This window comes from Streptomyces sp. NPDC015242, from assembly GCF_043079125.1.
Lineage (GTDB): Bacteria > Actinomycetota > Actinomycetes > Streptomycetales > Streptomycetaceae > Streptomyces.
In genome coordinates this window covers 341222-568822 of record NZ_JBIBUF010000003.1, presented here as the reverse complement: position 1 = coordinate 568822, position 227601 = coordinate 341222, and the positions used below count along the sequence as shown (strand labels likewise).

The following is a 227601-nucleotide window of genomic DNA, read 5'->3' as shown; positions in this document are numbered from 1 at the left end:
GCCGCGGGCATCGTCAACTTCGTGGTGCTCACCGCGGCCCTGTCGTCCTGCAACTCGGGCATGTACTCCACCGGCCGCATGCTGCGCGACCTGGCCTCCAACAGCGAGGCGCCGCAGGCCTTCGGCAAGCTCAACGCCCGCAAGACGCCCGCCGTCGGCATCACCGTCTCCGTGGCCCTCATGGGCATCGGCGTGGTCCTGAACTACGTGGTCCCGGAGAAGGCGTTCCTCTACGTCACCTCCGTCGCCACCGCGGCCGGCATCTGGACCTGGATGATGATCCTCGTCAGCCACATCCGCTACCGCGCCGCGGTCGACGCGGGCCGGCTGCGCGCCTCGTCCTTCCCCGCCCCCGGCGGAGCCCTGTTCAGCTGGGTCGCGCTCCTCTTCCTCATCGGCGTGACCTGCATGATCGCCTACGACAAGGACGCGCGGATCTGCCTGTACGTCGCGGCCGGCTGGGCCGTCGCCCTCGGCGCCGGCTGGGCGGTCCTCAAGCGCCGCAACCCGCAGATCGCCGAGCGCCGCGACGACGCGGAGTTCGAGAAGGTCGGCTGACCAGCCAGGACGTCCAGCCGCGGGGAGTTCTCGTGGTACTCCCCGCGGCTGCCGCTCAGGGCGTCCGGCATGTGGGCCGTTCCGTACCATCCCTCGGTACGGAACGGCCCTTCTGCTTATCCTGACGCACATGCTGACCATCACCCAGGACCTGGTCGACCGGATCGTCGCGCACGCGCGCAAGGACCACCCCGACGAGGCGTGCGGCGTCGTCGCCGGACCGGCCGGCTCGGACCGACCCGAGCGCTTCATCCCCATGCTGAACGCGGCCATGTCGCCCACGTTCTACGAGTTCGACTCCGGCGACCTGCTCAGGCTCTACCGCGAGATGGACGACCGCGACGAGGAACCGGTGGTCATCTACCACTCCCACACGGCCACCGAGGCCTACCCCTCGCGCACCGACATCTCCTACGCCAACGAGCCCGGCGCGCACTACGTCCTGGTCTCCACCGCCGACACCGACGGGGCCGGCGAGTTCCAGTTCCGTTCCTTCCGGATCGTCGAGGGCGAGGTCACCGAGGAGGAGGTCCGGATCGTCGAGGCGTACTGAGCCAGGCCTGAGCTCGGACGCAGCGCAGGAATCTCGACATGCGGATGAATAACGTCCGAAGTGTGGGATCACACTCCGGGGGCCCGGCCGGGAATCGATACGATGAGCCCATGGTTTTCCACGACGTGAGCGAAAAGACGCCGGGCGATCTGCTCGTGGCGCGGCTGCACGTCGACCTGTGCAGGCTCGCCAGCGCCATCTGTTGACGCAGCACCCTGCCGCCGTACGGCCGTGAGCCGCGGCGAAACGCTCCACCTGCGTACGACCACGCAAGCCCGCGCCGCCGCGCGCCACCACCCGACGACACCTTCCGACAGGAGCCCTGAGCCATGGCCATCGAGGTCCGCATCCCGACCATCCTCCGCACCTACACCGACGGCCAGAAGGCGGTGGAGGGCACCGGGGACACCCTCGCCGACCTGTTCAACGACCTCGAGACCCGGCATGCGGGCATCCAGGCCCGCATCGTGGACGGCGACCAGCTGCGCCGCTTCGTCAACGTGTACCTGAACGACGAGGACGTGCGCTTCCTCGACGGCATCAACACCAAGCTGTCGGACGGCGACAACGTCACGATCCTGCCGGCCGTGGCCGGCGGCATGGTCTGATCACCGATGCGCTACGACTCACCCCTGGCCGCGGTGGGCAACACCCCCTTGGTGCGCCTGCCGCGGCTGTCGCCGTCCCCCGACGTCCGCATCTGGGCGAAGCTGGAGGACCGCAACCCGACCGGCTCGGTCAAGGACCGTCCCGCCCTGCACATGATCGAGCAGGCGGAGAAGGACGGCCGGCTCACCCCCGGCTGCACGATCCTGGAGCCGACCTCGGGCAACACCGGCATCTCCCTGGCCATGGCGGCGAAGCTCAAGGGCTACCGCATCGTCTGCGTGATGCCCGAGAACACCTCGCAGGAACGCCGTGACCTGCTGGCCATGTGGGGCGCCGAGATCATCTCCTCCCCGGCCGCGGGAGGCTCCAACACCGCCGTGCGCGTCGCCAAGGAGCTCTCAGCCGAGCACCCGGACTGGGTGATGCTCTACCAGTACGGCAACCCGGACAACGCGGGCGCCCACTACGCGACCACCGGCCCCGAGATCCTCGCCGACCTGCCGTCCGTCACGCACTTCGTGGCCGGCCTCGGCACCACCGGCACGCTCATGGGCGTCGGCCGCTACCTGCGCGAGCACAAGCCCGGCGTGCAGATCGTCGCGGCCGAACCGCGCTACGACGACCTGGTCTACGGCCTGCGCAACCTCGACGAGGGGTTCGTGCCGGAGCTGTACGACGCGTCGGTGCTCACCACGCGCTTCTCGGTCGGCTCGGCGGACGCGGTGACGCGCACCCGCGAGCTGCTCCAGCAGGAGGGCATCTTCGCCGGCGTCTCCACGGGCGCCGCGCTGCACGCCGCGATCGGCGTGGGCCGCAAGGCAGTCAAGGCGGGCGAGCCGGCCGACATCGTCTTCGTCGTCGCCGACGGAGGCTGGAAGTACCTCTCCACCGGCGTCTACACGGCCGCCACCACGGAGGAGGCCATCGAGACGCTCCAGGGACAGCTCTGGGCGTAGCCGACGGCACGGACACACCGAGGGGCTGGGGTCGCGACTCCGGCCCCTTCGCTGTTCCGTCCCCTGTCCTCCGGGTCGCCCGGCGCCCGGATCATCCCGCCAGGTGGCGCACCTGGTCCCACAGCCCCGGATCGACCACCCCGACCCGGCGCCGGAAGCCCCGCACCGGGACCTCCCGCAGCTCGTCGGTCTCCAGGAAGCTCGCCCGGCCCCGGGCGTCGCCGACCGTGCCGGGCGGCAGCGGGATCACCGCGTGCTCGTGCCGGAACCGGGTGGTGATCTTCGCGACCGTCGCCCGCTCCCCGCGCACCGCCAGCACCAGGCACGGCCGGTCCTTGGTGACCGCCGCGTCCTCGTAGGGCACCTCCGCCCACCAGATCTCCGCGGGCTGCGGCCGTCCCGTCACCGGCGGGCCCGGGGCCGTCCTCCGGGTCCGCCGCTCCAGGGTGCGCCGGCCCCGTCCCCAGCCGTCGACGAGCGTGGCGACGAGCGCGAGCAGTACCACCGCGGCGAGCGCGAGCCACCAGGACGTGTCCATACTGAGACGGTACCGGCGTACTCCCTCCCACGCGCCCGTCCGCGTGCGGATCCCGCCCGGCCCTGCCAGCCGAACCGGTGACACCACAGGTGAGTTCGCCCACAACGGGCCTTGGCGGAGGAGCTACCGGAGGTTTCGCGCCTTACGCTCGACGAACCGCACGACCCCCGACGCCCTTACCACACCCATCCCGCCAGCGGAGGTTTCTGCTTCATGAAGCTCACCGTCGTCGGCTGCTCGGGGTCGTTCCCGTCCGCGGAATCGGCCTGCTCGAGCTACCTCGTCGAGGCCGACGGCTTCCGGCTGCTCCTCGACATGGGCAACGGCGCCCTGGGCGAGCTGCAGCGCCACTGCGGTCTCTACGACCTCGACGCGATCTTCCTCAGCCACCTGCACGCCGACCACTGCATCGACATGTGCGCGTACTTCGTCGCGCGCTACTACCGCCACGACGGCGGCCGCTGCGATCCGCTCCCCGTCTACGGCCCCGAGGGCACGGAACACCGGCTGACCACCGCCTACGCGGACACCCCCACCGCCTCCTCGATGAGCGAGGTCTTCGACTTCCACACGGTCAAGCCGTCCACCTTCGACGTCGGCCCCTTCACGGTGCACACCGAGCGGGTGGCCCACCCCGTGGAGGCGTACGGCATCCGCGTCGAGCACGAGGGCAAGGTCCTGACGTACTCCGGCGACACCGGCGTGAGCCCCGCCCTGGACGAACTCGCCCGGGACGCCGACCTGTTCCTGTGCGAGGCGGCGTTCACGCACGGCAAGGAGAGCATTCCCGACCTGCACCTCAACGGCCGTGAGGCGGGCGAGACGGCGGCCCGGGCCGGCGCCCGGCGCCTGGTCCTCACCCACATCCCGCCGTGGACCGACCCGCAGGTCAACCTCGTCGACGCCCGCGAGGTCTACGACGGCCCCGTGGACCTCGCCGCACCCCGGCAGACGTACGAGATCTGAGCGGTCCGCACGCGCGAGGGCCCCGGAACCGCTCGGTTCCGGGGCCCTCGCGCGTGAGCGGACCTACTTGGCCTCCGCCTTCTGCAGCTCGGCGAGTTCCTCGTCGGACTCCCGGCCGGGCGTCGGCAGGTTGAACTTGGTGATCGCGAAGCGGAAGACCGCGTAGTAGACCGCCGCGAAGCACAGGCCGACCAGGGCCAGGCCCCACGGGTTGGTCGCGATGCCCAGGTTGAGGAAGAAGTCCACCGCGCCGGCCGAGAAGCCGAAGCCGTCCTTCATCCCGAGCGCCCAGGTCAGCGCCATCGAGACACCGGTGAGCACCGCGTGGATCGCGTACAGCACCGGGGCGATGAACATGAAGGTGAACTCGATCGGCTCGGTGACACCGGTGACGAACGAGGTCAGCGCGAGGGAGAACATCATGCCGCCGACGACCTTGCGGCGCTCGGGGCGGGCGCAGTGCACGATCGCGAGGCACGCGGCCGGCAGGGCGAACATCATGATCGGGAAGAAGCCGGTCATGAACTGGCCGGCGGTCGGGTCACCCGCGAGGAACCGCGCGATGTCGCCGCTCTTGCCCTCGTAGGTGCCGGCCTGGAACCAGGGGAAGGAGTTCAGCAGGTGGTGCATGCCGATCGGGATCAGCGCACGGTTGGCGACACCGAAGATGCCCGCGCCGACCGCGCCGGAGCCGACCAGCCACTCACCGAAGTTGTGCAGGCCCGTGCCGAGGACCGGCCAGATGTAACCGAAGACGATGCCGATGAGCAGACCCGCGAAGGCCGACAGGATCGGAACCAGGCGGCGGCCGCCGAAGAAGCCCGCCCAGTCGGGCAGCTTGGTGCGGTAGAAGCGCTGGTAGAGCAGGGCGACGACGAGGCCCATCACCACACCGCCGAGGACCTTGGCGTCGACCGCCTGCTCGACCATGACGATCTTGCCGTCGACGATGGCTTCCTTCTTGGGCAGGCTGCCGTCGGTGAACGTGGCGAGCACGTTCTTGAAGACCAGGTAACCGACCACGGCCGCCAGGGCGGTGGAGCCGTCCGACTTCTTGGCGAAGCCGATCGCGATGCCCACGGCGAACAGCAGCGCCATGTTGTCGAGGATGGCGTTGCCGCCGGCCGCCATGAAGCCCGCGATCTTGGTGATGAAGGCGGGGAACGACTCGCGCCCCAGCATGTCGGCGTTGCCGAGCCGGACCAGCAGGGCGGCGGCGGGCAGCACCGCGACGGGCAGCATCAGGCTGCGGCCGATCCGCTGCAGGACGGCCATCACGGCCGACCCTCTGCTCGGGCTCGCGGGCGCGGCGGTCTCTGTGGACATGAACTTCCTCCAGGGGGCACGGCGCCGCCCAGGAAGTGTTCGACGGGGGACGGCGGCGTCTCAAAGAAAGGGGAACGCGGTATCCACCGCGCGACCTCCACCGGTGAGTGGTGTAGACCAGTTGTAGCACGGTAGGCCGAACGAGTGGAACCCGCCATTTCCGCTCGCCCCGGACGATCACGCCTTGGCGCTGTCCTCCACGTCCTCCTCCGGCTCACGCCCCGGAGTCCTCAGGTCGAACCGCGTGATCGCGAACCGGAAGATCACGTAGTAGACGAGCGCGAAACCCAGCCCGATCGGCACGATCAGCCACGGCCTGGTCGCCAGATTCCAGTTGATGACGTAGTCGATCAGCCCCGCCGAGAAGCTGAACCCGTCATGCACCCCCAGCCCCCACGTCACCGCCATCGACACCCCCGTCAGCAGCGCGTGCACCACGTACAGCACCGGCGCCACGAACAGGAACGAATACTCGATCGGCTCCGTGATCCCCGTGACGAACGACGTCAGCGCCACCGACAGCATCAGGCCACCGACCTCCTTGCGCCGGTCCGGCCGCGCACAGTGCGTGATCGCCAGCGCCGCCGCCGGCAACGCGAACATCATGATCGGGAAGAACCCCGACGTGAACTGCCCCGCGTCCGGGTCGCCCGCCAGGAACATGTTGATGTCCCCGTGCACCACCGTCCCGTCCGGCTTCGTGAACGAACCGAACTGGAACCAGATGGGCACGTTCAGGAACTGGTGCAGCCCCACCACCAGCAACGCCCGGTTCGCCACCCCGAACACACCCGCGCCCCACGCGTCCAGCCCGTCCATCCAGTCGCTGAAACTCTCCAGCGCGTCACCGACCGGCGGCCACACCCACAGACACAACGCCGCGAACACGATCGCCACGAACGCCATCAGGATCGGCACCAGCCGCCGCCCGTTGAAGAACCCCAGCCAGTCCACCAGCCGCGTCCGGTGGAACCGCGCCCAGAAGAACGCCGCCAGCAGCCCCATCACGATCCCGCCGAACACCCCCGGATTCTGGAACGCGAACGCCGTCACCTCCCGGTCCCCGTCGGTCACCTGGCACCCCACCCCGGGCACCGCCACCGACCCCGGCGGACAGTCCTCCGGAAACTGCCGCAGCACCGTCCAGTACACGAGGAAACCGGCCACCGCCGCCAGCGCCGTCGACCCGTCCGCCTTCCTCGCCATCCCGATCGCCACACCCACGCAGAACAGCAGCGGCAGCCCCAGCGAACTGTCCAGCAGCGCCCCGCCCGCCCCCACCATCACCTTCGAGACGTTCGTCCAGCCCAGCCCCTCGGCCCCGAACACGTCCGGCTGCCCCAGCCGGTTGAGGATCCCCGCCGCCGGCAGCACCGCGATCGGCAGCTGCAGACTGCGGCCCATCTTCTGCAAGCCCTGGAACAACCGGTTCCAGCGCTCACGCGCGGGGCCGGCGGCGGCCTCGGCGCCGGCGGGACTGTCGGCACTCATTCCGGTCCCCTTTGTCGAGAGACGCGCTCGTGGTGTAGACCAGTCGTTCGACGGTCCCGCGAACGTGCCGCCATCCTTCGGCACACACGACGAGACCGCTCGCGAAGATGGGCCAACTGTGGGTTACTGCGACAAAGCGGTTCGGATCAGGGAGAACGAACATGGCCACCAAGGCTGAGAAGATCGTTGCCGGGCTCGGCGGCATCGACAACATCGAAGAAGTCGAAGGCTGCATCACCCGCCTCCGCACCGAGGTCGTGGACCCCGCCAAGGTCGACGAAACCGCCCTCAAGGCCGCCGGCGCCCACGGCGTCGTCAAGATGGGCAGCGCCATCCAGGTCGTCATCGGCACCGACGCCGACCCCATCGCGGCGGAGATCGAAGACATGATGTGAAGCGCCGGGATCGTCCCGGGCTTCACCCCTGACGGACCCTGACACCACGGCACGGGCCCCTCCCCACCACGGGAGGGGCCCGCTCCACACAGCCGGATAGGCTCAGCGCCATGTCTCGAATCGACGGCCGCACCCCCCAGCAGCTCCGCCCCATCACCATCGAGCGCGGCTGGAGCAAGCACGCCGAGGGCTCCGTCCTCGTCTCCTTCGGCGACACCAAGGTCCTCTGCACCGCCTCCGTCACCGAAGGCGTCCCGCGCTGGCGCAAGGGCAGCGGCGAAGGCTGGGTCACCGCCGAATACTCCATGCTGCCCCGCGCCACCAACACCCGCGGCGACCGCGAGTCCGTCAAGGGCCGCATCGGCGGCCGCACCCACGAGATCAGCCGCCTCATCGGCCGCTCCCTGCGCGCCGTCATCGACTACAAGGCCCTCGGCGAGAACACCGTCGTCCTCGACTGCGACGTCCTCCAGGCCGACGGCGGCACCCGCACCGCGGCCATCACCGGCGCCTACGTCGCCCTCGCCGACGCCATCACCTGGGCCCAGGGCAAGAAGCTCGTCAAAGCCGGCCGCAAGCCCCTCACAGGCACCGTCTCCGCCGTCTCCGTCGGCATCGTCGGCGGCGTCCCCCTCCTCGACCTCTGCTACGAGGAAGACGTCAGGGCCGACACCGACATGAACGTCGTCTGCACCGGCGACGGCCGCTTCGTCGAGGTCCAGGGCACCGCCGAGGCCGAACCCTTCGCCCGCGCCGAACTCGACGCCCTCCTCGACCTCGCCGTCGCCGGCTGCACCGAACTCGCCGCCCACCAGCGCACCGCCCTCGCCGCCGTCACCGAAAAGTAAAATCCCCACCAAGGCAAGTGCTCGGCACGGGCAACCGCGCCGAGCACCGGCGCGTCTGAAGGAGTACGGGCGCACGGCTCATCCCTGTGCGCCCGGCCAGCCACGGGCCCCACCGGCCCGACCGAACGAGAGGGACCGCTCCATGGCCGCGAGCCGCCGACGCCGCACCGCAGCCGTCGCCGCCACCCTGGCGGCCGTCGCGCTGACCGCCGGACTCACCACCGGCTGCGCCGCCGTCGACAAGGCGCTGGACTGCGTCCAGACCGCCGACGCCATCGCCGACAGCGTCACGGAACTCCAGCAGGCCGTGGAGAACGTCGCCAACGACCCCACACAGCTCGACGAGTCCCTCGACTCCATCGACAAGAACCTCGGCGAGATCGGCGACAAGACCGACAACGCCGACGTCGACAAGGCCGTGGACGACCTCAACAAGGCCGTCGACAACGTCCGCACGTCCATCGAGAACGGCGACGAGACACCCGACATCAGCCCCGTCACGGACGCGGCGGGCGAACTGACGAAGGTGTGCACGCCGTAACGCCGCGCCGGCTGGGCCGGGCTTGTCGTCTGCCGGGTTTCTGACGCGGGCGCGTGCCGGTGCGTGGGGGCTGATCGCGCAGTTCCCCGCGCCCCTTACAGGGCACGATCCTGCCCGGGCAATACTGGGGCCATGAGTCGCCTGATCCTCGCCACCCGCAACGCCGGAAAGATCACCGAGCTGCGCGCGATCCTCGCCGAAGCCGGACTGCCCCACGAACTCGTCGGCGCCGACGCCTACCCCGACATCCCCGACGTCAAGGAAACGGGCGTCACCTTCGCCGAGAACGCCCTGCTCAAGGCCCACGCCCTCGCCCGGGCCACCGGGCTGCCGGCCGTCGCCGACGACTCGGGCCTGTGCGTGGACGTCCTCAACGGCGCCCCCGGCATCTTCTCCGCCCGCTGGGCCGGCCGCCACGGCGACGACAAGGCCAACCTGGACCTGCTCCTCGCCCAGCTCTCCGACATCGCCGACGAACACCGCCAGGCCCACTTCGCCTGCGCGGCGGCCCTGGCCCTGCCCGACGGCACCGAGCGGGTCGTCGAGGGACAGCTCCGCGGCGTCCTGCGCCACGCACCCGCGGGCACGGGCGGCTTCGGCTACGACCCGATCCTCCAGCCGGAGGGCGAGACCCGCACCTGCGCGGAACTGACCCCCCAGGAGAAGAACGCGATCAGCCACCGGGGGAAGGCGTTCCGGGCGCTGGTGCCGGTGGTGCGGGAGCTGCTGGGCTGAGGTGTGCGGAAGGGCCGCCCAGGCGGGCGGCCCCTCTCTGCGTGTGCGGCCGGTGGGATTCGAACCCACACGGGTGTGAACCCACTGGGACCTAAACCCAGCATGACTGCCAATTCCATCACGGCCGCTCAAAAACGGTCATGGCGCTCGACCGGCAGCGTTCAGTGTACGGGTAGCCCGAGTTGTGCGACGAGAGGTGCCTTCACCTTCTGACGGCACCACGTCTCCGTCAGGGAATGGCAGTTGGGGCACAGGTACCGCAGATTTTCACGGCGGTTGTCGCGCCAGTCGCCGTTGATGTGGTCGATCTGCAGCGTCATCGGCTGCCCCAGCCATTCCCCCTCGTTGCCGCAGGTCTCGCAGGCGTAGGGCACTCCGATCTCGACCAGAGCGCGGTGGAGCTGGGATCTGTTCGTCCTTCCTGTGCCCGGCGGCAGGACGATCAGCACTCTGTGGGAGACGGGCGCGGGAGCCGGGCGGTCGGGTCGCGCCCACGTCCTGCGCTTGAAGTGGCTGGTGTCCAGGCTGAGCCGGGATGCCGCGCGCCGAACCCGTCGGTGATTGGTGTCGTTCACATCCAGGCCGAGGCCGCGCATGACGTCGGCGTAGCTCGTGCAGTGCGCCACGAGGTCACGAAGTCTGTCCTCGGGGAGCGACACGCGCCGGTGGGAGAAGTGCCCGGTATCGATGTCCCGGTCTCGCAGCATGCGGCCGAGTGTCGCGCGTGAGCGGCTGTCGTCCGGTACGCCCAGAGCGCGAGCGACGCCCCTCACACTGATTGCCGTGGCCGCTGCCGCCCTGAGCTCTTCGGTGGTGAAGGGAAGGTCCAGCTCGACGCTGTTGATACCGGGGAAATGGCTGATGTCGATGTCCGCCGCGCGAATGCGGCGGCGGATGTGCGACAGGGTGCCGGTGGCCGGCTCGGCACCCAGTTTCAGAGCTACCTCACGCAGCGAGGACGACGACGCGGCGGCTTCGGCGACAGCGGCGTCCGGATACTTGCGCCAGGGGCTGCGCTTGACGAAGTGACTCGTGTCGATCCCATGCATCGCCACCCTCTCCTGCAGCACACGCCGTCGCCCTCCGCTGGGCTTCAGGCCGAGTCGTCGCATCAGATCGGTCCAGTTGCGGGACTCGGTCACCGCCGAGGCCAGTTCTTCGTCGTTCGTGCCCGGTTCGTTCCGCACGTCTCGCGCCCCTCCCTCATCGACCACGCGTTCGTGATCTCGTACGGAGTAACGAAGCGACCGGCGGACGGTCACCTGGGAAACGTGAGAGCGGCTCGGGGCGGGACGGTGCCGGTGCGAGCCGCTCTCGGGTGGGGAGGAGGTCTCAGATCCCCAGGTCCTTGATGATCTTGGCGACGTGGCCCGTGGCCTTCACGTTGTACAGGGCCCGCTCGACCTTGCCGTCCTCGTCCACGATCACCGTGGAGCGGATGACGCCGACGACCGTCTTGCCGTACAGCTTCTTCTCGCCGAAGGCGCCGTAGGCCTCCAGGACCTTTTTGTCCGGGTCGGCGAGCAGGGTGACCTTCAGGGACTCCTTGTCGCGGAACTTCGCCAGCTTCTCCGGCTTGTCCGGAGAGATGCCGATGACGTCGTAGCCCGCGCCCGTCAGCAGCTCCAGGTTGTCCGTGAAGTCGCAGGCCTGCTTCGTGCAGCCCGGCGTGAGGGCGGCCGGGTAGAAGTACACGATGACCTTGCGGCCCTTGTGGTCCGACAGGGACACCTCGGTGCCGTCGGCGTCGGGCAGGGTGAAGGCGGGGGCCACGTCCCCCGGCTGGAGTCGCTCGCTCATCGGGCCAGCCTAACCGGGGGTCGACGCGATGCGATGAGCCGTGGAGCTGACAGACTGTCCGGCACAGGCTCATACCGACTTCGAAAGGCGACACGGTGGCGGACACGGCGGACACCAGGACCCCGGCGCAGATCGAGGCGGACATCAGGCGCCGCCGCGCGACCCTGGCCGAGACCCTCGACGAGATCGGGGTGCGGGTGCACCCGAAGACGATCGTCGGGGATGCCAAGGCCAAGGTCGCGTCGAACATCGACCACACCCTGGGCCGGGCCTACGTGGGAGTGAACAAGGCGGTCACGGATGTGCGCGCGCGTTTCGTCGACGAGGACGGGGCGCCCCGGCTGGAGCGGGTGGTGCCCGTCGCGCTCGTCGTCGTGGGCGTGGTCGGGCTGCTCGCGCTCGGCACGCGGCGGCGCAAGGGCTGACCCGACTGCGGACGTCCCCCGGGAAGACAGGTAGGTTTCAGGGCGTGAGCGCCAACAGAAACGAGCACAGCACCCATCCCGACAAGCTGCCCATCCGGATGCTGCACGACCGCGTACTCGTGCGGCAGGACACCAGCGAGGGCGAGCGGCGTTCCGGCGGCGGCATCCTGATCCCCGCCACGGCGGCGGTCGGCCGGCGGCTGGCCTGGGCGGAGGTCGTCGCGGTGGGGCAGAACGTGCGGACCGTGGAGCCGGGCGACCGGGTTCTGTTCGACCCGGAGGACCGTGCCGAGGTCGAGGTGCGGGGCATCGCGTACGTGCTCATGCGCGAGCGCGACCTGCACGCCGTGGCCGCGGACCGGTTCGAGGGGTCGGAGGACTCGACGGGCCTGTACCTGTAGGTCCTCGCGTGGCAGTGGAAAGGGGCCGGTGGCGCTCGTCACCGGCCCCTTCGCCGTGTCCGCACGCTTTGCTACGTTGGAGGGACCCCCGACGAGACGCGCCGTACCGGGATCAAGGCAAAGACGACGCACCGACACCGTCAGCCCGTTTCCCGGAGGTGCCCGTCATGGCCTGGGTTCTGCTCGTCGTCGCCGGTCTGCTCGAGGTGGGGTGGTCCGTCGGCATGAAGTACACCGACGGCTTCACGCGCCCGGTCCCGAGTGTGCTCACCGGCGCCGGCATCGTCGCCAGCATGCTGTTGCTGTCGCAGGCCGCCAGGACCCTGCCCATCGGGACCGCGTACGGCGTGTGGGTGGGGATCGGCGCGGCCGGGGCGGCGGTGTTCGGCATGGCGGTGCTGGGGGAGCCGGTGACCGCCGCCCGGATCTTCTTCGTGTGCCTGCTGCTGGTCGCCGTGGTGGGGCTGAAGGCGACCAGCGGTCACTGAGTCAGCGCGTCAGCGCGTCAGCGTCTCGTCGCGTCATTCGCGGCGCGCGCCCTGCGGGACCACGCCCCAGCCGGGGCCGGCCGGGCCTTCGGAGGTGCCGCCGTCGCCCGTCTCGCCGCCTGTGGTGGCTCCGCCGTCGGCCGTGCCGCCGTCGCCGCCGGTGGTTCCGCCGGTGGCCGTGCCGCCGTCACCGCCGGTGGCTCCGCCGGTGGGGGACTCGCCGCCCGTGCCGCCGTCGGTGGTGCCGCCGTCGGTCTGGCCCTGGTTCTGGCCCTCGGGCGCGCTCGGGGTCTGGCTGGGCGTCTCGGGGCCGTCGTCCTGGCCGCCGGTGGTGGTGCCGCCGTCGGTGGCGCCGGCGGTGGGGTCGGCCGGGGCCTCGGTGCCGGGGGCCTGGGAGACGTCGGCGCCGGGCTGGAGGCGGAGGTCGAAGTCCTTGACCGGCTTGCCCTTGAGGGCGTCGCGGGTGAACTGTGCCCAGATCTCGGCGGGCGGGCCGCCGCCGTTGATGCGGGGCAGGCCGAGGGCGCCGTACAGGGGCTTCTGGGCGGCGGTGACAGGGTCCTGGCCCATGACGGAGACGACGACGGCGAGGTCGGGCGTGTAGCCGGCGAACCAGGCCGCCTTGTCGTTCTCGGCGGTGCCGGTCTTGCCGGCGACGGGGCGGCCGGCGGCCTGGGCGGCGGCGGCCGTGCCGTTCTGGACGACGCTCTGCAGGACCTTGGTGGTGGTGTCGGCGGCCTCGCGGCTGACGGCCTGCCGGGTGCGCCGCTCGGGCAGGTCGATCGGGGTGCCTTCCTTGGTGACCTTCTCGACCATGGTGTAGGTGCCGTGGCGGCCGTGGTTGGCGAGGGTGGCGTAGGCCTCGGCCATGTCGAGGACGCTGGCGGTGGCCGTGCCGAGGGCGATCGCGGGGCCGTCGGCGAGGTCGGGGGTGGTCTCGGGGATGCCGAGGTCGATGGCGGTCTGCTTGACCTTCTGCGGGCCGACGTCGGCGGCCATCTGCGCGTACACCGAGTTCACGGACTTGTCGGTGGCCGCGGTGACGGTGATGTCGCCGTAGGAGACCTGGTCCTCGTTCTCCGGGGCGTACGGGTCGCCGGTCCAGCCCTGGACGGGGCGCTTGTTGGTGCCGTCGTAGATGGTGTTGGGGGTGATGACGCGGCCGTCCTGCGTCTCGGAGTGGTTCTCGACGGCGGCGGTGAAGACGAAGGGCTTGAAGGTGGAGCCGACCTGGAAGTCCCTGCGGGTGGCGTTGGGGGTGTACTGCTTGACGTAGTCGATGCCGTTGTACATCGCCACGACCTTGCCGGTCTTCGGGTCGACGGCGGCGCCGCCGGCGCGGACGTAGCGGTCGACCTTGTTGTTCTTCTTGTCGAGCTTGGACATCAGCTTGTCGTCGACGGCCTTCACGAAGGCGTCCTGCTTCGGCTTCTGCAGGGTCGTCGTGATGCGGTAGCCGCCGGCGTCGAGCTTGCTCTCGTCGACGATCCGGTTCTGGATCAGGTAGTCCTTGACGGTGCGGACGATGTAGCCGCGCTGGCCGGACATGCCGGTGGAGAGGGTGGACTCCTTCGGCAGCGGGAACTTCATGCCCGTTCGCTCCGACTCGCTGAGCCAGCCCTTCTTGACCATGCCGTCCAGTACGTAGTTCCAGCGGGACTCGGCGGCCCTGCGGTTCTCGGGGTGGGCGACGACGTCGTACTGGCTGGGCGCGTTGACCAGGGCGGCGAGGTAGGCGGCGCGGCCGGCGTCGAGGTCCTTGGCGTCCATGCCGTAGTAGGCCTGGGCGGCGGCCTGGATGCCGTAGGCGTTGCGGCCGAAGAAGCTGGTGTTGAGGTAGCCCTCGAGGATCTCGTCCTTGCTCTTCTCGCGGTCGAGCTTGATCGCGATGAAGAACTCCTTGGCCTTGCGCGTGACGGTCTGCTCCTGGCGCAGGTAGTAGTTCTTCACGTACTGCTGCGTGATGGTGGAGCCGGACTGCTTGCCCTTGCCGAGGGCGGTGTTCCAGGCGGCGCGGACCATGGCCTTGGGGTCGACGGCGGACTCGGTGTAGAAGTCGCGGTCCTCGGCGGCCAGGATGGCGTGCTGGGCGTCCTTGGAGATCTGCGCGAGGGTGACGTTCTCCCGGTTGACCTCGCCGTCGCGGGCGATGACGGAGCCGTCCGCGTAGAGGTACACGTTGGCCTGCTGGGTGGCGAGCGCGTTGGCGGGCGGGATCTTGACCAGCGAGTAGCCGAGGAAGAAGCCGCCGACCAGCAGCAGGGCGACGATCAGGAACGCGCCCAGCGTCATGCGCCAGGTCGGGACGATCCGGCGCCAGCCCGTCCGCTTCGGTTTCCCGGCGGCCTCGGGCGTGCCGGAGTCGCCGTCCGGTCGCGGCTCGCTCGGTGCCCAGCCCGGGTTCGGCTGCTGCGGCTGAGGCTCGTCACTCATGTCGTGCACGGACTCCTGTTTCGCGTCGTACGTCGTTCCCGTACGTCTCTGCTCGCTCTTGCGCCCCTGTGATGAAGACTGTCCCATCCGGCGATCAGTTCCCTGATCGAGGGCCGTGTCGTGAGCCGTGGGGCGAGGCGGGCGGCGCGCGGGCGAACGTCCGGGCGGGCAGAGGGTGGACCGCGCCCTCGTCCGCCGGTGCGTGCCGGGATCCTGCTCGCGCGAGATCCGCCCCAAGGGGGACACGCCCCCGAGGGTGATCCGACCGTCTGCGCGTCGGTCGGTGTGCTCCGCCCGGCCGGCACCGCCGTCACGCCGCTCGCCCTGGCCACGGGCGCCTCGGCCCACGCGGACGCAACGGATCGTACCGTCAATGCCGGTGCGGGCTCGCCGCGCGGCGCCCCGGCCGGTGCGGGAAATCCCGTGGCAGGGCGGTCCGCCGGAGCACTAGGCTCCTGCGCTTCGGTGCCGGGCGGCGAGGAGGGCGGTGGATGTGGGCTCGGGACGGTTGTACGCGGCCGTCGCGGCGGGCGGCTTCCGGCGGTACGCGACCTATCGGGCGGCCACGGCGGCCGGGGTGTTCACCAACACGGTCTTCGGTGTCGTCCTCGTCCACACGTATCTCGCGCTGTGGGACGAGAGGCCGCATCTGGGCGGGTACGACCAGGCGCAGGCCGTGACCTATGTGTGGCTGGGGCAGTGTCTCTACGCGACCCTCGCCATCCAGGGCGGCGGTGCCGAGAAGGACCTGATGGAGCGGATCCGCACGGGTGAGATCGCGGTCGACCTGTACCGGCCGGCCGACCTGCAGCTGTGGTGGCTGGCCGGGGACCTGGGGCGGGCGCTGTTCCAGATGCTGGGGCGGGGCGTGATCCCGTTCCTGTTCGGTGCGGCGTTCTTCCCGATGGCGCTGCCCACGGAGGTGACCCCGTGGGCCGCCTTCACGGTCACGTTGCTGCTGGCGGCGGTGGTCAGTTTCGCGATCCGCTACCTGGCGGCGCTGAGCGTGTTCTGGCTGATGGACGGCATGGGCGTGAACCAGGCCGTGATGGTCACGGGGATCTTCTTCTCGGGCATGGTGCTGCCGCTGAACGCCTTCCCGGGCGCCTTCGGCGAGGTCGTGCGGGTGCTGCCGTGGGCGGCGCAGATCCAGATGCCGGCGGACGTGCTGATGGGGGAGACGAGTGCGCTGCGGGCGCTCGCCTTCCAGGCCGGGTGGGCGGTGGCGCTGCTCGCGGCGGGCCGGCTGGTGCAGTCGGCGGCGACCCGGCGGGTGGTGGTGCAGGGTGGCTGAGCGCAACGCCCTGTTCGAGGGGGTGCGGGCCTACCGGCTGATCGCCGGGATGTGGGTGCGCTCCAGCATGGCCTACCGTGCCTCCTTCGCCGTCACGGTGTTCGGCAACCTGGCGGTGACCGGCCTGGACTTCGTGGCGATCCTGCTGATGTTCTCGCAGGTGGACTCGCTGGGCGGCTGGTCGCTGCCCGAGGTGGCCTTCCTGTACGGGCTGTCGGTGACGTCGTTCGGGATCGCCGATCTGCTGCTCGGCTCGGCGGAGACGGTGGGCTCCCGGATGCGGGACGGTTCCTTCGACACGCTGCTGGTGCGTCCCGCGCCGGTGCTCGCCCAGGTCGGGGCGGACCGGTTCGCGCTGCGCCGGCTGGGCCGGATCACGCAGGGCGCGGTGGTGCTGGGCTGGGCGCTGGTGGCGGTGGACGTCGACTGGACCGCGGGGAAGGTGCTGCTGGTGCCGGTGATGGTGGTCAGCGGGGCGGCGATCTTCTCGGCGGTGTTCGTGGCCGGCGCGGCCTTCCAGATCTTCGCGCAGGACGCCGCCGAGGTGCAGAACGCCTTCACCTACGGCGGGACGACGCTGCTGCAGTACCCGCCCGGTGTGTTCGGCAAGGACCTGGTGCGCGGGGTGACCTTCATGGTGCCGCTGGCCTTCGTCAACTGGGTGCCCGCCGCCCATGTGCTGGGCAGGCCGTATCCGGTCGGGCTGCCCGGCTGGGCGGCGTACGCCTCGCCGCTGGTGGCGGTGGTGTGCGGTGCGCTGGCGGGCATGGCGTGGCGGACGGGGCTGCGCTCGTACCGCAGTACAGGGAGTTGAGATGACCGGTCGGGACAGTGGCTTCATCGAGCTGGACGGTGTCGAGAAGGTCTTCGAGGTGCGCCGGAAGACCGGTTTCATGAAGCGGGAGCGGCGGCGGGTGCGGGCCGTCGACGCGATCTCGTTCCGGGTGGAGCGCGGCGAGATGGTCGGCTACATCGGCCCGAACGGCGCGGGCAAGTCCACCACGATCAAGATGCTGACGGGCATCCTCACGCCCAGCGCGGGCCGGGTGCGGGTGGCGGGCATCGAGCCGTCCCGGGACCGCGTCCGCCTCGCGCACCGCATCGGGGTGGTGTTCGGGCAGCGTACGACGCTGTGGTGGGATCTGCCGCTGATCGACTCCTACCGGCTGACGCATCGCATGTACCGCATCCCGGACGCCCGTTACCGGGAGAACCTCGACCGGCTGGTCGAACTGCTGGACCTGGGCGGCCTGCTGGACGTGCCGGTGCGGCAGCTCTCGCTCGGGCAGCGGATGCGCGGGGACATCGTGGCGGCGCTGCTGCACGACCCGGAGGTGCTGTACCTGGACGAGCCGACCATCGGTCTCGACGTGGTCTCCAAGGCGAAGGTGCGGCAGTTCCTGCGGGAGTTGAACGCCGAGCGCGGTACGACGGTGCTGCTGACCACGCACGACCTGCAGGACATCGAGCAGTTGTGCAAGCGGGTGATGGTCATCGACCGCGGGCGGCTGGTGTACGACGGGCCGCTCACCGGGCTGCACGAGGTGGGGGGCAGCGAACGGACCCTGGTCGTGGACCTGGAGCGGGAGCTGCCGCCCATCGAGGCGCCGGCGCCCGCCCGGGTCGTCCGGGTGGAAGGGCCGCGGCAGTGGCTGGCGTTCCCGGCGGCGGAGTCGGCGGCTCCGCTGGTGGCGCGGATCGCCGCGCGCTACCCGCTGGTCGACCTGTCGGTGCGGGAGCCGGACATCGAGGCGGTCATCGCGACGATGCTGCACGCGGTGGGGGACACCCCGGAGCCCGGGCCGGAGCGCGCGACCACGTAGTGCGCGGCGGGGGCAACTCGTAGGCTGCTGTGTATGACCGACGACGCAGTGCCGGACCTCCGCGCCTCCGACGCCGACCGTGAGAAGGTCGCCGGCATCTTGCGGGACGCCCTCGCGGAGGGGCGGCTCGACATGGCGGAGTTCGAGGAGCGGCTGGACGCCACGTACCGGGCGCGGACGTACGGGGAGCTGGCGCCGATCACCCGGGACCTGCCCGCCCCGGGCGTCACCGCGCCGGTGGTGTCGCTGAGCAAGGAGCCCGCCGCCGGGCCGGACTGGTCCGGGCGGATCGTCGGCGGCGAGGGGACCTCGACATGGGCCGTCGCCGTCATGTCCGGCTTCCAGCGCAAGGGCCGCTGGACGATGCCCCGGCGGTTCACCTGCTTCGCCTTCTGGGGCGGTGGGGAGATCGACCTGCGCGAGGCGAACTTCACCGAGCGGGAGGTCGAGATCAACGCGATCGCGATCATGGGCGGGGTGGACGTGATCGTCCCGCCCGGTGTCGAGGTCGTCGTCCGCGGCATCGGCGTCATGGGCGGCTTCGACCACCGCGAGGAGGGCGTGCCGGGCGATCCCGGCGCCCCGCGGGTGATCGTCACCGGGTTCGCCTTCTGGGGAGGCGTCGGGGTCCAGCGCAAGCTGACGCGCGCGGAGAAGCTCCGCCTCCGCGAGGCCCGGCGCCGGGAGAAGCTCGACCGCAGGACGGACCGCCGGGAACTGGACTGAGACGCCGCCGCCCCCGGGATGAGGGAGCGGCGGCGGCCGATCGTCCCGCCGGTCCTACAGCTCCGCCGGTGCCGAGCCCTTCAGCGACTCCAGGTCGAACACCTCGGCCATGCGCGTGTACCCCTTGTCGCTGGGGTGCAGATGGTCGCCCGAGTCGTAGTCGGCGCGCAGCCGGCGCGGGTCGTAGGGGTCGCGCAGCGCCCGGTCGAAGTCGACCACCGCGTCGAAGACCCGCCCGGAGCGGATCTCGGCGTTGATGGCCTGGCGCACCGACTCGCGCGCCTCCGTGTAGCCGCGGTGGCCGTGGAACGGCATCAGGGTCGCGCCCACGACCTTCAGGCCCCGCGCGTGGGCCTGGTCCACCAGCGTGCGCAGGCCGCCCAGGATCGCCTGGGGGTCGGCGAGCCGCGGGTTGCGCAGGATGTCGTTGACGCCGAGGTCGATGACGACGACCTTGACGTTGGTCCGCTGCAGCACGTCCCGCGAGAAGCGGTTCAGGCCGCTGGGGTTGTCCGCCGGGCGGCCCAGTCCGTCGGTGAGGACCCGGTTGCCGCTGATGCCCTGGTTGACGACGCTGTAGCGCGGCAGGTCCCGCCCGGCGGCGATCTCCGCGCGCAGCCGGTCGGACAGCACGTCGGGCCACCGGTTGTTGGCGTTCATGGTGGACGTGATGCCGTCGGTGAGCGAGTCGCCGAGGGCGACGACCGTCCCCTCGGACTCGTTGCTCAGCACGTCCAGCGCGGTCAGGTACCGCCAGTTCTTGGTCTGCTCGGTGTAGGGCGCGCCCGTCGTGTCCAGCGTCTGGTCGCCCTGCGCGAGGTAGGAGATCTGCCGGGCGTGCGGGTGGTAGGTCACCGTGCCGGAACCGGCCGGCGTGTACGTGGTGATCAGCACGTCCGAGTCGTGCGGGACGGCGATGCGCACGGCGTCGCTCATCACCTGCCGGCCGGGCGGGATGACGACCGTGGGGCCGCCGTTGAAGGTCAGCTGCCGCAGGGTGTCCGGCAGCGCGGCGGGCGTGCCGGGGCCCGCGGCCAGGGCGATGGAGGCGCCCGTGATGCTCAGCGGGGAGCGGCCGTAGAGATTGGACAGCGTCACGCGGGCACTCGTACCCCCGACGCTGGTGTGGACGACGTTGCGCACCGAACGGTCCGCCATGCCCGTCGTCTCGGTGCCGGGCTCGCCGGCGGCCGGGGACGTGGACCAGGTGCTGACCCAGGTGCCGGTGGAGGCGGGAGCGGCGGAGTTCGGGGCGCGACCGTCACCGAGGGCGTTCCGGCCACGGTCGCCGTCGCCGGACGCCACTTGGACGTATATGGCAGTGGAAAGGGCCATGATCGCTGCGACGACCAGGGCCAAGAGGGCGTAGCCACGTCCTCGGGTCATGCTGTGTAGTTCTCCTCGGGCGATGGGAGCCCAAGGCTCCGATCTGATGTGCCCATGATGCGTCATGGACCGGGGGAGGCTCACAGGACCCCGTGGCAATACCCCCTCCCGACAGACGCCGGGAACTCCTGTTCCGTTCCAGGAGTCGGTCAGGAAGGGACAATGTGTGCGGGATCACCGAGCGGGTGGAGCGGATGGAACGGACGAAAACGGAAGAAAAGGTCAGTGTCGGCGGGGAGCATGCCCGCCCCGGCGCCACCGTGAACCGTGCGATGACGACCTTCAGCCCGGCGGACGAGGAGAAACAGCGCGGCGTACGCCGGATGAAGCTCACCGCCACCGGACTGCTGCTGTTCGTGGCCCTGGTCTACGTGCTCGCCAAGATCGCGCAGAACTCCGGCGCCGGCGCCTGGGCGGGCTATGTCGCCGCCGCCTCCGAGGCCGGCATGGTCGGCGCGCTCGCCGACTGGTTCGCCGTCACGGCCCTGTTCCGCCACCCCTTGGGCATCCCCATCCCGCACACCGCGATCATCCCCACCAAGAAGGACCAGCTGGGCGTCTCCCTGGGCGAGTTCGTCGGGGAGAACTTCCTCTCCGAGGAGGTCGTACGGCAGCGGCTGCGCGCCGTCGGCATCGGCAGCCGCCTCGGCGCCTGGCTCGCCGTCCCCGAGCACGCCGACCGGGTCACGGCCGAGCTGTCCACGGCCCTGCGCGGCGCCCTGACGGTCCTGCGCGACTCCGACGTCCAGGCCGTCGTCGGCGAGGCCATCACGCGCCGGGCCAACGCCCAGGAGATCGGCCCCGGCGTCGGCAAGATGCTGGAGAAGGTCGTCGCCGACGGCGGCCACAAACGCGTCGTCGACCTGGTCGTCACCCGCGCCCACGACTGGCTCGTGCTGCACGGCGACTCCGTCATGGACGCCGTGCAGGGCGGCGCCCCCGGCTGGACCCCGAAGTTCGTCGACCGCAAGGTCGGCGAGCGCGTCTACAAGGAACTGCTGCGCTTCGTCACCGAGATGCGCGACATGCCCGCCCACCCCGCGCGCGGCGCCCTCGACCGCTTCCTCACCGACTTCGCCACCGACCTGCAGTCCGACACCGACACCCGGGCCCGCGTCGAGCGGCTCAAGGGCGAGGTGCTCGGCCGCGGCGAGGTCCAGGACCTCATCGCCAGCGCCTGGACGGCCGTCCGGTCGATGATCGTCGCGGCCGCCGAGGACGAGCGCAGCGAACTGCGGCTGCGCGTGCGCACCTCCCTGCTGTCCCTGGGCTCCCGGATGGCCGCCGAACGCAAGGTGCAGGACAAGGTCGACCAGTGGGTGGAGGACGCGGCCGTCTACGTCGTCACCACCTACCGCAAGGAGATCACCTCCCTGATCACCGACACGGTCGCCGGCTGGGACGCCGAGCACACCACGAAGAAGATCGAGGCGAACATCGGCCGTGACCTGCAGTTCATCCGCATCAACGGCACGGTGGTCGGCTCCCTGGCCGGCCTGCTGATCTACACGGTGACGCACGCGCTCGGGGCGTAAGGAGACGCCGGCCGGGCACCCGATGGGGGTTCTTCTCGACGAGGAGGGAGCCCATGGCCACCGCGCAGGCCGAGACCGGCCGGACCCTGACCACCGACATCCCCGCCAGACTCGACCGCCTCCCGTGGTCACGCTGGCACTGGACGATCGTCATCGGTCTCGGCACCGTGTGGATCCTCGACGGTCTCGAAGTCACCGTCGTCGGCAACATCGCGAGCCGCCTGTCGGAACCCGGCAGCGGCCTGCCCATCACCTCCGGGGAGGTCACCGGCATGGCCGCCGCGCTGTACGTGGCGGGGGCCTGCGCGGGAGCCCTGTTCTGGGGCCGCCTCACCGACAAGTGGGGGCGCAAAAAACTCTTCATGATCACCCTGGCGGTCTACCTGGGGGCCACGGCCCTCACGGCGATCTCCTTCGACACCTGGTGGTTCTTCCTCTTCCGGTTCCTCACCGGCTTCGGCATCGGCGGCGAGTACGCGGCCATCAACTCCGCCATCGACGAACTGATCCCCAAGGAGTACCGCGGCCGCGTCGACCTCATGATCAACGGCAGTTTCTGGCTGGGCGCGGTCTTCGGCTCGCTGCTGTCGATCGTCGCGCTGGACACCGACATCTTCGCCGCGAACGTCGGCTGGCGCCTGACCTTCGCCCTCGGCGCGGTCCTCGCCCTGGTCATCCTGCTGGTGCGCCGGCACGTCCCGGAGAGCCCACGCTGGCTGCTGATCCACGGCCGTGACGACGAGGCGGAACGCATCGTCTCCTCCATCGAGCAGGAGATCGAACGCGAGAACGGCAAGCCGCTGCCGCCCGCGGAGGGCGAGCTCACCATCCACCAGCGTCGCAGCGTCTCCTTCCTGGAGATCGGCCGCACGGTCTTCGCCGACTACCGCAAGCGCGCGATCCTCGGCTTCTCCCTCTTCATCGGCCAGGCGTTCCTGTACAACGCCATCACCTTCGGCTTCGGCGCGATCCTGACGACGTTCTTCGACGTCCCGAGCGGCAACACCGGCTACTACTTCGCCGTCATCGCGCTCGGCAACTTCTGCGGCCCGCTGCTGCTGGGCAAGCTCTTCGACACGGTCGGCCGCCGCGTGATGATCTCCAGCACCTACATCCTGTCCGGCCTGCTCCTGTTCGGCACGGCCTGGCTGTTCGACCAGGGCTCCCTCAGCGCGGCCACGATGACGGCCTGCTGGTGCGCGGTCCTGTTCTTCGCCTCGGCCGGAGCCTCCAGCGCCTACCTGACGGTCTCCGAGATCTTCCCGATGGAGACCCGCGCGATGTCCATCGCCTTCTTCTACGCCATCGGCACCGCCGCGGGCGGCATCAGCGGCCCGCTGCTGTTCGCCAAGCTCACGGAGTCCGGCGTCGTCGGCGACACGGTCCTCGCCTTCTCGATCGGCGCGACGCTGATGTGCCTGGCGGGCCTGGTGGCGGCGCTGCTCGCGGTGAACGCCGAACGCCGCTCCCTGGAGGACATCGCCAAGCCGCTCACGGCGGCGGCGAGCAAGGCGACGTCCGGCATCCGCGGCGGCGGCAACTCCCAGGGCCCGGGCTCGGATCCGGGCTCGGGTCCGGGCTCGGATCCGGGCTCTCCGGGGTCCAGCCCGGCGACGGTGTAGCGCCGGTGCCGGGCGGTGGGCGGGCGGCGGGACGGCCGCCCGCCCACGCCCGGCGGAGTGGGCGGGTGGCACCCCGATCTGCGCTATAGTTGATCTGCGCCCGCTCGCCGAACTCCGGCAGACGGACGATGCGTTGGTGGTCCAAGGAAAGACGCCCCACTTCCTGTGGGGAGATGCAGGTGCAAGGCCTGCCCGGCGCTCCGAAAAAGAACCCGGCCCTGGTGACAGGGCCGGGTTCTTTGCTGTGCGGTTACGGGGCCAGGACCGGTCTGTGGGCGCCGGGCCGGACCCCGGGCGCCGGACCTCGGACCCCGGGCGCCGGGATGCGTGGCGCTCGGGGTTCCCGGCGCGTGGCCCTCCGGACGTCTGGCCGCGTGGTCCTCCGGGCTCCCGGCGCGTGGCCCTCCGGACCTTCGGCCGCGTTGGCCTCCGGGCTTCCGGCCATGAGGCCTACTGGCACCCGGTTGTGCGGCATTCCGGCCCTGGGTTGCGCGGCACCCCGGCCCCCCGGTTACGGCCTCCAGGCCCCCGGCTGCGGCCCCGGCCCGCGGTTGCGCGGCTCCGGGCCCTACACCTCGTCCCGCCGCCGGTCCGCCACCACCCACGACGCCAGCCCCACCGCCCCCGCCACACCGAACACGGCGGGCCAGGCCCCCACCTTCCGGGCCAGCGGATGCGACCCGGCGAAAGCGGCGACGTACGCGGCCGACAACGCCCCCGCGGCCACCCCGCCCGCCTGCTGCCGCCACTGCCGCGCGGCCGCCGCCCCGGCGACGGCGAGCACGACTCCGCCGAGCGGCCGCTGCCTGGTCCAGCGGGCCACGCCGTACCCGCCCACCAGCCCGCCCGCGGCCACCACCGCGCTGGGAACCTTCGCCACTGCTGCCTCCTGACACGCCCACGCTTACGAGATCACGAGGCTAACCCGCCGCAGCACAGGCACGGAGGCCACCCCGAACCTGAGTCGGGGGTTGTCAAGTTTCCTCCTTCGAGCTATATAAGAAGACGCAGACCGTAGGGCATCGCACACACAGCGCCTGAAGAGAGGAGTGACCAGTGATGCTCATGCGCACGGACCCCTTCCGTGAACTCGACCGGCTCACCCAGCAGGTACTGGGCTCCGCCGCCCGGCCGTCCGCGATGGCGATGGACGCCTACCGCTCCGGGGACGACTTCTTCGTCCACTTCGACCTCCCCGGCATCGACCCCGAGACGATCGAGCTGGACGTCGAACGCAACGTCCTCAACGTGCGAGCCGAGCGCAGGTCCCCCGCCCCCGAGGGCGCGGAACCGCTGGTCGCCGAGCGCCCCACCGGCACCTTCACGCGCCAGCTCTTCCTCGGCGACACGCTCGACACGGAGCGCATCGACGCCTCCTACGAGGCCGGCGTCCTGACCCTGCGCATCCCGGTGGCCGAGCAGGCCAAGCCCCGCCGCATCCAGATCACGGGCGGCGACGCCCGCAGGCAGATCAGCGGCTGACCGCACGACGGATCAGCGGCCGACCGCACTGCAGGTCGGCGGCTGACCGCGCCACCCCGCGAACACCGCCCGTCCATTCCAGGGGTCGCGCCACCGCTGCGGTATGTACGCACGCACGGTGGCGCGCCCCGGGAGGACCGCACCCACGCACCCGGAGGAAAAACCCGCACATGACCACGGCGACAGTGTCCGGTGTGACCACGAGGGACCCCGATGGCGACAACGGCTGGCCCCGCCTCGTCGAGTCGGTCCGCGCGTCGGGCCAGTACGAGACCTGGACCAAGGCCGAGCAGGTGACCCGTACCGTCCTGGCCGCCCTCGGCGCCCACGTCATCGGCGACGAACGGGTCGACCTCGCCCGGGCCCTCCCCGAGGAGGCGGCCCGCCTGATCGCCGCCCAGGTCCCGGCCACGCACCGGCTGACCGCCGCGCGGTTCGTCGACGAGGTGGCGTCCCGCACACCGGGAGCCACCTCCGCCACCGCCCGCTGGGACGTCAGCTCGGTCCTCAGCGTGCTCCCGCCCCTGATCGGTGACGGTCTGGTGACCCGCATCCTGGCCCAACTCCCGCCGGGTTACGCCCTGCTGTTCGGGCGGGCGGACCTGAGCCCGGCGGCCTAAGCTCCCGGCCCCCCTTCCGCCGCGTACGACGGCCACCACTGCGATGTGACCGGGGGTGGCCGTCGGGCAGCGCCGCAGGCGCCCGGAGGGGCAGGAGGCGCAGGGCGTCCTGGCCGCCGTCTTGGCCGCCGTACGAGCCGCCCGGGTCGCCCGAGCGCCGCCTCAACTGCCTGGGCTGCCCGCCCCGCCCTTGGACCAACCGGCCCGCCTCCACGGGCGATTCGCACCTTCATCCTTGACCTCGACCTTGCTTGAGGTCCTACTTTCATGCCCGTCCGGCCGACCACACCACAGACGGGACGAACAGGACTCATGACCACACACGCCGAGGACCTCAAGGACTACCCGACGGAGGAACTGGCCGCCCAGCCCATCGGCGCATGGACCGGCCAGGCCTACCGCAGGGTCGTAGGAGCCATCCGCGCCCAACTCGCGGTGGAGAACCTCACCCAACCCCACTGGTGGACCCTCAACCACGCCGCCGGTGCCCCGGGCACCTGGACCCGCACCACCCTCACCGCCCGCCTGACCCCCTACGACGACCAGGACACCGACTTCGAGACGGTCTACGACGACCTGACGGCCCGGGGCTGGCTCACCGAGGACGACACGACAGGCGGCCTGAGCCTCACGGAGGAGGGCGAGGCCGCCCGCCTCCGGGCCAGGGAACGCAACCTCCGCGTCCACCACCAGACCCACGAGGGCATCTCCGAGGCCGACTTCATCACCACGATCAACGTCCTGCGCCGCATGGTGGCCAACCTGGGCGGGAACGGGAACCTGCCTGAACCTGCCAAATAGTTCGACAGCGGCCGGCCCGCCGACGATGCTGCGGAGCGCACGGCACCTCTGGCCACCGACGGGACGGAACCGACCGTTGAACCCCACCCTTCGCCACATCACCTTCGACTGCACAGGCGAGCCTTACGAACTGGCCCTCTTCTGGTCCGACTTCCTCGGCCACCCGATCTCCGACACGGACGAGCCCGGCGACGACGAGGTCCTGATCGAACTCCCGGCCGGCACGCCCGGCCTCCTCTTCATCAGGACCGGAGACCCCAAGAAGACCAAGAACCGCCTCCACTTCGACCTCGCACCTACGGGCCGAACCCGCTCCGAGGAGGTAGACCGCGCGCTCTCCCTCGGCGCCCGCATCGAAACGGACCGCACCCTCCCGAACGGCCGCGGCTGGGTCGTGATGACCGACCCGGAGGGCAACGAGTTCTGCGTCGAACTGGGGGATCGGGGCTGAAGCTGCCGGTTGAGAGGAGGGCTTGTCCGAGCCTTCGAAAGAAGGCAAGAAGATCCCGCGGACCCGCACCCGGCGACGCACCCTGCCCCTGCCCCCTCCTGCCCCGCCGCCCCCCCTCGGGCCGCCCGGCCGGGCATCACTTCGCGGTGGAGGGGCGGGCGTCAAGAGTGAAGCGCAGCGCAATCGGCGAAGCCGACGCCCGGAGGGCGCTCTTGACACCCGCCCCGGAACCGCCAACCTGAGAAAAACCGGGCGGCCATGAGTACGTCCTGGCCAACAGGTGGTCCCTCGGCCTACGGGAAAGCGACAGACAGCTCACCCCCGATCCAGTAATGGCTCAGGGCAGAGAGGTTCTACGCAGGAGAAGGTCGGGCACGGTGGGGTGCACGAGGCGTTGGTCCGCGTCGCACACCCGCAGGGTGAACGTCTCCGGCCCTGGACGGCCAGCGGCATCGAAGGCAGACACGACCCGTTCGACGCGCTCCCACAAACGCAGTGGACCGCCCTCACGCACCCGCCACTTGCCGTCCGAAGGCGACAGAGTCGCTGCGGAACCACTCACGACATCCACCAGGCAGACGGTCTCGTCGACCATGACCACCTGTGCGTCCGGCACGGCGCATTGAGCGATGAACCGTAGATGGAACGCTTCCTCGGTCGCGGCCATGAGACGCTCGGGACCGTGCAGGGCCGTTCTCGGCTTGTCCGGTAGCCCAGCGGCCCAGTGCGCAGGGTTTCCGAACGACGGTGGGGCATGGGTCCGAGCAGCCATGAAAGAGACCGTGTCGGGCAGCAGCGAGCCCTGCGCCGTCCCGTCCTCGGCGACCGTGAGCAGCACACGGGCATAGCCGTAAAGCCATCCCGAAAGAGTGAGCAGTATCTTTCCGCCCGGTCGGGTTTGGTCGAGAAGCGCAGCCGGGACGCTGCGGAAGGAACAGGCGGCTACGACCCGATCGAAGCGCGCCTCGGGCCAATACCCGTACAGTCCGTCCGCCACGGCGAGTGTCGGGGTGTAGCCGCACCCATATAGTGCGTCCGCCGCCGCCTCCAGCCGCCGTGGGTCAACCTCGATACTGGTGACGTCGCCGGAGTCGAGGCGCTCACAGGCCAGCGCGGTCGAGTATCCGGTCCCAGTACCGATCTCCAGCACTGTGTGCCCCTCGGCCACATCGGCGTCGGACCACATGCGAACCACCAGGGACGGCAGAGTGGACGACGAAGTGGGCGCTCCGCCCCGCCGGGCGACGGGCGCCTTCCAGTCGGGCTCCTCGCCGTCGAACTGGGTGATGAGTGTGGCGTCCGAGTAGATGGACGTCAGCCATCGCCCTACGCGCGCCGGGCGCCCGCTTCCGCCGAGTTCCTCGCGTGGCTGGACGCCGTGGAGGCCGAGTGCGGGACCAGGTGTGGTGACACCCGCACCGCTCTGCACCTGATCGCCCATGCCGAGGACATTCTCGAGAACGGCAGCGAGCACGCCTCACCTCCATGGATGGACTGGTTCTCTCCGGCACGCCTCGCCGCCTTCAAGGGCAACACTCAACTGCTCGCCGGCCACCTGCCCCAAGCCCGGTCCACGTTGCTCCAGGCCCTTGGGGCCATGACTCCGGGAGAGGAGAAGCAGCGCACCGTCGTCTACGCCGACTTGGCAGCTGTCGAGGCAGCGTCCGGCAAGGCCGAAGCCGCCTGCGAGTACGCCGGCAAGGCGCTGGATCAGCTGGCACTTACCTGGTACGCCATCGGCATGGACCGGGTACGGGAAGTCCGCCGCGCTCTCACCCCGAACCAGCACGAGAGCTGCGTGCGCGCTCTCGACGACCGCCTTTACGACTGGGCTACGACGCTCAGTGTGCTGCGGCGTTGAACTCGCTCACCCTAGGGGCGAGCTCGTCCAGGGCCTCGATCCGGAAGGTCGGCAACTCCCTGGCCTCTGTGCTGTTCCACTGGATGCTGGCCCATGGCCCGCGGTGCACGAGCGCGGTGTGCATGCCGGCTTCTCCAGCCGGCCTGATGTCGTTGTCGCACCGATCACCGACATACAGAATCTCGCGCGTCTCGAAGGGCACGGCTGCGGCCACCCGCTTGAAGAACGCGGGGTCAGGCTTGCTGGCGCCCCAGTCGTCGGACGTACCGATCAGGTCGACATCGTCGGAGAACAGGTCCCGCAAGATCCTCCCGGCCCGAACGGTCTGGTTACCGGCGATGCCGAGCCACAGTCCGTCGGCTCGGAGCCGCCGCAGAGTCGGCCGGACATCCGGGTAGAGGTCGTTCTCCCCAAAGCTCTCCGGTTGCCCGGCAGCGGCCCGCTTCTCCCGCTCCTCGTAGAGATCGAACCCCGGCCGGAACTCCTGGAACGTCTCCCGGTAGTCGCGACCTTGGGCGATCACCGCCCCGAACATCGCGTGGAAGGTATGCCGCGGCACACCCAGCCAGTCAGCCCAAGTCCCGTACTCGCGGGTCTCGTCCACGAGGCACTCACCGACGTCGAAGACCACTGCGCGAATCATGAGGGCAGGCTATCCAATGCTGGTCTCCGGTCCAGTTCGGCGAACGAGCCCAAGTGCTTAGAGGCCCTGAGTCTCAACTGATCTTGGTGCGGTACTGGGTGAACAAGTCGTGACGCTGATGGTCATCCTGACCTACGAATGCCTTGAACTGGCCCAAGCTGTAGGCCAGATCACCGGATTTGCGTTCCGTCTTCTGCAGGTCGAAGTCGTGGCTCAGGTGGTTGAGGCGTCGCTCTACCTCAGGCTGGTCCATGAACACACCTGTCCTGGCAAGTTTCGTGATGATTTGCTCGGCAGTCAGAGGCCGAGACTGTTGCCGCAGAAGCCGGTACACCGGGTCGTGAATCGTGCTGGAGGTTTCCACGAGAGCAATCGGTTCACCTTTCTGCAGAAGGGCATCCCTGATCGCCTCGCCGAGAGCCTTCGCGACGGGCGGTGGGAAGGCGTTGCCGATTTGTCGGTAAACCGAAGTCTTGAGGCCCAGGAAGTCCCAGTCCGCGAACTCTCCGTGCCAGCCCTGCAGTCTGGCGACCATTTTGGTTGTCAGTTTCGGGCCCGGGGCGCCCTTCGTAGGTGTGAAGTCGGGCCTCGGCGCGTGGTTGGCAACGCCCATGGCGTCAACACCCAGCTCTGCCCAAGCCTTCTTCGCCCGGGTCGGGCCTAGATCGGCTCCACCGTGCTTTTTGGAGCCGCCAACGATAGTCGGAGCAATCTTGTTCGCCTTTGCCACCCAGGCGTCAACTTCCTCGTCGCTCCAGCCGTTCTCACGCATGAGATCATCGAGAATCTCACCCACTGTAGGGGCGTCCCCCGGACGCCCCTCGGGCCACCTGAAGTACTTCGCGTACTCGGGCTGAAGGGCAACGAGAACAAAACGAGGCCGCAACTGCGGGACGCCGAAGTCAGAAGCGTTGAGAAGCTTCCAGAATGCGATGTAGCCGAAGTCGTGCAGTTTGTCGAGAACGGCTTGCCTGTATCCAGAGAATCGATTCGCGCTAAGCCCGCGTACGTTTTCCAGCAGAAGAGCCTTGGGGCGCATCCGGCCGCACAACTCGATAGCCCAGGCGAAGAGATCACGCTCGTCGCTTGAGCCTAGTTGCTTACCCGCGATGCTGAAGGGCGGGCAGGGAACGCCGCCTGCCAGAAGGGCGATTTCGCCCTTCTCGAAGGCATCTGGGTCCCAGACGTCTGGATCCGCTACGTCACCAACTCTCACCAGGTCCTCTGGTGCCTCGGTGCCGTCCTCCTTGAGCAGGCGGCGAAGGTTCTGCTCCAGCGTATGGGCCGCATGGACGTCCAGCTCAATGGCAAGCCGGTGAGTGAACCCGGCACGGTGGAGTCCGAAGGACTGCCCGCCGGCGCCGGCGCAGATCTCGACGACTTCGAGTGTCTGCTTGTGCTCCGCCGCCGACATCGCGATCTCCTTCCGCATGCGCTGAACGGGCCAGCGCAAGTGGGGATGGTCAGTGCACCATCCCGCAGATATGACAAGTCTGTCCGACTCCGTGTGGACCAGCACCATAGCCGCAGATGGGTGGTCGGCACGGTAAGGCGGACGGGCTCGTGAAGTCTACGGCTCCCTGCGGCTCCTCTTAGCCGTGGGTCTCGCCGTGGGGCGCGGTGCCGAAGGCTATTAGTCCTGTATAGCTGACCGCAGCTCACCCCGGGCCTCGGCCGGCAGTCTCCGGTAAGTGTTCCAGGCCCGGTCCAACGGCGTGGTACCCCGGCGCCCTCGCTCCATCCAGCGAAGCAGACGACGTCGGTCTCCGGGCTCAAGGCACTTGATCTCGGCCAATGCGTCATCTACGCGTGCAGTGTCCCCATCGAAGCCGGAGCGGCACCGCTTGCACTCCGTCACCAGGAGAGCTTCCTCGCTGCCGTCGAGCAGGACTGCCTGTCGCCGGACAACGGAGAGCACCGCGGTCTGGTTCGAGTCGTCGTAATAGGACTCTCCTCCTGATACCCCGCAGATAGTGCACATGTAGTGATCTCGGGCAAGGATGGCCTGCCGTTCCTTACTGGAGACCGGCTTCCGCAGTGTGGCTGCGCGCCGGGCGACGGGGTCCCAGACTGGGACCCCGCTCTTCACGAAGCGCTGGTCCTCAGCGGTAAGGGTCGCGTCCTCCGTGTTGGTCAGCATGACCCATCCGTAGTCGCGGAGATCTCGTATGCGCCGGTCCGCTTGCGCGATGCCAGGGAACGCCTCCCGGATCTGCTCCTTGGTGAACGTGTTTCCTTCGCCGACCACCTGGACGAGCCAGAGTGCCCCCCGGACCATGGTTCCGGCCTTGAGCTCAGGGTCGTTCCAAGCGGGAAGCGTCACTTTGTGCTCCGTTCTCCATGGCGTCAGGATGCTGATTGTGGATCATCGGCATGCCTCCTGTCAGCGATGCCTGCGATAATGCTGGGGCACGCTGGCTCTGTGTGGGGAGGCTTCTGGTCATGGCAGTGAAGTTCGGTGTTCCACCCGAGGGTGAGAAGATTCGCTCGCTGGTGGACGAGCGACTGAAACAAGCCATGGTCGAGGACGGTGCGAAGGTCACCGTGGAGTGGCGCGGTGAGCAGAAGCACCTGCATGTGATCTCGATGCCGGTCGACATGCTCTACTTCAATCCCGACACTCACCGCATCCGCGCACAACGCACCCTCGACCCCGAGCGCAACCGCGTGCTGGAGGAGGAGCCGTGGAGTGAGGCCGGGCAAACGTATCTGCGCGACCTGCTGCGCTGTCGGCCTTCGAACCCCAACCAGACGGACCCTGATTATCTAGCGTTGCAGGATGAGCTCGATGACGTGGGTCAGCGCGAGCCGGGCATCATCAGCCCGGATGGCATCCTCGTCGATGGGAACACACGCTGTGCCGCTTTGAGGGATCTCGGTATCAGGGATATTCGGGTCGGTGTTCTCCCGGCGGATACATCCCGACGGGACATTAACAACGTCGAGCTCGCTCTTCAGCTCCGTCGCGACAAACGTCGTGAGTACTCGTACATCAACAGGCTCATCGCGATTGAAGACGAGTTGGCGGATGGCCGCCGAGAGGAAGACGTAGCCCGGGATTTCAACATCAAGCGGACCACCCTTCAGCAGGACCGCTGGGTCTATCAGCTGATCAACGACGCGATCGAGCGAAGCCGCACAGGCAGCGGTGCGGCTCTGCGGCTAGTTGACTTCGAGGACCATCAGGAGAAGCTCCGCGAACTCCACCGCGACTACACCAAGCTCGCCAAGACTGACCCCGATGCTGCCGAGCAGCTGAAGGAATCACGTCTCGCCATGGTGGTGCTGAACTACGCGAAGACGACTGTGCGCCTGGCCGAAGCTGACTTCCACAGCCGCTACCTTGACGAGCGCCTGCCTGACGAACTGCGGCCTGCTGCGCAGGAGTCCGCTGCTGTGTCGATCCCCGGACTCGAAGGTGTGGCGATCCCGGATGCCACGGCAGCGGTAAAGACTACTCGCGCACTTACGGATGCCCTGCTCCAGGCGAAGGCCGCCTCACAGGCCGGCGATAAGCTCGGCGCAGCCGCAGTGACCCGGGCCGATGGGTTGATCAAGTCTGCGCGGAAGACGTTCGATGTAGCCGTGAAGATGGCAGGTGCGAACGCCGAGTTGCTGAAGCGCCAGGTCGCTGTTCCAGCACGCCTCACTGATGCCGCAGACTACGTCAACCAATGTTCGGCGGAGTTCGCCGAAGCGCGGGCCAAGCGCGCGCTTGATGAGGATGCCTTCGACGATGCTTTGCTCACCCTGAAAGCGAGTCTCGCCCGGCTTGCTAAGCAAGCAGGACGCACGTTCTCCTCCCCTGGAGACGGGGTGGCCTGGCTGCTCGACGCCACGCGGGAGAGCTGATGCCTGGACAGTCGTCCGGCCCCAGCCTGGAGATCGGCTTCAGCGATGGTGTGACGCGCGCAAGGTTCCGGGCCGGAGCGGCCTTCGAAGGCGAGCTGCGACGCCTCGCACTTCGTTTCCAAAGCAGTGTGCAGCGTTCTCCAGGGACGCTGGAGGTCGAGATCGACGACCTTCTGACGAACCTGGTTGCCCTCGCTGCATGGCCGGAACCTGGAAGCGTTGTTTGGGATCCGCAGCTCGCGGCCCTTGCCAGAGATTCCGCGGCCGATGCACAGACTGTTGCCAGGCGCCTAGATCCTGCAGCTGGTTCTGACGGAGAGATCAGTCCTGAGGAAGTTGGTGACCTGCTCGGCGCAAAGTGGAAGGCGGGTCTCACCGAGTTTCAGCGGCGGGACATCGCGAAACTTTTGTCTCTGCGCCACGGAGCGAACTTCTCGGTACCTGGAGCTGGAAAGACTCGCGTCGGCCTTGCGGTTTTTCATGCTCTTAAGCGCAGAAACGGCATAGAACGACTTCTCATCATTGGACCCAAGTCCTGCTATGAGTCGTGGAAGTACGAGAATGAGGAGTGCCTGGCTGAGCCCCTGAGGATGGATGTCTTCTCAAAGGATTCCGATCCGGCGGCAGACGCGCTCATCGTCAACTATGAACGGCTGCGCCAGGATGGAGTCGTGAATAAGCTGGGTCAATGGCTGGCTGCGAGGCCGTCAATGCTGCTGCTTGATGAAGCCCACAGAATGAAGCGCGGAGCGGACGGGACGGATGGTTCAGCGTGTCTTGCACTCGGCCCTCGGAGCAGGCATCGCTTGATCCTGACCGGGACTCCTGCCCCAAACGGGGTTAAGGACCTCGAGAATCTTTTCGGTTTCGTGTGGCCAGGTCACGGACGGCAGAAGGTAATCCAGGCCGTAGCGGGTGGCGATCTCGCACGGGCGAGCCGAGTTCTCCGGCCACTGTTCACTCGCACCACAAAGGCGGAACTGGGATTGCCTCCGGTCGCCACGCGCCTGACCCCCGTGCCGATGCCGCCACTCCATCGTGAGGTATATGAGGCACTCATTGGGCGGTTCTCCGCCCGTGCTGCAGGTTCAGAGAACGACTTCCTGGCTCTGGGTAAAGTCATTGTCTACATGCTTATGGCGGCAACTAGCCCTGCGCTTCTTGCTGTAGGTACCACGCGTCATGAGCCGCTTTCCTACCAGGTTCCTCCGCTCTCTGTGCCTGAGGGCACACCGCTCTTCGAGCTGATGCGTGATCTTCCGAGTTACGAGATGTCGCCGAAGTACCGTGAGGTCCTCGCGATCGTCGGGCGGAACGCGGCTGAGGGGCGCAAGACGCTTGTCTGGTCGACGTTCGTCCGGAGCCTCAGCACCCTTGAGCGAATGCTTGGCGAGTTTTCACCAGCCCTGGTGTACGGCTCCATGCCTGATACCGACCGTGAGGCGGCGATCGAGCGGTTCCGGTATGACCCTGATTGCATGGTCCTCCTGTCCAATCCAGGGACGCTCGGTGAGGGCATCAGTCTGCATCATCACTGCCACGACGCTGTGTATGTCGACCGTGACTTCGCCGCTGGCCGCTTCCTTCAGAGTCTTGATCGTATTCACCGTCTTGGTCTTCCTCCAGGGACGGAGACCCGGGTTACCGTTCTGGCGTCTGAGGGTACGATCGACGAAATCGTTGATCAACGGCTCAGCGATAAGCTGCAGTTCATGGGTGGCATTCTCGATGATCCTGCAGTACAGCAACTGGGGGACCTCGACGAGGAACCGGCTGTCGGCGGCGGTCTGGATCACCGGGACCTCCAAGCGCTGATGGGTCATCTCCGTGCCCGTGCCGCCTGACCCGGTGCTGCGCGCGGCGGTGCGCTGGCTGGAGAGGCTTCCGGCGAGCGGGGTCTCCAGGGTGCGCGCACTGTTCACCACGCACAGTGATTACAGCGACATCACACCAACTCAGTACGACGCCGCGTACGCTTGGATTGGAGATGTCGGGCTTCTGGATGAGCTGGATAGTAAGGTCCCGTTGCCCTGCAGAGTATTTGGCGCTGCGATGGCAAACAGCCAAGTACCTTGGTTTCGCGATGCTGACCTGCTTATCCGCAGGCCAGATGAACTTCCCGAAGACGCCTTGCGTGCGGCAGAAGCTCTCGGCCTCACCCAAGAGGAGGCCTTCGCACAGGTAAGTACCGTCTGGGGCAAAGTGGACTCCGAGGAGCGCTCCCGGATCGGTACCGCTGGCGAACTCGCGCTTGTCGAGTTGCTGTCTAAATCAGCAAAGGGCCGAGTGGAGCATGTCGCGGCTTGGTCCGACGGTTACGGATACGACATTTTTGTGGATACACGCCAGCACTCTGCACATCTGGAAGTGAAGACAACGCTTCGCAAAGGGCGGCTTACCGTTTATATCTCACGCAACGAATACGAGACTATGATGCGTGACGCAGACTGGGAACTCGTCACGGTCCGTCTCACGGCTGATCTGCAGCTCGCGGCCGTGGCGGCGGTGCCGAAGCGCTGGATAGTGGACCACGTTCCCTCGGATCGCAGTCCCCGGGGGCGGTGGCAGTCGTGCAGACTCGACATACCCCCGGAAGTACCGGTACCAGGCATCCCGAGCGTCATGCCGATGCTCAACGAAGCCGCACCCGTTGTGCTACGGAAGGGCTTTGCCTCCTAGGCCGGCCCTGCGCACCATGGCGTGCAAGAGTGGGAACGTCTCCGGTTCAGCTCCCCGGTAATCGCTTCAGGACAGACTCGGCACCGATGTGCAGCGGAGCAGTCGCGCCGTCGGCCACGATGTCGCAGCCTTGGCACAGTGCAACGGACCCGGGCGAGGTCAGTGGCATGACGCGCTGCATTAGCGCGATGCCCTGCCCTGCTCCGCTCGGCGAGCCGTCACTGCCTTGCAGACGGCGAGTGCGCATTCTTCCGCTGGCTCGTGCTCCCAGAAGCGGAGGACGAGCCACCCTGCTTCCTCAAGACGCCGGTCAGTGTCACGATCGCGCGTCACATTGCTCACAACCTTCTCTGACCAGTAGCCCGAGTTAGTTTTCGGCGGGATGTAGTGCTCGGGGCATCCGTGCCAGTAACAGCCATCGATGAAGACTGCCACCTTGACTGGACGGAAGACCATGTCTGCTGTACGCCGAAGATCCGGAAGGGGGCGGGCGGCAACGCGGTACCGCAGGCCCCGGGCGTGCACCAGCCGCCGCAGCAGCCTCTCGGGCTGTGTGTCACGGCTGCGGATAGCCTGCATGTTCCTGCGGCGAGCCGCGGACGAGGCCCATGAACCAGCGGGCGCTTTCCATGCGGAACCTTCGGACATACGGCAGAGGGTAGTCCGCCGTCGAGCAGAGTTCACCAGCGCCGCTAGGCCGCCCGCTTCCCGGCCAGTGTCGTGCCTCCGCGCCCCGCCCCAAGGGCGCTTCACTCCGCTGCGCTCCGTTCCGCGTCGGCTGCGCCGATGGCCCTGCGGGCCACCCTTGACCCGGACCGCTCCAGCAAGGGAGAGAAGCGAGCGGGCGGCCCGGGGAAGCGGGGGCACGGGCTCGCAGCGCCGAGGTGCGCTGACCGGCCGCCCGGCGGTGCGGGCGCGTCAGCGTCGCCGCGCACGCCGGGGCGGTTCAGCGGCATTCTGCCGGTGGTCGTTGTGGCCCGCCGGCGGCCAAGTCAGGCAACACCCCCATGGCACTCCCCATACCCCCGCCCCGACCCGCACCAGCACCCCGCCCCCTCCTGCGGGGGCCACGCCACCGCGCGGCCCCGGGCCGCCAGGGTCGTGGCGTACTGGGGGAGGAGCGTCGGGTCGCCCGGGGAGGAGCCCTCCGATGCCGCGAAGGCCTCGTAGGACGGGACCGTGCCGGTGACGATGCCGAGGTTGGGGGTGCCGGAGGCGGCGAGTTCGCGCAGGGCGCGCTCTATCGACGCGAGGTGTTCCTCGTGGGAGGGGTACTCCTCGGCCAGGGACGGATACGCCTGGAGCAGCTCCGTCAGTTCCGTCGCGGGCCAGTGGAGCATCGCCACCGGGAACGGGCGGGAGAGGGCCTCCCGGTAGGCGCCGAGTTCCGCGCGGAGGCGGAGGATCTCGGCCTCCAGTTCCGCCGGGTTCTCCGAGCCGAGGGACCACACGCGCTTGGGGTCGTGAAGTTCGTCCAGAGAGACCGGCAGGGAGTGGACCGTGTCGGCCAGGGCGTCCCACTCGTCGTGGGAGCGGCCCAGCATGCGGCGCACCCGGTGGCGGCCGAAGAGCAGGGGGTGGGTCGGCTGCGGGGGCCGCGGCACGTCCGTCAGGAGCAGGCGCACGGCCTCCGTGAAGGTGTCGTGCGCCGCTTCCAGCTCGTCGTGCGACTCCAGGGCCTCCGCCACGATCACCCAGGGGGCCGGGTCCCGCGGGGCCGCCGTCCGGACGCCGTCGATGATCGCCCTGGCCTCGGCCTCGTGGCCGTACTCCCAGAGGTTCGAGGCCTTGAGCGCCCGTACCAGGTGGGGATGGTCGAGGGCCTCGGGGGAGGACAGGAGGCGGTCGTAGAGCTTGGTCGCGGTGGGGCGGTCGCCGGCGAGTTCGAGGTGGGCCGCTGCCCGCAGCAGCAGGGCCTCCGCGTCCTCGGGGTACAGGCCGGCGGTCCGCTCCAGGCGTGCCGCCTCGGCGGTGTGGTCGACGTTTTCGGCAGGCGTGTCGGGGCGCATGGGGGACACCGTACTGCCGGGAGGTGACGAGCGTGAGAGATGCGCAGGCCAGGCCGCGTCAGCGCGCACGCTCGTCACCGGGGCTCCACCGTTCGCCCCGGACCACCGTTCGCCCCGGACCGCCGGCCGGGTCCGGTTACGGCGTCACGCCCTCGACGTGGAGCGTCTGCACCGATTGCGCGGCGAAGGGGACGCTGACCGACTTGCCGGACAGGCGGATGTCCGAGCGCGGGGTGTAGAGGTCGCCGCCTCCCGTCGTCACCGTGTTCCAGCGGGGGACCAGGCCGCCGGAGCCGCCCGTCACCGTCGTGAAGCGGGAGAGGTCGAAGGTGAGGGTCTGGGCTGTCGTGGCCGTGTTGACGGCCACCAGGACCAGGCGGCGGGACTGCGCGTCGTACGCCGCCACCGCGTTGCCCGCTCCCGTGTCCAGGATGGTCATGCCGGGGCGGATGTGGCGGCTGAACTGGGCCAGGACGTAGTGCTTGGTCTGGACGGTGGTCGGCTGGAGCGTGTTCGCGTCGTAGGCGATCATCGCCCAGCCCGCCGACGGGTCCATGACCTGCCAGTAGCACCAGGCGGTGGGGTGCAGCCAGCGGAAGTCGTAGCAGAGGTTGGACGCCATGGTCAGGCCGGTGCCGTCGCTGTCGCCGGTCTCGGAGTTCCACAGCTTCTTGCCAGACGTCGTCACCACGTCCGTGTAGAGGAGGTCGCGGCGGCCACCCGAACCCTGGTAGCCGTGCACGTTGACCTGGGAGACCAGGGCCTTGGTGGAGGAGCCGAAGGAGGCCCAGGTGGAGCGGGCCGTGTCGTAGTTCGTCTCGTCCGAGGCGGCGATGCGCACGCCCGTGAGGCCGCGCTTGTCCAGCTCGCTGCGCAGGTGGGGCAGGACGGCGGCCTGGACGGCGGGGTCCATGTGGCAGCCCTCCTGGGTGCCGGTCGCGGTCCACCAGGTGGAGGCCGGTTCGTTGAACGGGTCGACCGTCGCGAAGTTCACGCCCCAGTTCGACTTCGCGTACAGCGCCGTCGCCGCCAGGTGGGAGGCGTGCTGGCGGTAGTTCCAGGTCTGGAGGTTGTTGCCGCCGCCGGCCGCGCCCGAGGGGTTGTGGTTGCTGCACATCCACCACATCGGGGAGTTGGCGAACAGCTCGGTGACAGCGCCCCGTTGGACCGCCTTGACCAGCATGGCGCGCTGGTTCGCGTCCGCCGTCCACTTCCAGGCCGAGGAGGTGGGGTCCTCGTTGTTCCAGTCCTGCCAGAAGCCCTCGATCTGCTTGAAGCCGGGGATGTTGGGCGACTTCACCATGGTCTCGCCGCCGACGCTGTTCCAGCTGCACGCGCCGAGGTTGTAGCGGGCGATGTTCAGGCCGAGGCCGGGCAGCGACCTGCCGTCGTACGTCACCGACTTGGTGGTGAAGAACAGGTCGGCGAAGTCGTCCCGGGCGCCGAAGACGTTGGCCCACCAGGCCAGGGAGGTGCCCCAGCCCTCCCAGGTGCCGTACGTCGTCGACGGGTTGACGGCGATCGTGGCGTCCGCGTGCGCGGTGCCCGTCGCCAGGGCGCTGCCGAGGAACGTACCGCCTGCTGCGGCCAGCAGGGATCTGCGTCGGATCACGGCTCCTCCGTCACGGAATTCGGGCTCGGGGGTCTTCAGGGCGGCTCGTTCTTGTCCCGTGCATGGCAACGGGGTGATGGCATCGAGAAGCATCGGGCGTGGCGGGAGGGTTGTCGAGAGTTCTGACGGGGGTTTCTCAAACCCGTTTATGAAGTGCCCGGTCCGTGCGGGAGCGCGATCCTGTATAACCGAGAGCAGGACACACACGTGTACGAGGGAGGGGGCAGCCGGTGAACCGCGGTGGGACCAGCCTGCGTCCCGCTCTCGCGCTGCTCCTCCTGATCGTCCAGGTGGTGCTGCTCGACGGGGGCGGCCTCTCCGCCACCGTCGCCCTCGCCGCGACCGCCGCGGCCTCGGCCGCCCTCACGCTGTGCGCCGTCGCCGCCGCGCGCTGCGCTCCCGCCGTGCCGCGGACCCGGGTCCGTACGGCCATCCGTGACCGTGACCGCCGTACGGCCTTCCTGCCCCAGCGCGATCCCGACGCCCGGGGGCGCACCCGTCCCCGCGCACCCGGTCACGCCCTCCGGGCGACCATCGCGTAGGGCCTCACCAGCACCTCGGTGACCCCGCGCGGGTCGTCATGCCGCTTGTCTCCGTCCGGCACGACGAGACCCCCGGAGGGCTCACCCATGTCCGTCTTCGCCACCCTGGTCGAGCGACTCGCCGACCTGCTCCAGCCGCTGTTCGGCACGTCCGCTGCCGCCGCCGCGATCGTCCTGTTCACCGCACTCGTACGACTCCTCGTCCACCCCCTGTCCCGGGCCGCCGCGCGCGGTCAGAAGGCCCGCACCGCGCTGCAGCCCAAGATCGCCGAACTGCGCGGGAAGCACGGGAAGGACCCCGAGAGGCTCCAGCGGGCCGTGCTGGAACTGCACGCCCGGGAGAAGGTGTCGCCGCTGGCCGGCTGCCTGCCCGGGCTGCTCCAGGTGCCCGCGTTCTTCCTGCTGTACCACCTGTTCTCCAGCGACACGATCGGCGGGCGGGCCAACGAGCTGCTCGGCCACGCGCTGTTCGCCGCGCCGCTGGGCGGACGGTGGGCGGACGCGCTCCAGGGCGGGATCCTCGGCGGGGCGGGGCTGGTGTACGCCGGGCTGTTCGCCGTCGTCGCCGTCGTCGCCGCGTTCAGCTACCGCCTCAGCAAGCGCATGACGGCCGCGAACCCGGTCCTCCCGGCCGGCCAGGGGGAGCAGGTGCCGGGGCTGGGGGCGGTGACCCGGGTGATGCCGTTCCTGTCCTTCTTCACGCTCGTCACCGTGGCCGTCGTGCCGCTGGCCGCCGCCCTGTACGTGGTGACCAGCACGGCCTGGAGCACCGTCGAGCGGGCCGTGCTGTACCGCTGACCGCCCGGGGCGGCGGTCCAGTACGTGAACGGGGTATTGCGGAGCGAACACCGAGCTTGGACGATCGACCAGTCCTCCGATGGCTGCCCCGCCGCACCCGGGTCGCGCGCATCGGCGGGCGCCCGCGATCGAGGGAGACTGATCATGAAGCTGCTGCGAGTCGGTACGGCGGGGGCGGAGCGCCCCGCGCTGCTCGACGCCGAGGGGACCCTGCGGGACCTGTCCGGCGTCGTCGCGGACGTCGACGGCGCGCTGCTCGCCGACGAGGAGGCGCTCGGCCGCGTCCGGGCCGCCGCCGACGCGGGGGAGCTGCCCGTGCTGGACGCCACCGGGCTGCGCGTCGGGCCGCCCCTCGGGCGGATCGGCAAGATCGTCTGCATCGGGCTGAACTACCACGACCACGCGCGCGAGACCGGAGCCGAGCCGCCCGCCGAGCCCGTGGTGTTCATGAAGGCGCCCGACACCGTCGTCGGGCCGCACGACACCGTCCTGGTGCCGCGCGGCTCCCGCAAGACTGACTGGGAGGTCGAGCTGGCCGTCGTCATCGGGCGGACGGCCCGGTACCTGGAGTCGGCGGAGGAGGGGCTGGCCCACGTCGCCGGGTACGCCGTGGCGCACGACGTGTCCGAGCGGGAGTTCCAGATCGAGCGGGGCGGCACCTGGGACAAGGGCAAGAACTGCGAGACGTTCAACCCGCTCGGACCGTGGCTGGTGACGGCGGACGAGGTGCCCGACCCGCAGGCCCTGTCCCTGCGGCTGTGGGTCAACGGCGAGCTGAAGCAGGACGGGACGACGGCCGAGCAGATCTTTCCCGTGGGGGAGGTCGTGCGGTACCTCAGCCGGTTCATGACGCTGTACCCGGGCGACGTGATCAACACCGGGACGCCGGCGGGGGTGGCGCTGGGCGCGCCCGAGCCCAAGCCGTTCCTGCGGGCCGGGGACGTCGTGGAGCTGGAGATCGACGGGCTGGGGCGGCAGCGGCAGGAGTTCAAGGACGCGTAGCGCTCCGCTGGGAGAGCCGGGGAACTGGGGAGAGCCGGGGGCCGCGGTCGTGGTTCGGCTGCGGCCGGAGGGTGGCTTGCCGCGCAGTTCCCCGCGCCCCTGGGGCGCGCCCCCGCCAGGTCAGCCCAGCAGGGCCGCCAGGTCGCGCCAGGCCTTCCGGGGGAGCGCGTCGCGCGGCTCCCCGTTCACCACCTGCAGGGCCACGTGGTCCGCGCCCGCGTCGAGGAAGCCGTCGATCTTCCGGCGGATCGCCTCGTCGTCACCCCAGGCGAACAGGGCGTCCACCAGGCGGTCGCTGCCGCCGTCCTTCAGGTCTTCCTCCGTGAAGCCGTGGCGGAGGAAGTTGTTGGTGTAGTTGGGCAGGGGAAGGTAGAGCTCGAGGAACTCCCGCGCCCGGGCGCGGGCCCGGTCCGGGTCCGTCTCCGGGACCACGCCCAGCTCCGGGGCGAGCAGCGGCTCCTCGCCCAGGATCTCGCGGGCGTGCGCGGTGTGTTCGGGCGTGACCAGGTACGGGATCGAGCCCGCCGCCCGGTCGCGGGCCAGCCGCAGCGACTTCGGGCCGAGGGCGGCGAGCAGGCGCCGCTGCGCCGGGACTCCGGCGGCGTCCAGTCCGTCCAGGTGGGCGACCAGCGCCGAGTAGGGGCGGGCGTACTGCTCCACCCGCTTGGCGTGGCTCACGCCGAGTCCCAGCAGGAAGCGCCCGGGCCGGGCCGCCTCCAGCTCCGCGAAGGCCCGGCCGGCGGCGTCCGGTTCGTGCTGCCAGATGCTCTGGATGCTGGTGCCGACGGTGAGCCCGGAGGTCGCCTCGACCAGCGGGGCGGCGTGGGCGGCGGAGCTGTTGCCGCCCAGCCAGACGGCGCCGTAGCCCAGTTCCTCCAGTTCGGCGGCGGCCTCGGCCCGTTCACCGCGGCGGTCCGGGTCCTCCGAGCGCAGCCCCACGCTCCAGATCCCGTACCTGCCGACCGCTTCCTTCACCTGAGTGCTCATCCGTTCAGGTCCCTCCGGTGGTGCCTTGCTCGATCACGCTGACGCAAGGGCAACCGGAGGGACCCGGTGATGATTCCGGCACCACCCGGCGGCAGGTCCTAGCGGCCGAGGAACTGCTCCAGGGCCTCCACCACGAGCCGGTGGTCCTGCAACTGCGGCAGGCCCGACACCGTCACCGCGCCGACCACACCCACGCCCTCCACGGTGATGGGGAACGAACCGCCGTGCGCCGCGTAGGTGTCCGGGTCGAGGCGCGAGGACTCCTCGAACGTGGTGCCCTTGGCACGGAAGCGGGCGCCGACCAGGTAGGACGCCGAGCCGTAACGCTCGACCACCCGGCGCTTGCGGGCGATCCAGGCGTCGTTGTCGGGGGTCGAGCCGGGCAGCGCGGCGTGGAAGAGCTGCTGGCCCGCGCGGTGGATGTCGATGGCGACCGGCGCCTGCCGCTCCCGCGCCAGCTCCACGAGGAGCGAGCCGAGCTCCCAGGCGTCGTCGTGGGTGAACCGGCGGAACACCAGGCGGCGTTCCTCCTTCTCCAGCTCTTCCAGGCTCGGGGTGAGTTCCGGATGGAACTTCGGGGTGAGCTCCTGGTTGTGCGAGGAACCGTGCGGGTTCTTGTGCGTCACAGCGTCACCACCGTCTTCTCGCGGGCCGAACGACGGGCCGCCTCCAGTACGTCCAGGGCGGCGGCCGCCTCCAGCGCGGTCACCGGGTTCGGGGCGCCCGCCAGCAGGGCCTGCGCCACGGCCGCATAGTAAGCGGGGTAGTCGCCCGGGAGGGTCGGTTCGGTCCGGCCGCCGCCGGTCACCGGGGACTCGCCGGAGCCCACCCGCCCCCACAGAGACTCGGGCTCCACACCCCAGTCCGCGCCGGGGCGCCGCCCCTCGCGCAGGGCCGCCTCCTGGGGGTCGAGGCCGTACTTGACGTAGCCCGCCCGCGAACCCAGGACGCGGAAGCGGGGGCCGAGCTGGGCGGTCGTCGCGGACACGTAGAGGTGGGAGCGGACGCCGCTCGCGTGCGTGAGCGCGATGAACGTGTCGTCGTCCGTCTCCGCGCCCGGGCGGCGGACGTCCGTCTCCGCGTACACGGCGGTCGCCGGGCCGAACAGGACCAGGGCCTGGTCGACGACATGGCTGCCGAGGTCGTAGAGGAGGCCTCCGATCTCCGCCGGGTCGCCGGACTCGCGCCAGCCGCCCTTCGGCTTCGGCCGCCAGCGCTCGAAGCGGGACTCGAACCGCCAGACGTCGCCCAGCTCGCCCTCCGTCAAGAGCTTGCGCAGGGTGAGGAAGTCGTTGTCCCAGCGGCGGTTCTGGAAGACGGACAGGAGCAGGCCGCGCTCCTCGGCGAGGGCGGCGAGCGCCCGGGCCTCGGCGGCCGTGCCCGCGACGGGCTTGTCGACCACGACCGGCAGGCCGGCCTCCAGGGCGGTGGTGGCGAGCGGCACGTGCGTCTTGTTCGGCGACGCGACGACGATGAGGTCCAGCTCGGCGGCCCGCGCGAACAGCTCGTCCGGCGAGGCGGCGAGGCGGACGTCCGGGAACTCGGCGCGGGCCTGCTGCTGCCGCTCGGGGTTCGAGGTGACCACCGTGTCGAGGACGAGGCCCTCGGTGGCGGCGATCAGCGGGGCGTGGAAGACGGAGCCGGCGAGGCCGTAGCCGACGAGGCCGACGCGCAGGGCCGAGCCGGGGGCTGCGCCGGGCGGGGTTCCGAGGGGTGTGCCAGTCATGCCGTCCACTTTCGCAACGCTGTTGCCAAAGTGCAAGCGCCGGGGACAATGGGGGAGTGAACAGGGCGAACGACGGGGTGGCGGCGGGAGCGGCGGGGGCCGGAGCGGCGGACACGGCCGCGGCGGGCCGGGCCGCGGCGAGCGGGGGTGCGACGCACAGTGCTGCGAGGCACCGGGCTGCGGCGAGCGGGGTCGCGCCGCACGGGACTGCGGCGAGCGGGGTTGCGGGAAGCGGGGTCGCGGCCAGCGGCATGCGCGGGGCCGTGGGGGCGGCCGCCGGCGGGGCGGGGCAGGGGGCCGGGGCGAACCTGCTCGCCCTGCGCAGCCACAACACCGCGCTGGTGCTGGACCTGCTGCGGGCGGCCGGAACCGAGGGCATCAGCCGGCTGGAACTGGCCGAGCGGACGGGGCTCACCCCACAGGCCGTCAGCAAGATCACGACGCGGCTGCGGGAGGAAGGGCTCGCGGCGGAGGCAGGGCGGCGGGCGTCGACCGGGGGCAAGCCGCGGACGGTACTGCGCCTGGTCCCGGAGGCCGGGCACGCGGTCGGGGTCCACCTGGACCGGGACGAACTGCGGGTCGTGCTCGTGGATCTCCGGGGAACCGTGGTCGGTGAGCGGCGCACGGAACTGGATCTGGGGGCCGGGGCGGAGGCGGTGCTGGGGGCGGTGACCGAGGCGGTGGGCTCGGTGCTGCCGGGCGGGGCGGGGGCCGTGCGGTCAGACGGGCCCGGGACGGTGCCGGCGGACGCGGCGCCGTCGAGTGGGGCCGGCAGGGCCGGCGTGTCATCGAGCGAGTCGGACGTGCCGCTGCCGAACCAGGCCGGCAGGGCGGACGTGCTCCTGCCGGGCGCGCCGGATGCGCCGGCGCCGAGCCGGGCCGACAGGCCGGACGTACCGCTGTCGGGCGCGCCGGGCGCGCCGGGCGCGTCGGACGCGGCGTCGCCGGGCGGGGGCGGCACGGTCGCGGCCGAGAGGGCGGGCGGGGGCGAGGGCCCCGGGACCAGCCGCAGGACGGGTGAGACGCTGCCGGCCCGGGAGGGCGGGGTGCTGCCGGACACGAGGGAGATGGCCCTGCTCGGGGCCGGGGTCGTGCTGCCCGGGCCGCTCGACCATGAGCGGGGCGTGCTGCACCGCGTGACGGGCTTCCCCGAGTGGGACGGCTTCCCCCTGCGGGAGGCACTGGCCGGACGGCTCGGTGTGCCGGTCGTGGTCGACAAGGACACCAACGCCGCGGCCCTGGGCCTGGCCGTCGGCGGCGAGGGCGGTTCCTTCGCCTACCTGCATCTCGGCACGGGTCTGGGGGCCGGGCTGGTGATCGGCGGCAGCGTGCACCGCGGGGCCAGGACCGGGGCCGGGGAGTTCGGCCACCAGGTGATCCAGCTGGACGGCCCGCCGTGCACCTGCGGTGACCGCGGCTGCGTGGAGGCCCTGTGCCTCGACGCGGTGGCGCGCGGCGACCTGGACGAGGCGGCACGGGTCCTCGGGACCGGAGCGGCGAACCTGGTGAGCCTGCTCGACATCGACGTGGTCCTGCTGGGCGGCCGCACGGTGACCGCGGCACCCGAGCCCTTCGTCCGCGGGGTCGGGGCGGTCCTGGCGGAACGGGCCCGGAGGACGGGCCAGGACGCCGTGCCGGTACGGCTCGCGCCGGGAGGCGGACGGGCCGTTGCGGCCGGGGCGGCCCAGCTGGTGCTGGGGCCGGTGTTCGGACGGGGAGACGGGTAGGGGCGCCCCGGTCCTGTCCGCCGACCGGGCGGTTCCGCACCGCCGTTCGGGCTGCTTCCCGGCCCCGCCGACTTCCCCCCGCCGCCGATCGGCAATGTCACGTCATCATGCGACTCTGCACGCCCGCTCGCCTCGGCCCGGCGGCGGCAGCCGCCGCCGTCCTGTTCATGGGTGCACCCCCGGCGTACGCCGAGGACCCCGCGCCCGCCTGTGCCGCGCCCGACGACCACACCTTCCCCCTCACCACCCGCCTGCGCGGCGGGCCGGACAGCTACACGGCCGGGGGCGGGTTCGGGACCTGGTACCTCGACCTGACCAACACCACCGACCGGACCTGCTCCGCCATCCATCCCGTCGTCGTGCTCGTCGACGACCGGCGGGCCCTCCAGCCCTCCCAGCCCCGGCTGGAGTTCTTCGAGGAGGGACGCACCCGTGCCCATCCCGTGCGGTTCGAGAAGACCGGGGAGGACGAACTCGTCGGGGCGTTCACCGACGAGGCGGACCGCTTCGGCGGGTTCACCGTCGGGCCGGGCCGGACCGTCAGCGTGAAGGTCCGGCTCGCGGTCACCTCGGACGCCGCGCCCAACGACGTGACCGCCAACGCCGCCGTCGTACAGCGGCACGACGACGACGGCGACTGGGTCGGGCAGTCCAACGACTACCGCTTCCGCATCCAGGGCGACGGGCCCGGCACCCAGCCGCGCCCCGACGCCGACGCCTCCGTCCCGCCCCGGCAGGACCGGTTCCCGTTCGCCGAGGAACTGGCCCGCACCGGCACCGGCGTCCGGATCGCCGCGGCCTGCGCCGCCGGCCTGATCGCCGCGGGCGCGGCGGCACTGCTCCTCGCCCGCAGACGGTCCTGAGCCGCCGTCCAGGTCAGGCGGGACACCGGCTCCCCGTCCCGCCTGTCGGGACGGGACCGGCGGCCCGTTCCGCAAGATCCCGTCACTGTCTAGGCTGGGTCGCACGCTGGACCGCGTACGGCAGGAGACCCCGCACATGGCAGACCGCAAGCCCATCGAGTCGTGGCTCACCGACATGGACGGTGTGCTCATCCACGAGGGCGTACCGATCCCCGGCGCCGACGCCTTCCTGAAGAAGCTGCGCGAGTCCGGCAAGCCCTTCCTGGTGCTCACCAACAACTCGATCTACACCCCGCGCGACCTGCACGCCCGGCTGAAGCGCATGGGGCTCGACGTGCCGATCGAGAGCATCTGGACCTCGGCGCTGGCCACCGCCCAGTTCCTGGACGACCAGCGGCCGGGCGGGTCCGCGTACGTCATCGGCGAGGCGGGCCTGACCACCGCGCTGCACGACATCGGCTACATCCTGACCGACCACGAGCCGGACTACGTCGTCCTCGGCGAGACCCGCACGTACTCCTTCGAGGCCATGACGAAGGCGGTCCGGCTGATCCTCGGCGGCGCGCGGTTCATCGCCACCAACCCCGACGAGACCGGCCCGTCCACGGAGGGCCCGCTGCCCGCGACCGGCGCGGTGGCCGCGCTGATCACCCAGGCCACCGGCAGGAAGCCGTACTTCGCGGGCAAGCCCAACCCCCTGATGATGCGCACCGGGCTGAACGCCATCGGCGCGCACTCCGAGACCAGCGCGATGATCGGCGACCGCATGGACACCGACGTGCTGGCCGGCATCGAGGCCGGGATGCGGACGTTCCTGGTGCTGACCGGCCTGACCCGGCCCGACCAGGTCGAGGACTTCCCGTACCGGCCGTCGCACATCGTGGACTCCATCGCGGACCTCGTCGACCGGGTCTGAACCCCCGCGGCGGCACGCCCCCCGGGCTCAAACCCGTCGCCACCCGTACGGAGCAGTCGCCGCGTCCTTGCGGATGCGGTGACCGGCCCTGCGGGGGAGGCTCCAGGCGTCTGGAGGTTCACGATGGGTTCCCTGAGAGTCACGGTCTGCACGGCCGTCCTGGCCGCGACCGCCCTGACGCCGGCGGCGCACGCGGCGGACACGCCGGACGCGGGGGGCGCGAAGGGCAGGAAGGGCGCGGCGGGTGTCTCGGTGACCCCGGCGACCCCCGCGCCCGGCACGGACGTCACCCTCCGAGTGACCCGCTGCGCCCAGCGCACGGCCGTCGCCGCCTCGCCCGCGTTCGTCACGGACGCCCGGCTGACCGTCGCGGACGGCGAGCGCGAGCTCACCGGCGAGAGCCGCGTCCGCTCCACGCTCGCACCGGGCAGGTACACCGTGCGGGTCACGTGCGGCGACACCGAACGGACCGGCGGGTTCACCGTGCGCGAGGCCACCAACGGGTGGTCGGCCGAACGACCGCCCGCCCCCGCCGGACACGAACGACTGCCCGTTGCCGCCGGCGACGACGGGGAGCCGCCCGCACCCGCCGGCCACGAGCAGCCGCCCGCCCCCGGCGAGGACGGCGGGCCGCCCGAGCCCGGGGGCCCGGGTGAGCGCGGCACCGGCGGGCCGCCGCCCGTCCCCGGCGGCGACGGGCACTCCGCCGCTTCCGACCCCGGCCACCAGGACGACGAGCAGGGGACCGCACACCGCCCCACCGCCCCCGTCTCCCCGGTCGCACCCGTCCAGGCGGGCGGTGGCGGCACCGCCGGTCTCGCCGCCGACGAGCGCGGGACCGGGCCCGGGACCGCGCAGGGGGTGACCGGCCTGGTGCTCGCCGGGGTGGCCGCCGTGGCCGTCGCGCTGGGCGGCGTCCGCCGGCGCCGGGAAACGGACTGACCCGTGTCCGACCACGAACAGAGGCTCTCCACGGGCACCGGCCGTCTGCTGGCCGGCGTGGCCTGGGTCGTGCTGCTGCTCGGCCTGTGGCTGTGGGGCCGTGAGGTCACCGACGTACGGCACGGCATCTCCGCGCCGACCACGGGCGACATGGCGGCGGCCGGCCGGCCCCCGGACGTGAAGCTGCCCCCCGCCCACCGCCCGCTCACCGACGCGCTGCCGCAGCGCGTCGACATCCCCGGGCTCGGCGTCCAGGCCCCCGTGGTGGCACGCGGCCTGGACTCACGCGGGGCGCTCGACCCGCCGCCCTACGACCAGCCGGGCGTGGTCGGCTGGTACGCCGGGGGCGTCGCGCCCGGGGCGCCCGGCACCGCGCTGCTGGTCGGCCACGTCGACACCGACACCCGGCCGGCCGTGTTCTACCGGGTCAGCGCCATGCGGCCGGGGCAGACGATCCGGGTGATCCGGGCCGACGCGAAGGTCGCCGAGTTCACCGTCGAGTCCGTCCAGGTCCTCTCCCGCGACCGCTTCGACGCCCATCAGGCCTACGGCCCCCGCGAGTCGGGGCGGGCCGAGCTGCGGCTGATCACCTGCGGCGGCAGCTTCGACCGTGCGACGCGCAGCTACACGGCGAACGTGGTCGTCTCGGCGTACCTGACGGGAACCGGCCTGTGACGCCTCCGGCGCGGCCCGCCGGCCCGGCCGGCGGCCCGCTCCCCCTGAAGCCGCCGGCCGGTCCGGCCTCGACCGCGCGCGCACGGGCCGCGGGAGTGACCCGGCGAGCTGCGCGGGAGGTCACGGGAGACACGGTGAGTGAATCTCTGGCCGAAGGCCGGGCCTCGCAGGAAGACTCTAGAACCAAAGCACCGCCCGGGCCTAGAGGCCGGATGACGCCAAGTTCCGGAACGGTGGCGCAGCGTGATCCGCGCAGGTCGGATTCGGCCTCGTGGGGGGTGCGGGACGTATGTCAGGATTGAGCCTCGGAACGCTGCACCCAAGGGGGAGTTGGATGTACGGCAGCAGGGGGGTCGGGACACGCGCCGGGAGGCGGGTGTCCGCGGTGGTGCTGGGGGCGGCACTGCTCATCACGGGATGCTCGGACGGCGACGGGGGCGACGAGGCAGCGGACCCGGGCACCGACGCGGGCGCCGGCATCACCCAGCAGCCGAAGGACACCGCCCCGTTCTGGGTCAATCCGAACGGCACGGCGGCCCGGCAGGTCGCCACGCTGGAGAAGGCCGGCAAGAAGCGGGAAGCCGAGCAGATCCGCAAGATCGCCGAGCAGCCGGTGGCCGAGTGGGTCGGCCCGGACAACCCCGAGGAGCAGACCCGGGGCTTCACCGAGGCCGCCGACAAGGCCGGCCGTACGGCCCTGCTCGTCCTCTACAACATCCCGCACCGCGACTGCGGCCAGTACTCCCAGGGCGGCGCCGCCGACGGCGACGCCTACCGGGCCTGGCTCGACGGTGTCGCGGCCGGCATCGGCGACCGCCCGGCCACGGTCGTGCTGGAACCGGACGCCCTGCTCCACCTCGTCGACGGCTGCACCCCGCAGCAGTTCCACGAGGAGCGCTACGACCTCCTCAAGGGCGCCGTCGCCAAGCTGAAGTCCCTGAAGAACACGAAGGTCTACCTGGACGCGGGCAACGCCGGCTGGCAGAACCCCGACCAGATCTTCGAGCCGCTGCAACGCGCGGGCATCGAGCAGGCCGACGGCTTCTCGGTCAACGTCTCCAACTTCTACTCCACGCAGGACTCCATCGCCTACGGCAAGCAGCTCTCCGCCAAGGTCGGCGGCAAGCACTTCGTCATCGACACCAGCCGCAACGGCAAGGGCCCCTACACGCAGGGCAACCCGGACGAGCGCTGGTGCAACCCGCCCGGCCGCGCGCTGGGCGAGACGCCGACGACGAAGACGGCGGACCCGCTGGTCGACGCGTACCTGTGGGTCAAGCGTCCCGGCGAGTCGGACGGCGAGTGCAAGGGCGGCCCGAAGGCCGGCCAGTGGTGGGAGGACTACGCGCTCAAGCTGGCGAAGGCCAGCGGCTGACGTACCCGGCCAGGCATGCGAAAGGGGCGCCCTCCGGCCGGAGGGCGCCCCTTCTGCCGTTCGGCTACGGCACCTTCACCCACTGCGCCTTGCTCGGCGTGCCCTGGGCGTCCGTCACGAACAGCATGTACCAGCCCGCCTGGACCAGGTTCCGGTTCTCCGGCACGGTCACCGTCAGTTTGTCGCCGGACGCCTCGAAGTCCAGCGCGATGGACCGCTGGTCGATGTCCGTGACGTGCGTGGCGGCGCTCGGCCGGATCAGCCGCACCTTCTCGACCTTCGACGCGTCCGCGGAGGTGAAGGTCCCCGTGCCGCCGCGCTCGATGGTCTTCGGCCCGCCGGACAGGGCGGGCCGGTCCGTGTCGCCGTAGAGGTAGGGCGGGGTGTAGATCTCGATGCGCTGCTCGAACTTGCCCGGCTTGGTGTTGGCCTTGTCGGCGTAGAGCGAGTCGGAGCCGAAGACCATCACGCGGCCGTCGGGCAGCAGGACCGAACCGGAGTGGTAGTTGCGGCCCACCAGCGGGTCGGCCACCCGCTTCATCTCGTTCTTCGCCGCGTCGTACAGCCGCGCCTCGAAGATGTTGGAGTCGCCGCGGCCCCGGTAGTCCTCCGAGCCGCCGGAGATCAGCACGCTGTCGTCCGGCAGGACCGAGGCGTTCGGGTAGCGGGTGCCCTTGTCCAGGGACGGGCCGTCCACGAAGCGCGGGTCCGGCTTCTTCAGGTCGACGATCCGGGTCTTCTCGCTGGACTGCTGGGACTCGCCGACGCCACCGCCGCCGATCACCATGTACTTCTCGTCCTGCGCCGGCGGCAGCAGCACCGTGCCGGACGTCTCCATCAGCTTCGGGTCGCTCAGGCCGGGGATCTTCGTGAACTTGTTGGTGTCCACGTCCCACACGCCCGGGTCACGGCCGATGTCGTCCGGTCCGTAGCCCGCGTTGGAACCCGAGTAGAAGATCTTGCCGTTCTGCATGAGGAACAGCGCCGGGTAGGTCGGGAACTGCCGGACCTTGTCCGTGTAGGTCCACTTCCTGGTCTTGGGGTCGAACACCTCGTTCTTGCCCGGGACCAGCTGGCCGATGTCGTCCAGGCCGGAGACGCTGAGGATCTTCCCGTCGCTCAGGGTGGTGAGCGTCGGGTACCAGCGGGCCTCCTTCATCGGGTCGACCTTGATGTACTTCTCGGCGACCGGGTCGAACTCGAAGGCGTCCCGGATGCCCTGGAAGTCCTTCTTGTCCAGGGCGAGTTTCTGCGCGATGCCGTAGGTGTTCTTGGCGTCGGCGCCCTTGAGGCCGTGCACGCGGTAGTTGTCCTGCGTGCCCGTCTCGAACTTCTTGCCGCGCTTCTGCGCCTCGACGTAGATCCGGCCCAGGCCGGGATCGTTGCGCAGGAACCTGCCGGTGGCCTTGTCGAAGACCTTCTTGGCGCGCGGCACCAGCACCGGGTCCTTGGAGACGAACGTCTTGCCGTTCTCCTTGCCCGTGAACTTCGTGCCGGCGGGCAGGGTGATCGGCTTGTCCGGGTTCTCGTTGTGGACGATCATCAGGCCGCCGGCCTTGGTGACGTCACCCTTGAGCTTCTCGTACCGCTTGGTGCCGCCCGCGATCAGCAGGTTGCCGTTGGCGAGCTGCGTGTGGCCGGTGCAGAACAGGTCGCTGGGCGTGGGCACCTTCTTGATGGTGCCCTTGACCGGGTCCCAGATGCGGGTGTCGAACTTCTTCGCGTCGAAGTTGTCCTGGTTGTTGCCCGACCCCGCGACGAGCAGCACCTTGCCGGTGCGCAGCAGCGCCGCGTGGATGGTGTTCTGCCGGTACTCCTCGGGAAACTCGACGATCTCCCACTTGCCGTTCGCGGCCTTGTACTCCGGCTGGTTGATCTTGTACTGGTGGTATTTCTCGGTGCTGAAGCGGTAGAGCCACGGCCCGTTCATCCCGGCCAGCGCGAGTACCACCGCCGTGCCGATCGCGAGTCGACGGGCCCGGCGGCGGCCTGCACGGTCGTTCATTCCTTACGTCCCCCAAGTCCACCAAGGGCGATCTGCATGGTCTGGTCGGTCCCCCCGACCTCCCCGTGTGCGCCCGGGGTCGCGGCCCACGTGGGCTTGTGCTGCGGGGCGTGCGGCGCGTGCTGCTGCGGGACGGGCAGCGGCTGCGTCCGGTGCGGGCCCGCAGAGTCCTGCGGCGGCTCCCCGGAGGGAGCGGCGGGCTTCTTGGCGTCCTGCTTCAGCTGCCAGCGCCAGGCGAAGATCGGCGTGGCCGTGATCAGCATGGCGAAGGTCGCCCAAATGATCATCGCGGGGTGCGAGTGGCCGAAGACGAGACCGGCCGCGATCGAGCCGCCGAAGATCAGGATGAAGTACCAGTGGTAGCGGAACGTGCCGAACCAGCGGTCGGGGCTCGCGGAGTCGCCCTTGGGCGTGACCACGAACTTGCTCTTGCGGCGCAGCGCGGAGTCGATCAGCGCCTTCGCGTACAGCGGCGCCGACAGCGCCGACATCACCATGCCCGCCACACCGCCGGAGCCCTCCGGCTCGTGCGGCGAGACGTTGTGGCGGCGGTTCCAGACGTACAGCCCGATCTGCAGGGCGGAGGCGTTGCCGTAGAGCATCAGCCACACGGCCGGGTCGATGTTCACACCCGAGGCGCCCAGGCCCAGGAACAGGCAGCAGCTCAGCGCGGCCAGGATCCAGTTCAGGGCGGACATCGGGTAGAAGATGATCATCATCGTGTAGTTGAAGAGCTTGCTCGGCGGCAGCGAGTACCAGCCCTTCCAGTACTGCTTGAGGATCGTCTCGTACGTCCCTCGCGACCAGCGCATCTGCTGGGTGAAGAAGTCCGTCCAGGCGCTGGGGCCCTCACCGACGGCGAGCACGTCCGGGGTGTAGACCGAGCGCCACTTGTTGCCCGTCGCCGGGTTCTTGTGGCGGTGGATCTCGAAGCCGGTCGCCATGTCCTCGGTGATCGAGTCGTACAGACCGCCGATCTGCTTGAGCGCCTTGATGCGCACGGCGTTGGACGTGCCGACGAACATCGGGGCGCCGTAGCGGTTGCCCGCGCGCTGGATCAGGGCGTGGAAGAGGAACTGCTGCGACTCGGCGGCCTTGGTGACGAACGAGTCGTAGTTGCCGTAGACCTGCGGGCCGATGACGAAGCCGACGTCCGGGTCGCGGAAGAAGCCGAGCATCCGCTCCAGGTAGTTGGGCAGCGGCACGTGGTCGGTGTCGACCGAGGCGAAGAAGTCGTAGTCGTCGCCGTGGGCTTCGAGCCAGGCGTTGTAGTTGCCGTGCTTGGTCTTGGCGCGGTGCGGGCCCTTGGCCTGGTTCCACTTCGCGACGCCCTTGCGGGAGAAGTGGTGCACGCCGAGGCGCTCGCAGACCGCCTTCACCTCGGGGTCGTCGCCCTCGTCCAGCAGCCAGACGTGCATCAGACCCCGGTGGCGGATCTTGACGGCCGCCTCCAGGGTCTTCGTCACCATCTCCAGCGGCTCCTTGCCGGGCACGAAGGAGGTGAGGAAGGCCACTCTGGTGCCGACCTCGGGCACCACCGGGATCGGGTCGCGGGCGACCAGCGTGGCGTGCGCGTTGGACACCACGTTCATGCAGCGGAAGAACTCGATCAGGCCGATCGAGACGAGCATCACCATGTCGAGCGCCGGCAGCCAGTCGAACGCCGGGTAGTCGCGCTCGGTCCAGTGCTCGGGCTGGAGCAGCCAGAACAGCAGCACCAGCGACAGCACCGGGGCCGCGGCCAGCATCAGGGCGACCCGGATGCGGTGCGGCTCCTGCGAGATGAGCGAGCGGTACTGCACCTTGTACGGCTTGCTCGGATCGGGCTGGGTGAGGGGACCCGCGAGCCGGCTGTAGTGCTCGTAGTCGTATCTCGGCAGCGTCTTCTTGATCCGCCGGAACGTCCCCGTGGTGCTCATCCGGTGAGACGGCACCCTCAGCTGGGTCGTCTGGGACGGGTCGTTTTCCTGCCGGGCACCCGTGGGCCTCGACGTCATGAGTCATCCCCCCACACGCGGACCGCCGCGTGTTTCGTCGCTTCCTACCGTCTGCTGCGGTCCCCCTCGACCTTCACAGACGTATCAGTGGTGGGTCGCAGTCACCACGTCATCCACACCCTATAGACATGGCAACGCGACCTTCCGGTTGCATGATGCCCCCCACGGCATCCATGCACGAACGGGGCCCCTACCCCCGTCCGGTCCGCAACCGGTTCCGAATCCCCCCAACTGCCGCGTAACCGCAGCATCTTGAAATACCAGAAAACCAGGGTTCTACGGCGTTCATCATGATCGCAAGATGCGAAACGCGGTGTTTACCGGTCAAACGCGTTCATTGTGGCGGGTGTGGGGACCCTGTGGAGCCGTTGTGGACAGGCGGGCGCGGATGTTGCCGAAGTGCTCCCTTATGGCCTCCTCCGCCCGCATCGCGTCGCCGGAGCGCACCGCGTCCAGGATCTCCCGGTGCTGCCGGCAGGTCACCTTCGGGTCCTGCGGCACGCCCCCCAGGTCCGTCCTGACCCGGTGGAACGCGTCCCAGAACGCCTCCAGGACCTCGCTCAGCAGCACATTGTCCAGCCCCCGGTAGAGGGTGGCGTGGAAGGCCCGGTCGGTCTCCGCGAGGCCGGCTCCCCGCGCGGCCTGCTCTTCCATACGGCCGACGAGCCGGTCCAGTTCAACGAGGTCGTCAGGCGGTATCCGCCCCGCGAGCCGGGAGACCAGGCCGGTCTCCACGGCCTCGCGCAGTTCGAGCAGCTGGAGCAGGGAGTCCTCGCCCCGGTAGTGCCCGGCGACCGTGCGGAAGGCGAGGCCCTCGATCATCGGGGCGAGGGACATCGGGCCGACGTAGGTGCCGAAGCCGTGCCGGATCTCGACGATGCCCATCGCCTGGAGCGCCTTCAGCGCCTCGCGCACCGAGTTCCGGCTCGCGCCGAGGTACTCCATCAGCTCGGGCTCGGTCGGCAGCGGGGCCCCGGAGGCCAGCCGGCGGTCGATGATGAGCTTCTTGATCCGCTCCTGGAGGTCACGCGCTGCCATGGCGAGAGGGTATCCGGCCAAACGTGCGGTGGCCCCCGTTCCGGCCAGAGAAAGATTCCGGCCAGGGAAATACCCGGGGAGTGCGTGCTCCGGGCATGCGGAAGGCCCCTCGTCGCCGAGGGGCCTTCCGGTCGGTGCGCCGCCAGGGACTCGAACCCCGGACCCGCTGATTAAGAGTCAGCTGCTCTAACCAACTGAGCTAGCGGCGCGCGCTGACGTCGCAACTCTACAGGACGCGCGGAGGTGCTCCCGACCACCGGCAGGGACCCGGGTGGCCCCTCCGGGCGGAGCCCGCGTACATCATTCGGACCGTCAGCATGCGCGTGCGGAAGACAGTTGCGAAACTGACGACGCGCGCCCGGACGCCCACGGGTGCCGCATTTTCCGCCGGAAGTGTGAGGGGAATCGCATGGAGTCTCCGGTATTCGAGGAATTCGACCCCGCGAGCGACTGCGACTGCCCCGGCTGTGTCCACTGGCGCCGCGTCCTGCCGCATTCCCCGGCCGGCCGTTCCACCGCCCACCCGGCGGCCCACCGGGCTCTCGCCCTGGCGGCCGTGGCGTCCGCCGCGCTCGGCGCGGGGCATGCCGTACCGGCCGCGGCGACCGTCCCGCACGCCCCCTACCGGCCCGGCGTCCCCGCAGGTGAGGAGCCCGACAGTCCGCAGGGCGACCGGGCGCCGCTGCACGGCCCGGCCGGCCGGCCGGCGCTTCCGCGCAAGCCCTCAGCCATCACCCGGGCGGAGATCATCGACCGGGCGAAGACCTGGGTCGCGGCGAAAGTGCCGTACAGCATGACCGCCTACTGGTCCGACGGTTACCGGCAGGACTGCTCGGGTTATGTCTCGATGGCCTGGCAGCTGCCCGGGAACGAATGGACGGGCAGTCTCGCCCAGTACGCCGACCCCATTTCCAAGGAGGAACTCCAGCCGGGCGACATTCTGCTGTTCCACAATGCGGCCGACCCCGAGAGCGGGTCGCACGTCACGATCTTCGGCGGCTGGACGGACGACTCGCACAGCCACTACCTGGCCTACGAGCAGACCCGCCCGCACACGCGGCGGCAGTCCACCCCGTACGCCTACTGGAGCGACTCCGACCGGTACGTCCCCTACCGGTACAAGGGCGTCACGACCGAGGAGCCGGCCCCGGAGCCGGACGGCGGCGAGCCCGGCGCACCGGCGGCCACGCCGTTCCCGGGGGCGGCGTATTTCGGCCCCGGCGCGCGCAACAAGTACGTCACGCTGCTCGGCCGCATGCTCGTGGCGCGCGGGGCCGGCGCCGCCTACGCCTCGGGTCCCGGACCGCGCTGGACGGACGCGGACCGGCGGGCGACCCGGGCCTTCCAGCTGGCCCAGGGCTGGACGGGCGCCGACGCGGACGGGCTGCCCGGCCCGCGCACCTGGGAGCTGCTGGTCACGGGCGGGGGCGTGGACGTCAAGGGCGGCGCCGTGGGCCCGCCGTCCTCGCACGGCGTCCCGGGCTACCCGGGGCGGGCCGTGTTCCGTCCCGGTGCCGACAACGCGTACGTCACCCGGCTCGGCAGGCAGCTGGTGCGCAAGGGGTTCGGCAGGTTCTACGCGGTCGGGCCCGGGCCGCGCTGGAGCGAGGCGGACCGGCGGGCCGTGGAGGCGTTCCAGCGCACCCAGGGCTGGCGGGGCGGCGCGGCCGACGGTTACCCGGGGCCGGAGACCTGGCGGCGGCTCTTCTCGTAGGCCCTCGCCGAGGGGCCCGCATCCCGGCCGACCCGGCCGAATCCGACCCCCGACGGGCCGGACCACTGTTGTGACGCATCTGGCGCGGAGGCTGGAGGCACGCATGAGCACGACCACTTCCCACACGTCCGAGCCCGACGGGCCGGCCGAGGGGCCGGGCAGGCCCGCCCGGCTCATCCAGAACGAGGCCACCACCGAGATCCCCGTCCATCTGCTGTTCCGCGACGACCCGGACCCGGCCACGGTGGCGCTGCGGCCCGCCGTGGTCGCCCGCCGGCAGGGTACGGGCGAGCAGCCGCGCCCGCGGCGTGCCTCCGCCGCGGTACCGCGGCCCGTGCCGCAGGTCGACCCCGGCCTGGCGGAGCGGCCCGCGCGGGTGCTGCCCGGGGCGGCCGGTGTGCTGGCCGGGGCGTGCGGGCTGGCCGGGTGCGCGGTCACCTCCTGGTGGGCCGGGGTGCTGCCGCCGCTGGTGGTCGGGGCGCTGGGGCTGCCCGCGCAGGCCGGGGCCGGGCTCGGCCCCGCGCAGTGGGCGGCGTACGCGGGCGCCGGAGTGCTCGGCCTGTTCGGGTTCGGCGGACTGGCCCGGGGCCGGACCGGACGGGCCTGGGTGCTCGACCTGTTCGGCCGTTACCGCGGGACCGTCCGGCGCTCGGGGCTGCTGTGGGTCAACCCGCTGCTGCTGCGCCGCCGGGTGGACGTGCGGCTGCGGCACTGGCGCAGCGAACCGCTGCCGGCCGCCGACGGCAGCGGGGTCGCGCTGCGGGTGGTCGTGCAGGTGGTGTGGCGGGTGCGGGACACCGCGCGGGCCACGCTGGGCGTCGAGGACCACGAGTCGTATCTGCGCGAGTGTGTGGAGGCGGCCCTGGCCCGGGTGCCGGTGGAGACGCCGGGCGGAGGCAAGGGCGCGGGGGACTGCGCGGCCGAGGCCCTGACCCGGCTGGTGGCGTCGGACGCCGTCCCGGTCGGCCTGGAGGTGTTCTCCGTGCAGCCGCTGCGCGTGGAGTACGCGCCCGAGGTGGCGGCCGCGATGCACCGGCGCCGGATCGCCGCGCTGGACGCCCGGCACCGGGCGAGTGTGCTCACCTCGGTCGTGGACTCGGTGGAGGACACGGTGACCCGGCTGACCATGCGGGGGCTGGTCGAACTCGACGACTACGAGCGCAAGGCGCTGGTGAAGGACCTGACGGTGGCGTTCTGCGCGGGCCGCGGGGAAACAGGTCCGTGATTGGTATGGACATGCTCAACTGACGGTCATACTCTCAGACTTGGTCTAGACCTACCTGCACGCCTCAGTGAAACTCCCCCACGTTCTCCAGGAGCGGCAGCATGCGCACAAGGACCAAGTTGTCCGCACTCGCGGTGGGACTGGCCACGACCGGAGCCCTCGTCCTCTCCTCCGGCGGCGCCAGTGGCCACGGCTACACCGACCTCCCCATCAGCCGGCAGAAGCTCTGCCAGAACGGCACGGTGACCAACTGCGGTTCCATCCAGTGGGAACCGCAGAGCGTCGAGGGGCCGAAGGGCTTCCCGGCCTCCGGACCGGCCGACGGGCAGATATGCAACGGCGGCGTCGGCCACTTCAGTCAGCTCAGCGCGCCCCGCACGCCGTCCGGCGGCGCGTGGCCCGCGACCCAGGTCACGGGCGGCCAGAACTACACGTTCCGCTGGCAGTTCACCGCCATGCACGCCACGACCGACTTCAAGTACTACATCACCAAGCCGGGCTGGAACCAGAACCACAACCTGTCCCGGTCCGACCTCAACCTCACGCCGTTCTTCACGGTGCCGTACAACGGGCAGCGTCCGCCGCAGACCCTGTCCCACACGGGCAGGCTGCCGTCCGGGCTCAGCGGCCGGCACGTCATCGTCGCGGTGTGGACGATCGCCGACACGGCCAACGCGTTCTACGCCTGCTCGGACGTCACCTTCTGAACCTCTGAGGTTCCCTTGAGTCACCGCCGCGGCCGGCGTGGGTAGGTTCCTCCCACGCCGGCCGCTCGGGGCCGGCGCATCGACTCCGGGGGTGCGCGATGGACGTGATCCTCTACGTCGTGCCCGGCCTGGCCATGGCACTGGCCGTCTGGATGGCCTGCCGCGCGGTGCGGTGCTGGTGGCGGATCCGCGGCGCCTGGGGCAGCGGACTGACGGCCGAGGCGCGGTGCCTCGGGGCGTACCCGGCGGGGCGGGGCGGGCTCCACCACGTGTACGAGTTCATCACGCACGACGGCCGGGTGATCACCTTCGAGGAGGGCGGCGGCCCCGGGACGACCGCCGAGGGCGACTACGTCACCGTCCACTACACCGCCGGCCGCCGGATCGTGGCCACAGCCCAGGCGCCGAGCCGGGCGCGACGGGCGATGACCGCCGTCGGCCTGCTCGCGTTCCTCGGCGTGGTCGCCCTGTTCTGCGCCGGCTTCCTCGCCGTGTACGGCGAGGCCTCCGGCCCGTACGGCGACCTGGTCTCCGGCGTCGACCCGGGAACGTCCGTGGCGCCGTGACCTGCATACACGCCGAAGGGCCCCTCGCTCCCACGAGAGGCCCTTCACCGGTGCGCCGCCAGGGACTCGAACCCCGGACCCGCTGATTAAGAGTCAGCTGCTCTAACCAACTGAGCTAGCGGCGCATGACTCCCGCCCTGCCGCTGGAACCGTGTTCCGCGGCGGGCGACGGAGAAAATACTACCTGGTCCACAGGGGTGCTCCGGACCACCCGGGCGACGCTAGATCGCCATGGACAGCAGGACCGGGGCGGCGTTGCGGTTGAGGGTGTCCGCCGCCTGGCGCAGGCGGTGGGCGTGCTCGACGGGCAGGGACAGGGCCAGGCAGCCGACGGAGGAGCCGGCCGTGATCGGGACGGCCGCGCAGACCGTGCCGACCGCGTACTCCTGGAGGTCCAGGACGGGCACGGTCGGCGGCTGGGCCTCCAGGCGGGACAGCAGCAGCCGGTCGCTGGTGATGGTGCGCGAGGTGAGGCGGGCCATCTTGTGCCGGGCGAGGTGGTCGCGGCGCCCGGCGTGGTCGAGCTGCGTGAGCAGGCTCTTGCCGATCGCGGTGGCGTGGGCCGAGGAGCGGAAGTCGACCCACTCGTTGACCTTGGGCGTGGCCGGGCTGTCGGCGTACTGGGTGACGCTGATCTCGCCGTCGACGTAGCGGCTCATGTAGACGGCGGCGCCGACCGAGTCGCGCAGCCGGTCCAGGGTGTGCTGGAGCTTGTCCCGCAAGGCCTGCTCGCGCCGGCGGGCGGAGGTGAGGCGGGCCAGGGTCTCGCCAGCGACGTACGCCCCGTCGGTGATCTGCTCGACGTAGCCCTCGCGACGCAGCATGCGCAGGAGGGTGGTCAGCCGCTCCGGTCCGATGCGGGTGCGCCGGGCGAGCTCGGCGTCGGTGACGCCGGAGCTGTTTCCCGCCACCGTCTCCAGGACGCGCAGGGCTTCCTGGGCCGAGTGGTACGGGGTGGTCGGCTCGTGCTTCAGCGCCACGGTGGTCTCCCCCTGCGCTTGCTGTAGGGCCGTAATCCGGTCAGTGAACCGTGTCCAGGCTAACCGGCAAAGGCCCTGCGCGGAGCGGGGGTTGACAAGATTCCCGGGCACCCGAACTGGGGCAACGGCACTCTGGCACATGCCAGACGCATGCCCCAGTCCGGTGGTCCCGCGTTCCCCCTGCTCACGGCCCGTAGTCAGAGCACTGCGCTGAGGAACTCCCGGGTGCGGTCCCGCTCCGGCTCGCTGAAGATCTTCTCCGGTGGGCCGGCCTCGATGATCCGGCCGGAATCGAACATCAGCACCTGGTCGGAGATGTCCCGGGCGAAATTCATCTCGTGGGTCACACAGAGCATGGTGATGTCGGTGGAGCGGGCGATGTCCCTGAGCACGTCGAGCACGCCCGCGACCAGCTCAGGGTCGAGCGCGGAGGTCACCTCGTCCAGCAGCAGCACCTGCGGGCGCATCGCCAGCGCCCGGGCGATCGCCACCCGCTGCTGCTGGCCGCCGGACAGCTGCGCCGGGTGCTTGTCGAGGTGCTCGGTCAGCCCGACCAGCTCCAGCAGCTCGCGCGCCCGCTCCTCGGCGGCGTCCTTGGACATGCCGAGGACCGTGACCGGGGCCTCGGTGATGTTGCGCAGGACCGTCATGTTGGGGAACAGGTTGAACTGCTGGAACACCATCCCGATCTTCTTGCGGACCTCGCGCACCTGCTTCTCGGGCGCCGGGAACAGCCGCTCCCCGTCCACGGTGATCGTGCCCTCGTCGGGCTTGGTCAGCGTCATCAGCAGCCGCAGGATCGTGGTCTTGCCGGATCCGGACGGGCCGATCAGCGTGACGTGCTTGCCGGCGTCCACGGAGAAGTCCAGGTGGTCCAGGACCGTGTGGTCGCCGAACCGCTTGGTGACCTGCTCCAGCCGGATCAGCTCGCCGCCGCTCCTCGTCGGGTTCGTCTCGGGGTCGGGGAGGGTGTCAGTGGACAAGGCGTCGCTCCAGGGCTCGCAGGGCAAGGGAGGCCAGATAGGAAATGACGATGAAGGCCGCTCCGATCACCGTCAGCGGCTCGGTGAAGCGGAAGTTCTCCTGCGAGAACAGGCGCGCGTGACCGAGCATCTCCAGGACGGTGATCGCCATCAGCAGCGGCGTGTCCTTCAGCATCGCGATGACGTAGTTGCCGAGCGCGGGCACCACCCGGCGCACCGCCTGCGGCAGGATCACCGCGGTCCACGTGCGGCGCAGCGGCAGGTTCAGCGCCGTCGCCGCCTCCCACTGGCCGGCCGGCACGGCCTCGATACCGGCCCGGTAGACCTGCATGGTGTACGTCGAGTAGTGCAGCCCGATCGCGAAGACGCCCGTGGTCAGCGCCGAGAAGGCCAGGCCCCACTCGGGCAGCACGTAGAAGAGGAAGAACAGCTGCACCAGCAGCGGGGTGTTGCGGACGAACTCCGTCACCGCCCCGACCGGCCAGGTCACCCAGCGCGTCGGCACCCGCATCAGCAGCGCCCACACCAGGCCCAGCACGAACGAGATCAGCGAGCCGAGCACCAGGATCTGCAGGGTGACCAGCAGGCCCTTCCAGAAGTCCGGCATGAAGTCGGAGACCGCGCTCCAGTCCCAGTTCATCGGACCGCCTCCACCACGACCGGGTCAGCGGCCCCGGCCTTGTCGTCGGGCGCCTTGCCGACGCCCGCCTTGAGCTTGTTCTCCAGACCGCGCATCAGCCGGGTGAGCAGGAAGGCGATCACGAAGTAGATGACCAGGACGTACGTGTAGATCTCCGCGCTCTCCTGGAGCGCCAGGCGCACCAGGTTGCCGCTGAAGGCCAGGTCGCCCATGCCCATGATCGACACCAGGGCGGTGCCCTTGAGCAGTTCGATCAGCAGGTTGGAGAACGGCGGGATCATCTCCGGCACCGCCTGCGGCAGCAGGATCAGCCGCATCCGCTGCCAGGACGTGAAGCTGAGCGCGATCCCGCCCTCCTGCTGCGCCGGGTCGACCGCGGTCAGCGCGCCGCGCACGATCTCCGAGCCGTAGGCGCCGTAGGTCAGGCCGAGCGCCAGCGTGCCCGCCCACAGCGGCACCAGCTGCCAGCCGAAGGCCGGGGGCAGCACGAAGAACACCCAGAAGATCATCACCAGCGCCGAGGTGCCGCGGAACACCTCGGTGTAGAAGCCCGCCAGGAAGCGGACGACCCACAGCCGGTGGGTGCGCGCGACACCGACGGTGAAGGACACCGCCGCGGCCAGCAGCGCGCTGCAGACCAGCAGCTGGACCGTGACCCAGACGCCTTCGATTACCAGTTCCCAGAGTCCCGGGGTCATCCGCCGCAGAGCTCCTTCGCGGTCAGGTCCGTCATCTCCGCCTCGGTGAAACCGAACGGCTTGAGGATGCGGAGGAGTTCGCCGCTCTTCTTGAGCTTGCGCAGCTCCACGTTGAACGCGTCGCGCAGCTTCGTCTCGGTCGGCCGGAAGGCGAAGGCGCCCCCGTCGACGTGCGGCTTGCCGCCCACGATCGGCTTGAACGGCTCGGTGGCCTCCGCCTTGGCGGACTTCTTCACCACCTCGCGCACGGTGAGCGCCGTGCCGGCGAACACGTCGACGCGCCCCGCCTCGACGGCGTTCAGCCCCGCGACCTGGTCCGGGACGATGAGGATGTCGCTCTCCTCGTACCCCGCCTCGACGGCGTACTGGATCTCGGCGTAGCCGGTCCCGGTGGCGAACTTCGCCTTCCTCTCGACGACGTCCGCGTAGCTGCGCAGGCCCATCGGGTTGCCCTTGCGGACGATGAACGCGTCGAGCATCTGGTAGTCCGGATCGGAGAAGATCACCTGCTCGCAGCGCTCGGGGTTGACGTACATGCCCGCCGCGACGACGTCGAACTGCTGGGAGTTCAGGCCGGGGATGAGCGAGCCGAACTCCGTCGGCACGGGCTGCACCCGGTCGACGCCGAGGCGCTTGAAGATCACCTTGGCCAGTTCCGGTGCCTCTCCGGTCAGCTCGCCGTCCTTGTCGATGAAGCCGAACGGGATCTCGCCCGCGATGCCGAGCCGGACCACACCCGCCGCGCGGAGCCGGTCGAGGAGGTCGCCGCCCTCCACGTCCGAGGCGGTGGCGACCCGGCTGCACCCGGCCGCGCCCAGCGCGCCGAGCGCCGCGACCCCCGCGAGCAGCGACCGGCGGGCGGGCCCGGATCCGGGCCGGGATATGGGTTCAGGACTTCTCAGGGGGCTTCTCTGTGGTGGAGCCATGGGCGCGCGGCTACCCGACCGCCTTCGACTTATGCGGGTCTTTTCAAGCCCCCCACGTCCCCGGCGCGCCCTTGACCGCGCACGTCGGGGGGCACTCCCATGGAGGGCATGGCTGATCGCTACCTCGAAGTCTCGCTGGTCAAGCGTGACGTGACCTGCACGGCCAGGCTGCTGGACGACCGCGCGCCGATCACCTGCGCGGCCGTCTGGGACTCCCTTCCGCTGGCCGGCGACGTCTACCACGCGAAGTACGCGCGCAACGAGATCTACGCCCTTTTCCCGCCCTTCGCCGCAACCGAGCCACCTCTGGAGAATCCGACCGTCACCCCCATTCCGGGCGACCTGTGCTATTTCACCTTCGCCGGCGCGGAGTTGGGAACCACGTCCTACGGCTACGACCGCGAGGTCCGGGCCGGGACCACGCTCGTCGACCTGGCCCTGTTCTACGAGCGCAACAACCTGCTGCTCAACGGCGACGTCGGCTGGGTGCCCGGCATCGTGTGGGGCCAGGTCGTCGACGGCCTGGAGACCATGGCCGAGGCGTGCAACGACCTGTGGCGCTCGGGAGCGGCGGGGGAGACCCTCAGCTTCAGGCGGGCGTAGGCCGGCTGCCCGGCGCCACCCCCGCCTCGTACAGCGCGTGGGCCGCCCGCAGCACCAGATCGTCCCGGTGCCGGGCGGCCACGAGCTGGAGCCCCACCGGCAGCCCGTCCGCGTCGGAGCCGACCGGCACGCTCGCCGCGGGCTGCTGCGTCATGTTGAACGGATAGGTGAAGGGCGTCCAGCCCGTCCAGCGCCGGTGGCCGGACCCCTTGGGCACCTCCGCGCCCGCCTCGAACGCCGTGATCGGCAGGGTCGGCGTGACGAGCAGGTCGTAGGTGTCGTGGAAGCGGCCCATGCGGCGGCCCAGGTCCATCCGGACGTCCACGGCGGCCAGGTAGTCCAGCGCCGAGTACCGGGCGCCCCGCGCGCGGATCTCCCGCAGGCCCGGGTCGAGCAGCTCCCGCCGGTGCGGGGCCAGGTGCTGGGTGACCCGGGCGGCCCCGCTGAACCACAGGGTGTGGAAGGCCTCCACCGGGTCGGTGAGGTCCGGGTCGGTCTCCGTGACGTACGCGCCGAGTTCCGCGAGCCGCTCCACGGCCCGCCGCACCGCCGCCGCCACCGCCGGCCGCACCGCCACCTGCCCGCCCAGGGACGGGGAGTACGCCACCCGCAGCCCGCGCACCCCGCCGGCCAGGCCCTCGGTGTACGACCCGGGCGGCGGGGCGAGCGCCGACCAGTCGCGCGAGTCCGGGTGGCCGATGACGTCCAGCAGCAGGGCCGCGTCCGCCGCGCTGCGGGTCATCGGCCCGACGTGCGCGAGCGTGCCGAAGGCGCTCGCCGGGTAGAGCGGCACCCGCCCGTAGGTCGGCTTCAGCCCGAAGATCCCGCAGAACGCGGCCGGGATGCGGACGCTGCCGCCGCCGTCCGTGCCCAGCGACAGCGGTCCCGCGCCGAGCGCCACGGCCGCCGCGCTGCCGCCGCTGGAACCGCCCGCCGTGCGCGCGGGGTCGTACGGATGGCGGGTCACGCCGCTCAGCGGCGAGTCCGTCACGCCCTTCCAGCCGTACTCGGGCGTCGTCGTCTTGCCCAGGAACACCGCCCCGTGCTCGCGCAGCCGGGCCACCGACGGGGCGTCCTCGTCCCAGCGGCCCGCCGGATCCACCGCCTTCGAGCCGCGCAGGGTCGGCGCCCCGCGCAGCAGCAGGATGTCCTTCACCGTGACGGGCACCCCGTCCAGCAGCCCCCGTGGCTCACCGCGCCGCCAGCGCTCCTCCGACTCCCGGGCCCGCTCCAGCGCGTCCTCGGCGGTCAGCCGCACGAACGCGTTCACCTCCGGCTGGATCGCCTCGGCCCGCCGCAGCGCCGCCCGGGTCGCCTCGACGGGAGAGAACTCGCCCGCGCGGTACCCGTCGAGCAGTCGTACGGCCGTCGGCTCGGTGAGCTCGGTCATCCACCCTCCCAGGGACGTCAGTGTCCGGGTACGTACCCACGCTGCTTGTCGACCACGTTCCGCAACGGCTCGCCGGACGCCCACAGGCCGAACAGCTCGACGAACTGCGCGCCGAGCTCGTCGCGCCAGCCGGCGACGTCGCCGCTCATGTGCGGTGACACGATCAGGCCCGGGGCCCGCCACAACCGGCTCTCGGCGGGGAGGGGTTCGGTCTCGAAGACATCCAGGGCGGCACCCGCGATCCAGCGCTTCTCCAGGGCCTCGGCGAGGGCGTCCTCCACGACGAGTGCGCCGCGGCCGATGTTGAGGAACCGGGCGGACGGCTGCATCACGCCGAAGCGGCGGGCGTCGAACATGCCGCGGGTCTGCTCGGTGAGGGGCGCGGCCGCGATCACCCAGTCGGCGCGGGACAGCAGCCGGTCCAGGTCCTCCGGGCCGTGCACGCCGGTGCGCGCGGTGCGGCCGGCCAGCGCGGTCGTGACGCCCAGCGCCTTCAGCGTGCCGGCGATCGCCCGGCCGATCGGGCCGGACCCGACCACCACCGCCCGGCTCCCGGCGACCCTGCGCGACTCGCGGTGCCGCCAGGTCCGCTCCCGCTGGAGCTCCAGGGTGCGGGGCAGGTCCTTGGCCATGGCCAGGACGAGCGCGGCGACGTACTCGGCGATCGGCTGGTCGAAGATGCCCCGGGCGTTCGTCACGACCGTGCCGGAGGCGGCGAGTTCGGGACACATCAGGTGGTCCACCCCGGCGCTCGCGGTGTGCACCCAGCGCGGGCGCGGGCCCTCGCCAGGCCAGGCGTCCCGGACGGCGTGCGAGGTGAAGTCCCACACCAGGAGTGCGTCCGCGCGCGGGAGGCGCTCCGCGAGCCCCGCCGCGTCGGTGTGTTCGATGTGCGCGCGGCCGGTGAGGCGACCGAGGCGGGGGAGGGGTTCGGCGTCCAGGACGAGCAGGGTGGGCAGGGGCATGAGCAGCCGTTTCTCCAGCCGTTCGGCGGGGCCGGGGCCGTGCGGTGGCCGCCGGTGACGTCGATTTCACCTGGTGTTGACCGAGGGGTGATCCGGGCGGATTGACCACGCTCGCACCCGAACCTACCGTCGTCAACACGGGCGTATCCACGATCCGTTGCCTACTCGTCGCCCAGCGTGAGGCCGGTGCCTGCCATGGACGTGTCATTTCTCGGCGGGCCCGGCCCGCAGCGCGCGGTCGGCGTCGTCGCCCCCTTCGACTTCGCCCTGGACCGCGAGCTGTGGCGCTGGGTCCCGGACGGCGTCTCCCTGCACATGACCCGCACGCCCTACGTGCCGGTCGAGGTCGGCCTCGACCTCGCCCGCCTGGTCAGCGAGCACGAGACGCTGAGCGAGGCGGTCCGCACGCTCGTCGCGATCGCCCCCGAGGTCGTGGCCTACGCCTGCACGTCGGGCAGCTTCGTCGGCGGCACCATGGGCGAGCGCGCGATGTGCGAGGTGATGAGCCGGGCCGGGGCCGTCCCCGCGATCACCACCTCGGGCGCGCTGCTGGAGGCCCTGGTCGAGCTGGACGTGCGCCGGGTCGCGCTGGTGACGCCGTACACGCTCTCGGTCACCCGGTCCCTGGAGGCCTACGTCGCCCAGGCCGGCGTGACCGTCTCCGGCCGCGCCTTCATGGGCCTGACCCGGCACATCTGGAAGGTGTCCTACCGCGAGGTCGTCGACATGGCCCGGCAGGCCGCCCGCGCCGACGCCGACGCGCTCTTCATCAGCTGCACCAACCTGCCCACCTACGACGTCATCCCGCAGCTGGAGGCCGAGCTGCGGATCCCGGTGATCTCGGCCAACCAAGTGACGATGTGGGCGGCGCTGCGCCGATTGGGTACCCGTGCGGTGGGGCCGTATCAAGCGCTGATCGATCCGGCGGCGCGTTCCGGTCCCGCGACGCCGGGGGCGGACCCCGGTCCCGTAGTGCCGGAAGAAGAGCAGCAGCAGGAAGGCTGGACATGACAGCACTGGGATTCCTCTACCCGGGCCACTCCGCCGAGGACGACTATCCGCGCATCGAGCAGCTGCTGGGCAGCGACATCCGGGTGGACCTGGTGCACACCGACATCGGTGAGGACGCGCACCGGGTGGACGCGCTGCTGGAGATGGGCTCCGCCGGGCGGCTGGCGGCCGGCGTGCAGGAGCTGCGGCACGCCGGTGCGGACGCCGTGGTGTGGGCCTGCACCAGCGGCAGTTTCGTGCACGGCTGGGACGGCGCCCAGGAGCAGGTGCGCACCCTGGCCCTGACGGCCGGGATGCCCGCCTCCTCCACCTCCTTCGCGTTCGTGCACGCGGTGCGGGAGCTGGGGGTGCGGCGGGTCGCGATCGGCGCGACGTACCCGGAGGACGTGGCGCAGCTCTTCGCGCAGTTCCTGCGCTCGGACGGCGTCGACGTGGTGTCGGTCCGCAGCTCGGGTGTCATCACGGCGGCCGAGGTGGGCACCTGGGGCGAGCCCGAACTGCTCGCCCTGGCCCGGAACTCCGACCACCCCGACGCGGAGGCGCTCCTGCTGCCCGACACGGCCCTGCACACGGCGGCCCACATCCCGGCCCTGGAGAAGGAGCTCGGCAAGCCGGTCCTCACCGCCAACCAGGTCACGGTCTGGGAGGCCCTGCGGCTGGCGGACCGCCGGGTGAACGCGCCGGAGCTGGGCGCGCTGTTCACACGGGAGCCCATCGTCCAGGCGTGAGCCGGCCTCACGGCCGCCGCCCGGGCGGCAGCGGCGGGGGCGGGCCCGGGGGATGCGGGGGCGGCGGGACACCGGGCCGTTCCCGGCGCCGCCGGGACAGAACGGTGGGGAACGCGAAGCCGAAGACCCCGCCCGCGGCGGCCCCGACCAGCATGCCCAGCGGAACGTCCCAGCCGACGCCGGAGTCGAACAGCTGCGGTGGCCCGGCCACCACGGCCCCGAAGGCGCCCGCCGCGCCGGCGCCGCGCCGGCGTTCTCCCCAGCCGGCCCGCCCGCCCATCAGTTCCTCCCGCGGCGCCACCGCAGCACCCACAGCGCTGCCCAGGCCACGAGGGCGAGCGTGAAGGCCACGCTCGCTGCCAGCCGGACCACCCGCCACGCCGTTCCGTCCGGGTCCCCGACGGCCTCGACGAGATTCAGGCTCACGGCGACGGTGAACGTAGCCCCGAGGCATCTCGCCGCACGCCTCGTCATGAAGTCCAAGAGGTCCTCCCGGCAGCCGGTGTACGGGGGCGGTGCCCGCGAACGGGCCTCCCATGCGGTCCGGAATCGGTCCTGCCGCTTATTCGGGACAAACAGGGAGGTAAGTACCCGTCCGTCACCCCCGGAGGTGAGGAACGCTCAACTCCGCCGCCCCACACGGCCCGTGAGTTGACCGAAAGCGCGTTCCCCTCGCGCCGCCCACTCCGTGCACACTGACCACGTCCGCCGCCAGTCGTGCCGTGAAGGACTCCCCGATGGCCGTAACGGGCCCGTTCAGATCCCCCGCAAGCGCTGTCCGGTTCTCCGCCCGCCTGCTGTGCTGGAGCCTGGCCGCGGCCATGACCAGTGCCGCGGTGGACGCCCTCCTCGCTCCCCGGGCCGGCTGGTGGGGCACGGTGTGGCCCCTGCCGTGGTGGCTCTTCGGTGCGACCGCCCTCGCCTGGGTCGCGCTCCGGGCCCGTGAGAAGACCGACCCCACGCCTCCGCCCGGCTGCGCGCGGAGCGACTGGGAGCAGGCCGCCTGACAGCCCGGCCCGGCACCCGGGCCGGGAATAAGCGGAGACAGTCCCCTGTTAGAGCCGTAACGACAGCACACGGCCCACAGCAGGAGGCACCCCACCGTGGCGGCAGACGAGATTCGCGGCGCAGCGCAGGGCAGCGCCCCCGTTCCCCTCTCCGTACTGGACCTGGTCACCGTGGGGGCCGGGCGCACCGCCTCCGACGCGCTGCGCACCAGCGTCGACCTGGCCCGTCTCGCGGAGCGGCGCGGCTTCCACCGCTACTGGGTCGCCGAGCACCACTCCATGCCCGGCGTGGCCTCCTCGTCCCCGGCCGTGATCCTCGCCCACCTCGCCGCCCACACCGACCGCATCCGTCTCGGCTCGGGCGGCGTCATGCTGCCCAACCACGCCCCGCTGGTGATCGCCGAGCAGTTCGGGACGCTGGAGGCCATGGCCCCGGGCCGGGTCGACCTCGGCCTCGGCCGCGCGCCCGGCACCGACGGCGCCACCGCCGCCGCCCTGCGCCGCACCGACCGGCTGAACGAGGGAGCCGACGACTTCCCGCAGCAGCTCGCCGAGCTGATCCGGTTCCTCGACGACGACTTCCCGGACGGTCACCCCTACCGCCGGATCCACGCCGTCCCCGGCCCGGTCCAGGCCACGTCCCCCGGCGGCGTGCAGTCCCCGCACCGCCCGCCCGTCTGGCTGCTCGGCTCCTCCGGCTTCAGCGCCCGCCTGGCCGGGGCGCTGGGCCTGCCGTTCGCCTTCGCCCACCACTTCTCGGCGCAGAACACCATCCCGGCTCTGGACCTGTACCGGGAGTCCTTCCAGCCGTCCGCCGTGCTCGACGCGCCGTACGCCCTCATCGGCGTCTCCGCCCTCGCCGCCGAGGACGAGAAGGAGGCCCGCCGCCAGGTGCTGGCCGCCGCCCTCAGCATGGTCCGGCTGCGCACCGGCCGCCCCGGCCTCGTGCCCACGCCGGAGGAGGCCGAGGCCTACGCGTTCAGCCCCATGGAGCGCGACTTCGTCGACTCCTGGAACGCCAACGTCATCCACGGCACCCCCGACGAGGTCCGCTCCGGCCTGGACGGCCTCGCCAAGCGCACCGGCGCCGACGAGCTGATGATCACGGCCAACGCGCGCGGCGGCGACGTCCGGCTGCGCAGCTACGAACTCATCGCCGACGCCTACGGATTGGCGACGCCCGCCTCCGCCTGAACGTCGGGCGTGCCGAGCAGCTCGGAGATGCGGTCCGGCGACACCGGGCGGGAGTAGAGCCAGCCCTGTCCGGTGTCGCAGCCGATGCGCCGCAGCCGGGTCGCCTGCGCCGAGGTCTCCACGCACTCGGCCGTGACGGTCAGCCCCAGCCGGTGCGCGAGCTGGATCATCGCCTCGACCACGACCTCGTCGGCCGGGTTCGCCCGGCTCGCCGCGTCCCGGTCGTCGTACTGGAAGCCGCGGACGAAGGACCCGTCCAGCTTCAGCGCCGACACCGGCAGCCGGCTCAGGTAGGCCAGGTTCGAGTAGCCCGTTCCGAAGTCGTCGATGGCGATGCGCACGCCCATGTCGCTGAGGGCCTTCAGGGTCTGCAGCGGCCGCCCGGCCGAACCCATCACCGCGGACTCGGTCAGCTCCAGCTGGAGCAGGCGCGGCTCCAGCCCCGTCTCGGCCAGGGTCTCGGCGACGTCCGCCACCAGGTCGGAGTCCCAGATCTGACGCACCGCCACGTTCACGCTGACGAAGATCGGCGGCTCGTCGGGATGGTCCAGCTGCCAGCGGCGGGCCTGCTCGCACGCCGTGCGCAGCACCCAGCGGCCCAGCGGGACGATCGAGCCGTCCTCCTCGGCAAGTCCGATGAACCGATTCGGCGTCAGTACGCCGAACTGAGGATGATTCCAGCGGACCAGCGCCTCGACCCCGTGCAGCCGGTCGTCCTCCATGCCGACCAGCGGCTGGTACTCCAGCCGGAACTCGTCGCGGTCGATGGCCGGCCGCAGCGTCGAGGCGAGGGCCTGGCGGGTCATGCGGTGGGCGTTGCGCTCCGGGTCGAACAGGGTCCAGCGGGCCTTGCCGTCGGCCTTGGCCCAGTAGAGCGTCGTGTCGGCGGCCTGCATCAGGGCGGTGGGGGTCGTGCCGGCCGCGTGCCGTTCCACGACCCCGATCGACGCCGACACCGACAGCCGCCGCCCGGAGAGGTCGAACGGCTCCTGGACGGCCCGCAGTACCGCCTCGGCCAGCTCGGCCAGTTGTTCGGTGCCCGTGGAGTCCTCGACGAGCAGCGCGAACTCGTCCCCGCCGAGCCGGGCCACCAGCGGGATGCTGGTGCGCGACCGGCCGGCCTCGTCGGCGCAGCGCGTGAGCCGCTCGGCGACGGCGGCCAGCAGGCGGTCGCCCACGCGGTGGCCGAGGGTGTCGTTGATGGCCTTGAAGCCGTCCAGGTCCAGGTAGCACAGCCCGATCCGGCCGGTGCCGCTCCGCTCGTACGACTCCGCCTCCAGCGCGGCCGACAGCCGTTCGAAGAACAGCGTGCGGTTGGGCAGCCGGGTCACCGGGTCGTGCATCTGCAAGTGCCTGAGCCGGGCCTGGAGTTCGCGCCGGGCGCTGATGTCGGCGACGGACAGCAGCACGGCCCGGTCCCCCTCGGGCAGCGGGGCGACGGTCACCTGCACCCACAGCGAGTGCCCGTCGGGGTGCTTGAGGCGGCGGGTGCAGCGCAGCCGTGACTGCCGGCCGCGCAGCACCTCGCGGAAGGCGTGCAGGCTGCGGGCGTCGGAGGTCAGGTCGACCAGGTCGGCGGCGACGGACCCGGCCAGCTCGTCCGGGGCGCTGCCGACCAGCGCGCCGAGCGCGTCGTTGGCGCTGACGACCACGCCCTCGCGGTCGACGACGGCCATGGCGAGCGGGGCGGCCGTGAAGACGGACCGGTAGGGCGGCCGGGTCGGTGGCTCGGTACGGGGAGACGTATCGATCTCACTCTCTGTGACGACCGGCCGGTCGAGTTCTGCCGCGGGCGCCGGCCCTTCGGAGGTTCCGCTCACCGCTCGCTCCCGCATGTATTCGATCTCTGTCCGTGCAGGAAAGGTCAGGAAAGTGTGCCGATCATAGAGGCTGGCCCCAGGGCCTTCCAGCCGGTGTCCAGTCTCCCCGACCAACCGGCCCTTCTGCCAGATCGTTTCTGCTCGCACCTGGACGGCTTCTTCAGGCCCTCGACCAGTTGTGACGTTCTGTGAGTGCTTCGGGGGTGTCGGCTTCCGGTTTTTTCCGGGCCCTTCACCCGAGTGGTGCAGGCAAACAGGGCGCAGTACGACAAATCCCCACAGGCTGGGTGCGGTGTCCCGCGAACCGTACCCGGAGGTACCCGTGCCGCGTCCGTTTCCGCGCGCCCGACTGCGCAGCACCGCGGCCGTGTTCACCACCATGTCGGCCCTCGCCGCGACGTCCCTCGGCGCCGGTCCCTCGGTCGCCGGGGACGATCCGGCGGCCCCCTGCGCCCTGACGCGGACCGAGGCCCACCACTCGGAGGGCCTGGACACCTGGAACACCGCCTATCCGCGCCCGGCCCGGTCGCTGGACGCGGTCATGGTCTTCCTGTCCTTCCCGGACTCCCATCCGCTGACCACGCCGCGGGAGCTGACCGCCGACCACTTCCCGGCCACCACCCGTTTCTTCGAACGGGCTTCCTACGGCCGGTTCACCCTGCGCCCGCATCCGCTCGGGCACTGGATCCGCATGCCGCAGCCGTCCACGGCGTACGCCATACAGCGCGACTGGCGCCCCGAGCACCGGGCCGCCTACCTCCGCGACGCACTGGCCGTCGCCGACCCGCAGGTCGACTTCTCGCGCTACGACGTCGTGTACTTCGTCGCCGACCCGGACGCGCCCGGCGTGGACTCCGACGCGACCAAGGTGGTGAACCTGACTACCCCGCTGCGGGCCGACGGCACGGATCTGCGCCGGATCGTCACGGTGTTCGAGCAGCATCCGCCGGACCGGCTGGTTCTCGCCCATGAGACCGGTCATGTGTTCGATCTGCCTGATCTGTACCACCGGCCCGCCGACGGCAAGGGCGACTGGGACACCCACGTCGGCGACTGGGACCTGATGGGCAGCCAGTTCGGGCTCGCACCCGATCTGTTCGGCTGGCACAAGTGGAAGCTGGGCTGGCTGGACTCGCGGCAGGTGCGGTGCGTGCAGGACGCCGGACCGGCCCGGCTCACCCTGGAGCCGCTGGCCGCCGGCCCGGGCGTGCCGGTGACGGGATCCGCCGGGGCGCCGGCCTTCGGGCTCGGCCGGGGCGTCAAGCTCGCGGTGGTGCGGACGGGGCGGGACAGCGTGCTCGCCTTCGAGGCGCGGGGGCCGGTGGGCAACGACGCCTCCGCCTGCCGGGAGGGGGTGCTGGTGTACCGGGTGCGGGGCGGGGCGCACTCCGGGGGCGGCCCCATCGAGGTGATCGACGCCCATCCGCGCACGGAGGCCTGCTGGGAGCAGTCGGTCTACCCGCCCCTCGCGGACGCCCCGATCGCCGTCGGGGAGAGCTTCACCGTGCCGGGGGAGGGCGTGCGGGTGGAGGTGGAGGGCCGGACGGCCGCGGGCGCCTGGACCGTGAAGATCGGGGTGGGTCACTGACCCCGTACCGACACCGTCCCGCGGGTACGCGAAAGGCCCCTCGCTCTCGCGAGGGGCCTTTCACTGTCGTGCGCCGCCAGGGACTCGAACCCCGGACCCGCTGATTAAGAGTCAGCTGCTCTAACCAACTGAGCTAGCGGCGCCTGCTGACGTCGTAGACCTTAGCATCCTGGTCGGCGGGAGGAAAAATCGAAATCCGCACGGCGGACCGGGCCGCCCGCACCGCCGCCCACAGCAGCACCTCGGGGCCGGGGAGCCAGGGCTGACGGGTGTCGGGGGCGACGAGCCAGCGGGAGCGGGAGACGCTCCCGGCCGGTGCGGGCACGGTGACGGCGTCACCGGTGCCGTGGCACAGCAGCGGCGGGACGGCGTCCGTGCGGCAGGCCTCCCGGGCGCCGTCCGGATCCCCGGCGGCCCGGCCGTGCGCGCCCCACTCCTCCCACTCCAGCAGCGCCGGCAGCCGCTGGGCCGTGCCGGGCGCGGCGAACAGCAGCATCCGGCCGCGGTACTCCGCGACCGGCCCCGAGCCCGGCCCGTCGTCCCAGAGCCGGTCGAGCATCCGCCGCCCGAACATCGCGGGCGCGCTGACCACGTCGAAGACCGACCCGCACGGCAGGACGACCGGGGCGTCCGGCCGCTCCTCCCAGAGGGCGAGCGTGCTTCGCGGATACGTTCCTGCCGAGGCGAGCCAGGCGGCTCCGTCGGAGGTGACGAGGGAGGCGTTCCATGCGCTGCTCATGTCTCCAGGTGTACCGGGCGTGAGCGTGCGGCTCCCGAGGGTTGCGGGAAATCGGGACAGGAGGGGGTGGGCGGGGGTATCTTGCCCGGCTGGCATATGCCGGGTGATCGGGCGGGGGTCGTGCCGGGACGCCGGCTCACCGGCCCTCGGCGTCGCCCCGCATCAGGTCCCGTCCGAACTCGACCATCTTCTTGGCGTAGTCCTCGGTCCACTCGGCCCGCTCGGCGATGTCCGCCGTCGTCAGCCGGTCGAAGCGCCGCGGATCGGCCAGCTGCGCCGCCGCCAGCGCCTGGAACTCCACCGCCCGGTCCGCCGCGGCGCGGAAGGCCAGCGTCAGCTCCGTGGCCCGGGCCAGCAGCGCCCGGGGGTCGTCGATCGACTCGAGGTCGAAGAAGTGCTCAGGGTCCGAGGCCGCCTCCGCGGGCTCGAAGAGCAGGGGCGCGGGGCGTAGCCGCGGTTCGTTACGACGCGGCGTGGGCTCCGCCATGTCTTCTCCTCCTCGTACGTCGCGCTGGCCGTCCGGCTGGACCGGGCCACCGTCCATTGTCTCGCGGGCGCGCAAGTGGGCATCGCGGTCGTGGAGACGGCCGTCCCACCACCCCGCGTTCGCTACGGCCGCCAGGACACGCGGTGTTCGGACAGGTGCGCCAGCACCGCGTGGTTCGCCTCCCAGCCGTCGGGAAACTTCACCACCGTCCCCAGCTGCACCGGCTCGGTCGACGGATAGTCGTCCAGCAGGTCGGGCACCCCCGCCCGGCACACCACGACACAGGCGTGCCGGTGGCGGGAGGCCAGGACGCACAGGCGGCCCGTCTCCAGGTGGAAGGCGGTGGCGTCCGGGCGGCCGGACAGGGGGTGGAGCACCACCGTGACGTCGTACTCCCGGCCCTGCAGCCGGTTCGCCGTGTCCACGACCACGTCGGTGACGCCGAGCTCGGCCAACGCCGCGCGGACAGCCGCCGCCTGGTCCCGGTGCGCCGTGCCCACGGCGATCCGGCCGGCCGTGAGCGGGGACGGGTCGGACGAGCGTTCCGAGGTCGCCGCGCCGCCGCGGTCGAGCAGGCGCCGCACCACCGTCGCCACCGCCCGCACCGCCTCCGGGTCCGTGCGCGGGGTGTGCCGGGCGGGCAGCTCCAGCAGGCCCCAGCCCGATGCCGCCGCCTCGTCGATCACCCGGTCGGGGCCCGAACCGTCCGACGGCACCGCGAAGGCCAGGGAGCGGTCGCCGGGCCCGGTGCCGCTGCGGAACGGCGTGTACGGGTAGAAGGCGTCCGAGACCAGCGGCGCCGCCGACGCCGGGAGCCGCCAGGACACCGGCAGGCGGTGCTGCGGCAGGTCCGGGTTGTGCGCGAGCAGGGTCGTCACCGCCGAGGCCGACGGGTCGTAGGCGAGGCCCGCCCACTGCTCGCTGCCGACGATCGCGAACGGGTCGAGCTGCCCCGGGTCGCCCACGAACAGCGCCCGCTCGAACAGCCCGGCCACCGCGAGCAGCGCGTCGGAGCGCATCTGGTACGCCTCGTCGACGATCGCGTACCGCCACGGCTCGTCGGTCTTCACGTGCGCCCACTTCGCCGCCGTGGAGATCACCACGGCCAGTCCCGCGAGGTCGGCCGCCCTGGCCGACTTGCGCACGTTGTCCAGGCCGTCGAGCGCCTTGTCGTACGGGTCGGCGTCACTGCTGTGCAGCCGCCCCACCGGCAGCTCAGGGTTCTTCTCGGCAAGCCGCAGCACGAGGTCGTCGACCTGGGCGTTGGTCTGGGCGACCACCATCAGGGGGTGGCCCGCCCCGGCCAGCTCCAGCGCCGCGCGCACCACCAGCGTCGACTTGCCCGCGCCGGGCGGGGAGTCCACGACGACCCCGCGCGCGGTGCCGTGCAGCGTGTCGTGCAGGATCGCGTCGGTGGCCTCGGCCGCGGCCGCCGACGGGTCGAACACCGTGGTCACAGCACATCCTCCTCGGTCACCGGGTCGGCCGGCTCCGGGGTCGCCTCACCGGGCGGCCCGCCGTGCGTCCACGGCGTCTCCTCCGGGTCGGGCAGCTTCGCGCCGCCCCGCTGCTCGTGCTCGAAGAGCGTGAAGCAGACCCGGTCGCCCTTCTCCGGCACGGACCCCGGCTCGGGCTCCTTGCCGCGGCCCATCTTGTCGAGGATGCGCAGCACCAGGTACGCCCCGTCCTCCTCGGCCGCGACGAACTCCGCCGACTGCGGCTTGCCGCCCAGCGACCGGTACACCTTCGTGCGCTCCCCGAGGTGCGGCCGGTCGTCCGTGCGGACCGTGACCAGGGGGCGGGGGCTCGGGCGCTTGCCGTCGCTGTACGCCATCACGACGTCCGTGACCTCGCCCGCGAACGCCTCCCCGGACAGCCGCCGGCCCGCCATCACCAGCGGGTCGTCGAGCGCCTCCTGCGCCTCCAGCCGGGCCTGTTCGCGCTCGCGCGTGGCCAGTTTGTTCGCCGCGGTGACCGCGTCGTCGCGGCGCGGCTGCGGGGGCTCCCCGGCCAGGACCCGGTCGCGGTGGCCGGTGAACGACCAGCGGTCGCGCGTCCACCGCTCCTCGACGTGCGCCCCCGGGGGCAGCGCGCGCAGCAAATCCAGGCCCCGCCACACCGCGTCCCAGGTGGGCCGGGTGCGGCTGAGCACCAGGTCGCGGATCTCCCGCTCCGCGGCGGCCAGCGCGCCCAGCCGGTCGTCGGCCTCCAGGCCGTCCTCGGCGGCGGCAAGGGCCGTGCGGGCCCGGTCGTAGCGCTCGATGGCCGGGGCGAGGAGCTTGTTGTCGAAGGCCGGGTCGGTGGCCGGCCCGGCCGGGGGGCAGGTGAGCTGCCCCTGCGCGTCCCGCTCCAGCTCGGCCCGCAGCGCCGCCTCGGCGCCGGTCGTGCCCTCGGGCGGGTCGATCCAGGCGAGCAGCGCCCCCAGGTGCTGGTCCTCCAGGGTGGACTGCCCGGTCGCCCAGTGCCGGCCGAGGACGTCCGTCATCGCCAGCAGCAGCGAGGAACCGGGCACCCGGGCCCGCTCCCCGAAGTGCGTCAGCCACCGCCCGAGCAGCGGCACCCGCGGCGGCGCCGGGTACGGGGCCTCGGGGTCCTGCTCGGCCGTACGCCGGAACCGCGTGGACCGCCCGAGCAGGCGCACCAGCTCGATGCCCGCCCGGCTCGGCACGATCAGCTGCGGCGCGTCCGCGCACAGGTCCACCTCGACCTTGACCCGCTTGCCGGTCTCCGGGTCCGTCTCGGTGCGCTCGGCGGCCTCCACCACGTCCGCGTAGCCGTCGACGTACGGCAGCACCACGTCGGCCAGGTCGGCCAGGAACGAGAACCTCAGGTCCCGGTCGCGCGGCTGCGGGACGGCCAGCAGCCGCGGCGCGTCCCGGTCGGTGCCGACGAGCGCGCCGAGCGGGGCACCGGCCTCACCGGCGGTGACCAGCGGCACGAACACCAGCGGACGCCCGGACAGATGGCGGTGGCGGACGGTGGCGGCGGGCTGGGCGCGGCCCGTGCTGACGGCTTCCAGCCGGGCCAGGGTGGAGATCAGCGACACGCCGCCTCCAGGGCCTCGGCGCGCAGGGCCGCCGCGCGGCGCAGCGCCGCCACCGCCGGGTCGGCGGGATCGCCGGCCTCGCCGCGGGCGGCCGCCAGAACGTCCTCCACGGTGGTCAGGCCGCCCAGCTCCGCCCGCACCGCACGGCCGAGGGAGGTCACCGCGCCCGCCTCACGGGACCGGGACCGGCAGTGGAAGGCCAGCTCGCAGGCGGACAGGCACTCGGGCGCGTACGTCGCCGGGACCGACTCCACGGCCGCCGTCAGCTCCTCGGCCGGCAGCTCGGGCGAGAAGCACGTGCCCTCGGGAAGCGCGTCGGCGATCTCCTCGATGCGGGTCAGCCGGGCCAGCTGGCGGGCCGTCACCGCGCGCTGCTTGCGGATGTCCACGGCGGACGCGGCCGGCAGGTTGGAGAAGTCCCGGGGGCAGACCAGCAGGATCCGGTGCCGCACGCGCGGGGCCGGCTCCAGCCGGGCCGCGACCTCCTCCAGCGCCAGCACGTACACCGCCGCCTGCCGGGCCGCCGCCCCCACCTTCGCCGGGTCCGCCGAACCGTCCAGCAGCGGGAAGGACTTGATCTCCACGACCGTCCAGCTGCCGTCCGGGTGGACCACCACCGCGTCCGGCTCCAGGAAGGCGGGGGAGCCCGCGACGTCCAGGGCGAGCATCGGGTGGTCCAGCAGCGTCCACGCCCCCGGGTGCGCCGCGGCCTCCCGCAGCTCCAGCGCCGTACGGGCCGTCCGCCCCTGCGGGCCGGTCGCGGTCAGGTCGGGCACGCGCGCGTGGGCGGGGGGCTCGGCCGAGCGGTCCAGCTTCTCGTGCACCAGCCGCAGCAGCTCCGCGCCGCCGTCGGCCTTGACCTTCGCCTCGAACGCGTTGCCCCGCGTGAGCGCGAACTGCGACTGCCCGAAGGCGGACGGCGCGCCCAGCGCGCTCGCCAGCGCCGTCTTGTTCACCCCGGCGCCGTCGAGGATCGCGCGCCGGGCGCAGCCGGGGTTGGCGGCCAGCGCCGCCAGGGCGCGCGCGTCCAGTGCCTTCGCGGGGACGTCCGGGCCGCGCAGCTCAGCGAGCCGGTGCCGGAGCGCCGTCCCCCGCGTCCTTGGGGGAGGCACTCGGCTCGGCCCCTGCTCCGAACCGCGACTCGCGCTGCCGTGGAATTCGCTCACCCGCGGAAGTCTGGCATCCGGCACTGACAATCGAGGAACCCGCGGCGGAAGTGTCCGCCGGGACCGGTGCGACGCGCGGCACGAACCGCGCCTTGACCCGGTCGGCCGTCCGCATCACGACCGGCGCCAGCAGCAGCCCGACGCCCATGACGGCGGCGCCCGCGACCGCGTCGAGGAAGTAGTGGTTGGCGGTGCCCATGACGACGATCGTGGTGATCAGGGGATAGGCGACACCGGCCGCCTTCGTCAGGCGCGTGGTGCCGTAGCGCCACAGGATGACGCCGCACCACAGGGCCCAGCCCACGTGCAGGCTCGGCATCGCCGCGTACTGGTTGGTCATGCCGCCCATGCCGCGCGGCGCGCTCGCCGCGCCTCCCCACCAGCCGTAGGAGCTGTACTGCGCCATCGTGTCGACGAAACCGTGGCTCGCGTCCAGCAGCCGGGGCGGGCAGGTCGGCAGCAGGGTGAAGCCGATCAGCCCGATCAGGGTGGACGTCATCAGCCAGGTGCGCGCGGCGCGGTAGCGCACGGCGCGGGAGCGGAACAGCCACACCAGCAGGGCCGGGGTGACCAGGTAGTGCAGCGACGCGTACCAGAAGTCGGCGGGTATGCCTATCCACGGCTCGCGCGTGAAGAGGCGGTTGAGCGGGTGCTCGAAGTTCAGGTACAGCGCCTTCTCGAAGCGCAGGAGGGCCAGACCGTGGTCGACCGCCCCGGAGACGTCGCCCCGGGCGAGCAGCCGCCCCGCCGAGTAGCACGCGTACACCAGCAGGATCAGCGGCAGCTCGGTCCACCAGCGCAGCCGCGGCGTGGGGTCCGCCTCGGTGCCCGGTGTCTCGGTGTGCGGCATCCGATGCCCTCCCCCTTCTTGTCACGCGGCGCCCGGCCGTCCGGTCGTGCCACTTTACGGCGTACGGGCTCGCCCTGGGGGCACCCTCCGGCCCTCAAAGACGCAGAGATCGCCCCCCGGGTTGCCCACGGACGGGGTGCGCGATGATGGAGGAGTTCCGCTTGCGTCGTTCTTCCGGAAAGGTTCCCCATGTCTGCGCGCATCCTGCTGGCCCGCCACGGACAGACCGAGTGGTCCCTGTCCGGCAAGCACACCGGCAGGACCGACGTACCCCTCCTGGAGGAGGGCCGGCGCGGTGCCAAGCTGCTCGGGGAACGCCTGCACCGCGCGCCGTACGAGGGCCTGCCCGAGGCCGAGGTGCGCACCAGCCCGCTGGCCCGCGCGCGGGAGACGTGCGAACTGGCCGGCTTCGGCGACCGCGCGCGTGCCTGGGACGCGCTGCTGGAGTGGGACTACGGGGCGTACGAGGGCATGACCCCGGCGGACATCCAGGCCGTCCGCCCCGGCTGGCTGATCTGGCGCGACGGCGTCCCCGGGGGCGAGACCCTCGCCGAGATGACGGCCCGGGCGGACGAGGTGGTCGCCTGGGCGCGCTCGGCCGACCGCGACGTCCTGGTCTTCGCCCACGGGCACATCCTGCGCTCCATCGGCGCGCGCTGGCTGGGCCTGCCGCTGGACTTCGCGGCCCGGATACGGCTGAACCCGACGTCCCTGTCGGTGCTGGGCTGGGCCTACGGCGAGCCCGCCATCGAGAGCTGGAACGACCTCGGGCACCTGGCCTAGGTGGTCCGGGGCAAGGAGGCGTACCGGTCCAGGAACGCCGACACCCCCGAGGCCCTCCGGTGCGGCGCCAGCACCCGTGCCGTGGCCGCCAGCATGGACTGGATCCGGGACGACTGGACCTCCTCCAGCAGGTCCAGCACCCGCATCCCCGCGACGGCGGCCTCGTCCGGTCGTCCGCCGCGCGCGAGGTCGTCCGCCAGTTCCGCCGTGTACAGCGCGATGTTCCGCGTGAAGTGCCTGTCCTGCAGCTGCGCCGCCCGCCGCGCGTGCCGTGCCGCACGGGGCCAGTCGCCGAGCGTGGACCAGCACTGCGCCTCCAGGCCCTCCAGCTCGGCCTCCCCGTAGAAGCTCATCCACTCGGGGTCGTCCTGCGAGGGACCCCGTTCGAAGAGGGTCTGCGCCCGGGCCAGGGCCTGCTCGCAGCCGACGCGGTCGGCGAGGCCGGCCCAGCCGCCCGCCTCGCGCAGCGCGAGCAGCGACATCAGCCGGGGCGTCCCGACGGGCCGGGCGACGCGCTGGGCCGCCTGGGCCGCCCGGACCGCCTCGCGCGGCCGGCCCGCGTCGCGCGCGAGGAACGCCATGTTGCAGAAGGCGTGCGCCTCCAGACCCGGGTCGCCGGTCATCCGGGCGGTCGCCAGGGCCTCGGCGTAGTGGGAGCGGGCGTCGTCGAAGCGCCCGGAGTCGTGGGCCAGCCAGCCCACCGAGATGGCCAGTTCCCCGGCGCCCCAGTACAGCCGGTCCGCCGTCGTCTGCCGGGTCGCCCCGGCGTCCAGCAGGGCGTAGGCGGCGCGCAGCGGGGCGGCGGCGCGGCGGTAGAGGCCGTCGGCGCCGTGCCGGTCGTCGAGCAGCCGGATCCGGCGCACGGCTTCTTCCAGGGCGCCCGCGTCGCCCGCCCCGGCGCGGCGCGGCGGGCACTGTGCCGCCGAGGCGTCGCGGGCGAGGCCGACGGGCCCCAGCGAGGCGGCGGCCACCGTGGCGCCCCCGCCGGTCATGAACGCGCGACGTAGCACGTCGCTCTCCTCGTAGGTGTCGTGCGGATGGTGCGGGTCGTACGGGTTCTGCGTCGCATACGGCTCGCCCGCCCCGCTGGTCTCATGCGTGGCGTCCGCCGGGTTCGTGGTGTGCGGCCAGGGCGCGTCCTCGGTGGCGCGCGCCCGGCGTCCGCGTACCGACGAGCGGGGCGCGAACCCCAGGTCCGTGAGCGTGCGGCCAGGGAACATGTGCAGGAACACCCGTTCGTACGCGTAGTTGGGGCAGCGGATCTCGCCCGCCTCGACCCGGCCGATGTAGCGCGCGTCGCAGCTCACCTGCTCGCCGATCTCCAGGCCGGCCCGTCGGACCGCCGCGGCGAACTCGGCCGGTGAGCGCTGCCCGCGCAGCCGCCGGAAGGCGAGATTCGGCCGTGCCGGCCGGTCGGGTCGAGACGAGGTCACCGCTGACGACGCCATGGCCGGGTCCTCTCGTGCGAACCGTCGAACCATGCCGGACCCAGGACGACTTGAGAGCTTTCGTCCGCATCGTCGGCCCTGTGCCCGGCGAGCAAGAACGTACCTGCTGTGTCGGAGCCCTCACGCTGGGTTTGGCTACAAACCGGATATCTCATCCGTGATCTGCCATGAAGTGCCATCCTTTGCGGCTGACTTTCGCCGTAGCCGTTGACGGCCGGCCGCGTTGAACCCTGTGGACCGGGAGGAGACCCCGACTCCCGACCGCTCGACCGCTTGTCCAAGCATGGGGTTTTCGTGGTGGAGGCCGGGATGGAGACCAGCCGGATCAACGATCCTCGTACGCCGCCGTGCGCACCGGCGGCCGGCTGCGATGTGGTGACGGTGCCGGCGCGGCAGGGACTGGAGGCGGTCGACATCCTGCGGCGCGGACCGGGAGAGGCGGTGGGGCCCGTGCTGCACGACGACGGGGGCGGCACGCTCGGTTTCCTCGTCCCGCCCGGGACGGCCGCCGCCTGGGACCTGCCGGGCAGCACCTGCACCGGGACGAACGGACGCGGGACGAGCTTCGCGCCCCGGCCCCCGGTCGAGGGCTCCGACTGGCTGCTGCCCCCCGGCGAGGCGGACCTTGCGACGGACCCGGCCGTCCTGCGCAGGGCCCTGGGCGAGGCGGCCCGCACGATCGAGGCCGCAGACAGCTGCCGCTGAGGTGCGGCCGGGGCGCGGGCGGCGGGCCGGTGGCCGACGCCGGCGCCTCGCCGCCCGGATCACGGGCCGGGCGGCTGTCCCCGGCCGGAGGCGGACGCGGGCCCGCGGACGCCGCCGCCCCCGGGAGGCGCGCGCCGGACGCGGCGGGCCGCCCGGATAATGAGCCCATGGGAAAGTCCAGGAGCGGCCGGCGCCGGCAGGCCGACGCCGAGGCCGTCGTCGAGGCCGTCGTCGAGAGCGTCGACGGCGGAATCGCCGAGCTGATCCCCGACCGGGACCGCGCCCGGGCCCGGACGCTGCTGATCGACGGAGCCCCCCAGTCGCACGTCGACCTGGACGACCCGGCCCACCTGTCGTTCGAGTACCAGCGCCGCCTCGGGCACGTCGTCGACCTCGTCGCCCCGCCCGGCAGGCCCGTGCACGCCGTGCACCTCGGCGGGGGAGCGTTCACCCTCGCCCGCTACGTCGCCGCCACCCGGCCCCGCTCCACCCAGCAGGTCGTCGAACGCGACGCGGCCCTCGTCCGCCTGGTCCGCCGCGAGCTGCCCCTGGACCCGAACGCCCGCATCCGGGTGCGCTCCACCGACGCCCGCGAAGGACTCGCCAAGGTGCCGGACGGCTGGGCCGACCTCGTCATCACCGACGTGTTCAGCGGAGCCCGGACCCCCGCCCACCTCACCTCGACCGAGTTCCTCGACGACATCCGCAGGGTCCTCAAGCCGGGCGGGACGCACGCCGCCAACCTCACCGACGGGCCACCGCTGACCCACCTGCGCGGCCAGATCGCCACCGCCGCCGCCCGGTTCGGGCAGCTCGCACTGATCGCGGACCCGGCGGTGCTGCGCGGCAAGCGCTTCGGCAACGCCGTCCTGGTCGCCTCCGACGCGCCGCTCCCGGTCGCCGAGCTGACCCGCCGCGCCGCCTCCGACCCGCACCCCGCCCGGGTCGAACACGGCAGGGCGCTGACCGACTTCACCGGCGGGGCCGTGCCGGTGACCGACCGCGCGGCGGTGGCGTCCCCGGCGCCGCCGCCCTCGGTGTTCCGGTGATCCCGGACGGAACTCAGTAGGTCCCGATCTCCACGCGCGGCGGCCCGTCGTGCCACGTGCAGAAGACCGACACCCGGTCCGCGCCCCGGGAGAACTCCACGCGGATCCACGACTCCGTCTTCCACACCTGCATCGACCAGCCCGCGCCGGGAGTCGCCGACACCAGGGTGGCCGAGGCCGTCCCGAGGTCGAACACCGCGCGCCCGCCGTCGGTGTCGTAGCTCTTGACCCGGCCGGTGGCCGTGGGGGAGGGGGAGGGAGAGGGCCCGGCCGTCCGGCCGGCGGAGGGGACCGGCTCCGACGCCGCCGGCGGCGAGGGCGTCGGGGTGCGCTTCGGCGCGGGGGTCCGCCGCGGCGGCGCGGACGACGGTGCGGGCGGCGGCGCGGACTCCGGCGCCGAGGCGTCGGCGGCCTTGATGGGCAAGGCCCGCGGCGGGTCGTAGGCCGTGCCCGCCATCACCGTGTGGACACCCCACCACGACAGCGTGACCGCCGCGCCCGTGGCGAGCAGCCAGGCCAGTACGTGTACGAGTCCTCTGCGCATCGCGGGCCATCCTGCCTCACGGGTCCCGGGAGTTGTCCACACACGGAGGCCGCGGGTGGGCCCGCCGTCCACAGCCGCGGAGTTGTCCACAGGCCCGCACCCGGCTGTTCGGGATGGCGTACGGTGCGGCGCATGGCAAGTGTGCTCGTGGTCGAGGACGACCCGTTCGTACGCTCGGCGCTGATCCGGCATCTGACCGACGCCTCGCACACCGTGCGCAGCGTCGGGACGGCGCTGGAGGCGCTGCGCGAGGTCGCCCATTTCCGCTTCGACGTGGTCATCCTGGACCTCGGACTGCCCGATCTCGACGGGTCCGAGGCCCTGAAGATGCTGCGCGGCATCACGGACGTACCGGTGATCATCGCCACCGCCCGGGACGACGAGACGGAGATCGTCCGCCTGCTGAACGCGGGCGCGGACGACTACCTCACCAAGCCCTTCTCCGTCGAGCACCTCTCGGCCCGCATGGCCGCCGTGCTGCGCCGCGCCCGCTCCGGCGCCGGGGAGGCCGAGCCGTCCCCGGTGATCCGGGTCGGCGGCCTGACCGTCGACCCGCTGCGCCGCCAGGCCGAGCTGGACGGCGTGCGCCTGGACCTCACCCGCCGCGAGTTCGACCTGCTCGCCTTCCTGGCCCGCCGCCCCGGAGTCGTCGTCCCCCGCAAGGAGTTGCTCGCCGAGGTCTGGCAGCAGTCCTACGGCGACGATCAGACCATCGACGTCCATCTGTCCTGGCTCCGCCGCAAACTGGGCGAGACGGCCGCCAGCCCCCGCTATCTGCACACCCTGCGGGGCGTCGGCGTCAAGCTGGAGCCGCCGGGAGCGGGGACGCCGCGATGAGGTGGGCCCTGGTCAAGGTGTCCCTGGCCGTGACCACCATGGTCGTGCTCGCGTTCGCGGTGCCGCTCGGGCTCGTCATCCGCGAGATGGCCAGGGACCGCGCCTTCTCCAACGCCGAGCGGGAGGCGGCTGCCGTGGCCCCCGCCCTGTCCATCACCACCGACCGCGACCAGCTGGAGCGGGTCGTCGCCGCGGCCGGCTCCGACGCCGGGATGGCCGTGCACATCCCCGCGGGCGACGGCCAGCGCGCCCTCGAACTCGGGCGGCAGCGCGCCGCCGGCCAGGACATCGCGGCCGTACGGAGACTGGGCCGCGCCTCCACCACCGGCGTCCCCGGCGGCTCCACGCTGCTCCAGCCGGTCGCGCTCAGCACCGGCGAGATCGCGGTCGTCGAGGTGTTCGTGCCGGAGTCCGAGGTCACCAACGGCGTGGGCACGGCCTGGGCGGTGCTCGCCGGGGTCGGGATCGCCCTGGTCGTCGGCTCCGTCGCGGTCGCCGACCGGCTGGGCGTGCGCATGGTCCTGCCCGCCCGGCGCCTGGTCGAGGGCGCACGGGAACTGGGCGAGGGCAAGCTCGGCGCCCGCGTCCCGGAGGAGGGCCCGAGCGAACTGCGGCTCGCGGCGGTCGCGTTCAACTCGATGGCCGACCAGGTCGTTCAGCTCCTCGCCAACGAGCGGGAGCTGGCGGCCGACCTGTCCCACCGGCTGCGCACGCCTTTGACCGTGCTGCGGCTCAACACGGCCTCGCTCGGCGAGGGACCGGCCGCAGAGCAGACCAGGACCGCCGTCGAGCAACTGGAGCGCGAGGTCGACACCATCATCCGCACGGCCCGGGAGGCCAAGCCGCAGACGGCCGCGGCCGGTCCGGGCGCCGGGTGCGACGCTGCCGAGGTGGTGCGCGAACGGATGGCGTTCTGGTCGGCGCTCGCGGAGGACGAGGGCCGCAAGTGGCGGGTGGCCGGGGCCGACCGGCCGGTGCGCATCCCCGTGGCCCGCGCCGACCTGGCCGCCGCGCTCGACGCGCTGCTCGGCAACGTCTTCCGGCACACCCCGGAGGGCACCGCCTTCGCGGTCGACGTGCACAACGCCGAGGACGCGGTGATCGTCCTCGTCTCCGACGCCGGCCCCGGCATACCCGACCCCGAGACCGCCATGGCGCGCGGTCGCGGCTCCGGCAGCGACGGCTCGACCGGGCTCGGCCTGGACATCGTGCGCCGGCTCGCCGAGTCCACCGGCGGGGACGTGCGCATCGGCTCCTCGGTGCTCGGCGGGACCGAGGTGCGGATCTGGATCCAGCTGGACGGCCGGGCCCCGTCGGGCGGGGGCCACCGCCAACTCCGGCGCCGCCGGCGCCGCAGACCTGCCGCGGCCTCCCGGCACGCCTGAGGCCCCCTCCGCCCCGACGGCGCTGGCCCTCGCCCCCCAGCGAGCGCTGACCTCGCGCGGCGGGGCGCGGCGCCGCCCTGAGCGTGCCGCGCCCCGTCCCCCGGTCCCGCGGTCAGACCGCCTCGACCTCCGGCAGCGTTCCCGTCCGCGCCGCCCGGGCGTACCAGAGCGCGCTCGTCTTCGGCGTGCGCTCCAGCGTCGCGTAGTCCACGTACACCGCGCCGAAGCGCTTGCCGTAGCCGTACGCCCACTCGAAGTTGTCCATCAGGGACCACAGGAAGTAGCCCCGGACGTCCGCGCCGTCCGAGATCGCGCGGCGGACCGCCGACAGGTGGCCGTGCAGGTACGCGACCCGCTCCGGGTCGTGCACCCGGCCGTCCGAGTCGATCTTGTCGTCGTAGGCCGCGCCGTTCTCCGTGATGTACAGCGGCAGGCCCGGCGCCTCCCGGGTGTAGCGCATGATCAGCTCGTGCAGGCCGGTCGGGTCGATCGTCCAGCCCATCTCGGTGCGGTCGCCGGGCGTCTGGTGGAAGGCGACGTCGTCCGCGGCCGGCCACGGCGAGTGCTCGCTCGACCCGTGCCCGTCGGCCCGCGGCGTCTTCGCCGACACGTCTGCCGCCGAGACCAGCGAGGGCGTGTAGTAGTTGAGGCCCAGCGCGTCCAGCGGCTGGTGGATCAGCGCCAGGTCGCCGTCCAGGACGTAGTCCCAGTCCGTCAGGCTCGCCGTCGCCGTGAACAGCGTCTCCGGGTAGGCGCCGTGCAGGATCGGCCCGTGGAAGACGCCGTTGGCCAGGTCGTCGATGCGGCGGACCGCCGCCAGGTCCGCCGGGTCCTGCGAAAGCGGCCGCACCACCGAGGAGTTGAGGCTGATCGCCACCGAGTTGCGGGCCGGCATGACCGACCGCAGCGCGGTCGCGCCCAGCCCGTGCGCCAGGTTCAGGTGGTGCGCGGCACGCAGCGACGCCGCCGGATCGGTCCGGCCCGGCGCGTGCACCCCGGAGGCGTAGCCCAGGAACGCGCTGCACCACGGCTCGTTGAGCGTGATCCACTGCTCCACCCGGTCGCCCAGCGCCTCGCCGACGATCTGCGCGTACTCGGCGAACCGGTACGCGGTGTCGCGCTCGGGCCAGCCGCCCGCGTCCTCCAGCTCCTGCGGCAGGTCCCAGTGGTAGAGGGTGACGGCCGGCTTGATGCCCTTGGACAGCAGCTCGTCCACCAGCCGGCGGTAGAAGTCCAGGCCCTTCTGCACGGCCGGGCCCCGCCCGGTCGGCTGCACCCGCGACCACGAGACGGAGAAGCGGTAGGCGCCCAGGCCCAGCTCCGCCATCAGCGCCACGTCATCGCGGTAGCGGTGGTAGTGGTCGACAGCGATGTCACCGTGGTCGCCGCCGGCCGTCTTGCCCGGCGTATGGCTGAAGGTGTCCCAGATCGACGGCGTACGTCCGTCCTCCCGCACCGCGCCCTCGATCTGGTACGCGGAGGTCGCCGCGCCCCAGAGGAAGGCGGGAGGGAAGGTCACCGGGGTGGCCGGGTTCTCGGAGTCAGGCATGGAAGCGCTCCCAATGGGGTCGTCGAGACCGTTGGTGGAGGGGGAGGGAAGAGGAGAGGAAGAGGAAGGAGGGGCCGGAGCGGCGTCGGCCCGGCCCCTGGAGACAGGACGTCACCCCTTGACGGCGCCCTGCATGATGCCGCCCACGATCTGCTTGCCGAAGATCGCGAAGACCAGCAGCAGCGGCAGCGTGCCCAGCAGCGCGCCCGCCATGATCAGGGACTGGTCGGGCGTGTAGCCGCGGCCGAGGCCGGCCACGGCGACCTGGACGGTCGGGTTGCCGGTCTGGGTGAGCACCAGGAACGGCCACAGGAAGTCGTTCCAGGTCTGCACGAACATCAGCATGCCGAGCACCGCCATCGCGGGCCGGGCGGCGGGGAACACCACGTGCCACACCACCCGCCAGCTGCTCGCGCCGTCCACCCGGGCGGCCTCGATGATCTCGTCGGGCAGTGCCTGGAGCAGGTACTGCCGCATGAAGAACACACCGAACGCGCTCACCAGCGACGGGAAGATCACCGCCTGGAGCTGGTCGGTCCAGTCCAGCTTCGCGACCATCATGTACAGCGGGATCACGCTCAGCTGCGGCGGCACCATCATCGTGCCGATGACGATCAGCATCAGCGCGTTGCGGCCCTTGAAGCGCAGCTTGGCGAAGGCGAACCCGGCGATCGTCGACAGCACGACGATGGTGAGCGCCGAGATGCCCGCCACGATCGTGGTGTTCAGGAACGCCTCGCCGAGGTTGGCGTCCGTCCAGGCGATCTCCAGGTTCTTGAACAGGTTGGAGCCGAACCAGAACGGCGGCGGCGTCTGCGCCAGGCGCTGGTTGTCACGGGAGGCGGCGATCGCGGTCCACACCAGCGGGAACAGCGAAACGATCGTGAACAGGATCAGGATCGCGTACGCGATCGGACCGCCGTGCAGGGTCCCACCGGCCCGCGCCGACTTCGGCAGGCGCGAGCGCTTGGTCTGCCGGGCGGGCGTGGTCTCGGGGGGCGTCACAGTCGTCGTCACGGCCACACCTCCTAACTACTGGCGCGCAGCCGGCGCGAGATGACGTAGTTGACGATGCCGATGACGATCAGGATCAGGAACATCGTCCAGGCGATCGCCGAGGCGCGGCCCAGGTGCTGGTTCACCCAGCCCTGCTCGTACAGGTACAGGCCGAGCGTCTGGAACTGGTGCTCCGCGCCGCCGGAGGCGCCCTTGTTGGCGTCGAACAGCAGCGGCTCACCGAAGACCTGGCTGGCGCCGATGGTCGACACCACGGCCGTGAACAGGATGGTCGGACGCAGCGACGGCAGCGTGACGTGCAGGAACTGCTGCCAGCGGCTCGCCCCGTCCAGGGCGGCCGACTCGTACAGGTCCTGTGGGATCGCCTGCATCGCGGCCAGGTAGATCAGCGCGTTGTAGCCGGTCCACCGCCAGATGATGATGGTCGAGACGGCGATCTGCGAGGGCCACTTGTCGCCCTGCCAGTCGACCGGGTCGATCCCGACGAAGTCCAGCGCCCAGTTGATCATCCCGTAGTCGCGGCCGAAGAGCAGCACGAACACCAGGGAGGCGGCGGCGATGGAGGTGGCGTACGGGGCGAGCATCGCGACCCGGTAGAAGGTCGAGGCGCGCAGCTTGTAGTTGAGGATGTGGGCGATGCCCATCGCCATCAGCAGCTGCGGGACCGTGGAGATGATGCCGATGGTCAGGGTGTTCTTCGCCGCGTTCCAGAAGAACTCGTCGTCGAAGATGCGGGTGTAGTTGCGCAGCCCCACCCAGTTCATGTCGGTGGGCGCGGTCAGTTCCACCTGGTGCAGCGAGGCCCATCCCGTGTAGATCAGCGGGAACAGGCCGAAGGCCAGGAACAGCAGGAAGAACGGCGAGACGAAGGCGTACGGGCTCCAGCGCACGTCCCGCTGCCAGCGGCGCGACAGCTTGGCCCGGCGCTTCACCTCCTGCTCGGAGACGGCGTCGGCGGGCGGGCGGCCCGGGGCCGCGCCCCCCTCCTTGGCGGGGGGCGCGGCGGTGTGGTGGCGGGTGGCCATGCGGGTCACTGGTCCAGGTTGTTGTCGATGGTCTTCGTCGCCGTCTCCCAGGCCTCCTTCGCGGACTTGCCCTTCGTGACGAGGATGACGCCGTTGTCGGTCAGGCCCTGCTGGATGATTTGGTCCTTCGGGCCGATCACCTGGACCGGGATCTGCTGCGCGGCCTCGGCGAAGATCTCACCGATCGGCGCGTCGCCGGTCATGTCGTTCTTGGCACCCGTGACCTCGGGGCTGTCGAAGGCGGCCTGCGCGCTCGGGAAGCTGCCCTGCACCTTGAACAGCTTGGCCTGCTGCTCCGGCGCGGTCAGCCAGGCGACCAGCTTCTTGGCCTCTTCGACGTTCTTGCCGTTCTTCGGCACGGTCAGGAAGGAGCCGCCCCAGTTGCCGGACTTGGGCGCCACGGCGACGTCCCACTTGCCCTTGGCGTCGGGCTGCGACTTGCCCTTGATGTAGCCGAGCATCCACGGCGGGCACGCCATCGCGGCGAACTTGTTGTTCGCGATCGTCTGGTCCCAGGCGGGCTGGAACTGCGTCTGCGCGCCGACCAGGCCCTTCTCGGCGGCCTCGGCCGTCAGGTCGAAGGCCTTCTTGACGGCCGGGTTGGTCTTGTAGACGACCTTGCCGGAGGCGTCGTAGAACTTCTCCTTCTCACTGCTGAGGATCGCGTTGATCAGACCGCCGGGGGAGTCCATGAAGGTCGTGCCCTCGGGGCCGTTCTTCTTGTACCGCTCACCGGCGTCGACGAACTTGCCCCAGTCACCCGCCCACAGCTTGCCGACCTCCGCGCGGTCGGTGGGCAGGCCCGCCTTCTCGAACAGGTCCTTGCGGTAGCAGATCGCCATCGGGCCGATGTCGGTGCCGAGGCCGATCGTCTGGCCGTCCTTGGTGGTGGCCTGCTGCCACTTCCAGTCCAGCCAGTCGGCCTTGTTCACGCCGGAGACCTTGGAGAGGTCCTCCAGCTTGGCGGCCTGGGTGTTGACGATCTCGGCGATGTTGCCGACCTCGACGGCCTGGACGTCCTGCAGGCCGCTGTTGGTGGTCAGGTGGTTCAGCAGCGCCGGGTAGTAGTTCTCGTTGCGTTCGACGACGTTCTCGGCGATCTTGATCTTCGGGTTGAGCTTCTCGTACTCGGCGTACAGGCCCGCTTCCTTGAAGCCCATGGTGCCGAAGAGCCCGAGCGTGATCGTGGTCTTGCCCTTGCCGCCGGACGACGAGCCGGAGCTGTCGTCTCCGCCGTCGTCGGCACAGCCGGCCAGCAGCCCGGCGCCCAGCGACGCGACGGCCGCGACGGCCAGCGCCTTGCGGGCGGTTCGGATGCGTGCTCGCATGTCGTCCTCCTGTTGCCCTGACGTGCCGACCCCCCGGCCAACTGCATTGTTGGACCCGTTTTTACTCGCTGCGGCTCGGGCGGGGAACGTGCGGGTTGTGTATGTGTCAGGTACTGTGGGAGCGCTCCCACCAGTGATGTGTTGAAGGTTCGCGGGTCGGAGCGGGGGTGTCAAGGGACCGGACAGGGAGAGATGCGTTCAGTTATCGGGACGTTAACTGGACCGGGACCGGGCGCCCTTGGGTGCCCGGTCGGCAGTATCAAGCCAGTCGGGCCCCGGCGGTACCGGTGCGCCGGGCGGAAGCGGAAGGCCGGGGGCGGCAAGCCGTCGGTACCGGTCACCGGAGCGGGCGGGCCTGTTAAATTCCAGGCCAGCCGCAGAGTGCGGGTCAGTACGGGAAGGCGGAGCCCATGGCAAGCCACGGAGCGCGGGGCCGAAGCGGTGGCCGGCCCACCCTCGAAGAGGTGGCGGCGCGCGCCGGTGTCGGCCGCGGCACGGTCTCCCGGGTGATCAACGGCTCGCCCCGGGTCAGCGACGCCACCCGCGCGGCCGTCGAGGCGGCGGTCGCGGAGCTCGGCTATGTGCCCAACACCGCGGCGCGCGCCCTGGCCGCCAACCGCACGGACGCCATCGCTCTGGTCGTGCCCGAGCCGGAGACCCGGTTCTTCGCCGAGCCGTACTTCTCCGACATGCTCAAGGGCGTCGGCTCGGAGCTGTCCGAGACGGAGATGCAGCTGCTGCTGATCTTCGCGGGCAGCGACCGGGAGCGGCAGCGGCTCGCGCAGTACCTGGCGGCCCACCGGGTGGACGGCGTCCTGCTGGTCTCGGTGCACGCGGACGACCCGCTGCCCGACCTGCTGGCGCAGCTGGAGATCCCGGCGGTGATCAGCGGTCCGCGCTCGGCGGCGGAGTCCCTGCCGTCGGTCGACTCGGACAACTACGGGGGTGCCCGCCAGGCCGTCGAGCACCTGCTCTCCCGCGGCCGGCGCCGGATAGCCCACATCACCGGCCGCGTGGACGTCTACGGTGCCCAGCGCCGTGTCGACGGGTACCGCGCGGCGCTGAGCGGCGCGGGACACGAGGTGGACGAGTCACTGATCGAGGGCGGCGACTTCACGGAGGAGGGCGGCCGCCGCGCGATGGAGGCGCTGCTGGAGCGCCGGCCGGACGTGGACGCGGTGTTCGCCGCCTCGGACGTGACGGCGGCCGGCGCGCGGCAGGCGCTGCGCGAGGCGGGGCGCCGCATCCCGGACGACGTGGCGCTCGTCGGCTACGACGACTCGGCCATAGCGCGTCACCTGGATCCGCCGCTGACCAGCGTCCGCCAGCCCATCGAGGAGATGGGCCGCCGGATGATCGACCTGCTCCTCACGGAGATCGCCGACCGCCGCCCGCTCGCGTCCCGGGGTCTGGAGCGGCGGCAGCTGGTCCTGGCGACGGAGCTGGTGCCGCGGTCTTCTTCGTGACGTGGGGGCGTCGCCGTCGAGCGGGGCGACGGCGCCCCGGAGCCGACGCCGGGAGGGCACGAAGAAGGGGCTGACCCGGTCTCCCGGGATCAGCCCCTTCTTCTTCGAGGGTGAGTGACGGGACTCGAACCCGCGGCATCCTGGACCACAACCAGGTGCTCTACCAGCTGAGCTACACCCACCATGGCCGGCTTGGAGATCAGTGTGTTCCCCGACCGGCCGAGAAAAAGTGTACAGGGTCCGAAGGGGTGCTCGCGCCCGGCTTTCCGGGTGGCCCCCGACGGGCCCCTCGCGCACCTACTGAGCAGGCAGGACGTGCTTCGCCGCGATCGTCTTCGCGGTGTCGGAGTCGGGTCCGGGCTGCGGGACGAAGACGGCCTCGCGGTAGTAGCGCAGCTCCGCGATGGACTCGCGGATGTCGGCGAGCGCGCGGTGGTTGCCGTTCTTCTGCGGACTGTTGAAGTACGCCCGCGGGTACCAGCGACGGGCCAGCTCCTTGATCGACGACACGTCGACGATCCGGTAGTGGAGGTAGTCCTCCAGCGTCGGCATGTCGCGCAGCAGGAAGCCGCGGTCGGTGCCGACGGAGTTGCCGCACAGCGGGGCCTTGCCCGGCTCCTTGACGAACTCCCGCACGTACGCCAAGACCTGCTCCTCGGCGTCCTTCAGCGTCGTGCCGTTCGGCAGCTCGGCGAGCAGTCCGGACGCGGTGTGCATCTGACGCACCACCTCCGGCATCGTCTCCAGCGCCCGCTCCGGCGGCCGGATGACGATGTCCACGCCCTCGCCGAGCACGTTCAGCTCGGAGTCGGTGACGAGGGCGGCCACCTCGATGAGCGCGTCGTCCGACAGCGAGAGGCCGGTCATCTCGCAGTCGATCCACACCATGCGATCGTTCATGTGTCTCACCTTACGGCGCCCTGGGGTGGGCCGGGCCGACCGTGCGCCGGAATGACGTGGGGCCGGTGGGGTCAAGGGTGCGGCCGTGGCCGTGAGTGCTCCTGCCGGGCAGGGCGTGTGGGCACGGTCCGGCGGGCCGGCGGGAGAAAGCGGCGGGGCCCGCGAGGAGGTGTGCTCCTCGCGGGCCCCGCCGTGCGTTCACGTCGCGCTGCGCTGGCCCGGCAGGCTCGCCGACAGGGCCGGGGACGCCCCGACCGCGCTCGCGGCCGCCGTGCGGCGGGACTGGAGCGGGACCGGATGCTCCGGGTGGAGCGCGGCGGCCGCCTGGCCGGGCTGACCGGACGTGCCGGGGTGCCCGCCGTGTCCCGGGTGCCCCTGCATGCCGGGCCCGGGGCCGCCCGGCGCGGCCTCGGTGTCCTGGGGCCGCTCGCCCTGCGGGCGCCGGGCGCGGTACGCCGCCCGGTACGCGGCCGGGGACGAGCCCAGCTGGCGGCGGAAGTGGCCGCGCAGAGCCACCGGTGAGCGGAAGCCGCAGCGGCCCGCCACCTCGTCCACCGAGTAGTCCGACGTCTCCAGCAGGCGCTGCGCCTGGAGCACCCGCTGCGTGATCAGCCATTGCAGCGGCGCGCTCCCGGTCAGCGAGCGGAAGCGGCGGTCGAACGTACGCCGGCTCATGTACGCGCGTGCCGCCAGGGTCTCCACGTCGAACTGTTCGTGGAGGTGCTCCAGCGCCCAGGCGACGACCTCGGCGAGCGGGTCGGCGCCGATCTCCTCGGGTAAAGACCTGTCGAGGTAGCGCTCCTGCCCGCCGGACCGGCGCGGGGGGACCACCAGGCGGCGGGCCAGGGCCCCGGCCGCCTCGTTGCCGTGGTCCGTGCGCACGATGTGCAGGCAGAGATCGATTCCGGCCGCCGTGCCCGCAGAGGTGAGCACGTCGCCGTCGTCCACGAAGAGTTCCCGTGGATCGACGTGCACCGACGGATAGCGCTTGGCCAGCGTCGGCGCGTACATCCAGTGTGTCGTCGCGGGGCGGCCGTCGAGCAGGCCCGCCGCCGCGAGGACGAAGGCGCCGGTGCACAGTCCGACGATGCGGGCGCCCTCCTCGTGGGCGCGGCGCAGCGCGTCGAGCGCCTCGTCCGGTGGCGGGGAAGTGATCGAGCGCCAGGCCGGCACGACGACCGTGCCCGCGCGCGAGATCGCTTCCAGGCCATGCGGTGTGCTGAGTTCCAGGCCCCCTGTGGTCCGCAGTGGGCCGTCCTCGCCGCCGCACACCAGCAGTCGGTAGCGTGGCACGCCGGCGTCCTGGCGGTCGATCCCGAACACCGACAACGGTATGGAACTCTCGAAGATGGGGCCGCCGCTGAACAGCAGCACCGCGACGATCTCCTTGCGGCGTCGCCCGGACAGCTTCCGGGCCGCAGCTTCCGGCGCGGCAGTGGAGTCGTGGCTCATACTGCTAAGCCCCCCTCGGTGGTCGCGGCTCCTCGGTTGTGTCGCTCCTGCACGTTTCCCCTCGGTCCTGCACGAGTCCCCCGCCGTAGACAGTCAAGATCGAATCTACTGTGTCCCGTCGTGCCGGAGTGGCCGGTTCGGCACTCGGCACATTGTCGACTTGGCAACTTGGCGTGAAGCATTCGATCACGAAGCGTTGCACTCGTGGGGCGTGCAGGGAAGTGCGCCTCGTCGCGGTGGCCAATCCACGTAGGGTGCGCAGGGCCCCTGAGGCCCTTTCCGTGCAGGTCGAACGGGGGTTGAGGGGTGTTTCGGCAGGGGGATGCGGGGGTGCCGGAAGTTGGCTGAAAACCGCCGTGCACGTGCACGGAAACCGGTCAACCGACCGGTGTATCGCCGCCGGTGTGCCGTCCGCCCCGGTGCGACCCCGTTCCGGTGCGGTGGTGACGTCCGCGGTGGGGCGCCCGGTCCTCGGCGGCGAGCCGGGCGGCGCCCCGCTCGGACTGGCGCAGCAGGACCCGGCAGGCACCCGTGACGGCGGCGAGCCCGAGGGCGGTGCCGGCGGCGCCGGCGAGCGAGGTGCCGTAGGCGAGGAGGACCACCGGGACCAGCAGGCAGCTGAAGGCCGCCCAGCGGACCACGTCCGTCGCGGTGTCCCGCGGGGGCGGGGTCGCGCGGCCCGCCTCGGCGGCGGGGCGGGGTCCGGACATGGTGTGCTCCCTGTGGCGTGGTTCAGCGGGTTCAACGCGCGGCCGGGACGTCGGTCACTGTGTGACCGGATCACCCCCACGGGTAAGTGAATCCCGTGCAAACCGCCTGTACAGCGCAGCAACCATTGCGTTACGGGCGTCGCCTCGTGCATGCTCCCTGGAACCCGCTCGCACGGCGGACGGGAACTGGGCTGAGGAGGCGTGCCGCCGTACCCTTGGGGGTATGGGCTTGGGAAGACCATTCCCGGACACAGCTCCGCCGCTCACTGCCGCACGCGTCAGCGAGCCCCGCTCGCGGGCCCATCCACTAAAGGATCACAACGCCGAGACAGCCATGGCCGGTCACGAATTCTTCGAACCCGCGGACCGCAAGCGGCCCGTCGCCGATCCCACGGCGGCCGAGCCCCTGGCGGCGGAAGAGCCACGCCATTCCTGCGACCCCGCCTTCAAGCACGGGGTCGTCGTCGGCTTCGACGGCTCCACGTCCAGCGAGCGCGCCCTGGCGTACGCGATCGGCATGGCCCGTCGCTCCGGGTCGGGCCTGATCATCGTCCATGTCGCCAACCGGCTGCCGACCACGGTGTGGGCCGGCTGCGAGCCGCCGGTGTTCGTGGACGTGCCGGACCACCGCACCGAGGTGCTCGGTCTGGAGCTGGCCTGTGCCGACTACCTCGCCGAGGTGCCGTGGATCCTGGTCGAGCGCGGTGGCGACATCTGCCACGAACTGGAGGAGGTCGGCCGGGAGTACGAGGCCGACGCGATCGTCGTCGGGTCGACGCACGGTCTCGTGGGCCGCATCTTCGGCTCCGTCGCCGGGCGGCTCGCCAAGCGGGCGCAGCGGCCCGTGGTCGTCATTCCCTGATCCGGCCGCAACTGGCCAACTCCCTTGTGCGACACGCGAATCTACTCGCGCGTAGAGGTGTTTGTGCCCTTGTGAAGGGCATATACGGAACACCGCACGACTGCACTTGCACGAAGGGAGCCCGCCGTGGACAAAGACGTCTCCGCGGGAAGCGGAATCACGACCGTGGCCGGTCGACTCGCCCTCGGACTCACCCTGTTGGCCTTCGGCTTGGGGAACACCGCCGTGATCGACGGTGTTTCGGCCGCCGACGCCACGTCCCTCGCCCAGTACGTGGGCGGAGTCGCCCTCTTCGTCGCCGGAACGGTGGCGCTGCGCGAGGGTGACGCCGCCGGTGGCACGGCGTTCTCGGTGCTCGGGGCGCTCTGGTTCACCTGGGCCGTGTCCGATGCCGCCGCCGGCAACGAGGCGGGTCTCTTCCTGCTGTTGTTCGCCCTGGTGGCGCTGTCGCTCACGGTGGCGGGCGGGGATCAGCTCGGGCGGGGCGTGTACGGGCTGTTCTTCGTGTCGCTGCTGCTCCTCGCGATCGCCGTGTTCGCGGAGAACGACGGGCTCGCGAAGGTCGCGGGCTGGTTCGCGGTCGCCGCGGGCGCGGTGGCCTGGTACGCCGCGACGGCCGCGCTGGCCCACTGGCCGACGGCTCTTCCGCGACGCGCTGCGGGCCGGGGTGTGACGGCCACCGGCTAGCTGCGCCGGCCGGGGAGTTGGGCGGCTTCCCGGCGATGAAACGGACCCCCCGTGCGTGGTGGCAGCACGTGGGGGTCCGTTTTCGTCCGTCGGCCTGTGCGGGCGCGCTGTGGTTGCTCGGGCAGTTCCCCGCGCCCCTTACAGGAAGGCCTCTACTCCACCGTCACCGACTTGGCCAGGTTGCGGGGCTTGTCGATGTCGCGGCCGAGGGCCAACGCCGTGTGGTACGCCAGGAGCTGGAGCGGGATGCCCATCAGGATCGGGTCCAGCTCGTCCTCGTTCTTCGGGACGACGATCGTCTCGTCGGCCTTCTCCTGGTGCTGGTGGGCCACCGCGAGGATCCTGCCGCTGCGGGCCTTGATCTCCTCCATGGCGGCGCGGTTCTTCTCCAGCAGGTCGTCGTCGGGGACGATCGCGACCGTGGGCAGCGCCGGCTCGATCAGGGCGAGCGGGCCGTGCTTGAGCTCGGAGGCGGGGTAGGCCTCGGCGTGGATGTACGAGACCTCCTTGAGCTTCAGGGACGCCTCGCGGGCCACCGGGTAGCCCCGGACCCGGCCGATGAAGAGCATCGAGCGGGCCTCGGCGAACTGCTGGGCCAGCTTCTTGACGTCCTCCTCCTGCTCCATGATCTCGGCGATCTGCGCGGGCAGCTTGCGCAGGCCCTCGATGATGCGCTTGCCGTCGCGGACCGACAGGTCACGGGTGCGGCCCAGGTGCAGGGCGAGCAGGGCGAAGGCGACCGTGGTGTTGGTGAAGCACTTGGTGGAGACGACGCAGACCTCGGGGCCGGCGTGCACGTAGATGCCGCCGTCGGCCTCGCGGGCGATGGCCGAGCCGACCACGTTCACCACGCCCAGGACGCGGGCGCCCTTGCGCTTCAGCTCCTGCACGGCGGCCAGGACGTCGTACGTCTCACCGGACTGGGAGACGGCGACGTAGAGCGTGTCGGGGTCGACGACCGCGTTGCGGTAGCGGAACTCCGAGGCCGGCTCCGCGTCGGCGGGGATGCGGGCCAGCTCCTCGATCATCTGGGCGCCGATCATGCCCGCGTGGTACGAGGTGCCGCAGCCGAGGATCTTCACGCGGCGGATCCGCCGGGCCTCGCGGGCGTCCAGGTTGAGGCCGCCGAGGTGCACGGTGGAGAAGCGGTCGTCGATGCGGCCGCGCAGCACGCGGTCCACGGCGTCGGCCTGCTCGTGGATCTCCTTGTGCATGTAGGTGTCGTGGCCGCCCATGTCGTAGGAGGCGGCCTCCCACTCGACGGTGGTGGGCTCGGCGGTGGTGCGGGTGCCCTCGGTGGTGTAGGTCCGGAAGTCGTCGGCCTTGAGGGTGGCCATCTCGCCGTCGTCGAGGGTGACGATCTGGCGGGTGTGGGCGACCAGGGCGGCGATGTCGGAGGCGACGAACATCTCCTTCTCGCCGATGCCGAGGACGACCGGGGAGCCGTTGCGGGCGACGACGATGCGGTCGGGGAAGTCGGCGTGCATCACGGCGATGCCGTAGGTGCCCTCGATCAGCCGGAGGGTCTCGCGGACCTTGTCCTCCAGCTTGGTCGCCTGCGAGCGGGCGATGAGGTGGACGAGGACCTCGGTGTCGGTCTCGGAGAGGAACTCGACGCCGTCCGCCTCCAGCTTGCGGCGCAGGTCGGAGGCGTTGTCGATGATGCCGTTGTGGACGACGGCGACCTTGCCCTCGGCGTCCAGGTGCGGGTGGGCGTTCACGTCGGAGGGGGCGCCGTGGGTGGCCCAGCGGGTGTGGGCGATGCCGGTCGTGCCCTTGAAGCGGGCCGGGACCTTGGCCTCCAGGTCGCGCACGCGGCCCTTGGCCTTGACCATCTTCAGGCCGGAGGTCTTCGGGGACGTGACGACGATGCCCGCGGAGTCGTAGCCGCGGTACTCCAGGCGCTGCAGGCCCTCCAGGAGCAGGGGCGCGACGTCACGCTTCCCGATGTAACCGACGATTCCGCACATGTATACGTATTCCTAGCCGTAGACGATGCGCCGCAGCTGCCGGAGCGAGAGCTCCGGCGGGGCCACCGCGCGGTATTTGAGGTCCGCCTCGATCCGCTCGAAGATCGCCGCGTTCACCAGGCCCTGGGCCTGGAGCTCGCGGTGGCGGCGACGGACGTACTCCTCGGTCGTCTCGTCGAAGTAGGCGAGCACGTCCTGGATCACGCGCAGCGCCTCGCCCCGGCTGAGGGCGGTGGACCGCGTCAGATGATCAACGAGTTCGTCGTGCACTCGCTAGATCCTGGGGTACGAGCGGCTCTTTCGCAAGAATTCTGCCCGGATTCGGGCAAGCGTCTGTGGAGAGCCTCGGCGCACGGCGGCCCGCCGGGCACAGCAGGGCCCGCGCGGGCTCCTCGCGCGGGCGCTCACATCCGCTTGAGCACCGCCTGCTTGGCCAGTGCGAACTCGTCGTCCGTGAGCACGCCCGTGCGGTGCAGCTCACCGAGCTCGCGCAGCCGGCGCAGCAGGGCGTCGTGGTCGTCCTCCGCTGAGGCGGCCGGGGGAGAGGGCAGCTCCGGTCGCGCGTCCGCCACGCCGTCGGCGGCGGCCCGGGCCGGGTGCGGCAGCCTCGCCTGGACCGCCGCGGCGACCAGCGCCATCAGCGGGTCCTTCTTGAAGCCCCACAGCTCCACGGCGTTGGGGTCGTACTTGGGCGGTGTCTTGGCCGGCGCGTTGCGCACGACGAAGCGGAGGTGGCCGTTCTCCAGGCCTGCCGCCGGGTGCCACTCCACGCCCGTGATGTCGGCGAGCGCGAGCGTACGGGCGCCGGCGGCGGCCTTGGCGTCCTCCGTCTTCCAGTTCCACTCCAGGCGTATGCGCTCGCCGTCGAAGCTCGCCGTGCCGTCCCCGGCGGACACCGACAGCGGCACGGCCGGGCCCGGCAGCAGGTACTCGGTCACCGGGCCGGACGGCACCTGGTCCAGCAGCAGCGCGTTGCGGACCTCGTCCGTGAAGTACTCGGCGACTCCGTAGCGGTCGGACTCGACGATCAGCTGGTACGGGTCGTGGGGCTCGGTGAGCCGCCCGCCGGTCGCGTGCAGCAGCGGGTCGGCGCCGTCGCGCAGGCGCAGCCGCAGCCGGCCGCTCCGCTTGCCCTGCTCCAGCGAGATGCCCGCCAACGCCCCGAGCGGGACGGTGAGTTCACCCAGCTCCCTGCGCAGCAGACTGACGTTCTTGTCCCGCCCGGGCGTCAGCCGCAGGGCGTCGCCGTCGAAGATCCACGAACCGTCCTTCTGGATGATTTCCGCCATGGGGTGGATTGTTTCACCCAAGTCCCGGGATAGTGGTCCAGACCTCTTGGAGCTCAACGGCTCACGGAAGGGACGGTTTTGTGAGAGACGGTCTTGTCAGACAGCGCCACAGAACACTTCGCCTTCTCGGCTCGCTGCTGCTCGTCGCGGTGGGCGTCGGCGTCACCCAGGCCGCCCCGGCCCGGGCGGCGGACCCCACCCCGCTCGACCGGGTCGTCCCCGCACCGGCCTCGGCCGAGCCCGGCGGCGCCCCGTACCGCATCACCCGCTCCACACACATCCGCGTCGACGGCTCACGGGAGGCGCGGGGCGTCGCCGAATACCTCGCGGACCTCCTGCGCCCCTCGACCGGCTACCGCCTGCCGGTCACCACGCACGGCCGGGGCGGCATTCGACTGCGGCTCGCTCACGGCGACTTCGGCCCCGAGGGCTACCGCCTGAACAGCGACGCCCGCTCCCTCACGATCAGCGCCAGGACCCCCGCGGGCCTCTTCCACGGCGTGCAGACCCTGCGCCAGCTGCTGCCCGCGGCCGTCGAGAAGGACACCGTGCAGCCCGGCCCCTGGCTGGTCGCCGGCGGCACGATCGAGGACAGTCCGCGCTACGGCTGGCGCGGTGCCATGCTCGACGTCTCCCGGCACTTCTTCACCGTCGACGAGGTCAAGCGCTACGTCGACCAGCTCGCCCTGTACAAGTTCAACAAGCTGCATCTGCACCTCAGCGACGACCAGGGCTGGCGCATCGCCGTCGACTCCTGGCCGCGCCTGGCGACCTACGGCGGCTCCACGGAGGTCGGCGGCGGCCCCGGCGGCTACTACACCAAGGCGCAGTACAAGGAGATCGTGCGCTACGCGGCCTCCCGCCACCTGGAGGTCGTCCCCGAGATCGACATGCCCGGCCACACCAACGCCGCCCTCGCCTCCTACGCCGAGCTGAACTGCGACGGCGTGGCGCCTCCCCTGTACACCGGCACCGAGGTCGGCTTCAGCTCGCTGTGCGTCGGCAAGGAGATCACCTACGACTTCGTCGACGACGTGATCCGGGAGCTGGCCGCGCTCACCCCGGGCAGGTACCTGCACATCGGCGGCGACGAGGCGCACTCCACCAGCCACGAGGACTACGTGAAGTTCATGGACCGGGTGCAGCCGGTCGTCGCGAAGTACGGCAAGACGGTCGTCGGCTGGCACCAGCTGGCCGGGGCCACTCCGGCGAAGGGCGCGCTCGCGCAGTACTGGGGCCTCGACCGGACGAGCCCCGAGGAGAAGGCGCAGGTCGTGAAGGCCGCGCAGAGCGGGACCGGGCTGATCCTGTCCCCGGCGGACCGGGTGTACCTCGACATGAAGTACACCAAGGACACACCCCTCGGGCTGTCCTGGGCGGGATACGTCGAGGTGCAGCGGTCCTACGACTGGGACCCGGGGGCGTATCTGCCCGGGGTGCCGGCCGGCGCCGTGCGGGGCGTGGAGGCGCCGATGTGGTCGGAGACCCTGGAGAACTCCGGGCAGATCGAGTTCATGGCGTTCCCGCGGCTGCCGGGGGTGGCCGAGCTGGGGTGGTCACCGGCGTCCACGCACGACTGGGAGCGGTACAAGGTGCGGCTGGCTGCGCAGGCCGAGCGGTGGGATGCCCTGGGGATTCAGTGGTACCGGTCGCCGCAGGTGCCCTGGGGGGCCGCCGGGCAGTGATGCGGTGTGCGGGTGGTGGGGGCTTGTCGCGCAGTTCCCCGCGCCCCTGAAAGAAAGGCGATGACGGGCACCCCGGAGGACCGTACTCCGGGGTGCCCGTCTGTTCGGGTCAGAACCCCGCGATCGGGTTCTTCAGGTCGCCCACCAGCTGGAGGGCGCCCGACGGGTCCGCGAGGTCCACCATCTGCTGGTTGTTGCGCAGTTGCAGGCGGTTCAGGCAGGACAGGGCGAACTCGGGGGCGAACATGTCGTACTGCTCGAACTTGTCGGCCAGTTCGGGCGCCGACTCCTGGTAGGCGCGGGTGACCTCCGCGACCGTGCGCCAGAAGTCGTCCTCCGGGAGGATCCCCTCGGTGGCGAGGTTCGCCGCGAGGAAGCGGAAGAAGCAGTCGAAGACGTCCGTGAAGATCGACAGGAGTTTCTTGTCCTCCGGGACCTCCACGCGCAGCCGCTCGACCGCCGGCGGCAGCACCGCGTCCGGGTCCATGACCGCGATCTCCTCGGCGATGTCCTTGTAGATCGCCCGCTGCACGACCCCGTCCTTCAGCACGAGGATGACGTTCTCGCCGTGCGGCATGAAGACCAGGTCGTAGGCGTAGAAGCTGTGCAGCAGCGGGGTGAAGTACGCCTGGAGGTAGCGGCGCAGCCACTCCGTGGGGGCGAGGCCCGACCGCTCGATCAGGGCGCCCGCGACGGAGGCCCCCTCGTGGTCGACGTGGACCAGCGAGGCCATGGTGGCCAGCTGCTCGCCCTCCTGGAGGGACGGCACCGGGCTCTCCCGCCACAGTGCGGCGAGCATCTTGCGGTACGGCGAGTAGCGGTCGGTGGCCTGCTCGTACTCCAGGTGCCGGTAGCCGACGGCCGCGCGCTCCCGGATGATCGACAGACCCGTGGCCTTCAGCACCGGGTCGCCCTCGATGAGCTGGGCCAGCCAGTCGTTGATCGCCGGGGTGGCCTCCATGTAGGCGGCCGAGAGACCCCGCATGAAGCCCATGTTGATGACGGACAGGGCCGTCTTCACGTAGTGCTTCTCCGGGCTTGTCCGGTTGAAGAAGGTCCGGATGGACTGCTGGGCCAGGTACTCGTCGTCGCCCTCGCCCAGGCACACCAGGTGCCGGCGGGCGACCTCGGCGGCGAAGGTGACCGAGAGCTTGTTCCACCACTGCCAGGGGTGGACGGGGATGAGCAGGTAGTCGGCCGGGTCGAGGTCCTGCTCGCGCAGGACGGCGTGGAAGCGCTCGACGGTCTCCGCGCCGAGCTCCTCGCGCAGGAACGACTCGTACTCGATGCCGACGCCGGCCGTGAACGCGGCCCGCGAGCGGTGCGCGGCCAGCCAGACGAGCCGGACCGGGCTCGCCGTCTCGGGGGCGTACGCCAGGTACTCGTGGATGCCGAAGCCGAGCCGCCCGTTGTTGGCCACGAAGCAGGGGTGGCCCTCGGTCATCGAGGTCTCGATGGTCTGGAAGTCGCTGCCCGCCAGCTCGGCCGCCGTGGCCTTCGGCTTGGTGAGCTTGTAGCAGGTGCCGGACAGGGTGGAGGAGATCTCCTCCAGGTAGACCGGCAGGATGCTGTCGCTCAGGCCCAGGGACTTCTGCAGCTCGATGAAGAAGTCCAGTGCGGCGAGGGGGAGTTCGGCGCCGTCCCGATGGCGGGTGATCGACTCGGCGTCGACCTGCCAGTGGTCCAGGGCACGGACCGTCGCGGCGAAGGTGTACCGGGTCAGGCCGTCGTCGCTGCGGACGACGTAGGTGCCCTCGGCGGTGGCCTCCGGCGTGATGAGGCGTTCGTGCGCGAACTCGGCGAGCGCCTTGCGGATCAGGAGGCGGTTGGCCCGCGCCCAGCGGTGGGGGGACAGATGCGCCACGGCGTCGGACAGGGTCATACGGCTACTCCTCGGGCGGCCAGGAACTGTGCGCGCGTGCAGAAGCTGAGCAGCGCGCGCTTCTCCGGCTTCTGGATCTCGCGCTCGGGTACGAACCCGACGGCCTCGTTCAGGGCGTGGACGGCCTTGTTGTCCACGTCGGGCTCGACGACGACGCGCCGCACCGCCGGGTCCTCGAAGAGGTGCTCCATCACGGCGGTGATGACGGACCGGGTGAAGCCGCGCACGGGCGTGTCGGTCGGCGGGGTGAGGAAGTGCATGCCGATGTCGCCCGGCTGCGGCTCGTACAGGCCCACCAGCTCGCGGTGGGCCGGGTCGTACTTCTCCATCAGGAAGGCGGGGACACCCTCCTGGAGGCCGAGCTCGGCGTGGTGGTGCTCGTCGGCCGCGATCTCCATGTAGGCGCGCTCGACGTCCTCCAGTCTCGCGTCCTGCATCATCCAGAAGGCGGCCTTGGGGTGGGTGACCCAGGCGTGCAGGAGCTCTGCGTCCTTCAGCGGGTCGAGGGGGCGGAACGTGAAGGTCATACCGAGAACTCCTGGAACGCGATCGTCTTCTCCACCGGGTAGTACTCGGTGCCGAGCAGCTCGCGGATGATGTACGCGTTCCGGTAGGGGCCCATGCCCAGGTCGGGGCTGGTGATGCTGTGCGTGTGGACGCCGGCGTTCTGCAGGAAGATCCCCCGGCCGGTGACGTCGATGGCGTAGTTGCGGGCCACGTCGAAGTTGCCGTGGGAGTCGTAGCGCAGGCGGTCGCGGACCGGCTTGAGGAACTCCGGCTCGGCGTACCGGTAGCCCGTGGCCAGGATCAGGCCCTCGGAGGTCAGCTCGAAGTCCTTCTGCTGCTCCTCCTGGCGGAAGGACAGCGTGTACGTGCCGTTGTCGTACCGCGCCGCGTTCAGCGAGGAGTTGGTGAGCAGCCGCGTCGGGACCGGGCCGCCGAGGTTCTTCTGGTAGAGCAGGTCGAAGATCTCGTTGATGAGGTCGCCGTCGATGCCCTTGAACAGGCCCTTCTGCTCGGCCGTGAGGCGGTAGCGGGTGGCCTCGGGCAGCTCGCGGAAGTAGTCGACGTACTCGGGGGACGTCATCTCCAGCGTGAGCTTGGTGTACTCCAGCGGGAAGAACCGGGGGGAGCGGGTGACCCAGTTCAGCTTGTAGCCGTGGACGTCGATCTCGCCGAGCAGGTCGTAGTAGATCTCGGCGGCCGACTGGCCGGAGCCGACCAGCGTGATGGAGTCCTTCTTCTGCAGCTCCGCCTTGTGCTGGAGGTAGCGGGAGTTGTGGATGAAGTCGCCGCCCAGGTCCCGGCAGGCCTCGGGAATGTGGGGCGGGGTGCCGGTGCCGAGGACCAGGTGGCGGGCGCGGTAGGTGTCGCCGGCCGTGGTCGTCACGACGTAGACGTCGTCCTCGTAGGTCACCTCCGCCACCGTCGTGCCGAAGCGGATGCTGCTCAGCTTGTTCGCGGCCCAGCGGCAGTAGTCGTCGTACTCGACCCGCAGCGGGTAGAAGTTCTCCCGGATGTAGAACGAGTACAGCCGGCCCTTCTCCTTCAGGTAGTTCAGGAAGGAGTACGGCGACGTCGGGTCGGCGAGGGTGACCAGGTCCGACATGAACGGCGTCTGCAGGTGGGCGCCGTCGAGGAACATCCCCGCGTGCCACTCGAAGTCGGGCTTCGACTCCAGGAAGACGCCGTCGAGTTCGGCGATGGGCTCGGTCAGGCAGGCCAGGCCGAGGTTGAAGGGGCCGAGCCCGATGCCCACGAAGTCGTGGGTGGTGGTCGGGTTGTCAGGACGCGCGGTCAAGGGACTCTCCCAGGTACTGCTCGGCGTGGCCGGCGATCAGGTCGAGGACGGCGGCGATGTCGGACGCCTGCGTCTCGGGATTGAGCAGGGTGAACTTCAGGTAGTGGCGGCCGCCCACCTTGGTGCCCGCGACGATGGCGTCACCGGAGGCGAAGAGGGCCTTGCGGGCGTAGAGGTTGGCGCGGTCGATCTCGGCGGGGTCGGTGACGTTCGCCGGGATGTAGCGGAAGACCAGGGTGGACAGGCTCGGCTCGACCACCACGTCGAAGCGCGGGTCGGCGGCGAGCAGCTTCCAGCCCTCCCGGGCCAGCTCGCACACCTCGTCGAAGAGCTGCCCGATGCCGTCGGCACCCATGGTGCGCAGCGTCATCCACAGCTTGAGGGCGTCGAAGCGGCGGGTGGTCTGCAGGGACTTGTCCACCTGGTTGGGGATACGTTCCTGCACCATACGGCGCGGGTTCAGGTACTCGGCGTGGTAGGTGGCGTGGCGCAGCGTGGCGGCGTCGCGGACCAGCACGGCCGAGGAACTGACCGGCTGGAAGAAGGACTTGTGGTAGTCGACGGTGACCGAGTCGGCGCGCTCGATGCCGGCGATGCGGTCGCGGTGCTTGAGCGAGGCGAGCAGGCCGCAGCCGTAGGCGGCGTCGACGTGCATCCAGGTGCCGTACTGGGCGACGAGTTCGGCGATCTCGGGCAGCGGGTCGATGGAGCCGAAGTCGGTGGTGCCGGCGGTGGCGACGACGGCCATGGGGACGAGGCCGTCCTGCGCGCAGCGCTCCAGCTCCCGGGCGAGGGCGACGGTCTGCATGCGCTTGTCGTGGTCGACGGGGATCGACACCACGGCGTCCTGGCCGAGGCCGAGCAGTTTCGCGGACTTCTTCACGCTGAAGTGGCTGACCTCGGAGGCGAAGATGCGCAGTTTCGCCAGGTCCTGGGTCTTGGCCTCCTCGCGGGCGAGCAGCAGCGCCTGGAGGTTGGACTGGGTGCCGCCGGAGGTGAACACGCCGTCGGCGTTCTCGCCGAGGCCGATGCGGGCCGTCGTCCAGTCGATCAGTTTCCGCTCGATGAGCGTGCCGCCGGCCGACTGGTCCCAGGTGTCCAGCGAGGAGTTCACGGCGGACAGCACGGCCTCGCCCAGCACGGCCGGGATGACGACCGGGCAGTTGAGGTGGGCCAGGTAGCGCGGGTGGTGGAAGTAGATCGCGTCCCGGAGGTAGACGTCCTCCAGTTCGTCGAGCACCGCGGTGGTGTCGTGCAGCGGCTGGTCGAGGTCGATCGCGTCGATGCGGGGAGCGAGGGCGTCGACGGTGACGCCGGTGAACGGCCGGTCGGTGGCGGCGAGTTTGGCGGCCACCCGCTCGACTCCTTCGGTCACGGAGCGGCGGTACTGCTCCGCGGTGGTGTCGTTGAGCAGGTGCGAGCGCATGTGGGGGTCCTCCGGTGGGGACAGTCCGGTGCGGGACAGGAGCAGACTGCTCCGGGTTCAACTTAGGTAAGCCTAACCTAACTTCGATCACGCGAAACCGGGCCCTGCCGTGACCGTGGTCACTCACGTCACGCGGGACGCTCGCGGTCGGCGGGCCCGACGGCCGCGGGCACGGCCTAGCCCTCGGCGCGCAACTGCTCCTCGGTCACACCACGCCGCCAGTAGCCGACGAACGTGATCCGCCGCCGGTCGACCCCGAGCTCGCGCACGAAGTGCCGGCGCAGCTCCTTCACGCACCCGGACTCGCCGGCGACCCAGACGTACGGCCGCTCGGCGGCGGGCAGCCGGGCCGCGCGCAGGGTGTCGAGGGCCATGGGGGACCCCTCGGCGCCCTCCCGCTCCCCGACCAGCCAGGTGATCTCGGCGTCGGCCTCGGTCACCAGGTCCTGGATGTCCCCGGCGTGTGGCACCTCCAGCCAGACCCGGGCACGCGTGCCGGCGGGCAGCGACTCGACGATGGCCGAGGCGGCGGGCACGGCGGTCTCGTCGCCCCAGACGACCACGAGGTCGGTGTCCTCGGGCGGCCGGAAGCGGATCGCCCGGTTGTCGGCCACGGCCGGGCCGAGCAGCAGCACCCGGTCCCCGGCGGCGGCCCGGGCGGCCCAGCGGGAGGCGGGGCCGGCCTGGACCGAGGCGCCCGGCTCGACGCCGTGCAGGGCGAAGTCGATGTCGATCTCGTCCGGGTCCCGGCGCAGCGCCCTCAGCGTGTACGACCGCATCACGGCCCGTACGTCGTCCGGCAGTTCGCGCCAGCCCTGCCACCAGCCGTCCCCGAGCTCCAGCGGCACGACCGGCTCGGGCTGTCCCGGATGCGGCAGGAACAGCGACAGCGACTGGTCACGGCCGTCGGAGTGGAAGGCGTGCAGATCGGGCCCGGTGAAGGTGACACGGACCAGAGACGGCCCGAGCCGCCTCGTCCGCGCGACCTGGAGGGAGAAGAAGCGGAACGGGGCGGCTACGGCGGTGGTCATGGAAGGGCTCCTGAGTCGTCGTCAGGGGGTGGGGGTGCGCCCCTTGGGTGCGCCTCTTCGGGGCGCGGAGCGCGGGGAACGGCGCGCGCAGCCAGCCGGGCCCGCGGTGGCGGGCCCCGGCGCGTTCCCCTCGGCGCCGAGCGCCTAGCTGACCTTCTTGGCGGTCTCGATGGCCTTGGCGAGGTTCTCCACCAGCGGCACGCACTTGTCGTAGGACAGGATCGGCTCGGCCGAACGCGAGATGACCTGACCGGCCTTGACCGCGGGCAGCTTCTTCCAGGTGGCCTCGGTGATGTCCGCCGGCTGGATGGCGGAGGAGCGGTCGTCCATCATGATGATGTCGGCCTTGTACTTGTCGACGTTCTCCCAGCTGAGGCTCTCGAACCAGCCGCCGCCCTGGGCCTTGGCCTTCTCCGGCGGCTCGACGAAGTTCACGCCGAGGGCCTTGAAGTACTCCAGGTCGATGGAGAGGTTGGTGCCCGAGACGTAGAACAGCTCCTGGCTCGCGGAACCGGCCATCACCTTGATGTCGGGGTGCGCCTTGGCGGCCTTGCGCAGCCGCTCGGAGGCCTCCTCGAAGCGCTTCTTGGCGTCGGCGGCCTTCGCGGACTTCATGTCGCCGCCGAGGGACTCGGCCAGCTCCCACATGCGCTGCAGCGGGGCGGTGATCTGCCGGTCGTAGACGGAGACGCCGACGCTCGGGGCGAGCTTGGCGATCTTGTCCTTGGAGGCCTCGGGGACGTACCAGAGGGTGCCGGCGTCGTCGAACATCGTGGAGATCAGCACGTCGGGCGCGAGGGCCGCGTACTTCTCGACGTTGAACTGGTCCCAGGTGTTGCCGAGGATGGTCACCTTGCTGATGTCCATGTCGCCGGCCTGGACGTCGGGCTTGCCGTCCTGGGTCTTGGTGGGGCCGAAGACGCCCTTGACGGAGACGCCGTAGTCGTACAGGGCGGCGGCGACACCGGTGAACGCCACGATGTTCGCGGGGGCCTTGTCGAGCTTGACGGTCTTGCCGCGGTCGTCCTTGAAGGACCACGGGCCGGACTGGGCAGCAGCCGTCGATTCCGAGCCGCCGTCCTTGGAGTCCTCGCCGCCGCACGCGGTCACGAGGGCGCCGAGTCCGAGTGCACCACCGGCGGCGAGGAGGCCGCGGCGGGAGAAGCGGGCGGTTCTGGCGTTCGACATGGGTGGGTCTGCTTTCATGCGTACGGAGCCACTGCGGGCGCGGCTGACAGCCGCCTGGCTGGAATCAGGCTTAGGTTAGCCTAACCTCAGATCTTGTCCAGAGGGGCCCTGGTATCCGTGCCCGGGGAACCGGGCCGGAATGCCGGGGGAGGCAGTGATCCGGATCACGAAGGGCCGGGACGGTCCGGCCGCCCCGCCTACGAGTTGAGGCGCCGCGTCACGGCCCGGACCAGGTCGGTGCGGGCGACGCGCAGTGTGAACGCCTCGCCGGCCTCGCTGTTCTCCATCGCGGGCTTCGCGTACCAAGGAAGGCCGCGGCGGCGCCACTTGGCGGGGGCGAGGTCCAGGGGGACGGGCGGCAGCGGCACGGTCCACGGTCCGAGGCGGACGCGTCCCTCCCACAGTCCGGCGGGCAGCTCGGTGACCGGAACCCGCACCACGAAGTCACCGCCGGACTCCGAGGCCCGGCGGGCGGGGAAGGCGGCGCTGCCGCCGCGGCCGTCCTCCAAGTGCACGGCGAGGGCCCCGTCGGGGACGGCGGCGAGCGTGCACCGGCCGGCCAACTCCAGTTCCGTGGGCGCGCCGGGAGCCCACCGCACCGTGGCGACGTTCAGCTGGGGCAGCACCTCGTGCTTGCGTTCCCCGATGTCGAGCGTGAGGTTGCCGTACGGCTTGGTGGCGTACAGCGTCACGGCCCGCAGCGCGTCGCCGCTGCCGACGATGTGCGTCGCCGGGGATCCGCAGACCCCGCGGTCCCGCTTGCTGCCGATCCGCACCTCACGGGTGACGCCCTGAGCCCCGATCATGAGGAACAGGTCCCACAGCCCGTCGGCGAGCGGGGCGCCGTGGCCGGCGGTGCCGATGTCGACGGCGACCTCGAAGCCGGCCTTGTCGTAGACGTAGTGGCCCTCGTCCTCGTCTTGGCCGAGCCCGGGGGTCGCGGTGTGCGTGACCGGGAGCCGGTACTCGGTACCGCTCTCCCGCTCGCGCAGCACGAGCTCGCTGGACACGTCCTCGGTGGCCACCCGGTGCAGATAGCCGTGCCCGGCCAGGTGCAGCACGGTGCCGCGGAGTTCGGCGCGGGAGACGTGGTGGCGCACGCCGAGCTGGCGGGTCACGTCGTAGCAGGCGTCGGGGATGCCGCGGGACGGGTCGCGCAGGTAGGGGTAGCGGGCGTAGGCGCGGCCGCCGTCGACGAGGACCGGGGTCGCCACGTCGGTCTTGGCCAGCTCGCTCTCGAACCGCACCAGTTCGAGCAGTTCGTCCAGCATGGTGTGCCGGACGAGGTGCAGGCGCAGGCGGGCCATCGCCGACAGCCGGTCGTCCAGCCCTTCGTGCCAGAGCGGAGCGATGATCTCGGCGAGCCGGGCCAGCCCCTTTTCCTGCTCGGCGCGAGGCTCGTGCGCCAGGTGGGCGAGGAGCTGCTGCACCTCCACCGTCAGGTGGCGGTGGGCCAGGTGGTCGCGGCCGGGACCGGACGGCACCTGTTCGAGGAGCAGGTCGACCATGCGGGGCAGGAAACGCAGCCGGGGTTCGGAGCCGCCGGTCCGCAGGGTGATGTTGCCGCTGTCCTCGCGTTCGACCCAGTAGAGGCAGTCGTAGTCGGCGAGGACGGAGATGCCGTCCGCGTGCACGTAGGCGGGGGCGACGAAGAGCTGGTCCTCGCCGATCTTCAGGTCCGTCGGGAAGCGCAGCTCCAGCCGCTCCAGCAGCTCCCGGCGGAACAGCTTCATCGGGTTGAGGGTCCAGTACGCGCGGGACGAGAAGACGTCCGTGCGTGGCTGGTTGCGCCGGAACATCGAGGTGGGGGCCCCGCGCCCGCCGACCCCGACCATCTTGCCGAGCACGATGTCGGTGCCGTTGCTCTCGGCCATGGCCACCATGCGCTCCAGCGCCTCGGGGGCCAGGTAGTCGTCGGCGTCGAGGAAGAAGACGAAGGTGCCCCGGGCGTGGTCGAGGCCCTTGTTCCGCGGCGCCGAGGGTCCACCCGAATTCTCCTGGTGGAAGACCCGCAACAGCGTCGGGTATTCCTCGGCGAGCCGGTCGAGTTCCTCGCCGGTACCGTCCGTGGAGCCGTCATCGACGGCGAGGATTTCCAACGCGTCCCGGCCGATGCTTTGCTCGGCCACGGAGGTGATGCAGCGCGTGAGATAGGGCATCGCGTTGTACGCAGCGATAACCACGGAAACGACAGGGCCGGCCATCGGAGCTCCCCCAGAAAAACGACGCACGTCCCCTCGCCAAGCCTCATGGGAATGCACGTGTGGTCATAACGCGCGCAGGGGAAAATGCCATATGCATGGTAAAGATACCATGGAGTAGGGGTGTCTGTGAAGTGGCCCCCTGTCGAACCGGCAGGTCAGGGCGACTTTCGGCCGGTTGGCTCGAAGGGTGATTTGTGTCTGTGTCGGCAGAATCGTCGCTTCCTCTTTCCTGTGGCCGAGGGTTGACATGCTTTAGTCGCCCCATATTTAGTCTGCGCTTACAACTTTCATAGCGGGCGGGGGTGGGTCTGCCCGGATGAGCCCAAGGGGTGGGTGTGCGTACGCGTATGCGTCCGGGCTGGGTATGGGCTGCGACAGCAGGTGCCTTTGCCATGGCTGTAAGTGGTCTTTCGGTGACTTCTCCGCAGGCCGCGGCAGCAGCCTGCACAGCGGGAACTTCCAGTGACTTCAACGGGGACGGCGTGGCCGACACGGTCATCGCCGATCCGCAGGCCACCGTGAACGGAGCCAAGGCGGCGGGCCTCGTCCGGGTCGTCCTGGGCGGCGGCAAGGGTGTTGCCGAGATCTCCCAGGCGACGAGCGGCATGGGTGCGACCCCCGAAGCGGGTGACCAGTTCGGCTTCTCCCGGAGTTCGTACGACGCGGACGGGGATGGTTGCACCGACCTGGTCGTAGGCACTCCGTACGAAGACGTTGCCAAGGACGGCGGGCAGTTGGTCGACGCGGGTGCCGTGTACGTCATCCACGGCACCCCGACCGGCATCGGCGCGGGTTCGAGGATCGAGGGGTACACCCAGTCGGAGCTCGACTCCGGTACGTCCACCGAGGCGTACGACTGGTTCGGATACGCGCTGCGGGCCGGGGGAACGGCGAGCAGCGCGCCGTACCTTGTGGTCGGCGCACCCGGTGAGAACGTGACCGTGGACGGGACGACGTATGGCGACGCGGGCTGCGTCACCTACGTCCAGGGCACGACGCGGGTGTCGGTCAGCCAGAAGGATCCGGGCGTTCCCGGCGAGGTCGAGGCGCATGATCGCTTCGGTTACTCGGTGACCGGGACGAATCGGTTCTTCGCCGTCGGTGCCCCCGGTGAGGCCATCGGAGACGCCAAGTTCGCGGGCGGTGTGAGCGTCTTCAGTCACACCATGTCCGGCGGACTGCCCACGCCCCTGGCCGGACTCGATCAGGACGGCGCCGGGATCGACGGTGTAGCCGAAGCCGGTGACGGCTTCGGCACCTCACTGTCCATGACGGTTTACCGGCCCGGCGACCAGACCTACAACTCGGACGTGCTCCTCGCGGTCGGGACGCCGGGCGAGGACATCGGGGAGACCGCCGACGCGGGCAGCGCCGTGGTGTTCCGGGTCCAGCCGTCCGGGTCGTACACGGAGGTGACGGCGATCGACGCTGTGGATCTCGGTGAGACCCCGGTCGCCGGGGACTTCATGGGGCAGCGCGTGACGATCGCCAACACCGACACCGCTGTGGTCACGAGCTCGGCGACCGTTCGGCTCGCCGTAGGCGTGCCCGGCAGGGACACCGCCTCCGCCAAGGACGCGGGAGCCGTTCGTATCCTTCGGCCACTGGACTCGGCTGTCGGCGCGGCCGACAAGACCCTCGTGCGCGGTTCGGGGCTGCCGGGAACCGCCACCGCCCGTGACTACACCGGCACCGCCCTCACTTCTGGATCAGCTCACCTCTACCTCGGAGTCCCCCACAGCAAAGCCGCCGACTCGCCCAAGGGAGTGCTCTACGTCCTGCCCTGGACCGACATCACCGGCACGACCCAGGTCGGCACCACGACCTACCTTCCCGGCGCGAACGGGCTGCCCAACGAAGGCGTGGCGTTCGGAACGGTCGGATGAGCAGCGGATCGGGAAGAGGGAAGCGCGTCACGATGATCACTGGACGCCGTACGGCCACGGTGGCCGCCACGCTCGTCGCCCTGCTGGCGGCCGGCATGAGCGGGGTACCCGCCGCCGGGAAGGCCGTCGCCTCCGGTGCGGACACGGGCACGAACGCCGATGCCCCGGCTCTGAGCATGGCCGACGCCCGAGCGAAGGCCGCGAAGTCGGGCAAGCCGGTCGAGATCTTCAGTCTGCGTGACGAGCGCAGCACCACCGTCGCCAACCCGGACGGGACGTTCACCAGCACCGAGTACGTCCAGCCCGTCCGCGTGCGGCAGAACGGCACGTGGACGGAGATCGACACCACCCTGGTCAAGCGCAAGAACGGCACCTTCGCGCCGAAGGCCGCGCTGACCACGATGAGCTTCTCCGGCGGTGGTGACACCACCTTCGCCGAGATCGAGAAAGACGGGCGCACGCTCGCCCTGAACTGGCCGGACAAGTTGCCCAAGCCCAAGACGGACGGTTCGACCGCCACGTACTCCGATGTCCTTCCGGGCGTCGACCTCAAGGTGACGGCCAGCGCCGAGGGCTTCTCGCACATCCTGGTCGTCAAGAACGCGGAAGCCGCAGCGCACCCCGACCTGGCCACATTGGAACTGCCGATCGACACCTCCTCGCTCGAGCTGTCGGAGACAGCGGGCGGCGGACTGACGGCGACCGACAGCGCCGCCGGGGGAGACGTCTTCGAGGCGCCGCAGCCCGTGATGTGGGACTCCAGCGAGGGCCCGGCCGAAGCTGCGGAGCCCACAGCCCCCGCATCGCCGGGCGGAGAAACGGTCACCCCGCCGGACGGCGCCCAGGTGGCTGATGTCGCCGTGGATCTCGAACCCGGCACCATGACCCTCACACCCGACGCGAGCATGCTCGCCGACGCAGACACCGTCTATCCGGTCTACATCGACCCCGTGGTCAAGACGGCGAACCGCACCGGCTGGACCATGGTGTCGTCGCACTACTCGACCGCCGAGTTCTGGAAGTTCGGGGACGACGAGGGTGTGGGGCGCTGCCCCACCGACGTGTCGTACCGCTGCTCCAGCAACAGTGACGTCAAGCGTCAGTTCTTCGCGATACCGACCGGCGCATTCAAGGGCAAGGACATCGTCAGCGCCGAATTCGCGGTGACCATGGTGCACACCTACAGCGACTCCGGGCGTGAGGTGCAACTCGCCCGGGTCAACAGCACGGGCGCGAGCGCGATCAACTCGTCGACGAACTGGTCCAACCAGCCTTCCTCGAAGGAGACCGTCGCCTCCAAGTCGCCGACGAACCCGGCGGGATCGTGCACCTCGACCAATCAGAACGTGCGGTTCGGCGTGACGGGCACCGTCCAGAAGGCCGCCGACAGCGGATGGGACACCACGACCTTCCGCCTCAAGGCCGGGAGCGAATCGGACACCTCTTACTGGAAGCGTTTCTGCGGCAACGCGCACCTCTCCGTGACCTACAACCGGCCACCGCTCCGGCCGGAGCAGGACGACCTGAACATGACGCCCGGCGACACGTGCGAGTACGGACGGGCCACCGAGCACTACGTGACCAGGGCACCGACCCTGTACGCCGTGATCAGGGACTACGACCACGGTGACCTCGGGTCCAACTCGGAGGAGCTGCAGGCCGAGTTCAAGGTGTGGTGGACCAACAGCTCCGGGACGGAGGTCGTCCACTACGCGAAGACGGGCAAGAAGAGCACGGTCGACGCGAGCAAGGACGGACAGACCGGTCAGGCGACCTTCAAGTACACCGTCGGGTCCGATATCTCGGGCGACGATCAGGCAGGATTCTCCCTGCCCAAGAACACCGTCATCGGCTGGGCGGTCCGTGGCTACGACCAGAAGGCATCCGGACCGTGGTCCAGCGACGGGGACCAGACTCGCTGCGAGTTCATCTTCGACGACACGAAACCTCAGTCCGCCGTGGTCACGTCGCCCCAGTACCCGAGCGACGACGAGTGGCACGCCGGTGTCGGCGACTACGGTGACTTCACGATGGACTCGCCGGCTGCCGATGTGACCCAGTACAGGTACTACTTCACGGGTCCCCAGGCGAACACCGCACGGAAGACGGCGGAACCCAAGTCCGTCGGTGGCCCGGTCACCATCCGCTGGATGCCGCCGGCCGAGGGCTCATACACCCTCCACGTCACCGCCGTGGATGGTGCGGGCAACCCGCAGAAGACACCGACGAGCCATGTCTTCCTGGTCAGTGACGGCCGGGCACCGGTGGCCGCCTGGACGCTCGGTGACGCCAAGAACTCCGCGAAGGCCGCAGGCAGCAGCGGAGCGCCCGACGCCGCCGCCGGCTCGGGAGTGACGTTCGGATCGGCGGGTCCTCTGGGCTCCACCGATACCGCAGCCTCACTGGACGGAACCGGCAACGCCTATCTCGACGCCGGCGCACCCGCCGTCGACACCAGTGACACCTTCTCCGTGAGTGCCTGGGTCATGCTGCCCTCGCTGCCCACGCAGAACGTCACCGTCGTCAGCCAGGACGGCACCGCACAGCCAGGCTTCGAGCTGGGCTACGACGTCGACACGTCGTCGTGGACCTTCCGTACACCGGTCAGCGACATCGAATCGCTCGGCTCCTGGAAGGTCTCCGGTGCGGCCGCCGTGGCCGGTAGCTGGACGCACCTCATCGGGGTGTACGACGCCGAACTCGGCAAGATGATGCTGTACGTCAACGGTGTACTCGTGGCTGACGACGTCCAGGCACGCCACACGGCCTGGAACGCGGCCGGAGCGCTCCAGATCGGCCGCAAGATCGACCTCGGGGGATACACCAACCACCTCAAGGGCAGCGTGGCCGACGTCAAGCTGCACGACCGAGTGGTTCCGCCCACGGAGGGACAGCAGCTCGGCGGTATCCGGCCCCACCAGCTCGCCTACTGGCAGTTGGACGAGGCCGCGGGAACCCTGTCTCCGGAGGTTGCGGGCGGTACCGGCCTGACCCTCGGTGGAGGCGCCGCCGTCTATGTGCCGGATGACTCCTGTGACCCTGCCGCCGATCCCGAGTGCGTGCCACCCGCCGCACCGGTGTGGGGTGACGGCCACCTGGCCCTGAACGGCACCGGCGCCCATGCGACGCGACCCACGGGACTGCTCACGGCACAGGACAGCTTCACGCTGACCACTCGGGCTCGACTCGCCTCGGCGAAGCCGACGACGGACCAGACGGTGCTCGCACTGTCCGGCACCAGCGGCAGCATGATCAGGGTCAAGTACAGCGCCGCAGCAGCCCGGTGGCAGCTGGTGGCGACCGACGCCGGATCCACGACACCGGTGACCGTGCTCGACCCGAACCGTGTGCCGAGTTCCCAGGGATCCGGCGACCACCTCGCGCTGGTCTACAACGCCGTCTTCGGTGAGGTGATCCTGTACGTCAACGGCACCGCGGCAGGCAAGGCGGCCTGGGACAACACCTGGGACTTCAGCAAGGCGAGCCTCCAGGTCGGCCGGACCATGACCGGAGCCACGGCCGGCGAGTACCTCTCCGGGGCCGTCGACGAAGTCCGCATGTACCAAGGCCCGCTCGACGCCGCGCTGATGGCGACGGTCTCGGTCCTGCCATCGGGTGCCAGCATCGAGGAATCCTCGGCCTGACACCTCATGTCCCGTGAGGCGGGCGGCTCAGTGGCCGCCCGCCCTCCTCACCCCTGCGCTCCTGCTCCCCGCATCCCCCGATCACTCATGGAGATGTCATGTCCTCGCCCCCATGGTTCCGGTCCACGAGACCGGCCTGGCGCAGCGGCCGCCGCGGTGCGGCGGTGCTGCTCGGCCTGGCGCTGTCGATAGGCCTGCTTCCGCAGAACGCCCCCGAGGCCGTGGCCGACGAGGGCATGAAGAGGCCCAAGGCGCAGACGGACCTGGACGATCCCGTGCGGGGGCGGAACGCCACGCCGAAGACTTTCAAGAAGACCGACCAAGCCGAGAAGGCGGCGGTCAGGCGGCCCGACGCGGTCCGCTGGCCCGAGGCCGGAAGCGCCGAGGTGCGGCTGTCCGGCAAGGCGGTCAAAGCTCAGGGGCTGCCGTTGCAGGCCGCCGTGGCGAAGGGGAAGAAAGCCGCGCGGGCCATACGCGTCGAGGTGCTCGACCGCAAGGTGTCCAAGGGCGCCGGCATCGACGGCGTCCTGTTCACCGTGGCCCGCACCGACGGTGAAGCCGCCAAGGGCGCGACTCGTGTCACGCTGGACTACTCGGACTTCTCGGGAGCCTACGGCGGTGGCTACGGTTCCCGTCTCCGCCTCGTCCAGTACCCAGCGTGCTTCCTGACGACGCCGACGCAGCAGAACTGCTCCACTCCGACGTACCTGGAGAGTGACAACGACGCGACGCAGGAGACGCTGACGGCTACCGTGAGCGCCGCGGGCGACATCTCCGGTGTCTCTCCTCAACTCCTCGACGCACCGTCGGCGGCTTCTTCCGGCACCGTGCTGGCGGCCGTCGCGAGCAGTGGTGGCGACGGGGGCGACTACAAGGCGACCGGCCTCTCCGCCTCGTCCGAATGGGGTGTCGACACCAGGTCGGGTGCCTTCACCTGGACGTACCCGGTGACCACGCCGCCGGTGCCCGGCGGGCTGCAGCCGAGTGTCGGACTGAGTTACAACTCCCAGTCCATCGACGGGCAGACGGCGACCACGAACAACCAGGGATCGTGGATCGGGCAGGGATTCTCCTACGAACCCGGTTACATCGAGCGCCGGTACAAGCCGTGTGCCGACGACGGCCACGACGACACCTTCGGTGACCAGTGCTGGGCGTACGACAACGCCACCCTCGCCCTGGCCGGCGGCACGTCCGGCGAACTCGTGAAGGACGACGCCACGGGCCAGTGGCGACTCGCCAACGACGACAACTCCAAGATCGAGCGCCTGACCGGCACCACCAACGGCGACGACAACGGCGAGTACTGGAAGCTCACCACCACCGACGGCACCCAGTACTTCTTCGGCCAGAACCGGCTGCCGGGCTTCGCCTCGGGCAACGAGGAGACCGGTTCCGCCTGGACCGTCCCCGTGTACGGCGACGACTCCGGGGAGCCCTGCTACAAGGCGACGTTCGCCGACGCCCATTGCTCCCAGGCCTGGCGCTGGAACCTCGACCACGTCATCGACCCGCACGGCAACGTCATGTCGTTCTTCTACGGCAAGGAGACGAACTACTACACGCAGGGTCTGAAGACGGCCGAGAACGGCAAGCCGTACATCCGCGGCGGTTACCTCAAGCGGATCGACTACGGCCAGCGCGTGGACAAGGTGTACTCCACCAAGCCCGCGGCGCAGGTCGTCTTCACCACGGCGGAACGCTGCGTCGGCGCGGCGGCCGACTGCGAGCCCGCAGACCTGACGGACGCCACGGCGACCCGGTGGCCGGACGTGCCCTGGGACCAGAACTGCAAGGCGAGCACCAAGTGCGAGGGCCAGAACTCTCCCACCTTCTGGACCCGCAAGAAGCTGACGAAGATCACCACGCAGATCCGCACCGGAGACGCGTCGTACAGCCCGGTCGACGAGTGGAGCCTCGCTCAGATCTTCACCGACAACGGCGACGGGTCCAAGTCGCTGTGGCTCGACGGCATCGACCACACCGGCAAGGTTGGTACGGATGTCTCCCTTCCGTCCGTCAAGCTCTACGGCAAGCAGCTTCCCAACCGCGTCGACAAGACCGGCGACAACATCCAGCCCTTCCACCGCTTCCGCCTGTCGGGAGTCGAGAACGAAACAGGCGGGGCGCTCAGCGTCAGCTACGCGCCCACCGAGTGCACGCCGACGAGCCTGCCCACTGAGGACTCCTCGACCAGGCGCTGCTTTCCGGTCAAATGGAACCCGCCGGGCGAAGAGGACCCGATCCTCGACTGGTTCCACAAGTACGTCGTCGAGTCCGTCACCGAGACCGACCTGACCGGCGGCAACCCCGACCGGATCACGTCCTACACGTACGTCGGAGACGCGGGCTGGCGCAAAAGCAAGGCCGACGGCATCACGAAGGCGGAGTATCGCACCTGGGGCGACTGGCGTGGTTACGGCAGAGTGCGCGTCGTCACCTCGCAGGGCACCAACTCGCCTTCCAACACCAAGACCGAGCACGTCTTCTTCCGCGGGCTCCACGGTGACGTGAACGCGAGCGGCGCCACGCGCTCCGCCTCGGTCACCGACTCCAACGGGACCTCGTACGAGGACACGGAGTGGAAGGCCGGCCAGGAACTCGAAACGCTCACCTATGACGGCGCCGACGTCACCGAGAAGTCGGTGGCGGTGCCGTGGACCGCGGTGACGGCCACGAGCGTCAAGGACTGGGGCACGCGCAGGGCCCGCTACGTCGCGAACGGTGCGACCGACACCTACGTCGCCCTCGCCATCGGCGGCTGGCGCCGGACCAGGGCCACCACGCAGTACGACTCGAAGACCGGCCGGGTCCGCCAGGTCGACGACTACGGCCAGGTCGGCGTCGCGGACAACCAGTGCATTCGCACGGAGTACGCGGACAGCGAGAGCCGGCACATGTACGCGTACGTGTCGCGGGTGGAGAAGGTCAGTGTCGAGTGCGGGGTGACTCCGGACCGGAGCACTCAGGTCATCTCGGACGACCTGAGCTTCTACGACGGCTCCACAACACTGGGCGCGGCTCCCGTCAAGGGCGACGTGACCACGACCAAGCGCCTGGAATCGCACAGCGGTACGACGGCGACCTACCAGACGACCGCCGTCACGACCTACGACGACTTCGGCCGCCCGCTGGTGGTGAGGGACGCGGAAACGGCTTCGTCCCCGACGGAGTACGCCTCGTCGACCACCTACACGGAGACGTACGGTCTCGCCACCAAGTCCGTGGTGACCAACAGAGCCGGCTGGACGGCCACGACCGAGTACAAGCCGCACTGGGGCGTGCCCTCCGCCAAGAGTGACCAGAACAACCGGCGCACCGAGTTGGCGTACGACGGGCTGGGCCGGCTGACGTCGGTCTGGCTCCCGGACCGCATCGGCGCGAGCGCGTCGATCAAGTACGAGTACCTGGTGCGCGGGAACACCGGCCCGACGGCCGTGCACACCCAGAAGATCGAAAAGGGAGGCCAGTCGTACGGCAGTGAGTGGACGCTGTACGACGGTCTGCTGCGGCCCCGGCAGGAGCAGACCGAGGGACCGGGAGGCGGCCGTATGGTCGCCGACACCCTCTATGACGGCTCCAACCGCGTGGTGCAGGTCAACGACACCTACTACGCCGCGGGTGCCCCGTCCGCGCAGCTCTTCCAGCCCGTCAACGCGGACCTCACCGGCCAGACGGTGACCGAGTACGACGGAGCCGGCAGAGTCACCGCCTCGATCTTCAACGTGCAGGGCGAGGAGAAGCACCGTACGACCTATGTCCACGGTGGGGACCGGGTCACCATCACCCCGCCGGCGGGCGGCACGAAGACGACGGTCGTGAAGGACGCCCGCGAGCACACCACCACCCAGATCCAGTACCCGCAGGGTGGCGACGCGGTCACCACGTCCTACGGCTACACCCCGGCCGGTCAGCTGCAGAAGGTGACGGACGACGCCGGGAACGCGTGGACCTACACCTATGACCAGTTGGGCCGCAAGAAGAAGGCGGTCGACCCGGACACGGGCACGGCGGAGTTCACCTACGACGCCCTGGACCGCCAGACGTCCGTGACCGTCAACGGCAACAAGACGTCCACCAAGTACGACGTGCTGGGCCGCGCCGAGTCCACCTGGCAGGGCGAGCCGGACACCGGCACCAGGCTGTCCCTGACGAAATACGACACGGTGGCCAAGGGCGAGCTCTACGGCGTCTACAGCTACAAGGAAGGCGCGGTCCATTCGTCGGTCACCTACCCGACCCTCGACGCGGCCAACGACTACAAGCCGGTCTCGACGAAGTACTTCCTGTCGAAGACGGCCGAGCCGCAGCTGGGCGGGACGTACGAGTTCACCGCCCAGTACAACGACGACGGCACCGTGCAGGGGCAGGGCCTGCCCGCCGCGGGCGACCTGCCCGCCGAGGCCCTCGGCTACACGTACGACGAACTGCAGCGGCCGACTGGCCTGAACACCTCGCTCGGCGGGCTCAAGTACGTCACGGGCGTGTCGTACTCGCCGACGTCCGACCTGGAACAGGTGGAACTCTTCACCGGCGAGTCCACAGCCAAGAAGACCTGGCTCAACAACACGTTCGAGGCGGGGACGCACCGCCTGGCCAACACGAGCGTCAGGGTCGAGGGCGCGTCGAGCGCGGCCTACGACGCGGACTTCACGTACAACTCCGTCGGTGACGTCCTCTCGATCGCGGACACGCCCGCGGGCGGCGCGAACGACGTGCAGTGCTTCCGGTATGACGGGCTGCGGCGACTGACGGATGCGTGGACGTCGTCGGTGGCGTCCAACGGGGCCAGAGGCACGGGCAGTGCCGATGCCGCCTGTACGTCGGCGGCGTCATCCTCGACGGTCGGCGGCGTGTCGCCCTACTGGACGGAGTACGGCTACGACGCGATCGGCAACCGGAAGAGCGAGACGCGGCACGGCGTGAACGGGTCCCCGACCTCGACGCGGACGTACACGTACGGAGAGAAGTCGGGCCCCAACGGCACCAACTCCGGCCCGCACACGGTGTCGTCGGTCGTCGAGAAGACGGCAGCGACCAGCACGACGCCCGAAGTCACCTCTCAGGACACCTACACCTACGACGTCACGGGCAACACCAAGACCCGTGTCCTCAACGGTGACACGCAGTCCCTGGACTGGGACAAGCAAGGTGAGCTGACGAAGGTCACCAACGCCGACGGCACGGTGACGCAGTACACCTACGACGCGTCGGGCGAGCGGATCCTCCGGGACACCTCCAAGGAGAAGACCTTCTACCTGCCGGGCATGGAGCTGCACCTGGACAAGGCGACGTCGAAGGTCACGACGACGCGCTACTACTCGTTCAGCGGCATGCAGATCGCCATGCGGGACGCGTCCGGTGTCCACTTCCTCGCGTCGGACCATCAGGGAACGGCCCAACTGGCGATCAACGCCAAGACGGGCGACACCACGCGCCGCCGCACGGACCCGTTCGGCAATCCACGTGACGAGTCGACGTCGTCGGCGTCCTCCGCCGCATGGGTCAACGACAAGGGTTTCGTGGGTGGCACGGTCCAGAAGACCACGGGCCTGACCACACTCGGGGCACGGGACTACGACGCCGACACGGGCCGCTTCATCTCGGCGGACCCGATCATCGACTACACCGATCCGCAGCAGATCAACGGCTACTCGTACAGCAACAACAACCCGGTCACCTTCTCCGACCCGAGCGGCCTGGCGCCCGACGACTGCGTGAACGTCGGCATCACCTGCAGCCTGAACCGTGACGGCGGGTGGGACGTCAAGGCGACCGACACGTACTACACGTACTACGGCGTCAAGAAGCCGAAGGAGTCGCCGGCACAGTACCGGGCGCGCCAGCAGAAGGCCCAGGCGGACGCAGCCAAGCAGCGGGCGATCGCTGTCGCCAAGGAGCTCGGGCAGATCATCGCGGACGAGCTGGGCATCACGGACGCGCTGGACTGCTTCACCACCGGCGCGTTGGGCTCTTGCGGGGCTACGGCGCTCAACGTGGTGTCGTCACTCGTGGCCGGCGGACCGCTGGCGCGGCTGGCGGCGAAGTACTGGAACAAGTTGGACAAGGCCTATGCGTTGATCAAACGCATCGGAGCTCTGAGCCGCAGGCTGTGGGAGAGCTTCCAGGACTGGCGCAAGAGCAGCAAGGCGGCGGACGAGGCCACGGAAGCCGTGACCTGCAAGGTGGGGAACAGCTTCACGCCGGACACCAAGGTGTTGATGGCCGACGGTTCCACCAGAAAGATCAAGGACGTCGACATCGGCGACAAGGTCTTGGCGACCGACCCGGAGACGGGCGAGACCAAGGTCGAGACGGTCACGGCCGAGATCAAGGGCAAGGGCGTCAAGCACCTCGTCAAGATCACGGTGGACACCGACGGCAAGAAGGGCTCGAAGACGGCGTCGGTCACGGCGACGGATGGCCATCCGTTCTGGGTGCCGGAACTGGGGGAGTGGGTCGATGCCACCGACCTGAAGGCCGGAGCATGGCTGCGGACCGGCACGGGGACGCGAGTCCAGGTCACTTCAGTGCAGCGGTGGACGGTCGGCTCGGCTGCCGTTCATAACCTCACGGTCAGCAGTCTGCATACGTACTATGTGCTGGCGGGGGCCACGCCGGTCCTCGTTCATAACTGCGGCACCGCGAATGGCGGAAAGTATGGGGATCTGCAACCTGCTGGAGCAGGAAATGAGATCAATCATATCCCTGCCAACGCATCCAGCCCTCTCAGTAAGTACAGCGGACCGTCGATTCGGATGGATTACGCCGACCATCGCGCGGTTTACAGCACTGGGTCATCACTCGCCTCGAAGGCTTGGCGCATGAGGCAGAAAGAAATGATAGACGCTGGCGATTTCCGAGGCGCCATACAAATGGACGTAGATGACATTCGCGCCCGCTTCGGCAATAAATACGATGAGGCGATCACGGAGATGTGGATGAGCCTCAGTCAGAATAAGGCCCTTCGAAAATGGGCCACAGATCGACAGAATCCCTAGATGTTGCAGAGAAAGAAGTGAGATTCGGGTGTCGTCGGACTGGAAAGTTGAGATCGTTGAATGTGGTGACCTCGTGCAAGACGATGACGAGGTCACTCCTCCCGATGAGGCTGAGCGTCGGTGGAATCGCTATGTCGAGCTGGCTGATTCGGTGACCGGCGACGAAGGCCCAGCTGGTGTCGCTGCGATTGTTTCTTCCTTGAAGGCTGAGGAGGATTACGGGGCCTACCAGGCGGCGCATGCAGCTTTGGATCGCTTCCCTCGGGCGGATCTCGGTCAGGGAGTGGCCGATGCGGCCAAGGAACTTCTTTCCATCCCCCAGGATGGGAGTGGGAATGTTCTGCTAATCCTGGCCCAGGCTGGCCCTGTGGCAGTTAATGCCTTCAATGAAGCTATTCGGTCAATCGATCCAGGCGTTCGGGTCGCGATTCGCGAACTTGTAGAGTTTCACGAATCTGAGGAGTGGCTCTCTGAGGGCAGTGTCCAGAACGTTCTTCTGATGCCGCGGACGTAGCCTGGCAGTGTGAATTCGAAAGCCCCACGGGCAGTGGTGCCGGTGGGGCTTTCGGGCGTCTTGATGGCAACGCTGACGGCAACGTCAGCGGATGAGGGCTGCGGTGGGTGGGTCATCGGGGGCACCGTCGCCCTGACCGAGGGCGTTGCCGAGGGTGTCGATGGCTTGGCGTTGGAGGCGGAGTCGGACGTGGGCGTAGACGCCGGCGGTGACGCCGATGTACCCCAAGGTGCAGTCCGGCCGCGCCGACGAACGCGTGAAGGCGATGTTCGATCTCTTGCGCCCTCATCTGAAGAACGCAACAGCGCTCGACCTGTACGACCGAGCACGGACGATCGCACCACCCGTCGCTGGTCACATGATCCCCGTGGCACCTTCGAGCTCAGCCACAGAAAGTCAGCCACGACGGCGGGTGCGCCGACAGATCACCCGCCACGTGTGTCTCCAGCAACCCCGCACCGGCCTCAACCACGTCTCTTCCTTCCGTCACGGCATCCGCCCGGGAAATCCCGCGTAATCCCCGGACTGGAGAACCTGAGCCCGATCCTGCGGCCGCCGGGTTCCCGCATACGCAGGTGAGAGTGAAAAAGAGTAAAAGTGGACGTACTCCTCCCTATGCGCAAGCGCGCTATTTTGACGCGGAAGGGAAGCCCGTGAAGGACGTTGACTTTACTGATCACGGGGGCCTCAAAATCACCCCAATCCGCATCAGCATCCTTGGAACGAGAAAGCCGCCGGCGGCACCCGTAGTCGGGGTGGTGCGGAACCGCTGGACTACGGATATTAGGTGAGCAAGCAGATGAGTTCCGGATGTGGGACGGCTAGGGATCAGTGATGGGGCTTGACAGCCTTTTCTCTCTGATTGGGGAGAATCAATGGGTGTGGAGCGTCCTTGATTTCGACGGAATCGGGACTGCGCTTTGCCCGGCCTGGGATATGCGGAGATCCGGGACCGGGCGCACTCCTGCCCTCAGGGGTATGTGATGTCTTGGCCGCAGGTGAGGGAATTCGCGGCAAGTGTGCAGCAATGCTTCGACTTGCTGCTCGTCGCAGCAACCGACCGTCGCGCGCTTGATCCGAAGCGTTTGGTGACCGGCGATTTCTCGGATTGTCTCATGGTGCTGACTGCGAGTGACAGTACTTGGTGGTCTGTTGAGGCACTTACCGAGACGGAAGTGACCACCGGCATCATGGAGCGAGTTCGAGCCCGCTACGGTGCCGCCTCATAGCCTGTACCTGCTCCGAAGATGAAGCCCCGCCGCGATCTCAGGCGGGGCTTCTGGGCGAGATACAGCACGTTCTGTCGTTCAGCCCGTCAGCCCCAATTCCCGCGCGATCAGCATGCGCTGGACCTCGCTCGTGCCCTCGCCGATTTCCAGGATTTTGGAGTCGCGCCACATGCGGGCGACCGGGTATTCGTTCATGAAGCCGTAGCCGCCGTGGATTTGCGTCGCCTCGCGGGCGTTGTCCACCGCGACCGTGGAGGAGTGGAGCTTGGCGAGGGCCGCTTCCTTCTTGAAGGGGGCGCCGGCGACCAGGCGGGCCGCCGCGTCGCGCCAGGCGAGGCGGGCTGTGTGGGCCTTCATCTCCATGTCCGCGATCTTGAACTGGATCGCCTGGTTCGCGGCGATCGGCTTGCCGAAGGCGTGGCGCTCCTTGGCGTACTTCACCGACTCGTCGACGCAGCCCTGTGCCAGGCCCGTCGCCAGGGCCGCGATCGCGATGCGGCCCTCGTCGAGGATGCGCAGGAACTGGGCGTAGCCGCGGCCCTCCTCGCCCAGCAGGTTCGCCGCCGGGACGCGGACGTCCGAGAAGGACAGTTCGCGGGTGTCCGAGGCGTTCCAGCCGACCTTCGAGTAGGGGGCCGCGACCGTGAAGCCGGGGGTGCCGGACGGGACGATGATGGAGGAGATCAGCGGCTTGCCGTCCGGCTTGCGGCCCGTGACCGCCGTGACCGTCACCAGGCCCGTGATGTCCGTGCCCGAGTTGGTGATGAAGCACTTCGTGCCGTTGATGACCCACTCGTTCGTCGACTCGTCCAGGCGGGCCGTCGTGCGGGTCGCGCCCGCGTCGCTGCCGCCGTCCGGTTCCGTCAGGCCGAACGCGCCCAGCACTTCGCCCGAGCAGAGGCGGGGGAGCCACTCCCGCTTCTGGGCCTCCGTGCCGTAGAGGTGGATCGGCATCGCGCCGAGGGAGACTCCGGCTTCCAGGGTGATGGCGATCGAGGAGTCGACCCGCGCCAACTCCTCCAGGGCCACGCCGAGGGCCAGGTAGTCGCCGCCCATGCCGCCGTACTCCTCCGGGAACGGCAGGCCGAACAGGCCCATGCGGCCCATCTCCCGGACGATCTCGTACGGGAACTCGTGCCGCTCGTAGAAGTCGCCGATCTTGGGCGCGACGACTTCGTGTGCGAACTCCTCGACCGTGCGGCGGAGTTCTTCCAGCTCGGCGGGAAGGCGGTAGTCCATGGTGGTCACTGCTCCTCGGTGTCCTCGTGGGACAGGGCTCGGACGGTGCGGGACGGGCTGGGTCGGCCCAGGTGAGCGGCCATCCACGTGCTTGTGGCGACGAGGCGGCCGAGGTCGATGCCGGTGTCGATGCCGAGGCCCCGCAGCATCCACACGAGGTCTTCGGTGGCGAGGTTGCCGGTCGCCGACTTCGCGTACGGGCAGCCGCCGAGGCCGCCCGCCGAGGCGTCGACGGTCGTCACACCCTGCTGGAGCGCGGCGAGGGTGTTGGCCAGGGCCTGGCCGTAGGTGTCGTGGAAGTGGACGCCGAGGGCGGCGGGCGGGATGCCCGCCTCGTCCAGGGCCGCCAGCAGTGCGACCACGTGGCCCGGCGTCGCCACGCCGATCGTGTCGCCCAGGCTCAGTTCGTCGCAGCCCATGTCCGTCAGGGCCCGGCAGACCTTCACCACCTGGGCGATCGGGACCGGGCCCTCCCAGGGGTCGCCGAAGCACATGGAGAGGTAGCCGCGGACGTGGACCGACTCCGCCTTCGCCCGGCTCACCACCGGCTGGAACATCGCCAGGGCCTCGTCCACCGTGCGGTTGAGGTTGGCCTTGGCGAACGACTCCGTGGCGCTGGCGAAGACCGCCACCCGGCGGGCCCCCAGCGCCAGGGCGCGGTCCAGGCCCCGTTCGTTCGGAACGAGGACCGGGAGGGCCGCCGGGAGGTCGCTGACGAGCGGGAACAACTGCTCCGCGTCGGCCAGTTGCGGCACCCACTTGGGGTGGACGAAGCTCGTCGCCTCGATCGTCGTCAGGCCCGCGTCGGCCAGCCGGCGGATGAACTCCGCCTTGACCTCCGTGGGGACCGTCGCCTTCTCGTTCTGCAGGCCGTCGCGCGCGCCCACCTCGTGGATGCGGACCCGGCGGGGGAGGTCACCGGCCGGGACGGCCATCGGGAGCCCTGGGACCGTCATTCCGCCGCCTCCTCGTTCGGTGCGATGACCGCCAGGACCTGGTCCATGGCGACCGTGGTGCCGGGCGCCACGTCCAGCTCGGTGACCTTGCCGGCGTGCGGCGCGGAGATGACGTGCTCCATCTTCATCGCCTCCACCACCAGCAGGCTCTGGCCGGCGCTCACCTCGTCGCCGACGGCGACCTTGACGACGGTCACCGTGCCGGGCATGGGGGCGGTGAGGGAGTCGGCCCCCGCGTGTGCCGACCGGGTGAGGGACGCGGCGACCGGATCGTGGTCGCGCACGTGCCAGGCGTCGCCGTCGCGGCCGAGCCAGTCGGCCGCGCGGTGGAAGGTGTGCCGGACGCCGTCCAGGGTCACCGCGACCCGGTCGTCGGTGACCCTGGCCGTGCCGCGCGGGGTGTACTCCAGTGGGTCCTGTACTCGCAGGTGGAACGCCGGTGGCTTGCGGGCACCGCCCAGGCGCCAGCCGCTCGGGACGGAGAAGGGGTCCGTCCAGCCGCCCGGCTCGGGCTTCAGGGCCTCCAGGCGCACGGCTGCCGCCGCCTCGTAGACCTCCTCCGGGACGTCCGTGGGGACCAGGTCCTCCACCGCCCGCTCGACCAGGCCGGTGTCCATGTCGCCGGAGACCACCGCCGGGTGGGCCAGCAGCCGGCGCAGGAAACCGGCGTTGGTCTGCACGCCGAGCGTGACCGTCTCCGCCAGGGCCGCGCGCAGCTTGCGCAGGGCCGTCGCCCGGTCCGGGCCGTACGCGATGACCTTGGAGAGCATCGGGTCGTAGAGGCTGCCGACCTCCGTGCCCTCGGTGAGGCCCGAGTCGGTGCGGATGCCGTCGCCCTGGGGCTCGCGCAGCCTGAGCACCGTGCCGCCGGAGGGCAGGAAGCCGCGGGCCGGGTCCTCGGCGCAGATGCGGGCCTCCACGGCGTGACCGGTCAGCCGTACGTCCTGCTGGGTGAAGCCGAGGGGTTCCCCGGCCGCGACGCGCAGCTGCCACTCGACCAGGTCCAGGCCCGTGATCAGTTCCGTGACCGGGTGCTCGACCTGGAGGCGGGTGTTCATCTCCATGAAGTAGTACGACGACGGGTCGGTGCCCGGGACGATGAACTCCACCGTGCCCGCGCCCCGGTAGCCGCAGGAGCGGGCCGCCTGGACCGCCGCCTCGCCCATCGCCGCGCGCGTTGCCTCGTCGAGGAGCACGCTGGGCGCCTCCTCGATGATCTTCTGGTGGCGGCGCTGCAGGGAGCACTCGCGCTCGCCCAGGTGGACCACGTTGCCGTGGCCGTCGGCCAGGACCTGGATCTCGATGTGGCGGGGGCGGTCGATCCAGCGCTCCACGAGGAGCGTGTCGTCGCCGAAGGAGGCGCGGGCCTCGCGGCGGGCGGAGGCGATCTCGTCCTCCAGGCGGGTCAGGTCCCGCACCAGGCGCATGCCCTTGCCGCCGCCGCCCGCGCTCGGCTTCAGCAGCACCGGCGCGCCCAGCTCGCGGGCCGCCTCGGCCAGCTCCGGGTCCCGGCCGCCGGGCACCACCGGAACCCCGGCCTCCCGCACCGTCTCCTTGGCGCGGATCTTGTCGCCCATCAGCGCGATCGCGTCCGCCGGGGGGCCGATGAAGACCAGGCCGGCCTCGGCGCAGGCCCGTGCGAAGCCGGCGTTCTCGGCGAGGAAGCCGTAGCCCGGGTGGACGGCCTGCGCGCCCGTGCGGGCCGCGGCCTCCAGCAGGCGCTCCACCGAGAGGTAGCTCTCGGACGCCGGGGCCGGGCCGATCCGCACCGCCGTGTCCGCCTCGCGGACGTGCCGGGCGTCGGCGTCCGCGTCGGAGAAGACGGCCACCGAGCGCACGCCCATCGACCGCAGCGTCCGGATGACGCGTACGGCGATCTCGCCACGGTTGGCCACCAGCACTGTCTCGAACATCGTCGTCCGTCCCCTCACATCCGGAAGACGCCGAACTGGGGGTCACCCAGGGGCGCGTTGGCGCAGGCGGTCAGGGCCAGGCCCAGGACCTGACGGGTGTCCAGCGGGTCGATGACACCGTCGTCCCACAGGCGGGCCGTCGCGTAGTAGGCGCTGCCCTGGCGCTCGTACTGGGCGCGGATGGGCGCCTTGAAGGCGTCCTCGTCCTCCGCGGGCCAGGACTCGCCGCGGGCTTCGAGCTGGTCGCGCTTGACCGTGGCGAGGACCGAGGCGGCCTGCTCGCCGCCCATGACCGAGATCTTGGCGTTGGGCCACATCCACAGGAAGCGGGGGGAGTACGCCCGGCCGCACATGGAGTAGTTGCCCGCGCCGTAGGAGCCGCCGACCACGACCGTGAGCTTCGGTACGCGGGTGCAGGCCACCGCCGTGACCATCTTGGCGCCGTGCTTGGCGATGCCGCCCGCCTCGTAGTCCTTGCCGACCATGAAGCCCGAGATGTTCTGCAGGAAGACCAGCGGGATGCCGCGCTGGTCGCACAGCTCGATGAAGTGCGCGCCCTTCTGGGCGGACTCGGCGAACAGGATGCCGTTGTTGGCGACGATGCCCACCGGGTGGCCGTGGATCCGGGCGAAGCCGGTGACCAGGGTCTGGCCGAACTCGGACTTGAACTCGGCGAACCGGGAGCCGTCGACCACCCGGGCGATGATCTCGCGCACGTCGTACGGGGTGCGCGGGTCGACCGGGACCGCGCCGTAGAGGCCGTGCGGGTCGACCTTGGGCTCGACGGGCTCGGTGACCTCCCAGGGGAGGGGCCCGCGGGCGGGGAGGGTGGAGACGATCGTGCGGACGATGCGCAGGGCGTGCGCGTCGTTCTCCGCGAGGTGGTCCGTGACACCCGAGACGCGGGAGTGCACCTCGCCGCCGCCGAGCTCCTCCGCCGTGACGACCTCGCCGGTGGCCGCCTTCACCAAGGGCGGGCCGCCGAGGAAGATCGTGCCCTGGTTGCGCACGATCACCGCCTCGTCGCTCATCGCCGGGACGTACGCCCCGCCGGCCGTGCACGAGCCGAGGACGGCGGCGATCTGGGGGATGCCGGCGCCGGACATGCGGGCCTGGTTGTAGAAGATCCGGCCGAAGTGGTCGCGGTCGGGGAAGACCTCGTCCTGCATGGGCAGGAACGCGCCACCGGAGTCCACCAGGTAGACGCAGGGGAGGCGGTTGTCGAGGGCGACCTCCTGGGCGCGGAGGTGCTTCTTCACGGTCATCGGGTAGTACGTGCCGCCCTTGACCGTGGCGTCGTTGGCGACGATCACGGTCTCGCGGCCGCTGACCCGGCCGATGCCGGCGATGACGCCCGCGGCCGGGGCCTGCCCCTCGTACATCCCGTCGGCCGCGAGCGGGGCCAGCTCCAGGAAGGGTGAGCCGGGGTCGAGGAGGGTGTCGACGCGGTCGCGGGGGAGCAGCTTGCCGCGGGCCGTGTGGCGGGCGCGGGCCTTCTCGCCACCGCCCTGTGCGGCCGCGGCCAGCTTGGTGCGCAGCTCCTCCACGAGGGTGCGGTGCGCCTCCTCGTTGGCCCGAAAGGCCTCCGACGCGGGGTCTGCCGCGCTCGTGAGCTCCGGTGCCTCGTGCATCCTGCGGGTCCCCTCACTTGTTAATGAGCGTTAACGCATTTCCTTCAGGTTAACGACCGCTAACCTCCCTGTCTAGAATTGATTCATGGCCACGAGAACCGACGCCCCCACCCGCCGTCAGCAGATCCTCAAGGAGGCCGCGCGGTTGTTCGCCGAGCGGGGCTTCCACGGGGTCGGGGTCGACGAGATAGGCGCCGCGGTCGGGATCAGCGGTCCCGGGCTGTACCGGCACTTCGCGGGCAAGGACGCGATGCTCGCGGAGCTGCTGGTGGGGATCAGCGGGCAGTTGCTGACCGGGGCGAAGCGGAGGGTGGCCGAGGCGGACGGGGGCGGGGCGGAGAGAGTGCTGGACTCACTGATCGAGGGCCATATCGACTTCGCGCTGGACGACCGGCCTCTGATCACCCTGCACGACCGGGAGCTGGATCGCCTCCGGGACAGCGACCGGAAGATGGTGCGGCAGCTGCAGCGGCAGTACGTGGAGCTGTGGGTCGGGGTGGTGCGGAAGGTCTACCCGGGGTTGGGGGAGCCCGCGGCGCGGTCGGCCGTGCACTCGGTGTTCGGGCTGCTGAACTCGACGCCGCACCTGGGGAGGGGCGGGGGGCTGCCCGGGCGGGCGGCCACGGCGGAGTTGCTGCACCGGATGGCGCGGGGGGCGTTCGCGGCGGCGGGGGTCTGAGGGGGCCTTTGCCCACCCACCCCCCCCGACACGGTCGGGATCGAGGCCCGCCCTCGGGGCTCCGCCCCGGACCCCGGCGGGGCTTCGCCCCTGCACCCCCGGAGTTTGCCCACCCGCCCACCCGACACGGTTGGATGTGAGCCGCCCTCGCCTCGGGGCTCCGCCCCAGATCCCGGCGGGGGCTTCGAGCCTCGCGCCTCCAGATCCCGGCGGTGGCTTCGCGTCCTGCGCCCCGAGCCGCCTCCGCCCCCACCCCGGGGCACCCCCGGCAAGCGACGCCCCCCGGTCACCCCCCCCACCGTGACGAGCGCCACCCCACCCCCACCCTGGATTCCTCCAATACTCGCCGGTATCTTGGGCTGAGCAAGCGCTTAGACATGATGTCGTGGAGGTGGCGGCGTGCGCCGTACGGTGTTCAACGAGGATCACGAGGCGTTCCGGGAGACCATCCGCGCCTTCATCGAGGCCGAGGTCGTACCCGTGTACGACGAGTGGTTCGCGGCGGGCCAGGCGCCCCGCGACTTCTACTACAAGCTCGGTGAGCTGGGCATCTTCGGCATCAACGTGCCGGAGGAGTTCGGCGGCGCCGGCCTGGAGACGCACAAGTTCGAGGCCGTGCTGTACGAGGAGACCGCCCGCGCCGGTGTCCAGTTCGGCGGCTCCGGCGTGCACGTGCTGCTCGCCCTGCCCTACATCAAGATGCTGGCGACGGACGAGCAGAAGAAGCGGTACCTGCCGAAGTTCGTCTCCGGTGAGGAGATGTGGGCCATCGCGATGACGGAGCCGGGCACCGGGTCCGACCTCGCGGGCATGAAGTCCACCGCCAAGCTGAGCGAGGACGGCACCCACTACGTCCTCAACGGCGCCAAGACCTTCATCACCGGCGGCGTGCACGCCGACCGCGTGATCGTCTGCGCCCGCACCTCCGCGCCCACCGCCGAGGACCGCCGCCACGGCATCTCCCTGTTCGCCGTGGACACCAAGTCCGAGGGCTACTCCGTCGGCCGCAAGCTCGACAAGCTCGGCCTGAGGACCTCCGACACGGCCGAGCTCGCGTTCGTCGACGTCAAGGTGCCCGTCGAGGACCTCCTCGGCGAGGAGAACAAGGGCTTCTACTACCTCGGCCACAACCTGGCCTCCGAGCGCTGGGGCATCGCCTTCGGCGCCTACGCGCAGGCCAAGGCCGCCGTCCGGTTCGCCAAGCAGTACGTGCAGGAGCGCACCGTCTTCGGCAAGCCGGTCGCGCACTTCCAGAACACCAAGTTCGAACTGGCCGCCTGCCAGGCCGAGGTGGACGCCGCCGAGGCCGTCGCCGACCGCGCGACCGAGGCCCTGGACGCCGGTGAGCTGACCCCCGCCGAGGCCGCCTCCGCGAAGCTGTTCTGCACCGAGGTCGCCCACCGCGTCATCGACCGCTGCCTCCAGCTGCACGGCGGCTACGGCTACATGAACGAGTACCCGATCGCCCGCCTGTACGCGGACAACCGCGTCAACCGCATCTACGGCGGCACCAGCGAGATCATGAAGACGATCATCGCCAAGGACATGGGCCTGTAAGGCCCCCGACACCGTCACGCGATCACTGGCCGGTACAACTACCCCATGAGCCAGGCACTACAGGACCTCCTCGATCTGCTCGACCTGGAGCAGATCGAGGAGGACATCTTCCGTGGCCGGTCCCGCTCCGCCGTCGTCCCCAGGGTCTTCGGCGGGCAGGTCGCGGCCCAGGCACTCGTCGCCGCGGGACGCACCGTCCCCGCCGACCGGGCCGCGCACTCGCTGCACGCGTACTTCCTGCGCCCCGGGGACCCCGGCGCGCCCATCGTCTACACCGTCGACCGGATCCGGGACGGCCGTTCCTTCACCACCCGCCGGGTCGTCGCCGTCCAGCACGGCAAGCCGATCTTCCATCTGTCGGCGTCCTTCCAGGTCGCGGAGGACGGGCTGGACCACCAGGCGCCGATGCCCGCCTCGCCCGACCCCGCCACGCTCCCGACCGGCGAGGAGCGGCTGCGCGGCTACGGGCATCTCGACCCCGAGGTGGTCGAGCGGTTCCTGGAGGCCCGGGCCGCCGTCGACCTGCGGTACGTCGACGAGCCGCCCTACGGGCAGTTCGGCGAGCCGCGCGAGCCGCACTCGCAGGTGTGGTTCCGCACCAACGGCAAGCTCGACAGCGAGGTCGACGACCCGCTGCTGCACGTCGTCCTCGCCACCTACGTCTCCGACATGACCCTGCTCGACTCCGTGCTGCTCGCGCACGGGCGCGGCGGCTGGGCCGTGGGGGACGTCGTCGGGGCGTCGCTGGACCACGCGATGTGGTTCCACCGGCCGTTCCGCGCGGACGAGTGGCTGCTGTACGACCAGGAGTCCCCGTCCGCGTACGGCGGCCGCGGACTGGGGCAGGCCCGGATCTACACGCAGGACGGGCGGCTGGCCGTCACGGTGATCCAGGAGGGCGTGGTCCGCGTCCCGCGCGCCCGGGCCTGACCCGGACTGACCGGGCGGGCCCACCGCCCCGGCCTCGCACGCGCCGGGCCCGGGTCCGGGCCCGGCTGAGCCCCGCCTCCGCCGGCGGGTACGCGGCCTCTCCGGCCTGGCACGCGCCGGGCCCGGGTCCGGGCCCGGCTGAGCCCCGCCTCCGCCGGCGGGTACGCGGCCTCTCCGGCCTGGCACGCGCCGGCCCGGTCCTTCCCGGGCCCCGCCTCCGCAGGCGGGTACGCCGCCCCCCCCGGGCCTCGCACTCGCCCGGTCGGCCCGGCTCGGCCCTAGCCGAGCCCCGCCTCCGCCAGCAGGTACGCCGTCATCGGGTCGTAGTGGCGGGGGCTGACCACGTGGTCGTCCAGGGGCACCGTGACCTGGACGGTGCCCTCCGCCTCGGCGAGGAACAGGGCCGGGTCGTTGCAGTCGGCGTAGCCCACCGCGTCCACGCCGTGCTGTCCCGCGTAGCCCGCCCAGCCGTGGTCGGCGACGACCAGGTCGGGCAGCGGGCGGCCCTGGCGCTCCAGGGCCTTCAGAATCGCCTTCATCGGCTCGCCCGAGTGGGTGTGCCAGAGGGTGGCGCCGTGCTCCAGGACGGCCACGTCCGCGAACTGCATCACGTAGCCCTCCTCCGTCGTCAGGCCGTCCGGGATGACGACGATCTCGCAGCCGGCCGCGCGCAGGGCCTGCGCGGTCGCGCGGTGCACGTCGAGCAGGCCGCCGGGGTGGCCGGTGGCGAAGAGGACCCGCTGCTGCCCGTCCGCCGCCTTGCGCAGCCGCCCGGCCATCCGCTCCAGACCCGCCACGGTCAGCTCCGGGTCGATGGTGTCCTGGCCGTACCGGTGCCCGGGGTCGTCGTTCACGCCGACGCGTTCCGCCATCACCGCGAGGACGTCCTGCTCGTCCGTCCAGCGGTCGCCGAGTTCCAGGCCGAGCCAGTAGTGGCGGTCGCCGTTCGCGAGCTTGCGGTAGTGGGAGAGGTTGTTCTCGCGCGGGGTGGCGACGTCGCCCGCGATGCGCGTCCTGACGAGGTGCTCGACGAGTTCGGCGCGGCTGGGTGTCCCGGATATCGGCATGGCATCCATTGTGAGGCAGCTCGCCATGGGCGTCCCTGGCGTATCGAGCGCTGGGACGTGCGTCACGTACTCGGCAGGACCCCGCTCACGTACTCACGGCGGCCCCGCTCGCGTACTCAGACGTGCCGCAGCGCGAACCACAGTTCCATGCGGGCGTCCGGGTCGTCGAGGTCCGTCTCCAGCAGGGCCGCGCAGCGGGCGACGCGCTGCCGGACGGTGTTGCGGTGCACGGACAGGGCGACGGCCGTGCGGTCCCAGCTGCCGTGCAGGGACAGCCAGGTGCGCAGGGTCTCGGTGAGCGCGGGGTGCGCCGCGACGGGGGCGAGCAGGGCCCGGGCGTGGGCCGTCGCCTCGTCGCCCGGCACCAGGTCGGCCAGGGCGGGGCGGGCGTTGTGCCGGACCAGCGGGGCCCGGGTCGCGCGGGCCCGGGCCAGGGCGCGCGCGGCCTGGGTGTCGGCGAGGCTCCAGTCGGACGGTGTGACGGCGGCGCTGACGCCCAGGGTCCAGCCGGGCTGCGGGGCGGGTTCCCGGCCGGCCGGGACCAGCACCCGGACGACGTCGCCGGCCGGATCGACCAGGGCGGAGCCGAGCGCGGCACCGAGGGCGGAGGCGGCCACCGGGCCGGGGGCGCCGTCCGGCTCCGGCCGCGCGTGCACGACCAGCCAGCGTCCGCCGCCGAGCAGCCCGGCGACGTCCTCGGGGGACGCGCCCAGCAGCAGCCGTACCAGCGCCGCCGAACGGGCCGTGCCCGTGCCGCTCTGCTGCTCCCCGGTGAGGAGGGTGAGCAGCACGGCGGCGACGGAGGCGATGGTGTGGTCCCCGGCCGCCCGCCGCGGGGCGGCGACCCCGAGCACGCATCCGGCCCCGGCGCCGAGCGCGTAGGCGGCGAGGTGCGTACCGGCGACGGTGTCCGTGGCGGAGGTGGGTGCGGGGCGCCCGGCCTCGTCCCCCGGCGGCCGCACCACCTCCGCCAGGCGGGCGAGGGCCTCGCGTGCCTCGCCGCCCGGCTCCCGTCCGCCGTCCGCGACCACCGCACCCTCCGGTCCGTGGAGCACCGCCCAGCCCTCCAGCCGCCGGGCGAGCTGCCGGAGTACGGACGGCACCGGGTCGGGGCGGGACGCGGCGGAGGCGAGGCTCTGCTGGGCCTCGGTCACCCGGCGGAGCTCCGACAGGCGGGCCCGGGACATCAGCTGCCACACCGCGCGGGCCACGCCCGAGAAGGTGGTCTGCGGCGGCACCTCCAGCAGCGGCAGGCCGTGCGTCTCGCAGGCCTCGACCAGCGCCCTCGGCACCGTGTCGTGCACCGGGGCCACCCCGAAGCCGAGGGCCGCGCCGCCCGCCGCGACGATCCGGGCCACGTAGTCGTCGAAGTAGGTCCCCGACCCCGCCGCCTCCGGGATGTGCACACCCGCCGTGAGCAGCAGTTCCCCGCCCAGCAGATACGGGTACGGGTCGGCCATCTCCGAGGTGTGCACCCAGTGGACGGCGGTGCCGGCGGCGGGCGGTCCGGCGATCTGCGTGAGCGCCAGATCCTCGCGGGCCAGCAGGGCGTCCAGCGCCACCGGCGGGGTGGGGGGGACGGCGGGCTCCGGCATGGTGTGCGTTCCCTCCATCCACGGCCGCCTCGAATGGATGAAACGTACACTTCGCAGTCGCTTTCCGGCCACCTAGGGTCAGTCCTCGTCCCCCTCGTCCCCGGGCGAGCGAGCGAGCGCGTGCGAAGGAGGCCCCATGGCCGTCGACTACCTCGTGATCGTCGTCTACCTGGCCGGCATGCTGGCCATGGGCTGGTGGGGCATGCGCCGCGCCCGCTCCAAGAGCGAGTTCCTGGTGGCCGGGCGCCGCCTGGGCCCGGCCATGTACTCCGGCACCATGGCGGCGATCGTCCTCGGCGGCGCCTCCACCATCGGCGGTGTAGGGCTGGGCTACCAGTACGGCCTGTCCGGCGCCTGGATGGTCTTCACCATCGGCCTGGGCCTGCTGGCCCTGTCCGTCTTCTTCTCCGCCCGCATCGCCCGGCTGAAGGTCTACACCGTCTCCGAGATGCTCGACCTGCGCTACGGCGGTGGCCGCGCCGGGGTCATCTCCGGGCTGGTCATGTGGGCGTACACGCTGATGCTGGCGGTGACCTCGACCATCGCCTACGCCACGATCTTCGACGTCCTGTTCGACATCAACCGCACGCTGGCGATCGTCCTCGGCGGCTCGATCGTCGTCGCCTACTCGACCCTCGGCGGCATGTGGTCGATCACGCTGACCGACATGGTGCAGTTCGTCGTGAAGACCATCGGCGTGCTGCTGCTCCTGCTGCCCATCGCCGTCGTCAAGGCGGGCGGGTTCGCCGAGATGAAGGCACAGCTGCCCACCGAGTACTTCGACCCGCTCGGCATCGGCGGCGAGACGATCTTCACCTACGTGCTGATCTACACGTTCGGCATGCTCATCGGGCAGGACATCTGGCAGCGCGTCTTCACCGCCCGCAGCGACCGCACGGCGAAGTGGGGCGGCACCATCGCCGGCAGCTACTGCCTCGCCTACGCCCTCGCCGGCGCGGTCATCGGCACGGCCGCCAAGGTGCTGTACCCGAAGCTGGGCAGCCCGGACGACGCCTTCGCGACCATCGTGAAGGACGAACTGCCCATGGGGGTGCGCGGGTTGGTGCTCGCCGCCGCGCTGGCCGCCGTGATGTCGACCTCGTCCGGCGCGCTGATCGCCTGCGCCACCGTCGCCAACAACGACATCTGGTCGCGGCTGCGGGGGATCGGCCGGAGCGCACCGGCCGGCGACCACGACGAGGTCAAGGGCAACCGGGCCTTCATCCTGATCATGGGCCTGGCGGTGATCGGCACGGCCATCGCGATCGACGACGTCGTGGAGGCGCTGACCGTCGCCTACAACCTCCTGGTCGGCGGACTGCTCGTGCCGATCCTCGGCGGCCTGGTGTGGAAGCGCGGCACCGTGTACGGCGCCCTGGCCTCCGTGGTGGTCGGCGGAGTCGCGGTCGTGGTGCTGATGGCCACCCACGGCATCCTCGCCAACGAGCCCGTCTACTACGGCCTGCTCGCCTCGCTCGCCGCGTACGTGGCCGTCTCCCTGGCCACTCCGGCCACCGACGCCGCCGTGCTGGCCGCCTGGCGCGAGCGGCTCGCGGGCCGGTCCCCCGAACTCGCGTCCGAACCGGTCCCGGCGTCCCAGTAGAGTCATAGGGCAAGCAGTACATACGCGATGAAGCGTAGGAAAGAAGGCATTTCTCCATGAGCAGCAACGAGACTCCCCGCGGCCCCGTCGACTCCTCCCGCGTCCCGCGGTACGCCGGCCCCGCCACCTTCGCCCGGCTGCCCCGGCTGGACGAGGTCGGCCGCGCCGACGTCGCCGTCGTGGGCGTGCCGTTCGACTCGGGCGTCTCGTACCGGCCGGGCGCCCGCTTCGGCGGCAACGCGATCCGCGAGGCCTCCCGGCTGCTGCGCCCGTACAACCCGGCGCAGGACGCCTCCCCGTTCGCCCTGGCTCAGGTCGCGGACGGCGGCGACATCGCCGTCAACCCGTTCAACATCAACGAGGCCGTGGAGACCGTCGAGGCCGCCGCGGACGACCTGCTCGGCACGGGCGCCCGGCTGATGACCCTCGGCGGCGACCACACCATCGCGCTGCCCCTGCTGCGCTCGGTCGCGAAGAAGCACGGCCCCGTCGCCCTGCTGCACTTCGACGCCCACCTGGACACCTGGGACACCTACTTCGGCGCCGAGTACACCCACGGCACCCCGTTCCGCCGCGCGGTCGAGGAGGGCATCCTCGACACCGAGGCGCTCTCCCACGTCGGCACCCGCGGCCCGCTGTACGGCAAGCAGGACCTCACCGACGACGAGAAGATGGGCTTCGGCATCGTCACCTCCGCCGACGTCTACCGGCGCGGCGCCGACGAGGTCGCCGACCAGCTCCGCCAGCGCATCGGCGACCGGCCGCTGTACATCTCCATCGACATCGACTGCCTGGACCCGGCCCACGCCCCCGGCACCGGCACGCCCGAGGCCGGCGGCATGACCTCGCGCGAGCTGCTGGAGATCCTGCGCGGCCTGGCGTCCTGCAACCTGGTCTCGGCGGACGTCGTCGAGGTGGCCCCCGCGTACGATCACGCGGAGATCACGTCGGTGGCCGCCTCCCACACGGCGTACGAACTGACCACGATCATGTCCCGCCAGATCGCCGCGGCCCGGAAGGACTCGGAAGCCAAGTGACCCACGACCACGACCTGGTGCTCCGCCCGACGCCCGCCCAGACGGAGGCCGCCCTCAACCCTCCGGACGGCCGCAACGGCGGAGACCTGGTCGTGGAGACCCTGGCCGCCCTCGGCGCGACGACCGTCTTCGGCCTGCCCGGCCAGCACGCGCTCGGCATGTTCGACGCGCTGCGCCGCTCCGACCTCAGGTACATCGGCCTGCGCGTGGAGAACAACGCCGGGTTCGCCGCCGACGCCTACGGCCGGATCACCGGCGAGGCCGCGCCGCTGCTGCTGTCGACCGGGCCGGGCGCGCTGACGTCCCTCGCCGCGCTCCAGGAGGCGGCGGCCGCCTCCGCGCCCGTGCTGGCGATCAGCAGCCAGGTGCCGACCGCGGGCCTGGGCGGCGGCCGCCACGGCTACCTGCACGAACTGCCCGACCAGGCGGCCTCGTTCCGGGGCGTGGTGAAGTCCGTCCACACCGTGCGCACCCAGTCGCAGATCCCCTCCGCGATCGAGGCGGCCTGGAAGTCGGCGCTGACCGCCCCGCACGGGCCGGTGTGGGTGGAGATCCCGCAGGACGTGCTGCTCGCGAGCACGGCGATCCCGGTGGTGACGGGCGGCGACGCGTTCCCCGAGGAGCTGCCGCCCCGCCCCGAGCTCACCGCCGTCGCCGCGCACCTGCTGTCGCAGGCCTCCCGCCCGGCGATCATCGCGGGCGGGGGAGTGGTCCGCGCGGACGCCTCGGGCAAGCTGAGGCAGCTGGCGGAGCGGCTCAAGGCCCCCGTCGTCACGACGCCCGGCGGCAAGGGCGCGTTCCCCTGGAACCACCCGCTCTCCCTCCAGTCCTGGATCGAGGACCGGCACACCACCGACTTCCTGGAGGACGCCGACGTCCTGCTGGTCGTCGGCTCGGGTCTCGGCGAACTCTCCTCGAACTACCACACGTTCAAGCCGCGCGGCCGGATGATCCAGATCGAGGCCGACCTCGGCAAGCTGGAGTCCAACCACCCCGCCCTCGGCATCCACGCCGACGCACGCCTCGCCCTCCAGGCCCTGCTGGAGACGGTGCCGCCCCGCGAGGACGCGACGGCGGCGGACCGCGTCCGCGAGGTGCTGGCCAAGGTCGCCGACCGCATCGCCGCCCAGGACCTCACCCTGGAGCAGGACGTGCTGGCCTCGGTGCGCAGGGCGCTGCCGGCCGACTCCCCGTCCTTCTGGGACATGACCATCCTGGCCTACTGGGCCTGGTCGGCCTTCGACGCCAAGGGCCCCAATCACCTGCACTCCGCCCAGGGCGCGGGCGGCCTGGGCTACGCCTTCCCGGCCGCGCTCGGCGCCGCGGCGGCCGACCCGACCCGGCCGGTCCTCGCCGTCTCCGGCGACGGCGGCGCCCTGTACTCGATCGCCGAGCTGGCGACGGCCCGCCAGTACGGCCTGGACGTCACCTGGCTGATCGTCGACGACGGCGGCTACGGCATCCTGCGCGAGTACATGACCGACGCGTTCGGCGAGGCCACCGCGACGGAACTGACCCGGCCCGACTACGTGGCCCTGGCCGAGTCCTTCGGCGTCCCCGGGGTGCGCACCTCCCCGGAGCACCTGGAGCAGGACCTCGCGAAGGCGCTGCGCACACCCGGGCCCTCGGTGGTGGTGCTCCCCGCGGTGCTGCGGATGTTCGCGCCGACGCACCTGGACCGAGCGGCGGACTGAGCGGCGGCCGGACCGGCCGGGCGGAGTCGCCCGCTCCTCACATGGGAGCCCCAGGACGGGGCACCTGTGTATCCGCCGACCAGCGAAGGGGAGCAGATCATGGCAATCGCAGCCGTCATAGCCGTGTGTGTCGTCCTGGCCGTCCTGGCCTTCCTCGTCCCCCGTCTCTCCCGCCGTCCCGAACGCGGCACCCAGCGCACGCTCGGCGCCGGGGCCCGGGCCGGCGGCAAGGCGCCCGGTCCTCTGGGCCGGCTGTTCAGCAAGCCCTTCCACACCAGCTCCCGCGCGGTGAGCCGCAGCGGTTCGGCCGGCCGCCGCACCCGCGGCCGCCTGCCGTTCTGACCGGCGCGCGGGCCGAGCGGGGAGCACGGAGATGAACGCCGAGAACGCCGGTCACACCGGGAACGCCGGTGACACCGGGAACGCCGAGCGCGCCGACGACGCCGACAAGCTGCTCGACGGGCTCACGGTCGACGACAGCAGACGCGAGCAGCCGATCGTCCTGGACGCCGACGGGCGTCCCATCCGCACCTGGCGGGAGAACTACCCGTACGACCGCAAGGTGAGCCGCAAGGAGTACGAGCGCACCAAGCGCATCCTGCAGATCGAACTGCTCAAGCTCCAGCGGTGGGTCAAGGACACCGGCGCCCGCGTGGTCGTCGTGTGCGAAGGGCGTGACGCGGCGGGCAAGGGCGGCACGATCCAGCGGTTCATCGAGCGGCTCAACCCGCGCGGTGCCCGCGTGGTCGCCCTGGACAAGCCCACCGAGCGCGAGGCGGGCCAGTGGTACTTCCAGCGGTACATCGCGCACCTGCCCACGGCCGGGGAGATCGTCTTCTTCGACCGCTCCTGGTACAACCGGGCCGGCGTGGAACGGGTCATGGGGTTCTGCACCAAGGACGAGTACGAGCTGTTCCTCGACCAGTGCCCGGCCTTCGAGCGGATGCTGGTCGACGACGGCATCCTGCTGGTGAAGTTCTGGTTCTCCGTCTCCCGCTCGGAGCAGCGCACCCGCTTCGCGATACGGCAGGTCGACCCGGTGCGTCAGTGGAAGCTGTCCCCGACCGACCTGGCCTCGCTCGACCTGTGGGACGACTACACCGAGGCGAAGGTCGACATGTTCCGTGCCACGGACACGGCGCACGCCCCCTGGACCGTGGTCAAGAGCAACGACAAGCGGCGTGCCCGGCTGGAGACCATGCGCAGCCTGCTGTCGCGCATCGACTACGCCAACAAGGACAGTGAGGCGGTCGGCACTCCCGACCCGCTCATCGTCGGCGCCGCCGACACCCTTCTGGAGCCGGGCGAGGAGGACACCACCCTGTCACCCACTCCGCTGTCCGCCGGAGCCGAAGGCCCCGGGCGGCACCCGCAGACCGGCTGACGCTCCGCCTTCCCCGTCCGGGGCCTCCCCCGTCCGGGGCCACCCCGGACGGGGTGTCACTCGGTGGCGGTCTCGGCGGGGCGGAAGCACGCGGTGACCGACTTGCCGTGCCGCTGGCAGCGCATGCCCCACTCGTCGGCGAGCTTCTGCACGATCGCCACACCCCGGCCGCCGACGTCCCCCGGCTCCGAGCGGCGCGGGCGGGGCAGCGTCGGGTCCTCGTCGTGGACGCTCACATGGAGGCAGTCGCCGTCCCAGGTGAGCACCAGGTGGGCGTCGCTGTGCGCGTGGACGTGCGCGTTGGTGATCAGTTCGGAGACGGCCAGCACGACGGAGTCCACCGTGTCCGGCTCCGTCTCGGCCCACGGCAGGGACGCCAGACGCTCACGCGTCCACTCCCGGCCGGCCCGTACCCCCTCGGACATGGGGAACGAATGCGCCCATCCCATCGCCTTCACCGCCACCGCCCGACCTCATCTCCCTCGGTCCCGATGCGTGCCCCCGACGGGTACCCGGGGTCCGCACCACCAGACATCGGGGCGCCGGGTCAGTGGAACCAGAACAGCAGCGTGTCCGGGTTCGCCCCGCGCCGGCACGCGCTCTCCCACTCCCGCGCCTCGCCCCGCATGACGTCGGCGAACCGGCGGGCCGCGTCCCGGAATTCGGGGTCCAGGCGATCCAGCACGGACGCGTAGGCCGCGGCGAGGGCGGCGGCCCGCCGGGCCGGGAGGGTGCCGATGGCGGGGACCGCGTCCCCCGGGTGGGGCAGGCGCAGGGGCGGGCCGCTGAACAGGAACGTGCCGGGCAGCAGGTCGGACGGGACGCCGTGCCGGGCCAGTTCGTCGTCCAGGGTGGAGAACCACGCAGGGCGCCGCCAGGCGCCGAGGTCGGCCGGGGCGGAGAAGTGCGCCGCGACGACCTGGTAGAAGGCGTAGCTGTACGCGGGGCAGAGGCCGGTGCTCGGGGCGCCCTCGGCGAGCTCGTCCAGGGCCCGGGTGATGGAGACGTCGAGCGCGATGCCCTGCTCCGCGAAGCGGGCGTCGGTGCGCTCGCACTCGGTGCGGATCCGGGCCAGCGTGCGCTCCTGCCGTTCGGTCCGCTCCACCGCGGTGAGCAACCGCACCACCGGTCTCATGTCGCCGGTGCTCATCTCGAGGCAGTAGCCCACCCTGTGCTTCCCTTCACGTTCGCCGGACGCCGGTGTCCATGATCGGGGACGGCGCGACGGCCCCGGACCGAGGGACGGGGGCCGCTCGCCGGGCCGCGACGGCTCGGGGCGGGGCGTCGGCCGACGTCGGACGGGTCGAGGCGGTGGAGCGCCGGCTGGTCCGGCTGCGCCGGGGTACCCGCGTCCGGCCGCGAACTCGCGCCGGAGTTCGTGCTGTTGCTGTAGTCGCTCCCCTCGACCGCCGTGCCGTCCGTGCCACCGCACCGCGCCCGGTAACGAATCGCTCAAGCCTTGGGCAGGGCCTACAACCATGGCCCGGCCTTCGCGAGTCAACACGTGCATGACTCCTGGGATATCCCGCCGCGCGAGAGTGCTGGCGGCGGCCGTGGGCACGGGTGTGCTCGTGCCGCTCGTCGCCGCCACGCCCGCCGCCGCTGCCACCCCGGCCGTGACCTGCACCTCGGCCAAGGCCGGCCTGGCCACCAAGCTGAAGAACGACATCACCGCCGCGCTCGCCACCCGCAAGGGAACCGTCGCCGTCGGCCTCCACGACCGCAGCACCAACACGACGTGCACCCTGCGCGCGAGTTCGGCCTACGACTCGGCCAGTGTCGTCAAGGTCACCGTCCTGGCCACGCTGCTGTGGGACGCGAAGAGGAACAACCGGTACCTCACCGACCGCGAGAACACCCTCGCGAAGGCCATGATCACCAAGTCGGACAACGCCGCGACCTCCACCCTGTGGAAGCAGCTCGGCATGACGAAGATCAAGGGCTTCCTCGCCGCGGCCGGCATGACCCAGACCAAGCCCGGTGCGGACGGCTACTGGGGCCTGACCCAGATCACCGTCACCGACGAGCAGAAGCTGCTCAAGCTCATCACCGGCAAGAACACGGTCCTCAGCGACAACTCCCGCGCCTACATCCTCAAGCTGATGAGCCAGGTCGTCTCGTCCCAGCGCTGGGGAACCCCGTACGGCGTGCCCGCGGGCGTCACCGTCGCCGTCAAGAACGGCTGGCTGCAGCGCTCCACGAACGGCTGGCGGGTGCACAGCATCGGTGCCTTCAAGGGCGGCGGCCACGACTACACGATGACCGTCCTCACGCACGGCAACAGCACGATGAACTACGGCATCGCCACCATCCAGGCGGTCGCCAAGGTCATCCACCGGGACCTGGCCGCGAGCTGAGCCGGGGCTTCACCGCACCGCCCACCGGGCGTCACCGGTCCGCCCTACGGTGACGCCCATGCCCTTGCGAACCCATCTCGCCCTCCTCACGGCGGGGCTGGCGGCGGCCACGTGCCTGACCGCCGCCGGCCCCGCCCAGGCGTCCGCGTCCCACGCCTGCTCGCCGTCCGTGTCCCTCGACCACTTCTCCGACGCGCTCGACAAGACGACGTACGAGAACACCGTCGTCGGCAACCTCTCCGCGCTCGCCGTGGACCGGGACGGCTCCCTGGCCGCCCTCTCCGACCGCTCCGCCCTCTTCCGCCTGGACGCGCGCACGCTGCGGCCCCGGGCCGTGCTCCCCCTGTCCGACGAGAACGGGGCCGCACTCGACTCCGAGGGCCTGGTCGTGGACCGGGACGGCACGTATCTCGTGTCCTCCGAGACCGAGCCGTCGGTACGCCGCCACTCCCGCACCGGCGCGATCCTCGACCGGCTCCCGGTCCCGGAGGAGCTGCGCGTGTCCCCCGCCGGCCGCGGCCGGCCCAACGGCACCTTCGAGGGCCTGACCCTGCTGCCCGGCGGCCGCACCCTCGTCGCGTCCATGGAGTACCCGCTGGCCGGAGACCCGGCCGACACGGTCCGGCTGCAGACCTGGCGGCGTCACGGCTCCGGCTTCCGGCTCGGCGCGCAGTACACCTACCGCACCGACCCCGGCCTCGGCGTCCCCGAGATCCGGGCGACCCCAGACGGCCGTCTCCTGGTCCTGGAGCGCGGCTTCACCGCCGGGGTCGGCAACACGGTCCGCCTCTACCTGGCCGACCCGCGCCACGGCATGCGCAAGAGACTGCTCACCGACCTGGTGACCTGCCCGCCCCTGGGAGCCACGGCCAGGCAGCCCCAGCCGAACCCGCTCCTGGACAACATCGAGGCCATGACGGTCACCGGCCGCGACGGGGGCCGCCTGAAGGTCGTCCTGGCCAGCGACGACAACGAGAACCCGGCCCAGACGACCCGCTTCTACGCCCTGCGGGTACGCCTGTGATCACATCTCCCAGCCCAGCAGCGGGACACGGACCCCGGTGAGCAGCGCCACGGCCAGCACCGCCGACAGCACCAGCACCGCGCCCAGCCGCACGACGGCGCAGGCGTCCACCGCGGTGCGCAGCGGCGGCCAGGGCAGCAGCCGCAGCGACCACGTCACCGCGACCGAGGCGGCGAGCAGCAGCGCCAGGCGGGCGATCTCCGCCTCGCCGGACACTTGGCGCGGCGCGCTCGGATCCAGGTCGTAGCCCTCCGCATACATCGCGAAGGCCAGCACGCGCCAGCACAGGGCGGCGCACAGGCTCACCAAGGCCTCGGCCGCGGCGAAGCGCGGCCGCCGTCCCGGCTGCACAAGGGAGAGGATCATGATCGGACGACCTTAGCGCGGACCTACGTCCTCGGACGGATGTTCCTCGGTCGCAGGTCGGGAAAGGACCGGCGCGGGATGAAATCCGCAGCCCGGGGCGTTGGTGCCTTCCGGCAGATCAGGACGGATGGAGGGCACCGGCGTGACAGCGAAACGGGGATGGGCACGACGACTGTGGGCGTACGCGTGGCGCCACCCCAAGGACGTCGTCCTCGCCCTCGGCTCCTCCCTCGCCGGCATGGCCGTGATGGCCCTCGTCCCGCTGATCACCAAGGTGATCATCGACGACGTCATCACCGACCACACCAGGGACATGACCACCTGGGCCGGCCTGCTCGTCGGCGCCGCCCTGATCGTCTACGTCCTCGCCTACGTCCGCCGCTACTACGGCGGCCGTCTCGCCCTCGACGTCCAGCACGACCTGCGGACGGAGATGTTCGGCACGATCACCCGGCTCGACGGCCGCCGCCAGGACGAGCTGTCCACCGGCCAGGTCGTCGGCCGCGCCACCAGTGACCTGCAGCTGATCCAGGGCCTGCTGTTCATGCTCCCGATGACCATCGGGAACTTCATGCTCTTCCTGATCTCCCTGGTGATCATGGCGTGGCTGTCGGTGCCGCTCACCCTGGTCGCCCTGGCCGTGGCGCCCGCCCTGTGGTGGATCGCCAAGCGCAGCCGCACCCGGCTGCACCCCTCCACCTGGTACGCCCAGGCCCAGGCCGCCGCCGTCGCGGGCGTGGTCGACGGCGCCGTCAGCGGCGTGCGCGTGGTCAAGGGCTTCGGGCAGGAGGAGCAGGAGACCGGCAAGCTCCGCGACGTCAGCCGCAGGCTCTTCGCGGGCCGGCTGCGCACCATCCGCCTGAACTCCGTCTACACCCCGGCCCTGCAGTCCGTGCCCGCCCTCGGCCAGGTCGCGATGCTGGCGCTCGGCGGCTGGCTGGCGGTGCGCGGGCACATCACGCTCGGCACGTTCGTCGCCTTCTCCACCTACCTCGCCCAGCTGGTCGGCCCGGTCCGCATGCTGGCCGTGGTGCTCACCGTCGGCCAGCAGGCCCGCGCCGGCACCGAGCGGGTCCTGGAGCTGATCGACACCGAGCCGTCCCTGACCGACGGCACCAGGGAGCTGCCCGCCGACGCGCCCGCGACCGTCGAGTTCGACGACGTCTCCTTCGGCTACGAGGACGGCCGCCCGGTCCTCGACGGGCTCTCCTTCGAGATCCGCCCCGGCGAGACCCTCGCCGTCGTCGGCTCCTCCGGCTCCGGCAAGTCCACCGTCTCCCTGCTCCTGCCGCGCTTCTACGACGTCACCCGCGGTGCCGTCCTGGTCGGCGGGCACGACGTGCGCGAGCTGTCCCTGGAGTCGCTGCGGGCCGCGATCGGACTGGTCCCGGAGGACTCGTTCCTCTTCTCCGACACGGTCCGCAACAACATCGCCTACGGCCGCCCGGACGCCACCCAGGAGGAGATCGAGAAGGCGGCCCGCGCCGCCCAGGCCGACCGGTTCATCGCCGAGCTGCCCGAGGGCTACGACACCACCGTCGGCGAGCACGGCCTGACCCTCTCCGGCGGCCAGCGCCAGCGCGTCGCCCTGGCCCGCGCCATCCTCAGCGACCCGCGCCTGCTGGTCCTGGACGACGCCACCTCCGCCGTGGACGCCCGCGTCGAGCACGAGATCCACGAGGCGCTCAAGGGCGTCATGCGCGGCCGCACGACCCTGCTGATCGCCCACCGCCGCTCCACCCTGAACCTCGCCGACCGCATCGCCGTCCTGGACGGCGGCCGGCTCGCCGACATCGGCACCCACGACGAACTCCAGGAGCGCTCGGCGCTCTACCGGCGCCTGCTCACCGACCCCGACGAACTGGGCGCCGTCTCCCCGGGCCACACCCCGCCCGCCTGCCCCGAGGAGGACACCTCCGTCCGGGACGAGCTGGACGCCGAGTTCGACGCCGAGCGCGGGGTCACGCCCCGGCTGTGGACCGGCGACCGCGAGCGCAAGGACCCGGCCCTCACCGAGAGCCCCGCCACCCCCGAGCTGCTCGCCCAGGTCGAGGCGCTGCCCCCGGCCACCGACGTGCCGGACGTCGACGAGTCCCGGGCCGTCCAGCCGGAGGAGTCCTACGGCCTGCGCCGGCTGCTGCGCGGCTTCGGGCTGCCCCTGCTGATCAGTCTCGCCCTGGTCGCCACCGACGCGGGCATGGGCCTGCTGCTGCCGGTGCTGATCCGGCACGGCATCGACTCGGGCGTCACGCAGGCCGCGCTCGGCGCGGTGTGGGCGGCGGCGCTGCTCGCGCTGCTGACGGTGGCCGTGCAGTGGGCCGCCCAGATCGGTGAGACCCGCATGACCGGACGCACCGGCGAGCGGGTGCTGTACTCCCTGCGTCTGAAGATCTTCGCCCAGCTCCAGCGGCTCGGTCTCGACTACTACGAGCGGGAGCTGACCGGCCGGATCATGACCCGGATGACCACCGACGTGGACGCGCTGTCGACGTTCCTGCAGACGGGCCTGGTCACGGCGTTCGTCTCGGTCGTCACCTTCTTCGGCATCATGGTCGCCCTGCTGGTCATCGACGTGCAGCTGGCCCTGGTCGTCTTCGCGACGCTGCCGCCGCTGATCCTCGCCACCTGGTTCTTCCGCCGGGCGAGCGTGAAGGCGTACGAACTGGCCCGCGAGCGCGTGTCGGCGGTCAACGCCGACCTCCAGGAGTCGGTGTCCGGGCTGCGGATCGTGCAGGCGTTCCGGCGCGAGCGCGACGGCGGGCGGCGGTTCGCCGAGCGCAGCGACAGCTACCGCCGGGCCCGCGTCAGGGGCCAGTGGCTGATCTCCGTGTACTTCCCGTTCGTGCAGTTCCTGTCGTCCGTGGCGGCAGCGGCCGTGCTGATCGTGGGCGGGGCCCGGGTCGACGACGGCACGCTGGCCATCGGTTCCCTGGTGGCCTACCTGCTCTACATCGACCTGTTCTTCGCGCCCGTGCAGCAGCTCTCCCAGGTCTTCGACGGCTACCAGCAGGCGTCCGTCTCGCTGGGCCGCATCCAGGAGCTGCTGCGGGAGCCGACGTCGACGAAGTCCGCCGACGAACCCCGCGAAGTCCTCTCCCTGCGCGGCGAGATCGCGTTCGAGGACGTGCACTTCGCGTACGGGGACGACGAGGAGGCGCTGGTCGGGGTCGACCTGCGGATCCCGGCCGGGCAGACCGTCGCGTTCGTCGGCGAGACCGGCGCGGGCAAGTCCACCCTCGTCAAGCTCGTGGCCCGCTTCTACGACCCGACCGGCGGCCGGGTCACCGTCGACGGCGCCGACCTGCGCACCCTGGACCTCACCTCGTACCGGCACCGTCTGGGGGTCGTCCCGCAGGAGGCGTACCTCTTCCAGGGCACCGTCCGCGACGCCATCGCCTACGGCCGTCCCGAGGCCACCGACGCCGAGGTGGAGGCCGCGGCCCGTGCCGTCGGCGCGCACGACATGATCGCCACGCTGGAGGGCGGCTACCTGCACGAGGTCGCCGAGCGCGGCCGCAACCTCTCCGCCGGGCAGCGCCAGCTGATCGCCCTGGCCCGGGCCGAGCTGGTCGACCCGGACGTGCTGCTGCTCGACGAGGCCACCGCCGCCCTGGACCTGGCCACGGAGGCCCAGGTCAACCAGGCCACCGACCGGATCGCGGGCCGCCGCACCACCCTCGTCGTCGCCCACCGGCTCACCACCGCCGCCCGCGCCGACCGGGTCGTCGTCATGGACCACGGCCGGGTCGCCGAGGACGGCACGCACGAGGAACTGCTCGCCCGCGGCGGCCGGTACGCGGAGCTGTGGCGGACGTTCATCGGCGCCGCCGAGCCGGAGGAGCCGGTCGGCGCGTCCCGCTGAGACCCGGGACCGCGTTTCCGTAACGCCCGTGCAACCATCCGACATACGTCATGCGTCCGTACTGCCGTACGCCGATGGTCGCGGACGACGCGGTACGGGAGGACGACAGTGGACAGTGGAGCGATACGCCGGCGGCTCGCGCTCGGCCTGGCCGTGCTGACCGCCTCCGGCCTGCTCGCGGTGGCGGCCCCGGCCGAGGCGCAGGCCGCCTCCTCCGCGTACTGCCCCGGCCGCAAGGTCCGCACCCTGCCGTTCTCCACCGGCACCGTGCTCGTCTACAAGCGCGGCGGCTACGTGTGCGCCGTGACCCTCGCCAAGCGGCCCGGCGCGAAGCGCACGATGAAGGTGAGCGTGCAGGCGAGGGGGAACCGCCCGGTCGTCGACGAGGGCAGGTACACCCACCACGCCGGTCCGGTGACCGTGCACGCCGGGCGCCGCTGCGTCTGGCTCAAGGGCCGTGTGGGAGCGGGGCGTTACAGCTCCGGCTGGATCCTGTGCTGACCGAGGGTTTTCCCCATGTCCCCTGGTGCTCGGGTGAGTCGGTCCGCTAGCTTCCGGCGCACATCTGTCTCACAGGGGAGTGCGCATGCGCAAGGCGCTCAGATGGCTGCTGGCGCTCACGGTGCTCATAGGCACGTTGAGCACGGCCGGGGCGGCCACCGCCGCCGAGCCGGAGGCCGGCACCACTGACATCAAGGAGAGACTGCTCTCCGTACCGGGCATGAGCCTGGTCGAGGAGAAGCCGTACGCGGGTTACCGCTTCTTCGTCCTGAACTACACGCAGCCGATCGACCACCGCAGGCCGTCCCAGGGCACGTTCCAGCAGCGCATCACCGTGCTGCACAAGGACGTCGCCCGCCCGACGGTGTTCTTCACCAGCGGCTACAACGTCTCCACGTCGCCCCGCCGCAGCGAGCCCACGCAGATCGTGGACGGCAACCAGGTCTCCCTGGAGTACCGCTTCTTCACCCCGTCCCGGCCCCAGCCGGCCGACTGGTCGAAGCTGGACATCTGGCAGGCCGCCAGCGACCAGCACCGCGTCTTCAAGGCCCTGAAGGGCATCTACGGCCAGAAGTGGATCTCCACGGGCGGCTCGAAGGGCGGCATGACCGCCACCTACTACGAGCGCTTCTACCCGCGCGACATGGACGGCGTCGTCGCGTACGTCGCCCCCAACGACGTCGTGAACAAGGAGGACTCGGCCTACGACCGCTTCTTCGCCACCGTCGGCACCAAGGAGTGCCGCGACCGGCTGAACGCCGTGCAGCGCGAGGCGCTGGTGCGCCGCGAGCCGCTGGAGAGGAAGTACGCCGCCTTCGCCGAGGAGAACGGCCTCACCTTCACCACCATCGGCAGCCTGGACAAGGCCTACGAGGCGACCGTCCTGGACTACGTGTGGGGCTTCTGGCAGTACAGCGGCCTGTCCGACTGCGACCAGATCCCGGCCGACGCGAAGAACGCCACCGACGACGAGATCTGGACCTCCGTCGACACCATCTCCGGCTTCTCCGCCTACGCCGACCAGGGCCTGTCGAACTACACGCCGTACTACTACCAGGCCGGCACCCAGCTCGGCGCGCCGACGATCCACTTCCCGCACATCGAGAAGCAGTACATCCGCTACGGCTACCAGCCGCCGCGCAACTTCGTCCCGCGGGACATCCCGATGCGGTTCCAGCCGCAGGCGATGCGTGACGTCGACACCTGGGTGCGGCACAACGCGCGCCAGATGCTCTTCGTCAACGGCCAGAACGACCCGTGGAGCGCGGAACCGTTCCGTCTCGGCAAGGGCGCGAAGGACTCCTACGTCTTCACCGCCCCGGGCATGAACCACGGCGCCAACGTCGCGGGCCTCGTGCCCGAGCAGAAGGCGCTCGCCACCGCCCGCATCCTCGACTGGGCCGGTGTCGCCCCGAGCGCGGTGCAGGCCGACCCGCGGGCGGCCAAGCCGCTGGCGAAGTTCGACGCCAAGCTCGACAAGCGGGACGTGCAGCGGGAGATGACGCTGCGTCCGTGATCCCGGACGGTCCCCTGATCCCACGGATCCCGTGATCCCGCGGATCCCGTGATCCAACGGATTCCGTGACCACCGCGCCCGGCCGCCGTTCACAGCGGCCGGGCGCACCCCACGGGCCGGTCTCCGCCGAGGCGGACGTACAGGGCCGTCGAGCCGGGGCAGTCGGACCGGGTGGGGACCGCCCGCGTCACCTTGTACTGCGGGGCCCGCTCGCCCTCGCCGTCGCAGGCGGTCTCGCGGACCTGGCCGTCGCCGGAGCTGTAGACGCAGTCGCCGACGATGGTGCGCGGTCCGCCCCCGCCGCCCGGGTCGCCCGGGTGCGGCGGCTGGAGGTTGCGCATGCAGGCGTAACCCTGGGGCACCGCCCCGTCGCCGTCCTCGTCGGAGGAGGGCCGCTGCTCGCTGATGTGCAGTACGAAGTCGGTGGTCGCCGGGCAGCGGGGCCCGTCGCGGACCGTGCCGTCGTGCCGCGTCACCGCCCGGGCCGCCGCCCGTTCCCCCGCACACGGCACCTCGGTGAAGCTGGTCGTCCCGAAGGAACTGCACTCGCCGGCCGCCAGGAACACCGCCCCGTACCCGGACGGCCGCGCCGGCGCCGGCGACACCGTGGAGGTCCGGCCGGTCCCGGAGGCCGGCTCACCCGGCCGGCCGTCCCCGGCCAGGCCTCCCGACGGGCTCTGGCAGCCGGTCAGCAGCGCGCCGACCAGGACCAGCAGCCCGCACACCACCCCCGCCGCACTTCTCTCACGCATCGCCGACCCCCCGAGTACCCTCGCCCAGCGTGGCCCGCGCGGGCGGGCGCACGCCAGGCACGCGGGGCGGTTTGCGCACCTTGGGGGTGGTGCGTCCGTTCCATGACGTACGTCTAGTACGTCAGCCCGTGCCCGATCGGGTACAGAACCTGGTCCGGATCATCCGCCCGCTGCACCGGGACCGGCAGCCGCCCGACGGGCCTCGCCCGTCCCGCGATCACCCGGGCGGCGGCGCGCACTTCGACGTCGGTCCAGGAGTAGGCGGCCAGGACGGCCGGTACGGACGGCAGCCGGGCCACGTCGTAGGGGTTGCGGATCGCGACCGCCACGACCGGCCTGCCGGTCGCCACGAGCTGCTCGATCAGCGCCTGCTGGCCGCTGCCCGCGGTGACGTTGTACGTGGCGGCCACCACCGCGTCCACGTCCCGGGCCGCCGCGACCGCCCTCGCGATCGTCGCCGCGGAGGGGGCGGTGCCGGTCGGCAGGGCGGTGGCCGTGAAGCCCAGTTCCGCCAGCGCGCCCGCGAGGACGCCCGTGGGCGGACCGGTCGTGCCCGACGGGGAGGCCGGATCCGCCCCCACCACCAGCACCTTGGGGTACCGGCGCCGGGACAGCGGCAGCAACCGCCCCTCGTTGACGAGCAGCGTGGTGGTCCGCTCGGCGATCCGGTCGGCCGCCGCGAGGTGCCCCCGGGTCCCGACGGTCCGCTCGACGCCGTCCTGACGGACGTACGGCGCGCGGAACAGCCCCAGCTTCGCCTTCAGCCGCAGGATCCGCAGAACCGATTCGTCGAGCCGCGCCTCGGTCAGCTCACCCTCCCGTACGGCCGCCAGCACGGCGTTCCACGCGAGGTCCAGGTCGGGCGGGTTGAGCAGCTGGTCCACGCCCGCCTTGAGCGCGAGCACCGGCACGCGGCCGTCGCCGTACTTGGTGCGGACCCCCTCCATGCCCAGGGAGTCGGTGACCACGACGCCGTCGTAGCCGAGGCGTTCGCGCAGGATGCCGGTGAGGATCGGCCGGGAGAGGGTGGCCGGGTCGCCGGAGGGGTCCAGGGCCGGGACCATCAGGTGCGCGGTCATGATCGAGTCGATGCCGGCGGCGATGGCGGCCCGGAACGGCGGGGCGTCCAGCCGCTCCCACACCTCCCGGCTGTGCGTGATGGTGGGGAAGCCGGTGTGGCTGTCGACGTTGGTGTCCCCGTGCCCGGGGAAGTGCTTGGCGGTGGCGGCGACGCCCGATCCCTGGTACCCGGTGACCTCGGCGGCCACCAGCGCGGACACGGCCCGCGGGTCGGCGCCGAAGGACCGTACGCCGATGACCGGGTTGGCCGGGTTGACGTTCACGTCGGCGACGGGGGAGTAGTTCTGCCGGATGCCCATCGCGCGCAGTTCGGCGCCCGCGATCCGGCCCACGGCGCGGGCGTCCCGCCGGGAGCCGCCCGCGCCCAGGGCCATGGCGCCGGGGAAGAGGGTGGCGGGCTCGCCCACGCGGGCCACGATCCCGTGCTCCTGGTCGGTGGAGACGAGCACGGGCAGGCCGCGCGGCAGGCCCAGGGAGGCCCGCTGGATGCCGTTGGACAGGTCGGCGATCTGGTGCGGCTCGCGGGTGTTGTGCGCCCAGGCGAAGTAGATGATGCCGCCGACCCGGTACTTCGCGACGAGTTCGGCGGCCGTGCGGACACCGATCTCCTTGAGATTGGCGTCGATGTCGGCCTGGTCGGGGGCGGTGGCGGAGTGACCGTAGACCCGCATGACGAAGAGCTGTCCGACCTTCTCCTCCAGCGTCATGCGGGAGATGAGGGCGCGCAGCCCGGAGTCGTCCGGGGTGCCGGCCGCGGAGGCGGGGGCGGCGGCCGCGAGGGCGGCGGTGACGCCGGCGCCCGCGGCGAGGAGGGTGCGTCTGGAGGGCTGTGCGGTGCTTCCCGTGCTTGCCGTGCCGTCGTCGTGCACGTGCGCTCCTTCCGGAGGTGATCCGCTGGGATCCGCTGAAGGAAACTTCCAGGAGATCACCAATAACCGGGAAGTTTCTTCCGGTCAAGGGACAGCACAGTAACCACCGAGGGGCCGCCACCGGCGCGGTTGGAGGGGGACGCGCCGGTGGCGGCGGGGCCGCCGGCCGCGGTACGGCGGAGAGGGTGGTCAGCGATCGCAGCCAGCAGCGAGGGCCGACACCGCACCGCGGTGACTCTCCGGCGGCCTGCGATGGGACGGCCCGGGTCCGGCCCGGGTTCCCGATCCGGCCCCGATTCCGCCAAGTCGGGGCGGGGGAGGGGGCAGGGGCAGGCGGGGCGGACGAGCCGCGTCACGAGCGGCGCGCGCGGCCCTCGGTCTCCGGCTCCCGGGCCCGTCTCCTCCCCGGCGGGTGCCGTCGACGGCCGGACGCGTGGTGTGGGGGCCGCACATCCGCGGCGTGCGCGGCCCCCGGCCTACGGCTCCAGGGCCGGTCTCCTTCCCGGCGGGTGCCGCCGGGGAGGCCGGACGCGCGGCGGGGTGTGCCGCTCGGGCGCCGCCGCAACGGGTGGGCGGGATCAGCGGGGCGTGTGGGCCGAGGCCTTCGGCCACTGCCCGGTGAGGACCCGCACGGTCTCGGCGATGGCGGGCCGCCGGGCCGCCCCGGTCCGCCACAGCGCGTACAGCCGCCGTACCGGCATCGGGTCGAGGGCCACCTCCACCACGCCCGCGGGCAGCGGGCCGCGTCCCAGCCGCGGGATGAGGGCGACGCCCAGCCCGGCCGCGACGAGGGCGACGAGCGTGGGGTTCTCGTCGGCCTGGTGCACGATGTCCGGCTCGTGCCCGGCCGCCCGCAGGGTGCGCAGCAGCCAGTCGTGGCAGACCCGGCCCGGCGGCTGGCAGATCCAGCGCTCCCGGCCCAGTTCCTCGCGCCGCACCGCCTCCCGCCCGGCGAAGGGATGTCCCTCGGGCACGAGCAGATCGCACAGGTCGTCCCCGATGAGCGCCTGTTCCACCCCCGGAGGAGCGGGCAGGGGCGCGATGTCCCAGTCGTGCGCGACGGCGAGGTCGACGGCACCCTTCGCCACCAGGTCGACGGACAGATGCGGGTCCACCTCGGTGAGCCGCGCGTCCAGGGCCGGGTGCCTGCGGCCCAGCTCGGCCAGGACGCCCGGCATCAGCCCGCGCGCCGCCGAGGCGAACGCGGCGACGGTGAGCCGTCCTGCCGGCAGCCCCCGCCGCTCCTCCAGCGCGGTCTCCGCCCGCTCCACGATGGCCAGCAACTCCTGTGCGGTGGCGGCGAGTTGACGAGCCTCGTCGGTGAGCCGGACACCCCGGCCCTCACGCTCGAGCAGCACGGTCCGGGTCTCCCGCTCCAGCTTGGCGATCTGCTGGGACACGGCGGAGGGCGTGTACCCGAGCGCGACGGCGGCGGCGCCCACGGTGCCGTGCACGGAGACGGCGTGCAGGGCGCGCAGCCGCTGGAGATCGAGCATCGGCCCTCCCACTCTGCTTAGCGATGCTTCATCCAACCATGCAGGAATCATCGCTGGTGCTTCATGATGCGGGACCGCGATGCTCGGGGCATGCGCCCCGCACACCTCACTCTCGCCGTCCTGGTCGCCGCCGTCTGGGGCGTCAACTTCACCGTCATCGAGATCGGCCTCGACCACTTCCCGCCGCTGCTGTTCTCCGCCCTGCGCTTCCTCGCGGCGGCGCTCCCGGCGGTGTTCTTCGTCGGCCGCCCGAAGGTGGCCTGGAAGTGGATCGTGGCCGTGGGTCTCGTCCTGGGCGTGGCGAAGTTCGGCCTGCTGTTCGTGGGCATGGACGCCGGGATGCCGGCGGGCCTGTCCTCCTTGGTTCTGCAGATCCAGGCGGTCTTCACCGCGGCCGTCGCCGCCCTGGCCCTGGGCGAACGCCCCTCCCGCGTCCGTCTGCTGGGCATGCTGGTCGCCCTGTCCGGCATCGCCGTGGCGGCCGTGGACGAGGGCGCCTCGGGCCCGCTGGGCGCCTTCGCGCTGGTCGTGGCGGCGGCGGCCTGCTGGGGCGCGTCGAACGTCCTCACCCGCAGGGCCGCCCCCGCCGACTCCCTGAACTTCATGGTCTGGGTGAGCACGGTCCCGGTCCTGCCCCTGCTGGCCCTCTCCCTGCTGGTCGAGGGCCCCGACCGTGACCTGGCGGCCCTGCGCGCGCTGGACTGGCAGGGCGTGGGCACCGTCGTCTACGTCGCCTGGATCACGACCGTCTTCGGCTTCGGCGTCTGGGGCTTCCTGCTGCGCCACCACCCGGCCTCCACGGTGGCGCCGTTCTCCCTGCTCGTGCCGGTCTTCGGCATGTCGTCGGCGGCGTTGTTCCTGGGCGAGGAGGTGAGCCCGCTGCGGTGGTGCGCCGCTGCCCTGCTGGTGGGCGGAGTGGCGCTGACGTCCCTCCCGTCGCGCCGCACCCCGCCCACCCCGGCCACCGGCCCTGCCCCCTCCACCCCGGCCACGGGACCCATCCCCTCCACCCCGGCCACCGGGCCCGCCGCATCCGGCGCGGTCCCGCGGCCGGCGGCGGATCAGCGGGTGTGCTCGGTGAACCTCGCCGCCGTCTCGGCCAGCACCTCCCGCCCGTCCCGCGCCCACAGGCCGTCGTTGAAAAGCTCGACCTCGATCGGCCCGGAGTAACCGGCGTCCTCCACGTACCCCTGCCACGCGCGCATGTCGATCGCGCCGTCGCCGATCTGCCCGCGCCCGGTCAGTACGCCCTCCGGGAGCGGGGTCGTCCAGTCGGCGAGCTGGAAGGTGTGGATACGGCCGCCCCGGCCCGCGCGGGCGATCTGCGCGGGGGCGGTGTCGTCCCACCAGATGTGGTACGTGTCCACCGTGACGCCCACCTGCCGCGCCGGGAAGCGTTCCGCCAGGTCCAGGGCCTGGGCCAGCGTGGACACCACGCAGCGGTCGGAGGCGAACATCGGGTGCAGCGGCTCGATCGCCAGCCGGACGCCGTGCCGCTCGGCGTACGGGCCCAGCTCCGCCAAGGCGTCCGCGATGCGCTCGCGCGCCCCGTGCAGGTCCTTCGAGCCCGCCGGTAGCCCGCCCGAGACCAGGACCAGGGTGTCCGTGCCGAGCGTCGCCGCCTCGTCGACCGCCCGGCGGTTGTCGGCCAGCGCCCCGGCCCGCTCCCGCGGGTCGATCGCGGTGAGGAACCCGCCCCGGCACAACGTTGTCACCGTCAGGCCCGCGTCCCGGACCAGCTTCGCCGTGGCCTCCAGGCCGTGTGCCTGCACCGGCTCGCGCCACAGGCCGACGTGGCCCACGCCCAGTTCGCCGCAGGCCTCGACCAGTTCCGGCAGTGACAGCTGCTTCACCGTCATCTGGTTGATGGAGAAACGGTCCAGCCCGGATGCGCTCACTGCTCCACCCCGTACACCCTCAGCAACGTCCTCATCCGCTCCTCGGCCAGCCTCGGGTCCGGGAACAGCCCCAGTGCGTCGGCCAGTTCGTACGCCGTGGCGAGGTGCGGCAGCGACCGGGCCGACTGCAGGCCACCGACCATGGTGAAGTGCGTCTGGTGCCCGGCCAGCCAGGCCAGGAACACCACCCCGGTCTTGTAGAAGCGGGTCGGGGCCCGGAAGAGGTGGCGGGAGAGCCCGACCGTGGGGTCGAGCAGCGCCCGGAAGCCCCGCACGTCACCCGTGTCCAGGACCCGGACCGCCTCGGCGGCGAGCGGGCCCAGCGGGTCGAAGATGCCGAGCAGGGCGTGGCTGTAGCCCTGGTCGTCGCCCGCGATCAGCTCCGGGTAGTTGAAGTCGTCCCCGGTGTAGCAGCGCACGCCCTTCGGGAGGCGGCGGCGGATGCCGATCTCCCGCTCCGCGTCCAGCAGGGAGACCTTGATGCCGTCGACCTTGTCGGGGTGCGCGGCGATGACGTCCAGGAAGGTCCGGGTGGCGGCGTCCAGGTCCGTGGTCCCCCAGTAGCCCTCCAGCGCCGGGTCGAACATCGGGCCGAGCCAGTGCAGGATCACCGGCTCGGACGCCTGCCGCAGCAGATGCCCGTAGACCTCCAGGTAGTCCTCCGGGCCCTTGGCGACCGCGGCCAGCGCCCGCGAGGCCATCAGGATCGCCTGCGCGCCGGACTCCTCCACGAGGGCGAGCTGCTCCTCGTAGGCGGCCCGGATCTCCGCCAGGCCGTACGGGTGGCCGAACTCGGTGGCCGGCAGCTGGTCGGTGCCCACGCCGCAGGCGATCCGGCCGCCGGCCGACTTCGCCTCGGCCGCCGAGCGGCGGATCAGCTCCGCCGCGCCCGCCCAGTCCAGGCCCATGCCGCGCTGGGCGGTGTCCATGGCCTCGGCGACGCCGAGACCGTGCGACCACAGGTGGCGGCGGAAGGCGAGGGTGGCGTCCCAGTCGACGGCGGCGGGCGAGCCGGGGGAGACGTCCGCGTACGGATCGGCCACGACGTGCGCCGCCGAGAAGACCGTGCGGGAGGTGAAGGGCGTGCCGGGGGTCACGGCGAGCGGCTCGGTGCGAGGCTCGTAGACGCGCAGCGCCCCGCCCGGTCCGGGGAGTCGGATGGTCACAGCGAGATCTCCGGAACGTCGAGACGGCGGCCCTCGGCCGAGGACTTCAGGCCCAGCTCGGCCAGCTGCACACCGCGGGCACCGGCCAGCAGGTCCCAGTGGTAGGGGGCGTCGGCGTAGACGTGCTTGAGGAACAGCTCCCACTGCGCCTTGAAGCCGTTGTCGAACTCGGTGTTGTCCGGGACCTCCTGCCACTGGTCGCGGAAGACCTCGGTGGCGGGGATGTCCGGGTTCCACACCGGCTTGGGCGTGGCGGAGCGGTGCTGGACACGGCAGTTGCGCAGGCCCGCCACGGCCGAGCCCTCGGTGCCGTCGACCTGGAACTCGACCAGCTCGTCGCGGTTGACGCGCACGGCCCAGGAGGAGTTGATCTGGGCGATCGCGCCGCCCTCCAGTTCGAAGATGCCGTAGGCGGCGTCGTCGGCGGTGGCGTCGTAGGGCTTGCCGTTCTCGTCCCAGCGCTGCGGGATGTGCGTGGTGGCGATGGCCTGGACCGACTTCACCCGGCCGAACAGCTCGTGCAGCACGTACTCCCAGTGCGGGAACATGTCGACGACGATGCCGCCGCCGTCCTCCGCGCGGTAGTTCCAGGACGGGCGCTGCGCGGCCTGCCAGTCGCCCTCGAAGACCCAGTAGCCGAACTCGCCGCGCACGGACAGGATCCGGCCGAAGAAGCCGCCGTCGATCAGGCGCTTCAGCTTGAGCAGGCCCGGCAGGAAGAGCTTGTCCTGGACGACGCCGTGCCGGACGCCGGCCTCGTTCGCCAGCCGGGCGAGGTCGAGGGCGCCCTCCAGGCCGGTCGCCGTGGGCTTCTCGGTGTAGATGTGCTTGCCCGCCGCCACGGCCTTCTTGATGGCCTCCTCGCGGGCCGAGGTGACCTGGGCGTCGAAGTAGATGTCCACCGTCTCGTCGGCGAGGACCGCGTCCAGGTCGGTCGAGACGTGCTCCAGACCGTGCCGCTCGGCCAGGGTCCGCAGCGCGTGCTCCCGGCGGCCGACCAGCACCGGCTCGGGCCACAGCACGGTGCCGTCGCCGAGGTCGAGTCCGCCCTGCTCACGGAGGGCGAGGATGGAGCGGACCAGGTGCTGGCGGTAGCCCATGCGCCCGGTCACGCCGTTCATGGCGATACGCACCGTCTTGCGTGTCACGTCGTTCCCTTCGTACGCGGTCGTCGCGCCGCGTACGCCCCACCCGTCACCGGGGAGCCGGTGAACCGTCCGTGGACTGGTGAACGTGACAGCAAGCGCTTTCTATCCAGGAAGAAGCTAGCCTCTGACGGCGGTCCGGACAAGACCGTGACCAGGACGAGTTGTTCGAGGGGGCGAACAACCCGGGGTCCGGGGCTAAGGTCTGCTCGGAACCACGGCCACGGGCCTGGGTGTGTACGAGGGCGGACGACGAGATGCGCGACCGGAGGACGACGAGATGACGGTGACCCTGGCGGACGTGGCGGCCCGCGCGCAGGTCTCGCCCGCGACGGTGTCGCGCGTGCTGAACGGCAACTACCCCGTGGCCGCCTCCACCCGCGAGCGGGTGCTCAAGGCCGTCGACGAGCTGGACTACGTGCTCAACGGGCCGGCCAGCGCCCTGGCCGCCGCCACCTCCGACCTGGTCGGGATCCTGGTGAACGACATCGCCGACCCGTTCTTCGGGATCATGGCGAGCGCCATCCAGGCCGAGATCGGCGGGCCGGGCGGGCGCGCGGGCGGAGAGCGGCTCGCGGTGGTCTGCAACACGGGCGGCTCCCCGGAGCGCGAGCTGACCTACCTCACGCTGCTGCAGCGGCAGCGGGCCGCGGCCGTGGTGCTGACCGGCGGGGCCATCGAGGACGCGGCGCACCGGGCCGCGATGGACGCGAAGGTGCGCAAGCTGACGGACGCCGGGACGCGGGTCGTGCTGTGCGGTCGCCCGCCGGCGCCGGACACCGGGGCCATCGCGCTCACCTTCGACAACCGCGGCGGCGGGCAGGAACTCACCGAGCACCTGATCGGGCTCGGCCACCGGCGGCTCGGCTACATCGCGGGCCCCGAGGAGCGGACCACCACCCGGCACCGGCTGGAGGGCCACCGGGCCGCCCTGGCCGCCCACGGCATCGAGGAGGACCCCCGCTGGACGGTCCACGGCCGCTACGACCGCCGCTCCGGCTACGAGGCGACCCTGGAGCTGCTGCGCCGGGACCCGTCGCTGACGGCGGTGGTCGCGGCGAACGACTCGGTCGCGCTCGGCGCGTGCGCGGCCCTGCGGGACTCCGGGCTGCGGATCCCGGAGGACGTGTCGGTGGCGGGCTTCGACGACCTGCCGTTCAGCATCGACGCGGTGCCCTCGCTCACCACGGTGCGCCTGCCGCTGGCGGAGGCCGGGGCCAGGGCCGGGCGGATCGCGATGGGACGCGAGGAGGCGCCGCCCGGGGGGATCGCCTCGGTGCGCGGGGAGTTGATGGTGCGGGGGTCCAGCGGGGCGCCGCGCACTTCTTGAGACGCTGCGGCCTGTGGGGGCCGGGCGTGGCCGCCCTGGTCGTGCCGGGGCGGGATGTGCGCGGTTGGCCGGCCAGGCATGGACGTCGGTGTCGGCATGGACGTCGGTGTCGGCGTCGGTGTCGGTGTCAGCGGGGAACGGGTCGGAGGGGATACGGCATGGCCGGGACAGGGGACGGCGGGCAGGACGGACGCCGTTCGGATACCGGCGGCCCCGGGGAAGCCGCGAGCATCCGCCGCTTCTGGGAGCGGCTCGGGATCCCCGGGCTCGTCGACGTGCACACGCACTTCATGCCCGAGCGGGTGCTGCGCAAGGTCTGGGAGTACTTCGACGCCAACGGCCCGCTGATCGGCGGACTGGAGTGGCCGATCACGTACCGGAAGGCAGAGTCGGAACGGGCGGCCCTGCTGCGGGAGTTCGGTGTCCGGGCCTTCACCTCGATGCTGTACCCGCACAAGCCCGGCATGGCGGCGTGGCTGAACGGCTGGGCGGCCGGCTTCGCCCGACGCACCCCCGACTGCCTGCACACCGCCACCCTCTTCCCCGAGCCGGGCGTCGAGACGTACGTGCGCGAGGCCGTCGAAGCGGGCGCGCGGGTGTTCAAGGCGCATGTGCAGGTCGGCGACTACGACCCGGCCGACGACCTGCTCCGGCCGGCCTGGGGCGTGCTGGCCGAGGCCGGCGTCCCGGTGGTGATCCACTGCGGGTCCGGGCCCGCCCCCGGCAAGCACACCGGCCCCGAGCCCGTCGCACGGGTGCTGGCGCGCCACCCCGGACTCCGGCTGATCGTCGCCCATATGGGCATGCCCGAGTACGAGGAGTTCCTGGACCTCGCCGAGCGCCACGACCAGGTCCGGCTGGACACGACCATGGCGTTCACCGACTTCACCGAGGGGTTCATGCCGTACCCGCGCCGGGCCCTGCCCCGCTTCGCCGCCCTCGGCGACCGCATCCTGCTCGGCTCCGACTTCCCCAACATCCCCTATCCGTACCTGCACCAGCTCCACGCCCTGGAACGGCTGGGCCTGGGCGAGGAGTGGCTGCGGGCGGTGTGCCACGACAACGCGGCGGAGCTGTTCGGGCTGGAGACGTCTTGAGGAGGGTGGCACTATGCGCGCCTAGGCCGGCGGCCACCGGCCGGCCGGGCACCCCGCGGGGCGTCCCTCAGTCGAAGAGGGCGATCAGGCCGTTCACCCAGATCGCCACGAACGCGAGGGCGGCGATCAGGCAGCCGGCGCCCGCCAGCACACTGCCGACGGTCCACGGCTCGGGCGGTGCCTCCTCGCGGTCCTTCTCCAGGCTCTTCTCGTAGGAGGCGGGATCGTCCCAGTCGACGGCGTGCCCCAGTTCCCCGGCGCAGGCGGTTCGCACGGCGGCCAGCTGCTTGCGCGCGAACGCGGTGCCTGCCGTCTCCTCGGGGCCGCGCCAGGCGAGGGCCTTCATCCGCCACCCGGGCGCGGCGTACCGTGCCTCGAAGGCGGCCGTCTCGTCGGCGTCGCGGTCCTCGTCGAGATACGACCAGCGCCCCGCCTCGGCGGCGTCGCCGTAGAGGCGGTACACCTCCGCCAGACGCCGACGGAGCGTCAGGTCCTGTGGGAAGGACGAGACAAGGCCGCGCAGACGCTGGCGCGCCAGGGGGATCCGGCCGGCGGCAAGGTCCGCGTCGACCTGGGCGAGTGTCTCTCTCACGGGCATGGACTCATGATCGGACACCGCGCCGCTCGCCGGCGACCTGCTTTCCCGGCCGCGGTGCAGCCGGACCCGCAGGTCGGCGGTGTCCGTGCGGGACGCGTGGGCGAGCTCGTGCAGGACGCGGGACTCGGTGAGGGGGTAGCGGGCGCCGACCACGAGGCCCTGGTCGCCCGGATCGTCGCCGACTACGCCGAGAACACGACCCCCGCCGGGAGCGGACCTGGATCGCCGAGCTGGACGGCCGTCCGGTCGGCTGCGTGATGTGCGTCCGGGACGACGTGCCCGGCGCGGCCCGCCGCGTCTACCGGCGGCACGGCTTCGTCCTGGTCGCGGAGCAGCCGCACCGCTCCTTCGGGCAGGACCTGACCGGCCAGGACCGGCGACTGGATCTTCACGCAACACCCGGGGGGCGGAAGGGAGTCACCGACGGGGGTGCCAGGTAGGGTCCGTCCACATGAAGCTGGCGTTCTCCACCCTCGGTGTCCCCGGCCTGCCCCTGTCCGACGTGCTGCGGCTCGCCACCACCCACGGCTATCACGGAGTGGAACTGCGCACCCACCCCGAGGAACCGGTCCACCCCGGCCTCGACGCGGCCCGGCGGGCCGAGGTGGCGGCCGAGTTCAAGAGCTCGGGCGTAGAGCTCCTCGGCCTCGCGGGCTACGCGCGGGTCGCCGCGCCCGGCGACGACGAGCCCGTCCTGGCCGAGCTCCGTGCCCTCCTCGACCTGGCCCGCGACCTGGGCGCCCCGTACGTCCGCGTCCTCCCCGGCGGCGATCCCGACGCCCAGACCCCCGACGAGGCCGACGCGACGGCCGCCCGTCGCCTGGGCACGGCCGCCGAGTACGCGAACGACCTCGGCGTCCGCATCCTTTTGGAAACCCACGACTCCCACCGCACCGCGGCCGACGCCATGCGCGTCCTCGGCCTCGTCGGCCACCGCCAGGTCGGCGCGCTCTGGGACGTGATGCACACCTGGCTCGGCGGCGAACAGCCCTCCGAGTCCTACGCGGCCCTCTCCCCGCACCTCGGCTACGTCCAGGTCAAGGACATCGCCTCGCCCGAGGACACCACCCCCCTGCCTCTGGGCGAGGGCGTCCTGCCGCTGGCCGAGTGCGTCGAGATCCTCTCCCGCAACGGCTGGGACGGCTGGCTGTGCTGGGAGTACGAGAAGCGCTGGTACGAGGGCGCGGCCCCGCTGCCGGACCTGCTCGGCCCCGGCCGCGCACACCTGAGCAGGCTGCTGAACGAGTCGGCGTAGCACCGGCGCCGGCGAGGGCGCCGGGCACGGACGTGTGCCGCGTGTGAACGCGTGCGGTTCCGTGCTCACTTGTACGGCGCTCCGCAGGACCCTCCCCCCGGCGGTCCCCACGGCCCACGGGACCGCCGTGCTTCCATGCCCGCTCGCCCCGTCCCGGCGTGAACCCACCGCTGCACCGTGCAGATGCACGGTGCACACGGGTCGCGCCCGGCCGGGCCCGATTGTCAGTGCCGTCCTGTACGATTCCCGGCCGCGTATGGGACCTACCGGTTACGCATCGGTAGACCGGGACGATCAGGGCATCTACGCGTGCGAACCGGTGTGCACCGCATCACTGCCCCGTGTGTGATGCGTGCCACTTTCACATGTGCACGATTTTCTGAGCTGGCCGAACGCCCGATTCCGCGCCGCCATGCGAAAGGCCGCTTCCGTCTCAACATGCCGTCGGGTCTCGCATCCGCCTGGTGCGCAGGGCAAGATGGGCGCAGCGCCGTGTCAACAACTGTCAACACGGGGCGATCTTGGTGAACGCGCGCTCGGCGCGCGGGCAACTGAAGAGAGCCCCATCTCCGGTCGCTGCCAAGCTGCAGAGATGAGGCCCTCCGGCATCACCAGAACGGGCGGGACCCCGGCCGCGAGGCCGGGGTTCTTCCTCTAATGGCCCAGGGCCTCCCTGACGATCTTGTAGATCGTGTAGATCGGACCCAGCCAGCGGACCTTGTTGTAGACACGGTCCGCCTTGGTGTTCTGATGCCCCTCAGGCTGTGGCGCCATCGGGCCGCCCCCTTTCCGGTCCACGTTCGTGAACCCCGCGGGGACGCCCACGACGTGTCGAGGACCCTCCGGGGAGCGGTGGTAGCCCCACACAGTACCGGGCACCACAGGCAACCACGGTCCCCGCAAGTCACCCTCGCGGGCTGCCGGAGCCGGACGGCGATGGCACGGTGTGACGCGTCCGCGCGGCCGTCTTGCCACACTTGTGGCGATCAGCGCAACAGCCAGCGGCTTCGGCCGAGTCGGAGAGGGAACGGGGTGTCAGTTCCCGGTCCCGGGGTCGCGCAAATCACACTGCCCGGGGTGATGGAGCGTGCGACGAAATCCGTAGCCGGTGTCACGGATCGCCTCCGTTCACGCGGCTCCGGTCGCTCAACCGGCCGCGGCGGCACACCGATTGCCCAACTCCGTTCACGGAGCGGTCCGGAAGCGTCCGGACCGGACGTCCCGCACCCGCTGTGCCTCCGGCGGAACCGGGCGAGAAAAATCTTCCTTCGTCGTGCAACCCTTCCCGCCCCTCGCGGGTCGTACTCGGTGTCAGGACTTCTGGAGGGGGATCCGGGGGGATCGCGGGGGACCTGACGGGGGGAAAGGCCGAGGGGCCCGATCGACGGATCGGGCCCCTCGAAACCGTTCACGGGCCCCGGGCGCCGAAGGGACCGGAGCGGGTGCCGGAAGGACCGGGGCCGGTGTCAGAAGAAGACGCCGCAGCGCAGCAGCACGTTCGCGTACGGCCGGGCCTCGCCCGTGCGGACGATCAGCCGCGCCCCGGCCGACAGCTCCTTGAGCCGCTCGTGCGGGACGAGTTCCAGCGCAGGGAAGTGGCCGTCCAGCAGCCGCGCCGTCTCCGGGTTGGCCCGCCGGACCTCCTCCGCCGCCGTCGCCCCCTCGACCACCAGCTCGGCCAGCAGCCCGTCCAGCACCTCCGCGAACGCCGGCACCCCGGCGCGGAACGCCAGGTCCACCACCCGCGGCCCGTCGGGGATCGGCATGCCCGCGTCGCACACCAGGACCCCGTCCCCGTGGCCGAGCCGGGCCAGCGCGCCGGCGAGATGGCGGTTCAGTATTCCGGCCTTCTTCACAGCTCAGCGACCTCCGCCGCCGTCGGGAAGGACGCCTGCGCGCCCTCTCGGGTCACCGTCACCGCGCCCACCCGCGCCGCGTACGCGGCGGCCTCGGCCAGGGACTCACCCGCCCCCAGCCGCCAGGCCAGCGCGGCCGTGAAGGCGTCCCCGGCGCCGGTCGTGTCCACGGCCGCCACCTTCACGGAGGCGACCCGCTCGACCCCCCGGGCCGACGCCACCAGCGCCCCCTCGGCGCCCAGCGTCACCACCACCGACCGCGGGCCCTTCGCGAGCAGGATCCGCGCCCAGTCCTCGGGGGAGTCCCCGACGGCCGAGCCGCCCAGGATCACCTTCGCCTCGTGCTCGTTCACGATCAGCGGGTCGCAGGCCGCGAGCACCTCCGGCGGCAGCGGCCGCGGCGGCGACGGGTTCAGCACGAAACGGCTGCCCGGCGCCAGGCTCCGCACGACCTCGACCACCGTCTCCAGCGGGATCTCCAGCTGCGCCGACACCACCTTGGAGCCCTGGAACAGGCACGCGGCGGCGCTCACGTCCTGCGGGGTCAGCCGGCCGTTGGCGCCCGGCGAGACCACGATGCTGTTGTCCCCGGACGGATCGACCGTGATCAGCGCGACCCCGGTCGGCGCGCCGCCCACCAGGACCCCCACCGTGTCGACCCCGGCTTCCCGCTGCGAGTCCAGCAGCAGCCGGCCGTGGTCGTCGTCGCCGACCCGGGCCAGCAGCGCCGTACGGGCGCCGAGCCGGGCGGCGGCGACCGCCTGGTTCGCGCCCTTGCCGCCCGGATGGACGGCCAGGTCGGAGCCGAGCACGGTCTCGCCGGCATCGGGCCGGCGCTCCACTCCGATGACCAGGTCGGCGTTGGCCGACCCCACGACCAGGAGGTCGTAGTCGTACATGCGTCGTCTCCCCACGTGAGTGACATGGACGGGCGGTCCCACCAGCCGTGCGACCGCCCGCCGTTCCCCGATGTCAGCCGCTGAAGCCGGCCACGTTCTCCTTCGTGACCACCTTCACCGGCACCTTCACCGTCTCCTGCACCTTCTTGCCCTGGAGCGCCTTCAGCGCGTTGTCCACGGCGATCTTCCCCAGCTGGGACGGCTGCTGCGCCACCGACGCGTACAGCGTGCCGCCCTCGACCGCCTTCAGACCGTCAGGCGTGCCGTCGAAGCCGACGACCGAGACCGACTTTCCGGCCTTCGAGCCCAGCGCCTTGATCGCGCCGAGGGCCATCTCGTCGTTCGCCGCGATGACGCCCTGGACGTCCGGGTGGGCCTGGAGCAGGTTCGACATCACGTCGAGGCCCTTGGTGCGGTCGAAGTCGGCGGGCTGCTGCGCGACGACGTCGATGCCCGGGTAGGCCTTCAGGCCCTGGGCGAAGCCCGCGGCGCGCTCCCGGGCCGCGGACGTGCCCGCCTGGCCCTGGAGGATCACGATCTTGCCCTTGCCGCCCAGCTTGTCGGCGATGGTCTTCGCGGCCAGTTCACCGCCGGCGACGTTGTCCGAGGCGACCAGGGTGTCCGTCCTGGCGTTGTTCACCGTGCGGTCCACGGCGATGACCGGGATGTCCGCCTGGTCGGCGGCCTTCACGGAGTTGCTCGCCGCGTCCGAGTCCACCGGGTTGACGATGATCGCGCCCAGGTTCGAACTGGTGAAGTTCTGCAACTGGTTGGCCTGCTGGGAGGCGTCGTTCTGGGCGTCCGTGACGGTCAGGTCCACGCCCAGCTTCTTCGCCTCGGCCTCGGCGCCCGCCCGGATCTGCACGAAGAAGGGGTTGTTGAGGGTGGACAGCGACAGGCCCATCTTCGGGGCGGCCGTGGAGGAGGAGCCGTTGTGCAGGAAGGACGTGGCGCCGACGATCGCGACGGTGACCACGGCCGCGAGCGCGTAGGTCGTCGCCTGCTTGCCCTTGCCGCCGCCCGCGCCGCCGGTGACCGGGACGACGCCCGCCTTGCGGCGGGCCGTGTCCAGCAGCACCGCCAGCGCGATGACGACACCGATGACGACCTGCTGCCAGAACGCCGAGACGTTCAGCAGGTTCAGCCCGTTGCGCAGCACCGCCAGGATCAGCGCGCCGATCAGCGTGCCGGACGCCTTGCCGGTGCCGCCCGCCAGGGAGGCGCCGCCGATGACGACCGCGGCGATCGCGTCCAGCTCGTACCCGTCGGCGGCCTGCGGCTGCGCGGAGGACAGACGCGCGGCGAGGACGACACCCGCGACGGCGGCGAAGACACCGGAGAAGGCGTAGATGGCGAGCTTCTGCTTCTTCACGCGCAGTCCGGACAGGCGCGCGGCCTCCTCGTTGCCGCCGATCGCGTACATGGAGCGGCCGATGTACGTCCGGCCGAGCACGAACGCGGCGATCAGGCCCATCACGACCATGACCAGCACCGGCACCGGAAGCCAGCCGCCGAGGGTGTCGCCGAGGTGGGAGACCGAGTCGGGGAAGGCGATCGGGGAGCCCTCGGAGACGACCAGGGACAGGCCGCGGGCCACGGACAGCATGGCCAGCGTGGCGATGAACGGCGGCAGCTTGCCGTAGGAGATCAGCACGCCGTTGACCAGGCCGCAGACGATGCCCGTCGCTATGGCCAGCAGGACGGCGAGGAAGACCGGGACGCCCGCCGAGGTGGCGCTCCAGGCGAGCACCGTGGCCGACAGCGCGGCGACCGAGCCGACCGACAGGTCGATGCCCGCCGAGACGATCACGAACGTCACACCGAAGGCGAGGATGGCGGTCACGGCCGCCTGCACGCCGACGTTGAGGAGGTTGTCCGCCGTCAGGAAGTCGCCGGACAGCGCCGACATGGCGACGACGAGGACGATGAGCGCGGTGAGCGCGCCGTTGTCGAGCAGGAGGCGGCGCAGGCCCCCGGAGGCGCCCTGCGCGCCCGTCGTGCTCTTGAGCGTGTCAGTGGCCACGGGAGGCCTCCGTTCCGGTCGTGCTGGTGGTGGTGGTGCTGACGGCGAGTGCCATCACGGCGTCCTGGGTCGCCTCGTCGGCGGAGAGTTCACCGGCGATCCGCCCCTGGGCCATCACCAGCACCCGGTCGCTCATGCCGAGCACCTCGGGAAGGTCGCTGGAGATCATCAGGACGGCCGCGCCGGCGGCGGTGAGTTCGTTGACGAGCTGGTAGATCTCGACCTTGGCGCCGACGTCGATGCCGCGTGTCGGCTCGTCGAGGATCAGCACCTTGGTGTCGGCGAGCAGCCACTTGCCGATGACGACCTTCTGCTGGTTGCCGCCGGAGAGCGTGCGCACGTGCTGCCCGAGGCCCGCCATGCGCACCCCGAGCTGCCCGGCGATCCGCGCGGCCGCCGCGCGCTGCGCCTTGAGGTCGACGAGACCCGCGCGCGTGGCCGACCGCAGGGTCACCAGCCCGAGGTTCTCCTCCACCGACGCGTCCAGCACCAGGCCCTGGCCCTTGCGGTCCTCGGGGATGAGCCCGATGCCCGCGCTCACGGCCGCGTTGACGTCGTACTTGGCGACCGGGCTGCCCGAGACCTTCACACTGCCCCGGTCGTACGGGTCGGCCCCGAAGACCGCCCGGACGACCTCGGTCCGCCCGGCCCCGACCAGCCCCGCGATGCCGACGACCTCGCCGGCGTGCACCTCGAAGCCGACGTCGTGGAAGACGCCGTCCCGGGTGAGCCCCTCGACGGTGAGCAACGGGGCGCCCTTCGCGGGCCGTTCGCGCGGGTACTGCTGCTCGATCGAGCGCCCGACCATCAGCCGGACCAGTTCGTCCTCGGGAGTGGAGGCGGGCACCTGCCCGACGCTCCTCCCGTCCCGGATGACCGTCACCCGGTCGCCGAGCGCGGCGATCTCCTCCAGGTGGTGGGTGATGAAGACGATCCCGACGCCGTCCTCGCGCAGTGTGCGCACGATCGCGAAGAGCTTGTCGACCTCCTCGGAGGTGAGCACGGCCGTCGGTTCGTCCATGATCAGCACCCGCGCGTCCAGGCTCAGCGCCTTGGCGATCTCGACCATCTGCAGGCGAGCGATGCCGAGTTCGCGCACCCGCGCCCGGGGCGACACGTTCACGCCGACCCGCTGGAGCAGGACCTCGGCCTCGGCCTCCATCCGCTTGCGGTCGATCATCCCGAAGCGGCGGGGCTGCCGCCCGAGGAAGATGTTCTCGGCGACCGTCAGGTCGGGGACGAGGTTGAACTCCTGGTAGATGGTGGCGATCCCGAGCCGTTCGGAGTCCTGCGCGCTCTGGATGCGGGTCTCCTCACCGCCGACCAGGATCCGCCCGGCGTCGGGTGTGTAGGCGCCGGAGAGCATCTTGATGAGGGTGCTCTTGCCGGCGCCGTTCTCACCGAGCAGCACATGCACCTCGCCCCGGCGCAGGTCGAAGTCGACGCCGTCCAGCGCGACCACGCCCGGGAAGGTCTTCCGCAGGCCCTCGATGCGCAGCAACTCGTCCGCGTTGCTCACGACTGGCTCCTGTTCGTTACGGGGTTCTCGCCGCAGGAGCGGCGTACGACGAGTCGGGCGGGGAGGGTCACGGACGCGCCGGGCCGTCCCTCGATGCGGTCGACCAGGGCCCGTACGGCGGCCCGGCCCAGCTCGCCCGTGGGCTGGGCGATCGCGGTGACCGGCGGATCGGTGTGCACGAACCACCGGATGTCGTCGAACGCGGCCAGCGCGAGGTCGTCCGGCACGCGCAGCCCGCGCGCGCGTACGGCGTCCAGCGCGCCGAGCGCCATCAGGTTGTCGGCCGCGAACACCACCTCGGGCGGCTCGGCCAGGTCGAGGAAGCCCTCGGTGACCCGGCGCCCGCTCTCCGCCTGGAAGTCGCCCTGCCCTATGTAGGCGTCGGGCAGGGGAAGCCCGTACGCGCCGAGCGCATCCCGGAAGGCCTCCACGCGCTCCCGGCCGGTGGTGGTCGCCGCCGGGCCCGCGATGATCGCGAGCCGCCGGTGCCCGAGCCGGTGCAGATGCGCCACCAGGTCCCGGACCGCCGCCCGCCCGTCGGACCGGACGACCGGCACGTCCACGCCTGGGATCCACCGGTCGACGAAGACCATGGGCGTCCCGGCCCGGGCGGCGTCCAGCATCAGCGGCGAGCCGCCGTCGGTGGGGGAGACCAGCAGACCGTCGATCCGGCGGTCCAGCAGGGTGCGCACGTGGTGGTCCTGGAGGTCGGGCCGCTCGTCGGCGTTGCCGATGATCACGCTGTAGCCGAGCGCGCGGGCCTCCTCCTCGACGGAGCGGGCCAGTTCGGTGAAGTACGGGTTGAGGACGTCGCTGATGACCAGGCCGAGGGTGTGGGTCTGGTCGGTGCGCAGGGAGCGGGCGACGGCGTTCGGGCGGTAGCCCAGGGTCTCGACGGCGGCCAGCACGCGGGTGCGTGCCTCGGCGCTGACCGACGGGTGGTCGTTCAGGACGCGCGAGACCGTGGCGACGGAGACGCCCGCCTCGGCAGCGACGTCCTTGATGCTCGCCATCGCCGCTCCACCTCCTTGTGGAAACGGAACCCGTCACGGGTTCGTGGAATCGATTACATCGACGGAGGGATGGAATCGATTACACGGCGGTAAATCAAGCCCTCGCGGGCACCTCTTGACCGGATCGTGATGTCGCGGGCGACTTCCCGGCGGTCCAGGCTGGAGGGAGAGGAAGTCGTTACCCCTGGCCCGGCGGGCCGGAGCGGAGGAGTCATGACGGCGGCGACCCGGAACGACGTGCCCGTCGCGCTCGAGGGCGACGGAGTGGAACTGCGGACGATGCCCATCGGCGGCGGCCTGTCGGTCGGCTGGATCACCCTGCCCCAGGGCACCGACATGGGCCCGGCCCTGAAGGGCCTGCCGGACGACGCGTGCCAGTGCCCGCACTGGGGCTACCTGCTCAAGGGGCGGATCCGGATGCGCACGGCGGCGGGCGAGGAGGAGTACGAGGCGGGCCAGGCGTACTACTGGAAGCCCGGTCACGTCCCGGTGGCGCTGGAGGACAGCGAACTGGTGGAGTTCTCGCCGAGCGAGGACTTCCAGCAGGTGATCGACCACGTGGTGGCGCAGGGCGGCGGGTGAGCCCTGGTCGGGCGGGTGGCGGGGGGCGGCCCGGACCCGGCCGGACGGATGGTGGCGGCGGGGCGGCTGCGCCCTGGTCGGGCGCGGCGGGGTGCTTGAGCCCGGTCGGGCACGGGGTGGCGGCAGGGCGGCCGAACCCGGTCGGGCGGATGGCGGCGGCGGGGCGGCCGGGCCACGGTCGGGTACGTCGCGGCTGCGGGGCGGCCGAGCTGCGGTCGGGCACATGGTGGCGGCCGGGCAGCCGGGAGCCGGTCGGGTGCGTGGTCGCGGCGGGGCCGCTGGGCCCCGGCCCGGCACGTGGTGGCTGCGGGGCCGGCCGGGCAACGGTCGGGCACGTGGTGGCGGCGCGGTGGTTGAGCCCGGGAACCGGCCCGGCCCGCACCGATGAGTTCCGCCGGCCCGGGCGGTCTTCCCTCTCGTCGACCACAGGAGGAGCGCTGTGTCCCAGTTGCTGCGCGTGCAGAATTTCAACGTCTCGAGTGACGGCTACGGTGCCGGGGAGCATCAGAGCCTGGAGCGGCCCTTCGGGCACGTCGATCCCATGGAGATGTTCGCCTGGGCCGGTGCCACGGCGAGCTGGCCCAACCGCACCGAGCCCGGCGGCAGCCGCGGCCTGGACGACTACCTGACGCGCGACTTCCGCAACAACATCGGCGCCGAGATCATGGGCCGCAACAAGTTCAGTCCCCATCGCGGGCCGTGGCAGGACCACGAGTGGCAGGGCTGGTGGGGCGACGAGCCGCCGTTCCACACGCCGGTGTTCGTCATGACCCACCACGAGCGCCCCTCGTTCACGCTCTCCGACACCACGTTCCACTTCGTCGGCGGCGACCCGGCCGACGTCCTGGCGCGGGCGCGCGAGGCGGCCGGCGGCAAGGACGTCCGGCTCGGCGGCGGCGCGGCCACCATCCGGCAGTTCCTCGACGCCGACCTGGTGGACACGCTGCACGTGGCCGTCTCGCCCGGCGTGGTGATCGGGTCCGGCTCGCGGCTCTGGGAGTCCCCCGAGGAGCTGTACGACCGCTTCCACTGCGATGTGGTGCCGAGCCCCAGCGGGGTGATCCACCACCTGTTCTGGCGGAAGTGACGGCCCGTCAGCCGTCCTTGCCCCAGTCCAGCCGGTCGGCGAGCCCGGCCGCGGCGAAGGCGGCCTGCAACTCCTCGCGCCCCTCGGTGAAATGGGCCCAGCTGTCGTAGTGGACGGGAACGACACGGCGGGCGCCGAGGATCCGCGCGGCCTCGGCGGCCATGGCGCTGTCCAGGACCAGGACCTGGTTGTCGAAGAGGACGGTGAAGCGGGGAGCCCCGGCGAACAGCACGGCCGTGTCCACGGGACCGAAGCGGCCGGCGATCTCGCGGACCGCGTCGAGGGAGGCGTTGTCGCCGCTGACGTACACGGTGGGCAGGCCCTCGCCGGTCAGGACGAAGCCGACGACCTGGCCGGTGAAGGGCTCGACCTCCTCGCGGGGGCCGGGACCGTGCAGCGCGGGGACGCCGGTGACGGTGACCGTGCCGCCGCCGGGACGGTCCAGCTCGACGGACTGCCAGTCGGCGAGCCCCCTGACCCGGTCGCCGAGGCTCTCGCGCAGGCGCTTGCCGCCGCCCGGCGTGGTCAGGGTGAGGGGTATGCCGGAGAGCAGGGCCCGGCCGGAGGTGTCGAGGTTGTCGGCGTGCTCGTCGTGGGAGAGCAGCACCACGTCGACGCGGCCGAGGTCGGCAGGGGCGGCGGCGGACGGGGCGGTCTTGGTCAGGACCGGGCCGTCGCCGCGGGGGTAGTCGCCCGGTGCGTCGAAGGTGGGGTCCGTCAGAAAGCGCAGGCCGCCGTACTCGACGAGGGCGGTCGGGCCGCCGAAGGCGCGTACGGGGACGGAGTCACGGGTCACGGGCAGGGCGGATGACGACATGGAGCACCTCACGGATAGGAGGAAATTAACCGTGAGAAGAACGTAGCCGTTTCTCACGGATGAGGGCAACCCGTACCATGAGAACCATGGAGGAGCACGTCATCGACCAGTCCGCCCCGCCGCCCGTGCAGGGCGAGGAGGAGCACCCTTCGCTCGCCCTCGCCAACAGCGCCCCGGCCCTGCCCGGCGGGCACACGATCGATCTCCTGGGCAGCCCCGCGCAGGCCAACCAGTGGCTCACCCGGCGGGGCCTCGCCCCCGCGGACGCCGGTGTGCGCGAGATGTGCGCGGCCCAGCTCCGCTCGCTGCGCGAACAGATCAGGTCGCTGTTCGCCGCCCGGGCCGACGGTGTCCCCGCGCTGCCCGCGGCGGTGGCCGCCGTCAACGACGCGATGACCCGGGTGCCGACGGCCCCGCTGCTGCGCTGGGACGACAGCACCGGCCCCTACCGCACGGCGCCGCACCCCACGACCGCGATCGTCGACCTGGCACTGGCCACGCTCGCCGCCGACGCCGCCGACCTGCTCACCTCCGCCGAGGCCGAGCGCCTCACCGCCTGCGGCTCCCCGCCCTGCAACCGCTTCCTGCTGCGCCACGGCCGCCGCCAGTGGTGCTCCACCCGCTGCGGCGACCGCGCCCGCGCGGCCCGCGCGTACGCTCGGCGCGCCAACCCGCGATGACCGCGGATCACGCCCGGTGCGCGGGCCGGGCCTGCGTGGGGATCCGTGGGACGGAGCCGTAGCGGCGGGTGCGGCGGGCGTACTGCTCGATCGCGTTCCACAGGTCGCGGCGGTCCACCTCGGGCCATGGGGTGTCGAGGAACAGCAGCTCCGCGTACGTGGTCTGCCACGGCAGGAAGTTGGAGGTGCGCTGGTCGCCGCCGGTGCGCACCAGCAGGTCGACGTCGGGCAGTTCGGGGACGTGCAGATGGCGGGCGAAGGCGTGCTCGGAGACCGAGGCGGGGTCGATCCGGCCGGCGACCGCCTCCTGCGCGAGGTGCGCCGCGGCAGCCGTGATCTCGGCCCGGCCGCCGTAGTTGAGACACACGGTCAGGGTGAGCCCGGTGCGATCACGGGTGCTCTGCTCCGCCTCGACGAGTGCTCCGACGACGTCGGCCGGCAGCCGTGAGCGCAGCCCGGCCCAGCGCACGCGGACGTCCAGCGGCTCGGCGCCGTCCGTGATCCGGCGCATCTCGCGCGGGACCGCGTGCATCAGTGCGTGCAGTTCGTCGGCCGGGCGCTTCCAGTTCTCGGTGGAGAACGCGTACACGGTCAGGTACTTCAGGCCGATCTCCAGAGCGCCGCGGACGACGTCGGCCAGCGCGTCGGCGCCCGCCCGGTGGCCCTCGGTGCGCGGCAGGCCCCGGGCGGTGGCCCAGCGGCCGTTGCCGTCCATCACGATCGCGACGTGGCGTGGCACGGCCCCGGCGGGCAGCCGGGGCGGACGGGCGCCGGACGGGTGCGGTGCCGGCGGCACGACCGGTCGCCGCTCGGCGGCGACCGGATGCGCTCCGGCCGCGAGCGGGCGTACTTCGACGGGCCCGGCGGACCATGAGGGCGGGCCGGCCGGATCCGGCGGCGGGCAGGGCCGCACGGGGAACGGGAACAGGGCCCAGGCCAGCGCGGCCCGCGCCCGGGCGGGCAGCAGCACGCGCCGCCGGGCCCCTGCCGGCAGGGCCGGGCGATGGTGCAGCAGGGCCGCCGGTGCTTCGGCGGCGGCCTTGAGCCGCAGCCGGTACAGGTCGGTGTAGGCGCCGAGCGCGATGCCGACCGCCGGGTGCAGCACGGGCGGCACCGGTGTCCGGTCCAGCCAGCCGCGTGCCCGGGCGGCCAGGCGGCGGACCATCTCCTCGAACGCCGGGCTACCGCGCCGGTCCAGCAGGTCCGCCCGGCGCACGCCGGCTTCGTCCAGGGCCTCATCGGGCAACGGCACATGACCGTCCGCCAGGTCCTCGGAAAGGTCGACGAGGGCGTCGGTGAGGATGACGGCGTCGGCCGCCGCCTGCCACGCCACCGCCGCCTCCGGTACGCCCAAGGCGATCGCCTCGGGCTCGGCGGACAGGCCCGCGACCCGCATCAGCAAGGAGGCCGCGCGCAGCACGAACGGGGTGGTGACCAGACTGTTGTAGCTGCGCCACTCCTGCCACGTGGTGAACGCGCGCCCGTGGACGTCCAGGCGCAACTGCTCCAGCTGGGTGTGCATGAATCCCGGCGGCAGGTTCCAGGTGAGCATGGTGTGGATCAGCGCCCGCCGTACCGGGTCGGTGCTGCCGCCGTCGCGCAGGTCGGCGTCGAACGCCGAGATCCACGCCTCCAGCCGTTCGGCGCGTCCGGCGCCCTTCGTGTCGGACGGCTGTGCCGTGTCCGCCAGGCAGTCCACCGTGACCCCGGCGCCGTACAACGCCCAGGTCGCGGCGCGCAGGGGCGGCGGGAGCAGCAATGAGACGGCGTACTCGATCTCGCCCCTGGCGCGGGTGGCACGGCGGCACGCCTCGTAGCCGCGGCGCAGGAGAGGGTCGTGGATGCCGCTGCTCCGGTGGGTTCGGGCGGGGAGCACGAGTGAGGGCCTCACCTCACGCCTCCTCTTGGGCTGACGGGGCCTGTCGGGGGACCCAGGCCAGGGCCAGGGCGCTGCCGATGGCGGTGAGCAGGAAGCCGAGGAGCAGACCGCCGAGATTGGCGGCGACCAGACTGACCAGGGACAGTACGGCGGCCAGGACTCCGGAGAAGTAGCGCAGGGCCGGATTGCGCCACGTCGTCACCCCGGCGACGACGAAGAGGGCGCCCAGGGCCCAGGACGCCGCGCCGGCGGCGCCGGTGAACCGCAGAAAGCCCAGCCCCACCCAGGAGACGCAGATCAGCTCCAGCCCGCCGAGGGTGAGCAGCAGTCCCGCCACGAACGGCCGGCCCCGGCGCCACGCGGACCACGCACCAGGTCGGAACGCCGCGGTCATCGGGCCGCTCCGGACCGGCAGCCGCCCGCGGCCCGCAGCAGCTCGACGGACACCCCCCGGGAGGTGATCGTCCCGGCCGCGAAGGCGTGCGGCCGGGTGGTCACCCGGCTGCCGCTGACCTGCTCGGCGCCGACGGTGAACAGGCCCGTAGGCCGGTCCGGGGACGTCTGAGGGGTGCTGAACCTGGCGCCGGACAGCTTCACCGACCGGGCGGTGGTCCTGCCCGTCTCCACGGTCAGCCCGGTGGCCGACGCACGCTCGATCCGCACCACGGCCGTCACCGGGCCGATGACCGGCAGGTGGGCGGTGGAGGTCACGCAGGCGTCGTGCACGGTGGCCCGCTCCACCCGCGTGGCCAGCGCCGGAAGCAGGCCTCCCCGCCCGGAGGCGCCCGGGGAGGCCGAGACCCCCGACCCGGTGACCCGGGCGGCGTGGACCGTGACCGGCACCTCGCCCGCGAACGCCATGGAGACGGCCCCCGCGGCGCTTCCGGCCAGCAGGCCGGAGGCACCCAGGAGGAGGGGGGCCAGGGCCAAGGCGAACCGCAGGCGGCTCGTCCGCCCGGTCCGTGTCATCACCGGGTCGCTGTCGTCGATCACGTCCGGCCCAACGATTGTCCCGGTCAGAAGTACTGCCGAACTCACTATCGGCCGATACGACCGGGAACCACCCCGCTCCCGGCTCCCCGTTCCGCTGTCACACTCCGGCGGTACGGTCGGATCATGCCCAACCAGACGGGGACCCCCGCCGGCGAACGGCGACTCGCCGTGCTCGAAGGCGTCCTGGAGCGCATCACGTACGCCAACGAGGAGAACGGCTACACGGTCGCCCGGGTCGACACCGGCAGAGGCGGCGGTGACCTGCTCACGGTCGTCGGCGCGCTGCTCGGCGCCCAGGTCGGGGAATCCCTGCGCATGGAGGGCCGCTGGGGCTCCCACCCCCAGTACGGCAAGCAGTTCCACGTGGAGAACTACACGACGGTCCTGCCGGCCACGGTCCAGGGCATCCGCCGCTATCTCGGCTCGGGTCTGGTCAAGGGCATCGGCCCGGTCTTCGCCGACCGCATCACCCAGCACTTCGGGATGGACACCCTCAAGATCATCGAGGAGGAGCCGAAGCGGCTCATCGAGGTGCCCGGGCTCGGCCCCAAGCGCACGAAGAAGATCGCCGACGCCTGGGAGGAGCAGAAGGCCATCAAGGAGGTCATGCTCTTCCTCCAGACGGTCGAGGTCTCCACGTCCATCGCCGTGCGCATCTACAAGAAGTACGGCGACGCCTCCATCTCCGTCGTGAAGAACCAGCCCTACCGGCTCGCCGCCGACGTCTGGGGCATCGGCTTCCTCACCGCCGACAAGATCGCTCAGTCCGTCGGCATCCCGCACGACAGCCCCGAGCGCGTCAAGGCGGGTCTGCAGTACGCGCTGTCCCAGGCCACCGACCAGGGCAACTGCTACCTCCCCGAGGAGCGGCTCATCGCCGACGCGGTGAAGCTGCTCCAGGTCGACACCGGGCTCGTCATCGAGTGCCTCGCGGAGCTGGCCGAGGTCCCCGAGGACGGCGGCGACCCCGGGGTCGTCCGCGAGCGGGTGCCCGGCCCCGACGGTGGCCCGGAGCCGGTCACCGCCGTCTACCTCGTCCCCTTCCACCGCGCCGAACTCTCCCTCTCGGCCCAGCTGCTGCGTCTGCTGCGCACCGGCGAGGAGCGGATGCCGGGCTTCCGGACCGTCGCCTGGGACAAGGCGCTGACCTGGCTGAAGGGCCGTACGGGCACCGAGCTGGCCCCCGAGCAGGAGGCCGCCGTCAAACTGGCGCTCACCGAGAAGGTCGCCGTCCTCACCGGCGGTCCCGGCTGCGGCAAGTCCTTCACCGTCCGCTCGATCGTCGAACTGGCCCGTGCCAAGAAGGCCAAGGTCGTGCTCGCCGCCCCGACCGGCCGGGCCGCCAAGCGCCTGTCCGAGCTGACCGGCGCCGAGGCCTCCACGGTCCACCGCCTGCTGGAGCTCAAGCCCGGCGGCGACGCGGCCTACGACCGGGACCGTCCGCTCGACGCCGACCTGGTCGTGGTCGACGAGGCCTCCATGCTCGACCTGCTCCTCGCCAACAAGCTGGTCAAGGCCGTCCCGCCGGGGGCGCACCTGCTGTTCGTCGGGGACGTGGACCAGCTGCCCAGCGTCGGCGCGGGCGAGGTCCTGCGCGATCTGCTGGCCGACGGCAGCCCGATCCCGGCCGTCCGCCTCACCCGGGTCTTCCGCCAGGCCCAGCAGTCCGGGGTGGTGACCAACGCCCACCGCATCAACGCCGGGCAGCACCCGGTCACCGACGGCATGAAGGACTTCTTCCTCTTCGTCGAGGAGGACACGGAGGCCGCCGGGCGGCTCACGGTGGACGTGGCGGCCCGGCGCATTCCGGCCAAGTTCGGGCTCGACCCGCGCCGCGACGTGCAGGTGCTCGCCCCCATGCACCGCGGCCCGGCCGGCGCGGGCACGCTGAACGGCCTGCTCCAGCAGGCGGTCACCCCGGGCCGCCCGGACGTGCCCGAGAAGAGGTTCGGCGGCCGGGTCTTCCGCGTCGGCGACAAGGTCACCCAGATTCGCAACAATTACGAGAAGGGCAAGAACGGTGTCTTCAACGGCACCGTCGGCGTGGTCACCGCGCTCGACCCGGTCGACCAGCGCCTGACGGTGCTGACGGACGAGGACGAGGAGGTCCCGTACGAGTTCGACGAGCTCGACGAGCTGGCCCACGCCTATGCCGTGACGATCCACCGCTCGCAGGGCAGCGAGTACCCGGCGGTCGTCATCCCGGTCACCACGGGCGCCTGGATGATGCTCCAGCGCAACCTGCTCTACACGGCCGTCACGCGGGCCAAGCGGCTGGTCGTCCTCGTCGGGTCGCGCAAGGCGATCGGCCAGGCGGTGCGCACGGTTTCGGCGGGCCGCAGGTGCACGGCCCTCGACTTCCGGCTCGCCGGACAGAAAAATGATCGATCAAATGAGTCGTGAAGGTCACAGAGCACTTCCGGAAGGGGGAGGCAGGGGGCAGGATGGGCAAGTTGGCGGCACTCAGTGCCGTCAGTAGGCCCGATGGTCGACCCCGAGTGCACTCTCCTGAGCCAAGTGGGGGATGGTAGAGACAGTCAGGGCACCTCGAAGATGAGGCACAACGTCGGTGAGGGAAGACGTGAGCGACAACTCTGTAGTACTGCGGTACGGCGACGGCGAGTACACCTACCCGGTGATCGACAGCACCGTCGGTGACAAGGGCTTCGACATCGGAAAGCTCCGCGCCCAGACCGGTCTGGTGACGCTGGACAGCGGTTACGGCAACACCGCCGCGTACAAATCCGCCATCACCTATCTGGACGGCGAAGCGGGCATCCTGCGGTACCGCGGCTACCCGATCGAGCAGCTGGCCGAGCGCTCCACCTTCCTGGAGGTCGCCTACCTGCTGATCAACGGCGAGCTGCCGACGGTCGACCAGCTCTCGGCGTTCAAGAACGACATCACGCAGCACACCCTGCTGCACGAGGACGTCAAGAACTTCTACAAGGGCTTCCCGCGCGACGCCCACCCGATGGCCATGCTGTCCTCGGTCGTCTCGGCGCTGTCCACGTTCTACCAGGACAGCCACAACCCGTTCGACGAGCGCCAGCGCAACCTCTCGACGATCCGCCTGCTCGCCAAGCTCCCGACGATCGCGGCGTACGCGTACAAGAAGTCGATCGGTCACCCGTTCGTCTACCCGCGCAACGACCTCGGCTACGTCGAGAACTTCCTCCGCATGACCTTCTCGGTCCCCGCGCAGGAGTACGAGCTGGACCCGACCGTGGTCTCCGCGCTCGACAAGCTGCTGATCCTGCACGCGGACCACGAGCAGAACTGCTCGACCTCCACGGTCCGCCTGGTCGGCTCCTCGCAGGCGAACATGTTCGCCTCGATCTCCGCCGGCATCAACGCGCTGTGGGGCCCGCTGCACGGCGGCGCCAACCAGTCCGTGCTGGAGATGCTGGAGGGCATCCGCGACTCCGGTGGTGACGTCGACTCCTTCATCCGCAAGGTGAAGAACAAGGAGGACGGCGTCCGTCTGATGGGCTTCGGCCACCGGGTTTACAAGAACTTCGACCCGCGCGCCAAGATCATCAAGGCCGCCGCGCACGACGTGCTGTCCGCCCTCGGCAAGTCCGACGAGCTGCTGGACATCGCGCTGAAGCTGGAGGAGCACGCGCTCTCCGACGACTACTTCGTCTCGCGCAGCCTCTACCCGAACGTCGACTTCTACACCGGCCTGATCTACCGGGCCATGGGCTTCCCGACCGAGATGTTCACGGTCCTGTTCGCCCTCGGCCGGCTCCCGGGCTGGATCGCCCAGTGGCACGAGATGATCAAGGAGCCGGGTTCCCGCATCGGCCGCCCGCGCCAGATCTACACGGGCGTGATCGAGCGCGACTTCGTCCCCGTCGAGGAGCGCTGAGCCGCAGTACCGCTTCGGGCCCCCGTATCCGCGTGCCGGATGCGGGGGCTTTCGCGTGCCCGGCGCGGCGGGCGAGGAGAAAAAAAGAAGGCGCCCCGGAGCGCCGGTCCCCCCACGGGCCGACGACCAGGGCGCCTTCCCAGTCCCGGTTCGGATTCCCCCCACGGGATCCGGCCGGGCGTCTGTGAGGACAGCGCCTGAACCGCTGTTGAGCAGAACGAGCAGAACTCGCCGTACTACTGGTGGGTGCGATCTGCCGGGACAGCGCACGTCCGGGAGGGCCGCTCAAAGCTTCCCGGCGTACGTGCCCCGGCAACGCTCCCCCAAGCTCTCAACTTCGTTCGAGCAGGGAGGTACCCCCAGCTGGAGAAGTCCCCCAAGACATCCCCAGATGTCAGGTCACGCCCCCCAAGACGCTTCCCGACATCGTCAACTTAGACCTTCGAACCCCTTCGGTGGTTACGTTCGCATCACTGTGATCTGCGTCTCTTGCGTATGTCCGTTAGGTACGCAAGAGACCGAATGTGCCCTTCGGGGCTCAAGCGTAAGGATGATGCGCGCGCCTTGTGAAGAGCTTATGTGAGCTGGGCCCGGGACTCCAGAGGGGGCTCATATCGCGATCGTCGCGAAGGCGCGGAGAATGGGGGCGCATTCACCGGAATGTCCGCAACCGGAGGCTGTTCGTGACGACGAAGACGGACGAGAACGCCATCGCGGCCCCCGCGATCATGGGATTCAGCAGCCCGGCCGCGGCCAGCGGCAGCGCGGCCACGTTGTAGCCGAAGGCCCACACGAGGTTGCCCTTGATGGTGGCCAGCGTCCGGCGGGAGAGCCGGATCGCGTCCGCGGCCACGCGCAGGTCGCCGCGGACCAGGGTCAGATCGCCCGCCTCGATCGCCGCGTCCGTGCCCGTGCCCAGGGCCAGGCCCAGATCGGCGGTGGCGAGCGCGGCGGCGTCGTTCACGCCGTCACCGACCATGGCCACGACCCGTCCCTCGGCCTGCAGCTCCCGCACGGCCGCGACCTTGTCCTCGGGCAGGACCTCGGCGACGACCCGGTCGATGCCCACCCGCTCGGCGACCGCCTCGGCCACCGCCCGGTTGTCCCCGGTCAGCAGCACCGGCGTGAGCCCCAGGGCGCGCAGGTCCCGCACCGCCTGCGCACTGGTCTCCTTGACCGTGTCCGCCACGGCCAGCACGGCCATGGCCGTCCCGTCCCAGCCGGCCAGCACGGCGGTACGCCCGGCCCGCTCCGCCTCCTCGCGCGCACGGGCCAGCTCCGGCGGCACGTCGTCGAAGAGCCGCCCCACCGCCACCGCACGGCCCTCCACGCGGCCGCGTACGCCCCGCCCGGGGACGTTCTCGAAGTCCTCGGCCTCCGGGAGCCGCCCGGCCCTCTCCTCGGCGCCCAGGGCGATCGCACGGGCGACGGGGTGCTCGGAGGCGTGCTCGACGGCCCCCGCGAGCCGCAGCACCTCCTTCTCGTCGGCGCCCTCGGCGAGGCGGACCTCCTGGAGGGTCATCCGGCCCGTGGTGACCGTGCCGGTCTTGTCCAGGACGACCGTGTCGATCCGGCGCGTGGACTCCAGCACCTCCGGGCCCTTGATGAGGATGCCGAGCTGGGCGCCGCGGCCCGTGCCGACCATGAGCGCGGTGGGGGTGGCCAGGCCCAATGCGCACGGGCAGGCGATGATCAGCACCGCGACGGCCGCCGTGAACGCGGCGACGGCGTCACCGGTCAGCCCCAGCCACGTCCCGGCGGTCGCGGCCGCGATCAGCAGCACGACCGGCACGAAGATCCCGGAGATCCGGTCGGCGAGCCGCTGCACCTCGGCCTTGCCGTTCTGCGCGTCCTCCACCAGCCGCGCCATCCGGGCGAGCTGCGTGTCGGCGCCGACCCGGGTGGCCTCGACGACGAGCCGGCCGCCCGCGTTGACCGTGGCGCCGGTGACCGTGTCCCCGGGCGTGACGTCCACCGGCACGGACTCGCCGGTCAGCATCGAGGCGTCCACCGCGGAGGCGCCCTCGACGACCGTGCCGTCGGTGGCGATCTTCTCGCCGGGGCGGACGACGAACCGGTCCCCGACGGCCAGCCGCCGCGCCGGGATCCGCACCTCGCGCCCGTCCCGCAGCACGGCGACGTCCTTGGCGCCCAGTTCCATCAGGGCGCGCAGGGCGGCTCCGGCGCGGCGCTTGGAGCGGGCCTCCAGGTAGCGGCCCAGCAGGATGAAGACGGTGACCCCGGCGGCGACCTCCAGGTAGATCGAGGAGGCGCCGTCCCCGCGTGAGACGGTGAGCTCGAAGGGGTGCCGCATGCCGGGCGTCCCCGCGTCACCGAGGAACAGCGCCCACAGGGACCAGCCGAACGCGGCCAGTGTGCCGAGGGAGACCAGCGTGTCCATGGTGGCGGCGCCGTGCCTGGCGTTGGTCCAGGCCGCGCGGTGGAACGGCGCCCCGCCCCGGACGACGACCGGGGCGGCGAGTGTGAGCGACAGCCACTGCCAGTTGTCGAACTGCAGGGCGGGGACCATGGCGAGCAGGACGACCGGGACGGCGAGGGCGGCGGCGGCCAGCAGGCGCCGGCGCAGGTCCCGCAGCTCGGCGTCCCGCTCCCGCCCGGCCGGGTCCGGTGCGGACTCCTCCTCCTCGGGCGGGGGCGCGGGTTCCTCGGCGGTGTAGCCGGTCCTGACCACGGTGGCGATCAGGTCGGCGACCTCGGTGCCCTCGGGGTAGGTGACCCGGGCCTTCTCCGTCGCGTAGTTGACCGTGGCGGTGACGCCGTCCATGCGGTTGAGCTTCTTCTCGACGCGGGCCGCGCAGGAGGCGCAGGTCATCCCGCCGATGAGCAGCTCGACCTCGGCGAGCGCGGGTGCGCGGCCGGCCGGCGCCCGGTCGGTGGTGCTGGTCATGTCCTCACTCCAGGAGATGCGGGGCGCCCGCGAAGCGGGACGGGCCGTACGGGCCGGGGCGGCGGCCGTACGGCCCGTACACGGGTACGAGTGCCTGGATCGGCACGTCTCAGACCTGTCCCGGTCGCGGGACCGGGGCGGCCGTGCGGCCGGGCGGGCGGGGCCCGTACGCCCGGCCCGATGGATCAGGCCCGGCCCGCCAGTTCGAAACCGGCCTCGTCGACGGCTGCGCGGACGGCCTCCTCGTCGAGCGGGGCCGCGGAGACGACGGTGACCTCGCCGGTCGAGGCGACGGCCGTCACCGAGGTGACGCCGGAGAGCTGGGAGAGCTCGCCGGAGACGGCACCCTCGCAGTGTCCGCAGCTCATGCCGCTCACCTTGTAGACGGTGGTGACGGGGCCCGTGGTGTCGGTCTGGGCGGTCATGTCGTTACTCCTCGTCGAGGCGTGTGGGGCCGCGGGGGCCCGTGAGGGCTCCCGCCACCTCCACTGTACCCCTAGGGGGTATTGGTTTCACGCCACCCCCGCCCGGCCGGAACCCCGGGACGTGGAGGGCCCGACAGGCGGACCGGCCGGGCCGGTTAGCGTCTGACTCCCGGGGCGGGCGGACGTCCCGCACTCCGGGACACGACACGAACGGAAGGCGGGTGGGTCATGCGGGCCGTGGTGTTCGAGCGGTACGGGGAGACGGCCGAGGTCCGGGAGGTCGCCGACCCGGAGCCCGCGGAGCACGGGGTGGTCGTCCGGGTGGAGGCCACCGGGCTGTGCCGCAGCGACTGGCACGGCTGGCAGGGCCACGACCCCGGCATCCGCCTCCCGCACGTGCCCGGGCACGAACTGGCCGGGGTCGTCGAGACCGTGGGCGCCCGGGTGAGCCGGTGGCGGCCCGGCGACCGGGTCACCGTGCCGTTCGTCTGCGCCTGCGGCACCTGCCCGTCCTGCGCGGCCGGTGATCACCAGGTGTGCGAGCGTCAGACCCAGCCCGGCTTCACGCACTGGGGCTCCTTCGCCCAGTACGTGGCGCTGGACCACGCCGACGTGAACCTCGTGGCGCTGCCCGGGGAGATGTCCTTCGCCACGGCGGCCTCGCTCGGCTGCCGGTTCGCCACGGCGTACCGGGCGGTGGTGGCGCAGGGCAGGGCCGCCGCGGGGGAGTGGGTGGCGGTGCACGGCTGCGGCGGGGTGGGCCTGTCGGCGGTGATGATCGCCGCCGCCGCGGGCACCCGGGTCGTGGCCGTGGACGTGTCGCCCCGGGCCCTTGAGCTGGCGCGGAGGTTCGGGGCGGCGCACTGCGTGGACGCGGCGGCCGTCCCCGACACGGCGGCGGCGGTCCGCGACCTCACCGGCGGTGGCGCGCACCTCTCGCTCGACGCCCTCGGCGCGCCCGCCACCTGCGCCGCCTCCGTGAACGGCCTGCGCCGCCGGGGCCGGCACGTCCAGGTCGGGCTGCTGCCCTCGCCGGACGGCACGACACCGGTGCCGATGGCCCGCGCGATCGCCCTGGAGCTCGAACTGCTCGGCAGCCACGGCATGGCCGCGCACACCTATCCGCCGCTGCTGGAACTGGTCCGCGGCGGCGTCCTGCGCCCGGACCTGCTGGTGACCAGCACGATCGGGCTGGACAGGGCCCCGTCCGCGCTGGCGGCGATGGGGACGGCGGCGGGAGCGGGGGTGACGGTCGTCGAGCCGTGGGGCTGACGGCCCGCCGGGCCCGGGCCGCCGGCCCGGGCCCGGCGGACGCGCGTGCCCCACACGACGGTGGGGCACGGGGCGGGGGGCGTGGACGGATCAGTCGGCTCCCCGGTTGCGGTTGCCGGGCCGGGAGGCGACCCAGGCGCGCACCGTGTCGGCGTACCAGTAGGGCTTGCCGCCCTCGACGTGGTCGGGCGGGGGCAGCAGGCCGTGCTTGCGGTAGGACCGCACGGTGTCCGGCTGGACCCGGATGTGTGCCGCGATCTCCTTGTAGGACCAGAGCCTTCGGTCGGTCATGACGTGTACCTCCTCGCGCGCACCACGGCGGCGGCCGGGAACGGCCGTCCGGGGGAGCCGGGTGCTGCGCCGGCGATCAACAAGCCTGTGTCCGGTCAACGACGTTCCGTGACACCGGACAGGGCCTGTGCGCCGGGTGTGACGGAAGGCCCGCGTACACGCGACATGTGTGACACGGGGGTGGTGTTTGTGACACAGCCGGGGCAAAGGCGTGCGCCGGAGCGTCGGCGGGGCACCTTGACGCGGCGCCCCGGGGCCGGCGTTCAGTCGTCCAGCAGGCGCCAGGCCGTCAGGGCGAGGCCGGCGCGCAGCAGGCCGGCGGGCTCGGTCAGCTCGAAGCCCAGAGCCCTGCCGATCAGTTCCAGCCGCCGCGCCACGCTGCTGTGGTGCAGGTGGAGCCGGTCGGCGGCCCGGCGCAGGGTGCCGGTGGCGCAGTAGGCCTCCAGGGTGCGCAGGTCCTCGGGGGCGTCGGCGAGCCGGGCGATCGCGGTCACGTCGGGGTTGGACCGCACGGTGTCCGCGGGGACCTCGGCGAGCAGCGCCAGCGCTCCCAGGTCGGCGTGCGAGACGACCGGACGGCGCGCGGTGGTGAAACGGAGGGCCGTGCGGGCCTGCTGCCAGGACACCTCGGGGCGCTCGGCGGTACCGATGCCCGCGCGCACGCCCTCCGGGAGCGCGGCCCGGTCCACCCGCGCGGCCAGGATGACGCCGACGTCGCCGAGCGGTGCCGCCTTCACCGGCCGCGCCGGGCAGAGCAGGGCGCCGAGCCGGTCCAGCGGCACCGTCGTCCGGACGGCCACGGCGCGGATCGGCAGTTCGGGGGCGAAGCCCAGCAGCCGCAGGGCGCGGGCCCTGGCGGCCTCCTCGGTGCCCCGGCTGACGACCAGTTCGACCAGGGCCGGGTCGGCCATGGTCGTGCGGGCCGGGCCGTACCGCTCGACGACCGCGGCGGCGGCGATGGCGAGCCGGTCCAGCAGCACCTCGTCGAGCGGGAGGGGCGGGCCGGGCCGCTCCAGCCAGACCGTGCCGATCTCCTCGTCGTCGAGGGTGACCGCCACCGCGCTGGACTCGGGCGCGGGCGGGGCGGGCGCCTGCCCGCCGTCGGGGGAGAAGCGGATCGGCCGTCCCGTGCCGTGCAGCCGGATCCCGGCCACGCACTCCGCCAGGCCCGCCGAGGCCCGGGCCAGGGCCGGGAGGTCGACCCGGCGGCGCATCAGGGTGTCGTAGAACATCACGACCCGGATCGCGCCCTCGACCTGCGCGTCGAGCTGCGACAGCCGTACGGCCAGTGCCTCCATGGCGAGAGGATATGCGCCGTTCGGTGCTCAACGGGGGCCTTGTGCCCGACGGTTGGCGGATGCCCCGGAAGCCGGCGGGCGGTGAGGATGGCCGGCATGGACCCTGAACTCGAGGCATTCGTACCGCTGTTCCCGCGCGCCGACCTCACCGACCCGCTGGCCGAGCGCAAGAACTTCGCCGACCTGGCCACCTCCGTCCCGGCGCCGGACACCGCCGGCATGGAGGTCGAGGACCACACCGTGCCCGGCGAGCCGGACGTGCCGGTCCGCGTCTACCGTCCGCACCGGGCGCGCGGCGCCGTCGTCTGGCTGCACGGCGGCGGATTCGTCATGGGGAACCTGGACACCGAACACCCCTGGGCCGCCCGGCTCGCCGCCGCCTCCGGGGCGGTGGTGATCTCGGTGGGCTACCGCCTGGCACCCGAGCACCGGTTCCCGGCCGCTCTCGACGACGCGTACACCGTGCTGACCTGGGCCGCGGGACACGCGGCCGGGCTCGGAGCCGAGCCGGAGCGGATCGCCGTCGGCGGGCACAGCGCCGGCGGCGGCCTGGCGGCGGCGCTGGCGCTGCGGGCCCGGGACCGGCAGGGGCCGCCGATCCGCTTCCAGTTGCTCAACCAGCCCCAGCTGGACGACCGGCAGGAGACGTGGTCGCAGCGCGCCTTCACCGACACGCCCTGGATGAACCGGGCCAAGGTCACCGCCTCCTGGCGGCACTACCTGGGGGAAGCGCCCGCCACGCCCCACGCGGCCCCGGCCCGGGCCACCGACCTCACGGGTCTGCCGCCCGCCTACGTGGCCACCGCGGAGCTGTGCCCGAACCGCGACGAGGACATCGCCTACGCCCTGCGCCTGCTCCAGGCGGGCGTGCCGGTCGAACTGCACCAGTGGCCCGGCACCTTCCACGGCTCCCAGGCGATCCTCTCCGCCGACGTCTCGCAGCGGCAGATCGCCGAACTCGCGGCGGCCCTGCGCCGCGCCCTGGCCGAGTGAACCGGCCGCACCCCGCCCCCCGGACAGCAGGAAAGGACCCCACGGCCATGACGCTCGCCCCGTTCGGCCTCTTCACCTCGTTCATCCGCCTCGGCGCAGGCGGCGAGGTGCGCGTCGAGGAACCCGCGTTCGACCCCGAGCAGGACTCGTGGCAGGTGATGACCTTCCACGTGGAGACCGACGAGGACGTCCACGGCGACCACTGGGAGATCCACACCGAGGCCGACGAGGTCGTCGCCTGCCTCACCGGCGGCATCCGCCTCCGCCTGCGCCCCGAGCGGCCGGACGGGCAGGAGGAGGAGACCGGCCTGGCCCCGGGGACCGCCGTGGTCGTGCCGCGCGGCCGCTGGCACCGCATCGCGCTGGACGCGCCCAGCGACATCATGTCCGTCACCCTGCCCCGCGGCAGCCGTCTGGAGAGGCGGACCGAGGTCTAGGACCGAAGACTGCACAGAGAAGGACCAGGTGGCGCCGAAAGCGCTGTCATAATCTGGTCCGAATGTCCGGACAAAACATTGACAGGGCTTCGTGAAGGGGGCTACAACACCGGGGAGAGCCGAGCACCGAGGGGACACGATGGCGTACGACCTGATCACCATGGGGCGGATCGGAGTGGATCTGTATCCGCTGCAGACAGGCGTGCCGCTGCCGCAGGTCACCTCCTTCGGCAAGTTCCTCGGCGGTTCCGCGAGCAACGTCGCGGTCGCCGCGGCCCGCCTGGGCCGGCGGACCGCGCTGATCACCCGGACCGGCGACGACCCCTTCGGCGCCTACCTGCACGAGGCCCTGAAGGACTTCGGCGTGGACGACCGCTGGGTCACCCCCGTCCCCGGCCTGCCCACCCCCGTCACCTTCTGCGAGATCTTCCCGCCGGACGACTTCCCGCTGTACTTCTACCGGCAGCCCAAGGCCCCGGATCTGGAGATCGACGCCCACGAGCTGGACCTCGACGCCATCCGCGAGGCCCGTGTCTTCTGGATCACCGGCACGGGCCTGAGCGAGGAGCCCAGCCGCACGGCCACCCTCGCGGCCCTCGCCCACCGCGCCAAGGCCGGCCCGACCGTCTTCGACCTCGACTGGCGCCCCATGTTCTGGCCGGACCCGGCGCAGGCCCGCCCCTTCTACACGGAGGCCCTGCGCCACACCACCGTCGCGGTCGGCAACCTCGACGAGGTGGAGGTCGCCACCGGCGTGCGCGAACCGCACGCCGCCGCCCGCGCCCTGCTGGACGCCGGGGTCGAGCTGGCCGTCGTCAAGCAGGGCCCCAAGGGCGTCCTGGCGGTGAACAGCGCCGGGGAGAGCGCCGAAGTGCCGCCGCTGCCGGTGACCGTCCTCAACGGCCTGGGCGCCGGCGACGCCTTCGGCGGGTCCCTCGTCCACGGCCTGCTGGCCGGCTGGGACCTGGAGAAGACCATGCGGCACGCCAACGCCGCCGGAGCCATCGTGGCCTCCCGCCTGGAGTGCTCCTCCGCGATGCCCACCCCGGCCGAGATCGAGGCGGCCGTCACCGCGGGGGCCGTCACGTGAGTGTCGACGTCTCCGAACTCGTCCGCCTGCGCAGCCGCCACCCGGAGGCGATCGCCGAGGCCGCGGCGCGCCGCACCCGCAGGCCGCTGCTGAACGACACCGGCCGGCTGATGATCGTCGCCGCCGACCACCCGGCCCGCGGCGCCCTCGGCGCCGGCGGCCGCAGCCTCGCCATGGCCAACCGCGCCGACCTCCTCGAACGTCTCTGCCTGGCCCTCTCGCGCCCGGGCGTGGACGGCGTCCTCGCCACCGCCGACATCCTCGACGACCTGCTGCTGCTCGGCGCTCTCGACGGCAAGGTCGTCATGGGCTCCATGAACCGCGGCGGCCTCCAGGGCGCCCGCTTCGAACTCGACGACCGCTTCACCGGCCACCGCCCCGAGGACATCGAGCGCCTCGGCTTCGACGCGGGCAAACTGCTGCTGCGCGTCGACTACGACGACCCGGGCTCGCTGACCACCCTGGAGTCCACCGCCCGGGCCGTCGACGCCATGGCGGCCCGCCGGCTGCCCGTCTTCGTCGAGCCGTTCATCAGCCGCCGCGACGCCTCGGGCCGGCTGCGCAACGACCTGTCCGCCGAGGCCGTCACCCGGTCGATCGCCATCGCCTCGGGCCTGGGCGGCAGCTCCGCCTACACCTGGCTGAAGGTGCCCGTCACCGACAACCCCGACGACATGGCCGAGGTCATGGCGACCTCCACGCTGCCCGCCGTCCTGCTCGGCGGGGAGGTCGGGGGCTCCGCCGAGGAGCAGGCCGGGGCGTACGAGAAATGGCGCGGCGCCCTCCAACTGCCCACCGTGTGCGGGCTGGTGGTGGGACGCTCGCTGCTGTACCCGGCGGACGGCGACGTGGCCGCCGCCGTGGACACCGCCGTAGGACTGCTGTGAGGGCCGCTTGATGACCAGTGAGCTGTACGTCCCCAGGGGCACCACCACCGGTGTGAACTACGTCCTGGACATCGACCCGAAACGGGCCGGCTGGACACACAGCAGCCTGCGGATCGTGGAGCTCGAGCCGGGCGGCACGCACACCTTCACCACCGGCGACAGCGAGTGGATCGTCCTGCCGTTGCGGGGCGGTTGCTCGGTGCGCGTGGAGGACGAGGAGTTCCACCTCTCGGGACGCCGGGACGTGTTCGCGTCGGTCACCGACTTCGCGTACGCGCCCCGGGACGCCCGGGTCCAGATCGCCTCCGGCGCGGGAGGCCGCTTTGCTTTGGCAGGAGCGAAGTGCGAGCGACAACTCCCCGCCCGCTACGGCCCCGCGCCGGAGGTCCCCGTCGAGGAACGCGGCAGCGGCACCTGCCTGCGCCGCGTCCGCAACTTCGCCTCCGCCGACGCCTTCGAGTGCGACAAGCTCATCGCGGTCGAGGTGATCACGCCCGGCGGCAACTGGTCCTCCTATCCGCCGCACAAGCACGACGAGCACCGGCCCGGTGAGGAGTCGGAGCTGGAGGAGATCTACTACTTCGAGATCGACGGTCCGAACGGTTTCGGCTACCAGCGCGTATTCCCCTCGCGTGAGGGCGGGTCCGACGTCCTCGCGGAGGTCCGCTCCGGCGACGCCGTCCTCGTCCCCGACGGCTGGCACGGCCCGTCGATCGCCCAGCCCGGCCACGACATGTACTACCTGAACGTCATGGCGGGGCCGGGGGAGACGAGGGAGTGGCGGATCTGCTTCCACCCGGACCACGTAACGGAGGGGTACCGATGACCGTCCGCCTGACCGTCGCGCAAGCGCTGGTCCGCTTCCTCGCCGCGCAGCACACCGAGCGCGACGGGGCGCGGCAGCGGCTCATCGGCGCCACCTGGGGCATCTTCGGCCACGGCAATGTCGCCGGACTCGGCCAGGCGCTGCTGGAGCACGCCGAGCGGATGCCGTTCCACCAGGGCCGCAACGAACAGGCCATGGTGCACGCGGCGGTCGGCTACGCCCGCCAGTCCAACCGCCTGTCCACCCACGCCGTGACGACCTCTATCGGCCCGGGCGCCACCAACCTGGTCACCGGCGCCGCCCTCGCCACCATCAACCACCTGCCGGTGCTGCTCCTGCCCGGGGACGTCTTCGCCACCCGCCCCGCCGACCCGGTCCTGCAGCAGCTCGAAGTGCCGTACGCCGGTGACGTGTCGGTCAACGACTGCCTGCGCCCGGTCTCCCGGTACTTCGACCGGATCACCCGCCCCGAGGCGCTGATCCCCTCGGCGCTGCACGCGATGCGCGTGCTCACCGACCCCGTCGAGACCGGCGCCGTCACCCTCGCCCTGCCGCAGGACGTGCAGGCCGAGGCGTACGACTGGCCCGAGGAGTTCTTCGCCGAGCGCGTCTGGACCGTACGGCGGCCCGGCCCCGACCCGACGGAGCTGATGGACGCGGTGCACACGATCCGCGCGGCGCGGCGGCCGCTGGTCGTCGCGGGCGGTGGCGTCCATCACAGCCGCGCCGAGGACGCGCTCGCCGAGTTCGCCGAGGCCACGGGCATCCCGGTCGCCTCCACCCAGGCCGGCAAGGGCGCCCTGCGCCACGACCACCCCCAGGACGTCGGCGGCATCGGCCACACCGGCACGGCCACGGCGGACGAACTGGCCCGCACCGCCGATCTGGTGATCGGCGTCGGCACCCGCTACACCGACTTCACCACCGCCTCCGGCACCCTCTTCGCCCACCCGGACGTGCGGTTCCTGAACGTCAACATCGCCTCCTTCGACGGCCACAAGCTCGCCGGGCAGCCCCTGGTCGCGGACGCCCGCAGCGGCCTGCAGGAGCTCACCGAGGCCCTGCGCCTGCACGCGTACCGGGTGCCCGGCGGTTACGTCACCGAGTACACCGAGGACAAGGAGCGCTGGGAGCAGCGCGTCGACGCCTGCTACGAGGTGGACGAGCCCGACACCCGCCCCACCCAGCCGCAGGTCCTCGGCGCCCTGGACGCCCTCGTCGACGCGTCGGACATCCTGATCAACGCGGCCGGCTCCCTCCCCGGCGACCTGCACAAGCTCTGGCGGACCCGGTCCCGCGACCAGTACCACCTGGAGTACGGCTACTCCTGCATGGGCTACGAGATCCCGGCCGCGATCGGCGTGAAGCTGGCCGCCCCGGACCGGCCCGTGTGGGCGCTGGTCGGCGACGGCACCTACCTGATGATGCCGACGGAGATCGTCACGGCCGTGCAGGAGGGCGTCGCGATCAAGGTCCTGATCATCCAGAACCACGGCTACGCCTCCATCGGCGGCCTGTCCGAGTCGGTCGGCGGCGAGCGCTTCGGCACGGCGTACCGCTACCCGGCCGAGGACGGCTCGTACACCGGCCGGCCGCTGCCCGTGGACCTCGCCGCCAACGCCGCCAGCCTGGGCATGCGCGTGCTGCGCGCCAAGACCGTGCGGGACCTGCGCGAGGCCCTCGCCGAGGCCCGGGCCGCCGACACTCCCACATGTGTCTACGTGGAGACCCAAACGGCAGACACAGTGTCGGGGGCGCCCCCCGCGCAGGCCTGGTGGGATGTACCCGTGGCCGAGACCGCGACACGGCCGTCCGCGGTCAAGGCACGCGAGCTGTACGAACGGCACGTCTCCACCCGACGCCGCCATCTGTGAAGGAGTTCCCGGCCATGACGAAGATCGTCAACCACTGGATCGGCGGCAAGACCGTCGAAGGCGCCTCGGGCACGCACGGGCCGGTGACCAACCCGGCGACCGGCGAGGTCACCACGAAGGTCGCGTTCGCCTCGGTCGACGAGGTGGACGCGGCGGTCGCCGCCGCCAAGGAGGCCTTCGCCACCTGGGGCCAGTCCTCGCTGGCCCAGCGGACCTCGATCCTCTTCAGGTTCCGGGCGCTGCTGGACGCCCACCGCGACGAGATCGCGGAGCTGATCACCGCCGAGCACGGCAAGGTCCACTCCGACGCCCTCGGCGAGGTCGCCCGCGGCCTGGAGATCGTCGACCTGGCCTGCGGCATCAGCGTGCAGCTGAAGGGCGAGCTGTCCACGCAGGTCGCGAGCCGCGTCGACGTGTCCTCGATCCGCCAGCCGCTGGGCGTCGTCGCGGGCATCACGCCGTTCAACTTCCCGGCGATGGTGCCGATGTGGATGTTCCCCCTCGCCATCGCCTGCGGCAACACGTTCGTGCTGAAGCCGTCGGAGAAGGACCCGTCGGCCTCGGTCCGCCTCGCCGAGCTGCTGGCGGAAGCGGGTCTGCCCGACGGCGTCTTCAACGTCGTCCACGGCGACAAGGTGGCCGTCGACCGCCTGCTGGAGCACCCGGACGTCAAGGCCGTCTCCTTCGTCGGCTCCACCCCGATCGCCCGCTACATCCACACCACCGCGTCCGCCAACGGCAAGCGCGTCCAGGCGCTCGGCGGCGCCAAGAACCACATGCTGGTCCTGCCGGACGCCGACCTGGACGCCGCCGCCGACGCCGCCGTGTCGGCCGCCTACGGCTCCGCCGGCGAGCGCTGCATGGCCATCTCCGCGGTCGTCGCGGTCGGCGCCATCGGCGACGAACTGGTGGAGAAGATCCGCGAGCGCGCCGAGAAGATCAAGATCGGCCCCGGCGACGACCCGGCCTCCGAGATGGGCCCGCTCATCACCAAGGTCCACCGCGACAAGGTGGCGTCCTACGTCGAGGGCGCGGCCGCCGAGGGCTGCGAGGTCGTCCTGGACGGCACCGGCTACACCGTCGACGGCTTCGAGGACGGCCACTGGATCGGCATCTCGCTGCTCGACAAGGTGCCCACGTCCGCCAAGGCCTACCAGGACGAGATCTTCGGCCCGGTCCTGTGCGTGCTGCGCGCGGAGACCTACGAGGAGGCCCTGGACCTGATCAACGCCTCGCCGTTCGGCAACGGCACCGCGATCTTCACGCGGGACGGCGGCGCGGCCCGCCGCTTCCAGCTGGAGGTCGAGGCCGGCATGGTCGGCGTGAACGTCCCGATCCCGGTCCCCGTGGGCTACCACTCCTTCGGCGGCTGGAAGGACTCGCTCTTCGGCGACCACCACATCTACGGCAACGACGGCACGCACTTCTACACCCGCGGCAAGGTCGTCACCACCCGCTGGCCCGACCCGGCCGACGCCCCGGCGGGCGTGGACCTGGGCTTCCCGCGCAATCACTGACACCTGCTCCCGGGGCCGTCCGCATCGCGGACGGCCCCACTTTTTTGCCCGGCCGCCCTGCGGTTCCCGCACCCGCCAGGCCCGTGGCGCAGAAGCCTTAATGCGACGTTAACGCGCGAATGGCCGCCCGCACGCTGCGGATTTCGTAGGTGAACAGCCATTGACGTGATGGTTTCCGTCGATGTTGCATCCCTCACGTGACCGACACCCTCACCCCTGTCGAGGCCGCCGTCGCGCAGGCGTCGGGCGGCCCCAAGAAGCTGAAGCGCTCCATCGGAGTCGTCGGCGGCACCCTCCTGACCCTCTCCTGCGTGACCCCGGCCTCCACGCTGTTCGTGGTCGTCCCGGACCTGTTCGGCTCGCTCGGCACCGCCACGGCCCTGACCATCGCCATCGGCTCCCTGCTCTGCGTCGCCGTGGCGTTCTGCTACTCGGAGCTGGGCACCCTCGTCCCCAGCGCCGGCGGCGAGTACGCCATGGTCTCGACGCTGGCCGGACGCCTCGCCGGCTGGCTGGTCTTCGTGCTGTCCCTGCTGGTCGTGATGATCGTCCCGCCGGTCATCGCGATGGGCACGGCCGACTACCTCGCCCCGCTGGTCCACCTCGACCCGTCCTGGACGGGCGCCTCGGTCATGCTCCTCGCCACCCTCGCCGGCCTGCTCGACCTGCGGGCCAACGCCTGGATCACCGGCGTCTTCCTGGTCCTGGAGGTCATCGCCGCCGCGGTCGTGGCGGTCCTGGGCTTCACGCACGCCGAGCGCGGCGCCGGCAGCCTGGTCTCGATGCGGGTGGCGGGCCCGGACGGCGGCCCCGACACGGTGACGGCCCTGCTGGTCGTCTCCGGCCTCGCGATCGCCCTGTTCGTCACACAGGGCTTCTCCACGGCGGTCTACCTCTCCGAGGAACTGGAGAACCCCCGCCGCTCGGTGGCCCGTACCGTCCTGGCCACTCTCGCCATCTCCGCCGTGATCATCCTTGTCCCGGTCGCGGCCATCACCCTGGGCGCCCCCGACCTCGCCGCCCTCACCGGCGGGGACATCTCCACCATGGTCACCGCCTGGTCCAACTCGGCCGTCGGCACGTTCGTCAGCCTCTGCGTGGCCCTCGCGATCATCAACGCGGGCATCGTCATGGTCATCCAGAACTCCCGCGTGCTGTTCGCCTCGGCCCGCGACAAGGCCTGGCCCACCCCGGTCAACTCCCTCTTCTCCCGCCTCGGCCGCTTCGGCTCCCCCTGGGTCTCCACCCTCGCCGTCGGCGTCCCCGGCGCGGCCCTGTGCTTCGTGAACCTGGACACCCTGTACGGCGTCACGGGCGTCTCGGTGACCGGCATGTACCTGCTGGTCGCGGTCGCCGCCCTGCTCTCCCGCCGCGGCAGCCACAAGCACACCCCGGCCTGGCGCATGCCCCTGTGGCCCGCGGCCCCGCTGTTGTTGATCGTGGTGCTGGTCTACATCCTGAGCCGGCAGGAGACGACGTACCTGCTCTGGACGGGCGGCATCACCGCGGCGGCGACCTTGTACTGGGCCCTTTACCTGCGCCCGCGCAAGCAGACGCGGTGGCTGGTCTCGGTACCGGAGGACGAACAGGCCTCTTAGGGGCGCGGGGAACTGCGCGACCAGCCACCGGGCACCCGCACCCGGCAACCCGCAGCCCCCCGCCGAGCCCGAAGCCGTACACCACCCGCAGTACGCCGAACACCCCGTGTACACCCCTGGAAGGCCCCGCACTTCGGTCTCCGGTCGACAACTCATCGACAGGTTCACCCCGTACCGTTGACGCATGGATCTTCGACTGCCCGGACTGAACGGGCTGCTTCGGAGGCCCCGGCGGCTCCTCGCCGCCGGGGCCGCCGTCGTCGTGCTCGCGGGCGCGGGCACATGGACGGCCGTCGCCGGCGACGAAGCGCCCCCGGTGCACCGCACGGACCGCCTCCTGGAGACCCGGGACGGCGTCCGCGTCGACACCTCCTTCTTCACCTCCGGAGGCGACGGCCGCCGTCCCGCCGTCCTGCTCGGGCACGGCTTCGGCGGCAGCAAGAAGGACGTCCGGCAGCAGGCCGAGGACCTCGCCCGGGACGGCTACGCGGTCCTGACCTGGTCCGCCCGCGGCTTCGGCAGGTCGTCCGGGAAGATCGGGCTGAACGACCCCGAGGGCGAGGTCGCCGACGTCTCGAAGCTGATCGACTGGCTCGCGGCACAGCCCCGGGTCGAGCTCGACAAGAAGGGCGACCCCCGCGTCGGCATGGCCGGAGGCTCCTACGGCGGCGCCATCGCCCTGCTCACCGCCGGCCACGACCGGCGCGTGGACGCGATAGCCCCGGCGATCACGTACTGGAACCTCGCCGACGCCCTCTTCCCGAACGGCGTGTTCAAGAAGCTGTGGGCGGGCATCTTCGTCAACTCCGGCGGCGGCTGCGAGAAGTTCGAGCCCGCGCTGTGCCGGATGTACGAGCGGGTCGCCGAGTCGGGCACGCCCGACGCCGAGGCCCGAGAGCTGCTGGAGCAGCGCTCACCGTCCGCGGTCGGCAAGGACATCAAGGTGCCGACGCTGCTGCTGCAGGGCCAGTCCGACTCGCTCTTCCCGCTCGGCCAGGCCGACCAGGCGGCGAAAACCATCCGCGCCAACGGCGCCCCCGTCGACGTCGACTGGATCGCCGGCGGCCACGACGGCGGCGACCTGGAGACCGGCCGCGTCCAAGAGCGCGTGAAGACCTGGTTCGACCGCTACCTCAAGGACGACAAGGGCGTCGACACCGGCCCCGCCTTCCGCGTCACCCGCACTCTCGGCACCGGCTCCGGCGACGGCGAACCCCGCCTGGCCGGCGTGACCTCGGACCGCTACCCGGGCCTGGAGAGCAAGCAGACCTCCCTCGCCCTGGCCGGCCGCGAGCAGAGCTTCGCCAACCCGCCCGGCGCCAGCCCGCCCGGTGTCTCCGCCCTGCCCGGCCTCGGCGGCGCGGGCGGCCTGAGCCAGCTCTCCGGCCTCGGCATCGGCGTCTCCCTGGACTTCCCCGGCCAGTTCGCCGCGTTCGAGTCGGCGCCGCGGCGCGAGGACCTCCAGATCACCGGCTCGCCCACCGTGACCGTCCACGTGAAGTCCACCAGCGACGACGCCGTGCTCTTCGCGAAGCTCTACGACGTCGGACCCGGCGGCGGCACCCGGCAGGTGCTGCCCTCCCAGCTCGTCACGCCCGTCCGCGTCGAGGGCGCCAAGGAGGGCAAGGACGTCCGCATCACCCTCCCGGCGATCGACCACGAGATCGACGACGGCCACCGCCTGCGTCTGGTCCTCGCCTCCACCGACCTCGGGTACGCCTCCCCGACCGCCTCGGCGACCTACACCGTCTCCCTCGAGGGCGACCTGAAGGTGCCCTCCGCGCTCGGCCAGCGGGACAGCCGGGGTGCGCTGCCCGCGTGGGTGTGGTGGCTGCCCCTGGCCGGCGCCGTGATCGCCCTGGCCCTGATCGTCACGGGACGCCGCCGCACGGCCGCCCCCGCCCCGCCGGACCCGGCCCTCGCCGAGGTCCCCCTCCAGATCACCGACCTGACCAAGCGCTACGCCAAGGCGTCGGACCGGTACGCGGTCAAGGACCTCTCCTTCCGCGTGGAGAAGGGCCAGGTGCTCGGCCTGCTCGGCCCCAACGGCGCCGGCAAGACGACCACCCTGCGCATGCTGATGGGCCTCATCAAGCCCGACGGCGGTGAGATCCGTGTCTTCGGCCACGCCATCGCGCCGGGCGCCCCGGTGCTCTCCCGGGTCGGCGCCTTCGTCGAGGGCGCGGGCTTCCTGCCGCACCTGTCCGGCCGGGAGAACCTGGAGCTGTACTGGCGCGCCACCGGCCGCCCCGCCGAGGACGCGCACCTGGAGGAGGCCCTGGAGATCGCGGGCCTGGGCGGCGCCCTCGCCCGCGCCGTACGCACCTACTCGCAGGGCATGCGCCAGCGCCTGGCCATCGCGCAGGCCATGCTCGGCCTGCCGGACCTGCTCATCCTCGACGAACCGACCAACGGCCTGGACCCGCCCCAGATCCGCGAGATGCGCGAGGTGATGATCCGCTACGCCGCCGCCGGCCGCACGGTCATCGTCTCCAGCCATCTCCTCGCCGAGGTGGAGCAGACCTGCACCCACCTGGTCGTGATGGACCACGGGCAGCTCGTCCAGGCGGGCCCGGTCGCCGAGATCGTCGGCTCGGGCGACACGCTCCTGGTGGGCACGGCCACGCCCGTGGACGAGCCCGTCCTGGAGAAGGTCGCCGCCCTGCCCGGCATCGCCTCGGCCGTGCGCGCCGACGAGGGCCTGCTGATCCGGCTCGACGCCGACGGCACCCCGCAGCGCCTCGTCGCCGACCTCGTACGGCTGGACGTGGCGGTGACGTCGGTCGGGCCGCACCGCCGCCTGGAGGACGCCTTCCTCAACCTGATCGGAGCCGAAGCATGAGCACGCTCGCCGAGCCGCCCGCCGAGGTCGCCGACGGCTACCGCGCGGGCCGCACCCTGCCCTTCCGCGTCGAGCTGGTCCGCCAGCTGAAGCGGCGCCGCACGATGGTCATGGGCGGCGTGCTGTTCGCCCTGCCGGTCATCCTGCTGATCGCCTTCCAGGTCGGCGGCGATCCGGGCGGCAACAACAACCGCGTCAACCTCATGGACACGGCGACCGCGTCCGGGGCGAACTTCGCCGCGGTCAACCTCTTCTCCGCCGCCGGCTTCCTGCTCGTCATCCCCGTCGCCCTGTTCTGCGGCGACACGGTCGCCTCGGAGGCCGGCTGGTCCTCCCTGCGCTACCTGCTCGCGGCCCCCGTGCCCCGGGCCCGGCTGCTGTGGTCCAAGCTCGCCGTCGGACTCACCCTGAGCTTCGCGGCGATGGTCCTGCTCCCGGTCGTCGCCCTCGCCGTCGGCACCGCCGCCTACGGCTGGGGCCCGCTGGAACTGCCCACCGGCGGCAGCCTGTCCACCGGCACGGCCGCCCAGCGCATCCTGATTGTCGTCGCGTACATCATGGTGTCCCAACTGGTCACCGCCGCCCTCGCGTTCTGGCTCTCCACCCGCACGGACGCCCCGCTCGGCGCGGTCGGCGGCGCGGTGTTCCTCACCATCATCGGCAGCGTCCTGGACGAAGTGACGGCCCTCGGCGACTGGCGCGACTTCCTGCCCGCGCACTGGCAGTACGCCTGGCTCGACGCCGTCCGGCCGCAACCGGAGTGGTCGGACATGATCCAGGGCACGTCGATCTCCGTGACGTACGCGCTGGTGCTGTTCGCCCTGGCCTTCCGGGGTTTCGCCCGCAAGGACATCGTCTCCTAGGTCACCGGAGGATCACCCACCGGTCTCGACGGGCCGTCTCCGTGGCCGCTTCGAGACGCTTCCGCAACACCCCGTGCCGCACGTTCGGGCCCCCTGCCCCGTCACAGTCGCAAGAAGCCGACGTCAACGGACGCAGGGGGTACGGACGATGGACCGTTTCCGGACACGACGACTGCTGCTCGCCCTCACGGCGGCGAGCGGGCTGCTGCTCACCGCGTGCACCGCGGGCGAAGACACCGGCGACGCCGGCAAGGCCGCCGACGGCCCCGCGTACGGCGCGGGCGAACCGGCACCCGCCCACGGCGACGAGGACGGCGCGGGCGAACGGGACGACGCCCGCGAAGACCCCGGCCACCTCTCCACGTTCGCGCTCGACGTCGACACCGCCTCCTACGACTACGCCCGCCGCGCCCTCGCCGAGGGCCGGCTGCCCGATCCGTCGACGGTCCGCCCCGAGGAGTTCGTCAACAGCTTCCGCCAGGACTACCCACGCCCCGGCGGCGACGGCTTCTCGGTGACGGTCGACGGCGCGCGCACCGACGACGAGGACTGGTCCCTGGTCCGCGTCGGACTCGCCACCCGCACCACCGGGGGATCCGGCGAACGCCCGCCCGCGGCCCTCACCTTCGTCCTCGACGTCTCCGGCTCCATGGCCGAGCCGGGCCGCCTGGACCTCGCGAAGAAGTCCCTGTCGGTGATGACGGACCGGCTGCGCGACGACGACTCGGTCGCGCTGGTCACCTTCAGCGACGAGGCCGAGACCGTGCTGCCGATGACGCGTCTGGACGGCGACCGCGACGAGATCCAGGAGCTCATCGACGGCCTTGAGGTCCAGGACTCCACCAACCTCGGCGCCGGCGTCGAGACCGGTTACGAGACGGCCGTCGAGGGCCTGCGCGAGGGCGCCACCAACCGGGTCGTGCTGGTCTCCGACGCCCTCGCCAACACCGGCGACACCGACGCCGGCACGATCCTGGAGAAGATCGCCGGCGAACGCCGCGAGCACGGCATCACCCTGTTCGGCGTCGGCGTCGGCAGCGACTACGGCGACGCCCTCATGGAGCGCCTCGCCGACCGGGGCGACGGCCACACCGTCTACGTGTCCGGCGAGGACGAGGCCCACAAGGTCTTCTGCGAGCAACTCCCGCGCCACGTCGACCTCACCGCCCGTGACGCCAAGGCCCAGGTGGCCTTCGACCCGGAGACGGTCGAGGAGTTCCGGCTGATCGGCTACGACAACCGCCGGGTCGCCGACGAGGACTTCCGCGACGACCGTGTCGACGGCGGCGAGGTCGGCCCCGGCCACACCGTCACGGCCCTGTACGCCGTACGCACCGCGCCCGGCGCCGAGGGCCACCTGGCCACCGCCACCGTCCGCTGGCTCGACCCCGCCACCCGCGCCCCGCACGAGGAGACCGGCGACCTGGAGGCCGACGCCCTCGACGACTCGGTGTGGAGCGCGGGCCGGGGCCTGAGGACGGCCGCCACGGCCGCCTACTTCGCCGACGCCCTGACCCACCACGGGCCCCCCGTACCGGGCGCCCCGCGCCTCGCCGAACTCGCCGGACACGCCGGCGACCTGGCGGACCGCACGGAGGACGAGGAGATCCACCGGCTCGCCGAGGCGATCGCCACCGCACGCCGTCTGACGTGACCCCGACCGTTGACCTATCCTTACGCGTGAGTAAGTTGACTCCGGAGTAAGTAGTTACGGCAGCACGTCAGCCTCCTCCGCGACCGGGAGCCGTCATGGGCGTACGCAAGGATCTGAAACGGGCGAAGCAGCGCACCGACCTGGCGCTCCGCACGAAGGCCGAGACCGTCAGGGACGAACGGGGCGTGGTGCGCGAGGCCCGCGTGGCGCCCCTCGCGCCGCGCCCGGCGATCGGCAGCATCGCCGACATCCCCTACACCAACGCGGCCGAGGACCCCGACGCCGTGGTGCTGCGCCGCGAACGGCACGGCACCTGGCAGCCCGTCACGGCGGCGGCCTTCGCCCGGGAGGTCACCGCCGTGGCCAAGGGCCTGATCGCGGCGGGCCTCGAACCGGGCGGCCGCGTCGCGGTGATGTCCCGCACCCGCTACGAGTGGACGGTCCTGGACTTCGCCGTCTGGTCGGCCGGCGGCGTGACCGTCCCGGTCTACGCCACCTCCTCGGCCGACCAGGTGGAGTGGATCGTCCGCGACTCGGGCGCCCGCCATGTCATCACGGAGACGGCCGAGAACGCCGACACGGTCCTGGCCGGCACGGCGGGCCACCCGCACCCCCCGCGCGTCCGGCACCTCGACGGCGGCGCGCTCGACGAACTCACCGCCCTGGGCCGGGACGTGGCCGACGAGGAGGTCACCAAGCGCCGCACCGCGCTGACCCCCGGCACGACCGCGACCCTCTGCTACACCTCCGGCACCACCGGCCGCCCCAAGGGCTGCGTCCTGACCCACGCCAACCTGCACGCCGAGGCCGCCAACACCGTCGAGCTGCTGCACCCCATGTTCAAGGAGGTCACCGGCGAGACCGCCTCGACGCTCCTCTTCCTGCCCCTCGCGCACATCCTCGGCCGCACCCTGCAGATCGCCTGCCTGATGGGCCGCATCGAGGTCGGCCACTGCCCGAGCATCAAGCCCGACGAACTCCGCCCGGCCCTGCGCGCGTTCCGCCCGACGTTCCTCGTGGGCGTCCCCTACCTCTTTGAGAAGATCCACGACACGGGCCGCGCCACCGCCGAGAAGCTGGGCCGCGGCTCCTCCTTCGACCGCGCCCACCGCATCGCCGTCCGCTTCGGCCGGGCCCACATGAACCAGTTCCTGGGCCGCGGCAAGGGCCCGGGCCCGGGCCTGCGCGCCGCCCACGCCCTGTACGACCTGCTCGTCTACCGCCGCATCCGCAAGGAACTCGGCGGCCGCCTGCGCTACGCCATCAGCGGCGGCAGCCCCCTCGACCGCGAGCTCAATCTCTTCTTCTACGCGGCCGGCATCCTGATCTACGAGGGCTACGGCCTCACCGAGACGACCGCAGCGGCCACCATCGTCCCGCCCCTGGCGCCCCGCCCCGGCACGGTCGGCCTGCCGGTCCCGGGCACCGCCGTCCGCATCGCCGACGACGGCGAGGTCCTCGTCAAGGGCGGCATCGTCTTCACCGCCTACTGGAACGCCCCGGCCGCGACCGGCGAGGTCCTGGACGACGGCTGGTTCGCCACCGGCGACCTCGGCTCCCTCGACGAGGACGGCTACCTCACCATCACCGGCCGCAAGAAGGACATCCTCGTCACCACCGGCGGCAAGAACGTCTCCCCGGCCGTCCTGGAGGACCGCCTGCGCAGCCGCCCGCCCGTCGGGCAGTGCCTCGTCGTCGGCGACAACCGCCCCTACGTCGCCGCCCTGATCACCCTCGACCCCGACGCCCTCGCCCACTGGCTCGCGGTGCGCAAACTGCCCGCCGGCACCCCACTGTCCGAGCTCGTCCACGACGAACGCCTGCGCGCCGACGTCCAGAAGGCCGTGGACCACGCCAACGAAGCGGTCTCGCGCGCCGAGTCGATCCGCGCCTTCGCCCTGATCGAAGGCGAGTTCACCGAGGAGAACGGGCTGCTGACCCCGTCCCTGAAGGTCAAGCGGCAGGCGGCGACGGCCGCGTACGCCGAGCGGATCGAGGCGCTGTACGCGACGGGGCGCTGACACACCACGAGGGAGGGCCCGCCGGCCTGCCCGGCGGACCCTCCCTCGCGCGGCGGTGTCAGTCCTCGCCGTTGTAGGACAGAACCGACACGTCCTCCAGGAAGTGCGCCAGCGCACCGTCGCGCTTGGCCTGGGTGGAGTTCTCCACACACTGCTGGTTCATGTCGTCCGACAGGATCGGGAGGTCCTGGATCGGGATGAGGTTGACGACCGGCACGTTGATGTCGTTGAGCGCGATGCACGGCTTGTTGAACGAGCCCTGGATCAACGCCATCTGCGGGCTCATGTTCCCGTAGGTGCTCGAGTTGCCGAAGCTCTGCATCGCTCCGTTGCCGTTCACGGAGTTCGGACCGCTGTCGTCGCCGATCGCCATCGCCTGAGGAGCCGCGGCAGCGGAGGCACCCACGACGGAAGCGGCGATCGCCGCGGTGGCAATAACCTTCTTGATCACTAGCCAGTCCTTTCTGAGGAAACCCCGTCCTCCGGAGCGTTCTGGTCAACTCCGCGGGCGCTGCGCAGTTTCTCTCCATCACCCTGTCAGCCCATGTCGAAACTGTTTGTGTGTTCGTCATTCCGGTGATTATCAGGCGCTTCGCCGTGCTGAGGGCCAAGCGGGTGAACACCCGCAACCAATCATCTGGTGCCGGGTTGATGAGGCCGTAGGACATGCGTCGCTACTAGGAAAGGAACGCGAAGTGCTCAAGAAGGCAATGGTCGCCGCGGCGGCCGCCGCTTCTGTCATTGGTATGTCGGTGGCGGCCGCTCCCCAGGCGCTTGCCGTCGGAGACGACTCCGGACCGTCCGTCGCCAACGGCAACGGCTCGTCGTCGTCGTTCGGCAACTCGGCGACCAAGGGCGACATGAGCCCGCAGCTCTCGCTCGTCGACGGCACGCTCAACAAGCCGTGCGCAGGGCTCGAGGACATCAACGTCGCCGTCATCAACATCGTGCCGATCCAGGACGTGCCGATCCTGTCGGACGACCTGGCTCAGCAGTGCGCCGACAACTCCACCCAGAGCAAGCGCGACGGTGCCCTGTCGCACATCCTGGAGGACCTGTCGGTCCTGTCGGCGAACGGCGACTGAGCCGCACCCTGCAGACAGCCCGGGCGGCCCGGTGGATTCACGGCGGGCCGCCCGGTTGTGTGCCGAGGGTTCCTCCGGGCATTCGGGTGAATTCCCTTGCGCCGCACGTTCCATAGTTTCTTCGAAAGTCAATTCCTCGTTCGCAGGCTGCAGATCATGGTGCGAGCCGTTACGGCTGTGCTCGCTCGGCTCCGGCCGACAAAGGGGCATGACTGCAGAGAAGGGAAAGTTCATGAAGAAGAGCGCTGCTGTCGTCGCGGGCGCGATCATGGCCCTGGGCATGGCCGGCCCGGCCATGGCGGACGCCGGCGCCCAGGGTGCCGCGGTCGGTTCCCCGGGTGTCCTCTCGGGCAACGTCGTCCAGATCCCCGTGCACATCCCGATCAACGTGTGCGGCAACACCGTGGACATCATCGCCGCGCTGAACCCCGCGTTCGGCAACGAGTGCGAGAACGACTGACGCGGTAACACAACGCGCAGCACCGGCTGCGACCTGGCCGGCCCCGGGAGAACACGTTCGTTCCGGGGCCGGCTTTCCCACTTCCACGAGCACTCCACGAGCAGGAGGCAACGAGATTGCGACAGACCCTGAGCAGGGGAATGGTCGCGGCCGCGGCCGCGACGGGCATCCTGTCCCTGTGCGGCGGCGCCGCCCTCGCCGACTCGACCGCCGAGGGAGCCGCCAAGGGCTCGCCCGGCGCCGCGTCCGGCAACGACGTCCAGGTCCCGGTCGACGTACCGGTCAACGCCTGCGGCAACACCGTCGACGTGGTCGCCGCGCTCAACCCGGCGTTCGGCAACTCCTGCGCGAACGGCCCGGACGGCCACGGCCACGGCGACCGGGAAGAACACCGGCAGGACTCCTCGGGCGCCTCGTCGTACGACGACGGTGACGACCTGCCCGGCGACGACGGCGAGGACTGGCCCGGCGACGAGGACGACTGGCTCCCCGGTGACGGCGAGGACAGGTCCCACGCCGGCGGCGAACCGTCCCGCGGCGACCGCGGGTACGGCCAGGACGACGGCGGCTACGGGCGCGACGACGACGGCGGCTACGGATACGGCGACACCCCGCCCACCGAGCCCCCGCACACACCCCCGCACACACCCCCGGCCACACCCCCGTACCACCCGCCGGCCACACCCCCGCCGGGCGGCCACCGGTCGACGCCCCCGCACACACCCCCCGAGGGCCACCACACGCCCCCCGGCGGTCAGGAGCAGCCGCCCAGTCTCCCCGAGACCGGCGCCCAGGCCCTGTTCGGTTCCGCGGCCGCCAGCGCCGCGCTGATCACGGGCGGCATCGTGCTGTACCGGCGGGGCCGGGCCGCGTCCCACCGCTGACACCACGGGTGCCGGACGCGAGCGCCCGGCACCCGTGAAGGCTGTGCGGTCAGCACTCGTCCGGGTAGAAGAACCCGAGGAGCGGGATGCCCAGCAGGAACAGGCCCAGGCTGTCGTGCCCCTTGCACTCCTTGTCCTTCGAGTAGTCCTTCGAGTAGTCCTCCTTGGAGTGGGTGACCTCCGGGAGGATGCTCGCCTCCGAGGCCGTCGCGGTGCCGCCGAGGAGCGCGACACTCAGGGCGAGGCTGGAAAGCACCGTGGCGGTGCGCTTCATGTGAGTCATGAGAACAAATTAGGCACTTCCGTATGAAAAACACGTACTTCTACCGCGCCAGGCGGGTGAACCACCCTCTTGGCTCCGGGCGCAGCCGCCCCAGGACCCGCCCGGCGGCGTGCCGGCCCCACAGGTGCCACATCGCCCGGCCGGGCGCCCGGTCGTCCGGGGCGTGCCAGGCCAGCTCCCGGCCCTCCGGCGCCGGCCACAGCGCGCTCAGCGGCGCGTAGTTCTCCACCACGAACGCCCGCCCCGGCCGCGGTGCCCCCTCCGGCAGCGGACGGTGCGTCAGATCCAGGTGCAGGGCCCGTACGACGTCCACCCCCGCCGTGTCGGTGAACAGGCGGAACTGGGCGCCCGGGCGCGGGTTGAAGTCGAGCAGGTGGTAGCGGCCCGTCGTCCCGCAGCGGCGGAAGTCCAGGTCGAAGATGCCGCGGTAGCCCAGCTCCCCGGTGATTCGCTCGGCGAGCCCCCGTACCTCCGGGTTGGCCGTCCAGCGGCCGACCGACGTCAGGCCCGCGCCGCGCGGCCGGGCGCGCTGCTTGCGGCCTGAGCCGCCGCCGCGCACCAGCCCGGAGCGGTCGGCGTACCCGTGGAAGAACCAGTCGCGGTCCGGGCCCGGCGGCAGGAACGCCTGCAGGAGCAGGCGGCTGCCCGCCTCCCCGGCCCGCGCGAACAGCTCCCGCGCCTGCTGCGCCGAGCGCACCAGCACCGTGCTGCGCAGCCCGCTGCCCGCCGGCACCAGCCAGGGCCTGCTCCACTTCGCCACCACCGGCAGCCCCAGCCGCGCCACCGCCGAGGCCGCGCGGTCCGCGCTGTCCGGCACGAGCGTCTCGGGATGCGCCACGCCCAGCGACGCGCACACCTCGGCCAGTTCCGCCTTGTCGGCGACGCGTTCGGGCAGCGCCCCGGACGGCTCCGGCAGCAGGTAGGACGGTGCCAGCTCCTCGCGCGTCCGGCCCACCGCCACGGCACCGGCGTCGTCCATCGCGATCAGCACCGCGGGGCGCGCGACGCGGGTGGCGACCCGGCGCAGCACGCGCGCGATCTCGGCCGGGGACGCCCCGGGCGCCGGTGGCGCGTGCACGCCGCGCACGAAGCAGGAACGGCCCACGGGACTTCCCGCGCAGTCGGCGACCACGTGCACCTCCACGCCCGCCCTGCCGAGTGAGCGCACGGCGCCCAGCGTTCCGTGGTGAAAGGGGTTCCGGTCGATCCGCAGCAGAACCGCGGGGACGCGAATGTCGAGCAGAGACACGGGCATTTCCTTCGAACTGGTTCACCGGTGCGGGCGAGGGGGCCACCCGAAAGCCTCAGCGGCGTGGCGTGAATCCGTTTCATATGACTGGGTGTCAGTAAGCGGAGACGAACGAAAGGGGCGGCCATGGGAACACGGCAGCGACGCGCACGGTCCCGCAGGCTGGCCTTCGTCGCGGCGGCGGTCGCCGCGACGGCGGCGCTGGCGTCGGGCCACACGGTCGTCGCGGGAACGGGGACGGCACACCCTGGCGAGCCACCGGCTCCCGCGGCGCCACCGTCGGCCGCGCCCGCGACACCCGGGGCCACCCCCGCCGCGCCGGCGGCACCCGCCGTCCCGGCCGTGACGCCCGCCCCGGCCGCCACCGCGCCCGGTACGGCGTCCGGAGCGACGGCACCCGGCACCGCGCCCGCCCGGCAGAGCACCGCCTTCGGCGCCTACCTCGACTACGGTCCCCGCGGCGTGGCCCGGATGGCCCAGCTCAGCGCCTGGCTCGGCGGGGCAAAGCTGCGCGTCGGGCACACCTACCTGCCCGGCGACCGCTGGAGCAACATCGAGGGCCGCTCCGGCTTCCTGGACGTGTGGGCCAACTGGCGCCGCGAGCAGGCCGACCGGCTGCTCGTGCTGAACGTGCCCATGCTGGAGCGCAACGAGGAGGGCGTGCCCGACCACGAGGTGCGCCGGCTGCTGCGCGAGGGCGCCGCCGGCCACTACGACCACCACTTCCGCCGGCTCGCCGAGCGGCTGGTCGAACTCGGCGTGCCGGACACGGTGCTGGTGCTCGGCTGGGAGATGAACGGCATCACCTACACGCACCGCTGCGGACCGGACCCGGAGGCCTGGAAGCAGTACTGGAACCGGATCGTCACCACCATGCGCGCGGTGCCGGGCCAGAAGTTCCGGTTCGACTTCACGCCGAGCCGCGGCCGGGACGCCGTGCCCTGGACGCAGTGCTACCCGGGCGACGACACGGTCGACATCATCGGCATGGACGCCTACGACCAGCCGCGCGGCATGTCGTTCGACGAACAGGTCAAGGAGCCCTACGGGCTGCGCGAGCACGTGGAGTTCGCGAAGGCCCACGGCAAGGCCATCTCCTTCCCGGAATGGGGACTCTTCCGCAACGGCGACAACGCGGACTACATGAAGCGCATGCTCGCGTGGATGGACGAGCACAAGCCGCTGTACCAGACCCTGACGGACTACTGCCCGCACGGCGTGTGGCAGTGCGACGACAACCCGCGGGCCTCCGAGGTCTACCGGTCCTTCCTCTTCGGCCGCGACGAGGACACCGCCCCCGCGCCCTCGACCCCGGCCCGGCCACCGGCGCCCACGCCCTCGCCCACACCACAGCCCAGCGCCCCGGAGACCGGGCGCCCGGCGAACTGCTCGCCGCTCGACCTCGGCGACTGGGTCGAGTACTGGATGGGCGGCAAGCTCTGCCTGCGCTTCGACTGGTGGTCGCGGCGGTAGCCGCAGGCCTCGGGCGCGGCCGGCGGCGGGCCCGGTCAGGGCCAGCCGCCGGGGTCGCGCTCCCGCAGGCGGCGCAGCAGCTCCTTGCCCCGCCGGCGCGCCGCCGCGTCGCCCAGCGCCGCCGACAGCAGGGGTGCCGTACGCCGCCGGGCCAGCAGCAGCCGCTGGTTCACCACCGTCAGCGGGCGCCAGTGGTGCTTGTAGGGCTCGTTGCCGCGCAGCAGGCTCAGCGTGCCGAGCGTGCCGTCCTTGGTGTGGGTGGCGGTGGAGTCCAGCAGCATGGCCGCCACGTCCGCCTTGTGCTCGCGCAGCCGCGGGTGGGCGCCGTACAGATAGCCGCCCGCGAGCCGCTGCGAGAGCAGCGTCAGGTCCACGGCCACCACGTCGCCGTCCAGCCGGAACTCGGTGACCACCGCGTCCCCGGCGCGCACCATCGGGCCGACCGACCGCACGAGATGGTCCCGGAACCGCGGCCGCAGATGCTCCGGGGTGACCTTCCGCCCCTGCCACTGCAGGCGGTGCAGCTCCAGCAGGCGCAGCAGCGCCTCCTCCACCTCGCCCGGGGCGACGACCCGCCGCTGGATCCCGAGCGCGTCCAGCCGGCGCAGCTTGGCACGCAGCCGCTGCTGGGTCTTGGACGGCAGCCGGGCGATCAGTTCGCCCATGGGGACGGCCGGCAGCTCCAGGCACACCGAGTCGTCCACCCGGCCGCGGGGCCCCGGCCACCGCTCCCAGACCCGCTCGGCCGCGCCGCCGGGCCGGACCTCGCGCAGGTCGATCAGGGCGGTGCGGGCGGCGGCCGACAGCGCGCCGGTGAGCGCGGCCACCGCCTGGTCGCCGTGCGCGTCGTCCACCAGCACGTCCCCGTAGTCGGAGATCGCCCCGCCGAGCGGCACCAGCGACGGGAGCGGCCGCCGCACGAGCCTGAGCGGGGCGGCGGCGGCCAGGTCACCGGTGCGCCCGTGGCGCACCAGCACCAGCCGGAGCCCGCCGCGCCCGCCGTACGACCGCCACCACGAGTGCAGCCAGGCGTGACTCTGGAACGGGGTGGCGTTCCCGTACCGCCGGTGCAGCCGGTCCCAGTCGGCGGCGAGGGCGGCGAAGTCCCGCTCCGCGGTGACCACTTCCGCGGTGTACGTCACAGCTGCCGGTGCGCGTCGGCGGCGACGGCCGGGCCGGGCACGGCGGCCTGCCGCCCGCCGGTCCCCGCGGCCCGCCGCGGCCGGACCAGCACCGCCAGCCCGCCCAGCAGCCCGCCCGCGCTCGCGCCGACCAGCCCCGTCACCCGGGCGGAGGCCGAGGACGGCTCGGCCGGCTCGACGGCGCGGGCGAACTGCTGGAGCTCGACGCGGGTGGACTCCTGCGTGTCCGCGGCGTGCCGGGTCAGCGCCCGGGCCACCGCGTCGGCCATGTCGGCGGCGAGGTCGGGGCGGGAGGAGGTCGCCGTGACCGACACCATCGGCGCGTCCGGCGAGGTCGCCGTACGGACGCTCTCGCGCAGCGTCGACACCGCGACCCCGGCCCACACCTGCGCGTCACCGAGCACCGCGAGCTGCGGGGCGACCCGGCCGTAGGCCTGGGCGAAACCGAGGGCGGTGGCGGTGTCGGACTTCTGCGTCGGCACGGCGACGACGTAACTGGTCGCCGTGTACTGCGGGGTCCTGACCAGGCCGTAGGTGCCGCCGAGCAGACCGCCTGCCACGGCCCCGGCCGCGAGCAGCGACCAGGGGGGCAGGGACCTGGTGAGGGCGGTGACCGGGCGGGGCTGCCGTGCTGGGGTGTCGGTCATGAGGTGCGGGCTTCCTGGAGGGAGGGGGACAGGGGACGGGCGACCGCGGCGGCGTACACGTCCAACAGCCGGGCGGCGCTGCGGGTGATGCAGTAGTGGCGGGCGGCCTCGGGCACGGTGCGCTGCCCGGGACCCTGCCGCCGTACGTCCGTCAGGGCGCGGGCGAACGCGTCGGGGCCGCCGGTGACGCGCCGGGCCAGGGGCGCCGCCGCCGGGGGCAGGTCCTGCAGGGCGGGGCAGGAGGCGTACAGGACCGGCAGCCCCGACGCCAGGGCCTCCACGATCGCCAGGCCGAAGGCCTCCTCCGGGGACGGCGAGGCGAGGACGTCCATCGCGCAGGCCAGCGACGGCAGATCGGGGCCGGGCGAGCCGTCCGGGACGCAGGGGCGCTCCCCGGTGAACACCACCCGGCCGGCGACCCCGGCGGCCCGGGCGGTGCGGCGCAGCACGTCCTCCTCCGGGCCGGCCCCGACCAGCAGCAGCCGGTGGTCGTCCGGGAGCTGCGCCAGCGCCCGGACCAGCACACCGAAGCGCTTGCCCGGCGCGAGCCGGCCGACGGCGCCGATCACGTACGCGTCGTCCGGCAGCCCGAGCCGGTGGCGGGTCTCCCGGCGGCGGGCCGGGTCGAAGCGGAAGCGGGCCACGTCGATGCCGTTGGGCACGACCTCGATGCGCGGCCCGGGCACGCCCCAGCGCTCCAGCCGCGCGGCGACCGTCGGGGAGACGGCGACCGTGGTGCTGCCCAGGCGTTCGCCCGCCAGGTACAGCGCGCGCACTCCGGCGTTCAGCGGGCGGCCCTCCATCTGCGAGTCGCCGAGGGAGTGTTCGGTGGCGACGACCGCCCGGACCCCGGCCAGCCGGGCGGCGATCCGGCCGTAGAGGCAGGCGCGGTAGAGGTGGGTGTGCACGAGCTCGTAGCCGCCCGCACGGATGAGCCGCACCAGCCGGGGCAGGGCGGCCAGGTCACGGTTGCCGGCCATGCCGAGGTGGTGGACGCGCACCCCGTCGGCGCGCAGCCCGGCGGCCACCGCCCCCGGGTTGGTCAGCGTCACCACGTCGCAGTCGACCGGCAGGTGCCGCAGCAGCAGCCGCAACTGCTGCTCGGCGCCGCCCACGCCGAGGCCGGTGATGATGTGCAGGGCCTTCACCGGGGCTCCTCGACGGGTCGGCGGCGCAACCGGTGCAGCCGGTACTTCAGCGACAGCCGCAGAGGGGTGTCGTTCTGGCCGATGTGCACCCGGGGCAGCGCGTGCGGGCCGCCGAGCTGGCCCGGGTCGATCGCGCAGGCGTAGGCGTAGCCCGCCCGCCGTACGGCCTCGACGGCCCGCGCGTCGAGCGTGCCGTAGGGGTAGCAGAAGCCGGCCGGGGGTGCTCCGGTGAGTTCCGCGAGCACGGTCCTGCTGCCCTCGGTCTCCGACCTGAGCGTGACGTCGTCCGCCCGGGTCAGGTCGACGTGGGTGAGGCCGTGCGAGCCGATCTCGACGCCCTCGGCCGCCGCCTGCCGGACGCCGTCGGCGGTCAGCAGCGGCTTGCGCGGGCCCAGCGGGTCCCAGGCGTTCTCGCCGCCGAGCCGGCCCGGGAGCACGAACAGGGTGGCGCCGCAGCCGTGGCGGCGCAGCACGGGCAGGGCCCCGGTGACGAAGTCGGCGTAGCCGTCGTCGAAGGTGAGCCCGTACAGGCCCCGGCCCTCGCCCCGGGCCCGGGCGGCGAGCAGGTCGGCCATGGACACACCGCGCAGCCCGCGCCGCCGCAGCCGTCCGAGCTGCTGGTCGAGCCGCTCGGGCGTGACGGTGATGCGGTACGGGTCGTCCGTGGGGTCGCCGACGGAGTGGTACATCGCCACGAACAGGACGGGGCCGGATCTGGTGCGGGTGCCGGTGTCCGGGGTGTCAACGGGAGCGGCCATGAGTGAGCCTTCGTGAGACGGAACGGAGGGAGGTCAGCGCGGTGCGGCAGCCCTGGTCGCCCAGGGCCCGGCCGAGCGCGAGGAAGACGACGGCGACGGTGAGCGCGCCGGCGGCGAGCGCGAGGAGGGGCGAGCCGGGGGAGCCCGCCAGACCTGTGGCATCCGGGGGCGGGCCGAGGCGGCTCGCGACCCAGGCACCCGCGGCGGTCGCGGCGGCCGCCGCGGCCAGCGGGCGGCCCAGCCCCGCCAGGACGCGCCGGGTACGGACCGGGACGGACCGCGGGCCCATGCCGGCGAGCAGCAGCGCGGCGGTGACGGTGATGCCGGCGGCGTTGGCGGCGGCGATGCCGATGACGCCCCAGGGACCCACCGCCCAGGCACCGGCGCCGGCGGTGACGACGAGGCCCGCCGCCATCGCCCCGAGCGGGTACCAGGTGGCGCGGCCGGCCGAGAAGTACGAGCGGATCAGGGCGCCGACCAGGGTCTGCGCGAGCAGCCCGAGGGCGTACACGCGCATCACCCGGACCGTCGCGGCCGTGTCCTCGGCGGTGAACGCGCCCCGCTGGAAGAGCAGTTCGACCAGCTGCGGGGCGCAGGCCATGACGACCGCGCCACCGGCCAGCACCAGGCAGGCGGCCAGCGCCAGGTCCCGCTCCACGCGGGCGCGGGCCCGCTCGGTGTCACCGTCGGCCAGGGCGCGGGCGACGACCGGGAAGGTGACCGTGCACAGCATCAGCGACAGGGTCATGGGGATCTGGGCGACCTTCTGCGCGTAGTTCAGGTGCGAGATCGCCCCGGCGGGCAGGGCCGAGCCGAGGAACCGCTCGATCAGCACCTGCGACTGGCGGCACAGCGCGAACAGCAGGACGGCGGCGAGCAGGGCGAGACCCATGGGCCGGCCACCGCCACCGTCCGCGCCGGCCGTCCCGGCCCCCCGGCCCCGCCGCAGCTCGCGCCACAGCACCGGGACCTGGACGAGGACCATCAGGCAGCCTCCCGCGGCCACCCCGGCCGCCGCCGCGCGCACGCCCCAGTGCCCGCCCAGCACGAGCACGGCCGTGATGATGCCGGTGTTGTAGGCGACGTAGATGGCCGCCGGTGCGAGGAACCTGCGGTGGGCGCGCAGGGCCGCGCTGCAGTACCCGGCCAGGCCGAAGGTCAGCACGCAGGTCGCGGTGAGCCGGGTGCAGTCCACGGCGAGCGCGGGGTCGGGCAGGCCCGGGGCCAGGACGTGCACGAGCTGCGGAGCGCAGACCGCCAGGAGCGTGGCGACCGCGGCGCAGGCCAGCGACAGGCGGGGCAGCGTACCGGCGACCAGCGAACGGACCGGGTCCCCGCCGGCGCCCCGCGCCCGCCGGGCCAGGGCCATGCTGAACGCCGGGATGAGCGCGATGGCCAGCCCGTCCTCGATGAGCAGCGTCGCGGCGAACTCCGGCACGGTCCACGCCACGAGGAAGGCGTCCGTCTCGCTCCCGGCCCCGAACATCCGGGCCAGCGACAGATCCCGCACCAGCCCGAGCAGGGCCCCGGCGGCGGAGCACACGGCGGTGACGAACGCGGCCCGGGCGAGGAACCCACGGGTGACGGGGGCGTCGGCGGGGGAGGGAGGGGGAACCGCCGGGTCCTCGGCCGAGACCCCGATCCGCCGGGCGTCCGGGACACCGGCGGAAGGGCGGGCCCTGCGGGAGCCCGGGCCGGGCGCCCTTGCCGGGCCAGCTGTGGTGGCCCGGCCGGGGCCCGTGGTCACGCCGGGTGCCTGGCCGGGTGCCGTGGTCGGTCCCGGTGTCCTGGCTGCCGGGCCGGGTGCCGTGGCCGATGAGGTGACCGGGGGCACTGCCGTGCCCTGGGCTTCTCCGGTGCCCGGGGTCTTCGCGGTGCCCGGGGTCTTCGCTGTGCCCGAGGCGCTTGCGGTACCCGAGGCCCGCGCGGCGCCGTTGCCCGAGGCGTCTGCGGTGCCGGTGCCGGAAGCCAACGCGGCGCCGGTGCCCGAGGTGTTTGCGGTGCCGGTGCCGGTGGGCGCTGGCCCGCCGATGACCGGTGCCCGGCGGACCGCGGGCGCCGAGCCCGCCGCTGGGGCACACCCGGGCGCCGAGCCCGCCGCTGGGGGACGCGCGGGCGCCCCGGGGCCGCTCCCCGGCGGTGTCGCCGGGGACGCCGTCCCCCCGCCCGCACCCGTGTGTTCCGGTGTCACCGTCATCGCGCCGGTGCCCCTTCCACCCGGCTCCGCGCGTCCGCGCCGGCTCCGCCCGTGCCGTGCCCCGGCAGCGGCCGTGCGGGGGACAGGCCCCACCACGCCGCCAGGCCGAAGCACATCGCCGTCAGGACCGTCGAGGGGCCGCCGATGTCGGCGTAGGCGAAGTCCGTGAGCTGCCAGATGAGCAGGCCGCAGGCGACCAGGCCGCAGTCGAGGCCCGGGGCGCGGGAGCGCCGGGTGTGCCACAGGGCGCGCACCGCGCACACCAGCAGCGCCAGCCAGCCGCCCGCCAGGGCCAGCAGCCCGATCAGGCCCTGCTCCGAGAGGACGAGCAGGTACATGTTGTGCGGGGACAGCAGCGGCTGCTTGCGGAAGGCCGCACCCGCGCCCTCGGTGTCGCTGCCCGCCGAGAGCGCCAGCGAGGCGTGCGCGTCCCGGTGTTCGGGGAATCCCTTCAGGCCCACCCCGGTCAGCGGCCGCTCGCCCCACATCCCGGTCGCCGCCGCCCACATGGTGTACCGGTCGGTCACCGACTGGTCGGGCGCGTCCGCGACCCGCGTGATGCTGCTGATGCGTTCCTCCAGCATCGCCGTACCGAACCCGAAGCCACCCACCGCGATCACGCCGACCGCGGCCACCACCGCCCCGGTCGCCAGCGTCCGCCGCAGACCGGACAGCAGCAGCTGTGCCGTGACCGTCACCGCCGTCGCGATCCACGCCCCGCGGCTGAAGGACAGCGCGAGCGGCGGCAGCAGCACCAGCGCGCAGGCCAGCCCGGCGAGCCGCTGCCGCACGGGCGCCGCACCGAGGGCGAGACCCACCGCGCACACCAGCCCGAGCGAGACGACCGTCGCCATCCCCATGACGTCCTGCGCCCCGAACGTGCCCACGGCCCGCACCGGCCGCCCCTGGTACGACGCTCCGGTCCCGGTCGCGTACTGGTGCACGCCGACCGCCCCCTGCCACACCGCCAGCCCCACGAACGACCAGGCCAGCAGCCGGAAGTCGGCCCGGTCCCGCAGGAGCAGCAGCACGGCCGCCGGGACCAGCACGAAGACCTGGAGATAGCGGCCGAGGCCGGTGAGCCCCTCGCCCGGCGACACCGACCCCATCGCGGCGACGGCCACCCCGAGCACCGGCAGCCCCAGCACCACCGCCGCCGTGCGGGACAGGGGCCGCCGCCGGTCGCGCACCAGCCGGACCGCGCAGTACAGCACGACCAGCGCGGACAGCGCGTCGGCCGGCCCGGCACCGCCCTCGCCGCCCGGCCCCAGCGGCAGCGCGAGCAGGGCGACGACGGCCAGCAGGGGAAGAACGGGCGCGTGCGCCCCGACCCGGGTCATCCGTCCTCAGCTCCCCGACGGACGCAGCAGCGCGGCCGCCGTCCGCAGCAGCAGGCAGACGTCCTGCCACAGCGACCAGTCGTCGATGTACGCGTTGTCGTACCGGGCCCGGTCCTCGATGGAGGTGTCGCCGCGCAGCCCGTGCACCTGGGACAGGCCGGTGATGCCGGTGCGCATCCGGTGCCGGGCCGCGTAGCCCGGGTAGGCCTGGCCGAACTGGGCGACGAAGTAGGGGCGTTCGGGCCGGGGCCCGACCAGGCTCATGTCGCCGCGCAGCACGTTCCACAGCTGCAGCAGCTCGTCCAGCGAGGTGCGGCGCAGGAAGCGGCAGAACCACGGCATCCGGCGTTCGTCCGCGACGCTCCAGCGGGTCGCCGACTCGTGCTCGTCGGCCGGGCGGTGGGTGCGGAACTTCAGCAGCGTGAACGGCCGTCCGCCCTGGCCGATCCGTTCCTGCCGGAACACCACGCCGGGGCCCTCGCTCGCCCGCAGCACCACCGCGCACACCAGCAGCAGCGGGCTGACCAGCAGCAGCAGCGCCCCGGACACCACGACGTCCAGCGCCCGCTTGCCGGCGCCGCCACGCGGCTGCGCCCCGAGGGCGAGGCGGCGGCAGGAGAACCCGGCGAGCCGGTCGTCCGACCGGTACGAGGGCACGTCCGGGTCGATCTCCCAGACGGTGCAGCCCGATTCGGCCAGCGCCCGCAGCAGGGGCCCCTGCCCGGCCCGCACGGAGGGGTGCACGGCCAGCACCTCGCGCACCCCGTTCTGGATCAGCGCCCGCTGGACCTCCTCGCCCGTGGTCAGCATGGGCAGTCCGCCGGTGCCGTCCGGGGCGTCCGTGACGATCCCCACCGGCCGTACCCCGTACCGGGGATGGCGCAGGACGGCGGCCGCCACCCGCTGCGCGGTGGCCGCGGGCCCGACCACGAGCGCGGCCCGCGGCCGGCGCAGCAGCTCCGCGCGCCGGCAGGCGTGCACCGCGCCGCGCCCGGCGCAGCTCACCGCGGTCTGCAGCAGGAAACCGGCGAGCAGCGTCCGCGCGGACAGCACGTGCTGCGGGGCGTGGGCCGCGGTGAACGCCCCGAGGGCCAGCCAGGCCACGGCGATGCGGGCGCAGACGGCGGGCAGTTCGTCCAGCAGGGCCGGTACGCGGGCGGTGCGGCGCGGACGCAGCAGCAGCGAGAGGGCCACCAGCACCGCCAGCAGCAGCGGGTGGCGCTGGGTGCCGGTGAGCGCCAGCGCGCCCAGCACGGCGGCGGTGCCGTCCGCGGCGAGCAGCGGCAGCGGCGACACGGGCCGGGCCGGGGGACGCCCGGCGGCCGGGCGGAAGCCTGCCGAGGTGCCGCGCGGCGGCAGGAGCGTCACGGGTGTGAGTCCGGCGTCCCGGGGCTGCCCGGCGGGAGGGGGGACGGTGCTTTCCGCGGTCACGAGTGGACTGACTCCCTGTGCTCGGTGGACTCGGCGCGCCCGTCCAGGAGTGCGCGGTACACGTCCGCGACCGCCTGAGCCGTGCGGCGCACGTCGTGCGTGGTCAGGACGTGCCGACGGCCCCGGTCGCCCAGCGAGGCGCGCAGCGGCGCGTCCGCCAGCAGCCCGGCGACGGCCGAGGCCAGGGCCGCCGGGGCGACGGCGGGCACCAGACAGTGCGGTGCGCAGCCGGGCGGCAGACTCTCCCGGGCCCCGCCGACGTCCGTCACGACCACCGGCCGGCCGCACGCCATGGCCTCCAGCGGGGCCAGGGCCATGCCCTCCCAGCGCGACGGCAGGACGACCAGATCCGCCGCCTGGTACCAGGGCACGACGTCGGCGACGTCCCCGGCGAACCGCACCGACCGGGGCGCCAGGGCCCGCAACCGGTCCTGGTCCGGCCCGTCGCCGACCAGCACCAGCCGGGCCCCGGGCACTTGGCGCAGCACCGCCTCCCACGCCGTCAGCAGGACGTCCTGCCCCTTCTGGTGGCACAGCCGCCCCACGCAGACCACCAGCGGCACGCCCGGCTCCAGATCCGGCAGCAGCCGCGCCCGTACGGCGTCCGCGGCGGCCGGGCGGAAGCGCGCGAGGTCGATGCCGTTCGGCACGACGCTCCACCGCCCCCGGACCCCGGCGGCCTCACCGAGCCGGCGTTCCGCCTCGCTGACGCACATCACCCGCCCGGCCCAGCGTGCCCCGTACCGCTCCCAGGCGCGGGCCAGGGCCGCGGTGCTCCCGCCGACCGCCTCGAAGGACCAGGCGTGCGGCTGGAACACCGTCGGGATCCGCCCTCGCACGGCGAGCCGCCCGGCCAGCCCGGCCTTGGCGCTGTGCGCGTGCACCAGAGCGGGCCGCACGTCCGCGACGATCCGGGCGAGCCGCCGCACCTCGCCGCCGAGCGACGGGCCGGGCGCGCGGGTGGCCGCCCAGGGCCGCACGTCCGCGCCGAGCGCCGCGAGCCGGGCGGCGAGGGGGCTGTCGGGGCAGGCGGCCGTGACGCGCAGACCGGCGGCGAGCTGGGCCCGGGCCAGGTCCGTCACGACGCGGGCGACGCCGCCGTCCACGGGCTGGGTGAGGTGGAGGATTCGTGGCGGGGGATCGGTCGGTGACAGGTGCATGCGCGGTTTTCCTCGCTCACGGGACGGCGCTCGGGACGGCGGGAACGCGCCTCACTGCCGGTGCCGACAGCGCCGAATGCCGCGCCGGCGCACGCCGCGTCCCGCTGCGCAACGAGCCGGACGGCCACCTGGTCACCACCCCACCGCAGGGCTTCGCGGAACGTGGTCTGCCCGGGTGGCCGGTCGAAAGGACGAGCGAGACGCCCGTGGTCCGCACGGGACCGGCGGGGCCTCTCGGAGGACGTGTCAGAGGGCCGTCATCGGTGCGATCTGCTTGCTGTCGGGGTGCGTGGAGAGGTCCGCAACTCTAGTCGCCACCCGTACTATTGTGGAGAAACCGGGCGTGTGTGTCGGAACCGTGAAGAGAGTGACCATGGTGAGATCACCCCTTTGGCGGCACAACTCGCGCGCACGCCACGCGTTGACACAGCGCCGGGCATCCGCCCGGATGTTTGTGTCAACCCCAAGGAGCACCTCTCCATGTCGCGTATCGCGAAGGGCCTGGTCCTGACCTCCGCTGCCGCTGCCGCTGTCGCGGGCAGCACCGGCATCGCCGCCGCCGACGCCGGCGCGCAGGCCGCGGCCGCCCACTCCCCGGGCGTGCTGTCCGGCAACGTCGTCCAGGTTCCGCTGCACATCCCGGTCAACGTCTGCGGCAACACGGTCGACATCATCGGCCTGCTGAACCCGGCGTTCGGCAACGAGTGCGAGAACGACTGACGTCGTTCCGGAACCCCGACCGGCCGCCTTCCCGTGGGACCCATGCGGGAGGGCGGCCGGTTCGCGTCGCCCGGCGGGTTGCGCCGAACGGAGGCGGGCGCGCCGCCCGGTGGGCCGGTCGCACGCACGCCGCCTCACCAGGGGGGACGCCGCGGGCGCGTGGGCACGGGGCTGACCTGGTGCGTTCCCTCGGTTGCGGAGCGTTGCGGGCACTCGCACGGTGGGCACAAGATCCGACGCACCACCGAAAGGAACCCCCATGCGTCTGCCCGCACGGCGAATCGCGACCCCCGCGCTCTGCGCCACGCTGCTGCTCGGGGTCACCGGGCCCGCGGCCATGGCCGCCGACAGCGCCTCCGCCCCGGAGCGCGTCCACGCGGCGTCCCGGGCTCCCGTCCCCGACGCGGACGCACTGCTCGGCCAGGTCCAGGGCCTCGGTCACCTCGGGGGCGTGCTCACCCCGGTCGCCGACCTGCTGACGGCCGTACTCAAGGCGGACGGCGGGCAGTTGGCGCCCTCCGACGCGGCCAAGCTCAGCACCTCGGTGCAGGACGCCATCGACCAGGCCACGGCCGCACCGGAGACGACCGCGCCCGGCACCACCGGCCCGAGCAGCCCCCTGCCGCAGGCCAGCACGCTGCCCGCCCCCGTCGAGGACCGCGCCGAGCTGCCGGAAAGGCTGCCGGAAGGGCTGGTCGCCGACGCGCTGCAGACCCTGGAGAAGGCCACCGGCGGTCTGCTCAAGGCAGTCACCTCGGGCGACACCGCCCAGGTCACCCCGGCCGTCGACGCGGTCGTCAAGGGCCTCGTCAACACCGTCGCCGCCACCCTGGTCGGCAGCGAGCTGCCCGCGCCCGACCTGGCCGGCCTGTCCTCCCTGCCGAAGGCCCCCTGAAGCCCCCGTCCCGTCCCCGCGCGCGTCGTGCCGGTCCCGTCGGACCGGCACGACTTTCTGGTTCAGCGACTCATATGAGGTTCTGGCGACGGGGTTTCCGCTCCCCACAGGCCTCGTTAGGCACGGCGTCGGAAATTCCCCCTACACGGTGACCCGAGTCGCCCAGGAAAGGCCCACGATGAAGTCCCTGAAGGCCGCCGCCGTCGTTGCCGGTTCCCTCGCCGTCGTCGCAGGCGCCGCTCCCGCACACGCCGACTACGACCCCGCGCACGTCACCCCCACCAGCCTCAACGGCGCCGTCAACAGCCTCACCCGCGAGCCCATCGACCCGATGCCGCTCAAGCACCAGTCGAACGCCCTCGACACCGAGAACGAGGACTCAGTGCTCAGCACTGTCAAGAAGGCGACGGCCAAGCTGAACTCCCAGGGCGGTCTGCTCGGCGGTCTCCCGCTGTCCAAGTGACCCCGTCCGCCCCCGCAGCGGCGGCCGGTCCGTCGTATTACTGCGGCAGTCGGGGGAATTGTGCGCTGGTGCGGTTCCCCGGCTCGTTACTCGGTACGCACGCTGAGCCCCGACACGCGAAAGGGACCGTACCCCTGATGAAGTCGACCACCCGAGGAACCCTCGCCGCAGTGATCACGTGTGTGGCGGCCGCGGCCGGCGCCGCCACCGCGACCCCCGCCGCCGCGGTCGGCACGGTCCCCGTCCCCGTGCCGCTCGGCGGCGCCGAGAAGGCCCTCAACGTGGAACTGCCCGAAGCCACCGGCCAGCTCCCCGTGCCCGTGCCCGGCTCGCCCGACGGGCCGCGCTACGTCGAGGGCCGGCTCATCCCCGAGCGGGCGATCCCGCAGCTCCCGGTGCACGGCGGACTGCCCGGCGCCGACCTGCGCGCCCCCCTGCCGCACGTCCTCGGCGCCGGCTTCGACCACGTCGGTGTCGACGCCCCCGCCTCCGACCTGCGCACCCTGGCTCCCGGCCTGTCCGTCGACGCCCCGCTCAGCTCGCCCAACGCGGACGGCTTCGGCCTGCCCCAGGCCAAGCTTCCGCAGGCGGGCGTGCTGACCCCGCTGGTGCAGACGGTCCCGACCGCGGACCTGGGCGTCGGTCCCGGCCTGTAGGCCGCCGGGCGGTGACGGGAGTTCTCGTGTGGCCCCCGCGGCGGTGACCGCGGGGGCCTTCGGGCTGTTACCGCTACGACAGCCCGAGCGGAATGAGGAGCACAGCATGGTCGTAGGGGTCGGCGGAGTACCGGTGGGCGCGCAGGCGGGACCGGCGCCCGAGGGCGACGGGCGGCGGACGCGGCGGGGCCTGATGCGCGGCCTCGTGGCCGCGGCACTCGGCGCCGCGGCCGTCCCGGTCGTCGCGGTCGCCCGGTCCGGGGAGCCGGGGGAGTCCGGCGGCAAGAACCCGGACGTGCTCGCCGGGGACGGCATGTTCGAGGAGGTCTACCGGGGCCGCCGCATCCGGGGCGTGCCGGTGCCGTCCCCGCAGCAGGACGTCGGGGACGTGGAGTGGCACGTCACGGTGGACGGCCGCCCGCTGCACCTGATGCGCCGCGCCGACGGCAGCTGGCTCAGCATGGTCGACCACTACCGCTCCTACCCCACCCCCCTGGCGGCGACCCGCGCCGCCGTCGACGAACTCGGCCCCGGGCGCCACCTGCGCGACCTGCCCGGCCACGGACCCGGCCGGCACCAGGAGGGGGGCGGCCCGCATGGTGTACACGCGTAAGGACGTCAGCACGCTCACGGCCGGCGAGAAGCGCCGGTTCGTGAAGGCGATGCTGGAGGTGAAACGGCGGGGCGAGTACGACGAGTTCGTCCGCACGCACATCGAGTACTACACCGCCGACGGCGAGGACGGACTGCGCACCGCCCACATGGCGCCCTCGTTCCTGCCCTGGCACCGGCGGTTCCTGCTGGACCTGGAACGGGCCCTGCGCAAGGTCGACGCGTCCGTGTCGGTGCCCTACTGGGACTGGACGCGCGACCGCTCGCCCACGTCCACGCCCTGGACCGCCGACCTCCTCGGCGGCGACGGGCGGCGCTCCGACCGCCAGGTGACGACCGGGCCGTTCGCCTACGCGGAGGGCAACTGGACCCTCAAGGAGGGCGTCACGGACGAGGAGTTCCTCACCCGCGACCTCGGCCGCGCCCGGGACCCGATCCAGCTGCCGACCAGGAGCGAACTGGAATGGGCCCTGAAGGACCCGCTCTACGACGCCTCACCCTGGGACTCGACGGCCGGCAAGGGCTTCCGCAACAAGCTGGAGGGCTGGGGCACCGGGCGGGGCAGCGCCTCCTGGCACAACCACAACCGGGTGCACCGCTGGGTCGGCGGGGCCATGGTCGGCGGCGCCTCCGTGAACGACCCGGTCTTCTGGATGCACCACGCCTTCATCGACCTGGTGTGGTCCCGCTGGCAGAAGCGGCACCGCGAGCACCGCTACCTGCCGGCGAAGCCGCCCGGGCCGAGCAGCGCGCAGTACCGGCGGGTCGTGGCACGGCACGAGAAGCTGCCGCCGTGGGACGTGACGCCGGAGCAACTGGAGGACCACGGGAGGATCTACCGCTACGCGTGAGGCGGGACCCGCGCGAAGAGCCCCGGCACTGAAGGTGCCGGGGCTCTCCGCGTGTGCACGGGGGTGCGTACGGCTCAGCGGCCGTACCCGTTCCCGCCGTGGTGACCCTTGTGGTCGTCCTTGTTCTCGCACTCGTTGCCGAATGCGGGGTTCAGCAGGCCGATGATGTTCACCGTGTTGCCGCACAGGTTGATCGGGACGTGGACCGGGACCTGCAGGACGTTGCCCGACAGGACGCCCGGCGACCCGACGGCCGTGCCCTGGGCACCCGCGTCGGCCAGGGCCATGCCGGCCCCGCTGACCACCACGGCACCCGTGCCCAGCGCGACACCGGCTGCCTTCGCGATGCGAGACATCACGTTCTCCTTCTGACTCGGTGAGCCGGCGGCAGGTGGAGCCGCCGTGCTCACCGTTCAACGCGCCCGCTCACCACGGGTCACGGCGATCATGGCCGGATCACCCGTCCTGAAGGCACGTCAGGGCAGCAGTCGTACCGGTGAGCCGTCGAGGAACGCCCGGATGTCCTCGACGGCCTGGCCGTAGTAGGTCGCGTAGTTGGCGCGCGAGACGTACCCGAGATGGGGCGTGGCGAGCAGGCGCGGGGCGGTGCGCATGGGGTGGCCGGCGGGCAGCGGCTCGACGTCGAAGACGTCCACGCCGGCGCCCGCGATCCGGCCGGCGCGCAGGGCGTCGAGCAGCGCGTCCTGGTCGACGATCGCCGAGCGGGAGGTGTTGACCAGGTAGGCGGTCGGCTTGAGCAGGGCGAGTTCGGCGGGGCCCAGCAGGCCGCGGGTGCGGTCGCTCAGCGCGAGGTGGACCGACACGAAGTCGCTGTCGGCGAGCAGCCGCTCCTTGGAGGGAGCGAGTTCCACGCCCACCTCCTCGGCCCGCTCCGGCGTGAGGTTCTGGCTCCAGGCACCGACTCGCATGCCGAAGGCGAGACCCACCCGGGC

202 protein-coding genes, 5 tRNA genes, 1 pseudogene and 1 riboswitch (2 of these 209 only partly in view) are annotated in these 227601 nt (G+C 71.8%); of the genes and pseudogenes, 104 read left to right on the top strand and 104 right to left on the bottom strand.

What is annotated here, in order from left to right:
• The 5 genes from ACF07N_RS14085 to ACF07N_RS14065 form a co-directional block, all read left to right on the top strand.
• Positions 1 to 558, top strand: the final stretch of a protein-coding gene (locus ACF07N_RS14085) for an amino acid permease (protein ID WP_383328540.1). Its footprint begins 870 nt before the window's first position; only the last 558 of its 1428 coding nucleotides appear in the window; its start codon lies beyond the left edge, outside the window; it ends in the stop codon at positions 556 to 558.
• 130 nt (positions 559 to 688) lie between these two features.
• The gene (locus ACF07N_RS14080; protein ID WP_383328537.1) at positions 689 to 1111 is read left to right on the top strand and encodes a Mov34/MPN/PAD-1 family protein; all 423 of its coding nucleotides are present in this window, start codon (positions 689 to 691) and stop codon (positions 1109 to 1111) included.
• Positions 1112 to 1221: 110 nt separating this feature from the next.
• On the top strand, positions 1222 to 1317 hold the full coding sequence (locus ACF07N_RS14075) for a putative leader peptide (protein ID WP_311688247.1): 96 nt from the start codon (positions 1222 to 1224) through the stop codon (positions 1315 to 1317).
• A gap of 123 nt (positions 1318 to 1440) precedes the next feature.
• A complete protein-coding gene (locus tag ACF07N_RS14070) occupies positions 1441 to 1719 on the top strand; it encodes a MoaD/ThiS family protein (RefSeq protein ID WP_383328533.1) in 279 nt (92 codons plus the stop codon).
• A 6-nt stretch (positions 1720 to 1725) separates the two neighbouring features.
• Positions 1726 to 2676, top strand: a complete 951-nt coding sequence (locus tag ACF07N_RS14065) for a PLP-dependent cysteine synthase family protein (RefSeq protein WP_383328530.1) — start codon at positions 1726 to 1728, stop codon at positions 2674 to 2676.
• Between the two features lie 91 nt (positions 2677 to 2767).
• Here the strand turns inward: ACF07N_RS14065 and ACF07N_RS14060 are convergent, their stop codons facing one another.
• On the bottom strand, positions 2768 to 3214 hold the full coding sequence (locus ACF07N_RS14060; RefSeq protein WP_392112157.1) for a type II toxin-antitoxin system PemK/MazF family toxin: 447 nt from the start codon (positions 3212 to 3214) through the stop codon (positions 2768 to 2770).
• Between the two features lie 213 nt (positions 3215 to 3427).
• Here ACF07N_RS14060 and ACF07N_RS14055 point away from each other — a divergent pair, with 213 nt between their 5' ends.
• A complete protein-coding gene (locus ACF07N_RS14055; RefSeq protein WP_392112154.1) occupies positions 3428 to 4180 on the top strand; it encodes an MBL fold metallo-hydrolase in 753 nt (250 codons plus the stop codon).
• Positions 4181 to 4243: 63 nt separating this feature from the next.
• Here ACF07N_RS14055 and ACF07N_RS14050 read toward each other — a convergent pair whose 3' ends face one another.
• Positions 4244 to 5506, bottom strand: coding sequence for a PTS transporter subunit EIIC (locus ACF07N_RS14050; RefSeq protein WP_383328521.1), 1263 nt, complete (start codon positions 5504 to 5506; stop codon positions 4244 to 4246).
• A 177-nt stretch (positions 5507 to 5683) separates the two neighbouring features.
• Positions 5684 to 6997, bottom strand: a complete 1314-nt coding sequence (locus ACF07N_RS14045; protein WP_392112419.1) for a PTS transporter subunit EIIC — start codon at positions 6995 to 6997, stop codon at positions 5684 to 5686.
• Between the two features lie 161 nt (positions 6998 to 7158).
• Between ACF07N_RS14045 and ACF07N_RS14040 the strand changes: the two genes are divergently transcribed.
• From ACF07N_RS14040 to rdgB, 4 genes are all read left to right on the top strand, one after another.
• Positions 7159 to 7392, top strand: coding sequence for a glucose PTS transporter subunit EIIB (locus ACF07N_RS14040; RefSeq protein WP_010039992.1), 234 nt, complete (start codon positions 7159 to 7161; stop codon positions 7390 to 7392).
• A gap of 110 nt (positions 7393 to 7502) precedes the next feature.
• Positions 7503 to 8240, top strand: a complete 738-nt coding sequence (gene rph / locus ACF07N_RS14035) for a ribonuclease PH (RefSeq protein WP_392112150.1) — start codon at positions 7503 to 7505, stop codon at positions 8238 to 8240.
• Positions 8241 to 8382: 142 nt separating this feature from the next.
• On the top strand, positions 8383 to 8781 hold the full coding sequence (locus ACF07N_RS14030; protein ID WP_392112147.1) for a hypothetical protein: 399 nt from the start codon (positions 8383 to 8385) through the stop codon (positions 8779 to 8781).
• A 132-nt stretch (positions 8782 to 8913) separates the two neighbouring features.
• On the top strand, positions 8914 to 9516 hold the full coding sequence (gene rdgB, locus ACF07N_RS14025; RefSeq protein WP_392112144.1) for an RdgB/HAM1 family non-canonical purine NTP pyrophosphatase: 603 nt from the start codon (positions 8914 to 8916) through the stop codon (positions 9514 to 9516).
• Positions 9517 to 9560: 44 nt separating this feature from the next.
• Here the strand turns inward: rdgB and ACF07N_RS14020 are convergent.
• From ACF07N_RS14020 to bcp, 3 genes are all read right to left on the bottom strand, one after another.
• Positions 9561 to 9644: transfer RNA gene (locus ACF07N_RS14020), tRNA-Leu, on the bottom strand.
• A gap of 33 nt (positions 9645 to 9677) precedes the next feature.
• Positions 9678 to 10703 (bottom strand): HNH endonuclease, encoded by a 1026-nt coding sequence (locus tag ACF07N_RS14015; protein WP_392112141.1) that lies wholly within the window; start codon positions 10701 to 10703, stop codon positions 9678 to 9680.
• A gap of 145 nt (positions 10704 to 10848) precedes the next feature.
• Positions 10849 to 11316: a thioredoxin-dependent thiol peroxidase gene (bcp, locus tag ACF07N_RS14010; RefSeq protein ID WP_383328505.1), complete on the bottom strand. Its 468-nt coding sequence runs from the start codon at positions 11314 to 11316 to the stop codon at positions 10849 to 10851.
• A 95-nt stretch (positions 11317 to 11411) separates the two neighbouring features.
• Here bcp and ACF07N_RS14005 point away from each other — a divergent pair, with 95 nt between their 5' ends.
• From ACF07N_RS14005 to ACF07N_RS13995, 3 genes are all read left to right on the top strand, one after another.
• Positions 11412 to 11741 carry a DUF3618 domain-containing protein gene (locus ACF07N_RS14005; protein ID WP_369196487.1) on the top strand — a complete coding sequence of 110 codons (330 nt, stop codon included), beginning with the start codon at positions 11412 to 11414 and terminating at the stop codon, positions 11739 to 11741.
• Between the two features lie 44 nt (positions 11742 to 11785).
• On the top strand, positions 11786 to 12142 hold the full coding sequence (locus ACF07N_RS14000; protein ID WP_094052261.1) for a co-chaperone GroES: 357 nt from the start codon (positions 11786 to 11788) through the stop codon (positions 12140 to 12142).
• Positions 12143 to 12203: 61 nt separating this feature from the next.
• Positions 12204 to 12275, top strand: a riboswitch (guanidine-III (ykkC-III) riboswitch).
• A gap of 34 nt (positions 12276 to 12309) precedes the next feature.
• A complete protein-coding gene (locus ACF07N_RS13995; protein ID WP_392112136.1) occupies positions 12310 to 12630 on the top strand; it encodes a DMT family transporter in 321 nt (106 codons plus the stop codon).
• A gap of 33 nt (positions 12631 to 12663) precedes the next feature.
• On the opposite strand, the gene ACF07N_RS13990 is transcribed toward ACF07N_RS13995, so the two are convergent.
• Positions 12664 to 15063 (bottom strand): transglycosylase domain-containing protein, encoded by a 2400-nt coding sequence (locus tag ACF07N_RS13990; protein ID WP_392112133.1) that lies wholly within the window; start codon positions 15061 to 15063, stop codon positions 12664 to 12666.
• Between the two features lie 493 nt (positions 15064 to 15556).
• Between ACF07N_RS13990 and ACF07N_RS13985 the strand changes: the two genes are divergently transcribed.
• The 4 genes and pseudogenes from ACF07N_RS13985 to ACF07N_RS13970 form a co-directional block, all read left to right on the top strand.
• Positions 15557 to 16357 carry an ABC transporter permease gene (locus ACF07N_RS13985; RefSeq protein WP_392112416.1) on the top strand — a complete coding sequence of 267 codons (801 nt, stop codon included), beginning with the start codon at positions 15557 to 15559 and terminating at the stop codon, positions 16355 to 16357.
• Positions 16350 to 17171 carry an ABC transporter permease gene (locus ACF07N_RS13980; protein ID WP_392112130.1) on the top strand — a complete coding sequence of 274 codons (822 nt, stop codon included), beginning with the start codon at positions 16350 to 16352 and terminating at the stop codon, positions 17169 to 17171. Before ACF07N_RS13985 ends, ACF07N_RS13980 begins: the two co-directional genes overlap by 8 nt.
• A 1-nt stretch (position 17172) precedes the next feature.
• A complete protein-coding gene (locus tag ACF07N_RS13975; RefSeq protein WP_392112128.1) occupies positions 17173 to 18180 on the top strand; it encodes an ATP-binding cassette domain-containing protein in 1008 nt (335 codons plus the stop codon).
• A 33-nt stretch (positions 18181 to 18213) separates the two neighbouring features.
• A pseudogene (locus ACF07N_RS13970) lies at positions 18214 to 18900 on the top strand (DUF1707 domain-containing protein); the annotation flags it as partial.
• Positions 18901 to 18960: 60 nt separating this feature from the next.
• Here ACF07N_RS13970 and ACF07N_RS13965 read toward each other — a convergent pair.
• Positions 18961 to 20292 carry an SGNH/GDSL hydrolase family protein gene (locus ACF07N_RS13965; protein ID WP_392112125.1) on the bottom strand — a complete coding sequence of 444 codons (1332 nt, stop codon included), beginning with the start codon at positions 20290 to 20292 and terminating at the stop codon, positions 18961 to 18963.
• Positions 20293 to 20456: 164 nt separating this feature from the next.
• Here ACF07N_RS13965 and ACF07N_RS13960 point away from each other — a divergent pair, with 164 nt between their 5' ends.
• Entirely contained in the window at positions 20457 to 21827 is a 1371-nt protein-coding gene (locus ACF07N_RS13960; RefSeq protein ID WP_392112123.1) for a DUF445 domain-containing protein, read from the top strand.
• Positions 21828 to 21880: 53 nt separating this feature from the next.
• Positions 21881 to 23449, top strand: a complete 1569-nt coding sequence (locus tag ACF07N_RS13955; RefSeq protein ID WP_392112120.1) for an MFS transporter — start codon at positions 21881 to 21883, stop codon at positions 23447 to 23449.
• Positions 23450 to 24017: 568 nt separating this feature from the next.
• Here the strand turns inward: ACF07N_RS13955 and ACF07N_RS13950 are convergent.
• Positions 24018 to 24329 (bottom strand): hypothetical protein, encoded by a 312-nt coding sequence (locus tag ACF07N_RS13950; RefSeq protein WP_392112117.1) that lies wholly within the window; start codon positions 24327 to 24329, stop codon positions 24018 to 24020.
• Between the two features lie 179 nt (positions 24330 to 24508).
• Between ACF07N_RS13950 and ACF07N_RS13945 the strand changes: the two genes are divergently transcribed.
• From ACF07N_RS13945 to ACF07N_RS13930, 4 genes are all read left to right on the top strand, one after another.
• Complete coding sequence (locus ACF07N_RS13945) at positions 24509 to 24931, top strand: Hsp20/alpha crystallin family protein (RefSeq protein ID WP_383339547.1); 423 nt, start codon at positions 24509 to 24511, stop codon at positions 24929 to 24931.
• A 170-nt stretch (positions 24932 to 25101) separates the two neighbouring features.
• Positions 25102 to 25551, top strand: a complete 450-nt coding sequence (locus tag ACF07N_RS13940; RefSeq protein WP_392112114.1) for a DUF2267 domain-containing protein — start codon at positions 25102 to 25104, stop codon at positions 25549 to 25551.
• A 312-nt stretch (positions 25552 to 25863) separates the two neighbouring features.
• Positions 25864 to 26352, top strand: a complete 489-nt coding sequence (locus ACF07N_RS13935; protein WP_392112111.1) for a MarR family transcriptional regulator — start codon at positions 25864 to 25866, stop codon at positions 26350 to 26352.
• Positions 26353 to 26428: 76 nt separating this feature from the next.
• A complete protein-coding gene (locus ACF07N_RS13930; protein ID WP_392112109.1) occupies positions 26429 to 26803 on the top strand; it encodes a VOC family protein in 375 nt (124 codons plus the stop codon).
• A gap of 337 nt (positions 26804 to 27140) precedes the next feature.
• Here the strand turns inward: ACF07N_RS13930 and ACF07N_RS13925 are convergent, their stop codons facing one another.
• Positions 27141 to 28277, bottom strand: coding sequence for a methyltransferase domain-containing protein (locus tag ACF07N_RS13925; protein ID WP_392112107.1), 1137 nt, complete (start codon positions 28275 to 28277; stop codon positions 27141 to 27143).
• A 15-nt stretch (positions 28278 to 28292) separates the two neighbouring features.
• Here ACF07N_RS13925 and ACF07N_RS13920 point away from each other — a divergent pair, with 15 nt between their 5' ends.
• On the top strand, positions 28293 to 28664 hold the full coding sequence (locus tag ACF07N_RS13920) for a hypothetical protein (protein ID WP_392112104.1): 372 nt from the start codon (positions 28293 to 28295) through the stop codon (positions 28662 to 28664).
• On the opposite strand, the gene ACF07N_RS13915 is transcribed toward ACF07N_RS13920, so the two are convergent.
• The 3 genes from ACF07N_RS13915 to ACF07N_RS13905 all read right to left on the bottom strand — a co-directional run bounded on the left by ACF07N_RS13915 (position 28645) and on the right by ACF07N_RS13905 (position 31630).
• A complete protein-coding gene (locus ACF07N_RS13915) occupies positions 28645 to 29307 on the bottom strand; it encodes an HAD family hydrolase (RefSeq protein WP_392112101.1) in 663 nt (220 codons plus the stop codon). The genes ACF07N_RS13920 and ACF07N_RS13915 overlap by 20 nt on opposite strands.
• A 73-nt stretch (positions 29308 to 29380) precedes the next feature.
• A complete protein-coding gene (locus tag ACF07N_RS13910; RefSeq protein WP_392112098.1) occupies positions 29381 to 30739 on the bottom strand; it encodes a DNA cytosine methyltransferase in 1359 nt (452 codons plus the stop codon).
• A 201-nt stretch (positions 30740 to 30940) separates the two neighbouring features.
• A complete protein-coding gene (locus ACF07N_RS13905; protein WP_392112095.1) occupies positions 30941 to 31630 on the bottom strand; it encodes a hypothetical protein in 690 nt (229 codons plus the stop codon).
• 119 nt (positions 31631 to 31749) lie between these two features.
• Here ACF07N_RS13905 and ACF07N_RS13900 point away from each other — a divergent pair, with 119 nt between their 5' ends.
• The 3 genes from ACF07N_RS13900 (at position 31750) to ACF07N_RS13890 (ending at position 35838) form a co-directional block, all read left to right on the top strand.
• Positions 31750 to 33159 (top strand): transcriptional regulator, encoded by a 1410-nt coding sequence (locus ACF07N_RS13900; protein WP_392112092.1) that lies wholly within the window; start codon positions 31750 to 31752, stop codon positions 33157 to 33159.
• Positions 33159 to 35003, top strand: a complete 1845-nt coding sequence (locus tag ACF07N_RS13895; protein ID WP_392112089.1) for a DEAD/DEAH box helicase — start codon at positions 33159 to 33161, stop codon at positions 35001 to 35003. Before ACF07N_RS13900 ends, ACF07N_RS13895 begins: the two co-directional genes overlap by 1 nt.
• A 61-nt stretch (positions 35004 to 35064) precedes the next feature.
• Complete coding sequence (locus tag ACF07N_RS13890) at positions 35065 to 35838, top strand: DUF3883 domain-containing protein (protein ID WP_392112086.1); 774 nt, start codon at positions 35065 to 35067, stop codon at positions 35836 to 35838.
• Positions 35839 to 36018: 180 nt separating this feature from the next.
• Here the strand turns inward: ACF07N_RS13890 and ACF07N_RS13885 are convergent, their stop codons facing one another.
• From ACF07N_RS13885 to ACF07N_RS13875, 3 genes are all read right to left on the bottom strand, one after another.
• Positions 36019 to 36486 carry a very short patch repair endonuclease gene (locus ACF07N_RS13885; protein WP_392112083.1) on the bottom strand — a complete coding sequence of 156 codons (468 nt, stop codon included), beginning with the start codon at positions 36484 to 36486 and terminating at the stop codon, positions 36019 to 36021.
• A gap of 344 nt (positions 36487 to 36830) precedes the next feature.
• Complete coding sequence (locus tag ACF07N_RS13880) at positions 36831 to 37847, bottom strand: hypothetical protein (RefSeq protein ID WP_383328453.1); 1017 nt, start codon at positions 37845 to 37847, stop codon at positions 36831 to 36833.
• A 136-nt stretch (positions 37848 to 37983) separates the two neighbouring features.
• Positions 37984 to 39459 (bottom strand): beta-1,6-galactanase, encoded by a 1476-nt coding sequence (locus tag ACF07N_RS13875; RefSeq protein ID WP_392112080.1) that lies wholly within the window; start codon positions 39457 to 39459, stop codon positions 37984 to 37986.
• 230 nt (positions 39460 to 39689) lie between these two features.
• On the opposite strand from ACF07N_RS13875, the gene ACF07N_RS13870 reads away from it, so the two are divergent.
• The 3 genes from ACF07N_RS13870 to ACF07N_RS13860 all read left to right on the top strand — a co-directional run bounded on the left by ACF07N_RS13870 (position 39690) and on the right by ACF07N_RS13860 (position 41801).
• Entirely contained in the window at positions 39690 to 40001 is a 312-nt protein-coding gene (locus ACF07N_RS13870; RefSeq protein WP_392112077.1) for a DUF6412 domain-containing protein, read from the top strand.
• 87 nt (positions 40002 to 40088) lie between these two features.
• Positions 40089 to 40799, top strand: coding sequence for a YidC/Oxa1 family membrane protein insertase (locus tag ACF07N_RS13865; protein WP_392112075.1), 711 nt, complete (start codon positions 40089 to 40091; stop codon positions 40797 to 40799).
• Positions 40800 to 40943: 144 nt separating this feature from the next.
• Complete coding sequence (locus tag ACF07N_RS13860) at positions 40944 to 41801, top strand: fumarylacetoacetate hydrolase family protein (RefSeq protein ID WP_383339568.1); 858 nt, start codon at positions 40944 to 40946, stop codon at positions 41799 to 41801.
• Between the two features lie 120 nt (positions 41802 to 41921).
• Here the strand turns inward: ACF07N_RS13860 and ACF07N_RS13855 are convergent, their stop codons facing one another.
• The 3 genes from ACF07N_RS13855 to ACF07N_RS13845 all read right to left on the bottom strand — a co-directional run bounded on the left by ACF07N_RS13855 (position 41922) and on the right by ACF07N_RS13845 (position 44514).
• Entirely contained in the window at positions 41922 to 42788 is an 867-nt protein-coding gene (locus ACF07N_RS13855) for an LLM class F420-dependent oxidoreductase (protein WP_392112072.1), read from the bottom strand.
• Between the two features lie 98 nt (positions 42789 to 42886).
• Positions 42887 to 43414 carry a heme-degrading domain-containing protein gene (locus ACF07N_RS13850; protein WP_392112069.1) on the bottom strand — a complete coding sequence of 176 codons (528 nt, stop codon included), beginning with the start codon at positions 43412 to 43414 and terminating at the stop codon, positions 42887 to 42889.
• The gene (locus ACF07N_RS13845) at positions 43411 to 44514 is read right to left on the bottom strand and encodes a Gfo/Idh/MocA family oxidoreductase (protein ID WP_392112066.1); all 1104 of its coding nucleotides are present in this window, start codon (positions 44512 to 44514) and stop codon (positions 43411 to 43413) included. Before ACF07N_RS13845 ends, ACF07N_RS13850 begins: the two co-directional genes overlap by 4 nt.
• Before the next feature lie 251 nt (positions 44515 to 44765).
• On the opposite strand from ACF07N_RS13845, the gene ACF07N_RS13840 reads away from it, so the two are divergent.
• The 6 genes from ACF07N_RS13840 to ACF07N_RS13815 all read left to right on the top strand — a co-directional run bounded on the left by ACF07N_RS13840 (position 44766) and on the right by ACF07N_RS13815 (position 51012).
• A complete protein-coding gene (locus tag ACF07N_RS13840; RefSeq protein ID WP_392112063.1) occupies positions 44766 to 46241 on the top strand; it encodes an ROK family protein in 1476 nt (491 codons plus the stop codon).
• Between the two features lie 107 nt (positions 46242 to 46348).
• The gene (locus ACF07N_RS13835) at positions 46349 to 47104 is read left to right on the top strand and encodes a hypothetical protein (protein WP_392112060.1); all 756 of its coding nucleotides are present in this window, start codon (positions 46349 to 46351) and stop codon (positions 47102 to 47104) included.
• Positions 47105 to 47240: 136 nt separating this feature from the next.
• The gene (locus tag ACF07N_RS13830) at positions 47241 to 48020 is read left to right on the top strand and encodes an HAD-IIA family hydrolase (RefSeq protein WP_383328421.1); all 780 of its coding nucleotides are present in this window, start codon (positions 47241 to 47243) and stop codon (positions 48018 to 48020) included.
• 123 nt (positions 48021 to 48143) lie between these two features.
• Complete coding sequence (locus tag ACF07N_RS13825) at positions 48144 to 48962, top strand: hypothetical protein (protein ID WP_392112057.1); 819 nt, start codon at positions 48144 to 48146, stop codon at positions 48960 to 48962.
• A 3-nt stretch (positions 48963 to 48965) separates the two neighbouring features.
• Positions 48966 to 49637: a class F sortase gene (locus tag ACF07N_RS13820; RefSeq protein WP_392112054.1), complete on the top strand. Its 672-nt coding sequence runs from the start codon at positions 48966 to 48968 to the stop codon at positions 49635 to 49637.
• Positions 49638 to 49971: 334 nt separating this feature from the next.
• Positions 49972 to 51012: a glycoside hydrolase family 6 protein gene (locus tag ACF07N_RS13815; RefSeq protein WP_392112051.1), complete on the top strand. Its 1041-nt coding sequence runs from the start codon at positions 49972 to 49974 to the stop codon at positions 51010 to 51012.
• Positions 51013 to 51076: 64 nt separating this feature from the next.
• On the opposite strand, the gene ACF07N_RS13810 is transcribed toward ACF07N_RS13815, so the two are convergent.
• From ACF07N_RS13810 to ACF07N_RS13795, 4 genes are all read right to left on the bottom strand, one after another.
• Positions 51077 to 53017: a galactose oxidase-like domain-containing protein gene (locus tag ACF07N_RS13810; RefSeq protein ID WP_392112049.1), complete on the bottom strand. Its 1941-nt coding sequence runs from the start codon at positions 53015 to 53017 to the stop codon at positions 51077 to 51079.
• Positions 53014 to 55014 (bottom strand): glycosyltransferase family 2 protein, encoded by a 2001-nt coding sequence (locus ACF07N_RS13805; protein ID WP_383339593.1) that lies wholly within the window; start codon positions 55012 to 55014, stop codon positions 53014 to 53016. The genes ACF07N_RS13810 and ACF07N_RS13805 overlap by 4 nt, the downstream gene beginning before the upstream one ends.
• A gap of 324 nt (positions 55015 to 55338) precedes the next feature.
• On the bottom strand, positions 55339 to 56052 hold the full coding sequence (locus ACF07N_RS13800) for a FadR/GntR family transcriptional regulator (protein ID WP_383328402.1): 714 nt from the start codon (positions 56050 to 56052) through the stop codon (positions 55339 to 55341).
• Between the two features lie 135 nt (positions 56053 to 56187).
• A tRNA-Lys gene (locus tag ACF07N_RS13795) sits at positions 56188 to 56261 on the bottom strand.
• 200 nt (positions 56262 to 56461) lie between these two features.
• On the opposite strand from ACF07N_RS13795, the gene ACF07N_RS13790 reads away from it, so the two are divergent.
• From ACF07N_RS13790 to ACF07N_RS13775, 4 genes are all read left to right on the top strand, one after another.
• A complete protein-coding gene (locus tag ACF07N_RS13790; protein WP_392112045.1) occupies positions 56462 to 57766 on the top strand; it encodes a peptidoglycan-binding protein in 1305 nt (434 codons plus the stop codon).
• Between the two features lie 103 nt (positions 57767 to 57869).
• A complete protein-coding gene (locus tag ACF07N_RS13785; protein ID WP_392112042.1) occupies positions 57870 to 58991 on the top strand; it encodes an SPFH domain-containing protein in 1122 nt (373 codons plus the stop codon).
• Positions 58992 to 59092: 101 nt separating this feature from the next.
• On the top strand, positions 59093 to 59698 hold the full coding sequence (locus ACF07N_RS13780; RefSeq protein ID WP_311688089.1) for a lytic polysaccharide monooxygenase: 606 nt from the start codon (positions 59093 to 59095) through the stop codon (positions 59696 to 59698).
• Between the two features lie 98 nt (positions 59699 to 59796).
• Entirely contained in the window at positions 59797 to 60264 is a 468-nt protein-coding gene (locus ACF07N_RS13775; RefSeq protein WP_392112039.1) for a hypothetical protein, read from the top strand.
• Between the two features lie 51 nt (positions 60265 to 60315).
• Here the strand turns inward: ACF07N_RS13775 and ACF07N_RS13770 are convergent.
• The 6 genes from ACF07N_RS13770 to ehuB form a co-directional block, all read right to left on the bottom strand.
• Positions 60316 to 60389 (bottom strand) — tRNA-Lys (locus tag ACF07N_RS13770).
• 96 nt (positions 60390 to 60485) lie between these two features.
• Positions 60486 to 61244, bottom strand: coding sequence for an IclR family transcriptional regulator (locus ACF07N_RS13765; RefSeq protein ID WP_383584361.1), 759 nt, complete (start codon positions 61242 to 61244; stop codon positions 60486 to 60488).
• Positions 61245 to 61441: 197 nt separating this feature from the next.
• The gene (gene ehuA, locus ACF07N_RS13760; protein ID WP_383584357.1) at positions 61442 to 62227 is read right to left on the bottom strand and encodes an ectoine/hydroxyectoine ABC transporter ATP-binding protein EhuA; all 786 of its coding nucleotides are present in this window, start codon (positions 62225 to 62227) and stop codon (positions 61442 to 61444) included.
• Positions 62217 to 62867, bottom strand: a complete 651-nt coding sequence (gene ehuD, locus ACF07N_RS13755; protein WP_392112034.1) for an ectoine/hydroxyectoine ABC transporter permease subunit EhuD — start codon at positions 62865 to 62867, stop codon at positions 62217 to 62219. Before ehuD ends, ehuA begins: the two co-directional genes overlap by 11 nt.
• The gene (gene ehuC / locus ACF07N_RS13750) at positions 62864 to 63565 is read right to left on the bottom strand and encodes an ectoine/hydroxyectoine ABC transporter permease subunit EhuC (protein ID WP_392112031.1); all 702 of its coding nucleotides are present in this window, start codon (positions 63563 to 63565) and stop codon (positions 62864 to 62866) included. The genes ehuD and ehuC overlap by 4 nt, the downstream gene beginning before the upstream one ends.
• A complete protein-coding gene (ehuB, locus tag ACF07N_RS13745) occupies positions 63562 to 64491 on the bottom strand; it encodes an ectoine/hydroxyectoine ABC transporter substrate-binding protein EhuB (RefSeq protein ID WP_383328379.1) in 930 nt (309 codons plus the stop codon). The genes ehuC and ehuB overlap by 4 nt, the downstream gene beginning before the upstream one ends.
• A gap of 108 nt (positions 64492 to 64599) precedes the next feature.
• Between ehuB and ACF07N_RS13740 the strand changes: the two genes are divergently transcribed.
• Positions 64600 to 65094, top strand: a complete 495-nt coding sequence (locus ACF07N_RS13740; protein WP_392112028.1) for a DUF3830 family protein — start codon at positions 64600 to 64602, stop codon at positions 65092 to 65094.
• Here ACF07N_RS13740 and ACF07N_RS13735 read toward each other — a convergent pair.
• Together ACF07N_RS13735 and ACF07N_RS13730 are read right to left on the bottom strand one after the other, a co-directional pair.
• Entirely contained in the window at positions 65081 to 66484 is a 1404-nt protein-coding gene (locus ACF07N_RS13735; RefSeq protein WP_392112025.1) for an amidase, read from the bottom strand. The two genes, ACF07N_RS13740 and ACF07N_RS13735, sit on opposite strands and share 14 nt — an antisense overlap.
• Before the next feature lie 17 nt (positions 66485 to 66501).
• Positions 66502 to 67449 (bottom strand): D-2-hydroxyacid dehydrogenase, encoded by a 948-nt coding sequence (locus ACF07N_RS13730; protein WP_392112022.1) that lies wholly within the window; start codon positions 67447 to 67449, stop codon positions 66502 to 66504.
• A gap of 195 nt (positions 67450 to 67644) precedes the next feature.
• Here ACF07N_RS13730 and ACF07N_RS13725 point away from each other — a divergent pair, with 195 nt between their 5' ends.
• Both ACF07N_RS13725 and ACF07N_RS13720 read left to right on the top strand, forming a co-directional pair.
• Positions 67645 to 68460, top strand: coding sequence for an aspartate/glutamate racemase family protein (locus tag ACF07N_RS13725; protein WP_392112019.1), 816 nt, complete (start codon positions 67645 to 67647; stop codon positions 68458 to 68460).
• Positions 68457 to 69188: an aspartate/glutamate racemase family protein gene (locus ACF07N_RS13720; protein ID WP_383584345.1), complete on the top strand. Its 732-nt coding sequence runs from the start codon at positions 68457 to 68459 to the stop codon at positions 69186 to 69188. The genes ACF07N_RS13725 and ACF07N_RS13720 overlap by 4 nt, the downstream gene beginning before the upstream one ends.
• A gap of 7 nt (positions 69189 to 69195) precedes the next feature.
• Here the strand turns inward: ACF07N_RS13720 and ACF07N_RS13715 are convergent, their stop codons facing one another.
• Entirely contained in the window at positions 69196 to 69468 is a 273-nt protein-coding gene (locus tag ACF07N_RS13715) for a hypothetical protein (protein ID WP_392112015.1), read from the bottom strand.
• Complete coding sequence (locus ACF07N_RS13710; RefSeq protein ID WP_392112012.1) at positions 69468 to 69614, bottom strand: hypothetical protein; 147 nt, start codon at positions 69612 to 69614, stop codon at positions 69468 to 69470. Before ACF07N_RS13710 ends, ACF07N_RS13715 begins: the two co-directional genes overlap by 1 nt.
• A gap of 395 nt (positions 69615 to 70009) precedes the next feature.
• Between ACF07N_RS13710 and ACF07N_RS13705 the strand changes: the two genes are divergently transcribed.
• Both ACF07N_RS13705 and ACF07N_RS13700 read left to right on the top strand, forming a co-directional pair.
• On the top strand, positions 70010 to 70195 hold the full coding sequence (locus ACF07N_RS13705) for a hypothetical protein (RefSeq protein WP_383328361.1): 186 nt from the start codon (positions 70010 to 70012) through the stop codon (positions 70193 to 70195).
• A gap of 96 nt (positions 70196 to 70291) precedes the next feature.
• The gene (locus ACF07N_RS13700; protein WP_392112009.1) at positions 70292 to 71389 is read left to right on the top strand and encodes an LLM class flavin-dependent oxidoreductase; all 1098 of its coding nucleotides are present in this window, start codon (positions 70292 to 70294) and stop codon (positions 71387 to 71389) included.
• On the opposite strand, the gene ACF07N_RS13695 is transcribed toward ACF07N_RS13700, so the two are convergent.
• The gene (locus ACF07N_RS13695) at positions 71359 to 73224 is read right to left on the bottom strand and encodes a putative bifunctional diguanylate cyclase/phosphodiesterase (protein WP_392112006.1); all 1866 of its coding nucleotides are present in this window, start codon (positions 73222 to 73224) and stop codon (positions 71359 to 71361) included. The two genes, ACF07N_RS13700 and ACF07N_RS13695, sit on opposite strands and share 31 nt — an antisense overlap.
• A gap of 307 nt (positions 73225 to 73531) precedes the next feature.
• On the opposite strand from ACF07N_RS13695, the gene ACF07N_RS13690 reads away from it, so the two are divergent.
• On the top strand, positions 73532 to 74797 hold the full coding sequence (locus tag ACF07N_RS13690) for a M6 family metalloprotease domain-containing protein (RefSeq protein ID WP_392112003.1): 1266 nt from the start codon (positions 73532 to 73534) through the stop codon (positions 74795 to 74797).
• A 69-nt stretch (positions 74798 to 74866) separates the two neighbouring features.
• On the opposite strand, the gene ACF07N_RS13685 is transcribed toward ACF07N_RS13690, so the two are convergent.
• The 7 genes from ACF07N_RS13685 to ACF07N_RS13655 form a co-directional block, all read right to left on the bottom strand.
• A tRNA-Lys gene (locus tag ACF07N_RS13685) sits at positions 74867 to 74940 on the bottom strand.
• The gene (locus ACF07N_RS13680; RefSeq protein WP_392112001.1) at positions 74931 to 75536 is read right to left on the bottom strand and encodes a bifunctional DNA primase/polymerase; all 606 of its coding nucleotides are present in this window, start codon (positions 75534 to 75536) and stop codon (positions 74931 to 74933) included. The genes ACF07N_RS13685 and ACF07N_RS13680 overlap by 10 nt, the downstream gene beginning before the upstream one ends.
• 136 nt (positions 75537 to 75672) lie before the next feature.
• Complete coding sequence (locus tag ACF07N_RS13675; RefSeq protein ID WP_383328346.1) at positions 75673 to 76023, bottom strand: hypothetical protein; 351 nt, start codon at positions 76021 to 76023, stop codon at positions 75673 to 75675.
• Positions 76024 to 76145: 122 nt separating this feature from the next.
• On the bottom strand, positions 76146 to 77480 hold the full coding sequence (locus tag ACF07N_RS13670; protein WP_392111997.1) for an AAA domain-containing protein: 1335 nt from the start codon (positions 77478 to 77480) through the stop codon (positions 76146 to 76148).
• Entirely contained in the window at positions 77477 to 79069 is a 1593-nt protein-coding gene (locus ACF07N_RS13665; protein ID WP_392111994.1) for a hypothetical protein, read from the bottom strand. Before ACF07N_RS13665 ends, ACF07N_RS13670 begins: the two co-directional genes overlap by 4 nt.
• Positions 79060 to 80181 carry a hypothetical protein gene (locus tag ACF07N_RS13660; protein ID WP_392111991.1) on the bottom strand — a complete coding sequence of 374 codons (1122 nt, stop codon included), beginning with the start codon at positions 80179 to 80181 and terminating at the stop codon, positions 79060 to 79062. Before ACF07N_RS13660 ends, ACF07N_RS13665 begins: the two co-directional genes overlap by 10 nt.
• Positions 80132 to 81085, bottom strand: a complete 954-nt coding sequence (locus ACF07N_RS13655; RefSeq protein WP_383328335.1) for a phosphatase PAP2 family protein — start codon at positions 81083 to 81085, stop codon at positions 80132 to 80134. Before ACF07N_RS13655 ends, ACF07N_RS13660 begins: the two co-directional genes overlap by 50 nt.
• A 189-nt stretch (positions 81086 to 81274) precedes the next feature.
• Between ACF07N_RS13655 and ACF07N_RS13650 the strand changes: the two genes are divergently transcribed.
• Positions 81275 to 81868: a histidine phosphatase family protein gene (locus tag ACF07N_RS13650; RefSeq protein WP_383328332.1), complete on the top strand. Its 594-nt coding sequence runs from the start codon at positions 81275 to 81277 to the stop codon at positions 81866 to 81868.
• Here the strand turns inward: ACF07N_RS13650 and ACF07N_RS13645 are convergent.
• The gene (locus ACF07N_RS13645) at positions 81865 to 83316 is read right to left on the bottom strand and encodes a hypothetical protein (protein WP_392111986.1); all 1452 of its coding nucleotides are present in this window, start codon (positions 83314 to 83316) and stop codon (positions 81865 to 81867) included. The genes ACF07N_RS13650 and ACF07N_RS13645 overlap by 4 nt on opposite strands.
• Before the next feature lie 309 nt (positions 83317 to 83625).
• Here ACF07N_RS13645 and ACF07N_RS13640 point away from each other — a divergent pair, with 309 nt between their 5' ends.
• Together ACF07N_RS13640 and ACF07N_RS13635 are read left to right on the top strand one after the other, a co-directional pair.
• Positions 83626 to 84021: a hypothetical protein gene (locus ACF07N_RS13640; protein WP_383328326.1), complete on the top strand. Its 396-nt coding sequence runs from the start codon at positions 83626 to 83628 to the stop codon at positions 84019 to 84021.
• Positions 84022 to 84188: 167 nt separating this feature from the next.
• Positions 84189 to 85070: a spermidine synthase gene (locus ACF07N_RS13635; RefSeq protein WP_392111983.1), complete on the top strand. Its 882-nt coding sequence runs from the start codon at positions 84189 to 84191 to the stop codon at positions 85068 to 85070.
• 13 nt (positions 85071 to 85083) lie between these two features.
• On the opposite strand, the gene ACF07N_RS13630 is transcribed toward ACF07N_RS13635, so the two are convergent.
• On the bottom strand, positions 85084 to 85614 hold the full coding sequence (locus ACF07N_RS13630; RefSeq protein ID WP_383328320.1) for a hypothetical protein: 531 nt from the start codon (positions 85612 to 85614) through the stop codon (positions 85084 to 85086).
• A 132-nt stretch (positions 85615 to 85746) separates the two neighbouring features.
• On the opposite strand from ACF07N_RS13630, the gene ACF07N_RS13625 reads away from it, so the two are divergent.
• A complete protein-coding gene (locus tag ACF07N_RS13625; RefSeq protein WP_392111980.1) occupies positions 85747 to 86451 on the top strand; it encodes a response regulator transcription factor in 705 nt (234 codons plus the stop codon).
• Positions 86448 to 87836 carry an ATP-binding protein gene (locus ACF07N_RS13620; protein ID WP_392111977.1) on the top strand — a complete coding sequence of 463 codons (1389 nt, stop codon included), beginning with the start codon at positions 86448 to 86450 and terminating at the stop codon, positions 87834 to 87836. Before ACF07N_RS13625 ends, ACF07N_RS13620 begins: the two co-directional genes overlap by 4 nt.
• A 112-nt stretch (positions 87837 to 87948) precedes the next feature.
• On the opposite strand, the gene ACF07N_RS13615 is transcribed toward ACF07N_RS13620, so the two are convergent.
• From ACF07N_RS13615 to ACF07N_RS13600, 4 genes are all read right to left on the bottom strand, one after another.
• Positions 87949 to 89385, bottom strand: coding sequence for a GH1 family beta-glucosidase (locus ACF07N_RS13615; protein WP_392111974.1), 1437 nt, complete (start codon positions 89383 to 89385; stop codon positions 87949 to 87951).
• 111 nt (positions 89386 to 89496) lie between these two features.
• Positions 89497 to 90402, bottom strand: a complete 906-nt coding sequence (locus ACF07N_RS13610) for a carbohydrate ABC transporter permease (RefSeq protein ID WP_311688124.1) — start codon at positions 90400 to 90402, stop codon at positions 89497 to 89499.
• An 11-nt stretch (positions 90403 to 90413) separates the two neighbouring features.
• Positions 90414 to 91427, bottom strand: a complete 1014-nt coding sequence (locus tag ACF07N_RS13605; RefSeq protein ID WP_383328669.1) for a carbohydrate ABC transporter permease — start codon at positions 91425 to 91427, stop codon at positions 90414 to 90416.
• 5 nt (positions 91428 to 91432) lie between these two features.
• Positions 91433 to 92755, bottom strand: coding sequence for an ABC transporter substrate-binding protein (locus ACF07N_RS13600; protein WP_392111971.1), 1323 nt, complete (start codon positions 92753 to 92755; stop codon positions 91433 to 91435).
• 410 nt (positions 92756 to 93165) lie between these two features.
• On the opposite strand from ACF07N_RS13600, the gene ACF07N_RS13595 reads away from it, so the two are divergent.
• A complete protein-coding gene (locus ACF07N_RS13595) occupies positions 93166 to 94221 on the top strand; it encodes a LacI family DNA-binding transcriptional regulator (protein ID WP_383328302.1) in 1056 nt (351 codons plus the stop codon).
• A gap of 109 nt (positions 94222 to 94330) precedes the next feature.
• Here the strand turns inward: ACF07N_RS13595 and ACF07N_RS13590 are convergent.
• The 4 genes from ACF07N_RS13590 to ACF07N_RS13575 form a co-directional block, all read right to left on the bottom strand.
• Positions 94331 to 94403: transfer RNA gene (locus tag ACF07N_RS13590), tRNA-His, on the bottom strand.
• Positions 94404 to 94518: 115 nt separating this feature from the next.
• Positions 94519 to 95121 carry an oligoribonuclease gene (gene orn / locus ACF07N_RS13585; RefSeq protein WP_383328281.1) on the bottom strand — a complete coding sequence of 201 codons (603 nt, stop codon included), beginning with the start codon at positions 95119 to 95121 and terminating at the stop codon, positions 94519 to 94521.
• 198 nt (positions 95122 to 95319) lie between these two features.
• Positions 95320 to 96573 (bottom strand): helix-turn-helix domain-containing protein, encoded by a 1254-nt coding sequence (locus ACF07N_RS13580; RefSeq protein ID WP_383339650.1) that lies wholly within the window; start codon positions 96571 to 96573, stop codon positions 95320 to 95322.
• Positions 96574 to 96950: 377 nt separating this feature from the next.
• Positions 96951 to 97283: a hypothetical protein gene (locus tag ACF07N_RS13575; RefSeq protein ID WP_383328275.1), complete on the bottom strand. Its 333-nt coding sequence runs from the start codon at positions 97281 to 97283 to the stop codon at positions 96951 to 96953.
• Between the two features lie 334 nt (positions 97284 to 97617).
• Between ACF07N_RS13575 and ACF07N_RS13570 the strand changes: the two genes are divergently transcribed.
• Together ACF07N_RS13570 and ACF07N_RS13565 are read left to right on the top strand one after the other, a co-directional pair.
• On the top strand, positions 97618 to 98145 hold the full coding sequence (locus ACF07N_RS13570; RefSeq protein WP_383328272.1) for a universal stress protein: 528 nt from the start codon (positions 97618 to 97620) through the stop codon (positions 98143 to 98145).
• A gap of 126 nt (positions 98146 to 98271) precedes the next feature.
• Positions 98272 to 98832: a GPR1/FUN34/YaaH family transporter gene (locus tag ACF07N_RS13565; protein WP_392111965.1), complete on the top strand. Its 561-nt coding sequence runs from the start codon at positions 98272 to 98274 to the stop codon at positions 98830 to 98832.
• A gap of 152 nt (positions 98833 to 98984) precedes the next feature.
• Here the strand turns inward: ACF07N_RS13565 and glmS are convergent, their stop codons facing one another.
• From glmS to ACF07N_RS13550, 3 genes are all read right to left on the bottom strand, one after another.
• A complete protein-coding gene (gene glmS / locus ACF07N_RS13560) occupies positions 98985 to 100802 on the bottom strand; it encodes a glutamine--fructose-6-phosphate transaminase (isomerizing) (protein WP_311688132.1) in 1818 nt (605 codons plus the stop codon).
• A gap of 12 nt (positions 100803 to 100814) precedes the next feature.
• Positions 100815 to 101072 carry a hypothetical protein gene (locus tag ACF07N_RS13555; RefSeq protein WP_031130491.1) on the bottom strand — a complete coding sequence of 86 codons (258 nt, stop codon included), beginning with the start codon at positions 101070 to 101072 and terminating at the stop codon, positions 100815 to 100817.
• Between the two features lie 134 nt (positions 101073 to 101206).
• Positions 101207 to 102091: a DUF4429 domain-containing protein gene (locus ACF07N_RS13550; protein WP_392111961.1), complete on the bottom strand. Its 885-nt coding sequence runs from the start codon at positions 102089 to 102091 to the stop codon at positions 101207 to 101209.
• A gap of 80 nt (positions 102092 to 102171) precedes the next feature.
• On the opposite strand from ACF07N_RS13550, the gene ACF07N_RS13545 reads away from it, so the two are divergent.
• The gene (locus ACF07N_RS13545; RefSeq protein WP_392111959.1) at positions 102172 to 103776 is read left to right on the top strand and encodes a beta-N-acetylhexosaminidase; all 1605 of its coding nucleotides are present in this window, start codon (positions 102172 to 102174) and stop codon (positions 103774 to 103776) included.
• A 109-nt stretch (positions 103777 to 103885) separates the two neighbouring features.
• On the opposite strand, the gene ACF07N_RS13540 is transcribed toward ACF07N_RS13545, so the two are convergent.
• The 7 genes from ACF07N_RS13540 to ACF07N_RS13510 all read right to left on the bottom strand — a co-directional run bounded on the left by ACF07N_RS13540 (position 103886) and on the right by ACF07N_RS13510 (position 113308).
• On the bottom strand, positions 103886 to 105658 hold the full coding sequence (locus tag ACF07N_RS13540; RefSeq protein ID WP_392111956.1) for an IucA/IucC family protein: 1773 nt from the start codon (positions 105656 to 105658) through the stop codon (positions 103886 to 103888).
• Positions 105655 to 106185, bottom strand: coding sequence for a GNAT family N-acetyltransferase (locus ACF07N_RS13535; RefSeq protein ID WP_392111953.1), 531 nt, complete (start codon positions 106183 to 106185; stop codon positions 105655 to 105657). The genes ACF07N_RS13540 and ACF07N_RS13535 overlap by 4 nt, the downstream gene beginning before the upstream one ends.
• The gene (locus ACF07N_RS13530) at positions 106182 to 107459 is read right to left on the bottom strand and encodes a lysine N(6)-hydroxylase/L-ornithine N(5)-oxygenase family protein (protein WP_392111950.1); all 1278 of its coding nucleotides are present in this window, start codon (positions 107457 to 107459) and stop codon (positions 106182 to 106184) included. The genes ACF07N_RS13535 and ACF07N_RS13530 overlap by 4 nt, the downstream gene beginning before the upstream one ends.
• Entirely contained in the window at positions 107443 to 108885 is a 1443-nt protein-coding gene (gene desA, locus ACF07N_RS13525; RefSeq protein WP_383328250.1) for a lysine decarboxylase DesA, read from the bottom strand. The genes ACF07N_RS13530 and desA overlap by 17 nt, the downstream gene beginning before the upstream one ends.
• Positions 108886 to 109061: 176 nt before the next feature.
• Entirely contained in the window at positions 109062 to 109916 is an 855-nt protein-coding gene (locus tag ACF07N_RS13520; protein WP_392111946.1) for a siderophore-interacting protein, read from the bottom strand.
• Between the two features lie 144 nt (positions 109917 to 110060).
• The gene (locus ACF07N_RS13515; protein WP_392111943.1) at positions 110061 to 111104 is read right to left on the bottom strand and encodes an ABC transporter substrate-binding protein; all 1044 of its coding nucleotides are present in this window, start codon (positions 111102 to 111104) and stop codon (positions 110061 to 110063) included.
• Positions 111105 to 111301: 197 nt separating this feature from the next.
• Complete coding sequence (locus tag ACF07N_RS13510) at positions 111302 to 113308, bottom strand: glycosyltransferase (protein WP_392111940.1); 2007 nt, start codon at positions 113306 to 113308, stop codon at positions 111302 to 111304.
• A 482-nt stretch (positions 113309 to 113790) separates the two neighbouring features.
• On the opposite strand from ACF07N_RS13510, the gene ACF07N_RS13505 reads away from it, so the two are divergent.
• From ACF07N_RS13505 to ACF07N_RS13490, 4 genes are all read left to right on the top strand, one after another.
• On the top strand, positions 113791 to 115194 hold the full coding sequence (locus ACF07N_RS13505; protein WP_392111937.1) for an integrin alpha: 1404 nt from the start codon (positions 113791 to 113793) through the stop codon (positions 115192 to 115194).
• Positions 115195 to 115226: 32 nt separating this feature from the next.
• Positions 115227 to 118838 (top strand): LamG-like jellyroll fold domain-containing protein, encoded by a 3612-nt coding sequence (locus ACF07N_RS13500; protein WP_392111934.1) that lies wholly within the window; start codon positions 115227 to 115229, stop codon positions 118836 to 118838.
• 98 nt (positions 118839 to 118936) lie between these two features.
• Positions 118937 to 125839: an RHS repeat-associated core domain-containing protein gene (locus ACF07N_RS13495; RefSeq protein WP_392111931.1), complete on the top strand. Its 6903-nt coding sequence runs from the start codon at positions 118937 to 118939 to the stop codon at positions 125837 to 125839.
• Between the two features lie 28 nt (positions 125840 to 125867).
• Positions 125868 to 126353 (top strand): hypothetical protein, encoded by a 486-nt coding sequence (locus ACF07N_RS13490; RefSeq protein WP_146075736.1) that lies wholly within the window; start codon positions 125868 to 125870, stop codon positions 126351 to 126353.
• Between the two features lie 1307 nt (positions 126354 to 127660).
• Here the strand turns inward: ACF07N_RS13490 and ACF07N_RS13485 are convergent.
• The 4 genes from ACF07N_RS13485 to ACF07N_RS13470 are packed head-to-tail and all read right to left on the bottom strand — an operon-like array spanning position 127661 to position 133321.
• The gene (locus ACF07N_RS13485; RefSeq protein WP_392111928.1) at positions 127661 to 128821 is read right to left on the bottom strand and encodes an acyl-CoA dehydrogenase family protein; all 1161 of its coding nucleotides are present in this window, start codon (positions 128819 to 128821) and stop codon (positions 127661 to 127663) included.
• A gap of 5 nt (positions 128822 to 128826) precedes the next feature.
• Complete coding sequence (locus ACF07N_RS13480; RefSeq protein ID WP_392111925.1) at positions 128827 to 129777, bottom strand: hydroxymethylglutaryl-CoA lyase; 951 nt, start codon at positions 129775 to 129777, stop codon at positions 128827 to 128829.
• Positions 129774 to 131690, bottom strand: a complete 1917-nt coding sequence (locus tag ACF07N_RS13475) for an acetyl/propionyl/methylcrotonyl-CoA carboxylase subunit alpha (protein WP_392111922.1) — start codon at positions 131688 to 131690, stop codon at positions 129774 to 129776. Before ACF07N_RS13475 ends, ACF07N_RS13480 begins: the two co-directional genes overlap by 4 nt.
• A 14-nt stretch (positions 131691 to 131704) precedes the next feature.
• A complete protein-coding gene (locus ACF07N_RS13470; protein ID WP_392111919.1) occupies positions 131705 to 133321 on the bottom strand; it encodes a carboxyl transferase domain-containing protein in 1617 nt (538 codons plus the stop codon).
• 85 nt (positions 133322 to 133406) lie between these two features.
• On the opposite strand from ACF07N_RS13470, the gene ACF07N_RS13465 reads away from it, so the two are divergent.
• The 3 genes from ACF07N_RS13465 (at position 133407) to ACF07N_RS13455 (ending at position 136487) form a co-directional block, all read left to right on the top strand.
• Complete coding sequence (locus ACF07N_RS13465) at positions 133407 to 134000, top strand: TetR/AcrR family transcriptional regulator (protein ID WP_392111916.1); 594 nt, start codon at positions 133407 to 133409, stop codon at positions 133998 to 134000.
• Positions 134001 to 134399: 399 nt separating this feature from the next.
• Entirely contained in the window at positions 134400 to 135557 is a 1158-nt protein-coding gene (locus tag ACF07N_RS13460; RefSeq protein WP_383328225.1) for an acyl-CoA dehydrogenase family protein, read from the top strand.
• A 45-nt stretch (positions 135558 to 135602) separates the two neighbouring features.
• Positions 135603 to 136487 carry an acyl-CoA thioesterase gene (locus tag ACF07N_RS13455; RefSeq protein ID WP_383328222.1) on the top strand — a complete coding sequence of 295 codons (885 nt, stop codon included), beginning with the start codon at positions 135603 to 135605 and terminating at the stop codon, positions 136485 to 136487.
• Between the two features lie 278 nt (positions 136488 to 136765).
• On the opposite strand, the gene ACF07N_RS13450 is transcribed toward ACF07N_RS13455, so the two are convergent.
• Both ACF07N_RS13450 and ACF07N_RS13445 read right to left on the bottom strand, forming a co-directional pair.
• On the bottom strand, positions 136766 to 137554 hold the full coding sequence (locus ACF07N_RS13450; RefSeq protein ID WP_383328219.1) for a phosphatase: 789 nt from the start codon (positions 137552 to 137554) through the stop codon (positions 136766 to 136768).
• Between the two features lie 116 nt (positions 137555 to 137670).
• Entirely contained in the window at positions 137671 to 139149 is a 1479-nt protein-coding gene (locus tag ACF07N_RS13445; protein ID WP_392111911.1) for a PucR family transcriptional regulator ligand-binding domain-containing protein, read from the bottom strand.
• A 136-nt stretch (positions 139150 to 139285) separates the two neighbouring features.
• Between ACF07N_RS13445 and ACF07N_RS13440 the strand changes: the two genes are divergently transcribed.
• The 5 genes from ACF07N_RS13440 (at position 139286) to ppk2 (ending at position 144867) form a co-directional block, all read left to right on the top strand.
• Entirely contained in the window at positions 139286 to 140752 is a 1467-nt protein-coding gene (locus ACF07N_RS13440) for a sodium:solute symporter (protein ID WP_392111908.1), read from the top strand.
• Positions 140753 to 140808: 56 nt separating this feature from the next.
• Positions 140809 to 141789, top strand: a complete 981-nt coding sequence (gene speB / locus ACF07N_RS13435) for an agmatinase (protein WP_053674033.1) — start codon at positions 140809 to 140811, stop codon at positions 141787 to 141789.
• A complete protein-coding gene (locus ACF07N_RS13430; protein ID WP_392111905.1) occupies positions 141786 to 143483 on the top strand; it encodes a thiamine pyrophosphate-binding protein in 1698 nt (565 codons plus the stop codon). The genes speB and ACF07N_RS13430 overlap by 4 nt, the downstream gene beginning before the upstream one ends.
• Positions 143484 to 143582: 99 nt before the next feature.
• Positions 143583 to 143825, top strand: coding sequence for a DUF6411 family protein (locus ACF07N_RS13425; protein WP_383339690.1), 243 nt, complete (start codon positions 143583 to 143585; stop codon positions 143823 to 143825).
• Between the two features lie 31 nt (positions 143826 to 143856).
• Positions 143857 to 144867: a polyphosphate kinase 2 gene (ppk2, locus tag ACF07N_RS13420; RefSeq protein WP_383582203.1), complete on the top strand. Its 1011-nt coding sequence runs from the start codon at positions 143857 to 143859 to the stop codon at positions 144865 to 144867.
• A gap of 56 nt (positions 144868 to 144923) precedes the next feature.
• On the opposite strand, the gene ACF07N_RS13415 is transcribed toward ppk2, so the two are convergent.
• Both ACF07N_RS13415 and ACF07N_RS13410 read right to left on the bottom strand, forming a co-directional pair.
• Entirely contained in the window at positions 144924 to 145331 is a 408-nt protein-coding gene (locus tag ACF07N_RS13415) for an ATP-binding protein (RefSeq protein WP_392111901.1), read from the bottom strand.
• An 83-nt stretch (positions 145332 to 145414) separates the two neighbouring features.
• A complete protein-coding gene (locus ACF07N_RS13410) occupies positions 145415 to 146017 on the bottom strand; it encodes a hypothetical protein (protein ID WP_392111898.1) in 603 nt (200 codons plus the stop codon).
• Positions 146018 to 146375: 358 nt separating this feature from the next.
• On the opposite strand from ACF07N_RS13410, the gene ACF07N_RS13405 reads away from it, so the two are divergent.
• Together ACF07N_RS13405 and ACF07N_RS13400 are read left to right on the top strand one after the other, a co-directional pair.
• Positions 146376 to 147224 (top strand): serine hydrolase, encoded by an 849-nt coding sequence (locus ACF07N_RS13405; protein ID WP_392111895.1) that lies wholly within the window; start codon positions 146376 to 146378, stop codon positions 147222 to 147224.
• 58 nt (positions 147225 to 147282) lie between these two features.
• Positions 147283 to 148248 carry an esterase-like activity of phytase family protein gene (locus ACF07N_RS13400; RefSeq protein WP_392111892.1) on the top strand — a complete coding sequence of 322 codons (966 nt, stop codon included), beginning with the start codon at positions 147283 to 147285 and terminating at the stop codon, positions 148246 to 148248.
• Here ACF07N_RS13400 and ACF07N_RS13395 read toward each other — a convergent pair whose 3' ends face one another.
• Positions 148249 to 148614, bottom strand: coding sequence for a hypothetical protein (locus tag ACF07N_RS13395; RefSeq protein WP_392111889.1), 366 nt, complete (start codon positions 148612 to 148614; stop codon positions 148249 to 148251).
• A 142-nt stretch (positions 148615 to 148756) separates the two neighbouring features.
• Between ACF07N_RS13395 and ACF07N_RS13390 the strand changes: the two genes are divergently transcribed.
• From ACF07N_RS13390 to ACF07N_RS13380, 3 genes are all read left to right on the top strand, one after another.
• On the top strand, positions 148757 to 152476 hold the full coding sequence (locus tag ACF07N_RS13390) for an ABC transporter ATP-binding protein (protein ID WP_392111886.1): 3720 nt from the start codon (positions 148757 to 148759) through the stop codon (positions 152474 to 152476).
• Between the two features lie 108 nt (positions 152477 to 152584).
• On the top strand, positions 152585 to 152977 hold the full coding sequence (locus ACF07N_RS13385) for a hypothetical protein (protein WP_383328185.1): 393 nt from the start codon (positions 152585 to 152587) through the stop codon (positions 152975 to 152977).
• Positions 152978 to 153062: 85 nt separating this feature from the next.
• Positions 153063 to 154493, top strand: coding sequence for a S28 family serine protease (locus ACF07N_RS13380; RefSeq protein WP_392111883.1), 1431 nt, complete (start codon positions 153063 to 153065; stop codon positions 154491 to 154493).
• An 89-nt stretch (positions 154494 to 154582) separates the two neighbouring features.
• Here ACF07N_RS13380 and ACF07N_RS13375 read toward each other — a convergent pair whose 3' ends face one another.
• The 3 genes from ACF07N_RS13375 to ACF07N_RS13365 form a co-directional block, all read right to left on the bottom strand.
• A complete protein-coding gene (locus ACF07N_RS13375) occupies positions 154583 to 155245 on the bottom strand; it encodes a hypothetical protein (protein WP_392111880.1) in 663 nt (220 codons plus the stop codon).
• Between the two features lie 113 nt (positions 155246 to 155358).
• On the bottom strand, positions 155359 to 157194 hold the full coding sequence (locus ACF07N_RS13370) for a glycoside hydrolase family 3 protein (RefSeq protein ID WP_392111878.1): 1836 nt from the start codon (positions 157192 to 157194) through the stop codon (positions 155359 to 155361).
• Between the two features lie 578 nt (positions 157195 to 157772).
• A complete protein-coding gene (locus ACF07N_RS13365; protein ID WP_392111875.1) occupies positions 157773 to 158690 on the bottom strand; it encodes a LysR family transcriptional regulator in 918 nt (305 codons plus the stop codon).
• A gap of 90 nt (positions 158691 to 158780) precedes the next feature.
• On the opposite strand from ACF07N_RS13365, the gene ACF07N_RS13360 reads away from it, so the two are divergent.
• Positions 158781 to 159860, top strand: coding sequence for an EamA family transporter (locus ACF07N_RS13360; protein WP_392111872.1), 1080 nt, complete (start codon positions 158781 to 158783; stop codon positions 159858 to 159860).
• On the opposite strand, the gene ACF07N_RS13355 is transcribed toward ACF07N_RS13360, so the two are convergent.
• Genes ACF07N_RS13355 through ACF07N_RS13345 form a run of 3 tightly spaced genes read right to left on the bottom strand, consistent with a single transcriptional unit; the run spans position 159752 to position 162902 of the window.
• Positions 159752 to 160549 (bottom strand): sugar phosphate isomerase/epimerase family protein, encoded by a 798-nt coding sequence (locus ACF07N_RS13355; RefSeq protein WP_392112412.1) that lies wholly within the window; start codon positions 160547 to 160549, stop codon positions 159752 to 159754. The two genes, ACF07N_RS13360 and ACF07N_RS13355, sit on opposite strands and share 109 nt — an antisense overlap.
• A 35-nt stretch (positions 160550 to 160584) precedes the next feature.
• Positions 160585 to 161754 carry a dihydrodipicolinate synthase family protein gene (locus ACF07N_RS13350; protein ID WP_392111869.1) on the bottom strand — a complete coding sequence of 390 codons (1170 nt, stop codon included), beginning with the start codon at positions 161752 to 161754 and terminating at the stop codon, positions 160585 to 160587.
• Complete coding sequence (locus ACF07N_RS13345) at positions 161751 to 162902, bottom strand: Gfo/Idh/MocA family protein (protein WP_392111866.1); 1152 nt, start codon at positions 162900 to 162902, stop codon at positions 161751 to 161753. Before ACF07N_RS13345 ends, ACF07N_RS13350 begins: the two co-directional genes overlap by 4 nt.
• Before the next feature lie 277 nt (positions 162903 to 163179).
• Between ACF07N_RS13345 and ACF07N_RS13340 the strand changes: the two genes are divergently transcribed.
• Together ACF07N_RS13340 and ACF07N_RS13335 are read left to right on the top strand one after the other, a co-directional pair.
• Entirely contained in the window at positions 163180 to 164229 is a 1050-nt protein-coding gene (locus ACF07N_RS13340) for a LacI family DNA-binding transcriptional regulator (RefSeq protein WP_383339724.1), read from the top strand.
• Between the two features lie 158 nt (positions 164230 to 164387).
• Positions 164388 to 165326, top strand: coding sequence for an amidohydrolase family protein (locus ACF07N_RS13335; protein WP_392111863.1), 939 nt, complete (start codon positions 164388 to 164390; stop codon positions 165324 to 165326).
• Between the two features lie 67 nt (positions 165327 to 165393).
• Here ACF07N_RS13335 and ACF07N_RS13330 read toward each other — a convergent pair whose 3' ends face one another.
• Positions 165394 to 165924 carry a DUF6584 family protein gene (locus ACF07N_RS13330; RefSeq protein WP_392111860.1) on the bottom strand — a complete coding sequence of 177 codons (531 nt, stop codon included), beginning with the start codon at positions 165922 to 165924 and terminating at the stop codon, positions 165394 to 165396.
• Between the two features lie 182 nt (positions 165925 to 166106).
• Positions 166107 to 166316: a hypothetical protein gene (locus ACF07N_RS13325; RefSeq protein WP_392111857.1), complete on the bottom strand. Its 210-nt coding sequence runs from the start codon at positions 166314 to 166316 to the stop codon at positions 166107 to 166109.
• A 59-nt stretch (positions 166317 to 166375) separates the two neighbouring features.
• On the opposite strand from ACF07N_RS13325, the gene ACF07N_RS13320 reads away from it, so the two are divergent.
• Positions 166376 to 167179 carry a sugar phosphate isomerase/epimerase family protein gene (locus ACF07N_RS13320; RefSeq protein ID WP_383328151.1) on the top strand — a complete coding sequence of 268 codons (804 nt, stop codon included), beginning with the start codon at positions 166376 to 166378 and terminating at the stop codon, positions 167177 to 167179.
• A gap of 1466 nt (positions 167180 to 168645) precedes the next feature.
• On the opposite strand, the gene rbsD is transcribed toward ACF07N_RS13320, so the two are convergent.
• The 5 genes from rbsD to ACF07N_RS13295 form a co-directional block, all read right to left on the bottom strand.
• A complete protein-coding gene (gene rbsD, locus ACF07N_RS13315) occupies positions 168646 to 169035 on the bottom strand; it encodes a D-ribose pyranase (RefSeq protein WP_383339730.1) in 390 nt (129 codons plus the stop codon).
• Positions 169032 to 169934 carry a ribokinase gene (locus tag ACF07N_RS13310; RefSeq protein WP_392111853.1) on the bottom strand — a complete coding sequence of 301 codons (903 nt, stop codon included), beginning with the start codon at positions 169932 to 169934 and terminating at the stop codon, positions 169032 to 169034. The genes rbsD and ACF07N_RS13310 overlap by 4 nt, the downstream gene beginning before the upstream one ends.
• A gap of 73 nt (positions 169935 to 170007) precedes the next feature.
• Entirely contained in the window at positions 170008 to 171957 is a 1950-nt protein-coding gene (locus ACF07N_RS13305; protein WP_392111850.1) for a substrate-binding domain-containing protein, read from the bottom strand.
• Positions 171947 to 173476, bottom strand: a complete 1530-nt coding sequence (locus ACF07N_RS13300) for a sugar ABC transporter ATP-binding protein (protein ID WP_392111847.1) — start codon at positions 173474 to 173476, stop codon at positions 171947 to 171949. The genes ACF07N_RS13305 and ACF07N_RS13300 overlap by 11 nt, the downstream gene beginning before the upstream one ends.
• On the bottom strand, positions 173473 to 174489 hold the full coding sequence (locus tag ACF07N_RS13295) for a LacI family DNA-binding transcriptional regulator (protein WP_392111844.1): 1017 nt from the start codon (positions 174487 to 174489) through the stop codon (positions 173473 to 173475). The genes ACF07N_RS13300 and ACF07N_RS13295 overlap by 4 nt, the downstream gene beginning before the upstream one ends.
• Before the next feature lie 213 nt (positions 174490 to 174702).
• Between ACF07N_RS13295 and ACF07N_RS13290 the strand changes: the two genes are divergently transcribed.
• Together ACF07N_RS13290 and ACF07N_RS13285 are read left to right on the top strand one after the other, a co-directional pair.
• Complete coding sequence (locus tag ACF07N_RS13290) at positions 174703 to 175071, top strand: hypothetical protein (RefSeq protein WP_392111841.1); 369 nt, start codon at positions 174703 to 174705, stop codon at positions 175069 to 175071.
• A 439-nt stretch (positions 175072 to 175510) separates the two neighbouring features.
• Complete coding sequence (locus ACF07N_RS13285; RefSeq protein ID WP_392111838.1) at positions 175511 to 176158, top strand: dihydrofolate reductase family protein; 648 nt, start codon at positions 175511 to 175513, stop codon at positions 176156 to 176158.
• Between the two features lie 7 nt (positions 176159 to 176165).
• On the opposite strand, the gene ACF07N_RS13280 is transcribed toward ACF07N_RS13285, so the two are convergent.
• The gene (locus ACF07N_RS13280) at positions 176166 to 176975 is read right to left on the bottom strand and encodes an MBL fold metallo-hydrolase (RefSeq protein ID WP_392111835.1); all 810 of its coding nucleotides are present in this window, start codon (positions 176973 to 176975) and stop codon (positions 176166 to 176168) included.
• 86 nt (positions 176976 to 177061) lie between these two features.
• Here ACF07N_RS13280 and ACF07N_RS13275 point away from each other — a divergent pair, with 86 nt between their 5' ends.
• Positions 177062 to 177655, top strand: coding sequence for a CGNR zinc finger domain-containing protein (locus ACF07N_RS13275; RefSeq protein ID WP_392111832.1), 594 nt, complete (start codon positions 177062 to 177064; stop codon positions 177653 to 177655).
• A gap of 7 nt (positions 177656 to 177662) precedes the next feature.
• Here ACF07N_RS13275 and uppS read toward each other — a convergent pair whose 3' ends face one another.
• The 3 genes from uppS to ACF07N_RS13260 are packed head-to-tail and all read right to left on the bottom strand — an operon-like array spanning position 177663 to position 180527.
• On the bottom strand, positions 177663 to 179546 hold the full coding sequence (uppS, locus tag ACF07N_RS13270; RefSeq protein ID WP_392111830.1) for a polyprenyl diphosphate synthase: 1884 nt from the start codon (positions 179544 to 179546) through the stop codon (positions 177663 to 177665).
• A gap of 1 nt (position 179547) precedes the next feature.
• Positions 179548 to 179928 carry a DUF6114 domain-containing protein gene (locus tag ACF07N_RS13265; RefSeq protein ID WP_392111827.1) on the bottom strand — a complete coding sequence of 127 codons (381 nt, stop codon included), beginning with the start codon at positions 179926 to 179928 and terminating at the stop codon, positions 179548 to 179550.
• Positions 179925 to 180527, bottom strand: a complete 603-nt coding sequence (locus tag ACF07N_RS13260) for a DUF6230 family protein (RefSeq protein WP_392111824.1) — start codon at positions 180525 to 180527, stop codon at positions 179925 to 179927. Before ACF07N_RS13260 ends, ACF07N_RS13265 begins: the two co-directional genes overlap by 4 nt.
• A 123-nt stretch (positions 180528 to 180650) precedes the next feature.
• Here ACF07N_RS13260 and ACF07N_RS13255 point away from each other — a divergent pair, with 123 nt between their 5' ends.
• The gene (locus tag ACF07N_RS13255) at positions 180651 to 182930 is read left to right on the top strand and encodes an ATP-dependent RecD-like DNA helicase (RefSeq protein WP_392111821.1); all 2280 of its coding nucleotides are present in this window, start codon (positions 180651 to 180653) and stop codon (positions 182928 to 182930) included.
• Between the two features lie 178 nt (positions 182931 to 183108).
• Positions 183109 to 184398 carry a citrate synthase gene (locus ACF07N_RS13250; protein ID WP_309095463.1) on the top strand — a complete coding sequence of 430 codons (1290 nt, stop codon included), beginning with the start codon at positions 183109 to 183111 and terminating at the stop codon, positions 184396 to 184398.
• 652 nt (positions 184399 to 185050) lie between these two features.
• Here the strand turns inward: ACF07N_RS13250 and ACF07N_RS13245 are convergent.
• Together ACF07N_RS13245 and ACF07N_RS13240 are read right to left on the bottom strand one after the other, a co-directional pair.
• The gene (locus tag ACF07N_RS13245; RefSeq protein WP_392111818.1) at positions 185051 to 187306 is read right to left on the bottom strand and encodes a heavy metal translocating P-type ATPase; all 2256 of its coding nucleotides are present in this window, start codon (positions 187304 to 187306) and stop codon (positions 185051 to 185053) included.
• Between the two features lie 185 nt (positions 187307 to 187491).
• Positions 187492 to 187731: a heavy-metal-associated domain-containing protein gene (locus tag ACF07N_RS13240; RefSeq protein WP_383328110.1), complete on the bottom strand. Its 240-nt coding sequence runs from the start codon at positions 187729 to 187731 to the stop codon at positions 187492 to 187494.
• A 228-nt stretch (positions 187732 to 187959) separates the two neighbouring features.
• On the opposite strand from ACF07N_RS13240, the gene ACF07N_RS13235 reads away from it, so the two are divergent.
• Entirely contained in the window at positions 187960 to 189003 is a 1044-nt protein-coding gene (locus tag ACF07N_RS13235; protein ID WP_392111815.1) for a zinc-dependent alcohol dehydrogenase family protein, read from the top strand.
• 90 nt (positions 189004 to 189093) lie between these two features.
• Here the strand turns inward: ACF07N_RS13235 and ACF07N_RS13230 are convergent, their stop codons facing one another.
• Together ACF07N_RS13230 and ACF07N_RS13225 are read right to left on the bottom strand one after the other, a co-directional pair.
• Positions 189094 to 189294: a helix-turn-helix transcriptional regulator gene (locus ACF07N_RS13230; protein ID WP_383328104.1), complete on the bottom strand. Its 201-nt coding sequence runs from the start codon at positions 189292 to 189294 to the stop codon at positions 189094 to 189096.
• A 263-nt stretch (positions 189295 to 189557) separates the two neighbouring features.
• Positions 189558 to 190592, bottom strand: coding sequence for a helix-turn-helix domain-containing protein (locus tag ACF07N_RS13225; protein ID WP_392111812.1), 1035 nt, complete (start codon positions 190590 to 190592; stop codon positions 189558 to 189560).
• 96 nt (positions 190593 to 190688) lie between these two features.
• Between ACF07N_RS13225 and ACF07N_RS13220 the strand changes: the two genes are divergently transcribed.
• The 12 genes from ACF07N_RS13220 to ACF07N_RS13165 all read left to right on the top strand — a co-directional run bounded on the left by ACF07N_RS13220 (position 190689) and on the right by ACF07N_RS13165 (position 207194).
• Positions 190689 to 191585, top strand: coding sequence for an alpha/beta hydrolase (locus ACF07N_RS13220; RefSeq protein WP_392111809.1), 897 nt, complete (start codon positions 190689 to 190691; stop codon positions 191583 to 191585).
• 47 nt (positions 191586 to 191632) lie between these two features.
• Positions 191633 to 192022, top strand: a complete 390-nt coding sequence (locus ACF07N_RS13215; RefSeq protein WP_392111806.1) for a cupin — start codon at positions 191633 to 191635, stop codon at positions 192020 to 192022.
• Positions 192023 to 192161: 139 nt separating this feature from the next.
• Positions 192162 to 193112, top strand: coding sequence for a 5-dehydro-2-deoxygluconokinase (gene iolC, locus ACF07N_RS13210; RefSeq protein ID WP_392111803.1), 951 nt, complete (start codon positions 192162 to 192164; stop codon positions 193110 to 193112).
• A complete protein-coding gene (locus ACF07N_RS13205; protein WP_383582022.1) occupies positions 193109 to 193999 on the top strand; it encodes a deoxyribose-phosphate aldolase in 891 nt (296 codons plus the stop codon). The genes iolC and ACF07N_RS13205 overlap by 4 nt, the downstream gene beginning before the upstream one ends.
• 10 nt (positions 194000 to 194009) lie before the next feature.
• On the top strand, positions 194010 to 194825 hold the full coding sequence (gene iolB / locus ACF07N_RS13200; protein ID WP_392111800.1) for a 5-deoxy-glucuronate isomerase: 816 nt from the start codon (positions 194010 to 194012) through the stop codon (positions 194823 to 194825).
• Positions 194822 to 196699 (top strand): 3D-(3,5/4)-trihydroxycyclohexane-1,2-dione acylhydrolase (decyclizing), encoded by a 1878-nt coding sequence (gene iolD / locus ACF07N_RS13195; RefSeq protein WP_392111797.1) that lies wholly within the window; start codon positions 194822 to 194824, stop codon positions 196697 to 196699. The genes iolB and iolD overlap by 4 nt, the downstream gene beginning before the upstream one ends.
• Before the next feature lie 14 nt (positions 196700 to 196713).
• Positions 196714 to 198216: a CoA-acylating methylmalonate-semialdehyde dehydrogenase gene (gene mmsA, locus ACF07N_RS13190; protein ID WP_392111794.1), complete on the top strand. Its 1503-nt coding sequence runs from the start codon at positions 196714 to 196716 to the stop codon at positions 198214 to 198216.
• A gap of 197 nt (positions 198217 to 198413) precedes the next feature.
• A complete protein-coding gene (locus ACF07N_RS13185) occupies positions 198414 to 199814 on the top strand; it encodes an APC family permease (RefSeq protein WP_392111791.1) in 1401 nt (466 codons plus the stop codon).
• A gap of 184 nt (positions 199815 to 199998) precedes the next feature.
• On the top strand, positions 199999 to 202656 hold the full coding sequence (locus ACF07N_RS13180) for a CocE/NonD family hydrolase (protein WP_392111788.1): 2658 nt from the start codon (positions 199999 to 200001) through the stop codon (positions 202654 to 202656).
• Entirely contained in the window at positions 202653 to 203519 is an 867-nt protein-coding gene (locus ACF07N_RS13175) for an ABC transporter permease (protein ID WP_392111787.1), read from the top strand. Before ACF07N_RS13180 ends, ACF07N_RS13175 begins: the two co-directional genes overlap by 4 nt.
• 148 nt (positions 203520 to 203667) lie before the next feature.
• A complete protein-coding gene (locus ACF07N_RS13170) occupies positions 203668 to 205173 on the top strand; it encodes a von Willebrand factor type A domain-containing protein (RefSeq protein WP_392111784.1) in 1506 nt (501 codons plus the stop codon).
• A 95-nt stretch (positions 205174 to 205268) separates the two neighbouring features.
• Positions 205269 to 207194 carry an AMP-dependent synthetase/ligase gene (locus ACF07N_RS13165; protein WP_392111781.1) on the top strand — a complete coding sequence of 642 codons (1926 nt, stop codon included), beginning with the start codon at positions 205269 to 205271 and terminating at the stop codon, positions 207192 to 207194.
• A 58-nt stretch (positions 207195 to 207252) separates the two neighbouring features.
• Here ACF07N_RS13165 and ACF07N_RS13160 read toward each other — a convergent pair whose 3' ends face one another.
• Positions 207253 to 207645, bottom strand: coding sequence for a rodlin (locus ACF07N_RS13160; protein WP_392111778.1), 393 nt, complete (start codon positions 207643 to 207645; stop codon positions 207253 to 207255).
• 244 nt (positions 207646 to 207889) lie between these two features.
• Here ACF07N_RS13160 and ACF07N_RS13155 point away from each other — a divergent pair, with 244 nt between their 5' ends.
• The 3 genes from ACF07N_RS13155 to ACF07N_RS13145 all read left to right on the top strand — a co-directional run bounded on the left by ACF07N_RS13155 (position 207890) and on the right by ACF07N_RS13145 (position 209623).
• A complete protein-coding gene (locus tag ACF07N_RS13155) occupies positions 207890 to 208279 on the top strand; it encodes a rodlin (protein ID WP_311686509.1) in 390 nt (129 codons plus the stop codon).
• Positions 208280 to 208511: 232 nt separating this feature from the next.
• Positions 208512 to 208739 carry a chaplin gene (locus ACF07N_RS13150; RefSeq protein ID WP_392111774.1) on the top strand — a complete coding sequence of 76 codons (228 nt, stop codon included), beginning with the start codon at positions 208512 to 208514 and terminating at the stop codon, positions 208737 to 208739.
• Positions 208740 to 208855: 116 nt separating this feature from the next.
• Entirely contained in the window at positions 208856 to 209623 is a 768-nt protein-coding gene (locus tag ACF07N_RS13145) for a chaplin (protein ID WP_392111771.1), read from the top strand.
• A 49-nt stretch (positions 209624 to 209672) separates the two neighbouring features.
• Here ACF07N_RS13145 and ACF07N_RS13140 read toward each other — a convergent pair whose 3' ends face one another.
• Both ACF07N_RS13140 and ACF07N_RS13135 read right to left on the bottom strand, forming a co-directional pair.
• Positions 209673 to 209906 (bottom strand): hypothetical protein, encoded by a 234-nt coding sequence (locus ACF07N_RS13140; protein WP_392111769.1) that lies wholly within the window; start codon positions 209904 to 209906, stop codon positions 209673 to 209675.
• 40 nt (positions 209907 to 209946) lie between these two features.
• Positions 209947 to 211155 (bottom strand): ATP-grasp domain-containing protein, encoded by a 1209-nt coding sequence (locus ACF07N_RS13135; RefSeq protein ID WP_392111766.1) that lies wholly within the window; start codon positions 211153 to 211155, stop codon positions 209947 to 209949.
• A gap of 126 nt (positions 211156 to 211281) precedes the next feature.
• On the opposite strand from ACF07N_RS13135, the gene ACF07N_RS13130 reads away from it, so the two are divergent.
• Positions 211282 to 212628, top strand: coding sequence for a glycoside hydrolase family 26 protein (locus ACF07N_RS13130; protein ID WP_392111763.1), 1347 nt, complete (start codon positions 211282 to 211284; stop codon positions 212626 to 212628).
• Between the two features lie 35 nt (positions 212629 to 212663).
• Here the strand turns inward: ACF07N_RS13130 and ACF07N_RS13125 are convergent, their stop codons facing one another.
• From ACF07N_RS13125 to ACF07N_RS13090, 8 genes are all read right to left on the bottom strand, one after another.
• The gene (locus tag ACF07N_RS13125) at positions 212664 to 213770 is read right to left on the bottom strand and encodes a GNAT family N-acetyltransferase (protein ID WP_392111761.1); all 1107 of its coding nucleotides are present in this window, start codon (positions 213768 to 213770) and stop codon (positions 212664 to 212666) included.
• Positions 213767 to 214417: a lipopolysaccharide biosynthesis protein gene (locus ACF07N_RS13120; protein WP_392111757.1), complete on the bottom strand. Its 651-nt coding sequence runs from the start codon at positions 214415 to 214417 to the stop codon at positions 213767 to 213769. Before ACF07N_RS13120 ends, ACF07N_RS13125 begins: the two co-directional genes overlap by 4 nt.
• Positions 214414 to 215565: a glycosyltransferase gene (locus ACF07N_RS13115; protein ID WP_392111754.1), complete on the bottom strand. Its 1152-nt coding sequence runs from the start codon at positions 215563 to 215565 to the stop codon at positions 214414 to 214416. Before ACF07N_RS13115 ends, ACF07N_RS13120 begins: the two co-directional genes overlap by 4 nt.
• Positions 215562 to 216323 carry a polysaccharide deacetylase family protein gene (locus tag ACF07N_RS13110; RefSeq protein ID WP_392111751.1) on the bottom strand — a complete coding sequence of 254 codons (762 nt, stop codon included), beginning with the start codon at positions 216321 to 216323 and terminating at the stop codon, positions 215562 to 215564. The genes ACF07N_RS13115 and ACF07N_RS13110 overlap by 4 nt, the downstream gene beginning before the upstream one ends.
• Positions 216307 to 218070 carry a murein biosynthesis integral membrane protein MurJ gene (gene murJ / locus ACF07N_RS13105; protein ID WP_392111748.1) on the bottom strand — a complete coding sequence of 588 codons (1764 nt, stop codon included), beginning with the start codon at positions 218068 to 218070 and terminating at the stop codon, positions 216307 to 216309. The genes ACF07N_RS13110 and murJ overlap by 17 nt, the downstream gene beginning before the upstream one ends.
• 446 nt (positions 218071 to 218516) lie before the next feature.
• Positions 218517 to 219860: an O-antigen ligase family protein gene (locus ACF07N_RS13100; protein ID WP_392111745.1), complete on the bottom strand. Its 1344-nt coding sequence runs from the start codon at positions 219858 to 219860 to the stop codon at positions 218517 to 218519.
• A 6-nt stretch (positions 219861 to 219866) separates the two neighbouring features.
• Complete coding sequence (locus tag ACF07N_RS13095; protein WP_392111742.1) at positions 219867 to 221291, bottom strand: exopolysaccharide biosynthesis polyprenyl glycosylphosphotransferase; 1425 nt, start codon at positions 221289 to 221291, stop codon at positions 219867 to 219869.
• Positions 221288 to 222451: a glycosyltransferase family 4 protein gene (locus ACF07N_RS13090; RefSeq protein ID WP_392111739.1), complete on the bottom strand. Its 1164-nt coding sequence runs from the start codon at positions 222449 to 222451 to the stop codon at positions 221288 to 221290. The genes ACF07N_RS13095 and ACF07N_RS13090 overlap by 4 nt, the downstream gene beginning before the upstream one ends.
• A 480-nt stretch (positions 222452 to 222931) precedes the next feature.
• On the opposite strand from ACF07N_RS13090, the gene chpG reads away from it, so the two are divergent.
• From chpG to ACF07N_RS13060, 6 genes are all read left to right on the top strand, one after another.
• Positions 222932 to 223171 (top strand): chaplin ChpG, encoded by a 240-nt coding sequence (gene chpG, locus ACF07N_RS13085; protein WP_062926927.1) that lies wholly within the window; start codon positions 222932 to 222934, stop codon positions 223169 to 223171.
• A gap of 259 nt (positions 223172 to 223430) precedes the next feature.
• Positions 223431 to 224066: a hypothetical protein gene (locus ACF07N_RS13080; RefSeq protein WP_383328032.1), complete on the top strand. Its 636-nt coding sequence runs from the start codon at positions 223431 to 223433 to the stop codon at positions 224064 to 224066.
• 178 nt (positions 224067 to 224244) lie between these two features.
• Positions 224245 to 224529, top strand: a complete 285-nt coding sequence (locus ACF07N_RS13075; RefSeq protein ID WP_383328029.1) for a hypothetical protein — start codon at positions 224245 to 224247, stop codon at positions 224527 to 224529.
• 137 nt (positions 224530 to 224666) lie between these two features.
• Positions 224667 to 225185, top strand: a complete 519-nt coding sequence (locus tag ACF07N_RS13070) for a hypothetical protein (RefSeq protein WP_365744618.1) — start codon at positions 224667 to 224669, stop codon at positions 225183 to 225185.
• 106 nt (positions 225186 to 225291) lie between these two features.
• Positions 225292 to 225798 carry a tyrosinase family oxidase copper chaperone gene (locus ACF07N_RS13065; RefSeq protein ID WP_392111733.1) on the top strand — a complete coding sequence of 169 codons (507 nt, stop codon included), beginning with the start codon at positions 225292 to 225294 and terminating at the stop codon, positions 225796 to 225798.
• A complete protein-coding gene (locus ACF07N_RS13060; protein ID WP_392111730.1) occupies positions 225782 to 226648 on the top strand; it encodes a tyrosinase family protein in 867 nt (288 codons plus the stop codon). The genes ACF07N_RS13065 and ACF07N_RS13060 overlap by 17 nt, the downstream gene beginning before the upstream one ends.
• Before the next feature lie 74 nt (positions 226649 to 226722).
• Here ACF07N_RS13060 and ACF07N_RS13055 read toward each other — a convergent pair whose 3' ends face one another.
• Together ACF07N_RS13055 and ACF07N_RS13050 are read right to left on the bottom strand one after the other, a co-directional pair.
• Entirely contained in the window at positions 226723 to 227004 is a 282-nt protein-coding gene (locus ACF07N_RS13055; RefSeq protein ID WP_392111728.1) for a chaplin, read from the bottom strand.
• A gap of 120 nt (positions 227005 to 227124) precedes the next feature.
• Positions 227125 to 227601: the 3' portion of a D-2-hydroxyacid dehydrogenase family protein gene (locus ACF07N_RS13050; protein WP_392111725.1), read on the bottom strand. It continues 483 nt past the right edge of the window; only the last 477 of its 960 coding nucleotides appear in the window; its start codon lies beyond the right edge, outside the window; its stop codon occupies positions 227125 to 227127.

Bases quoted from the DNA above. Each gene is read 5' to 3' on its own strand.
- ACF07N_RS13235 (WP_392111815.1), top strand. From the start codon at position 187,960: ATGCGGGCCGTGGTGTTCGAGCGGTACGGGGAGACGGCCGAGGTCCGG.
- ACF07N_RS13990 (WP_392112133.1), bottom strand. From the start codon at position 15,063: ATGAGTGACGAGCCTCAGCCGCAGCAGCCGAACCCGGGCTGGGCACCG.
- ACF07N_RS13580 (WP_383339650.1), bottom strand. From the start codon at position 96,573: ATGAGCCACGACTCCACTGCCGCGCCGGAAGCTGCGGCCCGGAAGCTG.
- ACF07N_RS13060 (WP_392111730.1), top strand. From the start codon at position 225,782: ATGGTGTACACGCGTAAGGACGTCAGCACGCTCACGGCCGGCGAGAAG.
- ACF07N_RS13495 (WP_392111931.1), top strand. From the start codon at position 118,937: ATGTCCTCGCCCCCATGGTTCCGGTCCACGAGACCGGCCTGGCGCAGC.
- ACF07N_RS13335 (WP_392111863.1), top strand. From the start codon at position 164,388: ATGGCCGGGACAGGGGACGGCGGGCAGGACGGACGCCGTTCGGATACC.
- ACF07N_RS13215 (WP_392111806.1), top strand. From the start codon at position 191,633: ATGACGCTCGCCCCGTTCGGCCTCTTCACCTCGTTCATCCGCCTCGGC.
- ACF07N_RS13480 (WP_392111925.1), bottom strand. From the start codon at position 129,777: ATGACGGTCCCAGGGCTCCCGATGGCCGTCCCGGCCGGTGACCTCCCC.
- ACF07N_RS13830 (WP_383328421.1), top strand. From the start codon at position 47,241: ATGGCAGACCGCAAGCCCATCGAGTCGTGGCTCACCGACATGGACGGT.
- ACF07N_RS13945 (WP_383339547.1), top strand. From the start codon at position 24,509: ATGCTCATGCGCACGGACCCCTTCCGTGAACTCGACCGGCTCACCCAG.
- ACF07N_RS13625 (WP_392111980.1), top strand. From the start codon at position 85,747: ATGGCAAGTGTGCTCGTGGTCGAGGACGACCCGTTCGTACGCTCGGCG.
- speB (WP_053674033.1), top strand. From the start codon at position 140,809: ATGAGCAGCAACGAGACTCCCCGCGGCCCCGTCGACTCCTCCCGCGTC.
- ACF07N_RS13800 (WP_383328402.1), bottom strand. From the start codon at position 56,052: ATGGCAGCGCGTGACCTCCAGGAGCGGATCAAGAAGCTCATCATCGAC.
- ACF07N_RS13720 (WP_383584345.1), top strand. From the start codon at position 68,457: ATGACAGCACTGGGATTCCTCTACCCGGGCCACTCCGCCGAGGACGAC.
- ACF07N_RS13675 (WP_383328346.1), bottom strand. From the start codon at position 76,023: ATGGCGGAGCCCACGCCGCGTCGTAACGAACCGCGGCTACGCCCCGCG.
- chpG (WP_062926927.1), top strand. From the start codon at position 222,932: ATGTCGCGTATCGCGAAGGGCCTGGTCCTGACCTCCGCTGCCGCTGCC.
- ACF07N_RS13500 (WP_392111934.1), top strand. From the start codon at position 115,227: ATGATCACTGGACGCCGTACGGCCACGGTGGCCGCCACGCTCGTCGCC.
- ACF07N_RS13355 (WP_392112412.1), bottom strand. From the start codon at position 160,549: ATGACGGTGAAGCAGCTGTCACTGCCGGAACTGGTCGAGGCCTGCGGC.
- ACF07N_RS13245 (WP_392111818.1), bottom strand. From the start codon at position 187,306: ATGACCAGCACCACCGACCGGGCGCCGGCCGGCCGCGCACCCGCGCTC.
- ACF07N_RS13365 (WP_392111875.1), bottom strand. From the start codon at position 158,690: ATGCTCGATCTCCAGCGGCTGCGCGCCCTGCACGCCGTCTCCGTGCAC.
- ACF07N_RS13865 (WP_392112075.1), top strand. From the start codon at position 40,089: ATGTCCGTCTTCGCCACCCTGGTCGAGCGACTCGCCGACCTGCTCCAG.
- ACF07N_RS13100 (WP_392111745.1), bottom strand. From the start codon at position 219,860: ATGACCCGGGTCGGGGCGCACGCGCCCGTTCTTCCCCTGCTGGCCGTC.
- ACF07N_RS13815 (WP_392112051.1), top strand. From the start codon at position 49,972: ATGTACGGCAGCAGGGGGGTCGGGACACGCGCCGGGAGGCGGGTGTCC.
- iolD (WP_392111797.1), top strand. From the start codon at position 194,822: ATGACCGTCCGCCTGACCGTCGCGCAAGCGCTGGTCCGCTTCCTCGCC.
- ACF07N_RS13780 (WP_311688089.1), top strand. From the start codon at position 59,093: ATGCGCACAAGGACCAAGTTGTCCGCACTCGCGGTGGGACTGGCCACG.
- ACF07N_RS14075 (WP_311688247.1), top strand. From the start codon at position 1,222: ATGGTTTTCCACGACGTGAGCGAAAAGACGCCGGGCGATCTGCTCGTG.
- ehuB (WP_383328379.1), bottom strand. From the start codon at position 64,491: ATGGCTCCACCACAGAGAAGCCCCCTGAGAAGTCCTGAACCCATATCC.
- rdgB (WP_392112144.1), top strand. From the start codon at position 8,914: ATGAGTCGCCTGATCCTCGCCACCCGCAACGCCGGAAAGATCACCGAG.
- ACF07N_RS13550 (WP_392111961.1), bottom strand. From the start codon at position 102,091: ATGGCGGAAATCATCCAGAAGGACGGTTCGTGGATCTTCGACGGCGAC.
- desA (WP_383328250.1), bottom strand. From the start codon at position 108,885: ATGCGCTCGCACCTGCTCAACGACACCACCGCGGAGCAGTACCGCCGC.
- ACF07N_RS13340 (WP_383339724.1), top strand. From the start codon at position 163,180: ATGACGGTGACCCTGGCGGACGTGGCGGCCCGCGCGCAGGTCTCGCCC.
- ACF07N_RS13880 (WP_383328453.1), bottom strand. From the start codon at position 37,847: ATGCGCCCCGACACGCCTGCCGAAAACGTCGACCACACCGCCGAGGCG.
- ACF07N_RS13645 (WP_392111986.1), bottom strand. From the start codon at position 83,316: ATGGCGTCGTCAGCGGTGACCTCGTCTCGACCCGACCGGCCGGCACGG.
- mmsA (WP_392111794.1), top strand. From the start codon at position 196,714: ATGACGAAGATCGTCAACCACTGGATCGGCGGCAAGACCGTCGAAGGC.
- ACF07N_RS14055 (WP_392112154.1), top strand. From the start codon at position 3,428: ATGAAGCTCACCGTCGTCGGCTGCTCGGGGTCGTTCCCGTCCGCGGAA.
- ACF07N_RS13330 (WP_392111860.1), bottom strand. From the start codon at position 165,924: ATGCCCGTGAGAGAGACACTCGCCCAGGTCGACGCGGACCTTGCCGCC.
- ACF07N_RS13810 (WP_392112049.1), bottom strand. From the start codon at position 53,017: ATGAACGACCGTGCAGGCCGCCGCCGGGCCCGTCGACTCGCGATCGGC.
- ACF07N_RS13280 (WP_392111835.1), bottom strand. From the start codon at position 176,975: ATGTCGTCATCCGCCCTGCCCGTGACCCGTGACTCCGTCCCCGTACGC.
- ACF07N_RS13470 (WP_392111919.1), bottom strand. From the start codon at position 133,321: ATGCACGAGGCACCGGAGCTCACGAGCGCGGCAGACCCCGCGTCGGAG.
- ACF07N_RS13630 (WP_383328320.1), bottom strand. From the start codon at position 85,614: ATGCGCAGAGGACTCGTACACGTACTGGCCTGGCTGCTCGCCACGGGC.
- ACF07N_RS13240 (WP_383328110.1), bottom strand. From the start codon at position 187,731: ATGACCGCCCAGACCGACACCACGGGCCCCGTCACCACCGTCTACAAG.
- ACF07N_RS13900 (WP_392112092.1), top strand. From the start codon at position 31,750: ATGGCAGTGAAGTTCGGTGTTCCACCCGAGGGTGAGAAGATTCGCTCG.
- ACF07N_RS13515 (WP_392111943.1), bottom strand. From the start codon at position 111,104: ATGTCGAACGCCAGAACCGCCCGCTTCTCCCGCCGCGGCCTCCTCGCC.
- ACF07N_RS13405 (WP_392111895.1), top strand. From the start codon at position 146,376: ATGACTCCTGGGATATCCCGCCGCGCGAGAGTGCTGGCGGCGGCCGTG.
- iolB (WP_392111800.1), top strand. From the start codon at position 194,010: ATGACCAGTGAGCTGTACGTCCCCAGGGGCACCACCACCGGTGTGAAC.
- ACF07N_RS13255 (WP_392111821.1), top strand. From the start codon at position 180,651: ATGCCCAACCAGACGGGGACCCCCGCCGGCGAACGGCGACTCGCCGTG.
- ACF07N_RS13360 (WP_392111872.1), top strand. From the start codon at position 158,781: ATGCGCCCCGCACACCTCACTCTCGCCGTCCTGGTCGCCGCCGTCTGG.
- ACF07N_RS13055 (WP_392111728.1), bottom strand. From the start codon at position 227,004: ATGTCTCGCATCGCGAAGGCAGCCGGTGTCGCGCTGGGCACGGGTGCC.
- ACF07N_RS13375 (WP_392111880.1), bottom strand. From the start codon at position 155,245: ATGCGTGAGAGAAGTGCGGCGGGGGTGGTGTGCGGGCTGCTGGTCCTG.
- ACF07N_RS13640 (WP_383328326.1), top strand. From the start codon at position 83,626: ATGGAGACCAGCCGGATCAACGATCCTCGTACGCCGCCGTGCGCACCG.
- ACF07N_RS13575 (WP_383328275.1), bottom strand. From the start codon at position 97,283: ATGTCCGGACCCCGCCCCGCCGCCGAGGCGGGCCGCGCGACCCCGCCC.
- ACF07N_RS13445 (WP_392111911.1), bottom strand. From the start codon at position 139,149: ATGCCGGAGCCCGCCGTCCCCCCCACCCCGCCGGTGGCGCTGGACGCC.
- ACF07N_RS13955 (WP_392112120.1), top strand. From the start codon at position 21,881: ATGGCCACCGCGCAGGCCGAGACCGGCCGGACCCTGACCACCGACATC.
- ACF07N_RS14030 (WP_392112147.1), top strand. From the start codon at position 8,383: ATGGCCGCGAGCCGCCGACGCCGCACCGCAGCCGTCGCCGCCACCCTG.
- ACF07N_RS13150 (WP_392111774.1), top strand. From the start codon at position 208,512: ATGAAGAAGAGCGCTGCTGTCGTCGCGGGCGCGATCATGGCCCTGGGC.
- ACF07N_RS13475 (WP_392111922.1), bottom strand. From the start codon at position 131,690: ATGTTCGAGACAGTGCTGGTGGCCAACCGTGGCGAGATCGCCGTACGC.
- ACF07N_RS13840 (WP_392112063.1), top strand. From the start codon at position 44,766: ATGCGCGGGGCCGTGGGGGCGGCCGCCGGCGGGGCGGGGCAGGGGGCC.
- ACF07N_RS13175 (WP_392111787.1), top strand. From the start codon at position 202,653: ATGAGCACGCTCGCCGAGCCGCCCGCCGAGGTCGCCGACGGCTACCGC.
- ACF07N_RS13605 (WP_383328669.1), bottom strand. From the start codon at position 91,427: ATGGCCACCCGCCACCACACCGCCGCGCCCCCCGCCAAGGAGGGGGGC.
- ACF07N_RS13120 (WP_392111757.1), bottom strand. From the start codon at position 214,417: ATGACCGACACCCCAGCACGGCAGCCCCGCCCGGTCACCGCCCTCACC.
- ACF07N_RS13455 (WP_383328222.1), top strand. From the start codon at position 135,603: ATGAGCCAGGCACTACAGGACCTCCTCGATCTGCTCGACCTGGAGCAG.
- ACF07N_RS13110 (WP_392111751.1), bottom strand. From the start codon at position 216,323: ATGGCCGCTCCCGTTGACACCCCGGACACCGGCACCCGCACCAGATCC.
- ACF07N_RS13705 (WP_383328361.1), top strand. From the start codon at position 70,010: ATGACCAGTGCCGCGGTGGACGCCCTCCTCGCTCCCCGGGCCGGCTGG.
- ACF07N_RS13165 (WP_392111781.1), top strand. From the start codon at position 205,269: ATGGGCGTACGCAAGGATCTGAAACGGGCGAAGCAGCGCACCGACCTG.
- ACF07N_RS13065 (WP_392111733.1), top strand. From the start codon at position 225,292: ATGGTCGTAGGGGTCGGCGGAGTACCGGTGGGCGCGCAGGCGGGACCG.
- ACF07N_RS13075 (WP_383328029.1), top strand. From the start codon at position 224,245: ATGAAGTCCCTGAAGGCCGCCGCCGTCGTTGCCGGTTCCCTCGCCGTC.
- ACF07N_RS13290 (WP_392111841.1), top strand. From the start codon at position 174,703: ATGACGGCGGCGACCCGGAACGACGTGCCCGTCGCGCTCGAGGGCGAC.
- ACF07N_RS14065 (WP_383328530.1), top strand. From the start codon at position 1,726: ATGCGCTACGACTCACCCCTGGCCGCGGTGGGCAACACCCCCTTGGTG.
- ACF07N_RS13570 (WP_383328272.1), top strand. From the start codon at position 97,618: ATGGCCGGTCACGAATTCTTCGAACCCGCGGACCGCAAGCGGCCCGTC.
- rph (WP_392112150.1), top strand. From the start codon at position 7,503: ATGTCTCGAATCGACGGCCGCACCCCCCAGCAGCTCCGCCCCATCACC.
- ACF07N_RS13600 (WP_392111971.1), bottom strand. From the start codon at position 92,755: ATGCGAGCACGCATCCGAACCGCCCGCAAGGCGCTGGCCGTCGCGGCC.
- ACF07N_RS13920 (WP_392112104.1), top strand. From the start codon at position 28,293: ATGGACTGGTTCTCTCCGGCACGCCTCGCCGCCTTCAAGGGCAACACT.
- ACF07N_RS13540 (WP_392111956.1), bottom strand. From the start codon at position 105,658: ATGACCCTGTCCGACGCCGTGGCGCATCTGTCCCCCCACCGCTGGGCG.
- ACF07N_RS13275 (WP_392111832.1), top strand. From the start codon at position 177,062: ATGGAGGAGCACGTCATCGACCAGTCCGCCCCGCCGCCCGTGCAGGGC.
- ACF07N_RS13730 (WP_392112022.1), bottom strand. From the start codon at position 67,449: ATGCCCCTGCCCACCCTGCTCGTCCTGGACGCCGAACCCCTCCCCCGC.
- ACF07N_RS13320 (WP_383328151.1), top strand. From the start codon at position 166,376: ATGAAGCTGGCGTTCTCCACCCTCGGTGTCCCCGGCCTGCCCCTGTCC.
- ACF07N_RS13400 (WP_392111892.1), top strand. From the start codon at position 147,283: ATGCCCTTGCGAACCCATCTCGCCCTCCTCACGGCGGGGCTGGCGGCG.
- ACF07N_RS13615 (WP_392111974.1), bottom strand. From the start codon at position 89,385: ATGCCTGACTCCGAGAACCCGGCCACCCCGGTGACCTTCCCTCCCGCC.
- ACF07N_RS13885 (WP_392112083.1), bottom strand. From the start codon at position 36,486: ATGTCCGAAGGTTCCGCATGGAAAGCGCCCGCTGGTTCATGGGCCTCG.
- ACF07N_RS13395 (WP_392111889.1), bottom strand. From the start codon at position 148,614: ATGATCCTCTCCCTTGTGCAGCCGGGACGGCGGCCGCGCTTCGCCGCG.
- ACF07N_RS13450 (WP_383328219.1), bottom strand. From the start codon at position 137,554: ATGCCGATATCCGGGACACCCAGCCGCGCCGAACTCGTCGAGCACCTC.
- ehuD (WP_392112034.1), bottom strand. From the start codon at position 62,867: ATGAACTGGGACTGGAGCGCGGTCTCCGACTTCATGCCGGACTTCTGG.
- ACF07N_RS14045 (WP_392112419.1), bottom strand. From the start codon at position 6,997: ATGAGTGCCGACAGTCCCGCCGGCGCCGAGGCCGCCGCCGGCCCCGCG.
- ACF07N_RS13230 (WP_383328104.1), bottom strand. From the start codon at position 189,294: ATGACCGACCGAAGGCTCTGGTCCTACAAGGAGATCGCGGCACACATC.
- ACF07N_RS13410 (WP_392111898.1), bottom strand. From the start codon at position 146,017: ATGAGCACCGGCGACATGAGACCGGTGGTGCGGTTGCTCACCGCGGTG.
- ACF07N_RS13895 (WP_392112089.1), top strand. From the start codon at position 33,159: ATGCCTGGACAGTCGTCCGGCCCCAGCCTGGAGATCGGCTTCAGCGAT.
- ACF07N_RS13695 (WP_392112006.1), bottom strand. From the start codon at position 73,224: ATGCGGGAGCGAGCGGTGAGCGGAACCTCCGAAGGGCCGGCGCCCGCG.
- glmS (WP_311688132.1), bottom strand. From the start codon at position 100,802: ATGTGCGGAATCGTCGGTTACATCGGGAAGCGTGACGTCGCGCCCCTG.
- ACF07N_RS13825 (WP_392112057.1), top strand. From the start codon at position 48,144: ATGGGTTCCCTGAGAGTCACGGTCTGCACGGCCGTCCTGGCCGCGACC.
- ehuC (WP_392112031.1), bottom strand. From the start codon at position 63,565: ATGACCCCGGGACTCTGGGAACTGGTAATCGAAGGCGTCTGGGTCACG.
- ACF07N_RS13855 (WP_392112072.1), bottom strand. From the start codon at position 42,788: ATGAGCACTCAGGTGAAGGAAGCGGTCGGCAGGTACGGGATCTGGAGC.
- ACF07N_RS13595 (WP_383328302.1), top strand. From the start codon at position 93,166: ATGGCAAGCCACGGAGCGCGGGGCCGAAGCGGTGGCCGGCCCACCCTC.
- ACF07N_RS13295 (WP_392111844.1), bottom strand. From the start codon at position 174,489: ATGGCGAGCATCAAGGACGTCGCTGCCGAGGCGGGCGTCTCCGTCGCC.
- ACF07N_RS14050 (WP_383328521.1), bottom strand. From the start codon at position 5,506: ATGTCCACAGAGACCGCCGCGCCCGCGAGCCCGAGCAGAGGGTCGGCC.
- ACF07N_RS13805 (WP_383339593.1), bottom strand. From the start codon at position 55,014: ATGACGTCGAGGCCCACGGGTGCCCGGCAGGAAAACGACCCGTCCCAG.
- ACF07N_RS13220 (WP_392111809.1), top strand. From the start codon at position 190,689: ATGGACCCTGAACTCGAGGCATTCGTACCGCTGTTCCCGCGCGCCGAC.
- ACF07N_RS13140 (WP_392111769.1), bottom strand. From the start codon at position 209,906: ATGACTCACATGAAGCGCACCGCCACGGTGCTTTCCAGCCTCGCCCTG.
- ACF07N_RS13910 (WP_392112098.1), bottom strand. From the start codon at position 30,739: ATGCGGAAGGAGATCGCGATGTCGGCGGCGGAGCACAAGCAGACACTC.
- ACF07N_RS13835 (WP_392112060.1), top strand. From the start codon at position 46,349: ATGCGACTCTGCACGCCCGCTCGCCTCGGCCCGGCGGCGGCAGCCGCC.
- ACF07N_RS13975 (WP_392112128.1), top strand. From the start codon at position 17,173: ATGACCGGTCGGGACAGTGGCTTCATCGAGCTGGACGGTGTCGAGAAG.
- ACF07N_RS13935 (WP_392112111.1), top strand. From the start codon at position 25,864: ATGACCACACACGCCGAGGACCTCAAGGACTACCCGACGGAGGAACTG.
- ACF07N_RS13225 (WP_392111812.1), bottom strand. From the start codon at position 190,592: ATGGAGGCACTGGCCGTACGGCTGTCGCAGCTCGACGCGCAGGTCGAG.
- ACF07N_RS13180 (WP_392111788.1), top strand. From the start codon at position 199,999: ATGGATCTTCGACTGCCCGGACTGAACGGGCTGCTTCGGAGGCCCCGG.
- ACF07N_RS13915 (WP_392112101.1), bottom strand. From the start codon at position 29,307: ATGATTCGCGCAGTGGTCTTCGACGTCGGTGAGTGCCTCGTGGACGAG.
- ACF07N_RS13310 (WP_392111853.1), bottom strand. From the start codon at position 169,934: ATGTACGACTACGACCTCCTGGTCGTGGGGTCGGCCAACGCCGACCTG.
- ACF07N_RS13440 (WP_392111908.1), top strand. From the start codon at position 139,286: ATGGCCGTCGACTACCTCGTGATCGTCGTCTACCTGGCCGGCATGCTG.
- ACF07N_RS13510 (WP_392111940.1), bottom strand. From the start codon at position 113,308: ATGGCCGGCCCTGTCGTTTCCGTGGTTATCGCTGCGTACAACGCGATG.
- ACF07N_RS13080 (WP_383328032.1), top strand. From the start codon at position 223,431: ATGCGTCTGCCCGCACGGCGAATCGCGACCCCCGCGCTCTGCGCCACG.
- ppk2 (WP_383582203.1), top strand. From the start codon at position 143,857: ATGAACGCCGAGAACGCCGGTCACACCGGGAACGCCGGTGACACCGGG.
- ACF07N_RS13170 (WP_392111784.1), top strand. From the start codon at position 203,668: ATGGACCGTTTCCGGACACGACGACTGCTGCTCGCCCTCACGGCGGCG.
- ACF07N_RS13070 (WP_365744618.1), top strand. From the start codon at position 224,667: ATGAAGTCGACCACCCGAGGAACCCTCGCCGCAGTGATCACGTGTGTG.
- ACF07N_RS13940 (WP_392112114.1), top strand. From the start codon at position 25,102: ATGACCACGGCGACAGTGTCCGGTGTGACCACGAGGGACCCCGATGGC.
- ACF07N_RS13520 (WP_392111946.1), bottom strand. From the start codon at position 109,916: ATGACCACCGCCGTAGCCGCCCCGTTCCGCTTCTTCTCCCTCCAGGTC.
- ACF07N_RS13790 (WP_392112045.1), top strand. From the start codon at position 56,462: ATGGAGTCTCCGGTATTCGAGGAATTCGACCCCGCGAGCGACTGCGAC.
- ACF07N_RS13995 (WP_392112136.1), top strand. From the start codon at position 12,310: ATGGCCTGGGTTCTGCTCGTCGTCGCCGGTCTGCTCGAGGTGGGGTGG.
- ACF07N_RS13635 (WP_392111983.1), top strand. From the start codon at position 84,189: ATGGGAAAGTCCAGGAGCGGCCGGCGCCGGCAGGCCGACGCCGAGGCC.
- ACF07N_RS13785 (WP_392112042.1), top strand. From the start codon at position 57,870: ATGAGCACGACCACTTCCCACACGTCCGAGCCCGACGGGCCGGCCGAG.
- ACF07N_RS13735 (WP_392112025.1), bottom strand. From the start codon at position 66,484: ATGACCGAGCTCACCGAGCCGACGGCCGTACGACTGCTCGACGGGTAC.
- ACF07N_RS13650 (WP_383328332.1), top strand. From the start codon at position 81,275: ATGTCTGCGCGCATCCTGCTGGCCCGCCACGGACAGACCGAGTGGTCC.
- ACF07N_RS13740 (WP_392112028.1), top strand. From the start codon at position 64,600: ATGGCTGATCGCTACCTCGAAGTCTCGCTGGTCAAGCGTGACGTGACC.
- iolC (WP_392111803.1), top strand. From the start codon at position 192,162: ATGGCGTACGACCTGATCACCATGGGGCGGATCGGAGTGGATCTGTAT.
- ACF07N_RS13380 (WP_392111883.1), top strand. From the start codon at position 153,063: ATGCGCAAGGCGCTCAGATGGCTGCTGGCGCTCACGGTGCTCATAGGC.
- ACF07N_RS13265 (WP_392111827.1), bottom strand. From the start codon at position 179,928: ATGACCGCGGCGTTCCGACCTGGTGCGTGGTCCGCGTGGCGCCGGGGC.
- ACF07N_RS13775 (WP_392112039.1), top strand. From the start codon at position 59,797: ATGGACGTGATCCTCTACGTCGTGCCCGGCCTGGCCATGGCACTGGCC.
- ACF07N_RS13425 (WP_383339690.1), top strand. From the start codon at position 143,583: ATGGCAATCGCAGCCGTCATAGCCGTGTGTGTCGTCCTGGCCGTCCTG.
- ACF07N_RS14060 (WP_392112157.1), bottom strand. From the start codon at position 3,214: ATGGACACGTCCTGGTGGCTCGCGCTCGCCGCGGTGGTACTGCTCGCG.
- ACF07N_RS13090 (WP_392111739.1), bottom strand. From the start codon at position 222,451: ATGCACCTGTCACCGACCGATCCCCCGCCACGAATCCTCCACCTCACC.
- ACF07N_RS13465 (WP_392111916.1), top strand. From the start codon at position 133,407: ATGGCCACGAGAACCGACGCCCCCACCCGCCGTCAGCAGATCCTCAAG.
- ACF07N_RS13620 (WP_392111977.1), top strand. From the start codon at position 86,448: ATGAGGTGGGCCCTGGTCAAGGTGTCCCTGGCCGTGACCACCATGGTC.
- ACF07N_RS13965 (WP_392112125.1), bottom strand. From the start codon at position 20,292: ATGACCCGAGGACGTGGCTACGCCCTCTTGGCCCTGGTCGTCGCAGCG.
- ACF07N_RS14070 (WP_383328533.1), top strand. From the start codon at position 1,441: ATGGCCATCGAGGTCCGCATCCCGACCATCCTCCGCACCTACACCGAC.
- ACF07N_RS14040 (WP_010039992.1), top strand. From the start codon at position 7,159: ATGGCCACCAAGGCTGAGAAGATCGTTGCCGGGCTCGGCGGCATCGAC.
- orn (WP_383328281.1), bottom strand. From the start codon at position 95,121: ATGAACGATCGCATGGTGTGGATCGACTGCGAGATGACCGGCCTCTCG.
- ACF07N_RS13655 (WP_383328335.1), bottom strand. From the start codon at position 81,085: ATGCCGCACACCGAGACACCGGGCACCGAGGCGGACCCCACGCCGCGG.
- ACF07N_RS13715 (WP_392112015.1), bottom strand. From the start codon at position 69,468: ATGGGCGGGCGGGCCGGCTGGGGAGAACGCCGGCGCGGCGCCGGCGCG.
- ACF07N_RS13725 (WP_392112019.1), top strand. From the start codon at position 67,645: ATGGACGTGTCATTTCTCGGCGGGCCCGGCCCGCAGCGCGCGGTCGGC.
- ACF07N_RS13485 (WP_392111928.1), bottom strand. From the start codon at position 128,821: ATGGACTACCGCCTTCCCGCCGAGCTGGAAGAACTCCGCCGCACGGTC.
- ACF07N_RS13535 (WP_392111953.1), bottom strand. From the start codon at position 106,185: ATGACCTTCACGTTCCGCCCCCTCGACCCGCTGAAGGACGCAGAGCTC.
- bcp (WP_383328505.1), bottom strand. From the start codon at position 11,316: ATGAGCGAGCGACTCCAGCCGGGGGACGTGGCCCCCGCCTTCACCCTG.
- ACF07N_RS13130 (WP_392111763.1), top strand. From the start codon at position 211,282: ATGGGAACACGGCAGCGACGCGCACGGTCCCGCAGGCTGGCCTTCGTC.
- ACF07N_RS14080 (WP_383328537.1), top strand. From the start codon at position 689: ATGCTGACCATCACCCAGGACCTGGTCGACCGGATCGTCGCGCACGCG.
- ACF07N_RS13845 (WP_392112066.1), bottom strand. From the start codon at position 44,514: ATGACTGGCACACCCCTCGGAACCCCGCCCGGCGCAGCCCCCGGCTCG.
- ACF07N_RS13680 (WP_392112001.1), bottom strand. From the start codon at position 75,536: ATGAGCAGCGCATGGAACGCCTCCCTCGTCACCTCCGACGGAGCCGCC.
- ACF07N_RS13860 (WP_383339568.1), top strand. From the start codon at position 40,944: ATGAAGCTGCTGCGAGTCGGTACGGCGGGGGCGGAGCGCCCCGCGCTG.